The organism is Paraburkholderia sp. GAS206C (assembly GCF_050435645.1).
In the GTDB taxonomy this organism is placed as follows: domain Bacteria; phylum Pseudomonadota; class Gammaproteobacteria; order Burkholderiales; family Burkholderiaceae; genus Paraburkholderia; species Paraburkholderia phenazinium_B.
Map to the genome: position 1 here is coordinate 1 of NZ_JBNDKR010000012.1, position 228,950 is coordinate 228,950.

At 62.6% G+C, this 228,950-nt stretch carries 205 protein-coding genes and 1 pseudogene (1 of these 206 running past the window's edge); 97 read left to right on the forward strand and 109 right to left on the reverse strand.

Going from position 1 to position 228,950, the window contains the following annotated elements:
• Positions 1–224: 224 nt before the first annotated feature.
• The 6 genes from P3T20_RS30045 to P3T20_RS30070 all read right to left on the reverse strand — a co-directional run bounded on the left by P3T20_RS30045 (position 225) and on the right by P3T20_RS30070 (position 7,817).
• A complete protein-coding gene (locus tag P3T20_RS30045; protein WP_429288682.1) occupies positions 225–875 on the reverse strand; it encodes a hypothetical protein in 651 nt (216 codons plus the stop codon).
• A 5-nt stretch (positions 876–880) separates the two neighbouring features.
• Positions 881–2,275: a selenium-binding family protein gene (locus tag P3T20_RS30050; RefSeq protein WP_429288683.1), complete on the reverse strand. Its 1,395-nt coding sequence runs from the start codon at positions 2,273–2,275 to the stop codon at positions 881–883.
• A 277-nt stretch (positions 2,276–2,552) separates the two neighbouring features.
• Positions 2,553–2,810, reverse strand: coding sequence for a GlsB/YeaQ/YmgE family stress response membrane protein (locus P3T20_RS30055; protein WP_074268210.1), 258 nt, complete (start codon positions 2,808–2,810; stop codon positions 2,553–2,555).
• 457 nt (positions 2,811–3,267) lie between these two features.
• Positions 3,268–3,975, reverse strand: a complete 708-nt coding sequence (locus tag P3T20_RS30060) for an MgtC/SapB family protein (RefSeq protein ID WP_074268211.1) — start codon at positions 3,973–3,975, stop codon at positions 3,268–3,270.
• A gap of 115 nt (positions 3,976–4,090) precedes the next feature.
• Positions 4,091–6,514, reverse strand: coding sequence for a TIM-barrel domain-containing protein (locus P3T20_RS30065; RefSeq protein ID WP_429288684.1), 2,424 nt, complete (start codon positions 6,512–6,514; stop codon positions 4,091–4,093).
• 34 nt (positions 6,515–6,548) lie between these two features.
• Positions 6,549–7,817: an MFS transporter gene (locus P3T20_RS30070; protein WP_074268213.1), complete on the reverse strand. Its 1,269-nt coding sequence runs from the start codon at positions 7,815–7,817 to the stop codon at positions 6,549–6,551.
• A 730-nt stretch (positions 7,818–8,547) separates the two neighbouring features.
• On the opposite strand from P3T20_RS30070, the gene P3T20_RS30075 reads away from it, so the two are divergent.
• A complete protein-coding gene (locus P3T20_RS30075; protein ID WP_074268214.1) occupies positions 8,548–9,051 on the forward strand; it encodes a hypothetical protein in 504 nt (167 codons plus the stop codon).
• An 81-nt stretch (positions 9,052–9,132) separates the two neighbouring features.
• Here P3T20_RS30075 and P3T20_RS30080 read toward each other — a convergent pair whose 3' ends face one another.
• On the reverse strand, positions 9,133–10,296 hold the full coding sequence (locus P3T20_RS30080) for a metallophosphoesterase (RefSeq protein WP_074268215.1): 1,164 nt from the start codon (positions 10,294–10,296) through the stop codon (positions 9,133–9,135).
• Between the two features lie 198 nt (positions 10,297–10,494).
• Here P3T20_RS30080 and P3T20_RS30085 point away from each other — a divergent pair, with 198 nt between their 5' ends.
• Entirely contained in the window at positions 10,495–11,085 is a 591-nt protein-coding gene (locus P3T20_RS30085) for an alpha-ketoglutarate-dependent dioxygenase AlkB family protein (protein WP_074268216.1), read from the forward strand.
• A 5-nt stretch (positions 11,086–11,090) separates the two neighbouring features.
• Here P3T20_RS30085 and P3T20_RS30090 read toward each other — a convergent pair whose 3' ends face one another.
• Positions 11,091–11,525: a universal stress protein gene (locus P3T20_RS30090; RefSeq protein WP_074268217.1), complete on the reverse strand. Its 435-nt coding sequence runs from the start codon at positions 11,523–11,525 to the stop codon at positions 11,091–11,093.
• Between the two features lie 348 nt (positions 11,526–11,873).
• On the opposite strand from P3T20_RS30090, the gene P3T20_RS30095 reads away from it, so the two are divergent.
• The 4 genes from P3T20_RS30095 (at position 11,874) to yjfF (ending at position 16,719) form a co-directional block, all read left to right on the forward strand.
• Positions 11,874–12,860, forward strand: coding sequence for an ABC transporter substrate-binding protein (locus P3T20_RS30095; protein WP_074268218.1), 987 nt, complete (start codon positions 11,874–11,876; stop codon positions 12,858–12,860).
• A gap of 111 nt (positions 12,861–12,971) precedes the next feature.
• Entirely contained in the window at positions 12,972–14,573 is a 1,602-nt protein-coding gene (locus P3T20_RS30100) for a sugar ABC transporter ATP-binding protein (protein WP_429288685.1), read from the forward strand.
• Positions 14,570–15,601 (forward strand): ABC transporter permease, encoded by a 1,032-nt coding sequence (locus P3T20_RS30105; protein ID WP_074268220.1) that lies wholly within the window; start codon positions 14,570–14,572, stop codon positions 15,599–15,601. The genes P3T20_RS30100 and P3T20_RS30105 overlap by 4 nt, the downstream gene beginning before the upstream one ends.
• Entirely contained in the window at positions 15,598–16,719 is a 1,122-nt protein-coding gene (yjfF, locus tag P3T20_RS30110; RefSeq protein ID WP_429288686.1) for a galactofuranose ABC transporter, permease protein YjfF, read from the forward strand. Before P3T20_RS30105 ends, yjfF begins: the two co-directional genes overlap by 4 nt.
• Before the next feature lie 146 nt (positions 16,720–16,865).
• Here yjfF and P3T20_RS30115 read toward each other — a convergent pair whose 3' ends face one another.
• Positions 16,866–18,161, reverse strand: a complete 1,296-nt coding sequence (locus P3T20_RS30115) for an MFS transporter (RefSeq protein ID WP_429288687.1) — start codon at positions 18,159–18,161, stop codon at positions 16,866–16,868.
• 82 nt (positions 18,162–18,243) lie between these two features.
• A complete protein-coding gene (locus P3T20_RS30120; RefSeq protein ID WP_429288833.1) occupies positions 18,244–19,017 on the reverse strand; it encodes a putative hydro-lyase in 774 nt (257 codons plus the stop codon).
• 171 nt (positions 19,018–19,188) lie between these two features.
• Here P3T20_RS30120 and P3T20_RS30125 point away from each other — a divergent pair, with 171 nt between their 5' ends.
• The 3 genes from P3T20_RS30125 (at position 19,189) to P3T20_RS30135 (ending at position 20,808) form a co-directional block, all read left to right on the forward strand.
• Positions 19,189–20,121, forward strand: coding sequence for a LysR family transcriptional regulator (locus tag P3T20_RS30125; protein WP_429288688.1), 933 nt, complete (start codon positions 19,189–19,191; stop codon positions 20,119–20,121).
• Positions 20,122–20,248: 127 nt separating this feature from the next.
• Positions 20,249–20,494 carry an AbrB/MazE/SpoVT family DNA-binding domain-containing protein gene (locus P3T20_RS30130; protein WP_074268224.1) on the forward strand — a complete coding sequence of 82 codons (246 nt, stop codon included), beginning with the start codon at positions 20,249–20,251 and terminating at the stop codon, positions 20,492–20,494.
• A complete protein-coding gene (locus P3T20_RS30135) occupies positions 20,488–20,808 on the forward strand; it encodes a type II toxin-antitoxin system PemK/MazF family toxin (RefSeq protein WP_074268225.1) in 321 nt (106 codons plus the stop codon). The genes P3T20_RS30130 and P3T20_RS30135 overlap by 7 nt, the downstream gene beginning before the upstream one ends.
• Before the next feature lie 101 nt (positions 20,809–20,909).
• Here the strand turns inward: P3T20_RS30135 and mdcH are convergent, their stop codons facing one another.
• From mdcH to P3T20_RS30175, 8 genes are read right to left on the reverse strand one after another with little or no spacing between them, the layout of a single operon-like run.
• Entirely contained in the window at positions 20,910–21,857 is a 948-nt protein-coding gene (gene mdcH, locus P3T20_RS30140) for a malonate decarboxylase subunit epsilon (RefSeq protein WP_074268226.1), read from the reverse strand.
• Positions 21,854–22,600: a malonate decarboxylase holo-ACP synthase gene (locus P3T20_RS30145; protein WP_074268227.1), complete on the reverse strand. Its 747-nt coding sequence runs from the start codon at positions 22,598–22,600 to the stop codon at positions 21,854–21,856. Before P3T20_RS30145 ends, mdcH begins: the two co-directional genes overlap by 4 nt.
• Positions 22,600–23,415: a biotin-independent malonate decarboxylase subunit gamma gene (gene mdcE / locus P3T20_RS30150; RefSeq protein ID WP_074268228.1), complete on the reverse strand. Its 816-nt coding sequence runs from the start codon at positions 23,413–23,415 to the stop codon at positions 22,600–22,602. The genes P3T20_RS30145 and mdcE overlap by 1 nt, the downstream gene beginning before the upstream one ends.
• Positions 23,412–24,296 (reverse strand): biotin-independent malonate decarboxylase subunit beta, encoded by an 885-nt coding sequence (locus tag P3T20_RS30155; protein ID WP_074268229.1) that lies wholly within the window; start codon positions 24,294–24,296, stop codon positions 23,412–23,414. The genes mdcE and P3T20_RS30155 overlap by 4 nt, the downstream gene beginning before the upstream one ends.
• Complete coding sequence (locus P3T20_RS30160; RefSeq protein ID WP_074268230.1) at positions 24,293–24,598, reverse strand: malonate decarboxylase subunit delta; 306 nt, start codon at positions 24,596–24,598, stop codon at positions 24,293–24,295. The genes P3T20_RS30155 and P3T20_RS30160 overlap by 4 nt, the downstream gene beginning before the upstream one ends.
• On the reverse strand, positions 24,586–25,680 hold the full coding sequence (locus P3T20_RS30165) for a triphosphoribosyl-dephospho-CoA synthase (protein ID WP_429288689.1): 1,095 nt from the start codon (positions 25,678–25,680) through the stop codon (positions 24,586–24,588). Before P3T20_RS30165 ends, P3T20_RS30160 begins: the two co-directional genes overlap by 13 nt.
• A 2-nt stretch (positions 25,681–25,682) precedes the next feature.
• The gene (mdcA, locus tag P3T20_RS30170) at positions 25,683–27,362 is read right to left on the reverse strand and encodes a malonate decarboxylase subunit alpha (protein WP_429288690.1); all 1,680 of its coding nucleotides are present in this window, start codon (positions 27,360–27,362) and stop codon (positions 25,683–25,685) included.
• A gap of 8 nt (positions 27,363–27,370) precedes the next feature.
• Positions 27,371–28,150, reverse strand: coding sequence for a GntR family transcriptional regulator (locus tag P3T20_RS30175; protein WP_429288691.1), 780 nt, complete (start codon positions 28,148–28,150; stop codon positions 27,371–27,373).
• A 194-nt stretch (positions 28,151–28,344) separates the two neighbouring features.
• On the opposite strand from P3T20_RS30175, the gene P3T20_RS30180 reads away from it, so the two are divergent.
• The 3 genes from P3T20_RS30180 to P3T20_RS30190 all read left to right on the forward strand — a co-directional run bounded on the left by P3T20_RS30180 (position 28,345) and on the right by P3T20_RS30190 (position 30,487).
• The gene (locus P3T20_RS30180) at positions 28,345–29,646 is read left to right on the forward strand and encodes an MFS transporter (protein WP_429288692.1); all 1,302 of its coding nucleotides are present in this window, start codon (positions 28,345–28,347) and stop codon (positions 29,644–29,646) included.
• 285 nt (positions 29,647–29,931) lie between these two features.
• Positions 29,932–30,225, forward strand: a complete 294-nt coding sequence (locus P3T20_RS30185; RefSeq protein ID WP_429288693.1) for a type II toxin-antitoxin system Phd/YefM family antitoxin — start codon at positions 29,932–29,934, stop codon at positions 30,223–30,225.
• A complete protein-coding gene (locus P3T20_RS30190) occupies positions 30,182–30,487 on the forward strand; it encodes a Txe/YoeB family addiction module toxin (RefSeq protein WP_143787690.1) in 306 nt (101 codons plus the stop codon). Before P3T20_RS30185 ends, P3T20_RS30190 begins: the two co-directional genes overlap by 44 nt.
• A 37-nt stretch (positions 30,488–30,524) precedes the next feature.
• On the opposite strand, the gene P3T20_RS30195 is transcribed toward P3T20_RS30190, so the two are convergent.
• Complete coding sequence (locus P3T20_RS30195) at positions 30,525–31,448, reverse strand: DMT family transporter (RefSeq protein ID WP_074268237.1); 924 nt, start codon at positions 31,446–31,448, stop codon at positions 30,525–30,527.
• A 102-nt stretch (positions 31,449–31,550) separates the two neighbouring features.
• On the opposite strand from P3T20_RS30195, the gene P3T20_RS30200 reads away from it, so the two are divergent.
• A complete protein-coding gene (locus P3T20_RS30200; RefSeq protein WP_074268238.1) occupies positions 31,551–32,486 on the forward strand; it encodes a LysR family transcriptional regulator in 936 nt (311 codons plus the stop codon).
• Here P3T20_RS30200 and P3T20_RS30205 read toward each other — a convergent pair.
• From P3T20_RS30205 to P3T20_RS30230, 6 genes are all read right to left on the reverse strand, one after another.
• On the reverse strand, positions 32,471–33,529 hold the full coding sequence (locus P3T20_RS30205; RefSeq protein ID WP_074268239.1) for an ABC transporter ATP-binding protein: 1,059 nt from the start codon (positions 33,527–33,529) through the stop codon (positions 32,471–32,473). The two genes, P3T20_RS30200 and P3T20_RS30205, sit on opposite strands and share 16 nt — an antisense overlap.
• Before the next feature lie 38 nt (positions 33,530–33,567).
• Positions 33,568–35,172, reverse strand: coding sequence for an ABC transporter permease (locus P3T20_RS30210; protein ID WP_074268240.1), 1,605 nt, complete (start codon positions 35,170–35,172; stop codon positions 33,568–33,570).
• On the reverse strand, positions 35,173–36,204 hold the full coding sequence (locus P3T20_RS30215) for an iron ABC transporter substrate-binding protein (RefSeq protein WP_074268241.1): 1,032 nt from the start codon (positions 36,202–36,204) through the stop codon (positions 35,173–35,175). It abuts the gene before it with no gap.
• 152 nt (positions 36,205–36,356) lie between these two features.
• On the reverse strand, positions 36,357–37,655 hold the full coding sequence (gene efeB / locus P3T20_RS30220) for an iron uptake transporter deferrochelatase/peroxidase subunit (RefSeq protein ID WP_074268242.1): 1,299 nt from the start codon (positions 37,653–37,655) through the stop codon (positions 36,357–36,359).
• Between the two features lie 2 nt (positions 37,656–37,657).
• Positions 37,658–38,824 (reverse strand): hypothetical protein, encoded by a 1,167-nt coding sequence (locus tag P3T20_RS30225; protein ID WP_074268243.1) that lies wholly within the window; start codon positions 38,822–38,824, stop codon positions 37,658–37,660.
• A gap of 78 nt (positions 38,825–38,902) precedes the next feature.
• Positions 38,903–40,429 (reverse strand): carbohydrate porin, encoded by a 1,527-nt coding sequence (locus P3T20_RS30230; protein WP_429288694.1) that lies wholly within the window; start codon positions 40,427–40,429, stop codon positions 38,903–38,905.
• Positions 40,430–40,866: 437 nt separating this feature from the next.
• Between P3T20_RS30230 and P3T20_RS30235 the strand changes: the two genes are divergently transcribed.
• The 8 genes from P3T20_RS30235 (at position 40,867) to hutC (P3T20_RS30270) (ending at position 48,586) form a co-directional block, all read left to right on the forward strand.
• A complete protein-coding gene (locus P3T20_RS30235; protein ID WP_429288695.1) occupies positions 40,867–41,688 on the forward strand; it encodes an arylamine N-acetyltransferase family protein in 822 nt (273 codons plus the stop codon).
• Between the two features lie 47 nt (positions 41,689–41,735).
• Positions 41,736–42,413 carry a methyltransferase family protein gene (locus tag P3T20_RS30240; protein WP_429288696.1) on the forward strand — a complete coding sequence of 226 codons (678 nt, stop codon included), beginning with the start codon at positions 41,736–41,738 and terminating at the stop codon, positions 42,411–42,413.
• 349 nt (positions 42,414–42,762) lie between these two features.
• Positions 42,763–43,623, forward strand: coding sequence for a transporter substrate-binding domain-containing protein (locus tag P3T20_RS30245; protein ID WP_074268247.1), 861 nt, complete (start codon positions 42,763–42,765; stop codon positions 43,621–43,623).
• 123 nt (positions 43,624–43,746) lie between these two features.
• A complete protein-coding gene (locus P3T20_RS30250; RefSeq protein WP_074268248.1) occupies positions 43,747–44,469 on the forward strand; it encodes an ABC transporter permease in 723 nt (240 codons plus the stop codon).
• A 15-nt stretch (positions 44,470–44,484) separates the two neighbouring features.
• Complete coding sequence (locus P3T20_RS30255; RefSeq protein WP_074268249.1) at positions 44,485–45,246, forward strand: ABC transporter permease; 762 nt, start codon at positions 44,485–44,487, stop codon at positions 45,244–45,246.
• A 34-nt stretch (positions 45,247–45,280) separates the two neighbouring features.
• The gene (locus P3T20_RS30260) at positions 45,281–46,072 is read left to right on the forward strand and encodes an ABC transporter ATP-binding protein (protein WP_074268250.1); all 792 of its coding nucleotides are present in this window, start codon (positions 45,281–45,283) and stop codon (positions 46,070–46,072) included.
• Between the two features lie 8 nt (positions 46,073–46,080).
• Positions 46,081–47,706 carry an HAL/PAL/TAL family ammonia-lyase gene (locus tag P3T20_RS30265; protein WP_429288697.1) on the forward strand — a complete coding sequence of 542 codons (1,626 nt, stop codon included), beginning with the start codon at positions 46,081–46,083 and terminating at the stop codon, positions 47,704–47,706.
• 91 nt (positions 47,707–47,797) lie between these two features.
• Positions 47,798–48,586 carry a histidine utilization repressor gene (gene hutC / locus P3T20_RS30270; protein ID WP_429288698.1) on the forward strand — a complete coding sequence of 263 codons (789 nt, stop codon included), beginning with the start codon at positions 47,798–47,800 and terminating at the stop codon, positions 48,584–48,586.
• A gap of 51 nt (positions 48,587–48,637) precedes the next feature.
• On the opposite strand, the gene hutC (P3T20_RS30275) is transcribed toward hutC (P3T20_RS30270), so the two are convergent.
• The 5 genes from hutC (P3T20_RS30275) to P3T20_RS30295 form a co-directional block, all read right to left on the reverse strand.
• On the reverse strand, positions 48,638–49,369 hold the full coding sequence (hutC, locus tag P3T20_RS30275) for a histidine utilization repressor (RefSeq protein WP_254369096.1): 732 nt from the start codon (positions 49,367–49,369) through the stop codon (positions 48,638–48,640).
• Between the two features lie 110 nt (positions 49,370–49,479).
• Positions 49,480–50,355: an amino acid ABC transporter ATP-binding protein gene (locus tag P3T20_RS30280; RefSeq protein ID WP_429288699.1), complete on the reverse strand. Its 876-nt coding sequence runs from the start codon at positions 50,353–50,355 to the stop codon at positions 49,480–49,482.
• Positions 50,356–50,374: 19 nt separating this feature from the next.
• Positions 50,375–51,037, reverse strand: coding sequence for an amino acid ABC transporter permease (locus tag P3T20_RS30285; RefSeq protein WP_429288700.1), 663 nt, complete (start codon positions 51,035–51,037; stop codon positions 50,375–50,377).
• Between the two features lie 45 nt (positions 51,038–51,082).
• Positions 51,083–51,733, reverse strand: a complete 651-nt coding sequence (locus tag P3T20_RS30290; protein ID WP_074268254.1) for an amino acid ABC transporter permease — start codon at positions 51,731–51,733, stop codon at positions 51,083–51,085.
• A 73-nt stretch (positions 51,734–51,806) separates the two neighbouring features.
• Positions 51,807–52,631, reverse strand: a complete 825-nt coding sequence (locus P3T20_RS30295; protein WP_429288701.1) for a transporter substrate-binding domain-containing protein — start codon at positions 52,629–52,631, stop codon at positions 51,807–51,809.
• 301 nt (positions 52,632–52,932) lie between these two features.
• On the opposite strand from P3T20_RS30295, the gene P3T20_RS30300 reads away from it, so the two are divergent.
• Positions 52,933–53,916 (forward strand): isopenicillin N synthase family dioxygenase, encoded by a 984-nt coding sequence (locus P3T20_RS30300; protein ID WP_429288702.1) that lies wholly within the window; start codon positions 52,933–52,935, stop codon positions 53,914–53,916.
• Positions 53,913–55,313, forward strand: a complete 1,401-nt coding sequence (locus tag P3T20_RS30305) for an FAD-binding oxidoreductase (protein WP_429288703.1) — start codon at positions 53,913–53,915, stop codon at positions 55,311–55,313. Before P3T20_RS30300 ends, P3T20_RS30305 begins: the two co-directional genes overlap by 4 nt.
• Before the next feature lie 41 nt (positions 55,314–55,354).
• Here the strand turns inward: P3T20_RS30305 and P3T20_RS30310 are convergent, their stop codons facing one another.
• The 3 genes from P3T20_RS30310 to P3T20_RS30320 form a co-directional block, all read right to left on the reverse strand.
• Positions 55,355–56,143, reverse strand: coding sequence for a hypothetical protein (locus tag P3T20_RS30310; RefSeq protein ID WP_074268257.1), 789 nt, complete (start codon positions 56,141–56,143; stop codon positions 55,355–55,357).
• 112 nt (positions 56,144–56,255) lie between these two features.
• Positions 56,256–59,660, reverse strand: a complete 3,405-nt coding sequence (locus P3T20_RS30315) for an alpha/beta fold hydrolase (protein ID WP_429288704.1) — start codon at positions 59,658–59,660, stop codon at positions 56,256–56,258.
• Between the two features lie 14 nt (positions 59,661–59,674).
• A complete protein-coding gene (locus P3T20_RS30320) occupies positions 59,675–60,466 on the reverse strand; it encodes a hypothetical protein (protein WP_074268259.1) in 792 nt (263 codons plus the stop codon).
• 334 nt (positions 60,467–60,800) lie between these two features.
• Between P3T20_RS30320 and P3T20_RS30325 the strand changes: the two genes are divergently transcribed.
• Positions 60,801–62,618 carry a hybrid sensor histidine kinase/response regulator gene (locus P3T20_RS30325; protein ID WP_429288834.1) on the forward strand — a complete coding sequence of 606 codons (1,818 nt, stop codon included), beginning with the start codon at positions 60,801–60,803 and terminating at the stop codon, positions 62,616–62,618.
• On the opposite strand, the gene P3T20_RS30330 is transcribed toward P3T20_RS30325, so the two are convergent.
• The 7 genes from P3T20_RS30330 to P3T20_RS30360 all read right to left on the reverse strand — a co-directional run bounded on the left by P3T20_RS30330 (position 62,584) and on the right by P3T20_RS30360 (position 67,836).
• Positions 62,584–63,315, reverse strand: coding sequence for a response regulator transcription factor (locus tag P3T20_RS30330; RefSeq protein WP_074268260.1), 732 nt, complete (start codon positions 63,313–63,315; stop codon positions 62,584–62,586). The genes P3T20_RS30325 and P3T20_RS30330 overlap by 35 nt on opposite strands.
• 578 nt (positions 63,316–63,893) lie before the next feature.
• Positions 63,894–64,070: a hypothetical protein gene (locus tag P3T20_RS30335; RefSeq protein WP_429288705.1), complete on the reverse strand. Its 177-nt coding sequence runs from the start codon at positions 64,068–64,070 to the stop codon at positions 63,894–63,896.
• Positions 64,045–65,049 (reverse strand): cytochrome d ubiquinol oxidase subunit II, encoded by a 1,005-nt coding sequence (cydB, locus tag P3T20_RS30340; protein ID WP_429288706.1) that lies wholly within the window; start codon positions 65,047–65,049, stop codon positions 64,045–64,047. The genes P3T20_RS30335 and cydB overlap by 26 nt, the downstream gene beginning before the upstream one ends.
• A gap of 24 nt (positions 65,050–65,073) precedes the next feature.
• Positions 65,074–66,492 (reverse strand): cytochrome ubiquinol oxidase subunit I, encoded by a 1,419-nt coding sequence (locus P3T20_RS30345; RefSeq protein ID WP_429288707.1) that lies wholly within the window; start codon positions 66,490–66,492, stop codon positions 65,074–65,076.
• 286 nt (positions 66,493–66,778) lie between these two features.
• The gene (locus P3T20_RS30350) at positions 66,779–67,066 is read right to left on the reverse strand and encodes a helix-turn-helix domain-containing protein (RefSeq protein WP_122156182.1); all 288 of its coding nucleotides are present in this window, start codon (positions 67,064–67,066) and stop codon (positions 66,779–66,781) included.
• Complete coding sequence (locus P3T20_RS30355; RefSeq protein ID WP_429288708.1) at positions 67,053–67,385, reverse strand: type II toxin-antitoxin system RelE/ParE family toxin; 333 nt, start codon at positions 67,383–67,385, stop codon at positions 67,053–67,055. Before P3T20_RS30355 ends, P3T20_RS30350 begins: the two co-directional genes overlap by 14 nt.
• A 211-nt stretch (positions 67,386–67,596) precedes the next feature.
• Positions 67,597–67,836, reverse strand: a complete 240-nt coding sequence (locus P3T20_RS30360; protein WP_429288709.1) for a hypothetical protein — start codon at positions 67,834–67,836, stop codon at positions 67,597–67,599.
• Between the two features lie 148 nt (positions 67,837–67,984).
• On the opposite strand from P3T20_RS30360, the gene P3T20_RS30365 reads away from it, so the two are divergent.
• Entirely contained in the window at positions 67,985–68,539 is a 555-nt protein-coding gene (locus P3T20_RS30365) for a putative glycolipid-binding domain-containing protein (RefSeq protein WP_429288710.1), read from the forward strand.
• Here P3T20_RS30365 and P3T20_RS30370 read toward each other — a convergent pair.
• The 10 genes from P3T20_RS30370 to P3T20_RS30415 form a co-directional block, all read right to left on the reverse strand.
• A complete protein-coding gene (locus P3T20_RS30370) occupies positions 68,514–69,494 on the reverse strand; it encodes an alpha/beta fold hydrolase (RefSeq protein WP_429288711.1) in 981 nt (326 codons plus the stop codon). The genes P3T20_RS30365 and P3T20_RS30370 overlap by 26 nt on opposite strands.
• Entirely contained in the window at positions 69,491–70,369 is an 879-nt protein-coding gene (locus tag P3T20_RS30375) for a metal-dependent hydrolase (RefSeq protein WP_429288712.1), read from the reverse strand. Before P3T20_RS30375 ends, P3T20_RS30370 begins: the two co-directional genes overlap by 4 nt.
• Before the next feature lie 29 nt (positions 70,370–70,398).
• Positions 70,399–71,310, reverse strand: a complete 912-nt coding sequence (locus tag P3T20_RS30380) for an SDR family NAD(P)-dependent oxidoreductase (RefSeq protein WP_429288713.1) — start codon at positions 71,308–71,310, stop codon at positions 70,399–70,401.
• A gap of 89 nt (positions 71,311–71,399) precedes the next feature.
• A complete protein-coding gene (locus P3T20_RS30385) occupies positions 71,400–73,013 on the reverse strand; it encodes a flavin-containing monooxygenase (RefSeq protein WP_429288714.1) in 1,614 nt (537 codons plus the stop codon).
• Positions 73,014–73,175: 162 nt separating this feature from the next.
• Entirely contained in the window at positions 73,176–74,075 is a 900-nt protein-coding gene (locus tag P3T20_RS30390; protein WP_429288715.1) for a mechanosensitive ion channel family protein, read from the reverse strand.
• Positions 74,076–74,336: 261 nt separating this feature from the next.
• Complete coding sequence (locus P3T20_RS30395) at positions 74,337–75,380, reverse strand: sulfonate ABC transporter substrate-binding protein (protein ID WP_429288716.1); 1,044 nt, start codon at positions 75,378–75,380, stop codon at positions 74,337–74,339.
• A 227-nt stretch (positions 75,381–75,607) separates the two neighbouring features.
• The gene (locus P3T20_RS30400) at positions 75,608–76,498 is read right to left on the reverse strand and encodes a MerR family transcriptional regulator (RefSeq protein ID WP_429288717.1); all 891 of its coding nucleotides are present in this window, start codon (positions 76,496–76,498) and stop codon (positions 75,608–75,610) included.
• A gap of 118 nt (positions 76,499–76,616) precedes the next feature.
• Positions 76,617–77,207 (reverse strand): N-acetyltransferase family protein, encoded by a 591-nt coding sequence (locus tag P3T20_RS30405; RefSeq protein ID WP_429288718.1) that lies wholly within the window; start codon positions 77,205–77,207, stop codon positions 76,617–76,619.
• Positions 77,208–77,332: 125 nt separating this feature from the next.
• Entirely contained in the window at positions 77,333–77,551 is a 219-nt protein-coding gene (locus P3T20_RS30410) for a hypothetical protein (RefSeq protein ID WP_429288719.1), read from the reverse strand.
• A gap of 68 nt (positions 77,552–77,619) precedes the next feature.
• Complete coding sequence (locus P3T20_RS30415; RefSeq protein WP_429288720.1) at positions 77,620–78,537, reverse strand: DMT family transporter; 918 nt, start codon at positions 78,535–78,537, stop codon at positions 77,620–77,622.
• Between the two features lie 111 nt (positions 78,538–78,648).
• Here P3T20_RS30415 and P3T20_RS30420 point away from each other — a divergent pair, with 111 nt between their 5' ends.
• Positions 78,649–80,079, forward strand: coding sequence for a PLP-dependent aminotransferase family protein (locus tag P3T20_RS30420; RefSeq protein WP_429288721.1), 1,431 nt, complete (start codon positions 78,649–78,651; stop codon positions 80,077–80,079).
• Position 80,080: 1 nt separating this feature from the next.
• Here the strand turns inward: P3T20_RS30420 and P3T20_RS30425 are convergent, their stop codons facing one another.
• The 3 genes from P3T20_RS30425 to P3T20_RS30435 form a co-directional block, all read right to left on the reverse strand.
• On the reverse strand, positions 80,081–81,157 hold the full coding sequence (locus tag P3T20_RS30425; protein WP_429288722.1) for a TAXI family TRAP transporter solute-binding subunit: 1,077 nt from the start codon (positions 81,155–81,157) through the stop codon (positions 80,081–80,083).
• Positions 81,158–81,289: 132 nt separating this feature from the next.
• Complete coding sequence (locus P3T20_RS30430; RefSeq protein WP_143787692.1) at positions 81,290–82,318, reverse strand: zinc ribbon domain-containing protein; 1,029 nt, start codon at positions 82,316–82,318, stop codon at positions 81,290–81,292.
• Positions 82,319–82,682: 364 nt separating this feature from the next.
• On the reverse strand, positions 82,683–84,191 hold the full coding sequence (locus P3T20_RS30435; protein WP_074268277.1) for an MDR family MFS transporter: 1,509 nt from the start codon (positions 84,189–84,191) through the stop codon (positions 82,683–82,685).
• Positions 84,192–84,287: 96 nt separating this feature from the next.
• Here P3T20_RS30435 and P3T20_RS30440 point away from each other — a divergent pair, with 96 nt between their 5' ends.
• On the forward strand, positions 84,288–84,989 hold the full coding sequence (locus P3T20_RS30440; RefSeq protein ID WP_429288723.1) for a TetR/AcrR family transcriptional regulator: 702 nt from the start codon (positions 84,288–84,290) through the stop codon (positions 84,987–84,989).
• Between the two features lie 90 nt (positions 84,990–85,079).
• Here P3T20_RS30440 and P3T20_RS30445 read toward each other — a convergent pair whose 3' ends face one another.
• The 3 genes from P3T20_RS30445 to kdgT all read right to left on the reverse strand — a co-directional run bounded on the left by P3T20_RS30445 (position 85,080) and on the right by kdgT (position 88,295).
• A complete protein-coding gene (locus tag P3T20_RS30445) occupies positions 85,080–86,087 on the reverse strand; it encodes a phosphotransferase family protein (protein ID WP_429288724.1) in 1,008 nt (335 codons plus the stop codon).
• Positions 86,088–86,476: 389 nt separating this feature from the next.
• Entirely contained in the window at positions 86,477–87,196 is a 720-nt protein-coding gene (locus tag P3T20_RS30450) for a ribonuclease activity regulator RraA (protein WP_429288725.1), read from the reverse strand.
• A gap of 46 nt (positions 87,197–87,242) precedes the next feature.
• Positions 87,243–88,295 (reverse strand): 2-keto-3-deoxygluconate transporter, encoded by a 1,053-nt coding sequence (kdgT, locus tag P3T20_RS30455; protein ID WP_429288726.1) that lies wholly within the window; start codon positions 88,293–88,295, stop codon positions 87,243–87,245.
• 445 nt (positions 88,296–88,740) lie between these two features.
• Between kdgT and P3T20_RS30460 the strand changes: the two are divergent.
• A pseudogene (locus P3T20_RS30460) lies at positions 88,741–89,197 on the forward strand (response regulator).
• Positions 89,198–89,203: 6 nt separating this feature from the next.
• Here P3T20_RS30460 and P3T20_RS30465 read toward each other — a convergent pair.
• From P3T20_RS30465 to P3T20_RS30475, 3 genes are all read right to left on the reverse strand, one after another.
• Positions 89,204–89,827 carry a transcriptional repressor gene (locus tag P3T20_RS30465; RefSeq protein ID WP_429288727.1) on the reverse strand — a complete coding sequence of 208 codons (624 nt, stop codon included), beginning with the start codon at positions 89,825–89,827 and terminating at the stop codon, positions 89,204–89,206.
• Positions 89,828–89,917: 90 nt separating this feature from the next.
• On the reverse strand, positions 89,918–90,580 hold the full coding sequence (locus P3T20_RS30470) for a glutathione S-transferase family protein (protein WP_429288728.1): 663 nt from the start codon (positions 90,578–90,580) through the stop codon (positions 89,918–89,920).
• A 22-nt stretch (positions 90,581–90,602) separates the two neighbouring features.
• A complete protein-coding gene (locus P3T20_RS30475; protein WP_429288729.1) occupies positions 90,603–91,229 on the reverse strand; it encodes a glutathione S-transferase family protein in 627 nt (208 codons plus the stop codon).
• A gap of 167 nt (positions 91,230–91,396) precedes the next feature.
• Between P3T20_RS30475 and P3T20_RS30480 the strand changes: the two genes are divergently transcribed.
• Genes P3T20_RS30480 through P3T20_RS30490 form a run of 3 tightly spaced genes read left to right on the forward strand, consistent with a single transcriptional unit; the run spans position 91,397 to position 95,426 of the window.
• Complete coding sequence (locus tag P3T20_RS30480; RefSeq protein WP_429288730.1) at positions 91,397–93,061, forward strand: ATP-binding domain-containing protein; 1,665 nt, start codon at positions 91,397–91,399, stop codon at positions 93,059–93,061.
• 56 nt (positions 93,062–93,117) lie between these two features.
• Complete coding sequence (locus P3T20_RS30485) at positions 93,118–93,627, forward strand: molybdopterin-dependent oxidoreductase (RefSeq protein WP_074268285.1); 510 nt, start codon at positions 93,118–93,120, stop codon at positions 93,625–93,627.
• Positions 93,597–95,426, forward strand: coding sequence for an ATP-binding response regulator (locus P3T20_RS30490; protein WP_429288731.1), 1,830 nt, complete (start codon positions 93,597–93,599; stop codon positions 95,424–95,426). The genes P3T20_RS30485 and P3T20_RS30490 overlap by 31 nt, the downstream gene beginning before the upstream one ends.
• A gap of 102 nt (positions 95,427–95,528) precedes the next feature.
• Here P3T20_RS30490 and P3T20_RS30495 read toward each other — a convergent pair whose 3' ends face one another.
• Positions 95,529–96,383, reverse strand: coding sequence for a helix-turn-helix domain-containing protein (locus tag P3T20_RS30495; protein WP_074268287.1), 855 nt, complete (start codon positions 96,381–96,383; stop codon positions 95,529–95,531).
• A 474-nt stretch (positions 96,384–96,857) separates the two neighbouring features.
• Here P3T20_RS30495 and P3T20_RS30500 point away from each other — a divergent pair, with 474 nt between their 5' ends.
• Entirely contained in the window at positions 96,858–97,508 is a 651-nt protein-coding gene (locus P3T20_RS30500) for a C39 family peptidase (protein WP_429288732.1), read from the forward strand.
• Between the two features lie 493 nt (positions 97,509–98,001).
• Complete coding sequence (locus tag P3T20_RS30505) at positions 98,002–98,256, forward strand: hypothetical protein (RefSeq protein ID WP_429288733.1); 255 nt, start codon at positions 98,002–98,004, stop codon at positions 98,254–98,256.
• Positions 98,257–98,290: 34 nt separating this feature from the next.
• On the opposite strand, the gene P3T20_RS30510 is transcribed toward P3T20_RS30505, so the two are convergent.
• A complete protein-coding gene (locus P3T20_RS30510) occupies positions 98,291–99,028 on the reverse strand; it encodes a FadR/GntR family transcriptional regulator (RefSeq protein ID WP_429288734.1) in 738 nt (245 codons plus the stop codon).
• Positions 99,029–99,267: 239 nt separating this feature from the next.
• Here P3T20_RS30510 and lhpH point away from each other — a divergent pair, with 239 nt between their 5' ends.
• From lhpH to zwf, 3 genes are all read left to right on the forward strand, one after another.
• Positions 99,268–100,275, forward strand: a complete 1,008-nt coding sequence (gene lhpH / locus P3T20_RS30515; protein ID WP_429288735.1) for a trans-3-hydroxy-L-proline dehydratase — start codon at positions 99,268–99,270, stop codon at positions 100,273–100,275.
• 30 nt (positions 100,276–100,305) lie between these two features.
• Positions 100,306–101,262, forward strand: a complete 957-nt coding sequence (gene lhpI / locus P3T20_RS30520; protein WP_429288736.1) for a bifunctional Delta(1)-pyrroline-2-carboxylate/Delta(1)-piperideine-2-carboxylate reductase — start codon at positions 100,306–100,308, stop codon at positions 101,260–101,262.
• 177 nt (positions 101,263–101,439) lie between these two features.
• Positions 101,440–102,921, forward strand: a complete 1,482-nt coding sequence (gene zwf / locus P3T20_RS30525) for a glucose-6-phosphate dehydrogenase (RefSeq protein WP_429288737.1) — start codon at positions 101,440–101,442, stop codon at positions 102,919–102,921.
• 58 nt (positions 102,922–102,979) lie between these two features.
• Here the strand turns inward: zwf and P3T20_RS30530 are convergent, their stop codons facing one another.
• Positions 102,980–104,011 carry a response regulator gene (locus P3T20_RS30530; RefSeq protein WP_083611698.1) on the reverse strand — a complete coding sequence of 344 codons (1,032 nt, stop codon included), beginning with the start codon at positions 104,009–104,011 and terminating at the stop codon, positions 102,980–102,982.
• Positions 104,004–107,465 carry an ATP-binding protein gene (locus P3T20_RS30535; RefSeq protein ID WP_429288738.1) on the reverse strand — a complete coding sequence of 1,154 codons (3,462 nt, stop codon included), beginning with the start codon at positions 107,463–107,465 and terminating at the stop codon, positions 104,004–104,006. The genes P3T20_RS30530 and P3T20_RS30535 overlap by 8 nt, the downstream gene beginning before the upstream one ends.
• 252 nt (positions 107,466–107,717) lie before the next feature.
• Between P3T20_RS30535 and urtA the strand changes: the two genes are divergently transcribed.
• The 7 genes from urtA to P3T20_RS30570 all read left to right on the forward strand — a co-directional run bounded on the left by urtA (position 107,718) and on the right by P3T20_RS30570 (position 114,435).
• Positions 107,718–108,983 carry an urea ABC transporter substrate-binding protein gene (urtA, locus tag P3T20_RS30540; RefSeq protein ID WP_074268296.1) on the forward strand — a complete coding sequence of 422 codons (1,266 nt, stop codon included), beginning with the start codon at positions 107,718–107,720 and terminating at the stop codon, positions 108,981–108,983.
• Positions 108,984–109,051: 68 nt separating this feature from the next.
• Positions 109,052–109,969, forward strand: a complete 918-nt coding sequence (gene urtB, locus P3T20_RS30545) for an urea ABC transporter permease subunit UrtB (protein ID WP_123387549.1) — start codon at positions 109,052–109,054, stop codon at positions 109,967–109,969.
• Between the two features lie 108 nt (positions 109,970–110,077).
• Positions 110,078–111,250, forward strand: a complete 1,173-nt coding sequence (gene urtC / locus P3T20_RS30550) for an urea ABC transporter permease subunit UrtC (RefSeq protein ID WP_429288739.1) — start codon at positions 110,078–110,080, stop codon at positions 111,248–111,250.
• Positions 111,247–111,990 carry an urea ABC transporter ATP-binding protein UrtD gene (urtD, locus tag P3T20_RS30555; protein WP_074268298.1) on the forward strand — a complete coding sequence of 248 codons (744 nt, stop codon included), beginning with the start codon at positions 111,247–111,249 and terminating at the stop codon, positions 111,988–111,990. Before urtC ends, urtD begins: the two co-directional genes overlap by 4 nt.
• Positions 111,991–112,061: 71 nt before the next feature.
• A complete protein-coding gene (gene urtE, locus P3T20_RS30560; protein ID WP_074268299.1) occupies positions 112,062–112,751 on the forward strand; it encodes an urea ABC transporter ATP-binding subunit UrtE in 690 nt (229 codons plus the stop codon).
• A gap of 36 nt (positions 112,752–112,787) precedes the next feature.
• Positions 112,788–114,023 carry a formamidase gene (fmdA, locus tag P3T20_RS30565; RefSeq protein ID WP_429288740.1) on the forward strand — a complete coding sequence of 412 codons (1,236 nt, stop codon included), beginning with the start codon at positions 112,788–112,790 and terminating at the stop codon, positions 114,021–114,023.
• A gap of 82 nt (positions 114,024–114,105) precedes the next feature.
• Positions 114,106–114,435: a zinc ribbon domain-containing protein gene (locus P3T20_RS30570; protein ID WP_429288741.1), complete on the forward strand. Its 330-nt coding sequence runs from the start codon at positions 114,106–114,108 to the stop codon at positions 114,433–114,435.
• A gap of 77 nt (positions 114,436–114,512) precedes the next feature.
• Here the strand turns inward: P3T20_RS30570 and icmH are convergent, their stop codons facing one another.
• From icmH to tssJ, 3 genes are all read right to left on the reverse strand, one after another.
• On the reverse strand, positions 114,513–115,292 hold the full coding sequence (gene icmH, locus P3T20_RS30575) for a type IVB secretion system protein IcmH/DotU (protein WP_074268302.1): 780 nt from the start codon (positions 115,290–115,292) through the stop codon (positions 114,513–114,515).
• The gene (gene tssK, locus P3T20_RS30580; RefSeq protein ID WP_074268303.1) at positions 115,289–116,635 is read right to left on the reverse strand and encodes a type VI secretion system baseplate subunit TssK; all 1,347 of its coding nucleotides are present in this window, start codon (positions 116,633–116,635) and stop codon (positions 115,289–115,291) included. The genes icmH and tssK overlap by 4 nt, the downstream gene beginning before the upstream one ends.
• 109 nt (positions 116,636–116,744) lie before the next feature.
• Positions 116,745–117,362 carry a type VI secretion system lipoprotein TssJ gene (gene tssJ, locus P3T20_RS30585; RefSeq protein WP_074268304.1) on the reverse strand — a complete coding sequence of 206 codons (618 nt, stop codon included), beginning with the start codon at positions 117,360–117,362 and terminating at the stop codon, positions 116,745–116,747.
• Between the two features lie 352 nt (positions 117,363–117,714).
• Between tssJ and P3T20_RS30590 the strand changes: the two genes are divergently transcribed.
• The 15 genes from P3T20_RS30590 (at position 117,715) to P3T20_RS30660 (ending at position 134,507) form a co-directional block, all read left to right on the forward strand.
• Positions 117,715–118,401 (forward strand): tetratricopeptide repeat protein, encoded by a 687-nt coding sequence (locus P3T20_RS30590; RefSeq protein ID WP_429288742.1) that lies wholly within the window; start codon positions 117,715–117,717, stop codon positions 118,399–118,401.
• Positions 118,402–118,437: 36 nt separating this feature from the next.
• On the forward strand, positions 118,438–118,983 hold the full coding sequence (gene tssB / locus P3T20_RS30595; RefSeq protein ID WP_074268306.1) for a type VI secretion system contractile sheath small subunit: 546 nt from the start codon (positions 118,438–118,440) through the stop codon (positions 118,981–118,983).
• A 14-nt stretch (positions 118,984–118,997) separates the two neighbouring features.
• Entirely contained in the window at positions 118,998–120,488 is a 1,491-nt protein-coding gene (tssC, locus tag P3T20_RS30600; RefSeq protein WP_429288743.1) for a type VI secretion system contractile sheath large subunit, read from the forward strand.
• Positions 120,489–120,560: 72 nt separating this feature from the next.
• On the forward strand, positions 120,561–121,100 hold the full coding sequence (locus P3T20_RS30605; RefSeq protein WP_074268308.1) for an Hcp family type VI secretion system effector: 540 nt from the start codon (positions 120,561–120,563) through the stop codon (positions 121,098–121,100).
• Positions 121,101–121,170: 70 nt separating this feature from the next.
• Complete coding sequence (gene tssE, locus P3T20_RS30610; protein ID WP_074268309.1) at positions 121,171–121,650, forward strand: type VI secretion system baseplate subunit TssE; 480 nt, start codon at positions 121,171–121,173, stop codon at positions 121,648–121,650.
• A 65-nt stretch (positions 121,651–121,715) separates the two neighbouring features.
• Positions 121,716–123,554: a type VI secretion system baseplate subunit TssF gene (gene tssF / locus P3T20_RS30615; protein WP_074268310.1), complete on the forward strand. Its 1,839-nt coding sequence runs from the start codon at positions 121,716–121,718 to the stop codon at positions 123,552–123,554.
• A complete protein-coding gene (tssG, locus tag P3T20_RS30620) occupies positions 123,518–124,603 on the forward strand; it encodes a type VI secretion system baseplate subunit TssG (protein WP_429288744.1) in 1,086 nt (361 codons plus the stop codon). Before tssF ends, tssG begins: the two co-directional genes overlap by 37 nt.
• Positions 124,604–124,648: 45 nt before the next feature.
• Positions 124,649–127,327 carry a type VI secretion system ATPase TssH gene (gene tssH, locus P3T20_RS30625; RefSeq protein WP_429288745.1) on the forward strand — a complete coding sequence of 893 codons (2,679 nt, stop codon included), beginning with the start codon at positions 124,649–124,651 and terminating at the stop codon, positions 127,325–127,327.
• A gap of 91 nt (positions 127,328–127,418) precedes the next feature.
• Positions 127,419–128,528, forward strand: coding sequence for a type VI secretion system protein TssA (gene tssA, locus P3T20_RS30630; RefSeq protein WP_429288835.1), 1,110 nt, complete (start codon positions 127,419–127,421; stop codon positions 128,526–128,528).
• Positions 128,529–128,693: 165 nt separating this feature from the next.
• Positions 128,694–129,200: a hypothetical protein gene (locus P3T20_RS30635; protein WP_429288746.1), complete on the forward strand. Its 507-nt coding sequence runs from the start codon at positions 128,694–128,696 to the stop codon at positions 129,198–129,200.
• Between the two features lie 240 nt (positions 129,201–129,440).
• Complete coding sequence (locus P3T20_RS30640; RefSeq protein WP_429288747.1) at positions 129,441–131,837, forward strand: Tar ligand binding domain-containing protein; 2,397 nt, start codon at positions 129,441–129,443, stop codon at positions 131,835–131,837.
• A gap of 18 nt (positions 131,838–131,855) precedes the next feature.
• Positions 131,856–132,596, forward strand: coding sequence for a methyl-accepting chemotaxis protein (locus tag P3T20_RS30645; protein ID WP_429288748.1), 741 nt, complete (start codon positions 131,856–131,858; stop codon positions 132,594–132,596).
• Positions 132,593–133,132, forward strand: a complete 540-nt coding sequence (locus tag P3T20_RS30650) for a hypothetical protein (protein WP_429288749.1) — start codon at positions 132,593–132,595, stop codon at positions 133,130–133,132. Before P3T20_RS30645 ends, P3T20_RS30650 begins: the two co-directional genes overlap by 4 nt.
• Positions 133,133–133,149: 17 nt before the next feature.
• Positions 133,150–134,106, forward strand: coding sequence for a chemotaxis protein CheX (locus P3T20_RS30655; protein ID WP_429288750.1), 957 nt, complete (start codon positions 133,150–133,152; stop codon positions 134,104–134,106).
• Positions 134,107–134,141: 35 nt separating this feature from the next.
• Entirely contained in the window at positions 134,142–134,507 is a 366-nt protein-coding gene (locus P3T20_RS30660; protein ID WP_074268318.1) for a response regulator, read from the forward strand.
• A gap of 120 nt (positions 134,508–134,627) precedes the next feature.
• Here P3T20_RS30660 and P3T20_RS30665 read toward each other — a convergent pair whose 3' ends face one another.
• From P3T20_RS30665 to P3T20_RS30680, 4 genes are all read right to left on the reverse strand, one after another.
• Positions 134,628–135,611 carry an OmpA family protein gene (locus P3T20_RS30665; protein ID WP_074269415.1) on the reverse strand — a complete coding sequence of 328 codons (984 nt, stop codon included), beginning with the start codon at positions 135,609–135,611 and terminating at the stop codon, positions 134,628–134,630.
• A 31-nt stretch (positions 135,612–135,642) separates the two neighbouring features.
• Positions 135,643–136,635: a type VI secretion system-associated protein TagF gene (gene tagF, locus P3T20_RS30670; RefSeq protein WP_074268319.1), complete on the reverse strand. Its 993-nt coding sequence runs from the start codon at positions 136,633–136,635 to the stop codon at positions 135,643–135,645.
• Positions 136,632–140,567: a type VI secretion system membrane subunit TssM gene (gene tssM / locus P3T20_RS30675; protein ID WP_429288751.1), complete on the reverse strand. Its 3,936-nt coding sequence runs from the start codon at positions 140,565–140,567 to the stop codon at positions 136,632–136,634. The genes tagF and tssM overlap by 4 nt, the downstream gene beginning before the upstream one ends.
• Before the next feature lie 230 nt (positions 140,568–140,797).
• The gene (locus P3T20_RS30680) at positions 140,798–141,640 is read right to left on the reverse strand and encodes a M15 family metallopeptidase (protein ID WP_074268321.1); all 843 of its coding nucleotides are present in this window, start codon (positions 141,638–141,640) and stop codon (positions 140,798–140,800) included.
• A 126-nt stretch (positions 141,641–141,766) separates the two neighbouring features.
• Here P3T20_RS30680 and P3T20_RS30685 point away from each other — a divergent pair, with 126 nt between their 5' ends.
• Positions 141,767–142,738 (forward strand): hypothetical protein, encoded by a 972-nt coding sequence (locus P3T20_RS30685; RefSeq protein ID WP_429288752.1) that lies wholly within the window; start codon positions 141,767–141,769, stop codon positions 142,736–142,738.
• Positions 142,739–142,845: 107 nt separating this feature from the next.
• On the opposite strand, the gene P3T20_RS30690 is transcribed toward P3T20_RS30685, so the two are convergent.
• Both P3T20_RS30690 and P3T20_RS30695 read right to left on the reverse strand, forming a co-directional pair.
• Positions 142,846–143,799 (reverse strand): LysR family transcriptional regulator, encoded by a 954-nt coding sequence (locus P3T20_RS30690; RefSeq protein WP_074268323.1) that lies wholly within the window; start codon positions 143,797–143,799, stop codon positions 142,846–142,848.
• Positions 143,800–144,039: 240 nt separating this feature from the next.
• Positions 144,040–145,092: an NAD(P)-dependent alcohol dehydrogenase gene (locus P3T20_RS30695; protein WP_429288753.1), complete on the reverse strand. Its 1,053-nt coding sequence runs from the start codon at positions 145,090–145,092 to the stop codon at positions 144,040–144,042.
• Between the two features lie 331 nt (positions 145,093–145,423).
• Between P3T20_RS30695 and P3T20_RS30700 the strand changes: the two genes are divergently transcribed.
• Positions 145,424–146,392 carry an AraC family transcriptional regulator gene (locus tag P3T20_RS30700; RefSeq protein WP_429288754.1) on the forward strand — a complete coding sequence of 323 codons (969 nt, stop codon included), beginning with the start codon at positions 145,424–145,426 and terminating at the stop codon, positions 146,390–146,392.
• 20 nt (positions 146,393–146,412) lie between these two features.
• Here P3T20_RS30700 and P3T20_RS30705 read toward each other — a convergent pair whose 3' ends face one another.
• Together P3T20_RS30705 and P3T20_RS30710 are read right to left on the reverse strand one after the other, a co-directional pair.
• Positions 146,413–146,805, reverse strand: coding sequence for a VOC family protein (locus P3T20_RS30705; protein WP_429288755.1), 393 nt, complete (start codon positions 146,803–146,805; stop codon positions 146,413–146,415).
• Positions 146,806–146,874: 69 nt separating this feature from the next.
• The gene (locus P3T20_RS30710) at positions 146,875–147,060 is read right to left on the reverse strand and encodes a DUF3563 family protein (RefSeq protein ID WP_429288756.1); all 186 of its coding nucleotides are present in this window, start codon (positions 147,058–147,060) and stop codon (positions 146,875–146,877) included.
• 275 nt (positions 147,061–147,335) lie between these two features.
• Between P3T20_RS30710 and P3T20_RS30715 the strand changes: the two genes are divergently transcribed.
• Together P3T20_RS30715 and P3T20_RS30720 are read left to right on the forward strand one after the other, a co-directional pair.
• On the forward strand, positions 147,336–148,346 hold the full coding sequence (locus P3T20_RS30715; protein WP_429288757.1) for an alpha/beta hydrolase: 1,011 nt from the start codon (positions 147,336–147,338) through the stop codon (positions 148,344–148,346).
• Between the two features lie 21 nt (positions 148,347–148,367).
• Complete coding sequence (locus P3T20_RS30720) at positions 148,368–149,030, forward strand: MarC family protein (protein ID WP_074268329.1); 663 nt, start codon at positions 148,368–148,370, stop codon at positions 149,028–149,030.
• On the opposite strand, the gene P3T20_RS30725 is transcribed toward P3T20_RS30720, so the two are convergent.
• Both P3T20_RS30725 and P3T20_RS30730 read right to left on the reverse strand, forming a co-directional pair.
• Complete coding sequence (locus P3T20_RS30725) at positions 148,998–149,234, reverse strand: hypothetical protein (RefSeq protein ID WP_074268330.1); 237 nt, start codon at positions 149,232–149,234, stop codon at positions 148,998–149,000. The genes P3T20_RS30720 and P3T20_RS30725 overlap by 33 nt on opposite strands.
• Before the next feature lies 1 nt (position 149,235).
• Entirely contained in the window at positions 149,236–149,409 is a 174-nt protein-coding gene (locus P3T20_RS30730; protein ID WP_167379452.1) for a hypothetical protein, read from the reverse strand.
• Between the two features lie 186 nt (positions 149,410–149,595).
• Between P3T20_RS30730 and P3T20_RS30735 the strand changes: the two genes are divergently transcribed.
• The gene (locus tag P3T20_RS30735; RefSeq protein WP_429288758.1) at positions 149,596–151,005 is read left to right on the forward strand and encodes a sensor histidine kinase; all 1,410 of its coding nucleotides are present in this window, start codon (positions 149,596–149,598) and stop codon (positions 151,003–151,005) included.
• The gene (locus tag P3T20_RS30740; RefSeq protein ID WP_429288759.1) at positions 151,002–151,673 is read left to right on the forward strand and encodes a response regulator transcription factor; all 672 of its coding nucleotides are present in this window, start codon (positions 151,002–151,004) and stop codon (positions 151,671–151,673) included. The genes P3T20_RS30735 and P3T20_RS30740 overlap by 4 nt, the downstream gene beginning before the upstream one ends.
• 26 nt (positions 151,674–151,699) lie before the next feature.
• Here the strand turns inward: P3T20_RS30740 and P3T20_RS30745 are convergent, their stop codons facing one another.
• The gene (locus P3T20_RS30745) at positions 151,700–153,193 is read right to left on the reverse strand and encodes a diguanylate cyclase domain-containing protein (RefSeq protein WP_429288760.1); all 1,494 of its coding nucleotides are present in this window, start codon (positions 153,191–153,193) and stop codon (positions 151,700–151,702) included.
• A 142-nt stretch (positions 153,194–153,335) separates the two neighbouring features.
• Here P3T20_RS30745 and P3T20_RS30750 point away from each other — a divergent pair, with 142 nt between their 5' ends.
• Positions 153,336–154,271, forward strand: a complete 936-nt coding sequence (locus tag P3T20_RS30750; protein ID WP_429288761.1) for a 2-hydroxyacid dehydrogenase — start codon at positions 153,336–153,338, stop codon at positions 154,269–154,271.
• Between the two features lie 46 nt (positions 154,272–154,317).
• Here the strand turns inward: P3T20_RS30750 and P3T20_RS30755 are convergent, their stop codons facing one another.
• The 3 genes from P3T20_RS30755 to P3T20_RS30765 are packed head-to-tail and all read right to left on the reverse strand — an operon-like array spanning position 154,318 to position 159,595.
• Entirely contained in the window at positions 154,318–157,164 is a 2,847-nt protein-coding gene (locus P3T20_RS30755; protein WP_429288762.1) for an Hsp70 family protein, read from the reverse strand.
• 5 nt (positions 157,165–157,169) lie between these two features.
• Positions 157,170–159,017 (reverse strand): Hsp70 family protein, encoded by a 1,848-nt coding sequence (locus P3T20_RS30760; RefSeq protein ID WP_429288763.1) that lies wholly within the window; start codon positions 159,015–159,017, stop codon positions 157,170–157,172.
• Positions 159,014–159,595 carry a DUF2760 domain-containing protein gene (locus P3T20_RS30765; RefSeq protein ID WP_429288764.1) on the reverse strand — a complete coding sequence of 194 codons (582 nt, stop codon included), beginning with the start codon at positions 159,593–159,595 and terminating at the stop codon, positions 159,014–159,016. Before P3T20_RS30765 ends, P3T20_RS30760 begins: the two co-directional genes overlap by 4 nt.
• A gap of 843 nt (positions 159,596–160,438) precedes the next feature.
• Here P3T20_RS30765 and P3T20_RS30770 point away from each other — a divergent pair.
• Positions 160,439–160,864 (forward strand): nuclear transport factor 2 family protein, encoded by a 426-nt coding sequence (locus P3T20_RS30770; RefSeq protein ID WP_429288765.1) that lies wholly within the window; start codon positions 160,439–160,441, stop codon positions 160,862–160,864.
• A gap of 84 nt (positions 160,865–160,948) precedes the next feature.
• Here P3T20_RS30770 and P3T20_RS30775 read toward each other — a convergent pair whose 3' ends face one another.
• A complete protein-coding gene (locus P3T20_RS30775; protein WP_074268339.1) occupies positions 160,949–161,248 on the reverse strand; it encodes a DUF3331 domain-containing protein in 300 nt (99 codons plus the stop codon).
• 344 nt (positions 161,249–161,592) lie between these two features.
• On the opposite strand from P3T20_RS30775, the gene P3T20_RS30780 reads away from it, so the two are divergent.
• Positions 161,593–162,681: an AI-2E family transporter gene (locus tag P3T20_RS30780; RefSeq protein WP_074268340.1), complete on the forward strand. Its 1,089-nt coding sequence runs from the start codon at positions 161,593–161,595 to the stop codon at positions 162,679–162,681.
• A 76-nt stretch (positions 162,682–162,757) separates the two neighbouring features.
• Here P3T20_RS30780 and P3T20_RS30785 read toward each other — a convergent pair whose 3' ends face one another.
• Complete coding sequence (locus P3T20_RS30785) at positions 162,758–163,867, reverse strand: OpgC domain-containing protein (RefSeq protein ID WP_429288766.1); 1,110 nt, start codon at positions 163,865–163,867, stop codon at positions 162,758–162,760.
• A gap of 444 nt (positions 163,868–164,311) precedes the next feature.
• Between P3T20_RS30785 and P3T20_RS30790 the strand changes: the two genes are divergently transcribed.
• Positions 164,312–165,466 carry a porin gene (locus P3T20_RS30790; protein WP_429288767.1) on the forward strand — a complete coding sequence of 385 codons (1,155 nt, stop codon included), beginning with the start codon at positions 164,312–164,314 and terminating at the stop codon, positions 165,464–165,466.
• 70 nt (positions 165,467–165,536) lie between these two features.
• Here the strand turns inward: P3T20_RS30790 and P3T20_RS30795 are convergent, their stop codons facing one another.
• Positions 165,537–166,124: an NUDIX domain-containing protein gene (locus P3T20_RS30795; protein ID WP_429288768.1), complete on the reverse strand. Its 588-nt coding sequence runs from the start codon at positions 166,122–166,124 to the stop codon at positions 165,537–165,539.
• A gap of 188 nt (positions 166,125–166,312) precedes the next feature.
• Here P3T20_RS30795 and P3T20_RS30800 point away from each other — a divergent pair, with 188 nt between their 5' ends.
• The 5 genes from P3T20_RS30800 to P3T20_RS30820 all read left to right on the forward strand — a co-directional run bounded on the left by P3T20_RS30800 (position 166,313) and on the right by P3T20_RS30820 (position 173,848).
• Positions 166,313–167,068 carry a DeoR/GlpR family DNA-binding transcription regulator gene (locus P3T20_RS30800; protein WP_074269419.1) on the forward strand — a complete coding sequence of 252 codons (756 nt, stop codon included), beginning with the start codon at positions 166,313–166,315 and terminating at the stop codon, positions 167,066–167,068.
• Between the two features lie 415 nt (positions 167,069–167,483).
• Positions 167,484–170,312, forward strand: coding sequence for a xanthine dehydrogenase family protein molybdopterin-binding subunit (locus P3T20_RS30805; protein WP_429288769.1), 2,829 nt, complete (start codon positions 167,484–167,486; stop codon positions 170,310–170,312).
• Positions 170,309–170,962 (forward strand): (2Fe-2S)-binding protein, encoded by a 654-nt coding sequence (locus P3T20_RS30810; protein WP_429288770.1) that lies wholly within the window; start codon positions 170,309–170,311, stop codon positions 170,960–170,962. Before P3T20_RS30805 ends, P3T20_RS30810 begins: the two co-directional genes overlap by 4 nt.
• Before the next feature lie 143 nt (positions 170,963–171,105).
• Positions 171,106–172,308: a c-type cytochrome gene (locus P3T20_RS30815; protein WP_429288836.1), complete on the forward strand. Its 1,203-nt coding sequence runs from the start codon at positions 171,106–171,108 to the stop codon at positions 172,306–172,308.
• 502 nt (positions 172,309–172,810) lie between these two features.
• Positions 172,811–173,848 (forward strand): peptidoglycan DD-metalloendopeptidase family protein, encoded by a 1,038-nt coding sequence (locus P3T20_RS30820; RefSeq protein WP_429288837.1) that lies wholly within the window; start codon positions 172,811–172,813, stop codon positions 173,846–173,848.
• Positions 173,849–173,898: 50 nt separating this feature from the next.
• On the opposite strand, the gene prpF is transcribed toward P3T20_RS30820, so the two are convergent.
• From prpF to prpB, 4 genes are all read right to left on the reverse strand, one after another.
• Positions 173,899–175,089, reverse strand: coding sequence for a 2-methylaconitate cis-trans isomerase PrpF (gene prpF / locus P3T20_RS30825; protein WP_429288771.1), 1,191 nt, complete (start codon positions 175,087–175,089; stop codon positions 173,899–173,901).
• 16 nt (positions 175,090–175,105) lie between these two features.
• Complete coding sequence (acnD, locus tag P3T20_RS30830; protein ID WP_429288772.1) at positions 175,106–177,703, reverse strand: Fe/S-dependent 2-methylisocitrate dehydratase AcnD; 2,598 nt, start codon at positions 177,701–177,703, stop codon at positions 175,106–175,108.
• A 150-nt stretch (positions 177,704–177,853) separates the two neighbouring features.
• A complete protein-coding gene (prpC, locus tag P3T20_RS30835; RefSeq protein ID WP_429288773.1) occupies positions 177,854–179,020 on the reverse strand; it encodes a bifunctional 2-methylcitrate synthase/citrate synthase in 1,167 nt (388 codons plus the stop codon).
• A 29-nt stretch (positions 179,021–179,049) separates the two neighbouring features.
• Positions 179,050–179,943: a methylisocitrate lyase gene (gene prpB / locus P3T20_RS30840; protein ID WP_429288774.1), complete on the reverse strand. Its 894-nt coding sequence runs from the start codon at positions 179,941–179,943 to the stop codon at positions 179,050–179,052.
• 205 nt (positions 179,944–180,148) lie between these two features.
• Here prpB and prpR point away from each other — a divergent pair, with 205 nt between their 5' ends.
• Positions 180,149–182,089, forward strand: a complete 1,941-nt coding sequence (gene prpR / locus P3T20_RS30845) for a propionate catabolism operon regulatory protein PrpR (protein WP_429288775.1) — start codon at positions 180,149–180,151, stop codon at positions 182,087–182,089.
• Between the two features lie 160 nt (positions 182,090–182,249).
• Complete coding sequence (locus tag P3T20_RS30850) at positions 182,250–182,651, forward strand: DUF3597 domain-containing protein (RefSeq protein WP_074268349.1); 402 nt, start codon at positions 182,250–182,252, stop codon at positions 182,649–182,651.
• 65 nt (positions 182,652–182,716) lie between these two features.
• On the opposite strand, the gene P3T20_RS30855 is transcribed toward P3T20_RS30850, so the two are convergent.
• Entirely contained in the window at positions 182,717–183,118 is a 402-nt protein-coding gene (locus P3T20_RS30855; protein WP_429288776.1) for a hypothetical protein, read from the reverse strand.
• 152 nt (positions 183,119–183,270) lie between these two features.
• Here P3T20_RS30855 and P3T20_RS30860 point away from each other — a divergent pair, with 152 nt between their 5' ends.
• The 3 genes from P3T20_RS30860 to P3T20_RS30870 are packed head-to-tail and all read left to right on the forward strand — an operon-like array spanning position 183,271 to position 187,325.
• Entirely contained in the window at positions 183,271–183,726 is a 456-nt protein-coding gene (locus P3T20_RS30860) for a (2Fe-2S)-binding protein (protein ID WP_074268351.1), read from the forward strand.
• A 1-nt stretch (position 183,727) separates the two neighbouring features.
• Positions 183,728–186,019: a molybdopterin cofactor-binding domain-containing protein gene (locus P3T20_RS30865; RefSeq protein WP_429288777.1), complete on the forward strand. Its 2,292-nt coding sequence runs from the start codon at positions 183,728–183,730 to the stop codon at positions 186,017–186,019.
• Positions 186,020–186,044: 25 nt separating this feature from the next.
• The gene (locus P3T20_RS30870; RefSeq protein ID WP_429288838.1) at positions 186,045–187,325 is read left to right on the forward strand and encodes a cytochrome c; all 1,281 of its coding nucleotides are present in this window, start codon (positions 186,045–186,047) and stop codon (positions 187,323–187,325) included.
• A 65-nt stretch (positions 187,326–187,390) separates the two neighbouring features.
• On the opposite strand, the gene P3T20_RS30875 is transcribed toward P3T20_RS30870, so the two are convergent.
• From P3T20_RS30875 to P3T20_RS30905, 7 genes are all read right to left on the reverse strand, one after another.
• The gene (locus P3T20_RS30875; RefSeq protein WP_074268353.1) at positions 187,391–188,047 is read right to left on the reverse strand and encodes an amino acid ABC transporter permease; all 657 of its coding nucleotides are present in this window, start codon (positions 188,045–188,047) and stop codon (positions 187,391–187,393) included.
• A 2-nt stretch (positions 188,048–188,049) separates the two neighbouring features.
• Entirely contained in the window at positions 188,050–188,793 is a 744-nt protein-coding gene (locus tag P3T20_RS30880) for an amino acid ABC transporter permease (protein ID WP_429288778.1), read from the reverse strand.
• Positions 188,794–188,854: 61 nt separating this feature from the next.
• Entirely contained in the window at positions 188,855–189,763 is a 909-nt protein-coding gene (locus P3T20_RS30885; protein WP_429288779.1) for a transporter substrate-binding domain-containing protein, read from the reverse strand.
• A 52-nt stretch (positions 189,764–189,815) separates the two neighbouring features.
• On the reverse strand, positions 189,816–190,895 hold the full coding sequence (locus tag P3T20_RS30890; RefSeq protein ID WP_429288780.1) for an ABC transporter ATP-binding protein: 1,080 nt from the start codon (positions 190,893–190,895) through the stop codon (positions 189,816–189,818).
• 70 nt (positions 190,896–190,965) lie between these two features.
• Entirely contained in the window at positions 190,966–191,826 is an 861-nt protein-coding gene (locus P3T20_RS30895) for an ABC transporter permease (protein ID WP_429288781.1), read from the reverse strand.
• Positions 191,823–192,812: an ABC transporter permease gene (locus P3T20_RS30900; protein ID WP_429288782.1), complete on the reverse strand. Its 990-nt coding sequence runs from the start codon at positions 192,810–192,812 to the stop codon at positions 191,823–191,825. The genes P3T20_RS30895 and P3T20_RS30900 overlap by 4 nt, the downstream gene beginning before the upstream one ends.
• Complete coding sequence (locus P3T20_RS30905; RefSeq protein ID WP_429288783.1) at positions 192,809–193,903, reverse strand: ABC transporter substrate-binding protein; 1,095 nt, start codon at positions 193,901–193,903, stop codon at positions 192,809–192,811. The genes P3T20_RS30900 and P3T20_RS30905 overlap by 4 nt, the downstream gene beginning before the upstream one ends.
• 319 nt (positions 193,904–194,222) lie before the next feature.
• Between P3T20_RS30905 and P3T20_RS30910 the strand changes: the two genes are divergently transcribed.
• Positions 194,223–195,098: a LysR substrate-binding domain-containing protein gene (locus P3T20_RS30910; protein ID WP_074268358.1), complete on the forward strand. Its 876-nt coding sequence runs from the start codon at positions 194,223–194,225 to the stop codon at positions 195,096–195,098.
• Positions 195,099–195,143: 45 nt separating this feature from the next.
• On the opposite strand, the gene P3T20_RS30915 is transcribed toward P3T20_RS30910, so the two are convergent.
• Positions 195,144–196,226 carry a calcium:proton antiporter gene (locus tag P3T20_RS30915; protein ID WP_429288784.1) on the reverse strand — a complete coding sequence of 361 codons (1,083 nt, stop codon included), beginning with the start codon at positions 196,224–196,226 and terminating at the stop codon, positions 195,144–195,146.
• A gap of 152 nt (positions 196,227–196,378) precedes the next feature.
• Here P3T20_RS30915 and P3T20_RS30920 point away from each other — a divergent pair, with 152 nt between their 5' ends.
• A complete protein-coding gene (locus P3T20_RS30920) occupies positions 196,379–197,533 on the forward strand; it encodes an acyl-CoA dehydrogenase family protein (RefSeq protein WP_429288785.1) in 1,155 nt (384 codons plus the stop codon).
• Positions 197,534–197,649: 116 nt separating this feature from the next.
• Here P3T20_RS30920 and P3T20_RS30925 read toward each other — a convergent pair whose 3' ends face one another.
• On the reverse strand, positions 197,650–198,006 hold the full coding sequence (locus P3T20_RS30925) for a BON domain-containing protein (RefSeq protein ID WP_074268360.1): 357 nt from the start codon (positions 198,004–198,006) through the stop codon (positions 197,650–197,652).
• Between the two features lie 334 nt (positions 198,007–198,340).
• Between P3T20_RS30925 and P3T20_RS30930 the strand changes: the two genes are divergently transcribed.
• Both P3T20_RS30930 and P3T20_RS30935 read left to right on the forward strand, forming a co-directional pair.
• Positions 198,341–198,982 carry a DNA-3-methyladenine glycosylase gene (locus tag P3T20_RS30930; RefSeq protein WP_429288786.1) on the forward strand — a complete coding sequence of 214 codons (642 nt, stop codon included), beginning with the start codon at positions 198,341–198,343 and terminating at the stop codon, positions 198,980–198,982.
• A 279-nt stretch (positions 198,983–199,261) separates the two neighbouring features.
• A complete protein-coding gene (locus P3T20_RS30935; protein ID WP_074268361.1) occupies positions 199,262–199,615 on the forward strand; it encodes a DUF4148 domain-containing protein in 354 nt (117 codons plus the stop codon).
• 261 nt (positions 199,616–199,876) lie between these two features.
• Here the strand turns inward: P3T20_RS30935 and P3T20_RS30940 are convergent, their stop codons facing one another.
• Positions 199,877–200,317: a CBS domain-containing protein gene (locus P3T20_RS30940; protein ID WP_074268362.1), complete on the reverse strand. Its 441-nt coding sequence runs from the start codon at positions 200,315–200,317 to the stop codon at positions 199,877–199,879.
• A 281-nt stretch (positions 200,318–200,598) separates the two neighbouring features.
• Here P3T20_RS30940 and ribA point away from each other — a divergent pair, with 281 nt between their 5' ends.
• Entirely contained in the window at positions 200,599–201,246 is a 648-nt protein-coding gene (gene ribA / locus P3T20_RS30945) for a GTP cyclohydrolase II (protein WP_074268363.1), read from the forward strand.
• A 61-nt stretch (positions 201,247–201,307) separates the two neighbouring features.
• Here ribA and P3T20_RS30950 read toward each other — a convergent pair whose 3' ends face one another.
• The gene (locus tag P3T20_RS30950) at positions 201,308–202,207 is read right to left on the reverse strand and encodes an NAD(P)H-binding protein (RefSeq protein WP_429288787.1); all 900 of its coding nucleotides are present in this window, start codon (positions 202,205–202,207) and stop codon (positions 201,308–201,310) included.
• A 231-nt stretch (positions 202,208–202,438) separates the two neighbouring features.
• Between P3T20_RS30950 and P3T20_RS30955 the strand changes: the two genes are divergently transcribed.
• A complete protein-coding gene (locus tag P3T20_RS30955; protein WP_429288788.1) occupies positions 202,439–203,362 on the forward strand; it encodes a helix-turn-helix transcriptional regulator in 924 nt (307 codons plus the stop codon).
• A 45-nt stretch (positions 203,363–203,407) separates the two neighbouring features.
• On the opposite strand, the gene P3T20_RS30960 is transcribed toward P3T20_RS30955, so the two are convergent.
• From P3T20_RS30960 to P3T20_RS30980, 5 genes are all read right to left on the reverse strand, one after another.
• Entirely contained in the window at positions 203,408–203,740 is a 333-nt protein-coding gene (locus tag P3T20_RS30960) for a type II toxin-antitoxin system HicB family antitoxin (protein WP_429288789.1), read from the reverse strand.
• On the reverse strand, positions 203,737–203,991 hold the full coding sequence (locus tag P3T20_RS30965) for a type II toxin-antitoxin system HicA family toxin (protein ID WP_429288790.1): 255 nt from the start codon (positions 203,989–203,991) through the stop codon (positions 203,737–203,739). Before P3T20_RS30965 ends, P3T20_RS30960 begins: the two co-directional genes overlap by 4 nt.
• Before the next feature lie 44 nt (positions 203,992–204,035).
• Positions 204,036–204,875, reverse strand: coding sequence for an anti-sigma factor family protein (locus P3T20_RS30970; RefSeq protein WP_429288791.1), 840 nt, complete (start codon positions 204,873–204,875; stop codon positions 204,036–204,038).
• A complete protein-coding gene (locus P3T20_RS30975) occupies positions 204,872–205,390 on the reverse strand; it encodes an RNA polymerase sigma factor (RefSeq protein WP_074268367.1) in 519 nt (172 codons plus the stop codon). Before P3T20_RS30975 ends, P3T20_RS30970 begins: the two co-directional genes overlap by 4 nt.
• Before the next feature lie 226 nt (positions 205,391–205,616).
• Positions 205,617–206,390, reverse strand: a complete 774-nt coding sequence (locus tag P3T20_RS30980) for an anti-sigma factor family protein (RefSeq protein ID WP_429288792.1) — start codon at positions 206,388–206,390, stop codon at positions 205,617–205,619.
• A 149-nt stretch (positions 206,391–206,539) separates the two neighbouring features.
• On the opposite strand from P3T20_RS30980, the gene P3T20_RS30985 reads away from it, so the two are divergent.
• Both P3T20_RS30985 and P3T20_RS30990 read left to right on the forward strand, forming a co-directional pair.
• Positions 206,540–207,628 (forward strand): catalase family peroxidase, encoded by a 1,089-nt coding sequence (locus P3T20_RS30985; RefSeq protein WP_429288793.1) that lies wholly within the window; start codon positions 206,540–206,542, stop codon positions 207,626–207,628.
• Positions 207,625–208,170 (forward strand): cytochrome b, encoded by a 546-nt coding sequence (locus P3T20_RS30990; protein ID WP_429288794.1) that lies wholly within the window; start codon positions 207,625–207,627, stop codon positions 208,168–208,170. The genes P3T20_RS30985 and P3T20_RS30990 overlap by 4 nt, the downstream gene beginning before the upstream one ends.
• A gap of 83 nt (positions 208,171–208,253) precedes the next feature.
• Here the strand turns inward: P3T20_RS30990 and P3T20_RS30995 are convergent, their stop codons facing one another.
• The gene (locus P3T20_RS30995; RefSeq protein WP_429288795.1) at positions 208,254–210,734 is read right to left on the reverse strand and encodes a GcvT family protein; all 2,481 of its coding nucleotides are present in this window, start codon (positions 210,732–210,734) and stop codon (positions 208,254–208,256) included.
• 261 nt (positions 210,735–210,995) lie between these two features.
• On the opposite strand from P3T20_RS30995, the gene P3T20_RS31000 reads away from it, so the two are divergent.
• The 8 genes from P3T20_RS31000 (at position 210,996) to P3T20_RS31035 (ending at position 222,412) form a co-directional block, all read left to right on the forward strand.
• Positions 210,996–211,787 (forward strand): DeoR/GlpR family DNA-binding transcription regulator, encoded by a 792-nt coding sequence (locus P3T20_RS31000; RefSeq protein ID WP_429288796.1) that lies wholly within the window; start codon positions 210,996–210,998, stop codon positions 211,785–211,787.
• 232 nt (positions 211,788–212,019) lie between these two features.
• The gene (locus tag P3T20_RS31005) at positions 212,020–215,343 is read left to right on the forward strand and encodes an SNF2-related protein (RefSeq protein WP_429288797.1); all 3,324 of its coding nucleotides are present in this window, start codon (positions 212,020–212,022) and stop codon (positions 215,341–215,343) included.
• Between the two features lie 67 nt (positions 215,344–215,410).
• Positions 215,411–215,920 carry a DUF1697 domain-containing protein gene (locus tag P3T20_RS31010; RefSeq protein ID WP_429288798.1) on the forward strand — a complete coding sequence of 170 codons (510 nt, stop codon included), beginning with the start codon at positions 215,411–215,413 and terminating at the stop codon, positions 215,918–215,920.
• A 364-nt stretch (positions 215,921–216,284) separates the two neighbouring features.
• Entirely contained in the window at positions 216,285–216,707 is a 423-nt protein-coding gene (locus P3T20_RS31015) for a hypothetical protein (protein WP_074268375.1), read from the forward strand.
• Positions 216,708–217,137: 430 nt separating this feature from the next.
• Positions 217,138–217,836, forward strand: coding sequence for a response regulator transcription factor (locus tag P3T20_RS31020; RefSeq protein WP_074268376.1), 699 nt, complete (start codon positions 217,138–217,140; stop codon positions 217,834–217,836).
• Positions 217,833–219,257 carry a FecR domain-containing protein gene (locus tag P3T20_RS31025; RefSeq protein ID WP_429288799.1) on the forward strand — a complete coding sequence of 475 codons (1,425 nt, stop codon included), beginning with the start codon at positions 217,833–217,835 and terminating at the stop codon, positions 219,255–219,257. Before P3T20_RS31020 ends, P3T20_RS31025 begins: the two co-directional genes overlap by 4 nt.
• Before the next feature lie 21 nt (positions 219,258–219,278).
• On the forward strand, positions 219,279–221,732 hold the full coding sequence (locus tag P3T20_RS31030; RefSeq protein WP_429288800.1) for a CHASE2 domain-containing protein: 2,454 nt from the start codon (positions 219,279–219,281) through the stop codon (positions 221,730–221,732).
• A 71-nt stretch (positions 221,733–221,803) separates the two neighbouring features.
• Positions 221,804–222,412, forward strand: a complete 609-nt coding sequence (locus P3T20_RS31035) for a DUF4136 domain-containing protein (protein ID WP_074268379.1) — start codon at positions 221,804–221,806, stop codon at positions 222,410–222,412.
• A gap of 21 nt (positions 222,413–222,433) precedes the next feature.
• On the opposite strand, the gene P3T20_RS31040 is transcribed toward P3T20_RS31035, so the two are convergent.
• From P3T20_RS31040 to P3T20_RS31050, 3 genes are all read right to left on the reverse strand, one after another.
• Positions 222,434–223,366: a flagellar brake protein gene (locus tag P3T20_RS31040; protein WP_074268380.1), complete on the reverse strand. Its 933-nt coding sequence runs from the start codon at positions 223,364–223,366 to the stop codon at positions 222,434–222,436.
• Positions 223,367–223,629: 263 nt separating this feature from the next.
• Positions 223,630–225,111, reverse strand: a complete 1,482-nt coding sequence (locus tag P3T20_RS31045; RefSeq protein WP_429288801.1) for a sodium:solute symporter family protein — start codon at positions 225,109–225,111, stop codon at positions 223,630–223,632.
• Positions 225,108–225,323 carry a DUF3311 domain-containing protein gene (locus tag P3T20_RS31050; protein WP_074268382.1) on the reverse strand — a complete coding sequence of 72 codons (216 nt, stop codon included), beginning with the start codon at positions 225,321–225,323 and terminating at the stop codon, positions 225,108–225,110. The genes P3T20_RS31045 and P3T20_RS31050 overlap by 4 nt, the downstream gene beginning before the upstream one ends.
• A 348-nt stretch (positions 225,324–225,671) precedes the next feature.
• Between P3T20_RS31050 and P3T20_RS31055 the strand changes: the two genes are divergently transcribed.
• The 3 genes from P3T20_RS31055 to P3T20_RS31065 all read left to right on the forward strand — a co-directional run bounded on the left by P3T20_RS31055 (position 225,672) and on the right by P3T20_RS31065 (position 227,880).
• Positions 225,672–226,340 carry a MarC family protein gene (locus P3T20_RS31055; protein ID WP_074269428.1) on the forward strand — a complete coding sequence of 223 codons (669 nt, stop codon included), beginning with the start codon at positions 225,672–225,674 and terminating at the stop codon, positions 226,338–226,340.
• 314 nt (positions 226,341–226,654) lie between these two features.
• Positions 226,655–226,996, forward strand: coding sequence for a type II toxin-antitoxin system HicB family antitoxin (locus P3T20_RS31060; protein WP_074268383.1), 342 nt, complete (start codon positions 226,655–226,657; stop codon positions 226,994–226,996).
• Between the two features lie 50 nt (positions 226,997–227,046).
• Positions 227,047–227,880, forward strand: coding sequence for a class II glutamine amidotransferase (locus P3T20_RS31065; protein ID WP_429288802.1), 834 nt, complete (start codon positions 227,047–227,049; stop codon positions 227,878–227,880).
• An 89-nt stretch (positions 227,881–227,969) separates the two neighbouring features.
• Here the strand turns inward: P3T20_RS31065 and P3T20_RS31070 are convergent, their stop codons facing one another.
• On the reverse strand, positions 227,970–228,950 hold the 3' portion of the coding sequence (locus P3T20_RS31070; protein WP_074268385.1) for a methyl-accepting chemotaxis protein. The gene runs 603 nt beyond the window's last position; the window shows 981 of its 1,584 coding nt (coding positions 604–1,584); its start codon lies off the right edge, out of view — the gene reads right to left on this strand; the stop codon is at positions 227,970–227,972.

Below are 228,950 nucleotides of genomic sequence, written 5' to 3' on the forward strand. Positions count from 1 at the left end.
ACCGTGAAACGACTCCACGCCGATGATAGTGCGGATTACCCGTGTGAAAGTAGGTAATCGTCAGGCTCCCTAGCAGCATCAGAAACCCCACCCCGCAAAGGTGGGGTTTCTGCGTTTACGCGCGCAAATACGCTCGTCAAACCCCTCCACAGACCTCAAAGACCCAAGCACTCCGGCAGCGCTGGCAGAGTCGCTCACTGGCAGCGCCGCTTCATCCCGCCAAATCAAAGCGTCAACTGCATCACACCACATGCCGCCAACGTCCCTGTCCAGAGCAGATCGAAGTTGAGCCACTTGGTACGCAAACCGCCAACGCCAAAGTGGTCGAACACAGCCACAGCGATCACACCTGTAGTCACCAGCATCGCAGCACTATGCACGCCCAGGGCGATCGCCGCGATCGTCGCAGTAGGCCCGGAGCTGGAGATCACGGTGCCTGGCGCGTGAGCCAACGCGCCGCATATCGGCATTAGAGCCGGAATCAACATGAGTCCGGCACCGTGCGAACCTGCCATTACAAACGACCAGATCATCAGCCCGGCAAAGCCTGTCTGCATACCCACGCGCGGTCGCATGCGATGGCCTCGCAGCGCATGCCACGTCGCCCAACCGATCAGCAAGACCCCACACACTCGGCTCAATACGGAATGATCGATGAACATGCCGAGCGACAACCCGGCTATCAGCATGCAGCCGGCGGCGAGCGCATGTCCGAGTGCGATTGGTATCAGCGAGAGCAAGACCACTCGCCGACTGCGTCGATACAGTCCAAGCGCGACAGCAAACAGCCAGCCCATCGCCGGGTTGATGCCGTGAAACGCGCCGAGCGCGGCAACCACGAACCATGTCCACCACGTCGACGTCGATGGATTCATGCCGTTCAGGGATAGCAGTACGAATCAGACGAACAGTCGCCGCCTTGCAGACGAATCTGATGCGGTCGATGCCCTTCCGGCCACTCCAGAAAGAACTCCTCATCGAACGACAGACCGCCGTCCGGGCCTGCATCGAGCTTGACCATCCAGCCGTCGATGCCATCCGGATAAAACTGCGGATCGACCGCACCGTACAGCGAGTTCGTAAAGTAGATCCGTTTGCCGTCGCGACTTACCTCGACCATTTGCGGACCACCGCTGAGCGCACCGTTCGAGGCACCCGGGTGGGTCGCCCGCGAGACGATGCCGCCAATACGCACTTTCCCCGTAAGTTTCGGTGCGAACGGATCGGATACGTCGTATTGCAGCAGATCGCCCGTGCCCCAGCAGGACACGTAAAGAAAACGATCATCGAGCGAAAGATCGATGTCAGTCACAAGCGGCGGCACCGCGCCGAAGGACTTGAGGACTGGCGGAAGCAATGCGGGGTCAGCAGGCTCAGCGGGAATATCAATGATCTTGCGCACCGCCCACTTGTCCTTGTCGCGATACCAGGTCCAGATGGACGAAGACAAATCCTTCAGACTGATCACGCAATTGACGAAACCATGCGCTTTGGTCGGATCGTGCGCCGGCCGCAATTCGAACACGAGTTGGTATTCCGGTCCGAAATCAATTTCCTGCAGATGTTTGCGGCGCGTGAAATCCCAAAAATGCAGACGGCGACCGTAACGCGCGCCGAGAAGCACCTCCGGAATCAAACCATTCTCGAACGTATCCGGTGTACCCCATTCGCTGGTGACGAGCGTGTCGTAGCCGAGGTGCCACCAGCCGTCGTACGCGAGTTGCTGCGAGCCGCGGTCGACTTCCCAGCGTCCGAGTGGCTCAAAACTTTCCGGATCGAGCAGGAAGATTCCACCGGGTGCACCGCCCTCGGCGTTGCCGAGGGCGGTCACATAGATCCCACCCGGACCACAATGTACGGTGTGCGGACGGCTATAACCCGTGCGGCTCGCAATGGTGGCCGGCTCGATCGTCTTGACGATAGTCGGATGAAGGGGATCAGGCTTCGTATCGAGGATATAGATGCGCGACGAGCGTAACCCAGGCACAACCAGGTAACGCCGCTCCGTATGCGGATGTGGCGCGTTGGGGCAGAGGCAGGAAGAGCATGCATTCCAGCCGAAATGATGCAGCTCGTCGCCGGCATGCGGCATGGCCAGATTGCCGACGATGCTGGCATAAGCCGGAGAGGCCGGATCGACATCGACCACTGCGATCTCATCCGGCCGGGTGCGATCAGGATCGAACGCGGCCACATAGGCGAGCTTTTCGGGCGGCGCCTCTGCGGCAAGGCGCGGTGAGGGATAAAAGCTCGGGTCCGGCTTCCAGATGCCCATGGTGCTCCTCCTCCGTATCAGTGCGACTCGGGACGACACAACTAGCCATCTTGAACTGTAGTTGGTTTAAGCCACGCTCAAAGCTCGATATGGAATAAGCAAATGCGCCGACGTTATGGGGCAAGGCGAGTTCGCACAACGCGCAATGCACAATGCGTCGTATGCGATCTGTGCGACGAAGTCGATCGCGAGAAGAAGGGGGACGTGATGAGAGCGACGTAGCAGCGGTTTGATGCATTGCAAGTCAGGCGACCGAAGTCGCCCGACACGGCAAACGCTAGACTCCGCGCCGACTAAACAGGCGGACGATAAACAACAGAATGACCGCACCGATTACCGCTGTGATGATCGAGCCGATCCAGCCACCCCCAAGCGAGATGTGCAGGACGCCGGAAAGCCAACCGCCGATAAACGCGCCGACGATCCCGACAATGATGTCGACGATCAACCCGAAACCGCCGCCCTTGACGAGCACACCAGCTAGCCAGCCGGCGATCGCGCCAATGATGAGCCATGCAATGATGCCGTGTTCCATAATCAAGACTCCATGGTTGAGCGTGAAAAATTCACGGTGACAGAGCTTAGTCCAAGGGGGTGACGCAGTCCATATTCAGGATATGGATTTAACAATGTCTGAATGTATTGTGGCGGGATTGGCGAGGAGGCCGCCGCGGTGGCGGGACAGGGCGCATAGCCAGAATGGCTATGGCGCAAAGGCACGGTAAGACAACGCGCAGTCGCTCGGTTCATTTCGTTCTCGGTCTCGGGCTGCACAGACATACGAACCATCGATTCACACGACGCACTCTACCATCAATGCAACGCGGCGCCGGCCGATGCTTCGTCTACGGTTGTTATAGATGACGCCGTCGCCGGGCGCAAGGCGTGGACTACCACCCGCGGCCGGTGTCGCCAGGTTGGGCGTTTGAAAGCGAAGCGGCGGCGCGGGCCGAACAGACGTTTAGGTTCCGGCTTCTACACAGCACGCGGCGCTACTCCGGCGCCGGTTCCGCTTCTTTCGCAATCCAGCTTACGCTCGAGACACTCGCTTCCATGCTGATGCGACTCGCCATCAATTCGAGCTTCGACTGATCCTTCGGATGCAGTTTCAGGTTAGCCGTGACGCGTATGCGCCCAGGCTGCTCTGCCACGTCCTCGCTCGTCAGACTCTGGAACGACAGGGGCATGGAATACATCGAGTTCGATAGCGCCGCGCGGATATGAACCTCATCCTCTTCGCGGCAGACCACGGTCAGTACGTACTCGCGCACGAGATCGGCATTTGAAACCGGCGTTGCGTTGATGGTGCGGCTAACTTCGCGTAACACGGTGTTGGTCAGCAGCACGATAGCTGTGCCGGCGAGTGCCGGGCCGAAATGTCCCGCACCGCACAACACGCCGACGGCCGCGGAACACCAGAGGGTCGCCGCCGTGTTGATGCCCTGGATGGATCCCTTGTCGCGCATGATCACGCCGCCGCCGAGGAAGCCGACGCCGGACACCACGTAAGCGGCGATCTGCGTGACACCAGCGGTGCCGTTGCCGGTCAGGACGCCCAACGAAACAAACAGACACGCTCCGCTCGCGACGAGGGTGATCGTGCGCAGACCGGCCGTACGTTGCCGCATCTGCCGTTCGATGCCGATTGCAACACCGCAGGAGAAGGCGGCGAGGAGCCGCCAGACAAATTCAAGCGTCATTGGATCAATAGTCGAGGCGTGCTCAAACGCGTAGTTTGAACCAGGCGCGTGACAGCATCGCTAACAATACACGAGTTGCGATGCGTGTCTCCGTGCTATGCCTCGCGCAGGCAGATCAGGCCGTAGAAGCAGACAGATCGAGGACGAGTCGAGTCCACTGTGCACCGCGCACTTCGCTGCGAATCACACCTGTGGTGGCGACAATCCGCCGGCTATCGCCTGCAGGGATGAAGACATCCACGGAGTCGAAGGGCCGCGCCCATTGCCCTGTCCAGTTGACTGTCACGGCGAGCGTTGCCGCGTCACTTTCCACACTGACCTTCCAGCAACCGTATGCTCCGGTACGCCAGGCTTCCGATTCGCCATCGTCTTCATGACACTCGCCTTGCGCAATACCTGCGCCTTGACAGGGTGCCACCATAAAGCCGCGCAGATCGGCAGGTTGGGCGAAGTGTTGCTGCGCGACATTCAGCGGCACGACACTACCCTCGCGAATCAGCATGACGGGTTGATCCCACGGCGCAGGCAGGGTGATGTGCTGGCCGCCTTCGAATGCTTCACCGCTCCAGTACGAGATCCAACGCGCACCCGCCGGCAACCATACGTCACGTTCAGTTTTCGAGGGTTCGACAACCGGCGCACAGAGCAGCGATGTGCCGAGCAGCATATCGTCGCCATCGACGTAGCATTGCGGATCGTGCGGGAAATCCGCGAAGGTCGGGCGCAAGACGGGCTCGTAGTGTTGGGTCGACTGCCAAAGCAGGTGGTACAGATACGGCATCAGGCGGTAGCGCAGCTTGATCAGGTCCGAGACCTGGCCGGTCGCCTCAGGATGCATCCATGGTTCGTTGACCGTACCATCGTCGTTCCACGAGTGGATGCTGAAACGCGGCATCAGGATTCCGAACTGAATCCAGCGAACAAACAGTTCTGCGTCAGGCGCCGGGCCTGAAAATCCGCCGATGTCATGCCCAATGTTCGACACACCCGAAAGCGCGAGTCCGAGCCCCATCTTGAGGTTGTAGCGCAGCGTTTCCCATGATGTGTAGTTGTCGCCCGACCACGTCTGAACGTAGCGGTGCATCCCCACACCGCCCGAGCGCGAAACGAGAAATGGCCGCTTTTCAGGCGCGAACGCGCGCTGGGCGTCGCGTGATGCGCGCATCATCAGCATGGTCTGCAGCACCTTCGCTTCGCGGGCCGGGTACGGCTTGCCGAAGCCGTGGGCGATGGCGTCCGTCGCCCAGATTTCAAATTCGTTGTTATCGTTCCACGTCGAAGCAATGCCGTAACGCAGCAGCGCGTCGGTGACGTGCGAGCGCCACCATGCAATCGTGTCAGGATTGGTGAAGTCCAGATACGCGCCGACTTCGTCCCAGAACTGTACCCACGCGGGTTCGCCGCTTCGCGCGCGAATCAGCAGGCCGTCGCGTGCAACCTGGTCGAACTCCGGGTGGTCGCGCAGCAGGCACGGCTTGATGTTGGCGCACAGGCGCACGCCTTCGTCCAGATAGCCCTGCACAAAGCCGTCTACGTCGGGGAATTTGTCGCGATTCCAGTTGAAGACGTAACGCTTCGGCCCGATCGACGTATAACCCGACGACAGGTGGAACGAGTCGCACAGGATATCGTGTTCGCGACAGCGCTCGATGAACTCGCCCATGCGCTGCTGCGCGTCGGGCGCGTCCGTATAGCTCATCGTCGACCCGGAGTAGCCGAGGCCCCACTTCGGCATCAGGGCGGGGCGGCCGGTCAGCCACGTGAAGCGGCGCACGGCTGCGAGCGGCGTTGCTGGCGAAGCGATGAAGTAGTAGTCGAGATCGCCGTGCTCCGCGATGAAGTGGCGATAGTGGCCGTGATAGTTGTCGAGCTCACGGCCCATGTCGAATGTGCAATCGGCGAGCGTGTCGTAGAAGAGGCCGAAGCCGAGCGCCGCTTCTCGCTGCCACGTGAGGTAGAAGGGGATGTGCTTGTAGAGCGGATCGGTTGTCTTCGCGCTGTAGCCCATCGCGTCGACGTTGACCATCTCATAGCGCTGATTGGCTCGGTCGAGCGAACCGGCGCGCTCGCCGAGCCCCAGATACATCTCGCCCGGTTCACGGCGTACGTAGTGATAGACGCGCTCGTCCCACCAGCCGAAATTGTAGGCCTGCGTCGCGCGGTCCTGCAGCACGCGCTGCCATTTTTCACCGCTACGCAGATCCCAGCTGCAATGGCCGCCTTGCAGCGCGACGGTGAGCCGGATTTGCGCGGTTTCGATGCACAGTTCTGTGTCGTCGGCATGCTGTCTGAAAGACGGCAATGTATAGCCCGAAAGATCGAGACGATCGCGGCCTTCGATGTCTACGTCGTCGAGTCCCGGTGCAATGGCCCAGGTACGCGGCCCGTGTGCCTCGCCATCGGGCAGCACGCGCACCCGCACGATATCCTCTTCGAGCACGAAGATTTCCATGACCGGCCCCGCCGCGCTCGTCAAGCGTACGAGGTCGCCCGACTGGGTGGAGGGTTTGAATACGGGCGGATTTAACAGCGACGTCATCGGACTTTCCTCTGGTTGAATCTGCGATGCCGTGTCAGGCATGCGCGAGCTTGCGTTCACGTTTCGACTGGCCGCGTATCAGCACCACAAGCAGCGTTGCGCCGATCAGATCGAACGCGCCGAGGCAGCCGAACAGGGGCCCGTAACCGACCGTGTCGGCCAGCGCTCCGACCACCAGCGAAAAGCTCAGGCCTCCTATCCAGGCCGCCATGCCGGCGAACCCGCTGGCAGTGCCGACCTCGTCGGAATCGAATACGTCGGCGCTCAGAGTGTTCACGAGCGCTGAGATCATCTGGTGCGCGAAACCGCCGACGCAGAATAATGCAATGGCCGTGTACGGCGATGCGACGAGGCCGATACAGGCCGGTCCGATCATCAGGAATGCGCCGAGAATCACACCCGCCACGCGCGACCAGATGAGCGGGACGCGGCAATACCGGATCAGGAACGGCGATAGATAACCGCCGAAGATGCCGCCGAGGTCGGCGGCCAGAAAGGGCAGCCACGCGAAGATCGCAATCTGCTTGAGGTCCATGTGACGTACCGTCACGAGATAAAGCGGGATCCAGAAACTGAAGGTTTGCCAGGCTGGCTCGGCGAAGAAGCGCGGCAGCGCAATGGCCCAGAAGCGGCGCGAGCCGAGGATCTCACGCACAGGGCGCTGACTGGCCGGTGCGAACTGGGTCTGACCGTCCTGGATCAACGCCAGCTCTTTTCGGGAGACGCGCGGGTGATCCGCGGGTGAACGATACAACGCGTACCAGAGTGCGGCCCAGACGAAACCGAACGCGCCGGTTGCCATGAACGCAGCCTGCCAGCCAAAGCGGAGCGACAGAAAGATCACGACCGGCGGCGCGAGCAGGGCGCCCAGCGATGTGCCGGCGTTGAAATAGCCGACGGCGACTGACTTCTCCTTGTCAGGAAACCATTCTGCGACCGCTTTCATGCCGGAGGGAATCGCGGCCGCCTCGAACAGCCCAAGCGCGCCGCGCAGGGCGCCGAGCGACAGCCAGCCGGTGGCGAACCCGTGCAGGACGCCGGTGAGCGACCACAGCGCCGCAAACAGGGCAAAGCCAAGCCGCAAGCCAATCAGGTCGACGATCAGTCCGCACACCGGCTGCATGATCGTGTAACCGATCTGGAACGCGCCGACGACGTACGAATACTGTTGAGTGGTGAGCGCGAATACATGCTTCAACTCCGGCGCCAACACAGCCAATGAGTTGCGAGCCAGGTAATTCATGATCGTGCCGAGACAGACGAGCACGATGATCCACCAACGTAAGCCTTTGATTACTTTCAACGCTGTCTCCATCCTGTCATTTTTTGTCGCGACGCGGCGATCCGGTCGGTGTGTCAGCCCTTGGTTTGCCGCTGGGCTCAGCGGTCGATCTGATAGGTCATCACATGACTATCTGCCGCATTCGGTGACCAGAAAGACTATTTATCCCGAAAAATGGACAGGTTGCCGTTTTGAAGTGCACAAGTCATATGACAACCGATGTCGATGTCGCTTAGTCGTATCGTATGTTCGTAAACGAGCGCCGTCAAGCATCCCGCTGTTCGTTTGAACTCGAAATGAACAGTTTGACTGTTCGGGCCTGATTCGAGTCCGCCCTGGCGCGACTTCCGTACGTCAGACTGGAGTCGCCCCGCTGACGGAGACCACGTGGCCGGCCTTCTCACGTCAGCTCAGCGGCGCTTTTGCGCCAGATTTGCCTTCACGCTGCAAAACCGCTGGCTCGAAAGCTGGTCTACGTATTCCCGTCATCCTCGAGTTCAATCCAGCTAAACCGTCTTTCCATCCCAAATTAAATGTGGAGTCCGAAGCTTGACAGGGCTCATCCCAGAAAACAGACTGGCCCGTGCTTTGAATCAGGTCGTGCAGCCCGTGCGCCAGATCGCATGCGGCAGCCAGGTCCGGCGCCCTCCTGCATAACCCGGCGTGAGCGCCCCCGTTGATCGGGGTTGTGCTCCTTGCGCGCCTGCCCGCGGCCTGATTCTCTTTTCGTTATTACCTGATTGAGGATTGCATGAACAAGAAAACCCTTGGCATCGTTGCCGGCGCATTGATCGCAGCAGCACCGCTTGTTTCACCGGCGGCCGAAGCGTTGCCCGCGGCTTTCGAAGGCAACAGCGTGTTGCAGGCTGACGGCGTGGTGAAGGGTGTCGACCAGGTACGGCACGCCGTTACCGTGGTCGACGCGCATGGCGGCGAAGCATCCTTCACGGTCACGGATACCAGCAATCTTGCCCAGATCCATCCGGGCAGTAAGGTCCATGTCCGGATGATCCGTAGCGCGCTCGTGAGCCCGTCGCATGGCGCGCTTGCGGCACAGTCGCCGCAGAACCTCACGGCCGAGGTGGTGGCGTTCGACCGCGCTTCAGGTGTGGTCGAATTGAGGGGACCTAATGGCGACGTATTCCACATCCAGGGCCACGATCCGGTGAAGGTTGCAAACCTGCAGCCGGGGATGCACGTTGACGTGGCGTACGCGCCGCAAGTGAGCGTCGCAGTGGCGCCTGCGGCGCAGTAACGTCGGCTGTGAGGCTGGCGTAGTTACTTTGGTAGGGGTTCGCACGCGGAGCGCCTGAAAGAGCGTTCCGCGTATTTCATTTCAGCTCGGCTCGCCCGGCACCAACCGTAGCCTCGTGATTTCCGAAGGTGCTCCGAGGCGCTTCGGCGGGCCCCAATAGCCGGTACCGCGGCTCGTATAAACCCACAACCCATTGAGCCGCGCGAGCCCTGCCGTAAACGGCTGCTGCAGGCGCACGAAGAAGTTCCACGGGAAAATCTGTCCGCCGTGCGTGTGTCCCGACAACTGCAGGGTAAAACCAGCTTCGGCAGCGGCTTCCGCCGAACGCGGCTGATGCGCAAGCAGCACTTTGATCAGCACGTCGCCAGGAGCGCCTGCGAGCGCGGCAGCAGGATCGCTGTGATGGGCAGGGTCGAAATGGCCCGCGGAATAGTCAGTCACGCCTGCAATCACCGCGCGGGCGCCTTCGTGCTCCACCACCACGTGCTCGTTGAGCAGCACATGCAAGCCAAGCCGGCGAAACTCGTCGATCCACGCGTCGGCGCCGGCGTAATACTCATGATTGCCCGTGACCAGAAACGCTCCGTGGCGCGCGCTTAAACGCGACAGCGGCCGCGTGTGGTCGCGCAACTGCGGCACGCCGCCGTCCACGACATCGCCGGTTACCGCGATCAGGTCAGGCTTCAGGCGGTTGACTGCGTCGACGATCGCATCCACGTAACGGCGCTTGATGGTTGGGCCAACGTGTATATCGCTGATCTGGACGATCGTGAAGCCGTCGAGCGCTTGCGGCAAATCGTCGATGGGGACATCGATCGTGACGACGCGTGCCCGCCTGCGCGCATTGAAAAAGCCGACTGCCGTGGACAGCAACGCCAGCAGCGGCACCGCCGCAGCGGAATCCATGCGCAAGCGCGCCAGTGGGATGGTGTGCGGCCAGATGGCATCGACAGTCAGCAGTGACGCCAGCACGAGATCACGCGCGAAGGTCAGCACCAGCAACGAGGAGAAAAAGCCCATCGCCAGCAAGCCGGCCCAGGCGAGCCGGTCGCCGAGAGGCTGACGTTTGATGGTCCGTGCCAGCATGCCGAGCGGTATGAGCAGGACGGATAGCACGAGCCAGAGTGCCGCAAGCCAGCGGCCGGCGTTTCCCACCGGCAGGTCGGGAATGACCCGGAAGCCGACGTAAATGTGCAGCAGGACGCCAATGCCAATAATGCGAAAAAGGAACGATAAGCGGCGCATAGGAAGGGGGTAAGGCGAATCGGGTGCCGGACGTACGCGCAAACTTGCTGGCGCGTGCGGAGAAGGTGTTCGCCGGCAAGGCAGATCATTCTACCGACATGTCGTCACGCCTGCCGACGGCGCCCAAGCCTTTTTGAATTGCGTGTGCGGTAAGCTATTCTAAGGGGGCGCGGGACCGCGCATGTTATCTCCCATTCCATGAACGATCTGTTCGACGACCTTCCCAAGCCCGACGTTGACTGGTATCCCGACTGGCTCTCGCCCGAAGCTGCGGGCCGCGCCTTGACGCAACTGATCGACGAGGTTGCGTGGAAGCAGGAATCGATGGGCACGCCAGCGGGACGCGTGGCTCTGCCGCGACTCACCGCCTGGCAGGGGGAGGCGGACGCGGTGTACGTTTACTCCGGCATTCGCAATGTGCCGCAAGCGTGGACGCCGATGGTGGCCGAGTTGAAGGCCAGCGCCGAAACGACCAGCGGATGCCGTTTCAATAGCGTGTTGATCAATCGTTACCGCAGCGGAATGGACAGCATGGGCTGGCACGCGGACCACGAACCTGAATTGGGCGCGCAACCGGTAATTGCGTCGGTGAGTCTTGGCGTGGCCCGGACCTTCGATTTGCGCCACAACAAGACGGCGGTCGTGCAGTCGTTTCAGCTCAAAGGCGGCAGCCTGCTCGTCATGCGCGGAAACACTCAGGCGGAGTGGCGCCATCGGGTGCCGAAAGAACCGCGTATCAGCGGCGAACGGATCAATCTGACGTTTCGCTGGGTGACGTCGCGCCGCTAGCGCGGCTAGTTCACTGCGGTGACCGGAATCCTGGAAACACTCACCAGACGGTCCATCACGCTACGGTTAATGATCCGCGCAGCAGCATGGAACAGGTCTCTGCGCGGCGCTGCGACGACGATCTCGTCGCAGCCGTATTGTTCTGCACAACTTGCGATAGTCGGCACCAGCGGGCCGACCCTGATTTCTACGGAATACTTAACGCCTGCGTCGTCGAGAATGCGTTTGGCGCGGCTCAGTGCGGCCTCGCCGTCGGAACCTTCGAGTGTGCGCAGCTTCGAGAGGGAATAAAAGGCTTCAAGACGCGTCGATTCGAGCGAGGGCTGCACGTTGACCAGCACGATCTCGGACGCACATCGCTCGTTGTAGAGGAACGCAGCGTGCCGCACGGCTTGTAGCGAGCGCGCCGAGCGGCTTACGGGTACCAGAAGTTTCAGCATGATCGGTTGTCCATCAGATGACCGTTGGATCTGACTGCAGACGTGCAGCAGGATCGACTAAAGCGTAGCGGCAGCCGCGTACCGGGCGTCTAAAGAATGCCCGTGAGCACATAAAAATCGCATCAAAAAATCGTGCCGAAGCGCGAACCAAGGCCGGGCTGGGCGCCATCAGGGTATGCCCGAATACGTAGTCTGATTGGCATCGCTATACCAAAATTGGTATCGAGTGTGCAAATCATATGATTGGACGCGTGTCACGCCAGCCACTACGCTTTAACACGATCCCCTGCCGCAGCCTTGCTGCAGGCGGCTACGGATCGCCAGCACAACAACGATCAGGAGACAGATATGGCGAATTCACGGCGCGTGGTATGTCGTGCGTTGGGCGCGCTTGCACTCACGGCAGGCACCGGGACATTGAGCCTCGTGGCGCGCAGCGCATATGCCCAGGACAAGACCATCACCCTCGGTTTTGCGCAGGTCGGCGCCGAGAGCGCATGGCGCACGGCGAATACCGAATCGATCAAATCGGCAGCAGCCGATGCAAAGATCAACCTCAAGTTCTCGGACGCCCAGCAGAAGCAGGAAAACCAGATCAAGGCGATGCGCTCGTATATCGCGCAGAAAGTCGATGTGATCGCGTTCTCACCGGTGGTGGAGTCGGGCTGGGAGCCTATCCTGCTCGAAGCGAAGGCCGCCAAAATTCCGGTGATCCTGACCGACCGCAACATCGACGTGAAGGACACGTCGCTCTACGTCACCATGATCGGTTCCGACTTCATGGAAGAGGGGCGGCGTGGCGGTCACTGGCTTGAAGACAACTTCAAAAGCAATCCCGGGCCCATCAATATCGCGGAACTGCAGGGAACGGTCGGATCGGCGCCGGCCAATGATCGCCATTCTGGTCTCATCGAGGTGATCAAGAACGACCCGAAATTCAAGATCATCGCCTCGCAAAGCGGCGACTTCACCTTGGCCGGCGGTAAGCAGGTCATGGAAGCCTTTATAAAAACTTATGGAAATAAAATAAATGTAGTTTATGCGCATAACGACGACATGGCGCTCGGCGCCATCCAGGCGATGGAAGAGGCCGGCCTGCATCCCGGCAAGGACATCACCGTTGTCTCGTTCGACGCGACCAAGGGCGGCTTCCAGGCAATGGCCGCGGGCAAGATGAACGTCGATGTGGAATGCAGCCCGTTGCTGGGACCGCAACTGATGTCGGCGGTGAAGGACGTGGTGGCCGGCAAGCCTTTGCCCAAGCGGATCCTGACGCAGGAAACGGTGTTCCCGATGAGCGTCGCGGCGCAGACGTTGCCGACCCGCAAGTATTGAATCGGGTCGCTGACGGCGTGACGCAGACATAACAAGTTTCTCCAGCGGTGCCTGGCCGTCCTGCTGCGTTCCACAGCAGACGGCCTCTTTTCCACCCATCGAGCGAGGTCTATGGCCCACCCGACTCCCGACTCCCCGGAACCCGTCCGCAGCCACGGCCCGGCGTTGGCGCAGCATGCCGACGCGACCGCCCAGGCGGGAGAGATTGAGCCAATTCTGGCAACGAAGGGCGTCACCAAGACGTTTCCCGGCGTGAAGGCGTTGCAGAACGTCGATTTCCGCCTGTTCCCCGGTGAAGTTCACACGCTGATGGGGCAGAACGGCGCGGGCAAATCCACCTTGATCAACGTTCTGACGGGCGTGGTTGCGCCCGACGCGGGCGTCGTACATCTATGCGGTCAGACGGTGGCTTTTGCGTCTCCGCAGGAGGCTGAGGCAGCCGGCGTGCGAACGCTCTATCAGGAAGTGAATCTGTGCCCGAATCTGTCGGTGGCGGAAAACGTGTTTGCGGGCCGCCAGCCGAAACGCTTCGGCGCGATCGACTGGCGCGAAATCCGGCGTCGCGCGCAGGCGGCACTGGAGCGCCTCGATGTCTCGCTGGACGTGACCAAGTCGCTCGATGCCTATCCCATCGCGGTGCAACAGATGGTGGCCATCGCGCGGGCGATTTCGGTCGACGCGCGCGTGCTGATCCTCGACGAGCCGACCTCGAGCCTCGATGACAGCGAAGTCGCGCAGCTTTTCAAAATACTTCGGCATCTTAAGCAATCGGGCATTGCGATCCTGTTCGTGACGCACTTTCTCGAGCAGACCTACGCGATTTCCGATCGCATCACCGTGATGCGCAATGGCGAGCGCGAGGGCGAGTACCTGGCACGCGATCTGTCGGCGGACCAGCTGGTCGCGAAGATGGTCGGACACGAGCGCATGAGCACGCGGCTGCGGGAAGCGGCGCACGAAGCGCCGGCAGAGAAAGAGGCGGTGCAGCCGTTCGTCGAGTTGCGCGGAGTGGGGCGTCGCGGGAGCATGCAGCCGGTCGACCTCGACGTGCAACCGGGGCAGATTCTCGGTCTCGCCGGCCTGCTCGGCTCGGGACGTACCGAAACCGCGCGCCTGCTGTTCGGCGCTGACCGCGCCGATAGCGGCACGATTAACGTGGGCGGTCGCGCCGTGCGCTTGCGTTCGCCTCACGACGCCGTGGCGCTCGGTATTGGTTATTGCCCGGAAGACCGCAAGAAGGAGGGCATCGTCGCCGAACTGTCGATTCGCGAGAACATTTTGCTGGCACTGCAGGCACGGCGCGGGTGGTTCCGCAAGATCAGCGGACAGCGGGCGCGTGAGCTGGCTGACTTGTGGATCGAGCGCCTGGGCATCAAGGCATCGGACGCCGAGCAGCCCATTGGCCTGCTCTCCGGCGGCAACCAGCAAAAGGCGCTGCTGGCGCGATGGCTCGCCACCGAACCGAAGCTGTTGATTCTCGACGAGCCAACGCGAGGTATCGACGTAGCCGCGAAGTTCGACATCATGGACCGCATGTTGGCGTTATGCGCCAGCGGTCTCGCGATCCTGTTCATTTCATCGGAGGTCAGCGAGGTGCTGCGGGTGAGTCATCGGGTAGCCGTGCTGCGCGATCGCCGCAAGATTGCGGAGGTGGCGGGTAACGCGTCGAATGAGGACAACATCTATCGGCTGATTGCGGGGAGCGGCGAATGAAGATATCGAACTGGTTCACCCGCGATGGCGCTGAGCGTCCGCTGATCTGGCCGTGTGTCACCCTCGTGCTGCTCTTCGTGCTGGATTTGTGGGTCAATCCGCACTTTCTGTCACTGCGTGTTCTTGACGGACATCTGTTCGGCGCGCCCATCGATATCCTGAATCGTGCCGCGCCGCTCGCACTGGTGGCCACAGGCATGACACTGGTGATCGCCACACGCGGCATCGATATTTCCGTGGGCGCTGTGGTGGCGATTGCCGGTGCGGCAGCGGCCACGATCCTGGCTACGCAGCCGTTTCCGAGCGCAGGGCTGATTGGCGAGGCACTGGGTGCTGCGCTTGTCGTCGGCGTGTTGAGTGGCATGTGGAACGGCATGCTGGTGTCGTTCGTCGGCATGCAGCCGATTATTGCCACCTTGATCCTGATGGTGGCTGGGCGTGGGGTCGCGCAGTTGCTGACCGGCGGCCAGATTATTCCGATCGGCGCGCCGGGCTATCTGTTCGTCGGTGGCGGCTATCTGTTGGGCGTGCCGTTTTCCGTGTGGATCGCGACCGTCGCGGTGCTGGCGACTGCGCTGCTGATCGAAGGTACGGCGTTGGGACTGTTTATTCGCGCAATCGGCGTGAATCCGGTCGCGACCCGGCTGGTAGGACTGCGATCGAAAGCGATCGTGTTTGCCGTGTACGCCTTCTCGGGGCTCACGGCGGCGGTGGCGGGCATCCTGATCAGCTCGAACGTACGCAGTGCCGACGGTAACAACGCCGGCCTGTTGCTGGAGCTCGACGCGATTCTGGCGGTGACACTGGGCGGCACTTCGCTGCTCGGCGGCCGCTTCAGTCTTGCGGGCACCGTGCTGGGCGCGCTGATCATTCAGACACTGACCTACACCACCTATTCGATCGGCGTACCGCCCGAGGCGACACTCGTCGTCAAGGCGGTAGTGGTGCTGGCGGTCAGCGTGATCCAGTCGCCCTCGGCGCGCGCGCTGGTAATGTCTCTGTTCACGCAGCGCGGGGTGGCGCGATGAAACGGCTAGTCGATATCTGGCCCCGTATCTTCGATCCGCGCACATTGCCTATCGCTGTCACGATCCTGCTGTTCTGCGCGCTGTTTGGCTTTGGTTCGGTGATGTACACCGGCTTTTTCTCGCTGCAAGTGCTGCTCGATCTGCTGATCGACAATGCGTTCCTGCTGATCGTCGCGATCGGTATGACTTTTGTGATCATCTCGGGCGGGATCGACCTGTCGGTGGGCTCGGTGGTTGCGCTTACAACGATTGTCGAAGCGGTGCTGGCGGAACGCTTCCACCTTCCGGTCGTGGTCATTCTTGCCATCGTGCTGCTGATGGGCGCGGTATTCGGCGCCGTGCAGGGGGCGCTGATTCACTTCTTCCGTTTGCAACCGTTCATCGTGACGCTGGCCGGCATGTTCTTCGCGCGTGGTCTGTGCTTCCTGATCACGACGCAGTCGATCACCATCACGGATCCGAGCTTCAAGGCAATCTCGGCGTACCGGCTGCAAATCGGCACCGGCTCGGTGAGCGCCAATGTGCTGATCGCATTGGTGACCCTCGTCGCGGCGATCTTCGTGGCCCACTACACGCGCTTCGGCCGCAATGTTTACGCGGTGGGCGGCAATCCGCGTTCAGCACTGCTGATGGGGTTGCCTGTGGCGCGCACGAGGATCGGTGTCTATGCGCTGAGCGGATTCTGCTCGGCGCTCGGCGGCGCGGTCTTCACGTTCTATGTGCTGTCGGGCTACGGACTCCAGGGACAAGGCATGGAGCTCGACGCGATTGCGGCAACCGTGATCGGCGGCACCTTGCTGACCGGCGGGGTCGGCTATGTGATCGGTTCCTTGTTCGGCGTCGGGATACTCGGCACGATCCAGACGCTCATCACTTTCGATGGCACGCTGAGTTCCTGGTGGACCCGTATCGTGATCGGCGCGCTGTTGTGCGCGTTCTGCCTGCTGCAGCGGCTGATCGAGCGGCATGCGCGTTCGGTCCGGCGGCCTGGTGGCACCGCGGGCGCGGTGGTGGCGCCGTCTCGTGAGCGATCGCGACAGGACCCGGGCGTTACCGACTCGCACGCGGCCGGCCGCGTGGCGCGCGCGTCGCAGGAAGGTCTGGGCAAGGCGCTGTGACGTTGATGGCGCGGTACTGTGCTGCGCCTGCCCCGACTTCCGGCGCGACCGGCGTATCCAGTGTGACAAGTGGCACGACGCGCCACGTGTCCCGACTAGCAGCTGCGAGCCGTTGCTAGTTGGGACACAAATGAGCGCGAGAAATCTCAAGACTGCAGTTGACGCCCCCTGGTTTCAGGCAACGTGAGCGCAGCAAGAATCACCACCCCGTAAGCGGCGGCCGCAAACACTCCGATAGCGTGCCCGAGCGTCATGCTCTGCGACACATAGCCGATCAAAAACGGAAACGTCGCGCCGACCGCTCGCCCAAAGTTGTAGCAGAAGCCTTGCCCCGAGCCGCGGATCCTGGTCGGAAAGAGCTCGGTCAGAAACGCCCCCATGCCGGAAAAAATCCCGGACGCGCAGAAGCCCAACGGGAAGCCGAGCGCCAGCATGGAGAGGTTGTCGAGTGGCAGGCGTGTGTACATCAAGGCGATGCCCACCGAAGCCAGCGCGAAGGCGATAAAAGCCCGCTTGCGGCCGATCGCATCACTGATATACGCGCCCGCCAGATACCCGCAATAGGAGCCGGCGATCACGACGCCCAGATAACTGCCGGTGCCGATCACGCTCAGATGGCGTTCGGTCTTCAGATACGTCGGCAGCCAGGTCGTTACAGCGTAGTAGCCCCCTTGTACGCCTGTTGCAAGGATCGAAGCACGCAAAGTAGTCCAGACGATGTCCGCACGAAAGATGTCGAGCAGGGACGGCCGCGACTGTGCATTGGCTTCGATCTGCTTCTGTTGCCGATGCACCTCCGGCTCCTCGACGAAGCGGCGAATCCAGATGACAAACGGCGCCGGCGCAATACCAATCGCAAACAGGACGCGCCAGGCGTAGTCCGCGGGGACAAGCGAGAACACCAGCGTGAAGAGCAAGGTGGACAGTCCCCAGCCGATTGCCCAGCCGGCCTGCACGAGGCCGACCGCCTTGCCGCGGTCGCGTGGCCGGATTACTTCGCCGATCAGCACCGCTCCCGCTGTCCATTCGCCGCCGAAGCCGAGCCCCATCAGGCCGCGCGCCCACAATAGCTGCGAGAAATTCTGCGCCAGCGCACACGCCAAAGTAAAGATCGCAAACCAGAGGATTGTGATTTGCAGCGTCTTGACCCTTCCGATGCGGTCCGACAACACGCCTGCCGCCCAGCCACCGATCGCCGAACTGAGCAACGTCACCGTGCCGATCAGACCTGCCGCGCCGCGCGTAATACCCCAGCTTGCGATCAACGTAGGAATCACGAAGCTCAGAAACTGCGTATCCATGGCATCGAGCACGTAGCCGATCTTGCAGCTCCAGAACGCGCGCTTCTCGCTCGCGGAGATCGTTCGATACCACGAGAACGGACCTTTGGTGCGTTCATCGTAATGGCCAGTCTCGGCCGTCAACGGCGCTTTGCTTTCCATGCTTAACCTCCGGATCGTAGTCAGTGCCGTGTCTGGTTGCGCGGGCTTGTATTGAATGAGAAGACGCTGGCGCAGCGCACGCTCAGAGAATGGCGAGCCGTGCGTTGGGGATATCGGTGATCAGCATGTGGCCTGGTTTGTGTGCGATCGCGAACGGCAAACGTGCGCTTTCAATGGCCGCCTGTGGTGTCACACCGCAGGCCCAGAACACCGGCAACTCGTCGCTGTGGATATCGACTGCATCGCCGAAATCCGGTTGCGACAGATCGCGGATACCGATCAATGACGGATCGCCCAGATGCACCGGTGCCCCATGCACGCCTGGAAAACGGCTCGTGATCTGGATGGCGCGAATCGCGTCGGCAGCCTTCATCGGACGCATCGACACCACGCGGCGACCGCCGAACACACCGGCCGGCACATTCGCTTCGCTGGTGCGGTACATCGGCACATTGCGTTTCTGCTCGATATGTCGCAACCCGATGCCTTCGCGCTTGAGCATTTCCTCGAACGAAAACGAACAGCCAATCGCAAACACCACCAGGTCGTCGCGCCACAGTTCGTTCAGGCTGCGCACTTCCTCGGCGCGTTCGCCGTGACGGTAGACGTAGAAGGCCGGCACGTCATTGCGGACGTCGAGATCGGCACCGAGCGCAGGCACGCGCCATTCGCCGGGTTCGCCCATACCGAGCAATGGACACGCTTTTGGATTGAATGTGCAGAACCGCAGGAAATCGTCTGCATATTGACGCGGCAGGATCGCGAGATTGGCTTGCGCAAAATCGCCGCAATAGCCGGCAGTCGGCCCGCAGATGCGGCGGCTACGCACCTGCTGGCGGAATTCGGACGGGGTGATGGTCATAAACAAAGCTCGCTTCGGATAACGGATGCGAACTAGAGTAGTCGCGCCGAAAATATCCCTCTAGCGAGATTTTTTTGCTTTTCGTTAAATTAAACTTAACGGTGGAGAAGGGACTTCGTGCCATTCTCTTCCGCTATTTCCTCGCTTTCCGCCCGAGATGCTGCCGTGAATACACGTTTTGTGGAAACCTTTCTGACGCTCGCGCGCCTTGGCAGTTTTCGCGCCACGGCCACTGCGATGCACGCGACACCCGCTGCGATCTCATTGCGCATCAAGACACTCGAGGCCGAATTAGGCGTCGAGTTGATCGAGCGTAGCGCTACAGAGTTCCAATTGACGCCTGACGGCGAGCGGCTGCTCACTCACGCGCGTTCTGTCGTGCAGGCGACGCGTTCGCTGCAACTCGCCGCACAGGACGACGCGCAAATCGCAACGCGACTGCGCCTTGGTGTGATCGAAACGGTCGTGCATAGCTGGCTGCCTGACTATGTGCGCATGCTGAACGACGAACACAGCGGCATCGTGGTCGACCTGACCGTCGACGTGAGTGCGGTGCTGGCGCCCCGGTTGCGGGCCGGAGAACTTGATCTGGTGTTGCAAGTGGAGGGCGACGGCGACCCCTCTGTGATTTCGACCGCGCTGGCGAGCTATCCAGTGCGTTGGATCGCGAGGCGCGACCTGATCCCGGCAAGCCGCACGAAGCATGTTCAAACCGTGCTGCGCAAACCAGTGCTGACTTTTGGCCGGGGCACTGCGCCGCAGATTGCGGTCGAGGGCATCGTCAGTGCATTGGCGCGACGGGCGGGCGTGCCGCTGGAAGAAACCAACGTCACGTGCATGCCTTCGGTGGCCGTCATCGTGCAGTTGCTGCGAGACGGCTATGGCGTGGCAGCAGTGCCGGCACTGTTTGTCGAACCTTTGCTGCAAAGTGGAGAGCTTGGAGAGCTTCAGGTGCGCCCGCTGCCTCCGCCTATCGTCGTGGCTATGTGTTATCGCGACGATGCTGCCGTGGGCGTGCTGGCGGCAGCGCGGGTAGCGCGTAACGCGTGCGACGCATACGCCAATACGATGGGGCGGCAGTTGATCCAGCGACGCTAACGTAGCGCGCCATGGGCGCATGGTAGTGCGTTTTGGCCTATGCCATTTGCCGTGCTATCATGTAATTACATTGTGTTTACTTTCATCAGTTTACCCCGTAGCATTTCACTTCAGTTCAGGTGACGCCATGAAGACGACAATCCGCAGAATGGGCAACTCCCATGGCGTACTGATTCCGAAACCTATCTTGACCCAATTGGGACTGGAGGACGAAGTGGATATGCAAATAGAAGGGAACACATTAGTGTTGCGGCGCCCGCAGAGCGCCCGTGCGGGTTGGGCAGAGGCAAGCCGGTCGGTGGCGGCCGCCGGGAGCGACGAGCTCGTGATGGGTGAGTTTCCGAACGCGGACGACGCGGGGCTTGTGTGGTAGCGCGCGGCGAAGTCTGGCTGGTCGCGCTCGATCCTACGATAGGCAGTGAGATTCAGAAAACGCGACCGTGCGTTGTCGTCTCGCCACCGGAGTTGCACGATCATTTGCGCACCGTCATCGTTGCGCCCATGACCACCGCGGGCAAAGCAGCGCCGTTTCGCGTGCCGCTGACTTTCTTGCGCAAGAAGGGTTTGATTCTGCTTGACCAGATCCGAACGGTCGACAAGACGCGGTTGATAAAAAAGGCAGGGGCTGTATCGGATCTCGCGTTGTCCAACGCGCTGTCGACGCTGCAGGAAATCTTCGCTGAGTGAGACGGCGCTAGGGTAGTGCAGCGTTGCAACGGACATAGCTGCTCTTGACGTGTTGCAATCTTTCGCGTCCGCGCTGTGACGAGCTGCTGCAGCAGTTTCGTTTAACGTGCGCCCGAGACAGACGTAACGCGTCGACGCACGGTCGCCACCCACTGGTCCGGCGAAATACTGCTCAAAGCGATCGCCTTCGCTTGCGGCCACTGTTCACGAACAATGTCAGTTAACACCTGACCGGGCGGAGCTTCAACCACCACCTGCGCACCCATTTCAAGCATCACCGTCAGCGCGTCGAACCAGCGCACGGTGTAACGCATATTCGTCGCGAGATCGTCGCGGATTGCCTCCGCGGTATGCAACGGCCGGCCACCTCGATTGCCCACGTAGACACTTTTTGGTGCCTGAAACGGCACATTCCGTGCGTAGTCGACCAATGCATCGGCGGCTTCCCCGAGCAATTCGCAATGCGAAGGAACGCTCACCGCCAGACGTGTTGCTTTGCGCGCACCGGCGGCAAGTGCGCGTTCAATCAGGGCATCGAGTGCGGCGTCCGCGCCAGCCATAACGATCTGTCTGGGCGCATTGACATTGCCAATATAGACCTGCGGCAGGCCGTCCTTCGTCTGATTTGCTGCGAGAGTTTCCAATTGCCGTTCGGTCAGACCGGAGATAGCGGCGAGTCCGTAGCCTGACGGATAGGCGGTCTCCATCAACTCGGCTCGCTTGTGAACCATGCGCAGCGCATCGGGAAACGCAAGCGCGCCGCAACTGACCGCTGCGGCATAAGCGCCTACGGAAAGACCGGCGCTGATATCGGGGGACAATTGTGCGTCGGCCAGCACGCGAGAGGCGGCAACGCCTGCCACTACGAGTCCCACCTGAACCGCCACGGTGGAGCGTAGCGCGTCGGGTGTGTCGAGCGTTAGCACGTCGATGCCTAGCACCTGTGAAGCTTCATCGATCGTCGCGGTGACGACAGGGTGCTGCGGCAATCGATGCAGGAAGCCTGCCGATTGCGCACCTTGGCCGGGGAACTGATAGGCGAGCGTCATGCTTGCGGAGGCGGCACCGCCCACGGATCGCTAACCAACCGCGGCCCCTGAGCATGGCGCACCATCACACGTGCCTTGCCGGCTGCCCACTCCGCGAGAGCAATTCCGCCCGAGGGAGTTTCCAACTGGACATCGACGCGTATTCCAGCGTGCCGCGCGAACGATTCGAGTTCGCTCAGCAGTTGCGCGGCACGCTCGCGGGAGAGTTTCTGTGCCGTACGGATCAACAGGTCGAGATCGCTCGTAGCTGTGACAGTGGGCGTGCCGGTAGCAAGCTCGAAGCCTGCGCTTCCGGTGGGTCCCCAGGAGAATGCGCGAAACGATTGCGCTTCGTCACGCACGCTGTAAAGCATCGCGAACGCGGGTAGCGCAAGACGTTCCATATCAAGCTGGGAACTCGCACCCAGGAGATCTTCGGGGGCGATCACGGCCTCGATATCATCGGCCTGCGCCCATGTACCGTACCGTTGCGCGCGACCGTTACCGCGCATTCCAACCGCGATGAAACCGGGCGCGGCCGACGCGCGTCTGACCACCGCAAAAGGCGCGTGCGCGAAAGCGGCGCGAACCCAGTCCGGTTCGCCATCGTATGAGGGCAAACGTCGCAGGCGCAGCAGGTCGTGTGGCCGCCAGCGCGTATCGGAAGGGTGTCGTGCAGTGGCGCCATCCACCCCGCCAGAGGCCGCCGCACCAACCTGCGCGGCAAACGCAGTATCAAACGGCGGTGCCGCGCACGTCCGCATTACGCTGCGTCCCACTGTTCCGTCAGCCGCCGCCGCACTTCAATCGAAGCCGCACGGTTCTGCTTCGCAGCGTCCGATTGCAGTCTGTGCGACAGACCGCGGACGTCGTCGCGCGCGCTACGGATCGAATTGCTCAGCACCTGACGCACCTGATCGATCTGCGCGTCGCTCGGCGTATCGGCGTCGACGCCTTTGATCAGTTCGTCAAGCAGACCGAGTTTGGCGAACGAAGCCATCGAATACGACATCGGCACGATCGTTTCGCCCAATGCTTCGAGGGCTTCGACCGTACGGCGCGTGACGCGGGCAGCCGCTTCCTTGCCCATCGCGTGCACCATCGTGCCGGGCGCATCGAGTGCGACGATCCGGTTGGCCTGGTAGCCATGCGCGAGGAACGCGCCCGACATGGCCGGTCCGACAATCAGCGCGACCACAGGATGACCGGCGTCGCGTGCCGATGCGTAAGCATCGACCGCCGACGCACAGGCAAGATGAAGCCCCAGCGTCTCTTCCCGGTAGCCATAGGCCTGGCTCTTGACATCGACGATCGCGACGATAGGCCGGCGCGTGCCGCTTTGCGCATCGTCGGCGATCGCCTTGCGCACCGCGCGGGCGAGCTTCCAACCTTGTTCGAGGCCGACGACGTTATCGGTAGCACGCGGAAAGCGGTTCTGCGGGTCGGGCACCACGGCAAAAAAGTGCGCGGTTTCGTTGCCGAGCGCAGCGGTGCCGCCCCACACCGGAGCGGGGCTGGACGGTTCGCCAGCGAGCGCCCGGAACCAGCGGGCCCCGCGGGTCAGTGAGGTATCGTTCACGCTTCCTCCTTCGAGGACTGAATTGCGGTGTTCGCATGAAACACGGTCCGCATGGTTTCGGGGGTGACGTTGGCCGGATCGACCTCCGCGAGCCGCGCGAGATAGGTGTCGACCTGTTCGCTACGATGCGCGGCCGGTACGCCCAGTTCGAAGGCGCGCTGCACGGCGGCGCGCACGGCATCGGGGTCATCCTCGACGAGCGCATCTGCGAAGCCCGTCAAAGCCCGCTGCTCGCCGCCGATCAACTGCCACACATGACGGCGGTCGCTGGAATCGAGTTCCTCGATACCGGCTTCCTGCTCGATCACTTCGGGTCCGTTCATCCCAAGCCGTCCTTGCTTCGTGACGACCAGATAGGAGCACAGCGCGGCTGCGAGCGACATGCCGCCGAAGCAACCCACCATCCCCGTGATGACGCCGACCACCGGCACATGCCGGCGCAGCGCGACGATCGCCGCCTGCATCTCGGCGATCACGGCGAGGCCCAGATTGGCTTCCTGCAGGCGCACGCCGCCGGTTTCGAACAGCACCACGGGGCGCACCGGTTTGCCGCGTTCGCAGTCACGCAACGCGAGTTCGAGCGCCGCGGCGATCTTGCTGCCTGACACCTCGCCGATGCTGCCGCCTTGAAACGCCGACTCGATCGCGGCCACCACGGCGGGTTCGCCGTCGATCGTACCGCGTGCGATCACACAGCCGTCGTCGGCCTGGCAGACGATGCCTTGCAGCGGCAGCCACGGCGACTCGATCCGGTCGAACGGTCCTAGCAGTTCGCGAAACGTGCCGGCGTCGAGCAACGCACGGGCGCGCTCGCGTGCGGACAGTTCGATGAAGCTGTCGTGCAGCACGGGCGCTGCTTGAGGAGTGGCAACGGTGCTCATGCTTCACCTCCCTGTTCTGCTTCTTCGACCGCTTCGGCGAGCCGCAACGCCACCACGCCGGGCGTCGCGCCGAAGTCGTTGATCTCGATCTGCGCAGCGCCGTCGTAGCGCGTGAAGAAGCGGTCGAGCACGCTCTTCCAGATATGTCCGTAGCCGTCGACGCTGGTGCGCACGATCACGTGCGCAGTCATTGCGGAGGCTGGCGACAACAGCACTTCGAGGTCGCCTGAGCCGACTACGCCGACGTGCGCGCGGGCCGTCACGGCGCGTTGCGCCGGATAATCGAAGGTCAGATTTTCCATGAGGATTGGCTCCCGCCGGTGCTGTGATGCACCAGCTTGTCGATGAAAAGGGTGGCGGCGAGCAGATCGGCTGCGCCGCCGGGGGATGCATTGAGCGTGAGCAGCGCGCGGTCGAGCTCATAAAGCGCGGCCCGACCCGCGACGCTGGCGCTGCCGCCGAGTTCGAGCACCCGCCGCGCGCCTTGCTGGCCGGCGCGCAATCCGGGCAGGCCGGCGCGATGCAACAGGCAGGTGTCGTCGAGCGAGGTCATGATCGTGAGCAGTGCGTCAAGCCGCGCTGATTCTTCGCTCACGCCATTAGCACGGGCCGCCAGCAGCGCCGGAAGACCGATTGCCATGACGTGTGGAAAGCCATCCTGCGCTTCGCGACGAGCACCGCCCACCTGGTAGCGTTGGCGCGCACGCTCGCCGTTGCTATCGGCAACTGCAGCGAAGCGATCGGGAAAGCAGGCAATCTGCGCGGCAAGCTTGCAGACTTTTACCGCGTGCGAGACCCGGGTCGCTGCGGGCGCGTGTGCGTGGCAGTGACCTTCGGAGTTCGAATGAATTGAATCGCTCGCATGGTTTGTAGCGGCTTGCGCGTCGCGTTGCGCAAGTGCTGCGCCCGCAACCAGCAGTCCGACGATCCAGATGGCGCCACGATGCGCATTGCTGCCGCCGGTGGCCCGCATCATCTCGCGTTCTCCAGCGCGGCCGATCTGCGCCAATTCTGCGCGCAAGGTAGCGGATGGCACGCTGTGCCGCGCGGCGCGCGCAAGCGCAACGAAAGTCGGCTCGAGTGCATGAGCGGAGCGCAGCATGATGTCCAGATCGAGATCGCGGTGCGCGCCGCTGCCGCGCTGATCCACCAGCGCGGGCTTGGGCGTCAGTTGCGCCTCTTCGATCAGCGCAGTGACGGCTAGCTGCGCCAACAGTGCGTCGGCCTCAAAGCTGCCTGAAACACTTTCCGGTGTACGGAGTGATGGCGCCGTCGCGCGTGTTGTGCGCGTACCGACCGGCGACGCTTCAGTCCCGGACAGAAGCCGGCCAGAATCGCTCGAGATTCGCGCCGCCGTCACCGGCATTACCGCAGGCGTAGCCATGATTACCAGCTCCGGAATTGCGCCGGCGGCACATACAGACCGCCCGACCATGTCACCAGATCGTCGATGCTGCGCGCGGCCAGTAGCGAGCGCTTCGCTTCACCGCGGCGGATGCCGAGATCCTCGGGATACGCGACGATGCCGCGCCGGCGCAGCTCCGCGGTTTTTTCCGGCTTCGCGCGCAAGCCGATTGGCGTGACGCCGGCTACTGCAGCAAGTGCCGCGCGCCGTTCGTCGATCCCTTCGGCCTTGTGCAAGTGGGCGATGCCTTCCTCGGTGACCACGTGGCTGACGTCGTCGCCGTAGATCATCACTGGGGCGATAGGCATGCCGCTCTTCGCGCCGACTGCAACCGCATCGAGCTCATCGACGAAGGTCGGCTCGCCGCCTTTCTTGTACGTCTCGGCAAGCTGCACGACCAGCTTCTGACCGCGCGAGACCGGCCCTTGATCCTTGAGAAGCTTGAGCCACGCTTCGCTCGAATGACGCCGTCCGCGCGGATCGTGTCCCATGTTAGGGGCGCCGCCAAAACCAGCGAGCCGCCCACGCGTGACCGTCGACGAATTCGCATCCGCGTCGATCTGCAGCGTGGAGCCGATAAACAGGTCGACGCCGTATTGCCCCGCCAACTGGCACAACACGCGGTTCGAACGCAGACTGCCGTCGCGTCCGGTGAAGAACACGTCGGGGCGCGCCTCGATGTACTGCTCCATGCCCACTTCGCTACCAAAGCAATGCACGCTTTCGACCCAGCCGGATTCGATGGCCGGAATCAAGGTGGGATGGGGATTGAGTGTCCAGTTGCGGCAAATCTTGCCCTTCAGCCCGAGCGACTCGCCATAGGTGGGCAACAACAGTTCGATGGCCGCCGTGTCGAAGCCGATGCCGTGATTGAGTGCGGTCACGCCATACGCTTCGTAGATGCCGCGAATTACCATCATCGCGGTCAGCACCTGCAGGTCGCCGATGTGGCGCGGATCGCGCGTAAACAGCGGCTCAACTGCGAAGGGCCGGTCGGCCTGCACGACCACGTCGACCCACGAGCCGGGAATGTCGACGCGTGGCAATTCATCCACGATTTCGTTCACCTGAACAATCACGATGCCGTGCCGGAACGCCGCGGCTTCTGCGATGGTGGGCGTGTCTTCGGTGTTCGCCCCGGTGTAGAGATTGCCGTGACGGTCCGCTTTTTCTGCGCACAACAGCGCAACGTTCGGCGTCAGCTCCACGAACATCCGTGCGTACAGCTCGACGTAGGTGTGGATCGCGCCGATTTCGAGCTGGCCGTCTTCCAGCAGTTGCGCGACGCGCAGGCTCTGCGGCCCCGCGAAGGCGAAGTCGACCTTGTGCGCGATGCCGCGCTCGAACAGTGTCAGATGCTCGGGCCGGCTGATGCTCGAAATCAGCAGATGGACGTCGCGGACCTTTTGCGGATCCACCTTCGCGAACGAGCGCGACAGAAAATCGGCCTGCTTCTGGTTGTCGCCTTCCAGCGCAACGCGGTCGCCTGGGCGGATCAGCGTTTCCAGCGCATCGACGATGCGCTCGCTGCGCAACACGCCGTCTTCGAGCCACGGCGCAATGGCGGCGAGGCGGCGCGCTTTCTCGTCGCGCATGGTGGTCCAGGACCGTGCTGCCGGTGCGGCGGCCGAGCGGGGGGATGGTTGGGCTTGTGGATTCATCGGCGGATTCAGCTCCCGGAAGTTGGAGTGCGCGCGCGTCTCGCGCGCGGCTTGCGGCCGTTGGCTTGCGCGGCTTCGGCCTGCGCGCGTTCGGTCAGGAAACGGTAGAGCAACTCGCCGGTGCCGAGCAGATGCGCGGTCAACAGCGAGCGTGCAGCGGGGATGTCGGCGCGGCGCACCGCGTCGAGTATTTCCGCGTGTTCGCGATCGGACTCGTCCTTGTACAGCGGTAGTCCGAATTTGAGCCGCAAATAACGTTCGCCGCGCCGATGCAGCGTGGCAATCATTTCCTCGAGTTGCGGTCGTGCGGCCGGCGCGTAGAGGCTCATATGAAACTCCTCGTTGCGGGTCACATAGAGCGCCGGATCCATCTCTTTCTCCGCAGCGCGGCACAGCTTTTCCGACTCACGCAGCGTTGCAGCAGTGTGGTGCGGAATGGCGAGGCCGACGGCGAGACTCTCGAGCGCCGAGCGGATCTCGTAGATTTCGCGGGCTTCGTCCGCCGACAGCGGCGCGACCGTCGCCCCTTTGTGGACGGTTACCTTCGCCCAGCCTTCGCCTTCCAGTTGACGCAGCGCTTCGCGCACGGGAATTGCGCTGACCGAGAAATGGCGGGCAATGGCGTCCTGCCGCAAGGGGGCGCCGGGGGCCAGCGTGCCTTCGACGATCGCCGTACGCAAAGCGTCTGCGATCACGCGTGACGTGCTGGCCCGCGGCGTGGCCGCTACGGGCAGAAAGGGGACGCGCGCAGCGCTGTCCAGGGGAAAACCATCGGTTGCATCGTTCATAAGTTCAAATATTATATATGAAATGACGCGTTTTGCACGAGGGAAATCCAGGGTCCGAGAAGCAAGCGGACTGAAGGGACCGCGTTCAGAAAGTGTCAGGGGCTGTCTGGCAAAAGCCCATGTAGTCGCCGCACGCACGCTAACCCGTTGTTAAGAATAGGCAATTGGCAATCCAACCGTAGTATCGGAGGAGCATGATGAATTCAATCTCGGACCGCGCGCGTGTCGCGCGGCATCGCACGCCACTAAACCGCTCGCAGATCGCAGGGTTCTGGGGCGCATGGGCGGGCTGGACGCTGGACGGGATGGATTCGTTCATCTACGCGCTGGTTCTCACCCCCGCGCTCACCGAACTGTTGCCGCGCTCGGGCTATGCCGCGACACCAGCCAACGTCGGGCTCGCCGGGTCGATCCTGTTTGCGCTGTTTCTGATCGGCTGGGGGCTATCGTTTATCTGGGGGCCGCTCGCCGACCGCTTTGGCCGTACCAAGGTGCTGGCCGGTACGATCTTCACGTTTGCAATTTTTACGGGACTTTCGGCGCTCTCGCAGAACGTCTGGGAGCTGGCCATCTTCCGGTTTATCGCGGGCGTGGGGATCGGCGGCGAATGGGCGCTGGCTGGCACCTATGTGGCCGAGGCGTGGCCGGAGGACCGTCGCAAGATGGGGGCGGGCTACCTGCAAACCGGTTACTACGCCGGCTTCTTTCTGGCTGCGGCGCTCAATTACACGGTCGGGGTTCACTACGGCTGGCGCGCGATGTTCCTGACCGGGGCAGTGCCGGTGGTCGTCGCAATCCTGATCTTGCTGCGTGTGAAGGAGCCGGAAAAATGGCAGAAGGCGGAGCCGCAAGCCGTGCGTAGCAGGCCATTGCGCGAGATTCTCGGTCCCGTGTACCGGCGCCGCACGTGGGTTGCCTGCGCGTTGTTGACGATTGCGATTATCGGTCTGTGGGCGGGCGCGGTGTATGAGCCGTCGGCAGTGATCCAGCTGGCGACGCGCGCAGGAATGGGTAAGCCGGATGCGATCCGCACGGCGTCGATCGCAACTGGGTTGCTGTCTATTTCGACGGTTCTCGGGTGTCTTGCGCTGCCGCCGCTAGCGGAACGGATCGGGCGTAAAAAGACTCTGGCGATTTACTTCGCCGGGATGGCGGTGGCAATCGCGGGCAGCTTTGGGTGGTCGTTTTATATGCCTAACGGACTGGTGCCGTTTATCGCGTGGTTGTGTGTGCTGGGGTTCTTCGGCGGCAACTTTGCGCTGTTCAGCCTGTGGCTGCCGGAGCAGTTCGAAACGCGTGTGCGGGCCACGGCGTTTGCGTTTTGTACGTCGTTCGGACGGTTTGTCGGGGCGGGTGTGAACTTCCTGCTGGGCGCGGCGGTGCTGCATATGCATACGCTCGGTATTCCGGTCGCGCTGACCGCGGTGGCGTTTGTTATCGGGCTCTTCATCATCCCGTTTGCGCCGGAGACGAAAGGGGAAGTTTTGCCGCAGTGAGAAGCAGCGGAAAGCTGTCCTGCGCACGTCGATAGCCAATCGGCCAGGTGGTGCCTGGCCGTGATACACGGCATGCTTCTGATTGTTAGCGGGCGTGCAACATCTTTGGCCGTATGCTTGAGGTGTTGTACGGATTTCTGTACAATGAACTCCGGGTCGGGAGTTTCCGATTCGCGCTCGTCAGTGGACTTGCTCGCTTTGCCGCCGGGCTTTGTTCGCCGCAGGAAATACCGCTAACTTTTTTATCAGGAGCGGCCGGAGGCACGCCTTCGGGCCGGATAAGCCATGAACACCCTTACTTACAGCGAGGCCCGTGCTGGCTTTAAGCAAGCGATGGACGACGTCTGCCGCGACCACACGCCTATGCTGATAACCCGGCAAAGTGGCGAACATGTGGTGATGGTTTCGCTCGAGGACTTCAGCGCCATGCAGGAAACCCTGTATCTGCTGAGCTCTCCGAAGAATGCCGAACGGCTTGTACGTTCTGTCGCCCAGATCAATGCACGCAAGGGTACGCCGCGCACACTGCTAACAGATGAGCAAACAGAAAGCCCGAAACAAGGAGACCGTGAGGTCTGATAGTGTTTTTGTCTTTACGGATGAAGCTTGGGAAGACTATTTGCATTGGCAGAGAGTCGACCCCAAGGTATTGCGGAAGGTCAACGAACTGCTTGAAGAATGCCGGCGTGACCCTTTCAAGGGCGCGGGCAAGCCGGAGCCCCTGGTTGGCAATCTGACGGGTTTCTGGTCACGCCGCGTGAGCCTTGCTGATCGCCTGGTCTATATGCCGCAGGACGGATTGATCTACGTCGCCGCCTGCCGTTTTCACTACGACGATTGAATGGAATCCGGGCGCCGCGCCGCCCGGTTCTTTCGTCTCAATCCGTCGAACGACTCGCCCTTACCCCACGCCGCAAAATCGACACGAGCGGCCACCCAAGATTGACGCCAAGGCTCGCCGTCACAATCAACGCCATCCCGGCCAGTTGCAATGGCGACAGCGCCCGCCCATAAACAACCGCATCCACGACGATCGCGGTTAGCGGATAAACAAACAGTAGTACCGCGATGATCGGCGTGGTCAGCTTGGGCAGCGCGCCGTAAATCAGCACATACGACAGCCCGGTATGCAGCACGCCCATGCCGACGAGCCAGAACCATTGCTTGGGCTCGATATGGGCCACCGAATGCAGCGGCGCAATAAACGCCAGGCAAACCACACCAACCAGACACTGAGCGAGCGTCAGCAGATGCGGGCGCAACTGACCGAGACTCTTGGCGATCAGCGTCACGCTTGCATAGAGCACTGAACCGGCCAGCGCTTCGCCCACACCGATCAGATAACCGGCATGCCCTTGCAGGTTTTCGCTGGTGGCCACGCCCGAAGCCAGCACGAGTCCGACAAACGCCGTCGCGATCCAGCCGAGCCGGTCGCCGCCGAGCCGCTCGTTGAAAAGCGCCGCACCCATCAGCACGACCCAGAACGGCTGCACATGAAACACCACGGTCGCGACCGCGATGCTGGTGCGGTGAATGGCATCGAAGAACCAGACCCATTGGGTCACCATCAGCGCACCGGACAGCACGGCGAGCAACACCATGCGCAGCGTAAATTGCTGCGCCCTGAAAAACCCCTTCCACGCGCAATAACCCGCTAGCGCGAGAGATCCGAACAGGCAGCGAAAGAACACCATCGTCATTGCATCGAGACGCGCTTCCTCGACGAAGATGCCGATCGTCCCCATCAGCAAACCACCGCTGGCGAGGGTGATGGCGCCTTGTTGACGCGAGGTGAGTGACATGCAGAACGCTCCGTGACCGAGACCCTGGTCGAGTATCGGGGACTTGCGAGGCAACGACAAACGAATAAAATTGAGAAATCTGATAAGCCGGGCTTATAAATCATGAACCCTGAATTCGACGTGGATCTGTTGCGTACCTTCGTCGCCGTGGTCGAGACGGGTAGTTTCACGAAGGCCGCGGCGACCGTGCATCGCTCGCAGGCGGCGGTCAGCATGCAGATCAAAAGGCTCGAAAGCATGCTCGGCACGACGCTGTTCACGCGTGACACCCGCAACCTGGCGCTGACGCGGCCAGGCCACACGCTGCTCGAATACGCGCGGCGGGTGATCGATCTGCATGAGGAAGCGTGGTCGGCGATCGTACGGCCCGAGGTGACTGGGCGGGTCGTGCTGGGGGCGCCAGACGATTACGTGTCGTCGTTGTTGTCGCCTGTGCTCAGGCGCTTTTCGAATCTGTACCCGCAGGTCGAGATCGAGATTGTCTGCGCGCAAAGCACGGCACTCGCGCCGATGCTGGCCGACAACAAGATCGACCTCGCATTCGTCACCCGCGATCGCAAACTGCGCGGCGAATTTGTGCGCAGTGAGCCGATGGTGTGGGTGGGGGCGTCGGAAGATACGCCGGTGCTGGCGGCCTCACCATTGCCGGTGGGCTTATACGAGCCGGGCTGTGTAGCCCGTACGCATACACTGGCTGCGCTCGATAAAGCGCGGATTCGTTACCGTGCCGCATACAGCAGCGCCAGTCTGCTTGGCCTCGTGGCGACCGTGGATGCCGGATTGGCAGTCATCGCGCTGACTCGCTGCAGCGTGCCGACACGTCTTGCCATCCTCGGCGACGCGCATGGCCTGCCGAAGATCGAGCCGCTGGAAATCGTGGTGGCGCGCAGCGCCAAGTCGGACCGCCCGACCTGCGACTATCTCGCGGCGCAGATGATTCAGGATTTGTCGGTGCGCTCGCAGTCTCGCGCCTCGGTGGCTGCGCCATCTGCCTTGACGCGCGAGGACCGCGCGGCGGACGTTCAGGCGCGGGCGTAGGCGGTCACGTCGCCGTCGATGGCGAGCCTCACGCGCTCGCCCGGTTGCGGTGTCCGGTAGCCCGGCACGCGGGCGCGCACCACCGTCCGCGCCGCCGACTGCAACTGCAGCGCAACGCCGGCATCCTGTCCCTGGAAGGTCACGTCCTGCACGATGGCATCGAACGAAGCGGTCCCATCCGGCGTGGTTTCGTTCGCGCGCCACAGACGGATCTGTTCGGGGCGAACCATCACGTCGACAGCGCCGTCCCGTGCCGGCGCCGATAGCGTCAACTCACCCAATTCACACGTAACGCGATCACGGGCGGCAACCCCCTGCAGCAACACCGCCTCGCCGATAAACGAGGCGAGTTCGCGCGTCACCGGACGACGGTAGATCATCTCCGGCGTATCGGTCTGGATCAGCTTGCCTTGCCACAGCACTGCGACTTCGTGGCCCAACGAGAGCGCCTCGGATTGATCGTGCGTCACCAGCACCGCAGTGGCGCCGGCCGCGGCCAATGCGCTGGCCACCGCCTGGCGCGTTTCGAGGCGCAGGGCGGCATCGAGCGAGGAGAACGGTTCATCGAGCATCACAAGCGTCGGCGATGGCGCCAGCGCGCGCGCCAACGCCACCCGTTGCTGCTGACCACCGGAAAGCTGCTGCGGCGCGCGGTCGGCAAACGTCGCCGGCAGGCCCACGAGCTCGAGCAGTTCGGAGACGCGATGCCGGACGCGCCGTTGCGTGCGCGGCAGACCGAAGACGATATTGTCCGCCACCGACAGATGCGGAAACAGCGCGCCTTCCTGCGGCACATAGCCGATGCGGCGCTGCTCCGACGGCACATGCAACGCATCGCCGACAACCCGCCGGCCGTCGATTTCCACGCTACCGTGGTCCGCGCGTTCGAAGCCGCACAACACGCGCAGCAAGGTAGTTTTGCCGCTGCCGGACGGACCGAGCAGGGCGAGCAGCGTGCCGCGCTCGACGGACAGATCGATGCCGTGCAGCACCGGGTTGCCGTCGAACGATTTTTGCAGGCCGCAGATACGAAGGTCGCTCATGAAAATCCGATGGGGAAAGCGGTAGATTCCACGCAGTCTTAGCTGCGTTCGCCAAGCAGCGCCGAGCGGCCGAGCAGCGCAAACAGCAGGCCCGAGGCGCACAGCGAAATGCCTGTGAGCAGCGCCGCATAGGGCGCAGCAGCGGCGAAGGCCATGGTCGATGTGTCGGACCAGACCTGGGTGGCGAGCGTCTGGGTGCCGATGGGGGAGAGTAGCAGTGTGGCGTTGAGTTCGGTGACCACCGAGATGAACACCATCGAAGCCGCTGCACCCAGACCTGGCCCAGCCAGCGGCAATAGCACGCGAACCAGAGTTTGTCCCCAACCGAGACCGAGCGCACGCGCCGTCTCTTCGAGCCGCGGTTGCGCCTGCATCAGCGCAGCGCGCACACTCACCAGCGCGAGCGGCAGGAACAGGATGGCATAAGTGATGATCAGCAGCGTGGTGCTTTGGTACAGCGGCTGCAACGCGTGCACGGCGAGTGAGACGACTGCCAGCGCAATCACGAGACCGGGAATGCCCTGCGCCAGAAACACGGTGCGTTCGAACAGCGTGGCGAGGCGTCCCGGATAGCGCACCAGCAGGAACGCCAGCGGCACGATCAGCAGGGTGGTGAGGACGGCCGCACCGAGGCCGAAGCCGAGCGACGAAAGCGTCGAGTCGAGCAGCAATTCGGGCGAGACGTCGGCCGGCGTGACAGCGGCGGCGCCGGGCTGCGTGAGCCAGTAGCCGATCATGCCGAGCGGCACGCCGAGCGTGGCGACGGTCAGCGCGGTAAAGCCAGCAACCACCAGCCAGCGCCAGAAGCCGAGGTCATAGCGCAGCACCGCGCGGCGCGTGCCGCGATCGACGCGTTCGTAACGCGCGGCCCCGCGTACGCGGAATTCGAAGGCCAGCACAACGAGACACATCACGATCAGCAGACAGGCCAGCAGCGATGCGCCGGGGCCGTCGAAACTCGTGCGATATTCGGCGTAGATCTCGGTTGTGAAGGTGCGAAAACGCAGCAGCGTGAACGCGCCGAATTCGGACATCACACCGAGCGCGACCAGCAGCATGCCGCCGAGCAGAGCAGGGCGCAGTTGCGGCAGGATCACGCGAAAGAAAGTGTTCCAGCGGCCACAGCCGAGCGAGCGGGCGCTTTCTTCGAGAGCCGGGTCCATGCTGCGCAAGGCAGCTGCGACCGGCAGATAGACCAGCGGAAAATACGCGGACGTAATGACCAGCAACGCGCCGTTGAAGTCCTGCAGATCGAGACTGAACGATACCCACGCATAGCTCGTGATGAACGGCGGCATCGCGAGCGGCGCGGCCATCGCCACGGCCCAGAAGCGGCGGCCGGGCAGGCGGGTGCGTTCGATAAACCAGGCCGCAGCTGTACCGATCACAGCGCAGGCCAAAGTGGCCGACACCGTGATCATCAACGTATTCACAAGCAGCTCGCCGACGAGCGGCCGGAACACCAGTTCGGCCGCCTCGGCGAAGCCAAAACTTGCCGCCCGCCACACGGTGAACGCGAGCGGCAACAACACCAGCAGAGCACTGACCGCGGCAGCAGCAAACAGACCACCAGGCGCGCGCTTGCGCGCACGCGCCGGTTCAGGGACAACAGCCGGCGCTGCGGCTGACACGGCGTCGCTCATTTACAGCAGTCCGGCCTGGCGCAGCAGCTTGCCAGCCTGGCTGTCGTCGCCGAGTTGCTGCACGGTCAGCGTCGGCGGGCTCAGTTCGTTGAACGGCTTGAGGATCGGGTCCGGAGCCACGCCGTTATGCAACGGGTACTCGAAGTCGACATGGCCCTTCGCCATCAGATCCTGAGCGCGTTCGCTGACCAGATAGGCCAGGAACTTCTGCGCGCCTTCCGCGTTGTGCGCCGACTTCAGCACTGCTGCGCCCGAGACGTTGACGAGTGCACCGGCGTCGCCGTTCGTGAAGTGATAAAGCGCGCTACGGGTGGACTTGTCGCCGATTTCGGCATGCAGACGCGCCCAGTAGTAGTTGTTGATGAGGCCGGTTGCAACCGCGCCGCGATTCACCGCCGCCACCACGCCTTCGTCGTCGTCGAAGATCTGCGAGTTGGCCTTCAGGCCCTTCAGCCAGTCGAGCGTCTGCGCTTCGCCCTTCAGCGCGATCACGGCGCTCACGAGCGGCAGGAAGTCGCCGTCGCTCGGGGCAATGCCGACCTTGCCTTTCCATTCCGGCTTGGCCAGATCGAACAGCGATTGCGGCAACTGGCTCGGCTGAACCTTGTTCGTGTTGTAAGCCAGCACGTTTTCGCGTGCGGTCACGCCAACCCAAACGCCGGTCGGCGAATCGAAGCGTGCCGGCACGGCCGCGAGGGTCGACGCATCGACCTTGCCGAGCAGCCCCTTTTCCTCGAGCAGCATCAGTTCGGGCGAGTTTTCCGTGAAGTACACGTCAGCCGGCGACGCCGCGCCTTCTGCAACGAGCTGGGCAGCCAGTGCCGGGCCTTCGCCGGTGCGGATCTTGACGGAGATGCCGGATTGATTCTGGAAGTCCTTCGCGAGCGCGTTGACCACCTGCTCGTGCTGCGCGCTATAGAGCGTGATCGATTCAGCGTGGGCGGCGAGCGGCGCTGCGCTCAACGTCGCCAACAGAAGAGCCGCCGCGCCGCTGATTGCGCGGACACGGTTGCCAAGCCAGGAATGAGTCATGATTCAGAATTCCTTTTGTGATGGTATTTGATCTTTGTTCATACGCGGCGCGCCGCGAGCGACACCGTTGCGGGTGCCGGTCGCGGCGCGAGTGGTGGTCCCGCGCATCCAGCCAAATCTGCTTCATGAGAGCCGCGTGTGGCTTTCACTGCTTACGTTTCGAACAGCCCAGCGCCGATGTACGAACCGGGCTTCGCTCCCGGCGGACAGGCAAACACCGCGCTGCCGACGTGCGTCGTGAACTGGTTCATCATGTCGAACTTCGAGAGCTTCTCGTTGATCGGGATGAAGCCGGTACGTGGATCGCCCTGATACGCGATAAAAATCAGGCCTGCGTCGTACTCGGTTTCCTGGCGCCATGGCGGCCAGCGCTCGATGTAGAAATTCGAGCCGTCGTTGTACGAATACGAGCGGCGCAGAATCTGCGCGCCGTTGTTGGTGGCCTGGTTCGACAGGCGGACGTGCGAGTTTTCCGGAATGACCGGATTGCCGTCCTTGTCCTGGGCGTCGAGATCGAGCGGCTCGAATTCGTTCTTCTTGCCGATCGGCGCACCGCTGTACTTGTGACGGCCGAACACCTGCTCCTGGAAATCCTCTTCCGTCATGTCCCAGTGTTCGAGCGTGATTCGGATACGGCGCACGACGCTATACGAGCCGCCTTGCATCCATGCGGCATCCTTGCCGTCAGCCCAGACAAACTGGTTCATCAGCTCAGGCTTCTTGATAGACGGGTTGTTGGTGCCGTCCTTGAAGCCCATCAGGTTGCGCGGCGTCTGGCCGCGCGGACCCGACACGAAGCCGGCCTGCCCCCAGCGCATCGTCGCCGCGCCGTAGCACTGGCGCACCAGTTGGCGCACCGCATGGAAGGCTACTTGCGCGTCGTTCGCACAGGCCTGAATGAACAGGTCGCCGCCGGTCTTTTCCGGAATCAGCTGGTCGCCGTTGAAGCGCGGTAGATCGACGAGCGCAGCAGGGCGCCGATCGGCGATGCCGTATCGGTCCTTGCCGCCCGAGGTGAAGAGTCCAGGGCCGAAGCCGAAGGTCACCGTCAGGCCGGCCGCACCGAGGCCGAGCACGTCGCCGGAATCCGGCGCGGCCTTGCCGTCGGGGCCGGGCAGCGCGCCCGCGGGTTGCCCTTGGGTCATGCGCGCGGCCGAGTCGGTCCACGTGCGCAGCAGGGCAATCACATCTTCGCGCTTGGTCGTGGTGAGATCGAGTGCTGCGACGTAGATATGCGCCTGCTGCGGCGTGACGATGCCGCTCTGATGCTCGCCGAAGAACGGTTCGACCGCGAGGTACGGATCGGCGGCGTGCGGCGCTTGCGACTTGTTGAGCGCGGCGTGGGCGACGCCGGTCGCACCCAGGCTTGCGCCTGCGGCGACCGCCGCCCCCCCCGCTTTCAGAAAACCGCGCCGGGCAGGCCGCTTGGGGGGATTTGTATCGTTGGCCATGATTACTTCGCCAGTACCAAAGTGTTCACGTCGTCTTGCACGTAGTAAAAGCCATCGCCGGCCGGCGTCATGACGATGCCGAACAGGTCGCCGTTACCCGGGGGCGATTGCGCCTTGTCGGTGTCGATCCAGCGTGCGTAGATCTGCTTGCCGGTGGCGGGATCGATCTCGACGACCTGGCCGTTCAGCGCGTTCGTCACCAGCAGGTGGTTGTTCGGCGCCACGACCATTGCGAGCGGTCGGTGCAGCAGTCCGTCGGCGGTCAGCTGGCGGCCGACACCGGCGCTGGTGTCGCGCGTCATCGGATCTTCGATTGCGTTGACACGATTGCCGATAGCGTCCGAGACGTACAGCAGCTTCTGGTCGGGCGAGAGCGCGAGGCCCGTCGGTCCGATCAGGAACACGCCCTTGTCGGCCTGCGCGCCAAAGCCGCTGCCGACTACCGTTTCGCTCTTCACGACCGGCGGCTTGCCTTCGGGAATATCGAGTTCGAGACGCAGTACCGTCGCCTGCTTGAACACCGGCGGTTCGCCGTCCGGGCCGACCGCGGTTGCAGCACCCACGCCGAAGCCCGCGTTACTCACGAACAGGGTGGCGCTATTGCCGTTGTCGACAACCGCCATGTTGCCCCAGGGGTCGTTGATGTTCGGGCTGGAGATCGTCGAGACGATCTTGCCTTGCGGATCCAGCACGATCAGGCAGCCGGCGCCCTTGGTGCCGGTGGTGCCGTCATTGCTCGGCGTGCTGCCGACGATGACCCAGCCCGACTTCAGCATGGTCATTGCCGTCGACAGACCGACGCCGCCCGGGCATTCCTTCAGGTCGCGCGGAATCACCGCGAACAGCGACATCTGCCTCGTGTCCGGGTGGTAATCGACGATCGTGCTGCCGGTGCCCTGCAGGTTGGTCGAGTTGTTGAAATTGTCGACGAGCACGTCGTCTTTTTTCACCGTGCCGGCCGTAACCGGCGCGACCACGATCGCGTACGGATTCTGGTCGCCGTTGTCGGGCACCGTGTTGATGAGCGTAGTGTGCTTGTGGACCGTCTCGAGGAATCCTTGCGGATCGGCGTACGCGGTGCCGGCCGCGACCAGCGCAACGGCGCTCGCCGCTGCTGCCATCAGTGCCCGCGTAGCGCGTGGCAAATACTTGCGCCTGGGGTAGTTCATGCTTGAGCCTCCGTGCCTGCGCACAAAGCGTTGAATGCGGTCATGATCGAAAGCATAGTGTCTGGGTTATGAAAGCGGTCAGAACGTGATGTTGGTGCGCACGCCGACGACCAGCGTGTTACGCAGCGGCTGGGTCGGATCCACCGGATTCTGGCCGGCGCCGGCGTTGAACGTGTATTGCGCGTCAGCCTGGATCTGCCACCACGGATTGACCTGATACTGATAGGTCGCCTCCAGCGTGGTTTCCTGGGTGCGCACGCCGTACGGGCCGCCGCTGAACAGGCGGTTTTGCAGATCGAGATTTTCAACGCTGTTGCTGACCTTGATGTACGTCAGCGCGAGACCCACCGTGTCGTTGTCGCGGCCGGGAAGCGGATCCTTCATTACCACGCCGAGGTTGGCCGCGAAGCTAACGAGGTTGCGGTCGCCCGGCGCGCCCATCACGCGTGCAAACACATTGATGGCGCGTGGCTCGTCCGGATCGGGGCGCCAGACCATCTGGTCGGCCACGGCGTAGAAGCTGTAGTCGCCGCGATGCTGCGCGGCAATCCCCGTCGAGTTCGGGTTAGCCAGCGACAAGCCGGTGGTGTCGTAATACTCGTCGGCGAAGCTTTCGGTGTTGTACCAGAAGCCGATCTTGTAGCTGCCGGGCAGGCCGCTGTGACCGGCGCTGACCATTTCTCCATCGCCCGGCTGGTTCAGCGCGTACTGCAGTTCGCCGATATAGAGTGCGCCGTTGTGCAGGTTGAAATTCGTGCCGCTGATGTTGTTCGGATTGTTGCCGAGCGGATCGGCGTCGAACACGCCCGCGAGTGCGGTCACCGCCGGCGAAAGCTGGCCACGCACGCGCACGCCGAGGTCCGAAAGCGGATACGCCGGGCCGCCCGAGGGCAAGTCGTACGACGGCAGGGCAGGCCAGCCGAACATCGTGTTGACGAACAGGCCCGCGCTCTGGCTGCCGATGAATTCCTGGTCGAGACTCTGCTGCCCGACCTTGACGTCCATCTTGTTGTTCAGGAAGGACTGCTGGTACCACAGCTCCCACAGACGCGTCGTGTCCTGGGCTTCGATCCCGCTCGCGGTGTTCAGTGTGCCGAGATTGTCCGCGCTCAGGTTCTGACCGTGGATGTTCAGTGCGCTGACGTTGAAAAGGCCGCCCTGCAGACCAAATGCCTTCTTCGTATCGACCTGGACCGTGGCCGTGGTCAGGCCGTCATAGGTGCCGCCGGTGTTCAGGCCGCCGCGCGCGTTGTAGAGGTATTCGCTGGTCTCGGTGAGGGCGAACGTGATGCCGTACTTGCCGAGCCAGGGACGCAGGCCGCCGATGTCGCCGAGCAGGTTGCCCCGGTTCCATACACCGGTCCATTGGCTCGCGGGCTTCGCCTGAATGCTCAGGTCGGCTTCGGGCGCATCGTTCGGCGTGGCGTCGGGGTTGGTCTCGGCCATCGCGGTGGCGGCCGTCAAAGAGGCCCATGCGAATGCCGTGTAAAGTGCCATGCGACGCATCGAGGGCAAACCTGGCGAGCGTGCGGCGCGACCGCGCGGCGTGGCATTCCTGAACAGACGTACGCTTGACGCGAGTCCGGTGGGCTGGGCGAACTTCATCGAAATCCTTATTGTGTTGTATCGACTGTTCCGGCTAATTGCAGCGAGTGTCGATAGCCGGACTTTCCGCGCATTGCCGCTGCGGGTCGCGACGCCTCAGACAGCAATGCCGAGATCGTACGCATGCGGAATAGGTGCGTCAATACAAATGAGAACGATTCGCAACAATATTACTGCAGTGTAATTCGTATCTTTACGGTTGCTGGAATTTATTTGAGGCTTTGTTATTTTTAAGTAAATTAAACGTAATTATTTTGTATGTTATTTGGGGCCTTTGATTTCGATCTGCGTTTCGTTGTGCATACCGCTTGTCAGCGGCGTGTCGCATGCGTAGCTCAACCTGTTACAACTGTCTGGCGGCGCCGTTCGCGTCGAGCCGTAACATTCGCGTCCCGCAGGCCGCTTCAGTCGTTCCAACCGTTCCAGGATTCACTTTCATGTCAAACGCGCTCGACCTCGATCTGTATTTCGCCCGTATTGGCTATCAGGGCCCGCGTGCCCCGACGCTCGCGGTGCTGAGCGAACTGCACCGCCTGCATCCGCTTGCGATCCCATTCGAAAATCTCGACTCGTTTAGCGGCCGGACGGTCGCGCTCGAACTGCCGGTGATTGTCAGCAAGCTGCTCGAGCGCCGGCGCGGCGGATATTGCTTCGAGCAGAACAAGCTGTTCGCCCATGTGCTGATGCAACTGGGCTTTCGCGTGACGCCGCTGATTGCGCGCGTATTGTGGGGCTGCGAGCCGGGTGCGGTCACGGCTCGCACGCACATGCTGACGCGCGTCGATATCGACGACACGGCATGGCTCGCCGACGTCGGTTTCGGCAGCATGACGCTGACCGCGCCGTTGCGTCTCGAGGCGGGCATGCCGCAAGGTACGCCGCTGGAAACGTTCCGGCTCGCCGATGCGTCGCACGGTGCGCTTGACCTCGAAGTGCAGTTGGGCGATACCTGGGCGAAGACGTACCGCTTCGATCTGCAGCGCGCCGAGTGGATCGACTATGAGGTGGCGAACTGGTACACGTCGGCGTGGCCGCAGTCGAGGTTCGTCAATCATCTGATTGCCTGCCGGGTCTTGCCGCAGGGCCGCCTTGCGCTGTTCGACCGGCGTCTGACCGAACGCGGTGCGAATGGCGAAGTCGTCAGCGAGCAGGTGCTCGAGTCCGCCGCGGAGCTTGCGGCGTGCCTCGTCGAGCGGTTCGGCTTTATGTCTGGCGAGATCGACGCGCCGCGTCTTTTCGAGCGGGTGCGGGAGCAATAGCGCGACATCGGCGCGTCTTTGCAGGATCAATCCTGGAGCCTGATGCGATGATCATGCGACTGCTGGTTCAAATGGTGGCTTCGTCCGTCGTGATGGCGGGGCTGCTGTTCGGCGCGGCGGGCACGTTGCATTGGGCCGGCGCCTGGTGGTTTCTGCTCGAATGGGCGGTGCTCGGGACGTGGATCGGCCTGTGGCTCGCCCGGCACGATCCGGCGTTGCTGGCCGAGCGGCTCAAGCCGATCGTGCAGCGGCAACAGAGCCGCTGGGACCGCGTTTTCATGGCGTTCACCGGCGCGATCTGGATCGGCTGGATGATCCTGATTGGCCTCGACGCCGGGCGTTTTCACTGGTCGGCTGTGCCGGGCTGGCTGAGCGTGATCGGCGCGCTCGGGATATTTCTCTGCCTCTACGGCTGCCGTTATGTATTCCGCGCCAACAGCTTCGCCGCGCCTGTCGTCAAGATTCAGTCCGATCGCGGCCACACGGTCAGCGATACCGGCCCCTATGCCTACGTCCGGCATCCGATGTACGCGGCGGCGCTGCTGTTCCTCGCTGGTACACCGCTGCTGCTCGGGTCGTGGTGGGGGCTCCTGTGCGTGCCGCTGCTGATTGCCGGTATCGGTTATCGCGCCGTGCGGGAGGAGCGCATGCTCGCCGAGCAACTCGAAGGCTATGCCGACTACGCGGCGCGCGTGCGCTATCGGTTCGTGCCGTATATCTGGTAGCCGGCGCCCAGTTCACATCTTCGGTCTCACATCTCCCGGTCAGATCTCCTGCTCGGGTCACGTCGGCGCATCCGTGCACCAGCACGGCACATCTTGCGCCATCAGGTGAACCTGTCTAGACAAAATGCACCGCGACGGCGCGTCTGACGGGTACTTTTCAACTCCTTCAGGCTTTTAAATATTCGCCTTTAGCCTTGTTTTATAGGGCTTACCCGAAGGTTTGAGAAAAATTTCATGATTCTGCTTGCGACGATTTTTTTACTCATGCAGACTTGTCTAGTCAATTCAGCCGGGTGAATGGATCACTCGGCTAGCTGGATGGTGTTCCCTCAATCAAAGGAGTTTCGACGTGAAGGTAAAGCGCACTACGTTGGCTAAAGCATTGATTGGCGCCGTCCTCGGCGCAGCGACCATTCTCGCGGCGCCCGTGCAGGCGAAAGACTGGAAATCGGTGACCATCGCCCTGGAAGGCAGCTACGCGCCGTGGAATCTGACGCTCCCCGGCGGCAAGCTGGGCGGCTTCGAGCCCGAACTGGTGGCGAACCTGTGCGCGCGCATCCAGTTGCAATGCAACCTGGTCGCCCAGGACTGGGACGGCATGATTCCGGGTCTGCAGGCAGGCAAGTTCGATGTGTTGATGGACGCCATCTCGATCACGCCGGAACGCGAAAAGATCATCGCCTTCTCGCGCCCTTATGCAGCCACGCCGGCCACCTTCGCCGTGACCGATACCAAGCTGTTGCCGAAGTCCGGGCCGACCAGCGCCGTGCTCAAGCTGACGGGCGACCCGAAAACCGACCAGCCGACCGTCGACGCGTTGCGTAAGGAACTGAAGGGCAAGACCATCGGTATCCAGTCCGGCACGGTCTACACCAAGTTCATCAACGACGGCTTCAAGGACGTGGCCACGATCCGCGTCTACAAGACCTCGCCGGAGCGCGACCTCGATCTCGCAAATGGCCGTATCGACGCCTCGTTCGACGACGTGACCTACTACGCCGGCAACGTCGACAAGAAAGAGACTGCGTCGATCGTGATGGCCGGACCGAAGATCGGCGGCCCGATCTGGGGTCCGGGCGAAGGCCTCGCGTTCCGCAAGCAGGACGCCGACCTGAGGGCGAAGTTCGACACCGCAATCGCCGCGGCACTCGCCGACGGCACCGTGAAGAAGCTCTCCATGAAGTGGTTCAAGACCGACGTCACGCCTTGAGCGGCGAGTGCGCGAGCGCGGCGACGCCGCCTCGCGGACGAAGCCGTGACCGCGTGCCTGCACGTGCGGTGAAGTTGGCACGTGCAGCGTGACTGATACAACGGATAGGACGAGGAGTAGGGTATGACTCTTATCGGGATGCTCGGCTTCGGGCCGGATGGCTGGGGCGGCGTCGTGCTGCTGGCAGCCTTGATGACCGTCGCGCTGACGCTCGCGGCGCTCGCTGTCGGCGCGGTGTTTGGCGCACTGGTGGCGGCGGCCAAGCTGTCGCGTTTTCGCAGCTTGCGCATCGTCGGCGATTTCTACACGACGGTGTTTCGCGGCGTACCCGAACTGCTCGTGATCTATCTGTTCTATTTCGGCGGTTCGACGCTGGTGACGACCATCGGTCAGTGGTTCGGCGCCGACGGTTTTGTCGGCGTACCGCCTTTCGTCATCGGCGCGCTCGCGGTAGGGATGATTTCCGGTGCGTATCAGGCCGAGGTTTACCGCGCGGCCGTGCTGGCGGTCTCCCGCGGCGAGCTTGAGGCGGCCCGTTCGATCGGCATGTCCACGCTGACGATGGCCCGTCGCATTCTGATTCCGCAGGTGTTGCGCTTCGCATTGCCAGGCATCGGCAATGTATGGCAACTGAGCTTGAAGGATTCCGCGCTGATCTCGGTCACCGGCCTTGCCGAACTGCTGCGCGCGAGCCAGATAGCGGCAGGCTCGACCCATCAGTATTTCACCTTCTTCGTCGTGGGCGGCGGCTTGTATCTGCTGATGACGAGCATCTCCAACCGGATCTTCAATCACGCGGAAGCGCGTGTGGGCCGGTCCTTCCGCCGCAATTTCGCGCGCAACTGACGAGGCCGGGTCATCATGCATATCGACTTCGATTTCCTGCTCGACACGCTGCGCCAGTTGTTTGCCGCGGTGCCGACCACGCTCGGACTGTTCTTTTCTTCGCTGGTGCTGGGCGGTCTGCTGTCGCTCGTGATCGTCACGATGCGTGTGTCGCCGCACTGGCTGCCGAACCGCTTTGCGCGTGCTTACATCCTTGTGTTTCGCGGCTCGCCACTGCTGATCCAGATGTTCCTTGTGTATTACGGGCTCGGCCAGTTCGGTGTGATCCGCGAGAGCTTCCTGTGGCCGGTGCTGCGCGAACCGTATATGTGTGCGGTGCTGTCACTGGCATTGTGTACGGCCGGCTACACCGCCGAGATCATCCGTGGCGGCCTGATGGCCGTGCCGGTCGGACAGATCGAAGCGGGTTATGCGATCGGCCTGTCGGGCTTCGCATTGCTGCGCAGGGTGATCGGCCCGATTGCGTTGCGGCAGTGTCTCCCTGCGTATTCGACCGAGGCCGTGCTGCTCGTGAAGTCGACCGCGCTCGCGAGTCTCGTCACCGTGTGGGAAGTGACCGGCGTCGCGCAGCAGATCATCCAGCAGACCTATCGGACTACTGAGGTGTTTATCTGCGCTGCGTTGATCTATCTGTTCCTGAATTTCATCATTGTGCGTCTGCTGGGGCTGCTCGAAGTACGGCTGTCGCGCCATCTGCGCGCGGCGCCCGCTCAAGCCGCAACGCGCCCGGTTCCGGCCGCCACCGAAGCACGCCAAACCCCTCGGGCGGCACCTTGAACGGCCACTCGTCCTGGATAGTCTGGAGAATCAAATGAACGCTACGGCACCCGTTGCATTGTCGGTCAAGAACATTCACAAGTCGTTCGGCGAGCATCACGTTCTGAAGGGCATCTCGCTCGACGCGCATGAAGGCGACGTGGTCTCGATCCTTGGCGCCAGCGGCTCCGGCAAGAGCACTTTCCTGCGCTGCCTGAACCTGCTGGAGACACCGGACGACGGTTCGGTCGCGCTGGCCGGTGAAGAACTGAAAATGAAGCGCCGTGGCGACGGCAAGCTGCAACCAAGCGACCGCCGCCAGGTGGACCGCATCCGTTCGCAACTTGGCATGGTGTTCCAGAACTTCAATCTCTGGTCGCATATGACAGTCCTCGACAATCTGATCGAAGGTCCGATGCGCGTGCAAAAGCGCAGCCGCGCGGAAGCCGTCGAAGAGGCCGAAGCGTTGCTCGCCAAAGTCGGTCTGGCGGAAAAGCGCGGCCACTATCCTGCGCACCTGTCGGGCGGTCAGCAGCAGCGCGTGGCGATCGCCCGGGCGCTGGCCATGCATCCGAAGGTCATGCTGTTCGATGAACCGACTTCGGCGCTCGATCCGGAACTGGTGGGCGAAGTCTTGCGGGTGATGCGCTCGCTGGCGGAGGAGGGCCGCACGATGCTGGTGGTCACGCACGAGATGGGCTTTGCCCGCCATGTGTCGAACCGCGTGATGTTCCTGCATCAGGGCGAAGTCGAAGCTGACGGCACGCCGGACGAGGTGTTCGGCGATCTCAAGTCCGATCGCTTCAGGCAATTCGTCTCGAGCCACCACCATCGCACTACGAACTGAGTATCGTCATGGCCGTTATCCGTTCCGATCGTCCTCTGGACTGGCGTCAGATCGCGGCGGTCGCCGCGGGTGAGCCGCTTGAGCTTTCCGCCGATGCGCGCGCGCGCATTTCGGCGGCCCACGTGCTTGTCGAACAGATCGTCGAACGCGGCATTCGCGCCTATGGCGTGAACACCGGCGTGGGCGCGCTGTGCGATGTGATCGTTTCGCCATCCGAACAACGCACCCTGTCGCGCAACATCCTGATGAGTCATGCCGTGGGTGTCGGCACGCCGCTCGGCGCCGCGGAAACGCGGGCGATTATCGCTGCGGCCGTCAACAACTTTGCTCACGGACATTCGGGTATCCGGCTTGCCGTCGCAGAGCGGCTGGTGACGCTGCTCGACGCCGGCTGCCTGCCCGAGGTGCCGGCGTTCGGCTCGGTCGGCTACCTGAGCCATATGGCGCATATCGCGCTCGTGTGTATCGGCGAGGGTCATGCGCACTACCGCGGCGAGCGTCTCAGCGGGCGTGAAGCGCTACAGCGGCTCGGACTCGAACCGCTCGTGCTCGACGCAAAAGAGGGGCTCAGCCTGGTCAACGGTACGCCCTGCGTGACAGGACTTGCGGCGCTGGCGCTTGCGCGCGCCGGGCGGCTGCTCGACTGGACCGACGTGGTCGCGGCCATGAGCTTCGAAAACCTGCGCGGCCAACTGGTTGCTTTTGATGCCGAATCGTTGGCGTTGAGGATTTCACCGGGCCTGAGTCTGGTCGGCGAAAGAATGCGCAGCGCGCTTGCCGATAGCGGCATACTCGCAGCGGCGATCGGGCGGCGCACCCAGGACCCGCTCAGCATGCGCACCATTCCCCATGTGCATGGCGCGGCCCGCGACGTCTTCAGCGCAACCGCGGAAGTCGTCAATCGCGAACTCGCTTCAATCACCGACAATCCGATCGTTGCCGGCACGCCCGAAGAGCCGCGCGTCTATTCGCAGGCCCATGCCGTTGGCGCTTCGATTGCGCTGGCGATGGATAGCCTTGCTACGGCTATCGCGCAGGTGGCGGCGATGGCGGAGCGGCGGCTCGACCGCCTCGTCAATCCGCTGGTGAGCGGCTTGCCGGCGTTTCTTGCCGAGCCGGGCGGCACCTGTTCGGGCTTCATGATTGCGCAGTACACCGCGGCTTCGCTGGTGGCGCAGAACCGGCGCCTCGCCATGCCCGCTAGCCTCGACGGCGGGATCACATCCGGCCTGCAGGAAGACCATTTGTGTCACGCGACGCCGGCGGCGCTCAAGGCGCTGGAGATCGTCGACAACGCTGGCCGTATCGTCGCCATCGAACTGCTGGCAGCAGCTCAGGCTTACGATCTGCAAACGCTCGATGCCCCGCGCGCGCCGTACACCGATTCCTTGTGGCGACGCGTGCGCAGCGCCGTGCCGACCTATCGCGACGACCGGCCGCTCGCCGAGGACATGGCGCTGGCATTCCGTATCATTGCCGACACAGCGCCGCCGCCGCTACCGGACCCGGGTAAGATGCGGCCTGCAACCGTTGGTACCGGAGCGGACACTGCCTATCCACCGGTTGCCGGCGCGAGCCCTGCAGCACCCACGACGGTTGCGATCGCTGCTTGCGATCTGCAATCGGCGGCGTGAAACGGTCAATGGAACCACGAGCCGGTGCGGCCGGCCTACCCGCCGGACGCATTGGCGCATTTGCGTATTGCGTGCCACCCACGAGGTCGACGTGAATATGAACATAGACAACGCGCCATTCGAAACGACCGAGGGCAGTCCTCGCCAGGTTGCCGAAGCGTCAGAAAAAAGTAACGCACAGGAACCGGCAAAAGCGACGCCTGCCTATCAGCAGATCAAGCGCTACGTCGTGAAGCGGATTGCCGAAGGCGACTGGAAACCGGGGGGGCTGATTCCATCGGAGACCGAACTGGTCAAGGAGTTCGGCGTGGCGCGCATGACCGTGTCGCGCGCGCTGCGCGAGCTGACCACCGAGCGGGTATTGACCCGCGTGCAAGGGTCCGGCACGTTCGTTGCGCCGCAGCGCTACGAATCGACGGTACTCGAGATTCGCAATATCGCGGACGAGATTGCTGCGCGCGGCCATCGGCATATGGCGCGCGTGCTGACGCTCGAACCGAGCGACGATCCGGAGGCGCTTGATGCACTCGGTCTGTCCGCTGGACCGGCGTTTCATTCGCGCATCGTGCACTGCGAAGAAGGCGAGCCGATTCAGTACGAAGACCGCTACGTCAATCCGAAGGTATTCCCCGAGTATCTGCAACAGGACTTCACGGCCGAAACGCCGAATCACTACATGGTGCGGCTCGCGCCGATCCAGCGCGCCGAGTTTCGCATCTATGCGCAAAAGCCTGACGCGCACGTGCGCAAGCATCTGCTGATGGAGATCGGCGAGCCGTGCCTGCTGTTGTGGCGCCGCACCTGGGTGGGCGTTGCGGTGGCGACCTCGGTGCGGTTGTGGCATCCGGCGTCGCGCTTCCATCTGGCGGGCAACGTTTGAATCTGATCCAGGACTGTGGCTTGTTCAGGCGGCCCGTCCAGGCCGCCGTATTCACCCCTGGCGCTGGGAGATGTCCGGCGTGAACCGGCAGCCCAGCCGGTAGCGTGAGCCCGGATGAACGAAGCGGGCGAACGTCACTGCTACGCCGCTCGTCCACGTGCGGCGCACCAGCGTCAGACACGGCTCTTCGACGCGGATTTCCAGCAGCGCGGCTTCGGCAGGCGTCGAGAGGCCTGCATCCACGACATGTTCGACGTCATGCGCCGGCACGACGTTGTAGAGATACTCGGATGGGCGGATCGCCGCGAAGTCCTGCTGCAAAAACTCCGGCGCGGTGGCCGGATTGACGTAGCGGTCCTCGAGTTGCACCGGCAGGCCGTTCTCGCGATGTACGCAGATCACATGAAACACCGAAGCACCCGGCGCCAGCCCCAATGCGTTGGACACCACCACAGGCGCGGTTTCGCGTTGCTTGAGCAGCGTTTCGTAGGTGTACTCATGACCGCGCGAGCGGATCTCGTCGCCGATATGGGCGATCATCAGCAGGGTGGATTGCGGTTTGGCCTCGGCGACGAAAGTGCCCACGCCCGACACCCGCGTGACGAGCCCTTCGTCGGCGAGCTCGCGCAGCGCGCGGTTGACAGTCATGCGCGAGACGCCCAGTTCGGCGACGAGGTCGAGTTCGGACGGGATGCGGTCGCCGGGTTGCCGCGCACCTGATTCGATGGTGCGGCGAATATGGCTTTTGACCTGTTCGTAGCGCGCAGTCGGATGGTCGGGCATGTCGAGCGCACTGCCAGCCGCGCCAGCCGCAGCGCTGGCGGTCGCGGCAGCGGCGCTTGCAGAAACGCGCGTTGCCGGCATACGGCCAGTACCGCGGGCGGCGCGCGCGGTCATGCTGGGTCCGCCTCGCCGGCGTCCTGGGTCCAGAAGGCGTTGCGGTCGAAGTAATTCTGCAGGAACTGGCGCAGGCGCGGCTGGCCCGCATCGTGAAAGACGTCGCGCGGTTTGCCTTCCACGGCAATGCGGCCCTGATCGATAAACACGACCTTGTCGGCCACCTGGGCGGCAAAGCCCATTTCGTGCGTGACGACGGCCATCGTCATGCCGTCGCGTGCGAGTTGTTTCATTACCTGCAGCACCTCGCCGACCAGTTCAGGATCGAGCGCCGAGGTGGGTTCGTCGAACAGCATGATGTGCGGCTCCATGGCGAGCGCTCGCGCAATCGCCACGCGTTGCTGCTGGCCACCCGACAGTTTGGCCGGATACGCATCCGCCTTGTGCGCAAGCCCGACCGTCTCCAGCATGGTATTGGCGCGACGTCGCGCATCGTCGCGCGAAAGATGCTGCACTCGCAACAACGCCTCCATCACATTGCCGAGCGCTGTCATATGCGGCCACAGGTTGAACTGCTGGAACACCATGCCGACATTGCGCCGCACGCGGTTGATTTCGCCCTGCGATGCGCGCACGCGTTTGCCGTTGCGCTCGGTATAGCCGAGCAGTTCGCCTTCGATGCGTACGTCACCCTGATCGTAGGTTTCAAGCGCTGCGAGACAGCGTAATAGCGTACTTTTTCCTGAGCCCGACGGTCCGATGATGCAGACCACCTCGGAGCGGGCAATCTGCAGGTCGACGCCGCGCAGGACCTCGACTTCGCCGAAGCGTTTGCGCAGGTCGCGCACGTCGATCAGCGATGCGCTGTTCGCGTGTCCTGCAGCGGTGGCGGCGGTGGGGTCGGAGGTCGGCATATCGGCAAGGGCGTTCATCGATCGGTCCAGTGTGGGGTCATGCCATGAAGCGCGCAATCCGGGCTTCGGCCCACATGCCGGCGCGCGAGGTGATCTCGACCACTGCGAGATAGCAGACGCACAGCGCCAGCAGCGTTTCGACAAATGCGAAGGTGGCCGAACCGATACCGGTCAGGACAAAGGTAAGTTCGGGCACGGTGACGATCGACAGCACGGCGGTCTCCTTGCTGAGCACGATGATCAGATTGGTAAGCGCTGGGACGATCAGCACGAGCATCTGCGGCACCTGAATGCGTAGCACGGCTTGCCAGCGCGACAGCCCGAGACAGGACGCCGCTTCCAGGTGGCCGCGCGGCACGGACTGGAAGCCGGAGCGGAACGCCTCGGCAAAATACGCGCTGCCGTACAGGCCGAGGCCGAGCACACCGGCGGTCATCGGTTCAAGCGTGAGGCCGAACGAAGGGCCGCCGTAATACAGCAGAAATAGCTGCACGAGAAACGGCGTGCCGCGAAAGAGTTCGATATAGAAGCGCAGCAGCCCGCGCACCCAGCGTCCGCAAAACAGCTGCAGCACCGCGATCAGAAAGCCGATCAGCATGCCGATGACGACACCCGCCACCCACGTGCCGATGGTCGTCGCGAGACCCGCTGCAATCGGCTGCAGGTTGTGGGTGATGACGGTGGGATCGAATTGCTGCATCGCTGGGGGCTCGGGCTTGGTTTCAGTGCTGTCGCGGTGGCATCTTCAGGCGTGCTGCAAGCGGTGCTCGGCACCGTGCGCAACCAGCGCGAGCGCGCCGCAGATGACGAAATAGATCAGTCCCGCAGCAACATATGCTTCTAGCGGCCGATAAGTGCTGGCGGCAATGTTCTGCGCGGTGCGTGTGAGTTCCGCCACGCCGACCACCGAGATCAGCGACGACGCCTTGATCAGCAGCACCATCTCGTTGACGAGCGACGGCAGTGTGAGGCGGAACGCCTGCGGCACCTGGATCCGGCGCAGCATGTCGAAGGGCGACATGCCGAGCATGCGCGCTGCTTCGATGTGCCCAGGTGGAATGCTCAGAAAACCGCCTCGCAGAATCTCGGCGATATACGAGGCCGAGCACAACGACACCGCGCTGATCGCTGCAGCGAGCGGCGATACGTTGATGCCGACGAACGGCAGCAGGTAGTAGACGAGCAGCAGTTGCACGAGCATCGGCACGCCGCGAAAGAAAAACACGTACGCACCGCCGAACATGCGCGCGGCACGATGCGCCGAGAGCCGGGCCGAGCACACGGCGATCGCGACAAAGAAGCCGATCACGAGCCCCGTCAGCGAAATGCCGACCGTGGCGATGGCCGCGTGCAGCAGCAGCGGCAGCCCCTGCAGAAAGACAGTCATGCTGAACATGTGGTGCACCCGCTAGAAGAGCCGGCGAACCGCTGCGGCATGACGCGTGTCCGGCAGCGGTTCGCTCAGTTCATCAGTAGTTCGGCGTGGGCAGCGTGGTCGGCGCATCCATCGCGACGCCGAACCACTTCTTCTGCAACGCGGCGAGACGTCCATCGTCGTGCATCTTGATCAGCGCGGCGTTGAAGGCGTCGTCGAGCGACTTGCTGTCCGGGTCTTTGCGCATGCAGTAAGCAAAGTACACCTTGGCGCCGAACGGCGGCTGCACAACCGCAAAGGTCTCGGGCCGCTGTTTCGCCACATAGGCGATGTTCGTCATCGAGTTCGCCACGGCGGCAATCCGGCCGGCAGCGAGGTCGGCGTACGCCTGGTTGTTGTCGACGTATTCGCGGACTTCAGGCGGCTTGGGCAGCGTCGCGATATAGGCCTTCAACTGATCGAGTTGCGCTGAGCCTTTGCCGGCGCCCACGGTCTTGCCGGCGATGTCCGACGATTGTTTCAGCGACGTGTCGTTGGCGCGCTTGAGCAGCGCGTCGGTGGCGTCGGCGATGGGCAGTGTGTACGTATAGCGATCCATACGCGCTTTCGTCACGGTCAGCGGCCCGCCCACCATGTCAAACTTGCCGGCTTCGAGACCGGGCAACACGCTCGGCCAGGGCAGGTCGATGAAGCGGACCTTCACGCCCAGTTCCTTGCCGATCTCGGCGAACAGGTCCTTGTTGAAACCGGCTTGCTGGCCGTTCTCGAGAAAGTCGAACGGTGCGAACTGCATTTCTGTACCGACGACAAGCTCGCCCGCCTGCTTGACCTTGGCGAGCTGATCCGCGTGGGCAGCAACGCTTGCTGTACACAATGCCAACATCACTAAACGACACTTCCAGCCTGCAAGGATGCTCATACGATTCTCCGGTTGGCAAAGCGGTGTCGCGCGGCACGCACTAGAGCAGGCGCGCGCTATTGATCGGTATGCGAGGCAGTATATACCGCACCTTTTGTGCGAAATAAATAATCGCATTGTGCACTGCAAGGCAAGCCTGGCGATGGTGAGTCCGAGCGGAAACGTCGCTTGCGAAGGTGCTTTTGGCGGTATATACAACTGAGAACGCGCGTAGCGCCCGGCTCGCTTTGCAAGGTGTTCGAAGTAAAGGCCGTGCCCGCATTCCTCAGTCATATCCATCTTGCTCACCAGGAGCATTGCGATGCCACCTGTCACCCGCATTCCGATCATCGACTTTGCCGGGGTGCGCGCCGGCGACCCCGCGGCCCTGCAGCGCGTCGGCCGTGAGATTCACGATGCCTGCACCACGATCGGGTTTTTCTACATCGTCAACCACGGCGTGCCGCAAGCGGTGATCGATGCCGCAGAGCACGCGGCCCGCAGTTTTTTTGCGTATCCGGTCGAGACCAAGCGCCGCGTGGCGGTGAATCAGCGGCATCGCGGCTTCAATGCGCTCGGCGACGCCACCATGTACCAGGCGAAGCGGCCCGACTACAAGGAATTTTTCAGCGTCGGACTGGAGTTGCCGGAGGACGATCCCGATGTGCTTGCCGGTCAGGCATTACGCGGGCCGAACAACTGGCCGGACTTTATGCCAGCGTTACGCCCGGCGCTGTATGGCTACTACGAAGCGGTGGCATCGTGCGGCGCGGATCTGTTACGCGCGGTAGCGGCGGGTCTCGGCGTCGACGAACAGTTTTTCGCGCCGCGCTATACCAAGCGGATGCAGCGTACGCAGATGGTTTATTACCCGCCGCAGCCGCCGCAATCGGATGCCGGGCAGTTCGGCGTCGCGCCGCACACCGACTACGGTTGCATCACGTTGCTCTGGCAGGATCAGGTGGGCGGCCTGCAGGTGCGCGAAATCGCCAACGACACATGGGTGGACGCGCCGCCCGTACCCGGCAGCTTCGTCGTCAACGTCGGCGATCTGCTGGCGCGCTGGACCAATGACCGGTTCCGCTCGACGCTGCACCGCGTGATCAACGCGTCGGGCCGCGAGCGTTATTCGATCGCGACCTTCTACGATCCGACTTACGGTGCGCTAGTCGACCCACGCGAACTCGGCACCAGCGAAGCCGACCTCAAGTATCAGCCAGTCGCGGCGGGAGACTACATCCTCGGTCGTATCAACGACTCCATGGGTTATCGAAAGAAACTGGCGGTCCAGGGGACGACGGCATGACCGTAAGTACTCCCGCGGAGTTTTCCAGTACGCTGGCTGCCTTGCGCGATGCGCTGGGTGCGGACGCAGTGCGCGTTGGTGAGCAGATCGGCGAGCGATCAATGACCGATTGGACCCGTCACGAACCAACCCGCGCAGCAGCGTTGCTCTTGCCACGCACGACGGAACAGGTGTCGCGGGCACTGGCGATCTGCCATGCAGCGCATCAACCGGTGGTGCCGCAGGGCGGTATGACGGGCCTCGCGGGCGGGGCGATCCCACGCGCCGCCGATATCGCGCTATCGCTCGAGCGTATGACGGGCGTTGAAGAGATCGATCCGGCCTCAGCGACCATGACGGTGCTGGCCGGCACCACCTTGCAGACCGCACAGGAAGCGGCCGCGCAGGCGGGTTTCGAACTGGCGCTCGATCTCGGCGCACGCGGCTCGTGCCAGATCGGCGGCAATCTCGCCACCAACGCCGGCGGTAATCGCGTGATCCAGTCGGGCACGGCACGCGATCAGGTGCTCGGCCTCGAAGTGGTGCTCGCGAACGGCGCGGTGTTGAGCTCGCTCGGCAAGATGGTCAAGAACAATACCGGCTATGACCTGAAGCACTGGTTTATCGGTTCGGAAGGTACGCTCGGCGTCATCACGCGGGCGGTATTGCGGCTGCATCCGCAACGCGCGGCGCGGCATACCGCACTGGTTGCGCTAAACAATTACGATGCTGCGGTAAGTCTGTTGCGGCGGCTGTCGACGCGCTTTGGCAACGATATCGGTGCGTTCGAAATCATGTGGCCTGACTTCTATGACTTCGGTGTTGCATTGACTGGCGCACGCTCGCCATTCGCCGAAGCGCATCCGCTGTATGCATTGATCGAGCACGCCAGCTTCGATGCGGCGGACGACGGCGAGCGCTTCGCTGCAGCGCTTGCCGAAGCGCTCGACACACAGGTCATTCGCGACGCAGTGATTGCGCAATCGGTGGCCGACGCGCGGGCTCTATGGGCGGTGCGCGAATGCACGGCCGAATTCCCGGTACGGCTCGATCCGATCAATTTCGACGTCAGCCTGCCAATTGGTGAGATCGGCACATTCGTCGAGCGTTGCCGCGCGGCACTCGATCGTCAGTGGCCCGGCAACGAGTCGTATTTCTTCGGGCACATCGGCGATTCGAATCTGCACCTCACCGTGGACGGCCGTTCGCTCCCGGGCATCGATCATCACGCCGTGTACGCGTTCGTCTACGAGATGCTGGGACCGCTGCACGGCTCGGTGTCGGCGGAGCATGGCATCGGTTTATTGAAGCGCGAGTTCTTGCCGATTTCACGCTCGCCCGAGGAGTTGGCTGCCATGGCCGCGATCAGGCAGGCGCTCGATCCGCACGGAATTCTGAATCCGGGCAAGCTGTTTTGAAGGCGAGTGGGGCGGACATGGACACCATGCCGCCCGGCATCTCAGTAGGCGGAGTAGTCCAGCAGTTCGTTGGCGTAACGCCGGTAAAGCCAGGACAGGACCGAGGCGGCAAGTCCTATGAAGACGGTGTTGATGAACCCGAATCCCAACGCGAATGCAATCGAGCCCTGCCCACCGGACATTAACAGCCTCGGGCCGAGCACGGCAAATGTGATTGTCCAGATGAGCGTTAGCGGCAGGTGGGCGACGAAACCGACGCCGAGGATGCTCCAGAAATGACCGCGGCTGTCTTTCCATGCCGCTCGCAGCGTAAGCGGGCTACCTAGAGAGACAGCCGGGTAGATCAGGCATAGACGGCAGACTGCATACAGATACGCTAGCGAAATGAGTAACGCGAACAGGAAGAAGCCGCCCGCGCCCATGTGGCGCATGACCGGGATCAGGAGCATGACAAGCAGAACCGTCACCACAACCAGGACCACCGCGAGACCCAGCGAGAAGAGCATGTAGCGGCCGAGCGGTTCGCCGTTGAGGGGCAGGAGAGGCTGGGTGCCTTCGCCGAGTAGCAGGAACCGGTTGACCTTGATGATCACGCACCCGTAGACGACGAGCTGCAGCACTGAGCAAACCAGCTTGACGAGAGGATGACCGGCCCTTGCTGCGAAATCGAGTTCTGCGCCTGGGGCGAGATGCTGAAAGGGAGCGGAGAGTAGGGTGGTGCAGGTGAGGACTGCAAATATGCAGAGGAAGAATCCAGGCATCCGGACGATGGCTTGCCAGGTGCTGATCCAGCTATTCTTGACGCAGTTACCGAAGGTCAATTCTTCCATGGCGTTTGCCGTAGCTGTTAGGGTTTATTGGAGTGATTCGGATCATAAATGAATTTGCAGGCGCGGTCTGCAGGATGATCGAGTCATTCGGATACCGGACGCACATAGCGCTTCAATGCTCATCCAGATAGCGCAATATCACCGGGTACACATCCGCCGCCGCGTTCTTGCCGAAGATGCAGTCGAGATGTCCATACCCAGGAATCACATGCCGTTCGTAATGTTCGGCACCGAAGCGCTCCACCAGCAGATTGAAGGTGGTTTCAGTGCTCACCGGCAGATAGCACCGGTTCTCTGAACCGTGAATGAAGCCGATCGGCAGACGCATGCCCTCCAGATTGGGCAGATAAACGTCCTTGCCGTGAGCGTCCACAACGTGTCCCGCACGCACCATCGTTGCCAGCTGACTGAAAAGCTCGACGTCATGCACGCCGAATAGCTCCTGCAGATTGGCGTGAAGCTGCTCGCCGAGTTGAGCGTGTTCATAGAGGAGACCATACAAAAACGTCGCGCGATGGCAGAGCGCATTGCCACAGCCTTCGTCGTGTCCAACCGGATAGAGGCGCAGCGCCTCGTCGAGCAGATTGTGTGGCCAGTCATGAGCCCGCGTAAATACCGTCAAGTCCCTGACGCCCAGGTGTTCGAGTATTTCCGGCATGTGCAGACCGGCCTTGATCCGCTGCAATGCACCCGGAACCGGATGGGCCGATACCTGGGACAGCAGGGCCGAGCGCACGCCCTTGAGCCCCGAGAGTAAAGACATGGTGACGGCCATTGCGCCGAAACAATGCGCCACTACCTGGATCTGCTCCGCGCCCGTGATCCGCCTGACCTGCGCGACAGCGGCGGGGATGTCCTCATGTGCGATCGCGTCCGCCGTGGTGGATTCGAGCGCGCTCGGCAGTTCGATGCTCACCCGCAGGTCGACGAGCCATACGTCATAACCGGCGGCGCATAAAAACTCGACAAGGTTGGTGTCGACCAGGTCCGTCGAGAAGATCCGGCTCGACGTCCCCGAGCCGTGCACAAGCAGCACCGGTCCCTTGTTGCCAGCGTGATAGCGCGTCAGTTTTAGTGTCTTGCCGTCCGCTCCGGATGTATTGAACCAGTTCAGTTCCGGCGCCGGCGCGCGTAGGGTGCGCTTCACGCGCGGTGCGGAGGTGTCCTCAGAATCCAGAAACTGCAGCGGCGCCGCGACGCCGCCATATTCAGTGAACAGCACCCCGCCGAAGAACTTGCCGAATTTCAGCGTCCATTCGAGCCGTGTCGCGAGGTCAGGTGTGTGCGTGACTTCGATGGTGCGCATCTGCCTGAGGAAATTCTCTGGCGTGATGATCAGGGTTGCTTTGCCGATCACGGGGGCATCGGCGACGTCGGAAGCGCGGATCTGCGCGTACAAAGTATTCGTCTGCGGCCACAGTTCGAGTAGCGACGAACGCGTGATGATCTTCTGTCCTGAGAGGTAGTAGCGCGGACCGTCCACCGTCTCGAGCGTCATCTGGTAGTTCATGTCGCGTCGGTCGACCTCGGTCGGATCGACGACGAACAGGTTGAAATGGCCATCCACGATGGTCATTGGTTGGGCCGACAACGCCGGGCACGTCAACGTGCCGACTGCGCGTGCAGCGTGCTGAGGGTTCTCGAGCATGTCGGCCAGATCGTCGGATTCGACCGTGAGCGTAAAGCTGATCGGAATGGTGCTGTGAGACGCGCCTGGCTGCGCTGCATCAGGCTCGTAGGTGCCGATCATGGTTTCGGTGAAGCGCAGGCCGATCTTTTGCGGTGGCGGTGGCGCGACGTCGCCGCGCGATGTGTAGTCGATTTGCCAGCCATGCGCCGCAGCCAGTTGTGCGCAGTTGCGTTCGGCCAGTGCCGAGATCGTCAGCAGTGGATTCACGCCGAGCGAGATCGGCATGACCGCGCCGTCCATCACATACAGGCCGTCATGAACCTCGGCCCCTGTCGTGCCCGAGAACACACGGCCGGCCTGATCGACGACGCCGTTTTCAGCACTATCCGCCATTGCGCAACCGCCCAACGGGTGCACGGTCACGAGGCGCTCGCCAAGCAGATTCGCGGAGATCGGGTCGCGCACATAGTCGCCGCCCAGTGCGCGCGTCGCCGCTTCGAGCGTCTTTTCGATGGTGGCGTAAATCGGCTGCTTGCCGGCGTTGGGCCAGCGGATGCGTGGCCGCCCATGCTCGACCGTGATCTGTCCGCTTTCGTCGTCGTGCGCCATCACGAGGTACGTCTGCGTGTGGTTCATGGCGCCGTGGTACGGCCCGCGCAACAGGCTTTCGGCGATGCGCGCGTCGGCATCCAGCGTGGCGTGTGTCGACGACGGCGGCTCGGGCATCTTCACGCCTTCGGCCGGCGCGGCGATCCCCATCACGCCCATCATGGCTACTCCGACCGGCCCGGCCAGCGAGCCTTCCTCGATCACGAAGCCATCGCGGACGTCTGGTGTATTGCGGTGATCGATCAGGCCGCAGATCGTGGGTCCGACCGGCGGAATTTCACCGGCCTTGTGTGCGCCCCAGCCGATGCCGTTGATCGGCTCATCGGTGTTGTAGGCAAAGGCGAGCACATCGCCATTGCCGGTGAAGTGCTCGCCGAGTTGCGTGGACACAGATAGTCCGGCGTCACGTGAGCGCAACAGGATGGCGGTCGAACCGAGCGTGCCCGCCGACAGGATGACGATATCCGCAGTGACCGCCAGATCCGGCGCGTCATAGATTTCGCGGCCGAGGTCCACCGGTTGATAGCGCACGAGCCACTGCCGGGTGGCCTCGTCGCGCACCACGGAATGCACGGCTACGCCCGCGAAAATCTGCGCGCCGTGCGCGACCGCGTCCGGCAGATAGTTCATGTGGGTCGAATTCTTCGACTCATGGTTGCAGCCTGCGTTGCAGTCGCCGCAGCCGATACAGCGTTTCTGTCCGATACCGGCTGCGTTCGGGCCGTCCTTGAAGGTGACCGTGATGGGCGGTCGCGAGAAGCGATCCTGCATGCCGAGTGCCTGCGCCGAGCGCGCGAGCGCATTGAGCTTCGGCAGCGAAGGGAAGTCAGCGGGCACGGGCGACGGTTGCAACATTGCTTCGGCGCGTGCGTACCCGGCGGCGAGGCCGGCCTCGTCGGCGCGCACCGCTGCGGGCCAGCGTGGGTCCTGCCATAGACGCGGATCGGGCCTGAGCGCCACGTTCGCATTGATCAGCGAGGTACCCCCGAGTCCGCAGCCGACCACCGCGTTGACCTCGGCATTGACGTGCACTTCGAGCAAGGCCAGCGGCGAGCCGATCTGCGCAAGCTCAGTGTTGTATTGCACCTGGCTCGCACCCTCAAGCTGCGTGGCGGGAAACTCGCCCGCCATGAATTCGCGGCCGCGTTCGAGCAGGCACACCTTGCGGCCCGCCCGCGCCATCCGGCTGGCCGCGATGGCGCCACCATAGCCCGAGCCCACTACCACGATTTCGTAGTGCGGCTGCATTGCCTGAATGGCGCTGGACAAGCGATCCATCGAGAACACCTCGATTAGGCGGCCACTTCATTCATTTCGCTGTCGGTCGATTCGGCGGCGAGCAGGTTCAGCGCGATCAGGATCGCCGCGCGATTTTCGACGTCGATTTCGATGCCCAGCACGTCGACCAGCCAGCGGCCGATCTTGGTATTGGAAAAATCGGCGGCGTCGTCCGTCTTTTTCATTGTGACGCCGAGTTTGATGGCGCGATAGTGATAAGAGGGAACGCGATGCTGTGCCGCCACGGCCGAAAGTCCGCCTTTGCATTCCGAGCACCAGCCGAGGCTGCCTGCCAGCACGATCCGCTCCGGTTCGTCGAGGCCGTCGATGAAGGCCCGCGCTGCGAAGCGCACGCGCGCTTCGTCGAGACCGTATTGCAGCAGCACGCTTTCGACCGGGTCTTCGAGCGCGTGAGCGTGCAGATCGATTTCCTGCGCCATGCCCTCGTTTTCCATCGAGACGTTGCGCTGATGGCCGGCGCTGCGCAGGCAGTCGATCAGATAGCGGCGGAAGTATGCGCACAGCGCGTAGCCGTTGGACGGCGCGCTTTCGGCGCAGGCGTTCGTGTCGGAATGACCGGGGGTGAGGCGCAAAACCCGGGAAAAGATGAACTGCGCGACCAGTTCTTCCTTGTCCTCGCCGAGCGCCTGCAGTTCGAGCGGATGGTAGGTCCGCAGCGCCCGTTTCACCAGATCCACCATCGAAACCATTTCGTCACCGGACAGTTGGGTGCGACGGCGCCACAGATCAGGCAGGATCGCATTGTCCAGATTGCGGACGAACTCGCGGCTCGGTACAGCGCCCATGAAAACCTCCGTCGAAGGATGGGTCAAGCGCGCGGTAGGCCCCAGTGCGGGGCGGCGAGGGCTGTGTGAACCGGCCCGGTGCCGCGCTGGAAAGTGATCCCAGTATGGTTTTTGCGGGCGGCTTCGCCTATATGGATTAAGTGATAGCTGACAGGTAAACTGCTGGGTAAACCAACGGCGCCGATGGTCCCAAAGGGCCGCTGGCGCTAGCGCCGCCTGATGTCATGCACCATTTCGGTCATCCAGGGCGGCTGAAGCCCGCCTCTTGCCCGCAGCACTTCACCATCGAAATAGCCGGACCCGGCAGCAATAACCTTGCATGGGAGACCGCACGATGCGGGCCGATCCTGTCCAGCGAGCGATCGACGAGGACCTGGTGCGGGTGTTGTACGCCCAGAATCCGATAGCGTTCTTCACTCACTGGTTCGCCATAGCGGTGCTCGTGTCGATCTACTGGGTCGACATGCCGTATCCGCACCTGTTTGCCGCGTGCTTTGGTTTTTACGCGGTGGCTAACTTTGCCGCCCTGGGGCTGTGGCTCTGCAGGCGCCGCTGGCCCAACGCCATGACGGCGCGCAACTGGATCAGGCTGCACGCGGTGCGTGGCGTGTTGCTGTACAGCGCGCCGGGGCTGGCGATCTGGTTCGCGTTCCACAGCCGGCAAGCGGATCTGCCGGTGTTGCACACCGTCATGCTGGTAACGCTGGCGGCGGGCGTGTTCATGTCGAATGGCTTCGACCTGCTCAACTTTTCGACCGGCATCATCTTCGTGCTGCTGCCGGCCATCGTGCTGCTGTTCGGCAGCCACAACTTCGATCGCACCATCCTGGCGATCGTCCTCGCGTTCTTCTTTTGCGCCATCAACGTCTATGCGATCAGCTATCGCAAGCTGTTCCAGCGGGTCGTGCAGGCGCGCGTCGATCAGCAGCAACTGGCGGAGTCGCTCGCCGAGCAGAAGCATGTCGCGGAAGAGGCGAGTCTCGCCAAGACGCGCTTCTTTGCCGCGGCGAGCCACGATCTGCGCCAGCCGCTGCACGCAATCGGCCTGCTGGCGGCGTCGCTAAATGACGTTGCCGTGACGCAGGCGCAGCACGGTAAAACCGCCGCTCACATCGTTCACAACGTGGAGGCTCTCAACCAGCTGTTCAACCAGGTCCTCGATCTGGCGAGGCTCGAGAGCGGTGTCACTCAGGTTATCCGGCTGCATTTCCGGCTGGACGAACTGTTCGAACGGGTTGGCAGCCAGTACCGGCCGCAGGCAGCGGCGAAAGGGCTGGCGCTGCGCATCGCGCCCACCACGATGGTGGTGCACGACGATCCGGTGCTGCTCGAACGGGTGCTGAGCAACCTGCTGTCGAATGCGGTGCGTTATACCGAGGAGGGTGCGATCTGGGTGGGCCTGCGGCGCGGCGGGCGGCGTGACGGCGGCTACATCGAGGTGCGCGATTCGGGTATCGGCATTCCGGCCGTCGAGCAGGAGCGCATCTTTGAGGAGTTCTACCAGGTCGCCAACCCGCAACGCGACGCGCGCCAGGGACATGGCCTCGGCCTGCCGACGGTGAGGCGTCTGGTCGAGCTGCTGGGCGGCGAGTTGCGCCTGCGTTCGGCGCCGGGCCGTGGCTCGGTGTTCCGCTTTCCGGTTCGGGTCGGCGACCCCGGCGGGATTTTGACCAGCCTGAGCGACACGGTGGTGACTGGCCCTTCGGCGCAGGGGCGGCACGTGCTCTGCATCGACGACGACCCTTCGATTCTCGAAGGCCTGACGAGGCTGCTGGGGCGTTGGGGCTGCATCGTGCGGGGTGCGCGCGACGAAACGCTGGCGTTGCAGGCGTTGAGCGAGGGCTTTGTGCCAGACGCGGTGTTGTGCGACTTCCAGCTGGCGAACCATCGCACGGGGGCGCAGGCGCTCACTGCAGTGCGCGAGGCGCTGCGGCGTAGCGGCCACGAAGGGGCTGTGATGCTGCTGATTACCGGTGATATGGCGTCCGGTGAACTGGCGACGCTCGCCGCGCAAGGCATTCCCGTATTACATAAGCCGGTCACGCCGGCACGCCTGCGCCGTACGTTGGAAATCTTGTGGCAGCAGGCGGAGCGGGACGGCGCAGCCGGCAACCTGGCTACAGCGTCCTGCCCGCTTCCAGCCAGCCGTTGATCACGGCAATCGCGGTGGACCGGTTGTGGACGCCGAGCGCCCGGAAGATCACCGAAAGATGCACCTTGATCGTTCCTTCCGCCACACCCAGCTCGCGCGCAATCATCTTGTTGGTCCAGCCGCGGTGCACCAGACGCATGATGTCCTGTTGGCGCGGCGCGAGATTTTCAAGCAGATGCTGCTGATGCGGCTGCAAGGCCTCGACGTGAACAATGGGCTCGGTCACGGATGGCGCGCCCGGCGAACTCCCCGCGCCGCCCGGTGCTGCCTGCGCAGCTTGCGCCGTTTCGCGTACGCCGAGCAGACTCAACGCTTCCATCGGCACATACGCGCCGCCCGATAACACCAGTTCGATGGCCTTCAGCATGACGCTGGCCGGCTGGCGTTTCGGAACGAAGCCAAGCGCGCCGGCCGCGAGGACCGCGCGCATTTCGTCAGGTGATTCTTCAGCGGAAAGCACGACCACCGGTAGCGCCGGGTGTTCCTTGAGCAGGATTTCGAGTGACGCCGCGCCGCTCATGCCGGGCATATGCAGATCGACAATCGCCAGATCGTGATCGGCGTCGGGCCGCGCGGCGGCGGCGAGGGTGTCCCAGGTGTCGGCCTCGTCGAACTGGGCATCAGGGTCGAGTCCGCGCAGCATTCCTTTGACGCCCTGGCGGATCAGTTCATGGTCATCGGCCACAAGAAACTTCATGATGTCTCCGCGTGTCGGCACTGCGCGCTCGTATTTCCCACCCTTATTCCGCCGATGCCGGACGCGGATGGCACCTCCCCAAGATACGCCATCCGTCCCGTCAGGCCACCTGCGCGAGCGTGGCCGCGTCTATCGCGTGCCTCGTCGAACGCGAGGCTATGCTGTTGTGTCGCACTGCTGATGCTTCATCATCTTCATCGCCTCACGCCGCGATCATATGCTTGATCGTCGGCCATGAGGCATTCCCCAGGTGGCCAGCGATGCGACCGGTGAGGGCGCATGCGTGGCGCATTCATTTTTATGGTGTTGATCCCCGGCGGGCTGCGGACAGTGTCGGCGATGGATTGGTCTCCTGCGCTGCCGGCTCTGCGGCACGGTCGTGCGTTTTGCACGCCGTTTTGTTTCCATGCGCCGGACGACTGTCTTTGCTGCGGCCTGCAACATAGACGCATGAAGCGGCGCAATTTTGAAGCACAGCATGAGAGGTTTGACAATTGACGCCGTGTGGCCTTGTTTGGCCCGGTGTGACCTCGTCTGGGCCAAGCTGACCGGCGGAGCAAATGGCCGCCGGCCACAAGTCAATTCACAGCGAACAGCGTCAGGTTCATCAGGATCCGGAATGCGAAACCGAGCAACATCGCGCCGCCCACGCCCAGGCACCAAAGCGCGATAAACCAGACCCAGCCGGGCAGCACTCGCTGCGTGGGCGCGGCGGCCGGCTGCCCGGACTTAGTGATAGTGATGTTGGTCGTCATGGCGCACCTTGCCGCGAAATACCCAATAACCCATCGTCGTATAGCTGATGATGACTGGAATGATCACCGCTGCGCCCACCAGCGTGAACATCTGGCTCGAACGCGGCGCGGCGGCCTCCCACAGGGTCATGCTCGACGGAATGGCATACGGCCACAAGCTCACCAGCAAGCCGAGATAACCGATCAGCACGAGCGCGAGCGCCAGCACGAACGGCGTCGTGTGATGCCGGTCGCGCACGGCACGCCGCATGAACAACGCACAGATGGCAACGAGGAACGGCACCGGCAACAAGCGATAGAACAGACCCGAGTCGAACCAGCGCTGGGCGATATTCGGGTCTTGCAGCGGGGTCCAGAGACTGACCACCGCGATGAAGCCGAGCAACACGATCGTCAGCGGCCACACGACGCGATGCAGGCGGCGTTGCAGATCGCCTTCGGTTTTGGCGACCAGCCAGCAGCAGCCGAGCAGCGCATAGGTGACGACGAGGCCAAGACCGGTCAACAGGCTGAACGGCGTGAGCCAGCCGAACGCCGAGCCTGGATAGCTGCCGTCCACGACTGGAATGCCTTGCAGGAAGGCCCCCAGCACGATGCCCTGGAAGAACGACGCACCGGCCGAGCCGCCGATAAACGCCAGATCCCACAGATGCTTCGTACGATTTGCCTTGGCGCGCAGTTCGAACGACACGCCACGGAAGATCAGGCAGGCGAGCATGAAAATCAGCGGCAGATACAGCGCCGACAACACGGTTGAGTAAACCACCGGAAACACCGCAAACAGACCGGCGCCACCGAGCACCAGCCACGTCTCGTTGCCGTCCCAGACGGGCGCGACGGTGTTCATCATCAGATTGCGTTCTTTCTCATCGGGAAAGAACGGAAACACGATGCCGATGCCCAGATCGAAGCCGTCGAGCACCACATACATGAAGAGGCCCAGCGCGATGATCGCGGCCCACACTACGGTGACATCCATTTTTTAACCTCGTTACGGTGTGGTTCAGGCTACGTCGGCCAGTTGCTCGGCGGCCGGCATGGGGAGACGCGCGGGGCGGCCGGGTGGCGTTTCCGGCGTGCCGTGGGGCGTCTGGCCGGGCAACGCGGGACCCGAGCGCATCAGCTTGAGCATGTAGTAGATGCCAGTGCCGAACACGAGGAAGTAGACGATCACGAACGCCATCAGCGAGATGCCCACTTGCTGCGTGGTAAGCGGAGACACCGCCTGCGAGGTGCGCAGCACGCCGTAGACCACCCACGGCTGACGGCCTGCTTCGGTCGTCACCCAACCGGCCAGCAACGTGATGAAGCCAGTGGGGCCCATCGCCACGGCGAGCTTCTGGAACCACCTGGCGTCATAGAGCCTGCCGCGCCGGCGTACTACCCATGCGGTGATCGACATCACGATCATCAGCACGCCGAGTCCCGCCATCACGCGGAAGCTCCAGAAAACGATGGTCGAATCCGGCCGGTCCTGCGGCGGGAATTCCTTCAGGCCGCGGATCTCGCCGTCCCAGCTATGCGTGAGAATCAGGCTGCCCAGATGCGGAATCGACACCGCGTAGCGAGTGGTCTCCGCCTTCATGTCGGGGATGCCGAACAGGTTGAGCGCCGTGCCGCCTTTCTCGGTGTTCCACAGGCCTTCGATCGCCGCGATCTTGGCCGGCTGATACTTGCGGGTGTTCAGACCGTGCTGGTCGCCGACAAAGGCCTGGATGGGCGTGAGGATCAACAGCATCCACAGCGCCATGGAGAACATCGTCTTGACCGCAGGATCGCGCCGCCCCTTCAGCAGATGCCATGCGCCGACGGCCGCGACTACCAGAGCGGCGACGATAAACGCGGCGAGCGCCATATGTGCGAGGCGGTAAGGGAACGACGGATTGAAGATGATCTTGAACCAGTCGAGCGGCACGACGTGACCATTTTCGACAGCGAAGCCTTGCGGCGTCTGCATCCAGCTATTGGAGGCGAGAATCCAGAAGGTGGAGATCAGCGTGCCGATGGCGACCATTAGCGTTGCACCGAAATGTGCATGGCGACTGACGCGCTGCCAGCCGAACAGCATGATGCCGAGGAAGCCCGCTTCGAGGAAGAACGCGGTCATGACCTCGTACATCAGCAGCGGTCCGGTGATCGGCCCGGCGAAGCTGGAGAAGCCCGACCAGTTGGTACCGAACTCGTAGCTCATGACGACGCCGGAGACGACACCCATGCCGAAAGCCACTGCAAAGATCTTCGACCAGAACAGACACAAATCTTTGTAGTAGGCCTTACCGGTCTTCAGCCAACGCCATTCGAGGACGGCGATGAAACTGGCGAGCCCGATGCTCAGCGCGGGGAAAACGATATGAAACGAGACCGTGAACGCGAACTGGATGCGCGCCAGGTCGAATGCGGAGATTGTGGATGCGGGATTCATGATCTTGATACCGGAGACAACCTACGCGCATCGACCGATGTCGACGCGCACTGCCGTAAGCAGATGGCGCAAGCGTAGGGGAATGCGCGGTGTTTTGCTGCGTCGCGACGTGCGTCGAAAAGACGCGCGAAGAACGGTGGTCTAGCGATTTTGAGACGCTAAACCCTTGATCGGTATCAAGTTTCTATTAGGTTTCGTGAGCACTGATGCGGCCCCGGAAATTAAAAACTGCGTCAATACACCGCGCTGCAGCAGAGCGCCTGTGACGCCCGTGCTGAACAGCGACTCACGCGATCGAAATGACGAGTTTCTTGCCGCACGCGGCCGCATATTTGCGCAGCGTGTCGATGGACGGCGAGTGCTGTCCTGACGCAAGTGCGCGCTCGAGTCGCGTTACAGCGGGTGCCTTGGTGCCCATGCGTTCAGCGACTTGCGCCTGACTCAGCCCGGCGGCGTGACGCGCTGCGAGCATCTGGTCGAGGAGGGCGAATTCTTCGCGGTTCAGCCGTTCGTATTCGGCGCGGACTTCGGGGTCCGCGAGGGCGCGGGTGCGTAATTCCTTATACGTTGTCACGTTTGATCTCCAGCACTCTTTTGCGAGCTATGTCCAGCTCGTTTCGGGGCGTCTCTTGCGACTTCTTCACGAACGCATGCAGCATGACGACGCGGCGTTCGACGACCGTGCAAAAAAACACTCTGGCAATGCCTTCCGCTCCCTTCAGACGCATTTCGAAAAGGCCGCCGCCCATGGATTGGGTGTGCGGTTCTCCAAGGTTCGGACCATATGTTTCCATGCGATCCACCAGTGCGATAAATCGCGCCAGTAGCCTCTTGGGCAGCGAAGCGACCTGGACTTTGACCTTCTCGTTGTAAAAGTCGATCAGAAATGCCATTGGACTCCAATATAACAAATATGTTACTAAAATGCAAGCAGAAAACTACCGGTCGGGACCGGTCCGGCATCGCCTTCGATCAGGCAATACCGGGTAGCTTCGCGAACTCGGATGGGGCGACAGGACAGCGAGCGAGAGCAGGGGCGCGACGAACGGCTACGGTAACGTTCAGGATAACGGAGCGAATTGCTCGTGAGAATCTGCCGAATGGTCAGGTCAATTCGGCCGTGTCGTACAAGGCCGTAATAAGTGTTTGAATCTGTAAATTGACAATCTGGATGATTGAACCAGCTAAAGCGATGAGAGCTTGACGCGGCGGGGGAATGCGAGAAAGCGCTTTCTCGAGATCCGTAAGAGCTACCTGGCCGGTCGTTACAAAGGAAGGTTTTTCATCTTGAGACGCGGCCGGGTAGCGGATACTGTCGGGTTCTCGTGTGGTCGACCCCGACATGCGAGTGTGGTCCTAGCGGCGTCCCGCCTTCAAAGCGGAGACGCCGTCTTTTTTATGCCTCGTTTTCCGGCGTTTTTTTGCTCGGGTCAGCTCTCAGACGTTATAAGCTGGCGAATCCGCAGCCAGCATTTTCGAAAGGAGGCAGGCCATGCGCGATATACGTTGGGTATCGGAGGAAGGCGACGGCATCGAACATCTCGCGTTCGATGCACGTGACGACGGTTTCCACGTCGAGAGCGCGCTCGTAGGACAGCGCTACGGAAAGGGTTATGGGCTTTACTACCGGATGCATTGCGATCCGCGTTGGCGTGTGACCTATGCGTTTCTCAAGATCATGGGCGGCGGCGAACTGGAGATGCACGGCGACGGCGAGGGCCATTGGCGCGATGGCAGTGGCAAGACGCTCGGCGCGATCGAAGGCTGCATCGACATCGATATTGCCGCTACGCCGTTCACCAACACGCTGCCCATCCGGCGTCTGCAACTAACCGAGGGCGAGCGCCGGCCGATTGCAGTGGCTTACATCTCGACGCCAGAGCTTCAGGTTACTCGCGCCGAGCAGGCCTACACATGCCTCGCGTTGAACCGCGAATACCGCTACGAAGGCATCTTTCGCAACTTCACCGCCGACATGCAAGTGGACGAAGATGGTCTCGTGATCGACTATCCGACGCTCTTTACGCGCTTGCCGCGAACGCGCTGACGCCGTTCACCCGGCTTGGCGAGGGATGCTGTGAGGCAAACCGGTCGATCCGGGTGGCGATACCGACGGGATCGCGCAGCACGACCCAGTGGCCGGCGTCGATCGTCTCGCGCGTATAGTTGCCGAGCCAGTCCTCGAGCCCCAATGAAAGGGCGGGCCCCACATAACGGTCGCGCAGCGGCACAACGAATTGCACCGGCGCGTGAGCCGGGCGGTTGTGTGGATGAAACAGCCGGTCGACGAAGTTGGCGCGGTACAAATTCAAACCGTTGATCGCATTGCGTAGCTGGGCAGGATCTGGCGCAGGGCGGATGCGCTCGGTGAGCCGCAACCACAGCGGCCATGCGCGTGCGCCGCCGCAACGCCACACCAGTTCAGGCACGAGCGGCACATGAAACAGGAAGATGTACCAGGACTTCAGCGTTTGGCGCAGGCCACCGGCGAACCGCTGCGTAGAACTGTGCGTGCGGGGTTTGTCCGGGGACGACACGCCGTGGCTGCTATCGCTGCTGCGGTTACCAGGGCCACTCTGGTTACGTAGGCGCAACGCGGCGTGATCAAGACACGGCCCCGAAATTGACGTGAACGAAGCGATGCGGCCTTCGAACGCGGGACTCGTTACCGCTTCCCAGTTCTGGATTGAGCCCCAGTCGTGGCCCACCAGATGAAAGGCCTGTCCGCCACAGGTAGCGTCGACCACGGCGGCCAGGTCAGAGGCCAGCCGTTCCAGCCGATACGCGGCCCGGCCAGACGGCGCTTCCGACGCGCCGGCGCCGCGCACGTCGTAGGTAATCACACGATAGCGCCCGTCCAGTTGCGCCCGCACCGGCTCCCATACCGCCGCCGAATCCGGATAGCCGTGTACGAGCACCAACGGCGGCGCTTCGCGCGGTCCGCTGACGTACACGGCAAGGCGTACGTCGCCGGCTTCGACGACGAGCGTATCGCGGATCACGCCACCGCCCGCACGCCGCGGCGGCTCGCCTTCAGCGCCGCGGGATTCGCGGCATTGGCCGAATCAACCGCGGCCACGAGGCCATCGATTCGCGCCAGTTGTGCGCGGTTATCGTGATCCCACGGATGGAAGCTGGGTTTGAAAAAACGCAGCCACTCGAGCGCGATGCCCGGGAACACACCATGTTTTGGCCCGTACAGGAATTTGGCGACGCGCCACATGCCGCGCAGGTGGCCGCCGCGTTTGCGATCGGAGATCAGCAGACGCACGTGATAATCGAACACGATCAGCCAGAACGCCAGCGTCACTGTCAGCATGGTGCCGGTGCGCAGCAGATAGCGCGCCGGCCCGGGTTTGATCACAGTGTTCCAAACGTCGAACGAGACGGCCTTGTGTTCGGTCTCTTCGAGCGCATGCCAGGTCCACATCTGCGCATAGCCTTGCACCGATCCGCCCACCCGCGTGTCGTCCTCCAGCAGCAGACCGGCCAGCATCGCCGTGTAATGCTCCAGCGCGACGGTCATCGCGAGCTGAAACGACTTGGGCATCTTGCGATTGACGTTGAGGAACCACGTGAGACGCCGATCGAGCTTGTGCGCGGGCAGCCTCGCGTTTTGCAGCAGATCGTTGTACTCGATGTGCTCGCGGGTATGCATCGCTTCCTGGCCGATAAAACCGAGTACCTGCTTCTTCAGGACGGGGTCGTTGATGCGGTCGCGGTAGTTGCGCACGCTGTCCATGAAGAAACGCTCGCCCGCTGGAAACAGCAGCGAAAGCGCATTGAAAAAGTGCGTCACATGCGAGCCTTCCTGATGCCAGTCGCAGGCACGCTCAGGAGGTAAAACGAAACGAAGGTCGCGGCGAATCGGCATCATGGCCTTTCTCTCCCTATGATCTTTGATGTTCACGCGCGCCGTCCGGCGGCTTCTGCTTCGGCAGCGCGGGCGCGCTTATGCGCAATGCGGTGCAGGCGGCGCGTCTGCATCACGACGAGCGCCTGATAGGCGGCCGGCAACGTACGGGCGAGCCAGTCGGCAGCCCGCGCATCGCGGCCGATCAGCACGCGCCGTTTGTTCCTGCGCACGCCGTCGAGAATCGTGCGGGCGGCTTCGTCGGCCGTTGTGATGAAGAACTTTTCGAAGTCGTCCTTGCCTTGCTGTTCGCTCTCGATCATGAAACCGACCATGTTCGAGGCGATCCGGCTCGACTGCGCGATGCTGGTTCGGATGCCGCCCGGGTGTACGCAGGTGGCCGAGACGCCGCATTTCATCAGATCGAGTTCCTGGCGCAGCGCTTCGGTGAAGCCGCGCACAGCGAACTTGGTCGCGTTGTAGCCGCTCATGCCAGGTTGTGCGAACAAACCGAATACGCTCGAGGTGTTGACGATATGCCCTTCGCCTGAAGCTTTCAGATGCGGCAGGAACGCTTTCGTACCATGCACCACGCCCCAGAAGTTGATGCCGACGATCCATTCGAGATCGGCATAGTCCATGCCGTCGATCGTGCTGGACAGCGCCACGCCTGCGTTGTTGAAGACGAGATTGATGCGGTCGTGCTGGGCGGCGGTTTCGGCGGCCCAGTCGAACATCGCCGCGCGATCCGCCACGTCGAGTACGCGGGTCGTCACACGTAGCGGCGCACCGACGATCTGCGGTGCTGCGCCCTCGGCGAGCAGCGCGGTTTCGGCAAGGCTTGCGGTGTTGCGATCGGCGAGCGCCAGGTGGCAGCCCTCGCGCGCCAGCTGGATCGCCAGCGAGCGGCCCATACCCGAGCCGGCGCCGGTAATGGCGGCAACACGGTCTGTGAAATTCTTCATCGTACTGTCCTCTCTGAGCGGTGCCTTGTTGTTTTGTCTGTGCGTGCGACGTGTTCGCTTGACGGCATGGCGTTAACGCGTGCTTTGTCTCAAGTCGCCTCTGCGGACGATGCAGCCGAAGAAGCGGACCCGGCTGAAGCCGTTGACGCGCCGCCCTGCGTCGACCTGGCCGTGTGCGCGTTCAATCCCGCCTCCGTTTGAGCCGCAGGCGCATAAGCAAAGTAATCACCCATGCTGAAGCTGCGGGTAGCCTGGCGGAAACGGAACGCGAATCCAGGCCACAGCGTCGTGTTCTTGCCGGTCCGCGGATCGAGGTACCAGCTCTTGCAGCCGCCTGTGGACCAGATGGCGCGGCTTAGCTTCTGCTGGATCTGCTCGTTGTAGGCACGTTCGACATGCGGCCGCACCTCGATCGCGGCAGCGCGTTCGCGTTGCATGGTTTGCAGCGCGCGCAGGATGTACTCGACCTGCGACTCGATCATGTACACCATCGAGTTGTGGCCGAGCCCTGTGTTCGGACCGACGACCATAAAGAAGTTCGGATAGCCAGGCAACGTGGTGCCGAGGTACGCGTGCGCACCGTTGTGCCAGGTATCGACGATATCGACCCCGCCTTTGCCCCGCACCACGCCGCGCGGGAACGGATCCGCGATCTGGAAGCCGGTGCCGAAGATCAGGCAGTCGGCGGGATGACGCACGCCATCGGTCGTGATCACGGCGTCTTCTTCGACGCGCGCGATCCCGCTCGTGATGACCGCCACATTCTGGCGCGACACCGCCGGGAAATAGTCGTTCGAAATGAGGATACGCTTGCAGCCCATCGTGTAATCGGGCGTGAGTGTGGCGCGCAGTTGCGGGTCGGTCACCTGACGATGCAGATGACGCACCGCGACTTTCTGCGCCGTCTTCATCAGCGATGGATGAATCGCAAAGCCAAACGCCCGCGATTCCAGCATGCAATAGAGACCCGCGCGCCACATCTTCTGGGTGAACGGCAGGTGCCGGAACAGCCACTGTTCGAACGGTTTCACGGCGCGGTCGGCCTTCGGCATGATCCACGGCGGCGTGCGCTGGAACAGGTCGAGCTGTGCGACACGCGGAGCAATCTGCGGCACGAACTGAATGGCGCTCGCGCCGGTGCCGATTACGGCGACGTGCTTGCCTTCCAGCGAATAGCTGTGGTCCCACTGCTGCGAATGGAAGGTCTTGCCCTTGAAGGTATCGAGCCCGGGAATATCCGGCACCGCCGCACGCGACAGGCCGCCCATGCCCGATACCAGCACCCGCGCCGACCAGCGTTGGCCGTTGGCGAACAGCATGTGCCAGCGATGACGCGTTTCGTCGTAGATGGCGCTTACCAGTTCGTGACCAAAGCGAATGTGCCGTTGCACGCCGAAACGCTGGGTGCACGCTTCCAGATACGCGCGAATTTCCGGCTGGCGCGCGAACATGCGCGTCCAGCGCGGGTTGGGCGCGAACGAGAAGGAATAGACGTGCGATTGCACGTCGCAGGCGCAACCCGGGTAGTGATTGTCGCGCCAGGTGCCGCCGACAGAGTCGGCCTTTTCGGCGACCATGAAGTCGGTCATGCCGGCCTGGCGGAGCCGGATCGCCATGCCGAGTCCGGCGAAGCCCGAACCGATGATAGCGACATCGGTTTCGAGGGGCGCCAGAGCGTCGGGGGGCATCGTGCGTGCGTTCATCCGATCCGTCTCCTTTTATTCACTCTTAACTGTGACATTGAGTGATGTAACGATAGAGGCTGAGAAGGAATGACGCAAGCAGACGTTTAGGTTGGGGACTCTATGGGTGGAAAGAACGGGCGGCGGTCGGATGCCGCCGGCCGATGACCGCCTGGCTGTGCGTTACTGGGTAACAGCCCTCGGGCGGGATACCGCGCGATCCATCACCGGCTCGCCTGGTTCAGCGCTTTGCACAATGTGCAATTCCCGCGTCCGCACCGGCAGCCCGCATTGCGCGTCGTTGAGTGTCTGGCGCACCTGGCGGGCGAGATCCCAGCGCATGTCCCAGAAAACATCGATCTTCGCCCACACGCGGATATTGAGCACCACCGTGCTGTCGTCGAAGCGGGTCACCATGACTTGCGGCGCGGGCGTTTGCAGTGCGCGCGGATCGGCGGCGGCGAGGGCGCGCAGTGCGGCAAGCGCGTGATCCACGTCGTCGCGCACGGAGATTTCCACTTCGAGATCGAGACGGCGGGTCGGATTGCGGTTGTAGTTGCGGATCGAATTACTCCACAGCGCGCTATTCGGCACGTACTCGCAGATGCCGTCGGATTTGGTCAGGCGCGTGGTGAACAGGCTGATTTCTTCGACGGTGCCGGCGACAGTACCCGTGCCCGCTTCGATCGAATCGCCCACCTTGAACGGGCGTAGCAGCAACAGCATGATGCCGGCTGCGATGTTCTGCATCGTACCTTGCAGCGCAAGACCGATCGCGAGACCGGCAGCGCCGAGCACCGCGACGATGCTCGCGGTCTGAATACCCAACTGGGACAGCGCGCCGATGATGGCGACCACGCGAATGCCCCACAGGCTGGTGTCGCAGAGGATGGGGCGCAGCGTGGCGTCCATACGCGACTGGTTGGTAAGCAAACGGTTGAGCGAGCGCGAGACGCGCCGCGCCACCCACCAGCCGACCATGAGGATCAGCGCGGCGGCGCACAGGTGCATTGAGATGGCGGTGAGCGAATCCCAGAGAAAGGTCCACCGGTTCGGGTGGATCTGGGCGAGAAGGTTCTGCATGGCCGTGACGGTCCTGGTTTTTCAGGCGACGGCGAGCGAGCGCCGTCGTGATGGTTCATAAGAGGCAATGGGTGCCGGTTCGCTCGCGCGAGGCGAGCGGCCAGTCCGCAAGAGCGGAGCAACCCGGAGAATGACGCGTGGAAGCGTGCGGAGAAGGGACCGCAGCGAAAGGCGAAAGTTCTAGTGATTCAACGTTTTTGACAGTTTGCTTTTGCGAGATGCGGGACGGCGGGACTGTGTGAAGTCGGTCCCGCAGCCCGCTTATTTCGCTGCGAGACTCGCCGCTACTTGCTGGTTTTGCCAGACGTTGTCGCGCACCGTGATCTTCTGCGGAATCAGATGGGCGCCATAGAACGCGTCGGCGACGCTTTGCTGCGAGTGGACGATTTTGTCGGTGACAGCCGTGGTGCCATAGGGGTAGCGGCGCACCCAGGTTTCGACCAGCTTTTGATCGAGACCGACCTTCGGCGCAATCAGTGCAGCGGTTTCTTCGGGATGCTGGGTGACCCACTGGCCCGTCGAGCGTAATTGACCGAGAACCGCACCGATGACATCAGGGTGTTGCTGGGCGAAATCACGGGTCGCTTCGTAGAAGCTGTAGGCCGTATCGAGATTCGTATAATCCGCCAGCGTGCGCGCCTTGAGCGCTTCTTGCGCGGCGGCATAGTAAGGATCCCAGATTACCCATGCATCGACGTCGCCGTTTTCGAATGCGGCGCGAGCGTCCGCGGGGGCGAGGTACACCGGATGAATATCTTCGTAGCGCAAGCCCGCCTTCTGCAGTGCTTCGAGTAGCAGGAAGTTCGAGCTGGAGCCCTTTTGCAGGGCGACGCGTTTGCCCTTCAGATCGGCGACCGTTTGCAACGGCGAACCGGGCTTGACGATGACCGCCTCGGTATGACGTCCTCCGGGTTCGGCACCCACGTACACGAAACCCACGCCCGCGGCTTGCGCGAACACCGGTGGCGGCGAACCTGTGTAGCCGAAGTCGATGCTGTGCGCGTTCAACGCTTCGAGCAGTTGCGGACCGGCCGGAAATTCAAACCACTTCACGCTGTAGCCAAGCGGCTTGAGCTTTTGCTCCAGCGAGCCTTGTACCTTGAGGACTGCGAGCAAACCGGCTTTCTGATAGCCGATGCGCAGGACTTTCTCGGTTGCACTGGAAGCATCTTGAGCGAGCGCGCTGCTGGTGGGAAGCAGCGTCGCCGCAGCGAACACAGCGCATGCGGCGAGCGCGGTGAATGCGCTAAACGTGGCGGCGATCGGTGCAGCCAGACGAGGGCGGCGGCTCGGGTTGCGTGTCATTCGAAAACTCTCCATGCGTGCGGTCAAGGCAGCGGCCGTGCACGTCCATCCCCGACAGGCGTGCGCGATCGTATGCCGATGCTGCGGGAAGGATGCTGCTGCTGCGGTCAACGGATCGTCGCATGGACGTGCTATACCGCAAACCAAGCAATGGAGATTTGGATATGACGCGCACGGGGAATATGCCTGGTGCGTGGTACTCAGTGCGCTATGCGCGTGGCGTGGGCTTACTTCTTCGCTTTGGCTTTTGTGTTGCGCGCCGGCTGCGCAGCTTTAGTTTCGGCGTGAGCGTCCGAGCCCGCGTGAGACGCCGCCGACGGCCTGCCGGCAGACGCATTGCCGAGCCGCTTTTCCATGATCGCAGCGACCCGGTCGCCGAGATAGTCGCCGGCGGCGTCTTCGAGTGCGCGGTTCATCTCGGTTTCGACCAGCACCATGGCCAACGGACGCACTCGCCAGATCGCGTCGACCAGCGCAGGCACATCGGCGGGCGGGGGCAGTGCATCGGCTTCGTAACGATCGAGCTGACGCACCACGAGATCGACCATCGCCTTGGCGACGGCATTGAAATGCGGACGGGAGATCCGTACCGCGTCGAGCAGATCGGCAAGCGGAATGCCTTCATTCGCCATGGTCGCGCCGGCCGACAGCGCGGCGGGACTGTTGGCCACGAACGACAATCCCTTGCGTTCGAGCAGGCCCAGGTCGACCGCTTTGGACAGAGCGCCAGGCGAGGCCTTGTCGCCGAACATCTGCAGCAGTTCGAGTAGCGAATATTTCCTGGGCCGCTCGCGCGACCAGCGGCTGCCGATGGCCGTCTCCAGACCGAGGATCGAGCGCAGGTCGTGGCCTTCGTCGACGGCCTTGATCAGATCCTGGATATTGGCCAGCGTGTAGCCGCGCGCGAGCAGGTGATTGATGAGCTTGAGCCGCGAAACATGCGTGTCGTCGTACACGCCGACTCGGCCGCGCTTCTCCGGCGGCGCGAGCAGACCGCGGTCCTGATAGGCGCGCACGTTGCGCACGGTGCTGTCCGTCACGCGCGCGAGTTCGTCGACGGTGTATTCGTTGCGCGGCGCGGCGGGCGCTGGGGACGGGGAGGGGAGCGTTTTCGGCATGGGGGGATTTTAGCGCGGTGGCGCAAGGGGGACGTCCGCGGTTATTTTCAGTGAGATACGGGACGTTGGCGAAACACAAACGGGTTGGCCGGGCTAGTATGGACGTGGTACTTACCGTCTAGTCAGGCCAATCCTCGGGCAACGCTTTATCCCCCACACCCAGCGCACGCTGCATCAGCGTGGTATCGAGCCAGCGGCCGTGTTTGAATCCGACCGCTTTTAGCGTACCGGCTATCTCGAAGCCGAGGCTGCGATGCAGCGACAACGATCCGCCGCTGCCGCCGTCCGCGATCACGGCCACCATTTGCCGCCACGGTCCGGTTTCGCAGCGTTCGATCAGCGCCTTCAGCAGAACACGGCCAATGCCGCGCCCGCGAAACGCGTCGTCGATATAGATCGAATCTTCGATCGTGTTCCGATAAGCCGCTCGCGGCCGGTATGGCGTTGCGTAGCAATAGCCGGCAATCACGCCGTCGATCTTGGCCACCATATACGGCAGACCATAGCTCAACACGGATGCGAGCCGGCCGCGCAGATCGTCGATGGAGGGCGGTGTCTCCTCAAATGAGGCGACGCCGTGCAGCACGTGATGCGCGTAGATCGCCTGAATCGCCAGCAGGTCAGCTTCCGTCGCATCGCGCACCTCCAGCTGTAGGGCCGGGAAAGCGTTCGTCGAGGTGTTGGCAGGGGTTTGCGTGAAGGTGCTCATGCCTGATCCTGTTGCTGGCCCGGAGCTTCTCCGGAAACACATCACTATGCCCCCGGTTTGCGAGGAATTGAAGCCGTGCAAAATTGTCTGCGGGGTGGCCGTGACGTGGCCGCCCCGCGCGCAGATCAGCCGCGCGAATAGAGATTCACGTTCGATGCTTGAGGCGGCTGGCGCTTCTGGTGCGCCGCCTGATGCTTCGGTTTGGTCTTACGCTGCGAGGGCCGCGCATTGGCGGCGTGTGGCGTGGTCTGGCCTTCGCCGAAGTTAAACGTCTGCGAGGTTTGGGCATACGCGCCGACGGATACGAGCAGCGCTGCGCATCCCAGACAGGTCGAAAATTTCATGGGTCCTCCTTCTGAACACAAGCGCGTGAGCATACCGCAATGCGGCGCGGGGGAGGAAAGCAGCGCCGCTAGCCCGCCTGTCGGACGGGCGCGGCCCTGGCAAACCGGCGCGCCCCGGCGACGCAAGCCACCACGACGACCGTGACGAGAATCATCACTGGCGGCACCTGCTCGTGCAGCAGGAGACCTGCGAGCAGCAACCCGAAGAATGGCTGCAGCAACTGCAGTTGTCCGACGCTGGCGATGCCGCCCAAAGCCAGCCCGCGATACCAGAACACAAAGCCGATCAGCATGCTGAACAGCGATACATACGCGAGTCCCCACCAGGCTGCCTGACTGACGCCGTCGAACGAGGCCGGGCACGTCCACCAGGTAAGCGGCACCATCAGCGGCAGCGACAGCACGAGCGCCCAGGAAATCACCTGCCAGCCGCCGAGGTGTCGCGACAGCCGTGCGCCTTCCGCGTAGCCAAGTCCGCAGACGATGATCGCCGCCAGCATCAGCGCGTCGCCGAGTGGCGATGCCTGGAGCCCGTTGCGCACCGCGAAGGCGACCACCGCGCAACTGCCGAGCGCCGAGAATAGCCAGAACGCCGCTTGCGGACGCTCACCGCCGCGCAGCACGCCGAAGATCGCTGTCGAGAGCGGCAGCAGGCCGACGAACACCACCGCATGGGCCGAGGTGATATGACGCAAGGCGAGGGCGGTCAGCAACGGAAAGCCGACCACCACGCCGAGCGCGACGATCAGCAACGGAAGCAGGTCGCGACGCGCGGGGCGCGCCTCGCGAAACACCAGCAGCAGGAGCAAGCCGAGCGTGCCGGCAATCGTCGCGCGGGCGACGGTCAGAAAGATTGGATCAAGCCCCTGCACAGCGATGCGGGTGGCCGGCAGCGAACCGCTGAAGATCAACACGCCTAGCATGCCGCTAACCCAGCCGTTCGCGGCCCGAGCATTGGTGGCCCGGCCGTCTTTGGACTTTTCCATTGCGATTTCCATATGCAAGCTAAAGCCGTCAGCATCCTCCTGTCTGGCAAAAAGGGTAAGCTACGGAGCAGTACAATTCGCAGAAACTGTACCTATCGAGGAACAGTACAGATGATGGAAACCGCCAGAAACAATCCGGACAATGCCGTTTCAGCACGCACACGGGTCGACGTCGTGATGGACGCCTTGCGCGAACGCATTGCCGGCCGCTCGCTGATGCCTGGCGCTCGCGTCCCATCGATTCGCGCCATGACGGAAACGCTTGGCGTGTCGAAGTCGACGGTCGTCGAGGCATATGACCGGCTCGTGGCGGAAGGCACGATCGTCGCGCGACGCGGCTCGGGGTTTTTTGTCTCCGGTCATGCGCCGCCGCTGGCTCTGGCCGATCTGGGGCCGCGGCTCGACCGCCAGGTGGATCCTCTGTGGCTCACGCGGCAGTCGCTCGAAACCGGGCAGAAGGCGCTGAAACCCGGTTGCGGCTGGCTGCCCGCCTCGTGGTTGCCGGAAGACGGCGTGCGGCGTGCCCTGCGCGCGGTAGCGCGCGATCCGCACGCCGCGCTGGCCGATTACGCCACGCCGCCCGGTTTGCCCGCCCTGCGCCAGCAACTCGCGTGGCGGCTCGCCCAGCATGGCGTCGACGCACCTCCCGAGCAGATCATCCTGACCGACGGCGGCACCCACGCGCTCGATCTTGTCTGCCGCTTCCTGCTCGAACCAGGCGACACCGTGCTGATCGACGACCCCTGCTATTTCAACTTCCAGGCCTTGCTGCGCGCCCACCGCGCGCGCATCGTCAGCGTGCCGTACACACCGTCCGGGCCGGATCTCGCCGCGTTCGAGCGGGTGCTTGTCGAACATCGCCCGCGCCTGTATGTGACCAATTCGGCCATCCATAATCCCACCGGCGCAACGTTGGCGCCCGCGGTTGCGCATCGTCTGTTGAAGCTGGCTGGCGAGCACAAGCTGCTGATTGTGGAGGACGACATCTTCGCGGACTTCGAGGACGAGGCTGCGCCGCGTCTGGCCGCGTTCGACGGACTCGCTCGCGTCGTATCGATCGGCAGCTTTTCGAAGACGTTGTCCGCGGCCGTGCGTTGCGGTTTCATCGCGGCACGTGCGGACTGGGTGGAGCCGCTAATCGATCTGAAGCTCGCCACGTCGTTCGGTAACGGTCAACTGGCGGCGAGTGTCGTGCACCGACTGCTGGTGGACGGCACCTACCGGCGGCATCTCGAAGGCATGCGCGCGAAGCTTGCCGATTCGATGGGCGAGACCATCCGGCGCCTGACCCAGGCTGGTCTCGATATCTGGACCCGGCCGCGCGCCGGCATGTTCGTGTGGGCACGTTTGCCGGGCGGCCTGGATGGCGCGGAGATCGCCCGTCACGCCCTCGTCGAAAATGTGGTGCTGGCGCCGGGCAACGTGTTCAGTGCTTCGCACTCGGCGGCGGGATTCCTGCGCTTCAATGTCTCGCAGTGCAACCGGCCAAAAGCCTATGAAGCGCTGCAACGTGCGATGGATCTTGCCCAGGCGCCAGTGTGATTCACTTGCACAGCATCAACACCCGTGCCTCATCCGTGCAATTCGATTTGGGAAGCGCCTTGTCCGCCGTCTGCGCGGGCGCTTCAGTTGTCACGGCCGCCGCACGACGGGCGACGCAGCTGCGCAGACGCCTTTCGACAGGCGGATAGTATTGCCAGCCCTTGCCGAGACTCGGCAGCTCCATCTTCACCTGCTTCCACTTCGGATGACCGTGCTCCTGCAGGTTGTCGAAGTTCGTGCACAGCGAATCGGCGAAGTGATCGAGGTTGTTGACCGTATCGCGCAACCCGAAATCGTACGTGACCAGAAATGCCTTGACGGTGAAGGTCGGCACATCTTCCTTCAGCCAGGTTGGATAGCTCGTGGCGTGGATGATGGCCGGAAAGTAGGTCTGCTTGGCGCGCGCCGTTTCAGGCGCGTTCGGATCGACGCGCAGCAGGCGAAGCTGTTGCAGCAGTTCCGGATTCATATCGGTAAAGAGCTTCGCGGGTTGACCGACCACCACGACGGCCACGTCGATCTTCTTGACGATCAGCGCGGCGAGGGCGTCCTCGTTGCTCAGATGCTGCGCGTTCTGATCGGCAATCGGCTGGCCGAACATCAGGCGATAAATGGTGTTAGCCGATTGTGCAGTACCGCTGCCGAGCAGGCCGACGCTGATGTTCTTGTCCTTGATCTCGTTGATGGTCTTGATTGGCGAGTCGGCGCGCACGACGAAATTTATTTCTTCATCGTAAAGCGGCATGATGAGCCGCAAGGGCCGGATCGCCTGGCCGGCGTCGGGGTTGCCGGCATTGGCCATGTCCACATAGGCCTGGTAGACATCGGATTGCACCAGCGCGAGTTTTACGCCCGGTTCGAAGCGCATGCGCTGGACGTTTTCCGCGGAACCCTTCGACGGCATGACTTCCAGATCGATACCGGCCGGTTCGGCCACCCATTTCGCGAGGTCCGCGCCGATCTGGATGTAGGTCCCCCGTTCGGGGCCGGTGACGATCTTGTAGTGAGCGTTATCGGCAAGCGCGGGCGAACACGCCAGCACCAGCCCGAGCCACCCCGCCAGAATTGTCTTGAGCATGGTCTTCTCCGCCTATCCCTGTGGTTTTAATGAACTTCGCGGCGAACCGCGTGAAGCATCGGTGAGTCAGGTTTTGCACTTCCAGATATTGCGTCCTTCGAGGTGCTAAAGACTTCTGTGGCTGCGTTTCGCTCAATGGGCCGGCGCCGCGGCTGAGGCCGGCGTGGTTCGCCAGCCGGACTGCGCGATGGCCCGTTCCTGAGCGTCGATGCTGTTGGGGGCAGGCGTCGCAGTGACGATCTGTGCGGTTCGTGCGGATGGCGGCGGTTGAGGTACCTGAGAGGGTAACGGGACAGTCTTCGCAGCTGGTGCCGCGTGGCCGCCAAGCGGCACCCACCCGGTCTCGACGATCGCCCGCTGCAGCAACGTCTTCGCCTCGGGACTGCCGCTGTCGACTGCGAGCGCATCGCTGGCGCTGTGCTCAACACAGTTCCACAGGCGATCCTTTATGCACACGTGCGCCGTCTGCAATGCCGCGTCGCGCCGTTGCTCGAGTGGCGTGATTTCATGCTGTATCTGCAGCGCGTCGGCGTTGCCGGAATCCATCGAAAGCGCGGCGTTCACCGCAGCCTGTGCGCCCGACAGATCGTGAGCGTCCTCGTGCGCATGCGCTGCACGCAAGCTCTCGGAGAGATCGCGATAGTGCGGAACGGCAACTGGTGCGGCCGCTCCTCGCGGCGGTGCCAAAGATGCGTTGACGGTGCCCGCGCTGGCCGGCGAGTTTGCTGCCTGTTCTGCCGTATAAGGTGCGATCGAACCGGCCGTTGATTTGGCGTCCTGTTCATCATAGGTGGGCGGGGCAGTACGATGGTCGCCGAATAGTGTGTAAGCGCCATAACCTAGTATCAATACGACAAGCGCGATCAGCCCGCGTGTGAGCAGCCATCGCGAGCCCACAGGCGCGCCCAGGGGAAGATGCTTGAGCGGGGGAATCGACGCTTTCGGCGTTGCCAGTTCCGGTGCCGCCGACTTGAGATCAGCATCTGTCTGCGTGGGAGGGTGGCGCAGGCCATGGACACCCGCGAAGCGCAGAGGCGACGGCGTGGCTATCGGACGCCGGGTGCCGCAATACGGGCACAGGTCGGCGGGCTGATACAGCAAGCCGCCGCAACGTTTGCAAGGCGCTGGGAAACTTTGGCCAGGAGTAGTCTGGGTGGACATTCTGTGGACCCACCTGCGAAAGGCTATGCTGCTACGGCATGCACCAGATCGTGCTTGAGGCAGTCCGCACTCTCTGCGTGAAACACGATCCACATGCGCTGAAGAGGAGCGTCTGCGATGCAAGTGCATGCGACGCCACCATGAACAATATGTGAGCTTTCGGAGTGAACGTCAATCGCCGTTCCTACCTACCATGTGTGCCGAAACACACATAACGGTGGGACGAATCGTTGCACTTGTCGGCAGAACGAATGAATGGGGAGCTTTTTGCACGCTGCCGGTAGCGTGCAGCGTGCGGGGAACATTGATTGGATGAAATGCTTCGCGAGGCCGTTGTCGTAAACAGCCGGGCGAATGGCGGAATTCAATGCTTGCGCAGCGGGTGATCTTTGAGTAACCAGGCCAGCGCGAACGCCAGGACGACCACACATGATGCCGACAGATAGACCGTGTGCAGCGCGCCGGCAAATGCCTGCAGATAATCGTCGCGCAATGCGACAGGCAACTGATGGATCGCTGCAGGGCCCAGTGCGTGGGGCAATTCGGTATCGGGCGGAATCAGCGTTTGCAAGCGCGCTGCGAGACCGTTCGAAAACACCGCGCCAAAACCCGCGACACCGACCGATCCACCGATCGAGCGAAACAGCGTGGCACCGGATGTCGCGACGCCCATATGCTTGAACTCCACTGTGTTCTGCACGGCGAGAATCAATACCTGCATCACCATGCCGAGACCCAGACCCAGCAGCCCCATGTATAGATACATCACATGAATCGGCGTGGAAATTTCGAGCCGCGCGAGCAGCGTCATCGCCACAGCAACAAGAAAGGTGCCGCCGATCGGAAACATGCGGTACTTGCCGATCTTGCTGATCACGCGCCCGGTGATGACCGACATCACGAGCAGGCCGCCCATCATCGGCAGCATCTGCATGCCGGCCTCTGAAGGCGTCGAGCCTTTGACGACCTGCAGATACAGCGGAATGAACGTTACCGAGCCGAACAGCGAAACGCCGATGATGAAGCCAATCAGGCAGCTCAGCAAAAACGTCCGCTGTTTGAAGAGTTCGAGCGGCATGATGGGCTCGGCCGCGTCCCGTTCCTCATAAATAAAGCCGGCGATGCAGACAAGACCCATGGCGAGGGTGAACCACAGTTGCGGCGACGTCCACGGCAGGATTGTGCCGCCCTGGCTCGTGAAGAGGATGATGCAGGTGAGCGCGCCGGCAAGGAAGGCAGCGCCCATGTAGTCGATCGTGTGCTTGATATGTGCGGCGTGCGGCTTGAACACTGCGCCGATGACGGCCAGCGCGATCACGCCGAGCGGCAGGTTGATGTAGAAAATCCAGCGCCATGACAGATGCTCGACCAGGAAACCGCCGAGGAGTGGGCCGACGACGGTGGCCAGACCGAATACGCCGCCAAACACGCCTTGGTAGCGACCACGATCGGCGGGCGGGATTACGTCGGCGATGGCCGCCATGGTCACCACCAGCAGGCCGCCGCCGCCGAGACCCTGCAGCGCGCGCAAGACGATCAGCTGGGTCATGTTCTGCGCGAGGCCGCACAGTGCGGAGCCGACGAGGAACAGGACGATAGCCGCCTGCAGCACGATCTTGCGGCCGAACAGGTCGCCGAATTTGCCGTACAGCGGCACGACGATGGTGGAGGTCAACAGGTAGGCCGTGACGACCCACGACAGGTTGTTGAGGCCGCCGAGTTCACCGACGATGGTGGGCAATGCCGTCGACACGATAGTCTGGTCGAGCGCAGCAAGCAGCATCACCAGCAGCAGGGCCGGGAACAGGAGGCGAATCGGCGGATGTTCTGGGCCGCTCGCGAGTTCGGCTGGAGTAGTGGCAGGATGATCCATATGACGGGGACCTATCGAACGTGTCGGGTGTGTTGAAATTAATTAATTCGGAGATTAATATATGCGATATCTCACAATTGGTCAAATGGAAAGGAAATGAGTACTGCACCAGCCGATGAGCTCGCGGCCAAAGAGGCGTCAACAGAACCGGTCGTGGAACAGGCCGCCACGCGCCGGCCCGGTCGGCCGAGCGGCAGCGCGCGCGGCCCGGAGCAGCGTGCCCGTCTGCTCGACGCGGCGCTGACCCTGTTTGCGCGTCAGGGCATCCTCGATACGACACTTGGCGCCATTGCACGGGAGGCCGGTTTCACGCCGGCGATGGTCCATTACTACTTCAAGACCCGCGACCAGTTGCTCGACGTGCTGATCGACGAACGTTTTCTGCCGCTGCGCACGGCGATCGGCGGCGCGTTCGAAGCCAATTCCGACGACCCGGTGGCCGCAATTACGCAGGTGGCGCGAGGCTTCGTGCAAATCGCCGAACAGAATCCGTGGTTTCCGCCGTTATGGGTGCGCGAAGTGATCAGCGAAGGCGGTTTGTTGCGGCAGCGCATGCACGAGCGTTTCGGCCATACCCATCACAAGGCCTCGGTGGCGCGGATCGAGCAGTGGCAAAAGGAGGGGCGTCTCAACCCGGATCTTGAACCCTCGCTGGTGTTTCTGACGCTGCTGGGATTGACCATCCTGCCGCTCGCCACCTCGAAGATGTGGCGCAACGATCCGGTGCGACGCAGTTTGAGTTCCGACGACATCGCCCGCCACGCGGTGGCAATGCTGGTACATGGGGTGGGGCCGTAGCGCGGGAAGGACTAAGGCGTTGATGGCGCCGGTTTGTCGCTGGCGCCAGGTGGGCCCGGATAGAGCGCGAGCTTGGCCGCTCGCGCCGCTTCACGCGTGCAGAGCGACCTCGGCGTGGCGCAGCATGGCATCGGTCGAGCCGAGCAGTTCAGCAGCTCGCTGTGTCTGTCCTGCCGTCTCGGCTGCGGCGAGAAAGCCGGTCATCCAGAGCGAAGCGTAGAAATAGATAGCCCGCTGTGAGTCCCTTGACGGTATCGCGCAGCGGATCAGTTCGTCGCCGTAGAAGCGCCCGGCCTCGCCGACATCGGCTGCAATATGTGCGAGCGTCGTGCCGATTGCCATCAACGGGTCGCCATAGCAGACAAAGTCGACGTCGATAATCCCCTGCAGTTCGCCGTGTTCGACCAGCACATTCTTGACGGTCAGGTCGTCAAGAAAGCAGACCGGTCGCAGCGACGCGAAGTAAGGCTCGACCGAGCGTCGCACCGCGCGCAGGCGGGTGCGGATGTGTTCGAGGGGCGGCGCATCGTCGGCGGGTTCAGCATCCGAAGCCGGGCCGAAGATATCGGTCCATTGCGCCGCGGCTGCATTGCGCCGGACCGGCGCCCAGCCGAATCCTTTGCTCTCCGGCAAGCTTGCGACACGCTTCTGATAGCCGGTCACCGTTGCGGCAAGTCGCGTCATCTGCTGCGCAGACATGCCTGCAAGTTCGTACTGCAGATCGCGTCCGGGTACCCACTCCAGAATTACGAACGAGCCCTGCTGCGCAGTCACGCCTGCTGCCAGGACATGCGGCACAGGCAAGCCCAGTCCGCGCAGCGCGTCGAGATTGTGCTGGGTGAAGGCGAACATGCCGCGGCGCGGGTTGATGCGCGCCGCGACGGTACGGCCGTCGGCCAGTTGCATACGGAAGATGGCATTGCCGCTTTGTGTCAGCGATTGCCGGATGACGGTCAGTACCTCTACGTTCAGCGCAGCTTGCGTGACGCCGGCCGCTTCGGCGTCGGTGATGTCCGTCGTGTGGGCGATGGCGCTGGCGTGAGCACTGTCCAGGGCATTGGCGGGCGCGCTATCGGGGTCGTGTGTACGGGTCAACATGTTGCGCCGGAGCGGCAGTCGTAAGCGATAGCGGTGCGACCACTCAGCGCCGTGGCCCGAGTCTTTCTTGAGATGAACGCGCCGCTGCGATAGGGCGTGCGGGCGCCGCACATCAGGTCGAGTGCATTACAGCCGACCACAACACACGGGGCAACGCGAAGATATTGCTTACCGTTACGAACGGTAAGCAGAAAGAAAGAACTTTCCGGCAGACCACCGGTGTTTCTGTAAGGTGATTTGCCGCAAGGAGCGTTGCGGCGGGCGCCGGACATTACGTGGTGGTATCCACGCGGATGTCGCGCCTATGCCCCGGTCCTAAGCGTGTGGTGACGCCGAGAAACATCCGGAAAGAGTTTTGCGCTGCCAGCCGATGCAGCGCTGCCTCGCTCTCAAACCTGACGCGTCTTTTTCCACGCCTCGTACGCGGCCTTCGTCGCGTCGTTCGGCGGGTAGGTACCCGGCAGCGGCGCACCGTCGCGAATTCGCCCGGTCAGAAACTCCTCCTGCAGTTCCTGTTCCGCGGCGGCCTTGGCAACGTCCGCGGCCATTTCGCGCGGAATCACCACAATGCCGTCGGCATCTCCGACGATCACGTCACCGGGAAACACCGCAACACCGCCGCAGCCGATCGGCACGTTGATATCGATCGCATGATGGCGGATCAGATTCGGCGGCGCGCTTGCACCGGCGCAGAACACTGGCAGGCCGAGCGCGGCAATCGTCGTGCTGTCGCGCACCGGGCCGTCCGAGACCATGCCGGCGACGCCGCGCACCTGCAGACGCTGCGTCAGGATCGAACCGAACGACGCGCTGCTGCGCTCGCCGCGGCAGTCTTGCACGAGGACGTGTCCGGCGGGGATCGTTTCGACGCATTTGCGCTGCGCGTACTCAGGGTCCGCAAACAGCTCGAGGACGTCGATGTCCTCGCGCGACGGGATATTGCGCAGCGTGAACGCGGGCCCGACGAGGTTGGGACCGCTATGACCCGCCAGCGGCGCGACGCCCTGCATGAACGTGTTGCGCAAGCCTCGCTTGAACAGCTGGGTGGTGAGCGTGGCCGTGCTGACTTGACGGAGGGCTTCGAGCGTAGCGGGATCGAGTTCTTGCATCTTGAGATCAGGTGTTGAGAGTTGGAAAAGAGCCTGGTTCAAAGCCTCACTTCACTGGATGATGAAGCGTGGGCTTGAGTCCAGGCTTGAGTGTCTCATTGTCCGGCAGCGGATCCGAGGAAGCTGGGTGCGTGCGCCGGTAATTCGCCGACAGCACGCCCCAGCGGCGCGCCCAGATAGCCGTGAGAATCGGCGTGAGTAGCGAGGTCACCACCACCGAGGTGGCGACCAGTGCCGTGGCAGCCGGAGCGACCGCAGCATAGCGCGGTTCGATGCCGGCGATGATCTGCGGCACCGCGACCGCCGCGCCGGCGGTCGATGCCGCGCCGATGCCCGCCGTGCCGTTGCCGCGCGCGAGAAAGATATCGGCCAGCACGAGCGTCGTGCCGGTCACCACGATGACACAGAGCCCGATCAGCACGCCGAGCAGGCCCGTGTCGAGGATGACACGGAAGTCGAGATTATTGCCGAGCGCGAACGCAAAGAACGGCACCATCACCGCCACTGCCTGACCGAAGAACTGCCGCAGATCGCTATCCAGATTGCCGAGGGCAAAGCCGATCAGGAACGGCAGCAGCGCGCCGAGCAGCGTGGCGTAAGGGAAACTCGCGAGTCCGGCGATACCGAGCGTCACCATGGTCATGAACGGGCCTGACTCGAGCGACATCAGGCAGAACGCGCCGGCTTCTTCCGGCGTGCCGTACTGCTGCATGAGCGCCATATACAGGCCGCCGTTGCTCTCGTTCATCACGCAGATCACGGTGAGGACCGACAGACCCGTGAGAAAGCCGGAGGTGATGCCGCCCGGCGGCAGGAAGTGCGAGGCGATCACCCCTGCGACCGCGGCGGTCAGCACCTTGGTGACGACCAGCACACCGCTTTTGCGCAGCACGACGGGCGTGGCCTTGAGACTGATGCTCGCGCCCATGCAAAAGAACCACACGGCGAGAATCGGCAGTGTGCCGGTAATCAGGGCATTGGAGAACGAACCCAGAAATTTGCCGGCATGCGGGGCGAACGTATGCACGCACGCGCCAAGCAGCAGCGGGACCAGCATCAGCCCACCGGGAATACGGTCGATCGCTTTCTTGATTTTCATGCCGGGTGCTCCTCCGCGGTCATCGTCTCGACCGAAATTTAGCACCGCGAGGTCGGAGCGCCCGCGAAATCGTGGTCCTTTGAAGTCATCGTTTACACCTAAGGTGGGGAAGATAGAAATGGCATGCTGCCTTGCAGATTTTGCACACCGGAGGTGCATTCTGGCGTGTTGTCAATCGATAGACGGTGACTTGGCTGTGCAGCCTTTTGCGCCCCGCCCGATGGGCGCAAGCCTTATGCGACGGCGCTGTGCGGCCCACTCACAAGTAAGCGCCGCACCTCTCGCGCAGACAAGGCACGTGATGTGCTATTACCGGATCACCCGGACGAGCCCGTATTTGCCGGAAGAATGCAACTCGTCGTGCGAAGCCGAGTCGGAACTTGCGAGCGATGCATCATGTGATGTACGCCCGCTTCACGAAGGCCGCGGCAAAGCGCGCGATACAATGGCTGCCTTATCGGGCCTAACCTGCTTTATAGCAACAACGCAAAATGAACGGAGTGTTGAGACTCGATCAGGCAACGATCGTGCTCGTCGAGGATGACCTGCAAAGCAGGGAATCGTTGACGCACCTGCTTGAATCGGAGGGCGCGCATGTCGTCGCAGTGGCGGATGCGGAAGAGGGCGTCGAAGCGGCGCTGCGATTGTTACCCGATGCGGTGGTTTGCGATCTCGAACTGCCCTGTATGGACGGTTTCTATCTGATCCAGCGGCTTCGCGATCACGAGATTCGCGGCGATCATTCGCCGGCGGTTGCGGTGGCGCTGACCGGCCACACTGACGATACCTACCGCTTGCGCAGCATCGGTGAAGGCTTCCAGCATTTCATGACCAAACCGGCCCGGCCGGATGATCTGGTCGAATTGCTACACGATGCGATAGACGCCCGCGCGGCAGGCTGAGCGCTTTCAGACGCCGCTGCCGCTTGCTGCTGCCGCGGCGGCGCTGGCTTCGGCGGCCTGACAGTCGGAGCACAGACCTTTCAGTTCGATCTCCTCGCTGGCGAGGCGGTAGCCTGCGTCCTGAATCTGCAGCACCAGCGCCTGCCGCAGCTTCGGCTGATGGAGTTCGGTGACGTTGCCGCACTGCTGGCACACCACCAGAATGCCGTGCTGACATTGCGTCAGATCGTGGCAGACAGTGAAGGCATTGATCGATTCGATTCTGTGTACGAGCCCCGCGGAGAGCAGGAAGTCGAGCGCCCGATACACCGTGGGCGGCGCGGAGCCCGGGTGAATCTGCCGCATGTCGTCGAGTAGCGAATACGCCTTGGTTGCGCGGCCCGACGTCAGCAGCAGTTCCAGCACCTTGCGCCGGATCGGCGTGAGTTTCTCGCCGCGTTCGCGGCAATATTCCTCAGCCAGCACCAGCGCCGCTTCGGGCGAAGCGGCCTGGAGATGCCCGTGGTCATGCTCGTCGCCGTGCGCGTGATGATCCGCATGGGGATGCGAATGATCGTGCGCACTCTTGTGTGCGGAGTCTTGGGCAGGGGCGGTTTTTTCGGCAACCGCGGCGGACTTGGCGTTCTTCATAAAGCAATTATAAGGTCCATCGCGGTTCGGCGTAGCAGGTGGGATACCCGTTCTTCGGGAGAGGGGATCTCTGCAGAGTCACCGCTCAGCTTAGTCCAGCTTCGCCGCGAAGCCGCGTTGCACGCCGGGCCGCGCAAACAGCGTGTCATACCAGCGCCGCACGTTCGGATAGGTGGCGAGGTCGACCTTATGACGTTCGTGCCGCCACGCCCAGCCTAGAATCGCGAAATCCGCCACGGAAAGCTCGCCTGCGACGAACTCCACTTCGGCGAGCCGCCGGTCGAGCACGCCATACAGCCGGTTGGTTTCGTCCGAGAAGCGTTTGAGCCCATAGCGGCGGTCGTCTTCCGCTTCGAGCGCGGCGAAGTGGTGCACCTGGCCTGGCATTGGACCGAAGCCGCCCATCTGCCACATCAGCCATTCGAGCACCGGTATCCGCTCGCGCAGACCGGCGGGCAGGAACTTGCTGGTTTTCTCGCCCAGATAGAGCAGGATCGCGCCTGATTCGAACACGCTGACCGGGCCGCCGCCTGCGCCGTCCGCACCGCTCATGTCGCCCGCAGCGGCGGGGCCGTCGGGATCGACGATGGCCGGAATCTTGTTGTTCGGACTGATGCGCAGGAACTCGGGCCGGAACTGCTCCCCCTTGCCGATGTTGACCGGTACGACGGTGTAAGGCAGTTCCATTTCTTCGAGGGCGACGCTGACCTTGCGGCCATTCGGCGTACCCCAGGCGTAGAGCGTGATTGTCATATCAGATGAAAGAGGATGCCGTTCAGGTCAGCGGAAAATCGACGTACTTCTTGAAGCCAGTGCGGGTGGCGAGACGCGAATACCAGCGTTCCAGATTCGGCAACGACGGACGCTCGACGCCGTCCAGTCCAAACCAGCGCTTTGCATACGAGCCGATCACGATATCGGCCAACGTGCATTTTTCGCCTTCGAGGAAGAAACGGCCCTGCAGATGCGTGTCGACCAGCTTCCAGAGCTGCGTGACGGCGGCAATGTCGGCGGCGAGTTTGGCCTCGTCGCGCTCGGCGGCGGGCGTACGCACGATGGACCAGAACACCGGGCGTTCGGCCGGTTGCAGGGTGGAAAGCGACCAGTCCAGCCAGCGGTCGATACTCGCACGCTGTTTGGGCTCCGACGGATAGAGCGGGCTTGCCGGCGCGTACTCCATCACCAGATAGCGCAGGATCGAGTTAGATTCCCACAGCACGAAATCCCCATCGACCAGCGTCGGAACGCGGCCAGTGGGATTCATTGCCAGATACTCCGGCTCGGTGTTACGCCCGAAGTGCAGGCCCGCGTCGATGCGCTCGTACGGCAGCACGAGTTCGTCGCAACACCACAACAATTTCTGGACGTTGACCGAGTTGGCGCGTCCCCAGATCGTAATCATCCGGCAGATCCTCTTTTCATGGTTGGCAAGCCGCACCTGTGTGCGGCGTTCAACGGGTAACGATACACGATGCAGCCTGTAATTGCCCCTCCATTAGCCGAATGGCCGATGCCGGAAACGCATGCGCGTTGCGTACAATGCTGCATCCGAACATGACGAGGCACCGCATGGCCCGCATTGTCCCCGACGACTGGAAGAACCTCGCTGCCACCGGCGCCGCCGCGCGCGAACGCGAGACGCTGGCATTGCTGGAAGAGGCGTTGCCCGACGCTTACACCGTCTACCACGGCGTGCACTGGACGCGGCTCAACCAGGGTTTTTCGGTGTTCGGCGAAGCCGACTTTGTGATTGTCGGGCCGTCCGGACGGCTGATGATCGTCGAGCAGAAAACCGGCTTCCTGCGCGAGACGCCCAAAGGGCTCGTCAAGGTCTACCTGCAGACCGAGCGGAATGTGGCGATTGCGCTGGCACGGACTATCGAAAGCATGCATCGGCGTTTTACTGCGGCCTTCGGCGCGGGCACCTATTTCATCGAGGAACTGCTGTACTGTCCGGACCACATCGTCAAAGACACGGCGATTGCCGGCGTGAACCCGGCGCGCATCGTCGACGCTACGCGCAAGGAGCGCCTTGCTGCAATCATCCGCGAGGCGTTGCCGGCCGACGAACCGCGCCTTGCCTGCGCCACCAAGATCCATCACTTTCTCGCCGACGAACTGGCGCTCTCGCCCGATGCCAGTGCGCTGGTCGGTCAGGCGGGCACGCTCGTCACACGTCTGGCCGGTGGTCTGGCCACCTGGGCGCGACGGCTCGAATTCACGCCGTTCCGCCTGTGCGTCGCCGGTACGGCGGGCTCCGGCAAGACGCAACTGGCGGTGCAGGTAATGAAGGACGCGGTGGCGCGTGGACAACAGCCGTTGTACGTGTGCTTCAACCGGCCGCTCGCCGACCACATTGCCCGCGTGGCGCCACCCGAGGCGAAGGTGGCGAACTATCACCAGTTGTGCGACTGGATTGCGCGCGACGCCGGACGCGCGCCCGACTTCCAGGCCGCCGATATCTTCGACCAGCTCGAAAGGCTTTTTGTCGACACGCCGATCGACGCACGCTGGCAGTTCGACGTCTTGATCGTCGACGAAGGCCAGGACTTCCAGCAGCCATGGGTCGCAGCACTCGAACGGCTGCTGCGTCCGGGCGCGGCATGGTGGTGGCTCGAAGACCCGTTGCAAAACCTCTACATGCGCGAGCCAGTCGAGCTGCCCGGCTGGACCACGCTGAAGGAAACCACCAACTACCGCAGTCCGCGCGACATTCTCGACTACCTGCGCGACGTCGTGGGCGCTGAAGTGCCGCTCGCGGCGGGGCTTGCCTCGGGCAGTCCGTTCGACGGCTCGGATCTGTCGCTCTCCACTTACGACGAAGCGCACGCGGCCGAGGGCTGCATCGACGCTACCAAGCGCGCGATCACCCAGGCGCTCTCGCTAGGATTTCGCAAGCAGGACATCGCCGTGCTGTCGTTCCGCGGACGCGAAGGTTCGGTGTTGACCTCGCTGGACCAGCTCGGACCGCATCGGCTGCGCAGCTTTACCGGCAAGTATGATCTGTTCGGTAACCCGGAGTACCGCGAAGGCGACGTGCTGCTGGAGTCGATCTACCGCTTCAAGGGACAATCGGCGCCGTGCGTGATCCTGACCGAGGTCGATTTCGACACCTTCGATGAGCGCAGTGCCCGCAAGCTGTTCGTCGGCGCCACGCGCGCGACGATGAAGCTGATCGTGGTGGCCTCACAGCGCGCGTCGCGTCATCTGCGGATGGCGGACGGCAAGGATTGAGGAACAGCAGAGCAGGTCGAGACAGAACAAGAAAACAGACGAAAAAGGCCGTTGAAATGCACTACCAGAAAAACGGCGCGCGCTGGATCGCGTGCCTCGCCATGGCGTTAGCCGCGGGCTTCGCCCAGGCCGCCGCGCTCTCGCTCGACGTGACGGGCGCCGCCACTGCAGCGAACGACCCGGCACACCCGGCGCAGCAGGTGTACCACCTGACCGAAGAACAGCTTCTCGCGCTGCCCGCGCATTCGATCACCACGTCGACTTCGTGGACGCCCCGCGCGACCTTCACAGGACCGTTGCTCGCGGATATCCTGAAGCTGGTCGGCACTCACGGCAGCCAGATCGAAGTCCATACGCTCGACGACTACATCGAAACCATTCCGGTTTCGGACTGCGCTCGTTACGGCGTGATCGTGGCGTATAGCATGAACGGCAAGCGTCTGAAGGTCAGCGACTTCGGACCGCTGTTTCTCATCTATCCGCGCGACGCCTTTCCAACCGAACTGTCGGGTGCCGACGCGGACTCAAAATTCGTATGGCAAATCAAGGGCTTGATCGTCAAGTGACACCGCATCGGCCGCGCCGCTGGCTGCTGGTGGCAGTCTGGGTCACTGCGCTCGCGGCGCCGGTGGGGGCGATCGGCTACCTGATGTACGCCAATCTGCTCAACCCGCGTTCCACGGAATTGCTGGCCGGCACATACGACGGTTTCTATTGGGACGCCGCACAGCTGCAAATTGCCTACGCGCGCCTCGAAAACCAGCTGCTGCTCTACCGCAACGGCACCGATGCCGATTACCCGCGACTGCAACTGCGCTACGAAGTGCTGCAGTCGAAGCTGCACGTGATGGCCGGCTCGACGCGCATGCTGATCGATCAGGTCGCTTTGCTGCAGCGCCAGGAGGGCGAAATCCAGACGCTCGAGCACACGCTCGACCAGCTCGAGCCCGACATCGCAGCGCTGCCGCAGGATTCCCGCCGAGCTGACCGGATAGTTGCCACGCTGCGAGCGCATTGGCAGGAGGTCAACGATCTGGCCTTGACGCGCCGCTTCGCCGACGTAGCCGACCGCGAAGCGCTGACCCGCGACTTCATCGACAAGCGGCGCATGTTGTTCGCGGCCGGGATCATGCTGGTGCTGCTATCGGCCGCGGCCACGCTGCTGCTCGTGGTGAACGGCCGGCGCCGCAGCCGCCTGATCCGCCAGCAACGCGCGGCGCTCGAAGCCGAGCATCAGGCAACCCGCGCGGCCCGCGAGGCGAGTCTCGCGAAAGACGCTTTTCTCGGCATGATCAGCCACGAACTGCGCACGCCGCTGCACGCGATCGTGTCGTCGATCGAACTGCTCGGCTTTAACTTCCAGTCCGAAGCGGACCGCAAGGTGATCCAGCGGCTGGAAAGCGCGGCGCGCCACCTGGAGGCGCAGATGCGCGACCTCACGGACTACGCGCGCCTTGGCGCCGGCAAGCTCGAATTGCGTTACGAGCAGTTCGAGCCGCGCGAGCTGCTGGCTTCGATCGTCGACGAACATACGCCGTCTGCGCTCGCACGCGGCTTGACGCTCGCGAGCGAGGCGAGCGGTCTGACCGGGCCGGTCGATTCCGACCCGCACCGGATCCGCCAGATTGTCAGCAACCTGGTGACCAACGCGATTCGCTATACCGAGAAGGGCTCGGTGCGGGTGCGCCTGGTCCAGCGGCTGGCTGTGCTCACTATCGAAGTAAGCGACACGGGGCCAGGCGTGCCGCCCAAGCAATTGCCTCTGATGTTCAAGGAATTTACCCAGCTCGACGGTTCACGCACGCGCCGCTTCGAAGGGGCGGGCATGGGCCTCGCCATCGTGCAGGGGCTGCTGAAGCTGTTCGGCGGCAGCGTCGCTGTGGAAAGCGAAGTAGGCAAGGGCACGACCTTCACGGTCACGATTCCGGTGGGCCCGGTCGAGCCTGCCGCGCAACCCGACGCGAAGGCGGCCAGCGCCCAGGAAGGCGAGCGCTCGCAGGTGCTGATCGTCGACGACAACGGTCTGATTCGCGAGTCGCTGCTGGAAATGATCGCGCATATGGGCTACGACGCGACGGCCGTCGCGAATGCCAAAGATGCGCTCGCCTGGCTCGACGTGCGCCGCTGCGATGTGATGTTGCTCGACCTGCATATGCCGGATCAGGACGGCTACGCGTTCTTCGCCGAATTCACGGCGCGCGGTGGACCGTCGGCAGGCGCACCGGTGATCGCTATCAGCGCGTATGCACCCGAAGCGCCGCCAACCGACACGGCGCCGTTTTTCGAGTATCTGGTGAAGCCGGTGCACTACGAACAGTTGCGCTCGGCGCTGCAGCGCGCACTGGCGGCGCGTAGTGTGGTCTGAGGGCGGTCTGAGGGCCGAGCGTACGTCGTGGCTTGCGCCACCGCGTGCCCGGCCATTCATTCATCCATTCATTCATTCATTCGCCCGCGCTTGCCGCCGCTCTCAGGCCCGGTTCAAACGCTTCGAAAGATCGGCCACCAGAATCGCCATCCGCGCCGGCTTTTCATAGCACGCCACGTTGTAATTGCGAATGATCTCGCTGATCTCAGACTCGCTGGCCTTGCCGGTGAGCAGTTCGCCGGTCAGCACGAACACGGGCGCGTCCGGGTTCTCTGAAGCGCGCACAGCGCGAATCGCCGCGGCCGAAGTCTGATTGCCGAACAGCCAGTCGATCACGACACCGTCGAACACCTGCGTCTGCAACTGCTCGACGAACGCGGCCAATCCGTAGATCGCGACAGCGGCGAAGCCGCTGCGATCGAGATAGTCGCGCAGGTTATCGGCAGAGGACTGGTCGTCGTCGACCACGGCGATCAGCGGTTTGTCGGCTTCCGCGCGGCGCGGATAGATCTCGATCTTGTGGACTTCATAGGCGCTTTGATACAACGCGCCATCATGACGCGTGACGCGCCATTGTCCCAGTTTCGAATACGCAATGAACTCGGGCCGGCTGCCGGGTTCGATCGCGGCGCCCACCCAGGCCGTGCAGGCGAGTTCGATGCCGCCGATGGAGAACACCGCCTCCTGGGCGACCGCGCCGACCATGCCTGGGTCGAGCGTTTGCGCGCCGAACAGTTGCGCAGCCGGCTCGCCGAATACCTCGGCGACTTTCTTGATCTGCGATAGGGTCCAGGGGCTATTGCCGCGTAACTTGCGATGCCCTTGTGAAAAACTCAGGTCGAGAATGCGGCACAGTTCCGTGGTCTGTTGCCGCTTTCCGATGCCGTGACGGCTCATCAACTCGCGCACGCGTTCCGCGACTGCGATGGAGTCAGGTGAGGTTGCTTCGTTGGCCATGCTGCGTGGAAGTCCGTCTTTATAAATAGTATCGGGTGAAGGACGCGTGAGGCTTGACGGCGATGGGTTGCATCACCTTCTTTGCGAGCCGACCGGCCACGCATGGGAGAGCAAATGTACAGCAAAAAAACGCGGCGTTGCTGCTTTTGTGCAGCAGCCACGAAACTGCCTGAGTTTGTCTCCGGGATTCTCAGTCAAGGACAGGCCGGCCCATTCCGGACGGCGTCTGCCCGATGCGTCTTGCGTATTTTAGCGAGGAAACCCCGTGCCACATGTAATGAAATGTGATCCGATTGTGGCGTGCGTCGATGATCGCCGTGTGAATGGGCGCATGAATCGATGCACAGGTCGCCGCACGAATTTGCACGGCTTCTTCGGACGATATTCTGCGTTCAATAATCCGCAATAATGAGGTCCATTGCTTCATTCCGTGACTACCGTCCTATCCATCCCGACGCTATCTCAACGCCATTCATGAAAGACAACAAAACCCTGCGCCATACCGGCGTGCCGTACTACTCGCAATGGGGCAGCCCCGAATGGGTGCGGCCGATCGTCGAAGAAGACGCCGACCCCTGCGACGACCCTGCATGGCAACGCAGCGGCTTCACCGAGCGCGAGCATTACCGTTTCTGGGCGCAACGTCTGTGCGGCCTGACGTGTCTCGAGTCCGCCCTGGACTTCTGGGATATCGAGCATGCGCCGCGTGCCGCGCTGCTTGACGAGGCATTGCGCCACGAGGTGTACCGGATGCGTGAAGACGGTGGTGTCGATGGCCTGATTTACCGGCCGTTCGCCAGTTGGGCCGAGCAGGCCTTCGGTTTGCAAGTCGAGGTATTGCCCGAAGCTACGCTAGAGGAGATCGCGGCGCGCATCGATACCGGGACGATGGCGATCATTTCGGTGAGCCCGGAGATCCGTCGCCCGCATGAGCCGAATGCGCAGCGCGGAGGTCATCTGATCCTGCTGCATGGACGCGACCCCGACGGCGTCTGGTTTCACAATCCATCCGGTATCGCGCCGTATCAGAGCGATGTGTATATGCCGTTCGGAACGGTTGCTCGCTTTTACGCGGGGCGCGGTTTGACGCTTACGCGTCCCGCCAACCACCAGGTAGCCAGCTAACGGGCCCGTGGTCCGGTCACGGTCGCCGCGTCGTTACTCAGTTTCCGGGTCCGTTTTCTGCTGAAGAAACAGGCGGGTGGCAGGCTGCCGCGCAGCTGATCAGCGCTGCGGGGTGGAGTGGGGACGCTGGACGAGATGCTCCTGCAGACCTTCTTCGTGACCGGCCGCCAGCATCACCTGATACAGGCTGTGCCGCTCGGAAGAACGCCACATGAGGCGAGCGAGGCGGCTTAGGGTCGCCCGCAGCGACGGCGCCGGCCCGCGAGTGGTAGCAGGAACGGCGCGGGACGAAATGGATCGGCTGGACATCGCGGCACCTGTCAAGGGATGAAGTAAGGGTTAATACCTAAGTGTTTCCCATTGTAGGTCCGTCAAAAAGAATAGTGTGCGGTGCAGCAAAATTCTTTCCTTTCCGTTCGTACCGTCCTAGGCGAGCCTGTATCGGGCTTGGGCTGACTTGATAACCGGAGCGGATATGAATCGATACACAGCCTTGCTTGCAGCCAGCCTGACCGCGCTGGTAGCCGTCAGCGGAGCGCGCGCAGCTTCGCAGGATGAACAGGAAAAGGCCTGCCGCGGCGATGCGATGCATTTTTGCAGTGCGGAAATTCCTAACAAGCAGAAGATCACCGCCTGCATGAAGCAGCACGTCAGCGAGCTGAGTCCTCCCTGCCGGGCCATGTTCAAGGAAGGAGATCATTCCTCCGGCAACTCGGGGAATTCCGGCGGCGCTTCCTCGGCGCAATAGTCGTTCGAACGGTCGAGCGAGCGCGCCGTGAAGCTCACTTTGGGGCGATATCGCGGCGCACGCGCATGATGTGCTGCTCGACGTAGAACGCCGCAGCGTCCGCATCGCCGCCGACAATCGCCTCGTAGATCATCCGGTGTTCGGATACGTACAGGCGTATCCGGCCAGCGTCGTAGATGCCGTCGTCCTTGAGCCGCTTCCAGAGCGGCTGATCCATCGTTTTCGCCACTTCCTCGGCGATTTTCACCAGCAGCGCGTCGCCCGTCATCATCGCCAGTTGGCGGTGAAACAGGCGGTCGCTGTTGTTCCACAACACGCGCTGCGCCGGATCGGTGATGTCGGCAATCGAATCCATCTGCGCAAGATAGTGCTCGGCCAACTCGTCACGCTGGGCGCGCGCCGCGGCGCGCCGGGCAATCGCCGGTTCGAGGATCAGACGCACATCGAGCGTCGAGGTTGGGCTGGCATCCGGATCGGCCAGCGACGCGGCGTCTGCCTGCGCCGCAGCGAGACGCTGCAACGCATCGGCGCAGACATAGGTGCCCGAGTTGCGGCGCGTGACCACGAGCGCCTCGTTTTGCAACGCGCCGATCGCCTCGCGCACGGCCGGGCGTCCCACGCCAAAACGCGCTGCCAGTTCCCGCTCCGACGGCAGGCGCGACTCGACAGCGAACTGCCCGCTGCGGATCTCCGCGCGGATGCGCTCGGAGACCTGCTCGTAGATCTGCTTTGGGCGGAATGTGCTATCCATAGCGAGGGCGGAGTTGACCATGAGCGCCTGTCTGTTCGCGGGTTCGTCGTGGATCGGCGGGAGCGGGGAAGTTCAAATGTTACGTTCGCCCGTGATCCCGATTCCAACCAGTTTAGCGCAATGATTTTGAAATTGGTTGATGGAAAACCAAAGCTGGTCTACATTTTGATCCAGTATAAGACTGACGGAGACAATGGGATGGTTCACAGCGAGGCATTTTCGGCCTTTGGGTCGCACGCGCGCGAGGGTTGCCAGGCGTCATGAAACTGAATCGCGTTATCAGCACGGTCGAAGTGCATACGGGCGGCGAACCGTTTCGGATCGTCACCAGCGGACTACCCAAATTTCCCGGCAAGACGATTGTCGAGCGGCGCACCTGGCTCAAGGAACATCACGATCACCTGCGCCGCGCGCTGATGCTCGAGCCGCGCGGCCATGCCGACATGTACGGCGGCTATCTGACCGAACCGGTCAGCGAGGGCGCCGACTTTGGCATCATCTTCGTGCACAACGAGGGCTATAGCGACCATTGCGGTCATGGCGTGATCGCGTTGGCAACGGCGGCGGTGGCGCTCGGCTGGGTCGAGCGTACTGAACCCGAAACGCGCGTGGGTATCGACGCGCCGTGCGGCTTCATCGAGGCCTTCGTCAAATGGGACGGCGACCACGCCGGCAGCGTGCGCTTCGTCAATGTGCCTTCGTTTATCTGGCAGCGCGATGTGACGGTGAATACGCCGGGCTTTGGCGCCGTGACGGGCGATATCGTCTTCGGCGGCGCGTTCTATTTCTACACGTCCGGCAAACCGTTCGATCTGAACGTGCGCGAAGCGGACGTGGACCGCCTGATCCAGTTCGGCGCCGAAGTCAAGCGCGCGGCCAACGAGGCGTTCAAGGTCGTCCATCCGCACATCCCCGAAATCAACCATATTTACGGCACGATTATCGACAACGCGCCCCGTCACACAGGCTCGACGCAGGCCAATTGCTGCGTCTTCGCCGACCGCGAGGTGGACCGCTCGCCGACCGGCTCGGGCACCGCGGGACGCGTCGCGCAACTGTACCTGCGCGGCGAACTGGGGCGCGACGAAACGCTCGTCAATGAATCGTTGATCGGCACGATTTTTCGCGGCCGGGTGTTGTCCGAAACGAAGCTCGAGGGCTTCGATGCCGTGATTCCGGAAATCGAGGGCGACGCGCATATCTGCGGCTTCGCTAACTGGATCGTCGACGAACGCGATCCGCTGACGTATGGCTTTCTCGTGCGCTAAACCGCGCACGCCGATGGAGAAACCGCTCACATGACGCACCCGGCTACACCGATTTTCGACGCCGCCGCCACTGCGCGCCTCACCCCCTACGCCGAACTCGTGGAGGCGCTGAAAACGGCGTCCGTCGATTACGCGCAACAACGCATCGCGAGCCCGGAGCGGCTCGTCGTGCCGCTCAACGAGGGCGGGATAATGCTGTCGATGCCGGCCACGGCCCCGGACCTCGGCATCCACAAGCTCGTCAACGTGTGTCCGGCCAATGGCCCGCGCGGCTTGCCGACGATTCACGGCAAGGTAATGGCCTTCGACGCGGACACTGGCGAGACACTCTTTATCCTCGACGGGCCGACCGTAACGGGCCGGCGCACCGCGGCGATGTCGATGCTCGGCGTGCAGACCTTCAATGGTGGCGCATCAAGTGCCTCCGGCCGCCCGGCACCGCAAGAATTTCTGCTGATCGGCACCGGCACGCAGTCCGCCAACCACGTGGAGGCGATCGGCGAACTGTTTCCCGATGCGCGCATATGGGTGAAGGGCAGTGCGCTGGCGAAAGCGCAGGCGTTTTGCGACGCGCAGCGCGGCAAGGCGCGCAATCTGCAGCCACTGGCGGGTCCCGACGTACCCGCGTCCATTGATGTCGTGATTGCCCTCACGACCAGCCGGCAGGCGGTCTACGACGAAGCGCCGCGCGCCGAACGCCTGGTGATCGGCGTGGGCGCGTTCACCCCCACGATGATCGAGATCGGTTCACGCACCGTGCATGGCAGCGCGCTGTTCGTCGACGACCTGGCCGGCGCTCGCCACGAAGCGGGCGACTTCATTCAGGCAGGAGTGGACTGGGCAAAGGTGACGGGTATCGCCGCACTGATGGACGGCAGCACGCCGCGGCCGACGGGCAGCACGCCCGTGCTATTCAAGAGCGTCGGCTGTGCGGCATGGGACCTGGGCGCCTGCCGGGTGGCGCGTGCAGCGTTGCAGCGCAACTGAATCTGCGAGAAAAGTCACGGCGAAGTCAAAAGCGAAGTTGCATCTTTTCTACACTGTCATCGCCGCGTCGCGTGCAAACAATCCAAAAACGTTGCACCATAGGCGTTTGCCAGAAAATGCCGGGTCACCGGCATTTTGCCCTTCGTTCGACGCCCTTCATGACGGTGACATCGCGCTATGATTACCCAACACGCTTCTGCCACCCCTGACTTGCCGCTCGACATGATCATCTTCGGCGGTACGGGTGACCTGTCGTTTCGCAAGCTCCTCCCCGCGCTTTACATGGCGCATCTGCACTGCAATCTGCCGCCGGAAACGCGCATTATCACGATTGGCCGAAAGCCGTGGTCGCGCGAGGAATACATCAACGAATTCATGGAATTGAAGGCCAAGCCCTTCATCGAAAAGAAAGCTTTCGATGCGGCCGCGTGGGACAAATTCCTAGCGTTGTTCGAGTATGTGCGCATGGACGTCGATTCGGTCGAGGACTATCAGCGGCTGAAAGATGCATCGCGCCCCGGCGTGCGGCGGGTGTTCTATCTCGCGACTTCGCCGGATCTGTTCACGAACATTTGCGACAACCTCTCGGCCGCGGGTCTCGTCGACGAGTACTCGCGCGTGGTGCTGGAAAAGCCGCTCGGTCACGATCTCGCGTCGGCGCAGGAAATCAACACTGCGGTCGGCCAGCATTTCAACGAAGCGCAGATCTACCGGATCGACCATTACCTCGGTAAGGAAACCGTGCAGAACCTGATGGTGCTGCGCTTCGGCAATGCGATTTTCGGCCCGCTCTGGCAGGCGCCGTATATCAAGAGCGTGCAGATCACGGTGGCGGAAACCGTCGGCGTAGGTAGCCGCGCGGGCTTCTACGACAAGACCGGCGCCTTGCGCGACATGGTGCAGAACCACTTGTTGCAACTGCTGTGTATCGTCGCGATGGAGCCGCCCGTGTCGCTCGATCCGGATGCCGTGCGCGACGAAAAGCTCAAGGTGCTGCGCTCGCTGCGTCCGATGACGCCGGACGATATCGCACGCGACACCGTGCGCGGACAGTACACTGCAGGTGCCGTGGACGGCGAGGCGGTCAAGGGCTACCTCGAAGAAGACAACGTGCCGGCAACGAGCCGTGCAGAAACCTTCGTTGCGTTGCGCGCCCAGATCAACAACTGGCGCTGGGCCAACGTGCCGTTTTATCTGCGTACCGGCAAGCGCATGCAGAAGAAGGTATCGGAGATCGTGATCGAGTTCTCCGAACTGCCGTTCTCGATCATTCCGAGCGGTCCGCATCACTACGGCAATCGTCTCGTGATCCAGTTGCAGCCGGAAGAATCGATTCAGTTGCAGATGCTCGCGAAAGAGCCGGGCAGCGGCATGCACATGCTGCCGGTGAATCTGAATCTCGATCTGCAGGAGGCTTTCACCGAGCGTCGTGCGGAAGCTTATGAGCGACTGCTGATCGACGTGATTCGCGGACGCCTCACCCACTTCATGCGTCGCGACGAACTGGAAGCGGCATGGGCGTGGGCGGAGCCGATTCTGGACGGCTGGAAGAGTTCGGGCGAGCGGCCGCGCGGTTATTCCGCCGGCACGTTTGGTCCGGCTGCCGCCACGGCCTTGATGGCGCGCGACAATGCCGTGTGGGCGGAAGAGTCGCAGTAAGCGGTTTAATCGTGCATAGGGACGGCGCAGGTCGCTGTCCCATTACGATTGATTGCGCTTAATACCGCGTGCTCGCCTTCGCGGCGATCGCCGCAGCCGCTGCACGCGTCTCCACATGCAGCTTGCCGAATACATGTTCCAGGTGCTTGTTGACGGTGCGCGGCGCCATCCCCAGGATGTCGCCGATATCGCGGTTGGTCTTGCCGCGCGACAGCCATAGCAGCACTTCCGCTTCACGAGTCGTCAGGCTGAATTGGGCCGCGAGCGCGGTGGTGTGTGCTGCATCGTCGAATTCCTCGAGCAGGATGACCCAGTCGCCGCGCGTGGCCCGGCCCAACACCCTTACGACGCGGCGCACGCCGCCCGCGGCCGTTTCGAACGCCGCTTGCAGATCGCAACCGGCCTCGATCCAGCGCGTCAGCCATTGGGCCAGCACGGACGGCAGACGCGGGCCGGACTCGGCCAGCGGATCCGGCAACTCTGCTGAACGGGCTGTCATAGCGTCCGCGCCGTCTGTCACTTCCGAGATATCCGCACCGCTCGACGCATACTGAGCAAGCCGTTGCCGGGCAAGGTCGCTTTGCCATTTGATCTCGCCTCTCGCAGCGGCGATCAGCGCGGCACGCATGCCGATCTCGAGCACCATGTCGGCCTGCCGTTGCAGGCGCGAACGCTGGACGTGGGCGGCGATTCGCGCGCTGACCTCGCTCGGCTTCACCGGCTTCGTCACATAGTCGATTCCTCCCACCCGGAAGCCCTGCACGACATGCTCGCTGTCCGTCAGCGCGGTCATAAAGATGACCGGCAGGTGGCGGTTGCGCGGATCGGCCTTGATGTGCAGACAGGTCTCGAAGCCATCCATGCCTGGCATCAGCGCGTCGAGCAGCACGGCGTCAGGCGTGATGCGTGCGAGGCGTTGCAGCGCGGATTGTCCGTCGAGCGCCACCAGCACGGCGTAGCCTGCCGCCTGCAGTGTGTCCGACAGCAGGGCAAGGTTATCCGGCGTGTCGTCGACGATTAGCACCACCGGTTTGCCATCGGGCAGCTCGGGTTGCGTTTCGGGTGGCAGAAGCAGGGATTCGTCATGCATCGGGATTGACCTGCTGGGTGGGCGCGAGCAACTGCGCGAGTTCAGTCAGCCGGAAGCGGCGCGCGAGGACACGCAGCGGTTCCAGCAGGGTGGCGAGCTCTGGCGCGCCGTGCTCGGCAGCGTCCAGTTGTTCGATGAAGCCTTGCACGTAGCCCATCTCCAGTTGCGCGTGCAACTTCTCTCGCAAGCTGGCCGGCAGGCTCGTCGATACGTCGAGTAGCGCAGCCTCAGCCGGAGGGGCCGGCTCGACGGTTTCGGCAATCCATTGCAGCTGCAGCAGCGCGGCCATTTTGTCGAGCAGCAGCGGCAGATGCAACGGCTTGGCCAGGTAGTCGTCGCAACCGGCCGCTGCACCTTTTTCGCGGTCGTCGGCGAAGGCGTTGGCCGACAGGATCAGGATGGGCGCGCTCGACAACTGGTTGTCGCGAATCAGCCGGCTTGCCTCGAAGCCGTCCATGGCCGGCATCGAGACGTCCATCACGATGAGATCGGCCGAGCCGGTGCCCAGCCATTGCAATGCCTCCGGTCCGCTGGCGGCTTCGACCACTGTAAAACCGAGGGGAGAGAGCGTCTGCGTGACGATGCGCCGCTGCTCGGCGAGATCGTCGACTACCAGCACTGTGAGGCGTGGCCCGCAATAGCCCTTCAGGTGCCGGGGGTTGCTGGCCAACACCTGGGGCGCGCGCACTTCGGGGGCGAACAGCTTGACGATAAAGCGCGTGCCCTTGCCGACTTCGCTCTCTACCTGCAGATTGCCGCCCATCAGTTCGGTCAGCAAACGGCAGATCGTCAGACCGAGTCCGGCGCCATGGTCGTGTTCGCGCGCTGCCGCGCCGCGCTCGAACGGCAGGAACAGCCGCTCAAGTTCCGTGGCCGGCATGCCCGGGCCGGTGTCGGTAATCTCGAACGTGATGGTCTCCCACGCATACCCGGCGCGCACCTTGACCGAGCCGCTTGAAGTAAAGCGGATCGCATTGCCAATCAGATTGATGAGAATCTGCCGGGCCCGTTTTTCGTCGATGCGCACCACGTCCGGGATGCGGCCACTAGTCTGGAAGTCGAATTGCAGTCCCTTGTCGGTCGCCTGCGGTTCGAGCATCGCCGAGAGCTGAGTGACGAATTCCGGCAGCGAAATCTCGGTCACGTGCAACTGCAGTTTGCCTGCCTCGATGCGGGCCACGTCCAGCAAGCCGTCTACCAACGCCAGCAAGTGCTCGCCGCTGCGATAGATGGTCGCCACTGCGTTGCGTCGAGCCGGCGGCAGTTCATCGGTGCCTTGCAGCAGCAGTTGCGCGTAGCCGAGGATGCTGTTGAGCGGCGTGCGCAGCTCGTGGCTCAGGCCCGTCACATAGCGGCTTTTTGCGCGGTTCGCCGACTCGGCTGCAGCGCTTGCTGCCTGCAGCGCCGCGTCGGTCTTCTGGTGGGCTTCGATTTCCTGCATCAGAAGTTCAGCTTGCCGCTGCGATTCCTCCTGGGTGACCTTGCGGTTTTCATTGGCGAGCACCAGCCACCAGGCCGCGATGCAGCCGACCAGCGCGAGCGCGAAAAACGCCTTGAGATACCCTTGCAGCAGCACGTCGTGGATCGCGGTGTCGAGATCGGGGAGGGTCCGTATGCTCTGGTACCACTGTGCGGCGAGCACGCCACCAAGCAACGCCAGCACGACGATCAGGAGTCCGGCATACTGCGCGAGCCGCAGGCCCGCGGGTCCCAGCTTCAGACGTGGAAACAGCGTGCTCATCGACTTGCCGAACTGCGCGGGGAGTCGCGCGTGCGGCTTGCAGGAGTCGTTGCAGCGCGAGTCGAGCGAGCAGCACAGCGAGCAGATCGAACCCGCATAAGCCGGGCAGTGCGCCATGTCTTCGCGCTCGAAGGTGTTTTCGCAGATCACGCAGCGCAGGACCGCGCCCTGTTCGAGGTCGTGGCCATCGCGCGCCAGATAGAAGTGCCCGCGTGTGGCGATGGCAAGCAACGGAGCGCAAATGAAGGCAACCAGCAGCGCGATAAACGACGACAGCGCTTCCGCGCTCGCGCCGAACACGCCCGCATGAGAGAGCGCGGCGACGGCCGCGGCAATCAGCATGGCGCCGACGCCGACGGGATTCACGTCGTAAAGATGCGCCCGCTTGAACTCGACATAGGGTGGGCTGTAACCGAGCGGCTTGTTGATCACGAGGTCGCCGACCACCGCGCCGATCCAGGCAATCGCCACGTTGGCATACAGCGCGAGCACTTTGCTGATGGCTTCGAACACGCCCATTTCGACGAGCAGCAGCGCGATCAGCACATTGAAGATGAGCCAGACCACGCGCCCCGGGTGGCTGTGCGTAAGCCGCGCGAAGAAATTCGACCACGCGAGCGAACCGGCGTACGCGTTGGTGACATTGATTTTCAGCTGCGACACGATCACAAACAGCGTCATCGCGGCGAGCGCTCCTTCGGGCGAGCGGAACACATAGTGATACGCGACCAGATACATCTGGGTCGGTTCGACCGCCTTGACCGGATCGATCTCGTGCTGAATGGCGAGAAAGGCAAGGAACGCCCCGCCGAGCATTTTCAGCGCGCCCGGCACGATCCAGCCGGGGCCGGCCGAGATCAGGGCGACCCACCAGCGTACGCGGTTGGCGTGGGTGCGCGGCGGCAGGAAACGCAGGTAATCGACCTGTTCGCCGATCTGCACGATCAACGAAAACACCACCGTGCAGCCGGCGCCGAATGCGACCAGGTTGAACTCGTGGCCGTCGCCCGAGAGACCGCCGAAGGTGACCCACTCGGCGAGCACGTGCGGCTCGCGCCACAGCACCACGGCGTACGGTACCACCAGCAGCACGAGCCACAGCGGCTGGGTCCAGCCCTGTAGCCGGTTAATGAAAGTAATGCCGAAGGTGACCACCGGAATGATCACCAGCGCACTGATGACGTAGGCGACCGAAAGCGGGATCTTCAGATACAACTCGAGCGCGAGCGACATGATCGCCGCTTCGAGCGCGAAAAATACGAACGTGAAGATCGCGTAGATCAGCGACGTCAGCGTCGAACCCATGTAGCCGAAACCGGCGCCGCGCGTGAGCAGATCCATGTCGACGCCGTAGCGCGCCGCGTAGTAGGCGATCGGTATACCGGTCAAAAACACCAGCACCGAGACGGCGAGAATCGCGTAGACCGCATTGGTGAAACCGTAGTTGACCACCAGCGAGCCGCCGATCGCCTCGAGCACGAGGAACGACACCGCCCCTAAAGCCGTGTTGGCGACGCGGAATTCGGACCAGCGCCGGAATGTGCGCGGCGTGAAGCGCAGCGCGTAGTCCTCGAGCGTCTCGTCACCGACCCACGCGTTGTAGTCGCGGCGGATCTTCACGATGCGCTGCGTGCCGCTCGGCTGCGGGCGCGATGCCCCAGCTTGGGTGGCCGGATTGGCGGAGCGAGGCGGCGGTGGTTCCGTTTGGTGCATCGGGGCCTTTCGTGGAGCGGTTCGGAGCGCTGGCCGTGCGTCCACGCAAATAGCATTCCATTCCCGGCCCTTACGCCGGCAGCGACCCGTAGTCGCCGCGATTATAGAGAGCGCATTTTCGGCGCGCCCTACGTCAACTGACGTATTTGGATCCGCAAATTGGCTACCTACCTTTCGTTGCGTCGACCCCGCCAGCCCGGTTACCAGGTTTTCCAGAGCGGGTCGCCCGACCATGACGACAAGGAGAATTCGATGTCACACGACGATCAGAACGAGCAAGGCCAGCCTTCGGCGCTCCGGCGCAAACTCCTGATGGGTCTCGCTGCCGCGCCCGCGCTGGCCATGTCCGGCATCGCGCGGGCCCAGCAGTTTCCGACCGCGAAGGTTAATACCACGCACCTCGCCGTGACCGATACTGAAGTGACGGTCGGCCAGTTGCACTCGGCGACCGGCACGATGGCGATCTCCGAAACCGGTTCGATCCAGGCCGAACGGCTCGCGATCGAGCAGATCAACGCGGCTGGCGGCATTCTCGGCCGCCAGATCAAGATCATTCAGGAGGACGGCGCTTCCGACTGGCCGACCTTCGCCGAAAAGTCGAAGAAGCTGCTCGAAAACGATCACGTGGCGGCTGTGTTCGGCTGCTGGACCTCGGCGTCGCGCAAGGCGGTGTTGCCGATCTTCGAGCGCGACAATGGCCTGCTGTATTACCCGACCTTCTACGAAGGCCTGGAACAGTCGCACAACGTGTTCTATACCGGCCAGGAAGCGACCCAGCAGATTCTGTGGGGACTGAACTGGGCCAACCAGACGAAGAAGGCGAAGAGCTACTTCCTGATCGGTTCGGACTACATCTGGCCGCGCACGTCGAACAAGATCGCGCGCAAGCATATCGAGCAGCATCTGACCGATTGCAAGGTGGTGGGCGAAGAGTATTACCCCCTCGGCACTACCAATTTCAACTCGCTTATCAACAAGATCAAGATCGCCAGGCCCGATTGCATCTACGCAATCATCGTCGGCGGTTCGAATGTGGCCTTCTACAAGCAACTGAAGGCGGCCGGCATCACGGCTGACAAGCAGTTCCTGCTGACCATCTCGGTGACCGAGGATGAAGTGCTCGGCATCGGCGGCGAGAACGTGGCGGGCTTCTACTCGGCCATGAAGTATTTCGAATCGCTCGACAACGACAACAACAAGAAATTCGTCGCCGCGTTCAAGGCGAAATATGGACCGAAGTCGGTGATCGGGGACGTCACGCAGGCCGCGTATCTCGGGCCATGGTTATGGAAAGCGGCGGTGGAGAAGGCCGGCAGCTTCGATGTCGACAAGGTCGTCGCCGCGTCGCCGGGTATCGAGCTGAAGACCGCGCCGGAAGGCTACGTGAAGATCCACGCGAATCACCACCTGTGGAGCCGCACGCGCATCGGCGAGGCGCAGGCCGACGGCCAGTTCAAGGTGGTGGCCGAGTCGCCGACGCTGATCGAGCCGAATCCGTTCCCGAAGGGTTACCAGTAAGCAACAAGCGGCGCTCAGGCAGCAGGCGCGCCATGCCGGCGCGCGCCGATCATTTCGAGGAGAGACGCATGTCGGCTTCGGACATTCTTAACATCACCTTGATGCAAGGCTTTGCGGGTTTGAGCCTGTTCAGCGTGCTGCTGTTGATGGGGCTCGGGCTGGCGGTGATTTTCGGCCAGATGGGTGTCATCAACATGGCCCACGGCGAGTTCATGACGATCGGCGCGTACACGATCTACATGTTCTCGCAACTGGCCGACAACTACTGGCACGGGTTCGCGCCAATCTACTTTCCGCTGGCGATCTGCGCGGCCTTCGCGCTTGCCTTTGCGGCCGGCTGGGTGGCGGAGTGGGCGTTGATCCGCCATCTGTACCGCCGTCCGCTCGACACGCTGCTCGCGACCTGGGGTTTGAGCCTCGGGATGCAGCAGGTGTTCCGCTCGGTGTTCGGCCCGAAGGAGGTGAGCCCGACACTGCCGGACTGGCTGATGGGCTCCTGGTCGCCGAAGCAAGGTCTCGATATCCCGATCAACGGTTTGTTCGTGATGAGTCTCGCGGTGGTGATGACCGGCGGCGTGCTGCTGGCGCTGTATCGCTCGCGCTGGGGGTTGCGGGTACGCGCCACCGTCGCAAACCGTCAGATGGCGAACGCGGCCGGCATCGATACGCGCAAGACCGACCGGCTGACCTTCGCGATCGGTTGCGGCATGGCGGGTGTGGCCGGCGCCGCGTTCACCGCGATCGGCTCGACGGGGCCGACCAGCGGCTCGCTTTATATCGTCGATTCGTTCCTGGTCGTGACGTTCGGCGGCGCGGCCAGTCTGCTCGGCACGGTTGCCTCAGCGTTTGGCATTGCTCAGATGCAGTCGATCAGCGAGTTCTTCATGACCGGCTCGTCGGCCCGCGTGGTGACGCTGTTGACCATTGTCATCGTGCTGATGTTGCGCCCGCAGGGTCTCTTCGCTTCAAAGGTGCGCCGTGTCTGACGAGCGAAGCAAGACACTCGTGGGTGGGCGGCCGCGCATTGCGCCGCAGCGTGTTTCGCGTGCACCGCTAAGACGTACTTTCAATCGATTCAGCCCGGAGAAATGCGTATGGACCCGCTGAACCCTTCCGCCGCCGCCTCTGCCACGCCGCCCGAGAGCGCTGGCGAGACCACTCGCAGCGGCCTGCGGCCCACACTGCTGCGCTGGTTCACGACCGATGGCTACGGCAGCATCATCGTGCTGGCACTGCTGATTCTCGTGGTGTTTCCGCTCGCGCTCGATGCGTTCCGTCTCAACCTGATGGGCAAGTATCTGACCTACGCGTTCGTCGCCGTCGGCCTCGTGATGGCGTGGGGCTACGGCGGCGTGCTGAGCCTGGGGCAGGGGGTGTTCTTCGGCCTCGGCGGTTACTGCATGGCGATGTTCCTGAAGCTCGAAGCATCGGACCCGATCAGCACGAAGATCCAGTCGACGCCAGGCATTCCTGACTTCATGGACTGGAACCAGATCACGGCGCTGCCGGTCTGGTGGAGGCCGTTTCATTCGCTGCCGTTCGCGCTTGCCGCGGTGGTGGTCGTGCCCTGCGCGCTGGCGTTCGTGGTCAGCTTTGCGATGTTCAAGCGGCGCGTGGGCGGCGTCTACTTCGCCATCATCACACAGGCGGTGGCGCTGATTCTCTCGGTGCTCATCATCGGCCAGCAAGGCTACACGGGCGGCGTGAACGGCATCACCGACCTGCGCACGCTGCTTGGCTGGGACATTCGCGGCGACGGCGCCAAGCTGATCCTGTACTTCCTGAACGCGGTCCTGCTGCTGGTGGCGATCCTCTGCTGCCGGCTGATCCAGCGCAGCAAGCTCGGTACCCTGCTGCTCGCCATGCGCGACAAGGAAGACCGGGTGCGTTTCTCGGGCTATGACGTCGCCATGTTCAAGGTCTTCGCGTTCTGTGTCGCGGCAGTGCTGGCGGCCATCGGCGGCGCGATGTTCACGTTGCAGGTCGGCTTCATGTCGCCGTCGTTCGTGGGAATCGTGCCGTCCATCGAGATGGTGATCTACGCGGCGGTGGGCGGACGCATGTCGCTGGTGGGCGCGGTCTATGGCGCGGTGCTCGTCAATCTCGGCAAGACCTGGTTCTCCGAAAGTTTTCCGAACCTGTGGCTGTTCCTGATGGCCGCGCTCTTTATCGGCGTCGTGATGGCGTTTCCGAACGGCCTCGCCGGTCTCTACGACAGCCATGTGAAGCCCTGGCTGCTGCGCCGCGCCTTGCGGAGGACGATATGAGCAATACCGATTTCGTGCTGGCGGTCGAGGGGTTGAGCGTGTCGTTCGACGGCTTCAAGGCGATCGATTCGCTGAACCTCTATGTCGACCGTGGCGAGTTGCGCGTGGTGATCGGCCCGAACGGCGCAGGCAAGACGACACTGCTCGATCTGATCTGCGGCAAGACACGGGCCAGCGAAGGCAGCATCAAGTTTCGCAACGAGGAGATGACGCGGCTGCCGGAATTTCGGCGCGTACGCAAAGGGATTGGCCGCAAGTTCCAGACGCCGTCGATCTACGAGAACCTCACTGTGTTCCAGAACCTCGAAGTGTCGTTTCCGCGTGGGCGGGGTGTGTTCGGCGCGCTCGCGTTTCGACGCACCAGCGATGTGCTCGACCGCGTACGCGACGTGGCCGCCGAGATTGGTCTTGCCGCCCAGCTCGATCTCGAGGCCGGCCTGCTGTCGCACGGGCAGAAACAGTGGCTCGAAATCGGCATGTTGCTGATGCAGGAGCCGGAACTGCTGATGCTCGACGAACCGATTGCCGGCATGAGCTTGCGCGAGCGCGAGGTGACTGCTGAGCTGTTGAAGCGGATCTGCCAGAACCGCTCGATGATCGTGATCGAACACGACATGGCGTTCGTCGAGCAGATCGCGCACAAGGTCACCGTGATGCACCAGGGGAAGATCCTCGCGGAAGGGGCGATGGAGCAGGTGCAGGCCGATCCGCGGGTGATCGATGTTTATCTCGGGCACTAGGTTGATCACGGAATCAGGCATTGAACCCGCCATTGAATTCAGCTGCGAGACCAGCGAATGAGGAGCCCAGCATGTTGAATGTCGACGACGTATTTGTCAGTTACGGCCAGAGCGAGGCGCTGCATGGAATCAGTTTCCAGGCGGCTAAAAACGAAACCGTGGCGATCATGGGACGCAACGGCATGGGCAAGACCACGCTGTTCAAGTCGCTGATCGGCATCTTGCCGCTCAAAGGCGGTGCAGTGCGCGTGGATGGCGCAGATGTGTCGCACGACGAAAGTTTCCGGCGCGTTGCCAAAGGTATCGCGTACGTGCCGCAAGGGCGGCAGATTTTCGCCACGCTCACGGTGGAGGAAAACATCCAGACGGGCCTGGAAAACGCCCGCGACAGGCGCATCCCCGAAGAGATCTACGCGCTGTTTCCAGTGCTATACGACATGCGCGCCCGCAAGGGCGGCAACCTGTCCGGCGGCCAGCAGCAACAGTTGGCTATCGCCCGTGCACTGGTTACACAACCCAAGGTGCTGCTGCTCGATGAGCCGACCGAAGGGATCCAGCCGTCGATCATCAAGGACATCGCCAAAGCGTTGAACGAGATTCGCAAGCTGCGCGATATCACGATCGTGGTGTCGGAGCAGGTGTTGAGTTTCGCGCTCGATGTCGCCGACCGGTTGTTCGTCATCGAAGGCGGGCGTCTGGTGCACGAGAGTCCGCGCAGCGCCGCCGACACCGCGAAGATTCGCGAGTACCTGTCGGTGTAAACCGGCTGTCCGTCATTTCCAAAAGGAGGATTTGCAATGGCTGAAACGCTAATCAAGGTCGACCTGAACCAGTCGGCCTACGAGAACGAGAACATCCACAACCGCTGGCACCCGGACATTCCGATGGCCTGCTGGGTCAACCCGGGCGATGACTTTATCCTCGAGACCTACGACTGGACCGGCGGCTTCATCAAGAACAACGACAGCGCCGACGACGTGCGCGACATCGATCTGTCGATCGTGCACTTTCTGAGCGGCCCGGTGGGCGTAAAGGGTGCTGAGCCAGGTGATCTGCTGGTCGTGGATCTGCTGGATATCGGTGCGAAGCAGGAGAGCCAGTGGGGCTTCAACGGCTTTTTTTCGAAGAAAAATGGCGGTGGCTTCCTGACCGATCACTTTCCGCTCGCGCAGAAATCGATCTGGGATTTTCATGGCCTGTACACCAGTTCCAGGCACATCCCGGGTGTGAACTTCGCCGGTCTGATCCATCCGGGGCTGATCGGCTGCCTGCCTGATCCGGCGATGCTCGCGACGTGGAACGAGCGCGAAGCGGCTTTGATCGCCACTGATCCCGAGCGCGTGCCCGGCCTTGCCAATCCGCCCTTCGCCTCGACCGCGCATATGGGGCGGCTTGCCGGCGACGCGCATGCCAAGGCCGCGGCCGAAGGCGCCCGCACGGTGCCGCCACGCGAGCATGGCGGCAACTGCGACATCAAGGACCTGTCGCGCGGCTCCAAGGTGTACTTCCCGGTGTATGTGGATGGCGCCGGCCTCTCGGTGGGCGACCTGCACTTCAGTCAGGGCGACGGAGAAATCACCTTCTGTGGCGCTATCGAAATGGCCGGCTGGGTGCATATGAAGGTCGGGCTGATCAAGGGCGGCATGGCCAAATACGGCATCAAGAACCCGATTTTCAAGCCGAGCCCGATTACTCCGAACTACAACGACTACCTGATCTTCGAAGGCATTTCGGTAGACGAGCAGGGCAAGCAGCATTATCTCGATGTGCATATCGCCTACCGCCAGGCGTGCCTGAACGCGATCGAATACCTGACGAAGTTCGGCTACTCGCGAGCGCAGGCCTATTCGATTCTGGGGACGGCGCCGGTACAGGGGCACATCAGTGGGGTGGTTGATGTGCCTAACGCCTGCGCGACGTTATGGTTGCCGACCCAGATCTTCGACTTCGACATCCGGCCCACGGCGGCGGGTCCGATCCAGCATATTGCTGCGGGTGGGGTGGACTTGCCCTTGTCGCCGGATCTCGTTTGACGCGTAGCGGCCGCAGTGTGCCCGCCAGGTGGTGGGCACCTTGCGGGCAGCACTGATTCACGGAACCTGAGAGGACAACATCATGCCGACTTACGACTACCGTTGCGACCATTGCGGCGCTTTTGCGGCGATTCGCCGGGTTGCGGAGCGCGATACGGCCTGCGCGTGCCCCACTTGCGGCGGCGAGGCGCAGCGCACGCTCAGTCTGCCGGTTTTGTCGCTGATGCAGGCGACCACGCGCACGGCGCACGCGGTCAACGAGCGCGCGGCACATGCGCCGCAACGTTCAGGCGAGTACAAGCATCGCCATGGGCCGGGCTGTGGATGTGGGGCGAAGGCCGCCTCGGGGTCGACGACAGGCAGCGGACTCAAGACGAATCCAGCTGGCCGGCCGTGGATGATCAGCCATTGACGACGGTGACGGTGACGGTAACGGTGGCTTCCGCCGACGGTGATGAGCCGTAAGCGGCGGCGCTGATCATCCCATCGTTACGGCAACGAAATCGTCAGATTGGCCGACTGCGGCCCGAGCTTGATGATCTGCGAGTACGGCGCGAGCGTATGCAGCGTCGAGTCGCGCAGATAGTTGTTCAGCCCGAGATAGGCCAGCAGTCCCACCAGCGCAAACACCGCGCCGATGCTCCACAGCGGCACTTCGCGCTTGAGCCGGTGCGCGACCTGATCCGGCAGCGGCCAGTGCGGCGCGAACGGCGCACGCTTGCCCTTCAGATGCGCGATCTCATCACCGATCCGCGCGGTCAGATACGCGAGCTTCTCCGGTCCTTCAAGCAGATACTTGCCCTGAAAGCCGAGCAGCAGGCACATATGAAACACCTCCAGCGACTGCAGGCGCGCCGCGCCATGAGCACGGCATTCTTCGAGGTAATGGAAGAACTTCTCGCCCGCCAGTTGCTCGCCGAACAGCACGAGCTGCAACGGCCGCCGCTCCCATTCCGTGCGGATCTTGAACGAAGACGACAGCACCGATTCGTCGACCGCCGCGCAGAACGCAAACTTCGACGCATACACATCGTCCGCCGAGGCGTTCAGCTTTTTCGCACCGCGCTCGAAATCCGCCAGAAAGTGCTGGATGCGCTGGCTAAACTCGTTGGCGTCGCCAGGTTCACGACCGTTCTTCAACAGGAACAGCATGAAGAAGCCGTCGTACAGCAGATCGAGCAGCGAGCGGACCTGGTAGGTGGGCTCGACGGTGGGGGCGGGCGTGACAGACGGCGTGCTGTCGCCAAACAGGGAGGGCGCGTAGCTCATGATGTGACGGCGATCAGTTCGAGGTTGAGGTCGTTGATTCCTGACGGCGTGTAGATCATCGCCGACTGGGCCTGCAGCATGCGGTCATAGAGCGCGCCGCGCGGTTCGAACGAGAAGTAGCAGGCACCGGGCCGCACCGGAATGGCGGGCGGCACCTGCGGCGTGTAGACGAGGCGCACGCCGGGCATGGCCGAGAGCACCAGCTTGTCGACGTCGTCCGGCGCGCCGACCTTGAAACGGGCCGGCACCGCTTCCACCAGTTCGACGGTTGGCATGTTCGCCGAGACGGCAATATAGAACATCGTCTTTTCGTCGATCTTGCCCGAGTCGAGCCGGCCCACGTGGAACGACGGCCGTACTTCGTCGAGGGCAATTGCGAAGTAGCGCGTGGAAATCACTGTCTCCAGCAGATCGCGCAGCATCGTATCGAGGCGTGCAAAGCCGGGGCCCGGATCGTCGTGGCGATACGCGGGCAGATCGGCGAGCGCATAGCCCTTCGAGAACGTCATCAACTGGCCGGCAAGGCGCAGCAGTTCCTGGAACAGCCGTTCCGGATGCAACGCGGCGTGCTGGTACAGATGGGCAAGCGATGCAAACGCCGCGTTGGCCGTATGCAGTAGCCAGAACGACGCAATATCGCCAGAGCGGAATTCGATGATGTTCTTGGTCGGCTCACGATGGAAGCCATACAGCGCATTCACCTTGGCCTGCAGCGCGTCGATCAGCTGGCGCAGGCGCTGATGCAGGATCGGCGAGGCCTCGATGGCGAGCGAGGGCGGCACGAAGCTGTCGTCGAACTCGAAGCCGGAGGTGGCGGTGCGGCGAACGCGCGCGAGCGGCACCGAAAGCAGCTGATCGCGCGGCTCACTATGAGCGATCAGCTTGACGCTGGTTTTCAGGAACGTGATGTCGGCTTCGGCAGCGTCAGTGAAGTGATCGGCGACCGACGACTGCTCGCTGACATAGCGCGAGACAAATCCCGTGTTGCGATCGGGCGAGTAGTTCGCACCGGTTTCACGCAGCGGATGCAGCGCCAGGTAGAACGTAAACTCGTTGATGCCGTCGGGCAGCGTGTCGAGCGCGATGGGCGGCGGCAGATCGTCGGCCTGCGGTGCGGAGTACAACGCGCCGTCCGGAAACACGAGCGACAGTTCGCTCACGCGCAACACATTGCTGCCGAGCGCGTCGCGGTCGAACTTCACCGAGCGCACGCCCCAGTTGTAAGGCTGGATGGCCTGAAGCGATTCGAACAGGCGCGCCTCATGATAGGCGTCCTGACGCTGAAAATGCTGAGGCCTCAGAAACAGGCCTTCCCCCCAGAGCACCTTTGCGGAATAACTCATCTCAAACCTGTTATATGCGTCAAGCGGGTTGCATGCCCGATGATAATTGTATCCGGCCCTGCAATTGTTAAATCGTCAAATACGGTTAAATTGCCATTCAAATGCATTTTTAGCCACAACTCACCGAAGACAGCATATTCAGCGATTGAACCGGGAATCCCTGTTCAGGTGGGATCACAGTGCCGTTGGTCACGGTCATTGCACAGTTATGCAGACCGATCATAATGCCAGACTTCTCGGACTTTGCCGGATCGAAGGCGAATTTCCAACGCTGTATTGCCGGGTCGCGGAATAGCGCGACGATACCGAATGCCTGCGCTTCGCGCGAGACTTTCTCGGTTACGGTGTAGTGCTGCCCCGGAATCAGGGTGACTTCTCTCACACTCAGCAAATCGCCGCCCAGCGTGCTTTTTTCCTTGTCGGGATCGGTGAACGCATTGAATGGCGCCTGCTGGAACGAGGTGGGATCTTTCAGTACATAGAGGCGCACCACCAGCGCCAACGGCTTCTGGTCATTGGCGGCGTTCAGATTCTGCGCGGCGTACAGCGTCAGGCCGAGGTCGCGCGGCGGCTTCTGGGCGTCCGGTACATCGGGCTTGCCGAGGCCGGTCATCTGCAGGGCGGCGGAAGCGGCCGACCCGAGCATCGGCACGGCGGCCGCACAACCCGCAAGAAGTATCGCGCTCATCGCCAGTAACGATGCATAACGAATAAAACGCAAATTCATTTACACCGATCGGTTCTGTGCCGATCGCCCCCGGTCGAATCGCTACTCAGCTAAACCAATCGGGGGAGTGCGCCTGTTCTATGCGTAATGCATTGAATGGCGCTACTACCCCGTCCGAATGGGCGGAAAAACTTTCCGTCCTCGAGAATAACGGGCTTTACGCCCGGAAACTATTTCTTATCCGGTCCTTATGTGATGCTTATGTGATGCGCTCTCGGTTTTTTCGTGCAATGCTTTGTCACACGAAAGTTGAATTATCAAAAATTGACCTGTACTATACCCGCGCACTTGAAGCAAAGCAAAACTCCAGTTTCTCGTTGAATTAAAAAACTCGCACGCCGGTGAAAAAGCGATGAAAGAGCGTCTCTTTGTAAAACTATCAGGGGTGGTGTTGGCATGTGGCGTGATCGCCGGATGTGCAAGCCAGAGCAACAACGTCGCGACCACGCCGGAGGCTTTCAACAAGTCGCTGGCAGACGCCGATACCGTCGCCAAGTCAGGTGACCAGGACAAGGCCATGGCGCTTTACCAGCAATTGGCCAAATCCGATCCGACGCGCGAAGAACCGTGGTCGCGCATGGCGCAGATCCAGTTCACACAGGGACATTACGGTCAGGCCATCGTCGACGCACAGGAAGCCTTGCAGCGCGACCAGACCGACCGTCAGGCGAAGAGCGTGCTGGCTGTGGCAGGCCTGCGCGTCGCCACGCAATCGCTGGGCGAGTTGCGCCAGGATGCGTCGCTCGCAGGCGATGCCAAGACCGATGCCCAGGCGCTCGCCAAGGAACTGCGCGACACGCTGGGCGAAGCCACGTTGTTCCCGCCGGACGACAGCGACAAGCCGGTGGTCAAGAAGAAGTACGTGAGGCGCGTCGCCAAAAAGCCGGAGGCCGCCAGCGGCGGCGCGGCCACCACGGCGGCGGCGCCGGCTGCACCGGCCACGCCGGCGCTGTCTGCTCCGGCGCCTGCAGCACCGGCTGCGCCCGCGAGAGCGGCACAAAGCGGTGGCGCGTCCGACCCGTTCAGCGCGCTTCGCTAATTCACCCGCAAGACCACCTGCTTCAGGGAGCCGACGATGGCGAAGAAAGAAAGTATTCAAAAGCGCTTGCAAAAAGTCCGGCCGCCGCGCGTTCAATTGACTTATGAGGTTGAGCGTGGCGATGCAATCGAGATCAAGGAGCTGCCCTTCGTCGTCGGCGTGGTTGCCGATCTGGCGGGGCAATCCGAAGTCGAGCAACCCAAGTTGCGCGATCGCAAGTTCGTCAATATCGACCGCGACAATTTTGACGATGTGATGAAAGGCATCGAGCCGCGTGCGGCATTTCAGGTGGAAAACCGCCTGAGTGAGGCCGGCGGACGCTTTGCGGTGGACCTGCGGTTCCGCTCGATGGCCGACTTCAGCCCGGACGAAGTGGTCTCGCAGATCGAGCCGTTGCGCCGTCTGCTCGACGCACGTTCGAAGCTGGCCGACCTGCGCAACAAGCTCGCGGGCAACGACAAGCTCGAAGACCTGCTGAGCGAGGTGCTGTCGAACACGCAGCAACTGCAGGCCCTCGCAAAAAGCCAGGGCGAAGCAGAAGAGCACGGCGATGCGCCGGGTAAAGACCAGCAGGGCGAATAAGTACGGGGTGTGAGATGAACCAGCAAACGGCAGCAGCCCAACTCGCCAGCGCGCACGACGGCGCTGAGACCTCGCTGCTCGACCAGATCGTCGAGAAGAGCAAGGTGGCGAAGTCCGATTCGGAACACGCGCGTGCGAAAGACCTGATCGGCGAACTCGTGCACCAGGTGCTCGACGGCACAGTGATCGTGTCGGACAACCTCTCGGCCACCATCGACGCCCGCGTGGCGGAGCTCGACCGGCTAATCTCCGCGCAACTGAGCGCGGTGATGCATGCACCCGAGTTCCAGCGCCTCGAAGGCACGTGGCGCGGTCTCGACTATCTGTGCAAGGAAAGCAACACCGGCTCGACGGTCAAGATCAAGGCGCTGCATGCTCCCAAGCGCGATCTGGTGCGCGACTTCAAGAACGCGATTGAATTCGACCAGAGCGCGCTCTTCAAGAAGGTCTACGAAGAAGAGTTCGGCACCTTCGGCGGCGCGCCGTTCGGCACGATCATCGGGGATTTCGAGGTGACGCGTCAGCCGGAAGACGTGTACTTCATCGAGCAGATGGCACACGTCGCCGCTGCTGCGCACGCACCGTTTATCGCGTCGGCCTCGCCGGAACTGCTGGGTCTCGAGTCGTTCGCCGATCTCGGCAAGCCGCGCGACCTCGGCAAGGTGTTCGACACGGTCGAATATGCCAAGTGGAAGTCGTTCCGCGATTCGGAAGACTCACGTTATGTCGGTCTGACGCTGCCGCGCTTTCTGGGCCGCCTGCCGTTCAATCCGAAAGATGGCGCGACCGCCGAAGGCTTCAACTTCGTCGAAGACGTGGACGGCACCGATCACAGCAAGTATCTGTGGTGTAACGCGGCGTGGGCTTTCGCTGCGCGCCTGACGGCCGCATTCGACGACTTCGGCTGGTGCGCAGCGATTCGCGGCGTGGAAGGCGGCGGTCTGGTCGAAGACCTGCCCACCCATACCTTCAAGACCGACGACGGTGAAGTGGCACTGAAGTGCCCGACCGAAATCGCGATCACCGACCGTCGCGAAAAGGAACTGAGCGATCTGGGCTTCATTCCGCTCGTGCACTGCAAGAACTCGGATTACGCCGCGTTCTTTGCTGCCCAGTCGGTGCAGAAAGCCAAGAAGTACAGCACCGATAGCGCCAACGCGAACGCCGTGCTGTCCGCGCAGCTGCAGTACATCTTCTCGGTATCGCGCGTGGCGCACTACCTGAAGGCGATGATGCGCGACAAGATCGGCAGTTTCGCCTCGGCACAGAACGTCGAAGTATTCCTGAACCGTTGGATCTCGCAGTACGTCTTGCTCGACGACAACGCGACTCAGGAGCAGAAAGCGCAGTTTCCGCTGCGTGAGGCATCCATACAGGTCTCGGAGATTCCTGGCAAACCCGGTTCGTACCGTTCGGTCGCGTTCCTGCGCCCGCACTTCCAGCTGGATGAGCTTTCGATCTCTTTGCGGCTTGTGGCTGACCTGCCGAAGCCGGCAAATTCATAAATGAAGTCAACATGCCCGGGCTGGCCGCCCGGGTTGACTGTAAAAACCACCTCTTTGGGGAGTCGATGAGTTATGAAGGACATCTATTTAAAATTCGGCAATCCTGCGATCAAGGGCGAGTCTGCCGATAAGGACCATCAGGGCTGGATCGAGATCGACTCCTGGAGTCACTCCATCACGCAACCGCGTTCGGCAACGGCCTCTACCGCTGGCGGCCATACGGCCGAGCGCTGCGAGCACGGCGATATGGTCTTCACGAAAGATATCGACGTGGTCAGCCCGCTGATCTATCAACACGCATCGGGCGGCACGACGTTCGACGAAGTGACGGTCGACTTCATGCGTTCGGATGGCGAAGGCAACCGGATCAAGTATCTGGAAGTCAAGCTCAAGTACGTGATCATCTCGAGCGTGGCACCGGCTGTCGGTTCGCCGACCGCGACGACGGGTACGAGCGACGCACCGGGCGTGTCGTTGCCGAACGAGCAGTTCACCCTGAAATACGCTGCGGTGCAGTGGAAGTACACCCAGCAGAAGATCGGCGGCAACCAGGGCGGCAACGCGCAAGGCGCGTGGAGCCTGACGAAGAACGACAAGACGTACGCAGTCTGATGGGCGGTGCGGCGTCCGTACTTGACCTGCGGGCGCCACACTGCGTTTTGCACCGCTTCTTCGGCAGCTGATGAAACGATTCGAACCGAGTTTCCTCGACAAGCTGTTCGACGACGAACCGCATTTGCCGGCTTCCCCGGCGATGCGGCAATTGTCGCTGGACGAGCTGAAGGCGACTGTCGCACGTGACGTCGAGGCCATCCTGAACACCCGGATCGCCTTGACCGAACACGAGCTGGCGGCGCTGCCCGAGTGTCAGAAATCGGTCTTGACGTACGGTCTGAACGACTTCGCGGGCCTGAGTCTCGCGAGTCACTACGACCGGACGTTCATCTGCAAATCGATTCAGCAGGCCATTGCGCGGCATGAGCCGCGACTGAAGCAGGTGGCAGTCACGCTAGAACTGAACGAACAATCGACCAACGCGCTGTATTTTGCCATTCAGGCGTTACTGGTCGTACATCCGGCAGAAGAACCGGTGAGTTTTGATGCGATGCTGCAGCCTTCGACGTTGCAGTATTCCGTATCGCGCGCACGCGCGAAGCTCTAATACCGCATGCTGGCTGCCGTTACGCGCAACGGCAGCGCGGGTGTATCAGGTCCGGGGACAGGTTGATGGAAGAATTGCTGCCATATTACGAGCGCGAACTGGCATTCCTGCGGCGCTACTCGAACGATTTCGCAGATCGTTACCCGAAGATCGCCGCGCGCCTCGCGATGTCCGGCGAGCACTGCGAAGACCCACACGTCGAGCGGATGATCGAATCGTTCGCGCTGCTGGGCGCCCGCATCAACAAGAAGCTCGACGACGACTACCCCGAATTCACCGAAGCACTGCTCGAAGTGCTTTATCCGCATTATCTGCGGCCGTTTCCCTCGTGTTCGATTGCCCAGTTGGGCACCTCCGCTGCACTCAGCAATCTGACCGAACCGGTCACGATCGAGCGGGGCACCGAACTCAAATCGCGCACGATCCGCGGCGTACAGTGCCGCTTTCGCACCGCTTACGATGTGACGCTGGCGCCGATCCGCATCTCGGAGGCGAAGTACACGTCCATCGCGATGGCGCCGAGCGCGACTGTGTTGCCGGCCAACGCGTCGGCGATTGTCTCGATCACGCTCGAGTCGACCGCGCCGCAACTGGATCTCGGTGCGCTGAAGCTGTCCACGCTGCGCGCGCATCTGCATGGCGAGCAATCGTTTATCGCGGGTTTGACCGACTGCCTGTTCGTCAATGCAATGGCCACCTATGTCGAGGCTGACCGCCGCGGCGTGTGGACCGCGATGCGCACCTCGCCGCTCGCACAAGCCGGCTTCGACGAAGAAGACGCGCTGATCGACTACCCCGCCAAGTCGCATCCGGCGTACCGGTTGCTGACCGAGTACTTTGCGTTTCCCGACAAATTCAATTTCGTCGATTTCGATCTGGCGGCAATGACGCGCGCGAGCGGCCGCTGCAGCCGTCTGACGCTGCACGTCGTGCTGAAAGACGTGCGCAGCGACTCGCATGTGGCGCGGCTGCTCGAGACGCTCTCGACGCAGCACTTCCGCCTGTTCTGCACGCCGGTCGTCAACCTGTTCAAGCAGCACGGCGAACCGATCCGTCTGACGCATCAGTCGATCTCGTATCCGGTGATCGCCGAAGCGCGCCGGGCGTTTGCCTACGAGGTGTATTCAATCGATTCGGTGAAGCTGGTCCGGCAGCAGGCGAACCAGGAATCGGTGATCGAATTCCGGCCGTTCTACTCGCTGCATCACGGCGAGCGGCAACGCGCCGGGCATTACTGGTTCGCGCGCCGCAACGACTGGGTGGCGGAGAAAAGCCCGGGCTACGAAACCGAGATCTCGATCGTCGATATCGATTTCGAACCGGCTGAGGCGCAAACCGACACGCTGAGTATCGAACTGACCTGCACCAATCGCGATCTGCCGGCCGGACTGGCGATGGGCATCGAAGGCGGCGACCTGTTTCTGGAGGGCGGTTCGTTGACCGGCAACATTTCGATGCTGCGCCGTCCCACGCCGAGCGTGCGCTTCGAGCGTGGCCGTGCCGCGCACTGGCGGCTGATCTCCCACCTGGCGCTCAATCATGTCTCGCTTGCGAGCAATGGCCTCTCTGCGCTCAAGGAAATGCTTGTGCTGTACGACATGCGGCGCACGGCGGTGTCGGCGCGGCATATCGACGGACTGGTCGGCATCGAGCAGCGCGCGGCCGTGCAATGGCTGCCGGGCAAGCCGTTCGCTACCTTCGTGCGCGGTATGGAAATTCGCCTGACCATCGACGAGGACCATTTTGTGGGCACGAGCCTCGCGTCTTTCGTGCGCGTGATCGACACGTTTTTTGGGCTGTACGTGCATCTGAACAGCTTTGTGCAACTGGTCGTCGTGTCGAAGCGCACTGGCGAGGAGATTCTGCGATGCAAACCCCGCAGCGGCGAATCGATCCTGGCGTAATCGAGCAACTGCTCGACGAACCGCATCGCTTCCAGTTTTTTCAGGCAGTGCGGATTCTCGAGAAGTGGTTTGCCAGGGAGAACTCAACACGGCCCGGCGAGATCGTGGCGCAGCGTCTGGCGTTTCGCAATACGCTTTCGCTGGGCTTTCCGCCGAGCGAGATTCACAGCGCGCAGTCCTATGACGATGAAGGCACGGCGCTGAAGGACAAGCCGCAGCGCACCGCCGCCGTCGAAGACGGCAAGCTTGGCCGCGTCGATATCACGCCGGCGTTTTTTGGGCTGCTAGGCGGGCAGGGCGCATTGCCGCTGCACTATACCGAGCAGATCATTGCGCGCGAGCAACTCAGGCGCGACCGTGCGGCGCGCGAGTTCTTCGATGTCTTTTCGAATCGGGCCACCGCGCTGTTCTACTCGGCATGGAAGAAATACCGGCTGCCGTTTCATTACGAACTAGACCGCGACGAGCGCTATCTGCCGTTGCTGCTGGCGCTTGCCGGTGTCGCCGATGCAGAGAGCCGCAGCACCCTGCAGCAGGGCGACGGTGCGCTGTTCGACGAGGCGATTGCAGGCTATGCGCTTGCGGCGCGGCATCGGCCGGTGTCGGCGGCGTACTTGCAGCGGACGTTGTCCGAATACTTTCAGGTACCGGTGCGCGTCGATCAGTTTGTCGGCAAATGGTACGACGTGCCTCCGGATCAATTGACGGTGCTGGGCAGCGTCAACGCGACGCTCGGCGCCACCGCGCTGGCAGGCGAACGGGTCTGGCAGCGCGACATGCGTGCGCGGTTGGTGATCGGCCCGCTCGCAAAAAAAGACTATGAAGCCTTCCTGCCGGGCGCCGAACGCGCCATCGCACTGGAACGGATGCTGACGCTGCTGGCCGGCGTGACGCTTGAATACGAGGTGTCGCTGGTGTTGCGGCGCGCCGAGGTCGGCTCGATTCAGCTGGGCCACGGTGGACGGCTCGGCTGGGACGCGTTTCTCTGCACACACGACGCTGACCGCGACCGCTCCGACGCCCGCTATGAATTGCACGTCATCCACTGAACATCGCAACGCGCTACGCTATCAACAGAACCTGGACCGCACGACATGAGCACGCCCCTCAAGACGCTGATCGCGAAACTGAATCCGACCTGCCGCCAGGCCACTGAGCGGGCGGCGAGCAATTGCCTGTCGCGCGGTCACTACGAGGTGGACCTCGAGCATCTGTTTCTGGCCTTGCTCGACGAGCCGGCGAGCGATGCGACGCTGGTGCTGCGCGCGAGCCGTATCGACGCGCATGCGTTGCGTGCCGATCTCGAACGCGAGTTGCAGCGCCTGAAGACGGGCAACGCGCGCACGCCGGTGTTTTCCGTGCATCTGATCGCGCTGTTCGAGCAGGCGTGGCTGCTGGCATCGCTCGATGCGCAGATCGGCCGGATCCGCTCCGGCCATCTGCTGCTCGCGCTGCTGAGCGCACCGGATCTCGCGCAGTTTGCGCAGCGTATGTCGCCGTTGTTTCGCGACGTGCGTGTGACCGATCTCAAGCATAAGTTCGATGAACTGACGGTTGGCTCGTGCGAGGCAGAGCGCAATCCTGCGGCGTCCGACGATGCCGATGGCGATGAACGCGATGCCAGTCTGCAACCGGCGCAAAGCGGCGGCCCTTCAAAGACGCCCGCGCTCGATACCTACACGACCAACCTGACGCAACGCGCCCGCGATGGCCATATCGATCCGGTGATCGGCCGTGAAGCCGAAATTCGCCAGACGATCGACATTCTGATGCGCCGCCGCCAGAACAATCCGATCATGACGGGTGAAGCGGGGGTTGGCAAAACCGCCGTGGTGGAAGGCCTCGCATTGCGTATTGCCGCTGACGACGTGCCCGCGCCGCTGAAAGGCGTCGCGCTGCACGTGCTGGACATGGGGCTGCTGCAGGCCGGCGCGAGCGTCAAAGGTGAATTCGAAAATCGCCTGAAAAACGTGATCGACGAGGTCAAGAAAAGCGCGCATCCGATCATCCTCTTTATCGACGAAGCGCATACGATCATCGGCGCGGGCGGTCAGGCCGGACAGAACGATGCGGCGAACCTGCTGAAGCCGGCGCTCGCACGCGGCGAACTGCGCACGATTGCGGCCACCACGTGGAGCGAGTACAAAAAGTACTTCGAGAAAGACGCGGCGTTGGCAAGGCGCTTCCAGGTCGTGAAGATCGAGGAGCCGAACGAGACGCTTGCGGCGTCCATGCTGCGCGGCATGGCGGGTTTGATGGAAAAGCACTTCAACGTGCGCGTGCTCGACGATGCGATTACCGAAGCGGTGCGCCTGTCGCATCGCTATATCAGCGGCCGTCAGTTGCCGGACAAGGCGATCAGTGTGCTCGATACGGCCTGCGCGAAAGTCGCCCTGGCGCATAGCTCGACACCTGCAACGATCGACGACACGAAAAAGCGGATCGAGAGAATCGATGCGGAAGTGAACGCGCTCGAACGGGAAGTCGCGAGTGGCGCGGTGCACGACGAGCGTCTTTTGGAACTGCGCAGCCTGCGGGAAGCGGACGTAACCGCGCTGGCCGCCGGTGAAGCGCGCTACGACAAGGAGCGCGCACTGGTGTCGGAGATCGGCGAACTGCGGGCGCAAATCGATGCAACACGCGGCGGTAGCGCGGACGCGGAGCAGGCCGGGAAAGCCGCGAGTGCGCGTGAGACGCTCGCAGCGCGCGTGAGCGAACTGCATGCGCTGCAGGCTGGTCAGCCGCTGGTGCCGCTGCAGGTCGACGGCCACGTTGTTGCGGAGATCGTCGCGTCGTGGACCGGCATTCCGTTGGGACGCATGGTCAAGGACGAGATTCAAACCGTGCTGAACCTGCAACCGCTGCTGGGCGCTCGCGTGATCGGCCAGGACCACGCGCTGGAAGCGATCGCCCAGCGCGTGCGGACCGCCAGCGCGAACCTCGAAGATCCGAACAAGCCGCGCGGCGTGTTCATGTTCGTCGGCCCATCGGGTGTCGGCAAGACCGAAACGGCGCTGGCGCTGGCCGACATCCTGTATGGCGGCGAACGCAAGATGGTCACGATCAACATGAGCGAGTATCAGGAGGCGCATAGCGTCTCTGGTCTCAAAGGCTCGCCGCCGGGTTACGTCGGCTACGGCGAAGGCGGCGTGTTAACCGAGGCGGTGCGTCGCAATCCCTATTCGGTTGTGCTTCTCGACGAAGTGGAAAAGGCCCACCCGGACGTGCTCGAAATGTTCTTCCAGGTGTTCGACAAAGGCACGATGGATGACGCGGAAGGCCGCGAGATCGACTTCCGCAATACTCTCATCATTCTCACCTCGAACGTCGGTTCGCAGGCGGTGATGCAGGCGTGTCTGAACAAGAGCGCGGAAGAACTGCCGGGCGCCGACGAACTCGCCGAGACGTTGCGCCCGCAACTATACAAAGCGTTCAAGCCGGCTTTTCTCGGCCGCATGAAAGTGGTGCCGTACTATCCGATCTCCGATGACGTGCTCGTGGAGATCATCGAACTGAAGCTCGAGCGGATTCGCCGGCGCATCGAAGCGAATCACAAGGCGACCTTCGAGTGGGACGAGTCGCTGGTGGATGCCGTATTGGCGCGCTGTACCGAAGTCGATTCCGGCGCGCGCAACGTGGACCACATCCTGAACGGCACGTTGTTGCCCGAAGTGGCGCAGCAGGTGCTCGAGCGGATCGCGGACGGCACGTCGCTTGAGCGCATCGCGGTGCGGGCGAGCGAGGCCGGTGAATTCGAATATACGGTTGCCTGAAGCGTGCGCGCGCGTGTCAATGTCGTCGCACGGGTCTTCCTGTTTTAACGCCTGAACCCAGGCACTTACGTTACGGCTTTCTGTCATGCTCATGCCCGCTAACATCACCACGCTGCTGGAACCGGTCAGCGAAACTTCGCCCTGCGGCGACGACCTGTTGTTCTCAGCCGATTTCGACGCGATCCAGAACGCGCGCCGCTTCGACGACCCCTCGCTCGATCAGGGCGAGTGGGTGACGGAGATCAAGGAAGCGAACTGGCCGTTTGTCGTCGAGCGCAGCACGAGCCTGCTCAAGACGCAGACCAAAGATTTACGGCTGGCGGTGTGGCTCACCGAGGGCCTGGCGCTCGAGGAAGGCATCACCGGGCTGACCGACGGCTACCGGCTGATTACGGGGTTGTCCGAGCGTTATTGGGATCATCTGCATCCGCTGCCCGAAGGGGACGATACCGAATACCGCCTCGGCAACGTGGCGTGGTTGGTGGGCCGCACGGCTGAGCTACTGCGCGCGATGCCGCTGACCGCGGCACCGGCGGATATCTACAGCACGGTGGATTGGGAGGTGGCGACCCACGTCGCTCAGGCGGTCAAGCGCGATCCGGATCACGCTGACGATATCGCCCGGGGCAAACCGTCCGTCGAGCAGATCGAGGCGTCGAAGCGGGCCACGCCGGTGCCGTTCTACGCCGGGCTGCTGGCCGATCTGGCGGCCTTTGAAGCGTCCATGCTGGCGCTCGAGCAGGAGCTGGACCGCCGCGCAGGCGATTCCGCGCCGAGCTTTCGTCAGGCGAAAGACGCGTATGAAGGGGTGTACCGGCTCGCCGAGCGATTTGCGCGTGAAGTGGGTGTGACGGCCGAGAGCGCGGCCAAAGCGCAGAAACCGGAGACCGTCGAGCGTGCCGAGCCCAGTTTCAAGACCGCAACGCAACGGGAGGAACCCGTGTTGACGACCGTATCGACGAACTCGCAAGCGAGCATCGCTGGGATTCAGAATCGCGCGCAGGCCGTCGCGCAGTTGCGGGCGGTGGCGCGGTTTTTCCGGAGCACCGAGCCGCATAGCCCGGCTGCGTATCTGGCGGACAAGGCGGCGGAGTGGGCGGAGATGCCGTTGCATCAATGGCTGTCCACGGTGGTCAAGGACGACGGGTCGCTGGCGCATATCCGTGAACTGCTGGGCGTGAAGCCTGAAGAAGGCAAGTGAGTTTTCCGGCGGGCTGCCTGTGAAAGGCGGTGAAAGGGTAGCCCGTCGCATCCTCCAGATCCCCAACCTAAAGAAATCGCCTCGGCTTGCCGATATATGAGCTAGCCGGGGGAGCGTCGCTTTCCTGATGCCTTACGGCGTAGAAAGAAACTGGAAAGAGGCGCGATGACATCTGCAACTGCTGCATCGAAGGGCCGGGCGTTGCCTGAGCGCATTTTTGTGCGGTTCAAGGTGGCCGTGCTGCTCGGAGTCCTGACTGGATGCAGCGATGGTATTTCACAGTCGGACGTGCAATTCGTCGTAGCCGGGATGCCGGCCCAGTTCCAGTCGCTGCGCATGTACCACACCGTGCCTGACGACGCAGCACCTCTCGGCAGCTCGGCTGCTCACGCTGCCGTGCGGCTGCTGCAGGGTTGCGAAGCGATTCTCCGTTTGCCCGGTGGCGAAAAGCGCGAGGCGGTCACTCTCGGCAGCGACACCGCGGCCTCCTTCGATCTCGACGCTGTCCGCACCGCCGACGGATGGAGCGTGACCTCCGATGGTCTTTCCCCGCCAAGCGACAACCCCGTCGCATTTCGCACCCAGTTCACGAACTGCGTGAGTGCGATCCAGGACAAGTATCGGGCTGAACCGGATAAGGCGCCGTTTTCTGCGTCGATGGTATTCAAGTAGTCGAGCACCGCAGATGGTTTTAAGTAGTTAAGTAGTGCAGATGATGTTTCTTAGGGGTGCAGGTGACGGCTTTGAGCTTTAGCTCTTCGCCAGGCCCTAAAGCTTCGCGAAGCGAAGCCGATATCGTGGCAATGGACAACGAAAATTCCGGCAGAGAACCGTCCATAGGCGTATCACATCACCACTACGGGAGGAGAGCGTGTGCTGTTTCGCATGATGCGAGGTTGCGCGCGTAATGCTATGTTCAAACGCTTAACGATACAGAATGGGCTCACGCTCACGATCGCGGGCTATACGCTCGCGTTGATCGCCACGATGCTGGTCGCCGTGCTCGGTCTCAAGCAGAGCAACGATGCGCTTAAGCAGACATATGCGACCGATACGGTAGCGATCACCCATCTGAAGACGAGTTCCGAGCTGATGCTGCAGGTGCAGCTGGCGCTCGGCAACTACGAGACACTGTTTTCGATGGGTCGCGCAAGCGACGACCTGCTGGTAAAGGCGCGCGCCGTGCTCAAGGCGAGCGACGACAACTGGGCGGCGTACCTTGCAAAGCCGCGTAACGCTGAAGAGTCGCGCGCCGCCGATGCGGTGCAGGCAGCCCGCGCGGCCCTCATCAAGCAGGCACTTGAGCCCGAGTTCCAGCAACTCTCGCAAAACGACTACTACAAATTCCACACGACCCGCGGCGAGGCCGACCCGCTCAACGCCCGCTACGCGCAGGCGATGAACGCACTCGAAGCGTTGCAGGTGGATCACCAGCAGGCGCGTTTCGAACAGGCGCAGGCGCAGTTTCATCGCCTGATGGTCGGTGCGGCCCTGATCGCACTGGCTGCGCTCGGCATTGGCCTGCTTGCCCGCGCCGTGCTGGCCTCAGTAATTGGACGCCCGCTCACCCGCATGCAATCGATGATGAGCGAGATCGCATCGAATCAGGACTTCACCCGCCGCGTTCCGGTGGGACGGATGGACGAGATCGGGCGCTCGATCGTCGCGTTCAACGAGATGATCGAGAAGATCCAGCAAAGCTCCGCGCTGCTCAAGCAGAAAACCGCGGACATCCAGGCGATGCTGCAGAACATTCAGCAGGGGATGCTGACCGTCGTCGGCGGCGCGCTGGTGCACGCCGAATACTCGGCCTACCTCGAGGCGATCTTCGAGACGAAGGACATCGCCGGGCGTCCGGTCATGGATCTGGTGTTCGACAACACCGATCTGAACTCCGATGTGCGCTCGCAGGTCGACGCCACGATTCAGGCCTGCATCGGCGAGGACGCGATCAACTTCACCTTCAACCAGCACCTGCTCGTGAACGAGGTCGCGAAGACGATGGCCGACGGCCGCGTGAAGACGCTCGACCTGAGCTGGTCGGCGATCACCGACGAGAACGACACCGTCATGCGTCTCATGCTGTGCGTGCGCGACGTGACCGAGCTGCGCCAGCTTGCCGCCGAGACGGGCGAGCAGAAGCGCCGGCTCGAGATGATTGGCGAGATTCTCGCGGTCAACGAGGAGAAGTTCCATAACTTCGTCGACAGCGCGACGGGCTTCGTCAACGAAAACGAGCGGATCATCCGCCAGCACACGCAGGCCGACAGCGAGGCGCTCGCCGAACTGTTCCGCAACGTGCACACCATCAAGGGCAACGCCCGAACCTACAGCCTGCAACACCTGACGAGCATCGTGCACGAAACCGAGCGGCGCTACGACGCGCTGCGCCGCAACGATGTCAGCGAAGAGTGGAATCAGGAAGTGCTGATCGCGGACCTCGAACGCGTGAAGGAAGCGATCGAGCGTTACAGGACGATCAACGATGTGAGCCTGGGCCGCAAGGACGGCGGACGTCGCGGCAGCGCCGAGCACTATCTGATGGTGGACCAGGGGCATATCCAGGAGAGCCTGCGCATTCTGGAGGCAGCCGACCCGGTCGACGTTCGCAGCCTGCAGACGATGCGCGATTCGGTGCACCGCAGCTTGCGCATCCTCGGCACCGAAACGATCGAGGACACGCTCTCGGGCGTGCTCGAATCGCTGCCGTCGCTTGCACGTGAACTCGGCAAGGAGCCGCCCATCGTACGTATCGACGACGACGGTTACCGCGTGAACAGGCAGGTGAGCAGCACGCTGAAGAACGTCTTCGTGCACCTGATGCGCAACTCGGTCGATCACGGCATCGAGACTGCAGCCGCCCGCGCCGAGCAGGGCAAGCCTGCGGCCGGCACGATCGTCATCGAAGCCGGCGTCGCCCGGGGCGCGCTGCAGATCACCATGAGCGACGACGGCCGCGGCCTCGCGCTCGGGCGCATTCGGGGCATCGCGAGCGCACGCGGCTGGCTCGACGACGACGCGCAACTGAGCGACGAGCTGGTCGCCGATTTCATCTTTCATCCGGGCTTCTCGACCGCTGAACGGATCACGGAAGTGTCCGGGCGCGGCGTCGGCATGGACGCAGTACGGGATTTCCTGAAGCGCGAGAACGGCAGCATCGAGCTGCGCTTCACGGACGACCGGCGCGGCGCCGACTATCGCCTGTTCGAGATCGTGGTCTGCCTGCCCGAGCGCTGCGCCGTGCAAAGCGCAGGTGCGACGGACAGGAAAGAAGAGAAGCCGGTGCAGATCGACGCGTTGTCCGCTTGAACGACTTGGAGAAGGGCAGTGGTCGAACGATATGGAATCCTGATTGCCGGATTGGCGCTCGGCCTGCTGGTGGCGCTCGCGGTAGCGGTTGCATGGCGCGAGCGGCGCCGCGGTGCGCAGGCGCTCGCGCAACTGCGCGCTGAAGCCGAGGCGCACCACACAGCCGCACTCGCGCAAGCCGACGCTCGGCATCAGGAGCGGGCCGAACAGGAAAAGCGCGAGTACGAGTCGCTGGTTGCGGGGCTGCGCGATGACCTTGCCCAGCGGTCGGCGAGCGAGGACGATGCACGCGCGGCGCGCGCCGCCGTGCTCCAGTTCAAGGAGGAATGGGGGCGGCAGGCCGCATCTATCGCAGGCGAAGCGATTCGGCTCAGGGAACTCGCCGTGACGTTCGAGCGCTGGCACGAGCAGATGATCTCGCTGATGGAGCAGAATCAGGAGATGCACAGCAAGAATCAGGAGCTGTCGTCGATCGTCGCGCACGTGCTGATCGTCTCGCTGAACGCGTCGATCGAGGCGGCGCGTGCAGGCGCTGCCGGACGCGGCTTCTCGGTCGTCGCGAGCGAGGTGCGCACGCTCGCGTCGCGCTCGCAGGATCTGTCGAAGAGCTATCGGGACAGCCTGCATCGCAACGACCTGATCACGACCGCGACGTTCCAGGACATTCAGGCGGGCGGCAAGATGATCGTCGCGTCCCTCGGCAGCGTCGCGGCGCTCGCGAACCAGCTTCAAACCCAGCTCGAGCAGGCGGCGACGTGATTACCGAGCAAGCGAAAGACAGCATCGAGCGGATCTTCCGCCAGGCCGCGCGTCTGCGCCTGACGGTCGGCGCAGGCGACGCGTGCGACATCGTGCACGGGACGCCGCATGACGGCGCGGTGGACGGCGAGCTCATCGTGCTGACGATTTCATCGATTTCTTTCAGGCTCCTGCTGGTCCTGCATTTCGACAACGACGACGCGACGCGCGACTACTACCTCGGCAGTGGCGAGGCGACGCTCGAGGAAAGGCTGCTGGAAATCTGCAACCTGTGCTGTGGCGCAATGAACCAGCAGCTCGTCGGCTATTTTCCGGATCTCGGGATGTCGACGCCGTACGTGCTGAGCGGTCACTGCGTGTCGTATCTGGATCAGTTGAAGCCTGATTTCCTGGTGTCGTATCGCGTGACGGTCAACGGCGCCGTGCAACTCGGCGCGACGGTGTGCGTGTGCGCCGACGCGCCGCTCGACTTCGTCGCGACCGTCGCCGAGGTCACGGAACTTGCCGAGAGCGTCGGCGAGCTCGAACTTTTTTGATGTGTGAGGAAGGCAGCATGGACATGAACAAGCCGGTCAGCAAGGTACTCGTGCTCGACGACTGCCCGGCGCATACAGAGGCGATCAAGCGCTTCTGCGACGAGAACAACCTGGTTGGTTTGACGGTAAGGACGCATCGCCTGTCGGCGGTGCTGCGCTCGAACATCGATCTTGGCGCGATCCTGCTCGCGGAGAACTACGGTGGATCGCCCGCTGAGTGCGCGGCAATCGCGACGCGCATCGATGCACTGCGCCCGGAGTTGCCGATCATCCTGCGCCGCGACGAGCACGCGACGCTCGACGATCTGCCGCACGCGCTACGCGAAGTCGTGTGCGCCGCGTACGTCGCGAGCGATATGGCGCCGCTGCGCCTCGCGATCGACGAGTACCTGTTCGTTCTGGATTATCCGAACGCGCTCGTGCGCGGCATTACCGAGATCACCGAGTTCAAACTGGCGAACCTGTTCCGCGATCTGAAAGTGACATGGGACACCCCGTGCCTCGTGCGCGACCAGATCATCTACGGCGAGGTGTTCAGCCTGATCGCGCTCGAGAGCGACTGGTGCCGCGGCTACATGATGGTCCAGACCGACGAGCAGCCGCTGCTCGAACTGCTCGGCCGCAAACAGACGAGCGACAGTGTCCCGGATTTTCGCGACCTCAACAGCGTGCTGGGGGAACTGACGAACCTGATCTGGGGCGCGTTCAAGGACCGTTATCTCGGCAACGCGCAGGCCGCGCGCAGCCAGGTCCAGGTGCCGCTCATCATCAATCACAAACAGCGCTACATCTCGTTCGGCACGACCAACCCGCAACTGTGCTTCAAGTACCACGTGGTTGACGAGGCGTCGGGCCGCTCTGTCGTGTTCGATCAGCGTTTCATTTTCAACCTGAGCTGGTCGCCGGAAGATTTCGAGGAGGGCGCCGACGATGTCGACGCGCTCGTTGCGGCTGGCGAGCTGGATCTGTTTTGACAAATTGTCTGTCAACGATTTAAGAGGGAAACATCATGGCAAAAATTCTGGTGGTGGACGATTCGAGCACCGTGCGCGACGAAGTGGCGGGCTTCCTGAGAAAGAATGGCCTCGACGTGGACACGGCTGTCGACGGTAAGGACGGCCTCGCGAAGCTGCGCACGAGCCCGGGAACCCGGCTTGTGATCAGCGACGTGAACATGCCGAACATGGACGGCCTGACGATGGTCGAGAAGATCCGCGGCGAACTCGCGAATCAGACCGTCAACGTGATCATGCTGACGACGGAAAGCAGCCCGGCGATGAAGGAGCGTGGCAAGGCAGCGGGCGTGAAGGGCTGGATCGTCAAGCCATTCAAGGGCGAAGTGGTTCTCGAGACGTTCCGTAAGCTCGCGGGCTGAGCGGCCGGTCGAGTTTCTTTATCGCCAGTGCGTCAGGCGCCCGCTCATGGAGCGGGCTGAAATACTACGACTGTCTGGACGAGGCGGGGTCAGTGGGGGATAGCGGGGCGTGCCGCGGCATTACGCACCGCCGCCGCCCAACCCTGCCCGGAACTCGATGCGCCGGTTTCTCGCCCGTCCATCGTTCGTATCATTGGAAGCAATCGGCTGATCCGGTCCAACGCCGGTGGTGGACAACTGCTGCGGCGCGATTCCCTTCGACACGAGATACCCCTTGACCGCGTCTGCGCGTGCCTGGCTCAAGGCGATATTCGACGTCCGGTTCCCCGCGTTATCCGTGTGCCCAATGATATCCACGGTGTTATTGGTCATCTTCGCCAGCACCGCGGCCATCTGATCGAGAATGGCCTTGCCTTGCGGCGTGAGCGTCGCGCTGCCGGTTTCGAACTCGATGGTCCGGTTAGCCAGCGTCTGGTCGAGCAGCCCTTGCTGCGAAGCGCTCACGCGCAGGCCGTTCTTGATGGTGTAAGTCGGGTTCAGCGAATTGGCCATATCGCTCGCCAATTGCTGACGTTGCGATTCGTTGCTCACTTCGCCCTTCACATCCACCTGCGTGCCGTCGATCTTCAACTGGCCCTTGCTGATCTGCTTCAACTGCGGCCCGATCAGCTTTTGCACATTGGCAGTCCAGTTGGGCGGCGTAGCGACATCGCCCACTTCGATCTGATCGACCACGTTGGCCGCGCCGTAGGTGTCGCGCAGGCGCTGCAACACGGCCGCCTTGGTGGCTTCGTCCGGCACCTTGCCGCCCACCACGACCTGACCCGGCGTGGCGTTGGCAGGCGCGGGCATCTGACGGACCGCACCGGTACCTGCACCCGTACTTGTCCCGCCCGCGCCAGGGGCCGCGCCGCCGGCCGAGGACTGCGCCGGCAGGACTGTCGTACGGATCTGGGTGCCGCTGTTATCGACCGGTGTCACGCTCGCCGGCCCCGAGCTATCGGCAAAGGCCCCCGCGCTGCTGAACATTCCGCCGAGCAGCGCTGCCAGTACAGCAGCAACGGGAACCGCGCGCGCGTGGCTCAAGAAGCGCGCCGGCGACATCGTCGAACGATCGGTTTTGGCTGGCATCGTCTTACTCCCCGGCGAAGGCTTCACGGAACGTGTCGATGCTGACGCGCAGCGACAGTTGCGGTTGGTCGAGGTAACTGACGAGCTTGCTGATCCCATGGTCGTTTTGTGCGTGATCGTCGATCCACTCGGGGTCGTCGATATCGATGTTATGTGCGGCGTAAGCCTGCGGGTCGACCACGCTATGCAGCGTCTTCGCCGAGGCGCCGTTAAAGCCGATCACGAGCCGCTCGCGCTGCGCCAGCGTGCCGATGAAAATCGCCAGTTCGAAATCGGCGCGCGAGACAAACGGCGCGATCAGTTCGAGCCAGAACGCGGCCACGAGGCTGCGATAGAACGGATCGTTCGGCAGCGGCAGCGTCAGCCCGCGTTCGAGATGCGACGAGCCGCTGTTCATCACCGGCCGCAGCAGCGAGCCGAGCGCCAGCATCGCGCCGCGCAGGCGCACCGGATGGCCGCTTGCCAGCAGCATCTGTTCGAGGCCGGCGAGGGTCTGGTGCTCGACGAAATCGTTGAAGGTGCCGTCGTGCGGATTGTCCGGGCCACCGCCCACCTCGATCGGCACCTGCGTCTCGCCCAGCGCCTGCAATGCGCCTGCAGGCTCGCTCGGGCTCAACAGCGGCCGCATCTGCGCCGCCACCCGCGACCACAGCCGCGCAAACGCGAGCGGGCTGCGGGCCAGGAACGTCAGCGGCTTTTCGACTTCGAGCGCGGTTGCGGCAAGAAACGGAAAGCGACGCGACGACTGGTCGTGGCTCGCCATCATGTGTCCGGCAATCGCCAGCTTGCTGCGCGAGCCGAGGAAGGCGAAGTGCAACGGCTTGGCGCCTTCGTAGACGATCTTCCAGCGCGGATCGTCGGTGAGCAGCTCCATCGCTTCGGCAATCCAGCGGTCCAGCGTTTGCAGCAATTGCGGGTTATGCGCGCTCTTGACGAAGTCGCCGCGCGACGGAATCTTGCCGAAGTAGGCGATTTGCGCCTGTACGGTTTGCGTCATTGCGCACCCCCTGTATTCGAGTTCGCAGTCACAGCGGCATTCGGGTTCGCTTGCAGCGCGGCGGAACCGTTCGCCGAGGCCGGCGCGGGCGAACTGCCGCCTCCTGCCGGGCCGGCGGCTCCGGACGCGCCGGTCTGCGTGGCGTTGACCGAATTCGCCGCCGCGCTCACATCCGCCACCGAGGACGGCAGATGCAGGCCGCGCAGGCTTTGCTGCTGTGGCGCGTCGCCACTGCCGCTCGACGGCTGCGAGGTGCTGATGATGCGCATGCTCACCGCCACGGTCACGTTGCCCTGCGTCCACGACAGATCGAACGTGCCGTCCGGCTGGCGTTTGCGCTGCGCCGAGTTGATCAGCTTCTCCAGACCGTAGCGTCCCGGCTCGTTGACGAACTGGATCGTGCGGCCGTCGAAGGTGGTCGCGGACAGCGTCGCCCCTGGCGATCCGGACGGATTCGGCCAGACGAAGTTGGTCCACTGCGGTGGCGTGTTGCGGTAGCGCAGCTGCTGGCCATCGATCGCCAACGTGTACTCCGTCGTGCCGGTGCTCGGCTGCGGCAGGATCTGGAACACGGTCTGCGGTCCGGCCGCGCCACTGCCTTGAGCCGCGCCGCTGGCAGCGCCGCCGGAGAGCGGGGCGACCCAGCGCGCGAAGCCGCTCGTGAAGTCAGGCGTCAGCGCGAGACCCATGTCGCCCCATGTGCGGGCCGTGAGCGTGTCGCCGCGGCGCACTGCGAGCGGCCCAAGCGTCGTACCGACAAACTTCGCGACCGAGCCATCGGGACCGAAAACCTGGGCGATTTCATCCGCGCCGGCTTCCACCTTGGCATCGCCCGCGAACGGATACTTGTTCGCGAGCGAGCTCTGGAACGGCTGATACACCTGCGCATTCCACACCTTGTTCACTTCGACGCTAGCCGGCTGGATCACCACCGCGAACGCCTGCATCAGCGGACGCACCAGCAGCGGACGCAGCGACCTGCGTTGCGAATCGGTCAGGCCCGTCAGCATCTGCTCGTCGACATACTTCAGCGAATCGGCCAGCTCGGAGCCGTTACCGTCGAGCGTCTGCTGCATCAACTGACGCGCACCCGGTCCCGGATCGCCCTGGTTCTTGATCACGTTAAAGCGGGTGCGAACCTTGGACAGCGTGTCCATATAGCCCTGCAGCATCGATCCGTTGTCCTGCTTGACCACGATCCGGCCGAGTGCCGAGAACTCCTGGCCAATCGGCCCCATCGGCAATTCAACCGGGTTGCCGTTGATGTCGATGTTCGCGTTGATCTGGCCCACCGGCGACGACGTCCCACGGTTGAACAGCTGCTTGAACCAGCTCGTGACGCCGGTCTGCGCGCCCTTCACGCCGGCGCTGAAGAGCGACGGGTTGTCCCACGAAGTCTGGTCGTAAGCGGTGTCGAGCACCTTGCGGATCGGCGAGTCCTGCGGGTCGCCCAGGCGGTTCATTGCCTCCACGGCCTGATTGAAGGTGCCGAAGTTCTGCACCGCGATGCCCTGCATGAACTTCTCCCAGTGCATTGCGTACTCGGTCTTGTACATCGCCACCAGCGCTTTCTGGATCTGCTCCGGACTGCCTTCGAGCGTCAGGTCGTCATGCGCCGAGGTATTGAGCACCCAGTCCTTCGCCTGCAGTTCCTTGGTCGCGGCGTCACGGATCGCCGGCTGCACGTACTGGAACCATGCATCCCGCGTGAACGTACCGGGGATTGCATAGCTGCCGGCAATCAGGCTGGTGTTGTTGTCACCCACAATGCGGGCGATCGTCATCGGCGCGAAGCGGGTCGAGGCGCGCGCCTTGATCTCTTCGTACACGCGCTGGCGGGCCGGCATGCCGCGCACCACACGGCGCAGGTTCTCGCGCGTCTGGTCGACGAGCGCAAGATTCTGGTCGATCATCGGCCAGTCGTCGTCCGAGACGCGCGACAGGTAGAAGGTAATCATGCGTTCGGCGCTGCGAATCATCTCGTCGCGCGGCATGTTGCCCCGGTTGGTTTCGAGCCAGCCACGCCAGAAGCGCGCCACCTGATCGGTCAGGTGGGCCGTTTCGACGTGGCGCTTGTCGCCGAGCATCAGGTAGGTCTTGAGCGCGTTGTAGGCGTCTTCCACGTTGGTGGGGGAGGCGTCGCTATACAGGCCGCCCTGGCTCGTCGCCACCATGGCGGAGGCGTGCGACGACACGGGCACCGCACCGGAGTCCGGCGTGCGCGTCATCGGCGAGAGCTGCTCCGGATGCGTGTTGACGTCTTTCAGGAAGCCTTCGAGGTTCTGCGCCACCGGGTTCAGCATGATCTGCCGCACGCCGTTGTAGTACTCCGTCAACAGATGCTGCTCGAGACGGTCGCCCTGGTAGAGACCGAGCGAAACTTCCAGCGGCCGGTCGCGACGGAACTGTTCGAGCTGGTCGATGCGGTCCTCGAGAATATCCATGGCCTCGAGGCGCGATTGCAGGTCGTTGCGGTTCTGCTGCAGACGCACCACGTTGTCGAGGTCGGCCTGTACGTTCGAGGCGAGTTGCTGGTTGTTGACCGTCGACCACGTCCAGCCTCCCAGCGCCAGCGCGAGCGCGGCAACGAAGGCGAAGAATGTCCCATAACGCATACGCGTCTTGGCGGGGCTGGCAAACTGCTTGACCGTTTGCCGGTCGGCAAAAATGACCTTGGAGAACAGGTCGCGCAGGAAAAAGCCGTTCTTCGAAAACGCGCTGCTCGGTTTGGGGATGCTGCCTGAATCGAGCCCGAAGCGGGTCGCGATACACTGTGCCGCGGCGCTGTTGGTTTCGCCTTCCTGCAGCGCGCTCGTGAAGTAGAAGCCGCGGAAAATCGGCTTGTACTGGAACGGATTGGTTTCGAACAGCGTGGCAAGGAACGAGCGCAACGCGGGCTTGATCGTGGAGAATTCGAGCGGAAAGCTCAGTTGCCCCGGCGAGAGTTTGTTGCCGCGGCTGATCGACATCTGCGCGACGCTGATCTCTTTCAGGCCGTCGTACAGCTCCTCGAAGCGCTCGTCGAACTGCGCCACGACATCGCGCTTCTCGTCCGGCTCGTAGGGCAGCGTTGCGCCCCACACACGGTCGTACTCCTGGCGCTCGCTGCCGCTGAAGAATTCGGTGAAGCCCGTGATCAGGTCGGTCTTCGTGAACATCACGTACACCGGCGCGAACACCTCGAGCTTCTCGGTCAGTTCCTGCACGCGCTGGCGCAGATTTTTTGCCAGGTTGATGGCGAATTCGGGGCGGCTGCTGGTCAGCTCGGCAATGCTTGCCGTCACGATGATGCCGTTGATCGGCGCCTTCGGACGATGGCGCTTGAGCAGGCTCAGAAAGCCCAGCCATTCCGTGCGGTCTTCCTCATGCACCGAATAGCGGCCTGCCGTGTCGAGCAGAATGCCTTCAGTGGTGAAGAACCAGTCGCAGTTCCGGGTGCCGCCAATCCCGTGGATGACGGCGTTGTTCTTGTCGGCGAACGGGAACTGCAGGCCCGAGTTCAGCACGGCGCTGCTTTTGCCGGCCGCCGGATTGCCGATCACGATGTACCACGGCAATTCGTACAGCGCTGCGCCGCCCGAGACCTGACCGATCTTCGAGGTCTTGATGGTTTTCACGGCATCCACGAGGCGCGTGCGCAGCGCGTCGAGTTCCGCCTGACGGGCGGGCGTCGCCGCCGGACCGCCCTCGGTCTGCTTCTCAGCCTGCTGCTCGAGCATGTCGCCGAGCTTGCGGTTGGCGCGCCGCGCCGCGAGCCGGCGCCACAGCCACACCACGAACAGCAGCGCCAGCACGGCGCCCAGCGCGACGGCCGGCCACAACGGATCGATCTGGAAGGTGTCGGCGGCGATGAAGAGCACGGCAGCGAGCGCGAGCAACCCGATGATCGAGAGCGTGCGAGAGTGGGTCAGCACTTTGAAGATGCGTTGCATAGGCCGGTCAGGTCTGGATGTTATGGGTAGCGTGCGGTAGGACGATCAGCGGAGCGCATGGGCGGGCGTCGGCTAGTGTGGTGGCGATGCGTGTTGCATGAGGGGCGGCGCGGCGCGGGTTTGCGACGTGCCTGACGCGGTAATCACCGTGCCACGTGGATCGGTCTTTTCGCCGAGAAGAATAAATGAACGCCCCATGCCCAACCCCATTATTTGCCGCTTGATGCCACTTAATGCCGCCCGAGTACGAAGCCGGGTTTGTGATATTCGACGTGCCCCAAATCCATCAATTTCCACCGGCCTCCCCATACCAGACCGCATTGTTCCGCGGTCTGTCCGTATAACTGATAGCCTCGCATGGCCCAGGGATCTTTTTCTGAAATGACAAGCTTGCCGTCACGTAAAAATGCATTGTCCGCGGCTAGCCCGTATTGGTGATAGCTCTGAAATGCGGCAGCATTGGTAACGTTTCCTCCCATTTGCGCCAGACGGTTTTGCCGCTCCGGGCTGCGATAGCCTTCCAGTAAAGCCATTTCATAACCGTATTGCTCGTGCATGATTTTGTAGACGAGCAATAAACGGGTTCTAAAGTCGGCATCGAGCAAATTCCAGTCGCGACTGGCATCCTGCAGTGCTGGGCGAACCTGCTCCACTTCCTGTGTTGCAAAAACCTCTGGCGGCAATGCTGGTGGCGGGACGAGCTGTTCGCCGTTAAGGAGCGCGGCAATTTTCTCGTCGGGAACGCGTACGGTGTCGTCATACTGAAATAATTGACGACCGCGCAGTGCGATCGCGACCAATGGCGGCGTCGCAAGAATACCTGCGGTCGTTAAAATCAGCAAGCGTCGCTTCACCAGTAAATTTTGCATATCGATTGCTGTCGATTGCGAAAATTTTGCCGAGCGAGTTAATTGGCCGCGTGCACGCGCAGCGCTATAAGATGCATTGCGCATAAATCGGCCTTGTAAATCACGCACAATGTTAAATATTGAAGATCGCACTGATGGCAATAGCAGCATGGCTGCGATCAGCACCGCGATGGCGAAATAAGCGACGAGAACGACGGCAATCAATGGAATCCCCGGAAATTTGGAAACAATTGTATTTTGTAATGCTTGCTCTTAGAATCAGGCCTGCTCGAAGTCGAGCCGAAACGGTATTATCACGGCGAAATAAACCAGGATTCAATGAGACAGTGAATGAGTGCGCCGGACAGCTCGAATTCCAAAGCCCCGCCTAGCCTGCTTGCCGACACGGCAAAAGGCTCGCAAGCCAATGGTTCGCGGATTCTCGCGAACCTCGAAGGCCGCGTCGAACCGCCCACAGACAAGCCTCGCCGTTCCAGAGCGCCTGCCGTGCTGGTGGCGTTGCTGGTGATCGCCGCGGGCGGCTGGGGCGCGTGGCACGTGCAGCAGCGTGGCCATGGCGAACATCCACAGGTAGCCGCATCGCCAGCGCCTGCGGCTACCCAGACGGCTGCGGCGCCTGCCGGCGCCAGCGTCGCCAGCACGGCCAGTGGCGCGCAGGTGAGCGCGAAGGCTGTGCCTGCGGAGGCGGCCTCTGCCTCGCAAGCGGCGACCATCGTCGCCGATGACAGCGATAGCAAGGATTCCAAACTTTCTGCGGATGCGGCAGCTTCAGCCGCCAGCGGCGTGGACGACAGCAACCGTCTGTCACGGGCGCTTGCGAATGGCGCGGAAGCGAGCGAAACCTCGGCTCCGCCCGCGGAAGCCGCCAGGGGCGCGAAGCCGGCTGCGACAGCGGCAAATCACGCGGCGCCGCATCACGAACGCGAAACGGTCGCAGCGCACGCAAAGCACGAACACGACGTGGCGAGCAATCATCACGCGAGTGCGGTTGCGGTGGCGCAGGAGAAAAAAGACAAGCAGCATCCCGCCCATAACACCACGGTAGCGAAGGACGATCCGGATGCCGATCTGCTGGCGGCACTCGTTGCGCGCACCAAACCGGCGGCCACGAAACCCGGCGTGAATGGCGCGACGACCAAGGTCAGCGCATCGACCGGCGACCCGCAGCTTGCGGAGCGTGTGAAGGAGTGCGGCACACGCGGCTTCTTCGAAGACCAGTTGTGCCGCTGGCGCGTCTGCGACGGCCACTGGGGCAAGGATCCTGCCTGCCCTGGCGCTGCGCCGGCGAAGCCGCAGCAGTAGAACCTCGCAGCGAGACTTCGCTGTAAAACCTGATACATAGAACATGGCCCCAAGGCTCGACGAGAGCCTTGGGGCCATGTGCATTTTTCAGGGATGCACCCAGGTCCTCAAGCCGGATGCAATCCGCGCAACAGCTGGCGTACCCGCGACATGTCCTGATCGACGTGCTCAGCCTGCTCGAAGAGCACGGCCAGCCAGTCGACAAAGGCCCGTACACGCGGTGAGACGCGCCGGCTCTTCACATAAGCCACTGACACAGACATCGGCACCGGCTTCCATTGCGGCAGAACCTCGCGCAAGCGCCCTGAATCGAGGTATGGCTGCGCCGCGATGCGGGCCGGCTGGATCAGCCCGAGTCCTTGCAGGCCACAGGCCAGATAGGCCTGTTCGTCGTTAACCTTGACGAAGCCATCCACCTTCACGTTCAGCGCGCTATCGCCAACCTCGAAGTCGAAGTTCACTGCGCGGCCGTTATGACCCATGCAGTTGACGGCGACGTGATGCGCGAGATCGTCGAGATCGGCGGGTACGCCGTAGCGCTCGAGGTAGTCGGGGCTCGCGCAGGTCACGTGTTCGAGCGTGCCCAGGCGTCGCGCCACCAACCCGGAATCGGGTAACTCGCCGAGCTGGATGCTGCAATCCACCGCTTCGCCGACCAGATCGACCGTGCGATTGCTGACGCCAATCGCGAGATCGATGTTCGGATAGCGCTCGTGAAAATCGTCGAGTGCGGGCAAGACCAGCGCAGTGGCCAGCGCGCCTGGCATTTCGACACGCAGACGGCCGCTTAGCTGATCGGTCGAATGACGCAGGCTCGCTTCCATTTCGTCGATGTCGGCGAGGATCTGCATGCAACGTTCGTAGTACGCAGCACCTTCGGGGGTCAGGCTGAGCCGCCGCGTAGTGCGCACCAGCAGTGCGGTGCCAAGCAGCGCTTCGAGATTCTGAACCAGCGTTGTTGCCGTGGCGCGCGGCATATCCAGCGATTCCGCGGCACGCGTGAAACTATTGGTATCGACGATACGGATAAAAGTGCGCATCGCCTGAATACGGTCAATCACGGGCAATCTCCTGTTCAAACAGTAAACAAACAGCAAACACGCGGGACAATCCGGACTAAGGACGTACAGCCAACGTGCCTCGTCCGTGGGGGAGGCGCGTCGGCAGACAATGCGAGGCGGGAGCAGGGCAGGCCGCCGCGAGTGGCGCGGCCTGTGCGTGACGCGCGACGGGTGTTGAACCCGCCTGCGTGACGACCTGTGGAACTACCGGGGTAAAACGTGAAACAGGACGACCGGCAGTTACTTCCGGAGCGAATCGAGATCGATCACAAAGCGATACTTCACATCGCTCTTCAACATCCGCTCATACGCATCGTTAATCTGTTGCATCGGAATCACTTCGATGTCCGATGTAATGCCGTGCTCTCCGCAGAAATCGAGCATTTCCTGGGTTTCAGCAATCCCGCCAATCAGCGAACCCGCCAGACGCCGGCGCTTCATGATCAGGTTGAACACCTGCGGCGACGGGTGATCGTGTTCCGGCGCGCCGACCAGAGCCATCGTGCCGTCGCGGCGCAGCAGGTTCAGGAACGGGTTCAGGTCATGCTGGGCTGCCACGGTGTTGACGATGAGATCGAAGCTGTTCACATGCGCTTCCATCTCTTCCGGGTTTTTCGAAATCACCACTTCGTCTGCACCAAGACGTTTCGCGTCTTCGACCTTCGACTGCGAGGTCGTGAACAGCACCACGTGAGCACCCATCGCATGCGCGAGCTTGACGCCCATGTGGCCGAGTCCGCCGAGGCCGACAATGCCGACCTTCTTGCCGGGACCCGCGCCCCATGTGCGCAGCGGCGAGTAGAGGGTGATACCTGCGCACAACAGCGGCGCCGTGCCGGCCGGATCGAGATTTTTCGGCACGCTCAGCACGAAGTCTTCGTCCACGACCAGTTGGGTTGAATAGCCGCCCAGCGTGATGTCGCCGGTGATGCGGTCCGCACCGTTGTACGTACCGACCCAGCCGTTTTCGCAATACTGTTCGAGTCCTTCCTCGCAACTCGGGCAGGTACGGCACGAGTCGACGAGGCAGCCTACGCCGACGAGGTCACCGACCTTGTGACGCGTGACGTCGGGACCGACAGCGGTCACCCGGCCGACGATCTCGTGACCCGGCACGACCGGATAAATCGAGTTCTTCCACTCGTTGCGGGCCTGATGCAGATCCGAATGGCACACGCCGCAAAACAGGACTTCCATTTGCACGTCATGCTCGCGCAATTCCCGGCGCTGAAATTCGAATGGGGCGAGCTTCGATTGCGCGTCGCTCGCAGCATAGGCGTAAGTCGTGGTCATGAGTGCTCCTGCAAATGGATGGGGTTGCACAAGGCGCCGGCGGTAGCGACACGCGGTCGCTGAAGCGGCTGAACCTCGAATTGAACCGGATCACGTTGGCTTTCCACAGGGGCCAGCGGGTTGCCGCAGGTCGTCGCGGCTGGCTGGTTATCTGCGAGGGCAGCGTGGGCAAACGGGTGATCCGGCAGGGTTCCCATCGTAGGCGGCGGGAAGCACCTGGGGAATACCTGAATATCTCGAAGGTTTGCCTAATTCTCTGGAGCGCGAGCGCTATAGGCCGTTTGATGCTAAATTTCAAGCCTTATTCTCTGCTGAATCAATAGGCACTGTCATGCAAACGACTCAAACGCCCCGCGCAGCCATTAGTCCGGCCCAGCAGCGCATGGTCGAGCTCTTCGATGTTCTGGCGCCGTCTGTCGGCTTCACGCCTTCATGCCTGGACGGCGTGAAGTTCATGCGCGCGAACCGGCCGATGCCGCGCATGCCGGTACTCTACGAGCCGAGCATCGTGATCGTCTGCCAGGGGCGCAAACGCGGCTATCTGGGTGAGAAGACGTATTTATACGACGCGCAGCAATATCTGGTGCTGTCCGTGCCGCTGCCGTTCGAGTGCGAGACGGAGGCGAGTCCGGAGGAGCCGTTCCTCGGCATCTCGGTGCGGGTGGACCTGACGGTGGTGGCGGAATTGCTGATGGCCTTGAACGAAACCCACGGCACGGCGCACACCGAACCGCGCGGCATCTATTCGACGCCTCTGGATCCGGTCATGAGCAATGCGGTGCAGCGTCTGCTCGAAGCGCTCGCTTCGCCCCTCGACGCGCGAATTCTGGCGCCTGCCATCATGCGCGAGATTTGCTACCGCGTGCTGACTGGCGAGCAGGGCGACGCGATCCGCGCGGCGCTCACGCATCAGCATCACTTCGGGCGCATCGCCAAGGCGTTGCGGCGCATTCATGCGGATTATCAGGGCGAACTCGACGTCGATACGCTGGCGCGTGAAGCAGGCATGAGCCTCGCGGTATTTCACGCGCAGTTCAAGGGCGTGACGGCGACCTCGCCGATGCAGTATGTCAAGACCACGCGGCTGCATCACGCACGCCTCCTGATGGTGCAGGACGGTTTGAACGCGGGCGCGGCGGCAGCGCGGGTCGGCTATGAAAGCGCTTCGCAGTTCAGCCGCGAGTTCAAGCGGTTGTTCGGCCTGAGTCCCGTGGATGAAGTGAAGCGTATGCGGGGAGTGATGGAATCGCCGCCACCACGCACGATGCCGACGCCGGAAAGGTATGTGACGGCGGTCTGAGCGCAGCGGGGCGACGCGCTTTATTCCGGTTCGTGGCGGCACACACAAAGCTTGTTGCCGTCCGGATCGCGAAAGTAGGCGCCGTAATAGTGCTCATGATACTGCGGCCGCAAGCCGGGTGGCCCTTCGCACGAACCGCCCTGGGCGAGGGCAATGGCATGCGCGCGGTCGACATTGGTGCGCGCCGGCGCCAGTAGCGCGAGCATCTGACCATTGCCGGGGCTGGCCGGATTGCCGTCGTAGGGACGGCTGATCACGAATAGCGGCCGGGGCTGGCCTGCCGTCATCCAGCCGGCCCAGCCGCGTTGTTCGTCGCGGAATTTGAGCTTGAGGCCCAGCGAGTCCAGCAACGGGGCATAGAAATCAAAGGCGCGTTCGAAGTCGGTAATGCCGACGAATACGTGAGACAACATCCCGTTCGCTCCTCTCGTGTAGACATGTGATTGGCCTGCGTGACGTGGTACTCCACGGCAGGTATTGAATCACGCTTTCCACTCTTGCGGTGTGCTGGACGAATACAGCGTGAACGGATGATGGCTCGTTTCGACGACGTGCATGCGGTGTTCGAGATCGACGAAATCGGCTGATGACGCCAGATACGTGTCGCGTTGTTGCTCTTCGGTGTGGACAAACAACGCGCTGAGTCGCTTTGCAAGGTTGGCAAACATGATGGGCTCCAGTCTTTAACGTGAGTGCGACGTTTCGGATTCCGATCCAGTTCGTCGCCGGGGGTTGCGGCGCGCGGTCCGGATTCGTCTGGAATCACAGCACCGCTTGTCGATAGACCCGATCGTAGACGCGAAGAATGAGCCGAAAATGAGCGGCAGCAGGGCTCAAATGGGAGGCCGAGGGTGCGACGCGTGTCGCAGGCAGGTTCGTAATTCGTGGCTCAGTTTGTCTCGCCACAATGCCGTCACACGAATCCACTGCCGATGGAGTCATCATGAATGTTCCGGATTACCAACCGATCACGTCCTCGCAACGCGTCCAGAGCGAAGCCAATCCTCGCCGCGCCGAGAGCTGGCAGGCCGCCTGGGTGCGCCGCGCGATTCCCCTCGTAATGGCGTTGCGTTTCGGATCCAGCCGACGCCCCGCGCCTGACGTCCATGCCCTCCGACAGCGTGCGCATCGATACACGTGGCCAGCCCGTTTCGCGGCGAGGCTGCTTTACCCGAGGACGCGCCGGCATCCCGACTTTCACCTCGAGGGCGAGTGGATCAGACCGGAGACGGCCGCCGCGGCTCATACAGAGACTGTCGTGCTGTTTCTGCATGGCGGTGCGTATTATTTCGGCTCGCCTGCGACGCATCGAGCCGTCACCCGCGAGCTGGCGCATGCATCTGGCTCAGCCGTATTTGCGCTGGACTACAGTCTCGCGCCTGAACATCCATTTCCTGCTGCGCTGGAAGATACCCTGCATGCGTATCGCACGCTGCTCGCGCGCGGCATTTCGCCGGGTTCGATCGTGTTTGCCGGCGATTCGGCCGGAGGCGGGCTAGCGTTGGCTGCGCTGGTAGCGTTGCGCGACGCGGGTGAACCGTTGCCCGCCGGTGCAGTACTGCTGTCGCCGTGGGCCGATCTGACGACGATCTGGCGTGCGAAGCACAACGTGTTGTCGATGAATCGCACCGCCATGGAAATGGCCGCAAAGATGTATCTGCAGAACGCAAGACTGTTCGAGACCCTGGCGTCGCCCGCGCGCGCAAAACTGCATGGGTTGCCGCCGGTCCACATTCAGACCAGCGATTCCGAGGGTTTGAACGCGGACGCACACGAACTCGCCGCCAAACTGCAACGCGAAGGGACGTGGGTGGAGTTCGCAGAATGGCATGCGATGCCGCACGCGTGGCATTGCTTTTCGCCGTTCGTGCCCGAAGCGCGAACCGCTCTGGCACAGGCAGCCGTGTTTATGCGCGGCTGTTGGGTAAAATCCGTCCACGATACGAGCACCTAACCTGCCCACCGGACGCCCACCATGCTTCATGAACTGACCCGAACCATCCTGGTGATCGTCGCCGCGCTCTTTCCCATCATCAATCCGCCGGCGGCGGCGTTCATCATCCTGAGCATGGTGCCGCATGCGTCGCCGGCGCAGCGCGCGGAACTGGCGCGACGCATCGCGATTAACAGCTTCGTGATCCTGCTGGCATCGCTATCGATCGGGGCCTACCTGTTGTCGTTTCTCGGGATTTCCATTGCGGTGTTGCGCGTCGCTGGTGGGCTCATCATTGCAATGGCCGGCTGGAATCTGTTGCAGTCGTCCGGGGACGAGCCTGAAGAGGCACAACCGGATCCGATGACCGGAAGCGACCCGACACTACGTGTAAAGGCTTTTTATCCGCTGACTTTGCCCGTGACCGTCGGTCCCGGTTCGATTTCCGTTGCGATTGCTCTGGGTACCGGCTCGCCGCGAGAGGGCTTGCAGCCAGTCCATTTCATTGGGGTGGGTGTCGCTTTGGGACTGCTTTGCGTCAGCATTTACCTGTGCGTGCGCTTTGCCGGCAACGTCGAGCGGCTGCTGGGTCCGTCGGGTACGCAGGTCGCGATGCGACTGTTTGCCTTCGCGATTTTTTGTATCGGTGTGCAGATCTTGTGGCTCGGGTTATCAGACCTGATCAACTCGTTGCATCTGCATTGATCGGCCGGTTGCGCGGCGTTGGATAAAACGCCGGAGGCCCACTTTGGCGACTTCGACCAGAATCAGGAAAATCGAGCCGGTCGCCGCAGCGCCGGCCACGGCCAGTGAGATGTCGAACAGCCATTCGAACAGCGCAACCATGATGTCCTCTGCAGGTGTAAGTGGATCGGATTCGCTAGCCTGATTGATCAACGAGGCGGCCATCTCAAACGCCACTGGCCATGGCGAGCATCAGATAGGGCAACAATTCGTCGTACGTGGCGGGTTGTTCGGTGGCCGTTGTGTCGTTTTCGGGCGCGCGGACCGGTTTAACAGGCTGAACCGCGGCTTCGGCATAAGTGGCGCTCGCGGTGGCAGGGTGGTTGAAAAGCGGAAACATGATGAACATCCTCTCGGTCGGATCAGGCGAATCGTTGATTCGGATGACCTATCTTCGTGGATGAAAATGAGGCGAAAATGAGCGTGATACCCGAGCTTGTGCCGTCTGGCGCGAGATCTCCCCGGTACGCACTTAAATGCGCCGGTGACGGTAATGAACGGGCTGGCTTGCCGCTGGCGAAGTCAAATGAAATCTTCTCTGAGAAATAACCTTGCGATCGCGCTCGGCCTGCTGGTCAGCGCCGCGGCGATCGCGCAAGGCATCAGTTCCTATCAGTTGTGCCGCTCGGGGATGAGTGCGCTCCTCGATCTGCGGCTCGAGCAGGTCGCCGTGCGCATGCGCAATGGACTGGCGGACTCGATTCCGGCGACACCCGCGCGTGGTTCGCAGCCCAGCCGCGATATCGTGATCACGATCCGCAAGCCGGGTGCCGAGGTACCGCTGCGTTCGACCGATCCATCGTTGCAGCTGCCGCAGGACGCCGCCGCAGGTTTGAGTTCGGATGACGTCAACGGCGAGCGCTGGCGAATCTACACGTTGCGCGACGCCGGAAGCCTGATCCAGGTTGCGCAACGCTCATCCGTACGCGAAGAGCTGGAACGCGAAGCGGCGCTGACGACCTTGTGGCCGACGCTCGTGCTGCTGCCGCTGGTGCTCGGCGCGGTGCTGCTGATCGTGCGAGTGTCGTTCCGCAAGATGAACCAGCTCGGCAACGAGGTGCAGGAGATCGACGCGTCGCGCCTGAGGCCGTTGCCATCGGCGGGCGTGCCGAGCGAGCTGCAGCCCTTCGTCGATTCGATCAACCGGATGATCGGGCGTCTCGCACAGTCGATCGAAGCGGAACGGAAGTTCATTGCGGATGCCGCGCATGAACTGCGCACCCCGCTCACCGCGTTGCAGTTGCAGGCCGATAACCTGCAGCCGCATATCGTCCCCGGCAATCAGGAGCGCTTCAACGAATTGCGAAGCGGGATCGGCAGAAGCAGTGCGTTGATCGCACAACTATTGCGGCTCGCGCGGGCGGATGCACCTTTGTCCGGCAGCACGATCGAGCCGACCGATGTTTCGGAGATCGTGGTCCAGGCAGTCTCCGATGTGTTGCCGATCGCCGCGGCGCGCGGGATAGATATTGGCGCGGAAGAGATGGTGCAGGACAGGGTCGCGGCGTCCGCTGCAGATGTCGCCATCGCCGTCAAAAATCTGGTGAGCAATGCGATCCGCTACACGCCGGATGGCGGCACGATAGATCTGCGGATGCGCACGGAAGGCACTATGCTGTGGGTCGAAGTAACGGATACAGGACCAGGCATCGCGCCGGAGTTGTTGCCGCGTGTGTTCGACCGCTTCTTTCGGGCCAATCTGGATATCGAAGGCACCGGTCTCGGGCTGTCGATCGTCAGGTCGATCACCCAGAAATACGGCGGCGATGCACAGATTCGCAACCGCAGCGATGGCCGCTCGGGAATCGTCGCTGCGGTCAGTTTTCCGCTGGCAGAGATGTGCACGGGAGCCTCCGGCCACGGTGCTGGAACAACGACGGGCAAGCTGGCTCAAGCAACGGGGGCGACCCGCTACCTGCATGGGAGAGACGTATGAGAGTCCTTCTGGTTGAAGACGATCTGCAGATCGGGCAAAGCCTGATGCGCGCACTCAAGGATGCGGACTATAGCGTCGACTGGGTGCGCGACGGCATCGCCGGGCGCGCGGCAATGGACGCGGCCGAATACACGGTCGTACTGCTCGATCTGGGTTTGCCCGGGCTGTCGGGAATCGAACTGCTGCGCTCGGCGCGAGCCAGCGGCAATCCCGTGCCGGTCCTGATTCTGACCGCACGCGACGACCTCGACTCGCGAATCGAAGGTCTGGATATTGGTGCGGACGACTATCTGCTCAAGCCCTTCGAAGTGGGCGAACTACTGGCGAGAATTCGCGCCGTGCTCCGCCGCAAGGCGGGGTATGCCGTATCGCGGCTCGGTGACGACACCATCAGCCTTAATCTCGACCAGCGCACGCTTACGTTCGGCGACAAGGTCGGCGCACTCTCCGCACGCGAATTCGCGCTGATGCATGCCTTGCTGGAGCACCCCGGCACGATCTTCTCGCGCGCCCAGATCGAAGACAAGCTGTACGGATGGGGCAAGGAGGTCGAGAGCAATGCCGTCGACGTGCTGATCCACTCGGTGCGAAAAAAGTTCGGGCAAGACGTGATCCGCAACGTGCGCGGCCTCGGCTGGACCGTCATGCTGGGCAAGGCGGGCGCTTAGCCGGCTTCTAAGTCTTTGTCTTTGCCTCAGTCCTCGCTCGAACCAGCCTGGATCTGGCTGGCGTAAAACGCGCGTTTTTCGTCGTACATGAGCAGGTCCGCCCGCTGCACGACGGCCTCCAGCCGTTCACCGTGATGACAGGTTGCCGCTGCCATCGAGAAGCTCAATACCGAACCTGGGTAGAACTGATTGTTCATTTCCACCAGTTGTCGGATCGTGTCGATCATCGCGGCGCCACCACGCTCGTCGGTATTGGGCATCAGAATCGCGAATTCGTCGCCGCCGATCCGCGCTGCGTGAAACGGCGTTTCCAGCGCTTTTGCCAGTACTTCGCCGGCACGTCGCAGAAGTGCGTCGCCGGCAGCGTGGCCCAGTTGATCGTTGATCCGCTTCAGGCCGTTCAGATCCGCCATGATGACGGTGACAGGGAACGGGCCTTTGCGCTCGAGCCGGTTCAGTTCGTCGACATAGAACGAGCGGTTACGCAGCTTGGTCAGCACGTCGTGCTTGCCGAGAAACTCCAGATACGCTTCGGCTTTCTTGCGCGCGGTGATATCGGTGAGGGCGACCAGCACCAGATCCCAATCGCGCTCATGACCGGGCAGTACCGAGAATTGCAGGAGGACGTGCACCTCGCTGCCATCCAGCGAGTAATTGAGAACCTCGCGTTGCTGGAACAGCTTGCCGTCCCACAGGTCGATCAACTGCTCGCGGAAATGCGGGCGCATGTCGTCACGAAACACATCCGGCAGCCTCGATAGCAGGGTCTGCTTGTCCGGTGCCGCGAACATGGCGAGCGTGTGCCGGTTCACGTCGAGCACGTGGATTTCCTGCATGCAGCGTTCGACGAACTCGGGATGGACGTCTGTGAACACCCGAAAATCCGCGATACCTGCTGCACGTGCTTCGTTCAGCAAACGTTTAACGGCGCTGAAATCCTCGACCCAGAGCGACACCGGCGATTCTTCGAACAGGCCGCGCGCATATTCTTCGGCGTGCGAAAGACGATGACGGGCGCCTTCCAGTTCGGTGACGTCCTCGAGCGATACCAGCACGCGGTCCCAGCGTTCTTCGTGGCCGGGCAGGACGGCGCCTTTGAGCAGCACGTCGAGCCGCCGGCCACCGAGCGTGTAATTGACGGTCTGGCTCGTGAAGCCTGGTGCGCCCGTCCACAACTGGCACAGCTCTTCGAGGTGGGTCTTCAGCATGTCGTCGCGGAACACGGTGCCGAGATTGCTGGTAAGCGTGGCGAGGCTGTCCGCTTCGAACATGGTCAGCGTCTTGCGGTTGACCTTGATGACACGGATGCTGTGCGCGCATTGCGCCACCCGCTCGGGATGATCGCGGAAATGGACACGCAGATCGGTCACGCCTTCGGAGCGCCAGGCGTCGAACAGTGCCCGCACCTCGCTGAAGTCTTCCAGCCAGAGCGAAATAGGCGCCAGCTCGAACATTTCCGAGTCGTCGCTCGGCTGCGCGTCGCCGCGCGGCGTGTCTTCAGCACCAAGGGTATCCAGCATGAGCAATCCGTATTCGAGAGTGCCGCTATTTTAAGGGGAACTCGGGCAGAGAAGCATGTAGCAAGCGCCCGCCAGCACGCCTTCAGGAGCCTTGTTACACTTTCCCGCGTCGCAGTTCCCCCTCAAACAACCGTTTCAGGCCATGACAAAACCTTACCTGCTGGTTTTGATTCTTCTGAAGGACGCCAGTCTTGCTGGCGTCAAGTCTGCTTATGAGGTCATCTATGCCCCCGATGAGGGCACGCGTACGGAAGCGATTGCCGCGCACGGCGAGAAGGTGCGCGCAGTCCTGACCAACGGCACCACGGGCCTGACAGCTGAAGAAATCGACCGGATGCCCAGGCTGGAATTCATCAGCGCGCTCGGCGCCGGCTACGAGAACATTGCTATCGACCATGCACGCAGCCGCAATATCGTCCTGGCCAATGGCGCGGGGACCAACGCCGCATGTGTCGCCGATCACGCTTTCGCGCTGCTGCTCGCAGTAGTGCGCGATGTGCCGCAGCTCGATCAGGCGACCCGCCAGGGCGTCTGGCGCGACACACTGCCAATGCATCCAGGTGTGTCGGGCAAGCGGCTGGGCGTGCTCGGGCTGGGCCATATCGGCAGCAAGGTGGCGAAGCGCGGGGCAGGGTTCGATATGGAACTGGGGTATCACAACCGTAAGCCGCGCGAAAGCGAGCCGATCCGCTACTTCGATAGTGTCACGGCGCTCGCACAGTGGTGCGACTTCCTCGTCGTCACGACGGTAGGTGGGCCGGGCACGCGGCATCTGATCGACAAGGCGGTGCTCGAGGCGTTGGGGCCGGACGGTTTCCTCGTGAACGTCTCGCGCGGCAGTGTCGTCGATACGGCGGCGTTGGCCGAGGCGTTGAGCGCCCGAACAATCGCAGGAGCCGGCCTCGATGTCTATGAAGGCGAGCCCGATCCGCCAAAAGCATTGATCGGACTACGCAACGTCGTGCTGACGCCGCATGTGGGCGGCAGGTCGCCGGAGGCGATCGCGGCGTCGCTGCAGAACTTTCTCGACAATGCAGCGCGGCATTTCGCGGGCGACAAGGTGTTGACGCCGATCTGAGCTATGGAGCCATGAGTGAACGGCGGCCCTCGATACGCGCCGCCGTTCAGCCAATCAGCTTGAGCCCCGGCGGCAGCGACTCGCCGAAGACGCGTCCCTCATCGGCTTCGTCGAGTTCGACCGTCTCGCGGACCATCGCGATCCAGTTGGCCGGCGCGTGCGCGGTTTCGAGTCGTTTGATGACGCTCGCGCGGATTTCTGCAGACAGATCGCGCGACCGGTCACCCGTCATGCGAGCGATCTGTACGGCAGCGAATGCGGCCGGTTCGACCTTCCGCCAGTCGAGCGTGAGAATCGTCTCGAGCCATTGCTCTGCAATGTCCGGCGGAACGACGCTATGCGCGCTGCCATAGAAAGGCCGACGCGCACCGATACGGCCGACGGCCCACCATCCCTGATGATTCTCGGACGGCTTCGCGAGTCGCTCGATCAGTCGCGCACCGAGTTCGATCTTGCGTTCCGCAGGCACGCGTTCGAGCGACGCTTCGAGGCGCACCATATCGGCGTAACCGGACTTCGCCGGATCGAACGGTAGTTTGGAGCGCGCCGTGCCGGCGGCCTGCATGAAGGCGGCCGCGTCGAGCACATCGAGCTGTTCGCTCTCGCCCAGGCCGCCCGCTGCGCGCCGCCACAGCGTCCACCACTCCGACCAGACCTGGCTGTCGTTGATGTACTGAATGCCGTCGTCGAAGAGCGACCACAGTTGTTCGACACGCCACTCGTCGAGCGGATAGCCGAAGCCGGGACGCACGCAATACCCGGCCAGATTGAGCCAGAGACGCTCGTGATCCGCCGAGCGGCGCCGGCGTTTCGCACGTTCCCACAGCGCGTTGAACAGTTCGCGCAGCAGCGCACTGTTCCAGCTTGCACGTGGACCGAGGACCTGTTCCAGTTCGGCCCGTGTGCGCTTGACCTCCCTGGAGTCGACTTTCTGCGAGCGCGAGCCGAAGGCGCGGTCTATCAGTTCGAGCGCTTTGGGCAGGGCCGGGTGCGGCGCTTCGCCGGACACGGTGACTTTGGCTTCGCCGCGGCGCAGCTGGAATTCGAGCAGCCAGCGCTGTGTGGCGTCGCTGGCATCGATACAGTGCATTTCCAGCGTGCCCACTTCGGTGAGCGAAGCGGCGAGCTGAACCGGTGTTTCTGCCGCCTGGCCCGAGCCGCGTGGGGCGACGACCGTAGCGATAGGCGGCAGGCGCACGAATTCGCCGAGGGGCAGTTCGGCCAGGTCACCCGGTTGCCACGCGGTGTCCGATACAGAGGACACCAGATGAAATTGCACAGGATGTCCGAGCCGTAGTGCGAAGGTGCGGTCGGCGAGGTGAATCTCGCGGCTTTCTTCGGTGCCGCGCGGCAGTACGCACACCCCGCGCAGCGTTTGCGGGTCTTCCTCCAGAACCAGGAAGTAGCTGCGTGGCGAGCCGCCGCCGATCCGCGGCGCCTGGCCGGCACGGGCGAGTGCGTAGGCTACCGCGCCGCGTGCCACGGCTACGTCGGGGTTGTCGTTGTGGAGGACCTGCAGCGGTCTGCCGCGCCAGGTGCCCAGCGTGGCGTCGAGACGTTCGGTAAGCGCCTCGGCGCGGAATACGCCGCCGTTGAGCAGCAACGTGTCGGGCACGGGCAATGTGTTTTCGCTTTCGTCAGCGGCCACTGATGAACCCAACGCTTCTCGCGACTGTGTCGCGAGCCGGCCCAGAAACGCCGCGACGTGCCGCGTGATTGCCGGGTCGCTCGCGTAAGGCAAGCCGAATTCGACGATGGCGCCGCGCGGGCGCCCCGGCCGCGCATCTGCGGAAACGGCGGGGAAAAAGCCATCTACGACTATCTGCTCGACTTCCGCGCGCGTGATCTCCACCGTACGCGCGCCGCCGATCAGCTTCGAACCCGTACCCAGCAACGTGATCGATGCAGAGTCTGGCGCCGCGGGCCCCAGAAGTTGCTCTTTCGCGGCGCGGCAGCGCTCGACGAGCTGCGAGAGGCTCGCCGCCGATAGCCGCGACTGTGGCGTCGACAGCCGGCTCTCGGCGAGATGCGCCAGTGCGAGGTCCATGTTGTCGCCGCCGAGCATCAGGTGGTTGCCCACGCCGACGCGCGTGAGTTGGGGCTGACCGTCCTGCATCTGCACCTTGATCAGGGTGAAGTCGGTCGTGCCACCACCCACGTCGCAGATCAGTACGAGCCGCGTTTCGGCGAGCTCAGTGCCAAGCGAGCTGCGGTGCCGGAACAGCCAGTCGTAGAAGGCTGCTTGCGGTTCTTCCAGCAGACGCAGCTTGGGCAGATGCGCCATGCGGGCTGCTTCGAGCGTCAGCGCGCGAGCACCGTCGTCGAACGAGGCGGGCACAGTGAGCACCACGTCCTGCTGTTCGAGAGGCGCATGTGGAAAGCGATGATTCCACGCGGAGCGCACGTGGGCCAGATAGCTGGCGCTGGCGGTGACGGGCGATACCTTGTCGATGTCGTCGCCGGCGCCCCACGGAAGAATCGCTGCTGTGCGATCCACCGATGCATGCGACAGCCAGCTTTTCGCGCTTGCGACGAGGCGCCCCGGCACCTGAGCGCCGAGGCTGCGCGCGAGGCGGCCGATCACGGCGCGATGCGTTTCCGCGCTGTTCGCGCTGAGAGTGTGCCTGTTCGCAGCATGCGCAGCGTGCGCGATATTCGCAGCCTTTGCAGCATCCGGCGCAGCAGTGGACCACGGCAACTGCAGATCGCCGTCGCTCAGTTCGCCGCGCGCAGCGTGATAACGCACCGACGGCAGTAGCGGTCGTGCCGCTACCTCACCGGGACCGACGAGCTGCTCGATCTCGAAGACGCGAATGTCCCCGGACCCCGCCTCGACATACGCGACGACCGTGTTGCTGGTGCCCAGATCGATCCCGACGAGGTACTGCTTCATCGCGTTCAAACGTTGGCGTTGCCACGCACATCGAACTCGACTTTCCACCGCTCGCCCGTGCCGCGCGGGATGGCTTCCAGTTCGAGCGTGCCGGCTTCAGTGACGCGCGCATGCAGTTTCACCGGCACGATCTCGCCGGGGCTGCGGCCTTCGGGCGGCAACGTGGCCTGAATCTCGTCCAGCTCCTGCAATTCCTCCGGCGACCAGTAGTCGAGCAGCGTACCCACCTGGTCGTGACGCCGCACGGACGAACCGAAGAAGCGGAAGTGCACTGGCTCGCCGACGACGAGCCCAAACTCCTGCGCCGGCAATTCCGCCTCGGTGCCTTCTTCCATGCCGAACGGCGCGACGCACAGCGCCTGCACCGGCGGTTCGAGTCCCGGCACGGCGGGCATGGCGGATTCGACCGCGATATAGAAAGCCCGCGCGATGCCGCCGCGAATCCGCACGCCCTGGCCGCGCTTCACGTAGCCGTAGTAAGCCGCACCGCGCGCAACGGCGAGATCGAGATCCGCACCTTCGAGCAGACGCGCAGGCGCGGCGCCTTCCGCGGCAAGCCAGCCGTTGAGGGTCTGCAGAATGCGCTCGACCAGCAACGGCGACTTGAACACGCCACCGTTGAACAGCACCGCGGTGGGATGCAGGAAACTCGCGCCTTCCGGCTGCGCGCTTTGCAGACCGTCGAGTTCGGCGAGCGCTGCAACCTGACGGCCGAGGAACGCCGCCAGATGACGCGTGACGGCCGCGTCCTGCGCGTACGGCAAGCCCAGTTGCGTGAGGCCGACGCGGGCCCGGCTCACCGGACGGGCGCTGCTTTCGACCAGCGGGAAAAACCCATCCAGGATCGTCTGCGCCAGTTCCGTGCGGGTCAGTTCGGTGCGGATCGAGCCGCCGATCAGCTTGGCGCCGCGACTCGGTACAACGAGCGGCACCGCGTCGGTGGCGGCGTCGGTGAGGAGCGTCTCCTTGGCCGCGCGGCAGGCGTAGGTCAGCGCGCGCAGTTGCCACGGGTCAGGCTGCGTCCCCTGGGCGGCCAGTTTGCGCGCCACCACGTGGGCGAGGGCGAGGTCCATGTTGTCGCCGCCGAGGAGGATGTGCTCGCCCACGGCGACGCGATGCAGTTCGAGATTGCCTGCACGCTCGACTACCGCGATCAGCGACAGGTCGGTAGTGCCGCCGCCCACGTCGACGACGAGGATGATATCGCCCACTCGGACCTGCTTGCGCCACTCGCCGCCGCTCTTCTGGATCCAGCTATAGAGCGCGGCCTGCGGTTCTTCCAGAAGCGTCATGCCTGCATAACCCGCGGCCTGCGCAGCCTCGGCGGTCAATTCGCGCGCGGCCGGATCGAACGACGCGGGAATCGTGACGGTAATTTCCTGCTCGCTGAAAGGCGCGTCGGGATGGGCATGGTCCCACGCTTCGCGCAGATGTGTGAGGTAGCGAATCGAGGTTTCGAGCGGCGACACGCGTGCTACTTCGGGGGGCGCATCGTTGGGCAGAATCGCGGCGCGACGGTCGACGCCCGGATGGCACAGCCAGCTTTTCGCGCTCGACACGAGACGGATCGGCGTGCCGGCACCGCGGCTGCGCGCCATTTCGCCGACAGCGAAGTCGCGCTCGCCGGTCCACGGCAAACCGAGGTCGAACGGCGCCAGTTCGCTCGGATGCGGCAGGTAGAGGAACGAGGGCAACAGCGGCAGATTGTCGATCGTGGCCGGCGCGGTGAGTTGCGTGACCGGCAGGATTTCCTGAGTGGTCTTTTCGCCGTCGCTGGTGGCGAAGTCGACGTACGAGAGGGCGCAATGGGTTGTGCCCAGATCGATGCCGATCGAATAGCGCGGATCGCTCATAGCTCCACCTCGGCCGCTGCAATGATGGAGGTGTCATGGCTCGCGGCGAGCTTCGGCAGCCGCACGTCCTGAACGCGCCAGCCGCGATGGCTCAGGCTGCCGGTAAACGGCGCCTTGCCGACCACGTTGCCGGTCAGACGGACGGCGGTGGCGTCGAACCCTTCGGGCAGCGTCACACGGCTGCCTTCGGCCTCTTCGCGCACGGGACGGATCGTGAAATGCTCGCGCAGCACCGTGCGGCAGCCTCCATGCACGACGCGGGCGGCGGCGCCGATGTCCGCATCCGAGTAACCCGCCACGTCTTCTTCGACGAAGTCGATAAAACGCGCATCGCGCTGCAGCAAGCCTAGTAGCTGAAGGGCAGCGTCCGGGCTTGCCTGCTTCAGGGCGGGAACGGCAGGTTGCGGGGTGGGCGCAGGTGCTGGCGCTGCAACTGGTGCTGCCGTTGGTGCTGCTGTGGGCGCGCCGCTGCGCAGGCGCTGCACGCGGGCGGCGAACTCGCCGTCGCCGAGAATGCTGAAGAACGTTCCGACGGCCAGCGAAATCCTGCCGAGGAAAGACACGTTCGAGTCGGTCATAAAAGTGGCTCCTGAGGGGCTCTGTCAAAAGGACGAGCAGCCCTTGGGCAACGCCGGATCTGGCCAGGGTCGCCGCGGGTTATCGGGTTGCGGACATCGATGTGCGAAGCAGCATGGGCCGGCTCGCACATCGGTTGAATTGGCGGCCCGGATTGGGCATGGCCCATCGGGGCCTCGACTCGCATTTTACCTTCCGGGTGAGACTAGCCCGGGCAATGGCCTCGAACGTGGGAATGAGACGTTCTGCATGCTGCAACGCAGTGCAAATTTTACCGACCTGGAGTGCGGGCTGCGTCAAGATCGGGAAATTACTCATGAAGTATCTGCTGGGTTCGCCGATATCATGTGAGCGCATTCGTAACTGGCTGGTCACGCGGCGGTCGGCGCCGCAGTTCACCCCCGGGCCGCGCTGGTCTCGGACGCAACCGGTCGTAGATGTTTGGCCGGTACCTCATTGCGAAGCACGCCCGCGCTGCTCATCGGCGCGCGAGGCGGACTTCATTTCAACGGCTTCGCGATGCGCCTGGCGCGCCTCGCCGACAGCGACCCGATAGCGCGCCAAGCCGCGCTTTCACTTACCTTGTGACGAAGCGAGCATCCCGAACGAGTGCTCCGTTTCAATCTATAGTTCTCTCACCACTCGCGCAAAGCTTGCGTCCGCAACCAGTTAGTATGCTGCTCGAGTGTGGCCACCAGATGTCTCGAGCGTTTTCTTGAACGCCTGAGCGGGGTTCGGTATAGTGGGCGGCACCATCGAGGCGTGGATTAACGAAGTTTCGATGATGAGGGTAAGCGGATCGTGCATGAAAAAATCGACACGTGTGCTTCGAGGAGTATCCATTGATGAAAAGAATAATTTGCCTGGCACTACTGAGCCTTGCGTGCATGAGTGCGATAGCGGAGACAGCGGACGAAGCCGGCGTCAGCGCCGCGGTACAGCGTTTGAACGCAGCGATGCTGGCTGGCAATGCGGATGAGATGAAAGCGGTGACATCGGAGGCCTTGAGCTACGGCCACTCGAATGGCGCCGTACAGGATCAGACGGTCTTCATCCAGACGATAGTGAGCGGTGGGACACGGTATCGAAGAATCGACTTGAGCAACACGAAGACGACGCTAGCAGGAGACGATGCGATTGTCCGCGACCACTTTTCGGGCACGGTGGAGAGCGGAGGCAAGGTGGGCGAGGTCGAGCTCGAACAGTTGATGGTCTGGCAAAAACGCGACGGTGTATGGAAACTGCTGGCGCGTCAGGGATACAAACACTGAGCCGGCGCGTACAAAGCCCGAAACCGCGAAACACCACCGGGAAATAGCGAGAACAATCCACGTGCAATAGTTGCACGCCCAACCTCAAGCCGCCTTCAACTCTCCAACCAAACTACACAAAGTCTCAACAGAAATCATAGCGGCAGCATTAGAAGGCGCCGGCCGCTCAGCCGGCTTAAACACTGCATCGCCCCGCCGAATCTTCCGCCTTGACACAGCGCAAGTGCCGGAAGTATGAGCAGACCGCCGCCGCCACCGCTGCTCGCCGTAATGACAACGACCCGGCTCAACCCAGCGAATCACAAGCGTGGTATCAGAGCGCTCAAGAATCTCGATGCGTACGCCGTTGGCACCGTCAAGTGGCAAGGACTCTATGGTCTTCATCGTCGGCTCCGTATATGTGGTGTGCCGAATGTATTCCTGCGCGGGCCTTAGAGCCATTGTGCGCCGGTTGAAACACTGTTCTTGAATTAGCAATAATGCCACTTGACTTCAGTGGGGATACGAAAAGACGCGGGTTTGCGGGCAGTTAAGAGCGTGCTTTTTCTATAGAGCGAATTTTTGCAACGCAGTGTTGATCGCAGCGCGACGGACAGCGGGGGTAGATGATGTAACGGAAGGGCTCGAGCGCTTCCTTTAAGATGTGAACATTGACGAGCAGAGCCGGGGCTAGTTTAACGGGTTTGCGTTTTTCCGGTCGGCTCGCGTGCACATCTCCCTGAGGTTACATGGCCACACGCCCACCCGCAGCATCTCCAACACCCCCGGAACTGGATCCGCCGAGCCGCCGGAAAATGCAGCAGGCGGCAACCGCACTGCTATACGCCGCCCTGGTGCTGCTGGCCTTGTGGGTCATCCGCGATTTCCTGCCGGCAGTCGGCTGGGCCGGCGTGATTGCCATCGCCCTGTGGCCGGTGCTACGCAAAATCGAAAGCCACAGCTGGCTGTCCGGACGCACCACGCTGATCTCCGCCGTCCTGACGGTGGCGATTGCATTGCTGGTCGTGTTGCCGGTGGCAATGGGAATCGGGCAGGCCAGCCATGAAGCGCACGATGTGATCGAGTGGATCAAGAACGTGCAGGAAAACGGCATCGCGATGCCGGACATCGTCCAGCATCTGCCGTTCGGCGCACCGCAGATCACAGAATGGTGGCAGGCGAACCTTACCCAGCCGCTACGCGAGTCGCCCGCCATGAAAGGGCTGCACGGCGAAGCCGTCATGACCTTCGGCCGCCATTTCGGCGCGCGAGCCGCACACGGTCTGATGGTATTCGCTTTCATGCTGGTCACACTGTTTGTGATCTTTCAGGCCGGGCCGCGTCTGTCCGGCGCGCTGCTCAAGGGGGCACACCGCGCCCTCGGCAGCAACGGCGCGCAGCTTCTCGAACGGATGGCCTCCGCTGTGCGCGGCACAGTGGCCGGGCTCGTAGTGGTGGGGATCGGCGAGGGCGCGCTGCTCGGCCTTGCCTATGAGATCGCTGGCCTGCCGCACGTTATCCTGCTCGGATTCGTCACGGCCGTGGCGGCCATGCTGCCGTTTTGCGCACCGCTCGTGTTCTGCGGCGCGGCGCTGTGGCTGTTCGCGCAGGGATCGGTGGCGTGGGCGATCGGGCTTGCTGTATTCGGCTTCGTGGTGGTGTTCATCGCAGAACACCTCGTGCGGCCGGTGATCATCGGCAATTCGACCCGTTTGCCGTTCCTGCTGGTGCTGTTCGGGATTCTCGGCGGCGCGGAGACTTTTGGGTTGCTGGGCCTGTTCATCGGTCCCGCGCTGATGACCGTGCTGATGGTGTTGTGGACGGACTGGGTGCGATAGCGCGCTGACGAACACAGGGCCCGTCGTCACTCGCCAGGCGGGACATCGGCGGCCGCTATTAACCGCGGCGGCCCGCTTATGTGGCCACTCCACTGCGCCGGATAGTCGAGCGCGTCACCAGCCGTTTAACCGGCTCGCAAACGCGCGCAACCGCGAACAGCGCGCCGACTGCGATTGCGTCGGCCAAAAGCCCAAGTGATATGTCGAGATACCCGTCGGTGGCTGCATAGAGCAGCGAATCGACGACGAGCGAAATGACTGCGCCCGCCACGAAGCAGATCAACCCTTTGCGTCCGATCATGCCGACCCACGGCAGCCACAGCGCGAGCTTGCGCACCCAGCCGAGCTGGATCAGGTAGGCGACGAGCCATGCGATCGCCAGAAAATTGCCGGCACGCAACCATGAGAGGCTTTGCTTGAAACTGCCGTCGAGCGGCGTTTGCTCGATAAACAGCTTGTAGTACGCCGCGGCCAGCGCGACGCCAAACGCCAGCACGTTGACGAACCATCCCGCGCGGTGTGAGCTGATCTTCCGATACACGGGCTGCACCCGCGCCAGCACACCGAGCACGAACAGCAGTTGCCAGGCGAGCGGATTGAAATTCCATTGAGCGTCTTCGATTGCCGGCAGATACGCATTCACGGATGGCGCCGCAGCCCAAAGCGCGAGGCTCCCTGCCAGCAGCCACCATGGCCGGCGCTGCGCGAGCGGCAGGACCAGCGGCACGCTCAGCGCGAACAGCGCATACATGGGCAGCACCGACGCCAGATAAGGCTGACGCCGCAACAGCACGATGTCGCGCAGGGCCATAAGCGGCGCATCGATAAAGTCGTCGAGATCGTCGGAGGTCAGATTGGGCGCATCGATGCTGAAGGCGATCAGAACGGCGCTGACCAGCAGCATCAAGCCGGCGGTGACGAGGAAGGCCCGATAGATCTCCAGCGAACGCCGCAAGAAGCGATGGCGCGCGGCTGCCTCGGTGCGCCGCAGGGAGAGCGTGGCGTAAGCGGTTGCGGTGGCAAAGCCGCCGAGGAATACGAACACCTCGGCCGCATCGCACAGCGCGTAGGCGTGCAACGTGACGCGCGAGAGGATGCTGCCGCCGATGTGATCGACCACGATAAACAGCAGGACCAGTCCGCGAAAGAAATCGAGTTCGAGCAGACGGGAGGATGACTTTTGCATTGCATACCGCGCAGGGGATTTTAAACGGGACCAGCGGCCGAGATTGTTGTTCTGCCAACGGGGGTGGTTTCTTTCGAAATTATTTCATGTTCTTACGAAAAGGTGTGCGAGAGTGGTCTGCAAACCGGGTGTTTTCTGCGCCGTTAGCCATCCGGCCAAGGGTTCCCTAGACCGGCGTTTGGGGGTGATCCGGCGTCGGACGAACGCTGTTCGCGACCAAGCCCCAATTGTCAAATTACGCAATATGCGAATGCCTGCGCGTGGGCATTTCGCAACGATTTGCGATGGCTCAACGTGTGCCGATGGACGGCCCGCTATCGGTGTGCAAGCATCGTTTTCATCACTCGTGAACTTGAAGCTCAATGTAAGTGCTGCTTAAAAAAAGAAGAGCCTTCTCAAAGTTGGCTAGCTGCTGGCTGATGGAAAGAGATCCGGGAGATCTTCATGAAAAAGAACATGATTGCGCTGGCTGTGACGGCAGCCTTCGCGATGCCTGCTTTCGCGCAGAGCAGCATTACGCTGTACGGGGTGATCGACGAGGGCATCAACTACACGAGTAACGCGGGCGACAAATCGGCCTATCAGCTTGAGAGCGGCTATGCGCAGGGCAGCCGCTGGGGCTTGAAGGGTTCGGAGGATCTCGGCAGCGGCCTGAAGGCGATCTTCGATCTCGAGAACGGTTTCGATGTGAATAGCGGCGGCCTTCAGGAGGGCGGCCGCATCTTCGGCCGCCAGGCGTTCGTTGGCCTGACGTCGGCCAATTACGGCACCCTCACGTTCGGCCGGCAGTACGACTCGGTGGTCGACTATCTCGCGCCGACCACGGCCAACGGCAACTGGGGCGGCTATCTGCTCTCGCACCCCTATGACAACGACAACACCGACAACTCGTTCCGCGTGAACAACACGGTCAAGTACGCGAGCCCGTCGTTTGCGGGCCTGCAGTTCGGCGGCACCTACAGCTTCAGCAACGAAACCGGCTTTGCCAACAACCGTACGTATAGTCTCGGTGGCCAGTACACGAACGGTGGCCTGCTGGTGGGCGCGGCTTATCTCGAAGCGAACAATCCGGGCCTGACGGCCGATGGGTCCATTGCAACCGACGACGCGAATTTCATCTCGGAGCGGCTGCGTATTTTCGGCGGGGGCGTCAACTACACGTTCGGCAGCGCGACCGTGGGCTTTGCCTATACGAACACGAACGTCGGCCAGCCGTCCGCAACCGACACTTCGGTCTACGTGGGCGCCATCACGCCGCCGAACGGCGGCACGATGACGGCGCTCAAGTTCCAGAACTTCGAGGTCAATGGCAAATACCAGTTCACGCCGGCCTTCTTCGTCGGCGTGCAATACGTCTACACGGCGGCCACGATGGACGCGACCTCGGGCAACGAGAACCCGAGATATCACACGTTCGGCCTGATGGCCGACTACAACCTGTCCAAGCGAACGGACTTCTATTTCCAGGCGGCGTACCAGAAGGTGGCGGGCGACAAGACCGATACCGTGCTGGACGACGCATATATTCCGGGATCGGCGGGGGTATCTTCGTCATCGAACCAGGTGACGGTGCGGGCGGCGATACGGCATCAGTTTTAAGGGGGATGGGTGGCGGGTGCCTGGGCCGTTATCTCAAGCCAGGCGGCATTCGATGCAACTTTTCGGGGACTCACTCTCTCCACACATTCAACGCCGCATACTGCAGCAACATAATCGTCTTCCCATCGACGATCTCGCCACGCCCGATCATCGCCAGCGCCTCATCGACCGGCAGTTCTAGCACTTCGATATCCTCGCCCTCGCTGACAACACCGCCGCCTTCGCCGATCTTTGCGGCGGCATCGTACTCGCCGACAAAGAAGAACAGCTTCTCCGTAACCGAGCCAGGGCTCATGTACGCCTCGAATATCTTGCGCACCGCGTGCACGCGGTAGCCGGTTTCCTCCTCGACCTCGGCGCGGATGCGCTCCTCCGGCGACGCCTCTTCCAGCAGCCCGCCTGGCGCCTCGATCATCATCCCGTCATGACCGTTGACGAAGACCGGCAGGCGGAACTGCCGCGTGAGGACCACCGTCCGGCGCACCGGATCGTGGAGCAGCATGGTGGCGCCGTTGCCGCGGTCGTAGGTCTCGCGGTTCTGACGCTGCCAGCTTCCGTCTGTGCGCTGGTAGTCGAAGGTGGTCTTCTTCAGCACATACCAGTCGTCGGACAGCACTTTGACTTCGACAACCCGTACACGGTCGGCAGTTTTGCTCATGGCGGTTTCCTGAAAGCGCGGTTCGAACCGCGAGATTTCATGGTATCGTGCAATCTCGTGCAAAAACAAGAATTTTCGTGCAATGATGTGCGGGTTCCTTGTCAATGCCCCGCGCTTTGCTTCTTCGTGACGCCCTCGGTTGGCGCGAGCCGACGTCACCTTGTCTCCTATTGATGAACCGCCGCTCCATGCTTACTTCGCAAAGAAAACAGCTGATTCTCGATGCGCTCAAACGCGATGGCCAGGTGATCGCCAAGAGCCTGAGCAACGAATTTGGCGTCTCCGAAGACACCGTCCGGCGCGATTTGCGTGAACTCGCCGCCGACGGCTACCTGCAGCGCGTGCATGGCGGGGCGCTGCCCTCGTCGCCGGCAGCGGCGGACCTGGCCGGCCGACAGGGCATCGAGTCGGCGTCGAAGGCAGCCATTGGCCGCGCCGCCGCGCAGATGATCGAGCCGGGCCAGATTGTGATCGTCGACGGCGGGACGACGGCTGTGCAACTGGTGCGCCATCTGCCGCTCGATCTGCGCGCGACCATCGTCACGCATAGTCCGGGCGTAGCGGTAGAACTCGCTCATCACCGCGATGTGGAGGTGATCATGATCGGCGGACGCCTGTACCGGCATTCGATGGTCAATGTCGGCGCCGCCGCGATCGAAGCGCTGAGCCATATCCGCGCCGATCTCTATTTCATGGGTGTCACGGGGGTACATCCTGAAGCCGGCCTGAGTACGGGCGATCTCGAAGAGGCTTACGTCAAGCGGGCGCTGGCGGCTCGTGCGGCGGAAACCGTGGTGCTCGCCTCAGCGGAGAAACTCAACACGGCGTCCGCTTTTATGATCGCGGAAGCGAGCGCTGCGCATGCGCTGGTGGTCGAGAAGGAAACCTCAGAGACGCTCACGGCTCCATTCGAGGCATTGGGGATCGCGATCGTGCGGGCTTGATGCAGGCTTTGCGCTGCCATGTACTTTGTGACGGCACGCGCATCGACATGCAGATAAGGATAACGAAGTAAAGGCATCTATATCAAATCCGTTATTTAAGAGATAGCGGACAAAATTTGACTCATTCGCTATCCAGCCGCGCCATAATCCCGCGCTTCGCCCGTGACAGGGCAGGGAAAGGGAAGTTGGCATCACCAGCACGTTCAATGACAGTTCACGGTTAATCAGATCGACTGCGGCGGCGCCGATGTTCTGGCCGCCACGCGTCGCCGGTATGCCTGGATGCATGCGTCCGGGATTCGCTTGATTCTCCAATGCGGTGTGTCGTCACAGGCTTGCGCAGCCTGTGGCTCCGCCGTGCGTGCCTCTGTCTTTTGCGTGGCGTTGCCGTCGTCGATCACTTAAGGAGAAGTCCATGGGGAAACTCGACCTTTCGCGTCGCAGTTTTCTGAAGGCCAGTGTTATCGCGGGAGTCTCGGTGTATATCGCGCCGATCGGCAGCCGCGCGTTTGCTGCGTTATTCGAAGAAAAGATTCTCACGCCGGTTCAATGGGATGCGGCGAATGGGCAGGCCAAATTCCGCATCGACGGCATCGCCAAGGTCACCGGTGCGAAGGTGTTCGCACGCGACATCCGCGCGGCCGACATGCCGCATTGGCCGACGCAGCAGGCGCACGCTTTCATCCTGCGCACGACCCAGGCCGACCGCCTCTACGAAGGCTTCGACCTGACGCTGCTCGGCGACGAACTGAAGCCGGACCGCGTCGTCACCGCCGACGATCTGACGCGCGACGGCCTGATCTTCCCCGCGTTCTATGGCGACGACATGTTGCTGCCGCGAGGCAAGACGCCAGCTTATCTCGGCCAGGCGGTCGCGATCTTGATCTATCACGACTTCGCACGCTTTCGCTTCGCCAAGGACAAGCTCAAGTTCCACGACGAGATCATCCGTTATGGCGCGCAGACTGGGCCGCTGGAGCGCGATCCGTGGGGCACGTTCCGTTTCGTGCGGGTAGGCGGCAAGACGCCTTACGACGACGACACGTTCTCTAGCCTGAAGGACGCCCCGGTGTTTCCGAGCATGATGCGCAAGCACCAGCCGGTCTGGCCTGACGGCAAGGAGCACGGCAAGCTCGACGAGCAGGGCATGTTCTACGCGGGACAGATCCAGCAGGAACTCGATCGTCCGTCCGCGGACTGGCTCGTGATGGAGCGTGAGTACAACACGCAATCTATCGACACGGCCGCGCTCGAACCCGACAACGTGAACTGCTGGTACGACAGCGCGAGCCAATCGCTGCATATGGTGGTGCCGACGCAAGCGCCATCCGAGGTCGTGGAGAGTGCGGCCGGCATGGTCGCGAAGTGCGCGTTTCCGGTGAAGAACCTGTTCGTGCACCCTTGCTACACGGTTGGTTACGGCTCGAAGGATCACTTCAACGTGCCGTTCTACGGCCTCGTCACGGCGATGTATGCGGATGGCCGTCCGGTGCGTCTGGCGAACGATCGCTACGAGCAGTTCCAGACTTCGCTGAAGCGTCACGCGTTCAGGATGCGTTACCGCATCGCCGTGGACAGAAAGACTGGTCTGTTCCAGTCGTTCAAGGCCGCGATGGAAGCGAACGGCGGCGGCCGCTGCAATTTCTCGCCGTCTGTGGCGATGGTCGGCGCAACCGCGGCGCAGTCGATCTACTACTTTCCGAAGAACGATCTTTCGGCTGTCGCGGTCGCTTCCCGTGCGATCGACGCTGGTTCCGCACGCGGCTACGGCACGCTGCAGAGCATGGCGGCCACCGAGATGATGGTCGACGAGATCGCGGCACAACTTGGTGTCGATCCGATCGACTTCCGCCTGAAGAACGCGTTGCGCTCGGGCATGAAAAACAGCCAGGGCGCGGTGCCGGCTGGCGCGATCCGCGTCGACGAAGTCCTGCAGAAGGCCCAGGTGCATCCGCTATGGGTGAACCGGGCAGAGCAGAAGCTTTCATTCGAGCTGGCGCATCCGGGCCAGCGCTACGGCGTCGGTTTTGCCTGCGTGCAAAAGGACTTCGGCACGGGGGCGGAGACCTCGCTGGCGAAAGTCGAGTTCACTGCCGACGGCAAGATCAGCCTGCATCACACCGCCGCCGAAATCGGCACCGGCATGTCCACGTCGCAGGCGATTGCTGTCGTCAAATGGCTCGGCAAGCCGGCCACCGAGGTGCGCGTTGCCGTCACCGACTGGCCCGATCTGCCGGTCGTCACGAGCGGCGATCCGTACATCATGTCGCAAGCGGAGCAGGACAAGCTGTCGGCCAATCCGCGCTGGTCGCCGGGTTATGCGTCGCCGTCGAGCGCGACCAACTCTGCGTTCTATTTCACGCACAGCACGCGCGAGGCCGCTCGCGTCGTATTCACTCACGGCCTGTGGCCGGCAGCGATGGCGATCTGGCGTCAGGGCACCGGCGGCGGCCAGGCCGCGCCGCTAGTGGTGCGCATCGAGGACGCGCGCTGGGTCGACGGCAAGTTATCTGCGGCCGGTCTCGAGGCGCTCACTTTCGAACAGCTCGCGAAGAAGGCACACGAACTCGGGCTCGTGACGGGCGCGGCGGTACACGTATTCAATCGCTGGCAATGGGCCGAAGCGGAGTTCGACATCGACGGCAGCGTCGAGCGCCTCCCCATCGATGGTCTTTCGCTGCGCTACGGCGACAACGCCGGAACCGATAAGAAACGACTGCAAAGCACACCGAATCAATATCGCGTGCTTGATCGAAAGCGCGTGTTCATTCCGCCCGTGCAGCGGAACAACGCCGCGGTCACTTACTACAGCGCGGTCGGCACGCTGGTCGAGCTCGCGGTGCATGAGGCGACTGGCAAGGTCGAACTGCTGAGCCATCACTCGATCATGGAGTGCGGCAACCAGATTGCGCCGCAACTCGTATCGGGTCAATTGCAGGGCGGTCTCGCGATGGGCATCGGTCACGCGCTGCATGAATATCTGCCGCTCTACGAAGACGGTCCCGGCAACGGCACGTGGAACTTCAACCGCTATCGGTTGCCGCGTGCCAGGGACGTCGCTGTCTGGACCCAGACCGGCGAAGTGCTGCCGCCGTTGACCGAAAGCGACCCGCCCAAGGGTATCGCCGAAGTGGTGATGATCCCGGTGGTCGGCGCGATCGTGAACGGCATTGCGCACGCTATCGGACATCGTTTTACTGACCTCCCGGTCACTCCGCAAAAAATTCAGGAGGTGCTCGCATGACGGCCCCAAATCAAAATTCCGGCCATGCAGCTGATGCGACGGCGGGTTCTGCTGCTGCTTCGACCGCCGCAAATGCCAACGTGGTAGAGCGGCCTTTGACTCAATTCCGCGCCCAACCGGTATCGCTGACGGTGAACGGGCAACAGGTCGGCCCGCTGCAAGTGCCGGCCGGTCTGATGATGATCGACCTGCTGCACGAATATCTCCACCTGACCGGTTCGCGGCTCGGCTGTGGGCAAGGCGTCTGTCACGCCTGCGTGGTGATTCTGGACAAACCGGATGGCACGAGCGAAGAAATCCGCACGTGCATCACAGGCGCGAATTTCTTCGACGGCAAGTCGATCCGCACGATCGAAGGCCACGCACAGCGCAACGAACAGGGCGAGGTGGTGGCCTTGTCGCCGATCCAGCAGAAGTTTCTCGAGCACTTCAGTTTTCAGTGCGGCTACTGTACGCCGGGCTTCGTGAACGCGGCGACAGTGCTGATCGAGCGTCTCAAGCGCCAGCCGGTGGCGAGAGATCAGGTGGAGCAAACCGTCACCGAGGCGCTGAACGATCACATCTGCCGCTGTACGGGCTACGTGCGGTACTACGAGGCGGTAAAGGATGTCGTGTTGACGATGCCTGGACTCGTAAAGGACGCCGCATGACGATGCTTTCCTTGACCCCGCAGAGTGCGCAGACCTCGCGGACTTCGCTACGTCTGCTGCAGCTACGCCGCGTCGCGCTGGTGTTGAGCGCAGCGGCGCTGACAGCGTGCGGCCAACACCACGACGACACCCCGGCTACCCGGATGACCGCTTCGGCGACCAGCACGCCAGCAGACCTGGAAAGCGCCGCGACAGAGCAGCTTGCGCGCGGCCGCTATCTGGTAAAAGCGGCCGATTGCGCCGCCTGTCACACGAGCGCTGACGGCGCGCCGTTTGCCGGCGGCCCGAAACTCGCCTCGCCGTTCGGCACGTTCTACGGCACGAACATCACACCGGACAGAGAGCACGGCATCGGCAACTGGAGCGCTGGCGATTTCTACCGGGCGTTGCACGACGGCATGTCGCCGGATGGCCCGCTGTACCCGGCGATGCCGTACACGTCGTACCGGCAGATCTCACGCGCCGACAGCGACGCGATGTATGCGTGGCTGATGGCGCAAAAACCCGCAGCGGTACCGAACCGTCAACCGGATCTGTCGTTTCCGTTCAACATGCGTTTTGCTGTGCGCTTCTGGGACATGCTGTTCCTGAAGGATGCGCTACCGGATGCATCGAAGGCCGTCTCTTCCGGGGCGTTGGTGGACTGGAGTCGTGGACGTTACCTGGTGAGCGCGCTCGGCCACTGCGCCGAATGCCACACGCCGCGCGGCAAGTTCGGTCAGCTCGACAACGCGTTGCCGCTCGCCGGCGGGGCGCTGGGCCGCGTGGCCGCGCCGGACATCACCCCGCAAGGACTCGCTGCGCGTGGCTGGACCGCAACTGATCTGCAGACGTTCTTCGCCACCGGGATCGCCCCACAAGGCTCCGCGTTCAGCGAGATGTATCCGGTCGTGCATCTGAGCAGCCAGTATCTGAGACCCGACGATCTGCGCGCGATGTCGACGTATCTGCTCGGTGACCCGCCAGCGGCGGCGCAGCCGCTGCAGTCGCCAGCGTCGCCATCATCGGCATCTGCGGACACAGCGCAACTGGCCGCCGGCCGCAATGTCTACCTCGCCGTATGTGCCGGTTGCCATGGCCGCGATGGCGAGGGCAAACCGCACGTTGCCGTCCCGATGCACGGCAATTCGACGGTACGGCAAAGCGATCCGCACAACCTGATCGTGGCGATGCTCGACGGCATCGATGCGCAGGACTTCCCCGGCCTTGAGCGCATGCAGGAGATGCCAGGGTTCGCAGGGCAGTTAAGCGACGCGGAACTCGCACAACTGACGAGTTATCTTCGCGCGACGTGGGGCGGACAGCCCGGCGACGTTACCGCGGCGGCCGTGAAGGCGCTGCGTTAAACGCAAGCGCTCTCGGGCGCCGACGATTGGAAGGCAAACGGCCAGCACCTCGATAGAGGGCTGGCCGTTTTCTTTATGCGCAGTTTTTCTGCACAACCCTTACACGAATTTGCTGTCCGGCGAGCCGCTTCGCCTCCGGCCCCAGCGCCGAAATTCAAGGTTTTCCGACGATTTGCCGTTAAAGAAAACGATATCAGGGGCCAAATCCCGCAATACGGGTCGTAAGGATTTGTATCAGTCTGTGTGGACGGCCCGCTTTTTGTCCGCGGCATTTTACAATTCCGCTTGAATTTTAACCGTCTGTCTGGCCCTTTTTGCGTCAAAACGCCTCGATTTCAAGGCATTTGCCGCACGAGTGCCAGACAGAAGGGTGGGCCAGGGTGGTAGCCGCAACGAGGCGGTTTCCCGTGTCGAGCATGCAGCGCTTCTGACGAATGCGCGCATCGGGGTGCGACGCGGGGACACTCGGGCTCGCCTATGTACGAGGCAGGAGTCGAACTTGTTGAAAAATCGTTTCGACAGAACCATGATCGCCGGCGTCGCCGGCATCTGGGTCGCATTGGCAATGAGCGGTTGTGTGAATGTGGCACAGCAGGATACGCAGGCGTCCCCGGCGGCTACTGGGGCGCCGGCGGTTTCGGCCGCTGCGGCGACCGCGGCATCGGATGCGGCCGCGGCAGCATCGTTACAGGCGGCGGCGACCGCCGCGGCCAGCACGGCCAAACTGAAGGCAGCGCAGCCACTCGTCTACCGCGTCAAGCGTGGCGACACGCTGAACCAGATTGCTCAACGCAATCACTGTAAGGTAAGTGATCTGCTGGCGTGGAATCGTCTGAAGCCGTCCACGCGACTGAAGAAAGGGCAGGTGCTGCACGTAGCGTCGCCCGAGGCGGCAAAGGAAGCACAGGACGCCGCCGTCGCGGCCACTGCGGCGCAGGCTGCGGCTGATCAGGCCGCGGCCAAGGCTGCGGTCTCGGCAAAGCTGGCGGCGGCAGCAGCCTCTGCCAATCCGGCGGCGAATGCGGCGGCAGCGGCAAGCGGAGCGAATGCATCGACTGCATCAGCCGCTTCATCCAGCAACGCCGCCTCCATCGCCCAGAGTGGCGCACCCGCACCGAATCCCGCGCAAGCACGCCAGGTCGACGCAGAGGTCTCGCGTCACGCCAACCGCGTCTCGCTGGTGTGGCCGGCACAAGGCACGGTGGTCGAGGGCTTCCAGGCGGGCGCGACGCGCGGCATCGAGATCGGCGGCAAGCCTGGCGATCCAGTGCGCGCAGCCGCGGACGGCAAGGTCATGTATGCAGGGACGGGGCTCAATGAGTACGGCAGCCTGATCATCATCCAGCACAACAAGGACTTTCTGACGGCGTATTCGCACAACCGCAGGCTGCTGGTGAAAACCGGCGACATCGTGCGGCAAGGGCAGGAAATCGCGGAGATGGGGGACGAGAACAACACGCGCGTCTCCGTGCTGTTCGAAGTACGCCGCGACGGCAAGCCGGTCGATCCGATGCCGTATCTGCCGGCCAGGCAAAGTTGAGTTTGCTGGGCAGGTGAGGCAGCGTAAGCGCCGCCTCACCTTGGGCCGAATCAGAACGAATCGCCCGGAACGCGCACCCAGCCTTCCATCAGCACGCGCGCACTGCGGCTCATGATCGCTTTCTTCACGACCCACTCGCCGTCCACCTGACTGGCCTGCGCACCCACACGCAACGTGCCGGAAGGATGGCCGAAGCGCACCGCTTCGCGTTCACCACCACCCGCGGCGAGATTTACCAGCGTGCCCGGAATGGCGGCTGCCGTACCGATGGCCACCGCGGCGGTGCCCATCATCGCGTGATGCAGTTTGCCCATCGACATCGCGCGCACCAGCACATCAACATCGCCCGCCGCAATCTGCTTGCCGCTGGACGCCACATACCCCACCGGCCTCGCGACAAACGCGACTTTCGGGGTGTGCTGCCGCGTCGCGATCTCATCGATATGTTTGATCAGGCCCATGCGCACTGCACCGTGCGCGCGAATCGTCTCGAACTTTGCCAGCGCCTTGTCGTCGCTATTGATCGCGTCCTGGAGTTCGGTGCCCTTGTAGCCGATCGCTTCGGCGTCGACGAAAATCGTCGGAATGCCCGCGTTGATCATGGTGGCCTTCAACGTGCCCACACCAGGCACCTCGAGGTCGTCCACCAGATTGCCAGTGGGGAACATCGAGCCGCCTGCACCTTCTTCTTCGGCGGCTGGATCCATGAACTCGAGCTGCACCTCGGCGGCGGGGAAGGTCACGCCGTCCAGTTCGAAGTCGCCGGTTTCCTGAACTGCACCGTTGGTGATAGGCACGTGTCCGATGATGGTCTTGCCGATATTGGCCTGCCAGATCCGCACTGTGGCCACGCCGTTATGCGGAACGCGACTCGGGTCGACCAGCCCGGCGCTGATCGAGAACGGTCCCACTGCGGCGGAGAGATTGCCGCAATTGCCGCTCCAGTCCACAAACGCCTTGTCGATCGACACCTGGCCGAACAGATAGTCGACGTCATGATCGGGCCTGCTGCTCTTCGCGATGATCACCGTCTTGCTGGTGCTCGACGTCGCGCCGCCCATGCCGTCAGTCTGCTTACCGTACGGGTCCGGACTGCCAATCACGCGCAGCAGCAAGGCATCGCGCGCCGCGCCCGGCACCTGGGCGGCTTCGGGCAAATCCTGCAAGCGGAAGAACACGCCTTTACTGGTGCCGCCACGCATATAGGTGGCGGGAATCTTGATCTGGGGTACGTGGGCCACGTTTTTGTCTCCTCCCTCAGGCCGCTGCTTGCGATGATTCCAGGAAGTCCTGCGCAAAGCGCTGCAGGACACCACCGGCTTCGTAGATCGACACTTCTTCCGCAGTGTCCAGGCGGCAGGTCACCGGTACTTCTACACGCTCACCGTTCTTGCGATGAATCACCAGCGTGAGATCGGCGCGCGGTTTGCGCTCGCCGGTTACATCGAAGGTTTCCGTGCCGTCGATACCCAGCGTCAGCCGGTTCACGCCCGGCTTGAACTCCAGCGGCAGCACACCCATGCCCACCAGGTTGGTCCGGTGGATGCGCTCGAACCCTTCCGCGACAATCGCTTCCGCTCCCGCGAGACGCACGCCCTTGGCAGCCCAGTCGCGTGACGAACCTTGACCGTAGTCGGCGCCGGCAATCACGATCAGCGGTTGCTTGCGTTCCATGTACGTTTCAATGGCTTCCCACATGCGCGTGACCTTGCCTTCAGGCTCGATGCGGGCCAAAGACCCGGCCTTCACCTTGCCGTCTTCGAGCACCATCTCGTTCTTCAACGTCGGGTTGGCAAAAGTAGCGCGCTGCGCGGTCAGGTGATCGCCGCGATGGGTCGCATACGAATTGAAATCCTCCTCCGGCAAGCCCATTTTCGCCAGATACTCGCCCGAGGCGCTGTCGGGCAGGATCGCGTTGGACGGCGACAGGTGATCGGTGGTGATGTTGTCGCCGAGCACTGCGAGCGGACGCATGGCCTTGAGCGTGCGCTCGCCGGCCAGCGCGCCTTCCCAGTAGGGCGGGCGGCGGATATACGTGCTCGCCGGGCGCCAGTCGTACAGCGGGTTGGCGCGTTCGCCGGTATCGGCGGTGACTGCAAACATCGGTTCGTACACCTTGCGAAATTGCTCCGGCTTCACGCTCGATGTGACGATCGCGTCGATCTCTGCGTCGGACGGCCAGATGTCCTTGAGCATGACCGGATTGCCCTCGGCGTCGGTCCCCAGCACGTCTTTCTCGATGTCGAAGCGGATCGTGCCGGCAATCGCATAGGCCACCACCAGCGGCGGCGAGGCGAGGAACGCCTGCTTGGCATACGGGTGAATGCGGCCGTCGAAATTACGGTTGCCGGACAGTACGGCGGTCGCGTACAGATCGCGCTCGACGACTTCCTTCTGGATCGCCGGATCCAGCGCGCCGGACATACCGTTGCACGACGTGCACGCATAGGCGACGACCCCAAACCCAAGCTGTTCCAGTTCCGGCAGCAGCCTGGCTTCTTCCAGATACAAGGTGACGGCCTTCGATCCCGGCGCGAGCGAGCTTTTCACCCACGGCTTGCGGGTCAGGCCGCGCTGGTTCGCATTGCGCGCGAGCAAGCCAGCGGCAATCATGTTGCGCGGGTTATTGGTGTTGGTGCAGCTCGTGACAGCGGCGATGATCACGGCGCCATCGGGCATCAGCCCCGGCTCGTTTTCGACCTTGCCGCTGATGCCGCGCGCCGCGAGGTCCGACACCGGCAGTCGACGGTGCGGGTTCGACGGCCCCGCCAGCGTGCGCACCACGGTCGAGAGGTCGAATGTCAGCACGCGCTCGTATTGCGCGTTCTTCAGGCTGTCGGCCCACAGGCCGGTTTCCTTCGCGTAGGTCTCCACCAGCTTGACGAGTTCGTCGTCGCGGCCGGTCAGCTTCAGGTATTTGATGGTCTGCTCGTCGATATAGAACATCGCAGCTGTCGCGCCGAACTCGGGCGCCATGTTGGCGATGGTGGCTCGATCGCCCAACGTGAGCCTGGCCGTGCCTTCGCCGTAAAACTCCAGATACGCACCCACCACCTTTTCCTTGCGCAGGAATTCGGTCAGCGACAACACCACATCCGTCGCCGTAATGCCTTCGCCTGGCTTGCCGGTCAGTTCCACGCCGACGATATCCGGCAGGCGCATATACGACGCGCGTCCCAGCATCACGCTTTCCGCTTCGAGGCCGCCTACGCCGATGGCGATCACGCCGAGTGCATCCACCATCGGCGTATGCGAATCGGTGCCCACCAGCGTATCTGGAAACGCCACGCCGTCTTTCACCTGCACCACGGGGCTCATGCGCTCGAGGTTGATCTGATGCAGGATGCCGTTGCCCGGCGGAATCACGTCGACGTTCTTGAACGCCTTCTTGGTCCAGTTGATGAAATCGAAGCGGTCTTCGTTGCGCCGGTCTTCGATCGCGCGGTTCTTGTCGAACGCGTCCGGATCGAAGCCGCCACACTCGACGGCGAGCGAGTGATCCACCACCAGTTGCGTCGGCACCACCGGATTGACCAGCGCCGGGTCGCCGCCCTGGGCCGCGATCGCGTCGCGCAGGCCGGCGAGATCGACGAGGGCGGTTTGACCAAGGATGTCATGGCAGACCACGCGCGCCGGGAACCACGGGAAATCGAGGTCGCGCTTGCGTTCGATGATCTGCTTGAGCGACGCATTGAGGGATACCGGATCGCATCGGCGCACGAGATTTTCGGCCAGCACGCGCGAGGTGTACGGCAACGTGTCGTAGGCACCCGGCTGGATCGCCTCGACCGCGGCTCGCGTGTCGAAGAAGTCCAGCTTGGTGCCAGGCAGGGGCTTACGGTTTGCAGTGTTCATACCGTGGGGGAGTAAGAATGTAGTGTTCGGCAATCATGTTGCATGTCGGCAGGGCGATAATTGCTGGAGCTGGACGTCGCTGGACATCACAGGACGTCAGCGGCAATTATCCCCCTTTCCCGATCAACGTTTGATGATCGGCGCTTTCGATCAACGTTTCGCGATCGGCACGAACTTCAGGTTGTCCGGACCAGTGTAGTTCGCGCTCGGCCGGATGATCTTGTTGTCGATGCGTTGCTCGATGATGTGCGCACTCCAACCCGCCGTACGGGCGATCACGAACACCGGTGTAAACATCGCTGTCGGCACACCCATCATGTGGTACGACACCGCGCTGAACCAGTCCAGGTTCGGGAACATCTTCTTGGCGTCCCACATCACGGTTTCGAGGCGCTCGGCGATGTCGAACAGCTTCGTGCTGCCGGCTTCCTTCGAGAGCTTCTTCGCGACTTCCTTGATGACCTTGTTGCGCGGATCGGAGATCGTGTAGACCGGGTGGCCGAAGCCGATCACGACTTCTTTGGCTTCGACGCGGCGGCGGATATCCGCTTCAGCCTCGTCGGGGCTCTGGTAGCGCGACTGGATTTCAAACGCGACTTCGTTGGCGCCGCCGTGCTTCGGGCCGCGCAGCGCACCAATCGCGCCGGTCAGCGCCGAGTACATGTCGGAGCCTGTGCCGGCGATCACGCGGCCGGTGAAGGTCGATGCATTGAATTCATGCTCCGCGTACAGGTTCAGCGAGATGTGCATCGCCTCGACCCACGATTTCGACGGCTCGACGCCGTGCAGCAGATGCAGGAAATGGCCGCCGATCGAATCGTCGTCGGTCTCCACCTCGATGCGCTTGCCGTTATGCGAGTAGTGGTACCAGTAGAGCAGCATCGAGCCGAGCGAGGCCATCAGCTTGTCAGCGATATCGCGTGCGCCGGGGAGATTGTGGTCGTCCTTCTCGGGCAGCACCGTACCGAGCACCGAGACGCCGGTGCGCATCACGTCCATCGGATGGGCGGCTGCCGGAATCCATTCCAGCGCGGCCTTGACGTTGGCGGGCAGGCCGCGCAGCGCCTTCAGCTTGGCCTTGTAGGCCGTCAGTTCAGCCTGCGTGGGCAGCTTTTCGTGCACCAGCAGGTAGGCGATTTCCTCGAATTCGCAGGTGCTGGCGATGTCGAGAATGTCATAGCCGCGGTAATGCAGGTCATTGCCGGTCTTGCCGACCGTACACAGGGCGGTGTTACCCGCCGTCACGCCCGAAAGGGCCACGGATTTCTTCGGTTTGAATGCGCCTGTTGCCGGTGTGCTGTTATCTGCTTCGCTCATGGTGTCGTCCTCTTACTCCTGGATTCGGTTTACTTGTGTGCGGCGAACAGCGCGTCGAGTTTCTCCTCGTACGCGTGATAGCCGAGATACTTGTACAGGTCGGCACGCGTCTGCATCGTTCCGACAGCGGCCTTTTGCGTGCCGTCGCGCTTCACCGTCTCGTAGAAATTGAGCGCGGCGGCGTTCATCGCGCGATACGCGCCACAGCAGTACAGCGCGATATCGACGTTCGCTTCGCGCAATTCGTCGGTGGTAAAGAACGGCGTCGAGCCGAATTCGGTCAGGTTCGCGAGAATCGGCACCTTGACCGCGGCCTTGAAGCGGCGATAGTCGTCGAGCGTCTGCATCGCCTCCGGGAAAATCATGTCGGCGCCGGCTTCGACGTAGGCAACGGCGCGCTCGATCGCTGCATCGATGCCTTCTGCTGCGGCCGCATCAGTGCGCGCCATGATGACGAACTGGTCGTCTGTGCGGGCGTCGACGGCGGCCTTCACGCGGTCGACCATTTCCTCTTTCGCGACGACTTCCTTGCCCGGACGGTGCCCGCAGCGTTTCTGTCCGACCTGGTCTTCGAGGTGCACCGCGGCCACGCCGGCCTTGATGAACGAACGCACCGTGCGCGCAATGTTGAAGGCACCGCCCCAACCGGTGTCGATATCGACGAGCAGCGGCAGGCCGGTGGCATCGGTGATGCGGCGGGCGTCGATCAACACATCGTCCATGGTGCTGATGCCGAGATCGGGAATGCCGAGCGAGTTGGCCGCGACGCCGCCGCCCGACAGATACACCGCCCTGAAGCCGACCGCCTCGGCCATTTTCGCCGCGTAGGCGGTGATGGCGCCGACGACCTGCAGCGGTTGTCCTTTTGCGACCGCTGCACGGAATTTCGCGCCGGCACTGACAGGTTGTTTTGCTGAACTCACGCGTATCTCCAGGTAATAGTGAGAGCGTTTTTTGCAAGGAGCGGGCCAGCGTCGGTGCGTGAGGCTAAGTTGTTGATTACCTGTGGCTTTGGGGTATTGGTGGGGCGTCGTTCGATTGCATAAGTGCAATCCTGCATTTCACAAGTGAAATCGGAAGGTCATAATAGTGCTTCTTAGTCTCGACCGCCACGGCAGGCAACGCGCCATGAACCGACCTTCTGAACCCGGCTCCCGGGCCCGCGTGTGGGCCATCGGCATCAGCAAGCTGCGCGGCCTGTTCCGCGATATCGCCGATGAATACGACACTCGCGCCGATCTGCGGCTGGTAACCCGCGGCTATGAGGAAGCGGTCAGCGAGATTGCTTCCGCGGGCAAGGATCGCCCGGACGTCGTGGTCGCGGCAGGGTCGAACGGCACGTATCTGAAGGCGCGGATAGATGTGCCCGTCGTGCTGATCACCCCAACCGGTTTCGACGTGATGCATGCACTGGCACGCGCGCGCCGCGATTCGTCATCGGTGGCGCTCGTGACCCACGGCGAGACGCCCGCCGAGGTGCGCCGTTTCGTTGCGGCCTATGGTATCGACGTGGTGTTTGCGTCGTACCAGTCGGCGCAGGACGCGGAAGCCTGCGTGCTCGATCTGCGCGATCGCGGCGTAGGGACAATCGTGGGACCGGGACTCGTGACGGATCTCGCCGCGCGGGCCGGTATGGAGTCCATATTTCTTTACTCTCGCGCCGCCGTGCGTTCGGCCTTCGACACCGCGCTCGAAGTCGCCCAGGCCACCTGGGGCGAAGCGGTGCGGCGGCATCGTCTGGACAACGTGTTGCAACACTTGCGCGATGGTGTCGTCGCCCTCGATGCGCAGGGCCGTGTCGAAGCGATCAACCAGCGTCTGGCTTTGGTGCTTGGCATCGAGCCGGCTGCAGCTGTGGGCCGAGCGTTGCTCGAACTCGCACCGGACCTGGTCGACGCTGTCCCGGATGACGAGGGCGAGTCGCTAGAAACGGTACGCGGTATCAGTTACGTCGTGCATCGTGGACCGCTGGTCGACAACGGCGTGACGACCGGCAGCGTGCTGACGTTTCAGGAGTCGCGCTCGGTGGAGCGGCTCGATCGCACGCTGCGCTCGCGGCAGCGCGCGCAACAGTTTGTGGCGCGCTACCAGCTCGACGATCTGATCGGCGCGTGTCCCGCGATCGAACGGGTCCGGCAACTCGTGCAGCGCTATGCGAAGTCGGATGCGACCGTCCTGATTCGCGGCGAGAGCGGTACGGGCAAGGAGATGGTGGCGCAGAGCCTGCATCATCTCAGCGCGCGGCGTGATTTTCCGTTTGTCCCGCTCAATTGCGGGGCGTTTCCGGAGGCCTTGCTCGAGAGCGAACTGTTCGGGTACGAAGAGGGGGCTTTTACGGGCGCACGGCGCGGCGGCAAGGCCGGTCTGATCGAAGCGGCACATCGCGGCACGCTATTCCTCGATGAAATCGGCGAAATGCCGTTGCCGCTGCAAAGCCGTTTGCTGCGCGTGTTGCAGGAGCGCGAAGTGGTGCGGCTCGGCTCGACCGAACCAACACGCATCGACGTGCGAATCGTCGCAGCGACCCATCGCGCATTGACCGCGGCAGTGGCGGCGGGCGAATTCCGCACGGATCTCTACTACCGGCTAAACATTCTCAATATCGCGTTACCGCCGCTGCGCGAACGTCTTCCGGACATCATGCCGCTCGCGGCCGAGTTGCTATGCCAGGCAGCGCGGCGCGAACCGCGTCTGGCCACCCGTGTTCGCACGACGCGAGATGCATCTAGCGTGCTTGCACCGATCGCCGAGTCACTAAGTCGTCACGCATGGCCGGGTAATGTGAGGGAACTGCAGAATGTGATCGAGCGGATCACCGTCGAACTAGCGGACTCGGATGACACGGAATTGACAGACGAGGTTTTGCAATCCATCGCGCCGGAGTTGTTCGAGCGGCAAGACGAGGGCACGAATGAGACCGCGCTGACTCTGCGTCAACGCAGCCGTCGTGTGGAGGCGGATGAGATTCGTGCCGCGCTCGACGCGTTCAATGGCGACCGCGATCAGGTGTGCGATGCGCTAGGCATTAGCAAGACCACGCTGTGGCGCAAACTGAATGCGGCGGGATGAGACGGTGATGTACAGCGGGCGTTAAGCGTCGTCTCGCGGCATATGACCTTCACCACAAACTATTACAAGTTTCGCGGAGCGAACGCCTAACATGTGTAGTGATCCATGTTGGGCATGGACAGGGTTCCCACCCGTCACTATTTGTTCAGGAGAATTAAAGATGAGTATTTTTGGCGATATTGTGAACAAACTGTTCGGCAAGGCCAAGCCGGATCAGCCCGCGCCCGCAGTGGAAGCGACACCGGATCCGGCCGCGGCGCAAGCAGCTGCGCCTGCGGCGGCAGCAGCACCTCCGCCGTTGGCGGATGTGGATGTCGCAGCGGTGATGGATCAGTTCGTGAGCGAAAGCGGCCAAACGCTGAACTGGCGCACCTCGATCGTCGATACACTCAAGGCGCTCGGCGTCGACAGCAGTCTCGAGCATCGCAAGCAGCTCGCACAGGAACTCAAGTACAGCGGCGACACGAACGACTCGGCCACCATGAACGTCTGGCTGCACACGCAGGTCATGCACGCGCTGGCGGCAAACGGCGGCAAGCTGCCGTCGGACCTCGCGGGCTGATCTGAACTAAAGGTACGCGAAGCACGAAGACGTCGGCGGCGCCCGCCGCCGACTATGCATTGCCTCTACTGTTGTCCCTCCACCGCCCGCAATACCTGCGTGACTTTTCCATGCTCATGCAGAATCGCCGGGCTCGTCTGCAACAACGGTAGATAGCGCGGCAAAAACGTATTGTTGGGCCGATCCGCTGAGAACAGACCCGTCACGGCTTCGACCGCCGCCAGGCGATCGGTAGCGGTGGCCTCCTTGTCGTCGAGCGTCTCGTCGACATTGGCAATCACCGTCGAAAGCGGCGAGAGCCAGCGAAACCCCGAGCCATTGATCAGCACTTGCAGAAACGCCGCCGGTGTCACCGGACCGAATTCCTTCTCGTAGGCCGCGCGCTCGTGATCGAGGATCGCCTTGTGCAGCGATAGCAACGGCCGGCGCACGTCGGACAGGAATTGAATGGCTTGCTGTTCAGTCATGGCACAACTCCTGGGAGTAAAGGGGCATGCTAGCAAACTTCCCTGCGCGACACGCTCCATACATATTTTTTAAAGGGCGACTACAATTCCGTCGTTCCACATCATGCTGCCGGTTTCACGAGCCCAAACAATAATTCGCAATCGGAGTCCCCATGACAACGCTCAATATCAACGGTCAGACGCATACCGTCGACGCACCGCCCGACATGCCCTTGCTGTGGGTCTTGCGAGACCTGGTCGGCCTGACGGGCACGAAGTTTGGTTGCGGGATTGCCCAGTGCGGCGCCTGCACCGTGCACCTGGACGGCGCCGCGGTGCGCTCGTGCGTATTGCCGGTGGCGGCCGTCGGCGACAAGAAGATCACCACTATCGAAGCGGTTGGCGAGACGCCCGCGGGGAAGAAGGTGCAGCAGGCATGGCGCCAGATCGACGTGGTGCAGTGCGGTTACTGTCAGTCGGGGCAGGTGATGTCGGCCGCCTCGCTGCTTGCGCAGAACCCCAATCCGACCGATGCGGATATCGATGCGGCCATGGCCGGCAACATTTGCCGCTGTGGCACCTACAACCGCATTCGCGCGGCGATCAAGCAAGCGGCAAAGGAGGCCTGACATGTCGCAAGGTCTGCTTGATTCGCAAAACGCCGGCAAGGATGGAAGAACCACGCAGGGCGGCAAGGTCGCCACGCAAGGCGACGACGGCCCGCATCTCTCACGACGTACTTTTCTGAAATTCAGCGTCACGGTAGGCGTTGCCGCGGGCGGTGGCCTGCTGCTCGGCTTCAGTTTGCCGACCCCGAGCCAGGCGCAAGGCCAGGACCCAACGGGCAAATCGGTGATCGGCGGCGATGCGAGCGAGCCCGCACCGGCTGGAGTGTTCGCGCCGAACGCCTTTATCCAGATCGACAACACCGGCAAGGTGACGCTGGTGATTCCGAAGGTCGAAATGGGCCAGGGCGTCTATACGTCGATTCCGATGCTGATCGCGGAAGAGCTCGAAGTCCCGCTCGACAGCGTCACGATCGACCACGCGCCGCCCAACGAGAAGCTCTTCATGGATCCGCTGCTCGGCGGTCAGTTGACCGGCGGTTCGACTTCTATCCGTTACGCATGGGATCCGATGCGCAAGGCAGGCGCTACCGCTCGCGTGCTGCTGATCAGTGCGGCGGCGCAGCAGTGGCAGGTGGATCCGGCTACCTGTCATGCACAGGCGGGCCAGGTGATTCATGCGGCCAGCAACCGCAGCCTTGGGTACGGCCAACTGGTCGATGCCGCCGCAAAGCTGCCGGCGCCGCAGAACGTGCCGCTCAAGGACCCGAAAGACTTCAAGATCATCGGCACGGCGGTCAAGCGTCTGGACTCGCCGGAGAAGGTGGACGGCACCGCGATGTTTGGCCTCGACGTGCGCGTGCCGGACATGGTTTATGCGGCCATCGCAACGTGTCCGGTATTCGGCGGCACGCTGGGCAGCGTCGATGACACGAATGCCAAAAAGATTCCCGGCGTGCGCCAGGTCGTCAAGGCCGACAACGCGGTAGCCGTTATCGGCGATCACACGTGGGCCGCCAAGCGCGGCCTCGCAGCGCTGCAGATCACCTGGAACGAAGGCGCGGGCGCGAATCTTTCGATGAAGCAGATCGTCGACGATCTCAGCGCCGCGGCAGATCACGGCAACGGCGCCGTGGCGCGCAAGGATGGTGACGTACAGAAGGGCTTCTCGGACGCCAAGACCCGCGTCGATGCGGTCTATCAGCAACCGTTCCTTGCGCACGCCACGATGGAACCGGTCAACTGCACCGTGTACGTGCGGCCGGACGGCTGCGATATCTGGCTGGGCACGCAGGTGCCGACGCGCATCGTCGATACAGCGGTGAAAATCACCGGCCTGCCGGCAGAGAAGATCACCGTGCATAACCATCTGCTCGGCGGTGGTTTCGGACGCAGGCTGGAATTCGATATGGCCACCCAGGCGCTGAAGATCGGCAAGCAGCTGGGCACACCGGTCAAGGTCGTATGGACGCGCGAAGAAGACATCCAGCACGACATGTACCGTCCGTACTACTACGACAAGATCTCGGCCGGGCTCGACGCGAACGGCAAGCCGATCGCGTGGCAGCATCGGATTGTCGGCTCGTCGATCCTGGCGCGCTTTGCGCCGCCGGCGTTCCAGCATGGCATCGATCCCGACGCGGTGGAAGTGGCCTCCGATCTGCCATACGACCTGCCCAATCAGCTGATCGACTATGTGCGTCAGGAACCGCGCACGGTGCCCACTGCATTCTGGCGTGGCGTCGGTCCGACGCGCGGCACCTTTGTCGTGGAGAGTTTTATTGACGAGCTGGCCGCGCAGGCCAAAGTGGATCCGGTTAAATACCGGCGCGATCTGCTCGGCAAAACGCCGCGTGCGTTGAACGTGCTCGACACGGCAACCCAGGCGGCTAGCTGGGGCAGCACGAGCTTGCCGAAGGGGCAAGGGCGCGGCGTCTCGGTGATGCACGCGTTCGGCAGCTTCTTCGCGATGGTCGCGGATGTGACAGTGGACCAGGGCGAGGTGACCGTGAACCGCGTCGTTTGCGCGGTCGATTGCGGGATGGTAATCAATCCCAACACCATCGAAGCGCAGGTGCAGGGCGGCATCATCTTCGGCATCACGGCGGCGCTGTACAGCGAGATCACGATCAAGGACGGACGCGTCGAGCAGAACAACTTCACCGACTACCGGATGCTGCGGATCGACCAGACGCCGAGCATCGAGGTGCATATCGTGAAGAGCACCGAAGCGCCTGGCGGGATCGGCGAGCCGGGCACGGCAGCGTTGGCGCCGGCGCTGGCAAACGCGATCTATGCCGCTACCGGCAAACGGCTGCGGCAGTTGCCGGTTGGCAGCCAGCTGCAAAACGTCTAACCGGAGACCGACCATGATCAAAACAATGAAGGTTTCCGGCGCGGCGCTGGGTTTCGCACTTTGTCTGGCGTCGCCGTTTGCTCTGCAGTCAACCGCACGTGCCGCTGATGATGCGCTGGTGCAGCGCGGCGCTTATCTTGCCAAGCTCGGCGATTGCGTGGCGTGTCACTCGGCGCCCAAAGGCAAGCCGTTCGCGGGCGGACTGCCGATGACGACGCCGATGGGCAAGATCTACACTACCAATATCACGCCCGATCCCGACACCGGGATTGGCCGTTACACGGAGGAAGACTTTGCCCGCGCGTTGCGCGAGGGCGTGGCGAAGGACGGCCACAATCTCTACCCGGCGATGCCGTATCCGTCGTACGCGAAGATCAACGACGATGACGCGAAGGCGCTGTATGCGTTCTTCATGAAAGGCGTGGCACCGGTTCAGCAGGCCAATCGCGAGTCCGACATTCCATGGCCGCTCAACATGCGCTGGCCGTTGAAGTTCTGGAACATGGTGTTTCTGGACAAGACCGTCTATCAGGACAAGCCGGGCAAGGACGTCGCGTGGAACCGTGGCGCCTATATCATCCAGGGCCTCGGTCACTGCGGCTCGTGCCACACGCCGCGCGGTATCGCGTTCCAGGAGAAGGCGCTCGATGAAACCGGCAGCGCGTATCTGACCGGCGGCACACTCGACGGCTGGTTCGCCGCCAACCTCACTCAGGAGCACAACGTTGGACTCGGGCGCTGGTCGGAGGAAGACATCGCGGCGTTTCTGAAGACTGGGGCGAATGCGCACGCATCGGCGTTTGGCTCGATGACCAGCGTGATCAACAACAGCACGCAGGCCACCAACGACACGGATATCGCCGCGATGACGAGCTATCTGAAGTCGCTGCCGGCGGCAGGCGGCACGGGCGCGCCGCAGTATTCCTATGATCCGCAGGCGACCAGGGTGTCGCTCTCGCGTCCGGCAAACGATGCCGGCGCGCGTGTCTACACCGAATACTGCATGCATTGTCACGGCGTGGATGGCCGCGGCTTCGCACCGATGCTGGCGCCGCTGGCGGGCAATCCGAATGTGCTGGAGCACGACGCGTCGTCGCTGATCAACGTCACGTTGAACGGCACCGGCGATCTGGTGATTCAGGGCATCCCTGCGCCGTATCCGATGCCGAAATACGCGCCCGTGCTGAACGACAAGCAGATCGCCGACGTATTGACGTTCGTTCGGGCTGGCTGGAATAACGGTGCGCCGGCCGTGAGCGCGGAAGAAGTGGCGAAGCTGAGGAAGTCGACACAGGCGGCGCAGTAGAGTCGCAATAGTCTGGCGAGCGGCAACCGGAGTCTTATCCGGTTGCCGCTTGCTGTTTCAGCTGCTTACCGGTGCTGGCCGATCTTCTGCCGCTTCTCCAGCGCACGTGCATACCAGGTGAGCGGGAAACACATCGCGAAGTAGATCAACGCCACCATGCCGTAGATCGGAAACGGCCGGAACGCTGCGTTGGTAATCATCGTGCCGGTCTTGGTCAACTCGGTAAAGCCGATGATCGAGGTCAGCGCAGTGCTTTTCACCACCTGCACCAGAAAGCCGACCGTCGGCGCCACCGCGATCTTTTTGGCCTGCGGCCATACGATGTAGCGCAACTGCTGGCCGAACGTCATGCCGAGACTCGCGCCCGCAGCCCACTGGCCACGCGGCACCGCTTCGACACAGCCGCGCCAGATGTCGACCAGATAGGCGCTGGTATAAAGCGTCAGCGTAACTATGGCAGCTGTCCACGGAGACACATCCACACCTAGCAGCGGCAACCCGAAGAAGGCAAGGAACAGCTGCATCAGCAACGGCGTACCCTGGAACAACTCGACGTACACTGAAACCGCCCGCCGCAACCACGGCAGCGGCGACACGCGCATCGCGAGCAGCGCGAATCCCACCAGACCTCCGCAGACAAACGCAATCAGCGACAACAGCACCGTCCAGCGCGCGGCGAGCAGCAGATTGCGGGCGATATCCCACAGCGTAAATTCGACCATGATCAGCGCTCCGTCGGGACAGCGCGCGGACCACGCCACGCAAGCAGCAGACGCCAGCCGCGCGGCTCGTCGGGCCGATGCGGCATGCGGCCGGCAAAGAGGCCGCGGCCGAGCCAGTTGAGCACCTGCCGCAACACGATAGAGAGCACCAGATACGTCACGGTGATGATCACGTAGCTTTCGAACGAACGGAAATTGCGCGACTGGATGAAGTTGGCCGCGTAGGTCAGATCCGGCACCGAGATCTGCGACACGACCGCGGAGCCGAGCATGACGATCAGCACCTGGCTCAGCAGCGATGGGAACACGTTGGCCAGCGCCTGCGGCAACACGACGAAGCGGAACACCTGGCGTCCGTGCAGGCCGAGCGCCTGGGCCGCCTGCACCTGGCCGCGCGACACCGATTCGATACCGGAGCGCACGATCTCGATGGCATAGGCGCCGAGATTGACCGTCATGGCGAGAATGGCGGCCTGGATCTCGTCGATATGGATGCCGAGACTTGGCAGGCCGAAGAATATGAAGAACAACTGCACGATGAACGGCGTGTTGCGGATCAGTTCGACATACACCGCGACCAGCCTGCGCGCCCAGCGCGGTCCGGCGACGCTCACGCTCGCGCCGCCGATCCCCACGAGCCCACCCAGCACCGTGGACAAGGCAGTGAGCCCCAAAGTGACGGCAGCGCCGCGGGCAAGCATGCCCACATAGACGCCGAAGCCGCTGAAATCGAACGCATAACTCATGACATGCCGCTCATCGTAAATCGGACTCCCCCGGTCAATGCCTTTGATCCGGACAAAATGGTTATAGATCGGCCGGCAGCGGCGCCCGCAGCCACTTCTGCGAAATCTCGTTCATCGTGCCGTCCTTGCGGGCGCGGGCAATCGTGTCGTCGATTTTCTGCTTCAGGCGCGGCTCGTTCTTGTTCAGGCCGACGTGATCGGGCGAACTGAACAGGGCGAACTTCTGCTCGGGATCGTTGGGCGGATGGCGCGCCAGGATCGTCGCCCCGACGTCGTTGCCAACCACCATCAACTGTACCTGACCAGAAAGAAATGCCGAAATTGCACCGTTAGGATCGTCGAAACGTTTGATCGTCGCGCTGGGCGGCGCGATCTTCGTGACGCTCAGGTCTTCCAGCGTGCCGCGCGCTACCGAGATGGTCTTGCCGGCGAGATCGCCGGCGTTCTTGACCGGCAGCGCTTTCGGGCCGAACACGGCGAGGTAGTAGGGAGCGTAAGGCTGTGAGAAGTCGATCACCTTCTCGCGTTCCGGCGTCTGGCCGACCGACAGCAGCATGTCGGCCTTGTGGTCGGCCAGGTAGGCCATGCGGTTGTCGCCCGTCACCTGAACCAGTTCGACCTTCGCGTTGAGCGCCTTGCCGATCAGGTTGGCGACATCGATGTCGTAACCCTCCGGTTTCATGTCTGGGCCTATCGAGCCGAACGGCGGGTAGTCTTCGAACACGCCGATCCGCACCACGCCGGATTTGGCTATCGAGTCGAGCGCGTCGGCGTGGGCCGCGGGTGCAACGAACGCGGACAGCGCCGCGAGGCCGGTGAATGCGAGCGTAGTGGCGGCCGTCGCCAGTCCACGGCGCAGATTCCCCGGATGCCCCAGATTCCGCAGATGCCGGGAAAGCTGTCCATACCGGACACGCGGAGCAGGCCGGCCACGCGAGACGCGTGGAGCAAGTGAGTCGAGAGTCGTCATGGTCGTTCCTCTGTCAAAGCGTGGGTATCTATCGGGTCAGTTCAAAATCGTTTCAATGCGCGGCGCGGGCCGCGATCAGCTTGCAGGCGTGAGGCGGCAGCTCCGCCAGCACTGGCATGCCGAGCATGAGACCGGGCGTTTCACGCGGGGTTGTCGCGGCGGTGAGAGTGAACCCGGCGCACTCAATCGTGGCTTCGAGCGACGCGCCCACGTCACGAATAAAGCTGACCGTGCCACTCAGGCGGTTCTGGTTTTGGCCGGCGGCGCCTGAGCCAATCCTGACGCAGACATCCTCAGGGCGGATCAGCAGGCGAATCTCCGAAGCCGATGCCGGCGCGCGCGCCGGCGGCGTCACGACGATCTGCTGGCCGCCTGGCAGGCTTACGCCGCCAGCGCCGTCGTAAGTCACCGGCAGGATGTTGCCGAGACCGATAAAGTCGGCCACGAACTCGCTGACCGGATCGCGATAGATGTCGAGCGGCTTGCCGACCTGCGCAATCCGGCCTTTCTCCATGACGACGATTTCGTCGGCCATGGTCATTGCTTCACGCTGGTCGTGCGTGACCATGATCGTCGTGATACCGAGGCGCTGTTGCAACAGGCGGATTTCCACCTGCATGGCTTCGCGCAGTTTGGCGTCGAGCGCTGAGAGCGGTTCGTCGAGCAACAGCAGTTTTGGCGACGAAGCGATCGCGCGGGCAATCGCCACGCGTTGCCGTTGCCCACCGGAGAGTTGCGTCACCGGACGGTTCGCCATATGCGGCAACTGTATCAGTTCGAGCAGCGCCGTGACGCGCTGGCTTTGCGTAACCTTGGCGGTCTTGCGCAGGCGCAGCGGATAGGCGATGTTCTGCGCCACCGTCATATGCGGAAACAGCGCGAGCGACTGAAACACCATGCCGAAGTCGCGCTGATTCGCCGGTATGTGCGTAATGTCGCGGCCGGCGAAGTTCACAATCCCTGAGCTGGGCGTCTCCAGTCCGGCGATCATGCGCAACAAGGTGGTCTTGCCGCAACCGGACGGCCCGAGGAAGCAGATCAGCTTGCCGTCCGGCACGCTCAGATCGACATGGTCGACGGCGTACGCTGAATTAAAGCGCTTGGTCACGGCCTGCAACGTCAGATGAGTCATGAGAGGCTCCTGCTGGGCCAGAATCGCAAAGGAATCAGAACAGCACCACACGGGGCGTCGAAGCGCGGCATCAGAGCGCCACGCCTTCATCGCCAATCAGTGTCTCGAGCAGCCAGATCAGCGCGAAATCGATCGCGACGATGAAGACCGCGAACGAAAACACCGTCGGATCGAGCGACGACACAGTCCGGCTGTACAGCCACACCGGCAGCGTCATGGTGTCGATACCGTAGAGAAAAAACGTCACCGTGAATTCGTTAAACGAGATGATGAAGGCGAACAGCATGCCGGCGAGAATGCCGGGGCGCATCAGCGGCAAGACGACGTCGATGAGCGCGCGACCTGGGCTCGCACCCATCACGCAGGCGGCTTCCTCGAACTCCGGTCCGATCGCGGCGACCGACGCTGCGCAGTTCTTAACCGTGAACGGCAGCGCCAGAATCACATGAGCAATGATCAGACGGAACACCCCGAGTTCGACCGGCAGCGCATTGAAGACCAGCAGCAGCGAGAGCCCGAGCATCACGAGCGGATAGACCAGCGGCAATGCCACTAACTGCTCCACCGCCGGTTTGCCTCGAAACCGGTAGCGGCTCAGCGCATAGGCGGCCGGTACGGAGACCAGCGTGGCGATGATCATGGTAGACACCGCCACGATCAGGCTGGTGGTGAGCGCGCTGCCCATCGACAGCACGTCGCTGGCGTCGGGCGCGACAAAGCTGTGCCACGCCGCGCGATACCACTGCAGGCTGTAGCCGGACGGCGGGAATTCGAGCGTGTCCGAGGCACTGAACGACATGGTGATCATCGTCAGGATCGGCAGTGCGGCAAGAAACAGGACGACAGCGGCGAGCAGTGCCGCTGGTTTGCCGAGCCGGCCGGGCATGGCGGCCCACGGGCGCAGCCGGCTGTGAAGGGCAGGCGTGTTCATGCAGACGGCTCCTCGGGAGCGAGACGTTGGGTGCGTCGTACGAGACTTTGCGAGATCGCCATCACGGTCAACGTGGCGACCATCAGCACCACACCGGAGGCCGACGCGGCCGGCCAGTTCAGCAGCGGTGCGACCTGGTCATGTACCAGCACGGCAAGCATCGGCACGCGGCGCCCGCCGAGCAGCAACGGCACGGCGAACGCGCTGGCGTTATAGGCGAACACCAGCAACGCGCCGGAGACGAGGCCGGGCATCGCCAGCGGCAGCATCACATGACGCAGAGTCTGCCAGCGGGTCGCACCCAGCGTGGCGGCCGCCTCTTCATAAGAGCGCGACACGGCGCGCATGGCGCTCGACAGCGGCAGCACGGCGAGCGGAAACGCCGTCTGGATCAGCCCGAGCAGCACGCCATGCTCGCGATACAACCACAGCACCGGACGCTCGATCAACCCGCTTGCGAGCAGCGCGTGATTGAGCAATCCGGCCGGCCCAAGAATCACCAGCCAGCCGTAGCCCTGCAACAACAGATTGACGAGCAGCGGCAGCAGCACACCCGCCAGCAGCAGCCGCCGCGCAAGCCGCGACCCGGTGCGCGCCATCGCGAGCGCAACCGGGATCGCCAGCAGCACCGCGCAGATCATGCTTTGAAACGCCAGCTTCAAGGTGATCCAGAGGGACCTCATGAAGTAGCTATCGGCCAGGTCCTCATAATTCTGTAGCGTGAAGCCACGCCACTCGCTGCCCTGGGTGCCAAAACTCATCCGCAGCACGACGAGCGCCGCCGCTGCCAGCACGGCAAGAAACAACAGGATCGGCGCCAGCAGCAGCCACGGCCGGGCCTTCGCCCATGTGGCACCGGGCGCGGCGGCGCAAGCCGGCTCGTCCGGCGCGCCGTCGGCACCCGCGGTTCCCGGCGCGTCCGCTATGCCGGGTACCTCCGAGGTCCCGGAAGCGCGCTGCGAGGAGCGCGCGGGCATCGCCGTCATGCCGAGAAAATCTCGGTATAGCGTTTGATCCACGCCGCCTGCACCGAGGCTAGCGCCTTGTCGTCGTGGAGGATCGCTTTCTCGGCAATCTGCTTCGGACTGGGTACGAACGCGCGGCTCTCGGCCGGGATCACAGCCTTCGAATTGACGGGACCATTGAGGACGTCCGCAGCCATCCGGCCTTGCACGCCGGCATCGAGCGAGTGGTTGATGAAGGCATGAATCAGATCGCTGTCGCCGGGATGCGCCTTTGGAATCACAGTGAACATCAACTGCGTGGCGAAGCCTTCCTTCATACCGTAGGTCACGCCCATCTTGTACTCGGGCTTGCGAATCTGATCGGGGAAGAACGCCGGCGAATAGATGCCGCCGATATCGAGCGAACCGGTGCGGAACAGGTCGGCTACCTGGTTCGGGTTCTCGCCGAGCGTCATCACGCGCTCTTTCAGTTCCGCGAGCTTCTTGAAGCCTGGGTCGATATTCTGTTGCGAGCCGCCCGACATCCTGGCGGCAATGATCGCGAGATCGACCGCTTCGGCCCACTCCGGCGGCGGCAGGAACAGCCGGCCGGCGTACTTCGGATCCCATAAGGCCTCGTACGACGCTGGAGCTGTCTTGACGGTCGAGGTGTTGTAGATCAGGCCATCGGACCACAGCAGGTAGCCGATACCGAAACCGTCCGCGCCGGTGCGGTATTGCGGCTCGACTTCCTTCAGGTTGGGCAGCTTGTCGAGGTCGGGTTTAATCAGCAGGCCCGCGTCGCCGAGGCCCGATGCGCCCACGCCCGCGAGCGTGATGACGTCGTAGGTCGGCCGGTCACCCGCGGCCTTGACCTTGGCGACCATGCCCGAGGTGCCGTCGGCGCGGTCGGCGATCACCTTGGCGCCGGTCTTCGCAGTGAACGTCGCGGCGATATTGCGCAGTGCTGCGGCGCCCGTATCGTCAGACCAGGTCAGGAGCCGCAAGGTCTTGCCGGAGAAGTTCTGCTCCTGCGCCCTCAGATTCACGAACGGCATGGGTAGGGTCGAGACTGCCAGCGCAGCGCCGAGCGCCTTGATAGCGTGCCTTCTGCCGTATTTGATGTCCTGCATGAGCGTTTCTCCCGGGTTGAACAGGGCAACTTTCGCGCGAGTCGTGCCGCGCGAATGCGTTGCGGGTGGATGCACTCTAGGTTTGCCAAAATCACCCAACAAACGAAATCTCTGCATGGACGCCATGACGGAAGCTCATGCACCGGGCCGCGGGCATCGACCGGGGACGGCGTTGTCCTGGCATGAGCGCTGCGCATGCGGCTCCAGGGTGGAATGAACCACGAAGTTTTTTGATCGCTTATGCTGAAGGCTCGCCGGGCGCGAGCAGCCCCTCGCTGCGCATCCTGGCAATGCATTTTCCTGATACCCAGACTGGCCCATGCGACGACTTCCCCCGCTGAACGCGCTGCAGATCTTCGAGACCGTGGCTCGCCACCGCAGCTTCACACGTGCGGCCGACCATCTCTGTCTGACGCAGGGTGCGGTCAGCCGGCAGATTCTCGCGCTTGAGGACTACTACAAGTTTCCGCTGTTCAAGCGTCAGGCGAAAGGCCTCACGCTCACGGCTGAGGGCGAGTTGCTGCTGCCCGCGGTGAAGGAGAGTTTCGCGCGTATCGAGGAAATCTCGTTGCGGCTCACGCGCCAGCGTACCGATCTGGCCTTGAAGGTGCCGACCTGCGTGATGCGCTGGATGCTGCCGAAAATCATGCAGTTTCAGGCCGAATACCCGGATCTGCACGTGCAGATCACCACCACCTGGCAACATGACGTCGACTTTCAGGTCGAGCCGTTCGATGCGGCGATCATCTATGGCTCGTCGCCGGGTGCGGATGTGCAGGCCGTGCCGCTCTTCGAAGAACGCCTGACGCCGGTCTGCGCGCCCGAACTGCTCAACGACAAGCCGCTCGATAGCGTCGCCGATCTGGCGCGCCACACGCTGCTGCACCCAACCCGCGATCACCGTGACTGGAAGATGTGGCTCGATCATGTGGAGGCGCGCGATATCGACGCCGCCCACGGCCCGAGCTTCGACACGCTCGACCTGGCGACCAATGCGGCCTTACAAGGGTTTGGCGTGGCGATCAGCGACCTCGCGCTGATCGACGAGGACGTGGCGGCCAAGCGTCTGGTGAGACCTTTCGAAACGGTGTTGACGACGGGATGGCGCTACTACTTCGTCTATCCCGACTGTGTCGCGCATCAGCAGAAGGTCAATCTCTTCCGTGAGTGGATCACGGAACATTGGACCGAATGAAGGCGAGGGCAGTGCGACTTTAAGGCACGAGCGCGCCGCACAATCTCACGGCGCAAACGACAGAAACAGATACGCTGCAAACAGCGACAGGTGCACGGCCCCTTGCAGGATCGTGGTGCGTCCCGTGCTCAGTGTCAGGGTGCCGACCAGCAGCGTCAGCGCCAGCATGATCATTTCCTTGCCGTTGATGCCGAGCACGAGCGGCTGACCGGTCCAGAGGAAGACGCCGGCCACAGCGGGGATCGTCAGCCCGATACTGGCGAGCGCGGAGCCGAGCGCCAGATTCAGGCTGTTCTGCAACCGGTCGGCCCGCGCCGCGCGCACCGCAGCGAGCCCCTCCGGCAACAAAACCAGCGCCGCGATCACGATGCCCACCACCGCAGGCGGTGCGCCGATATTTTGCACGGCTGTTTCGACCGTCGGCGAGAGCAGCTTGGCGAGCAAGACCACGGCCACGAGGCACACCAGCAGCAACGCAGCGGCGATCCCAGCCTGAGTCACGCTGGGCGGTTCGGCGTGAACGCTTTCGTCGGGCGTGGCGGCAAGAAAATAGTCGCGATGCCGTACCGTTTGCACGAACACAAACACGCCGTACAACACTAGCGAGGAAATCCCCGCAAACGCCAGTTGCGACGACGACAGCAACGGCCCCTCGCGCGTGGTGGTGAAATTCGGCATCACCAGCGTCAGCACTGAGAGCGACGCGAGCACGGCGAGCGTGGCAGCGGCGCCGCGTGCCTGGAAGTCCTGTTCGCGATGGCGGATGCCGCCCACCAGCAGACAGATGCCGACGATCCCGTTGCACACGATCATCACCGCCGCGAACACGGTGTCGCGTGCGAGGCCGGCCTTCTCGGGACCGGACGTGAGCATCACCGAGACGATCAGCGCGACCTCGATCACCGTGACGGCTACCGCCAGCACCAGCGTGCCGAACGGTTCGCCAACCCGGTGTGCGACCACCTCCGCGTGATGCACGGCGGCGAACACCGAAGCGGCAAGCGCGACACCGACCAGCGCCAGCATCACGCCGTATCCGGGCAGCGCCACTGCCGCGCCGAGTACGATCCAGGCGGCGATGGGCGCTCCAATGGTCCAGCGGGGCAGCACGGGCGATGTTGTCGACATCCGGTCGTTTCCTTTTTCTAATGTTTATGCAGTGAAGTGAGGTTTGCGCGCGCGTTGATGCAACTTGAAGCAATGAATCAGGAATATGCGCTAGTACATTAAACTATAACGAATATGTATCAATGGCGAATGCGAGTTTTGAAGGAGACATTGTGATTCGAAGCCAGGAAACGCTGAATCTGTTGCTCGACAGCATTATCCGTTTTGTCCGTGAACGTCTGGTGCCGAACGAGGAAATCGTCGCGGAAACCGATCAGATTCCCGCCGCGTTGCTGCAGGAAATGAAGGATCTTGGTCTGTTCGGATTATGTCTGCCCGAAGAGTATGGCGGCCTCGGCTTGACCATGGAAGAAGAAGTGCTCGCCGCTATCGAACTCGGCAAGACGTCACCGGCGTTTCGTTCGGCAATCGGCAGCAATAACGGCATCGGCTCGACGGGTATCGTGATCGACGGTACGCCTGCGCAGAAGGAGAAGTATCTGCCGCGACTTGCCTCGGGCGAGCTGATCGGCTCGTTTTGTCTGACCGAGCCGGAAGCGGGTTCGGACGCCGCCTCGCTCAGAACCACCGCTGTGCGCGACGGCGATCACTACGTGCTGAACGGCACCAAGCGCTTCATCACGAATGCGCCGGAGGCGGGGCTCTTCACCGTGATGGCGCGTACCGATCCCACCGCGAAAGGTGCTGGCGCCATCTCAGCGTTCGTTGTCGAGGCAGGTACGCCGGGACTGTCGCTCGGCAAGATCGATCGCAAGATGGGCCAGAAGGGCGCGCATACCTGCGACGTCATCTTCGATAACTGCCGCGTGCCCGTGGCGAACCTGATCGGCGAGAAAGAGGGCGTCGGTTTCAAGACCGCCATGAAGGTGCTCGACAAGGGTCGCCTGCATATCGCCGCCGTGGCAACGGGCGCGGCCGAACGCATGCTCGCGGATGCACTGCGCTACGCCATGGAGCGCAAGCAGTTCGGCAAGCCGATCGTCGAATTCGAATTGATTCAGGCCATGCTGGCCGATAGCCAGGCGGAGATCTACGCATCGCGCTGCATGATCGTGGATGCCGCGCGCCGTCGCGATGCGGGCGAGCGGGTCACGAGCGAAGCGTCGTGCGCCAAGATGTTTGCGACAGAAATGTGCGGGCGCGTCGCCGATCGTGCCGTGCAGATCTTCGGCGGAGCGGGCTATATGAGCGAGTATGGAATCGAGCGCTTTTACCGCGACGTGCGCCTGTTTCGCATTTACGAAGGCACCACGCAGATCCAGCAGATCGTGATTGCGCGTGAGTTGCAGCGCAGTTTCAATGGGTGAGGTGCACGCTGGCTATCCGGCGCGAACAGACTGGAGCTGAAATCGAGGCTGATTGAGGCTGAAAACTAAACGGGCACAACCCCCGGTCCGACAGGGTTGTGCCCGGTTTGATGCGCTTACTGACCGATCGCGCGGATCGTCAGGTCGTTCTTTACCGACGTCACGCCTGCCACGCCTTGTGCTGCTTGCGTAGCGATGTCGCTTTGACCTTGTTCCGGCACGGAGCCTTCCAATGTCACTGCACCGTTGCGAGCACGAACCGTGATGTTGTTCACGCTGAGGCCCTTGGTTTTGGACAAGGCCTTACGCACGCTGCGTTGCAGAGCGCGATTGGCAGCCTTGGTCGACTTGGCGCTCGGGGCAGCCATCGCGCCCGATGCGGCCATTGCATCGCTGCTTTGTGCGTAAGCGTTAAGGGACGCTACGACGATGAGCGCGCCGCCGATGACCTTCATTGCCTGGGATGCTTTCATTCAAGTTCTCCTGTTGTCATGATTCGTCACGGTTCCGGACGGAAACCGCAGGGTTGCACCAACGGTACTTCGGGATCAAATCTGAGTAGAACGATGTTGCTAGTGATGCAAACCTGTCTGCTGATCAAGCGGGCCGAGGCACGCGCAAGCCGGCGAGGGCTGTGCTACTGGCCGGAATGTAACGATACCCTACTTGAAAGAATCCTGAACGTAAGCGTGTAGGGAAATGCTGCTTTTGCACAACGGACTGACCGACAATTGCAATAAACAGCAGATCATTGCGCCGCATTGCCCCCGCCTCTCGTTGCACGGGCAACTTCTCCTCCACCTGACCATGACCGACAGACCTCTTCCGATCCTGCCGCTGCACCGCAACGACCTGCCGCTCGATACGGTCGAACTGGCCCGCTACATGGTCGGCAAGTATGTGGTTCACGACCTGCCCGAAGGACGCATCAGCGGGCGGATTGTCGAGACGGAAGCCTATCCGGTCGGCGATTCGACCTCGCACGCGTTTATCGGTCTGCGCGCCTATAACGCCTCGCTGTTTATGGCGCGCGGCCACGCCTATGTGCGGCTGACGTACGGGGTTTCGTACATGCTGAACATGTCCAGCGAGGCCGAAGGGACGGGCGCGGGTATCCTGATTCGGGCGATTGAACCGCTCGAGGGCCTTGCCCTGATGCAGGCGCGCCGTCCGGGCGTCAGTTTGCGCGATCTCGCCCGCGGACCCGGCCGGCTCACGATCGCGCTCGGCATCGGGCAAGCGTTTGACGGACGCGATCTGTGTACCGGCCAGGATCTCTGGATCGGGCGTATAGAGGCAGAGCAAACGGCGGTGGCCGCGACCACACGCATTGGACTGTCGCGGGAGATGCACCGCCCGTTGCGCTTTTATGAGCCGGGTAGCCCGTTCGTCAGCGGGCCGCGCAAGTTGCTGATGCCGCTCTCCCGCGCGTCCATTGGGTCGCTTTGAATGGCCTGACGGTCCTGTTTTCCGGAAGCTACGACCGGTTTAGAAAGCATTTGCTTAACAAATGGCTTGCAAAGCTTACGGAACAGGCAATTGCTACGCAATACTTGTCAGGTCTATGAGATTTTGCTCGGGTTCCCCATTTAATCTTGCGAATCTCGCAATTATATATCTCGAAATTAAGGGTTTTCCCTTGGGATGGTGGTGGCTAGACTGGAACTACTCGCTTTTCACATGGTGTGTCAAGCGATGCAAAAAAACCAAGTCTGGAGGTAAGCCATCATGAAGTCACTTATTCAAGCTGTCGCTATTGCCGCAATCCTCGCTGCTCCGGCCGCTGCGTTCGCGCAGGCAGCAGATACCAGTCAGCAGCCGATGACGCGTGCTGAAGTCAAGAATCAGTTGATCCAGCTGGAGCAGGCCGGCTACAACCCGGCAGAGGCTAATGACCCGAACTATCCGGCCGACGTGCAGGCTGCTGAACAGCGCATCCAGGCTCAAAATCCGCCGGTAGCGCAGCAGGGCGTGGCGGATACGACTGGCTACGGCCCGTCGACGAGCGGTTCATCGGCTTCGGGCACCATGCAGCCGGCGACGCCGACCGTGCCGAGCCAACGGATTTATGAAGGCCACTAATCTGGTTGCAGCCAGGCTGGGCCGGTACGCAGGATGACCGGTTCGTTGTGTGATAAAGCGTCATAAGGCGTGCACATCAAACGGTGTGCATCGCCAGATAATCGGGCGATATGCCGCTGCGATCGACGTGAATCGATGCGCACGGCATATTCGCCGATACGAAAACTCAGAAACCTCCGCTGCCGCAAGGTAGCTTTGCCCAACCCTCGATGGCTTGGGCTTTTTTTGCGGCGGCGGCCGTCGTCGCTGCGCGGCGGAGCGTCAGGGATGCTCGCCTGTGATGTAGAACTCGAGTTGCTGAATCGTGAACTGCTGCTCGGCAATGATGTTCTTCACCAGATCGCCGATCGACACCATTCCCACCAGTTTGTCCTGATCGATCACCGGCAGGTGGCGCATGCGCCGCTCGGTCATGAGTGCCATGCATTCGTCGGTGGTCTGGGTGAGATGGACAAAGCGTACCGCGCGGCTCATGATGTCGCGCACCGGCGTGGCTTTCGACGCGCGGTCCATCAGCACAACCTTGCGCGCATAGTCCCGCTCCGTGACGATTCCGGCGATGCTCTCGCCCTCGGTCACGACCAGCGCACCGATCTGCTTGTCCGCCATGAGTTTGATCGCGTCATAGACGGAATCATCTGCTGCAACCGTGTAGACGTCCCGATTCGGTTTGGATTTGAGAAGTTGCGCAACGCTAGTCATAGAGCGGCTCCATATCGCAGTGCAGCACGTCGCGATGGACATGCGGTCGGAAAGGACAGGCGATTCCAGTATAGGCCGCGCAAGGTAATCAGGCACTCATGGGCAAATCCCTGGTGTTGTGCTTTTGTACGGACGGCTGACAACGGGAAGGGTGGTTTGCCAGAGCCCGTTTCACCGGCAGGCACGTGTGCAGGTGAACGGGGCCGATTAGCGGTAAACTCCAGTTCCGTACTTTATCCCCGGTTGTTCACGGGTTCATGTCAGTGCCTTTGCCTAACGCCATGCCCACGCCTCAAGATCCGTCGATTGCAGACGGCCAACATAACGGCGAATGCGTCATTCTCGACGCGGTCGCCACGCTTCCCACCCGCTACGGCACATTCACGTCTTACGTTTTTCGCGTTTGCGACAGCGGCACCGAACATCTCGCGCTTGTGATGGGCGACGTTGCCAATGACGAACCAGTGCTGACCCGCCTGCATTCGGAATGCCTGACGGGCGACGTACTGGGCTCATACCGCTGCGATTGCGGCGAGCAGCTCGATCTCGCGTTGCGCTATATCGCTGCCGAAGGTCGCGGCGTGCTGTTGTATCTACGTGGACATGAGGGGAGGGGCATTGGCCTGTCCAACAAGATCCGCGCGTATGCATTGCAGGAGCAGGGCCGCGACACGGTGGAGGCCAATCTGGATCTCGGCTTGCCCGACGATTCGCGTGAGTACGATTCAGCCGCAGGGATTCTGCGCACGCTGAAGGTTACTTCGGTGCGGTTGATGAGCAACAATCCGAAGAAGTTCGATACCTTGTCGCAACACGGCATTCCTGTGTGCGAGCGGGTCGCGCTGGCGATTCCGATGCGCGAGGAGAATGAGCGGTATATCCGGACGAAGCAGGTCAAGTTTGGGCATTACTTTGATGAGAACGAGTGAGTGACGTTTGCGTCGGATGTCCCGCAGTGGGTCGCTGAGGGACATCCGCGCAATCACGTGCCTAGCTCTCAGTCACTCCGACCCTCGGCAACATCGCCGCCAGCACCTCCGCAAGCTCCGTGGTGCCGAAACGCCGTTCGCCAACACCTGCTTCAACATCGATGCGGCCAGCATTGTGCGTCTCGTAGAGATCCGTGATCAACCGTGCGTGTTCGGCGTTGAGGCCGGCGCGCAGCAGCATGGGTGTCCATGCCTCGCGTGGCAATGCCTGCGCAACGACTTCACGTCCGCTGAACTCGCCGAGTGTGCGCGCGACATCGAGCGCGCTGATGCGCTGTGGACCTTCGATACTGACGATACGTGGCGTAATCTCCCCGGCCGGGTCGTGATCCAGCAACAGATCCGCGGCGAGCCGCCCCACGTCTTGTGCCGAGACGGTCGGAAAGCGTTTGTCGAGCGGTTGATGCAAGCTCGGCAGCACGCCTGCCTTCAACGCGGCGGGCATCACACGGCCCCAGTTCTGCATATGCTCTGCTGCGCGCAGGAACGTCAGGTGGCTCTCCACCGGTTTTAACTGCGCCTCCAGGTAGTGAAACAGCAGCGTGATACCGGTGCCGCGATCCAGTTCCGCTCCATAGTCGGACAACGCGAGGACCCGCGGCGGCGGGTTGGCTCGCAACGCGCTGGCTGCGATGTCGATCATGTGTCGCATCGACTCCGCGGGATGCGGATCGTTACGCGGCAACGGGCAGAGAATCTGCACCGCGTCTGCACCCTCGATCGCCTTGGCGACCGAAGCGCGGTCCGTGAGGTCAGCTAACGCGATCTCGCAGCCGAGCTTTGCCAGCACTTCGCCCTGGTGTTCATGGCGGACAACCGCCCGCACCGCACGGCCTGCCTCACGCAGCCGTGCCGCTGTGATGCCTCCCGCATTGCCTGCTGCTCCAAATATCACATACACGTTGCGCTCCTTGTGGACAGATAGGGTGTGGCCATCATAGGAGCGGGTAGCAGGCAAAACGCACACAGATGGATTGAAGCGAGCAGATCTGGATGGTGGTCTTTGTGGCGCACGGTGACGTCGATTTGCCGCCGCCTCGCCTGGCGGCACCACGCGTCGCGCACGTCAAGCAGGCCGCAAGAAAACGCCGCACAATGCAGGCAACGTCTGTCGACATCCTGGAGGGCCGCAATGAACGCCGCGATTCCTGTCCCCGTACCGCACTCCGGCTCCCGCACCAGTCTGCGATCGAGCGCTGGACTTGGCTGGAACGGATTCGGCGCAGAACTGGTCAGCGTGGCTGCGGGCGTGCACCGGATTCCGGCTTTGCAACATCACCGTGTCGGCATACATGTCGGCACGCCGGTCAAGGCGCGCTGTCTGTGCAACGAACGACGCCATGTGCGTTTGCAATCGCCGGGCGACACGGACGTGATTCCGGCGGGACTCGACGGTCAATGGGCCGACGAATCCAGTTGCACGATCTTCAGCGTCTGGTTTGCCGACGCGTTCGCGCGGCGTACGTTGGAGCAAATGGAGCTACGTGGGAATCGGGCGCAGATTCGTCCGCAGTTCCAGATGCGCGAGCCGCGTTTTCAGCATCTGGCCTGGGCCTTGCGCGCCGAGCTCGAGGCGGATGACGCTTCCGATGCGCTTTACGCAGAGAGCCTCGCTACGGCGATGATCGTGCGCCTGCTCGAGGAGGCGCCGCCGCTTGAGGGCAAGCGCAGTAAACGTCTCGCCGCGCGGACGGCGGCGCGGGTGGTGGAGTTTATCGAGGGTAATCTCGATCAGCGTCTCACACTCGCGGAACTGGCTGCGCTAGCCGACCTCAGTGTGCCGCATTTCAAGGTGCTGTTTCGCGAGACGCTTGGTATGCCCGTGCATCAGTACGTTGTGCAGCGGCGCGTCGAGCGGGCGCGGACGTTGCTGCTGCAGGGCAGGTTAAGTGCGAGCCAGGTGGCGCTTGAGACCGGATTTGCGCACCAGAGTCATCTGGCGCACTGGATGAACCGGTTGCTGGGGGTGACGCCGCGGGAACTGGTGAGGAGTGGGAGCGCCGTCCGGCATTCGGCAATGCATGTGGTGAGTTTGAGCAAGGTTGATCGCAGGTAGAAAAATGCTGCGAGCCCCCGGTTCAAAGCGCGAACGCCGTAACGCCTAATTCCTGACTTCGTGTTCGATAGCGCGCTCGATAAGCTGGTTGAGGCTGATCCCCTCAGCTGCGGCGGTTTCGACTGCGCGCGCATGCAACTCGGGATCGATGCGGGCGTTAAACCGACCGGAAAAGTGGCGAACCGGATCGATACCATTTTCCTCGCAGACTTCGAGAAACGTTGCCAGCGACTTGGCGCCTTCGACTTTCAGGGTTGGGATATCGCTGGCATAGAAGTCAGCGCCACCGTTAAGGCCGAGGAACTCGCCGCGCAACATTTCGGTGTCCGGGTCATAGCTGATGACGGCGCGATGGTTGTTGATGGTGAGGATGTTCATGGTTTGACTCCGTTCGATTCGAGCCATTTGCGGACGCTGGCCACTGCGCCCTTATCGGTAGTGGGTCTCGGGTGGGGCCGATGGTAAACCTGCACCTGGTCGAACAGCACTACCGCAATCCGCGAGCCTTCGCGTTCGATGATCTTTGCACCCAGCTCGATGAACAGCGCTTCAATGTCCGACCATCTAACGTTGGCAGAGACCGGATGCGCAAAGATCAGTTCGAGGGTTTTGGCGTGAGCTCGTTTCATCGAGCTACATAGTACCAAAAAATGGTACTAAATACAACACTCGATCATCCCTTCGCCGTCAACTGCGCATACACATCATGCGAAAGCTGCAGCAACACCTTGCGGTCAATCCCGCCCGAAACCGCATACCCATAATCCCCATCTACCCAATAGAACACATTCACCGGCCCATCCTGATACAGCTTGAACGCGGTGGTATTCGAATTGACCTTGCGGTGTGAGATGCATAGCGTCACGCGCTCGTCGCCGGGGCCGCGATACATGAACTGCGCAACCGGGCCATCCGCGCCAGGCAAGATACGGCCGCCACTCAACTCAAACCCGCTCTTGTTGAGCAGGGGCGCATGAACATCCGTACCGAGCTTGTTCGACAGCCATTGCACGAAATCCTGATCGTGGTCCGTACCCGTGCTATCGGGCACCTGCACAGCGGGCATATACACCACATGCGCCACCGCCGCCTGACGGGCGAGCCCATCCGACGCATCCGCGCTGACCGGACGCGTGTCCGAAGAACCGCCACCCATGCTCGTGGAGTTACCCGCCATGCCCGGCACGTCCTTGCCCATCTGCGTGCCCACGCCAATGCCCACACCCAGCACCAACGCCGCCGCCATGCCTGCAAACTGCGGCCAGTTCGCCGCATCCAGCCAGCGACGCTTCGGCGCAGGCGGCTGCAGCCGCTTGGGCACCGGCTCGCTCAGCACGCGATCGTAGCGGTCATGAAAGAGGTTGTTCAAGGAAAAGTAGTCGCTGACCCGCGCGGCCAGTTCGGGGCTCTGCTCGAGTGCGCGCTCCACCTGGGCGCGGCGCTCGTCGGATAGCGTGCCGTCCACGTACGCGTGGAGGTCTTCTTCGCCGATCGGAGTCACTTGTTCGTTCATCGCACCACCTGTAATTTCGCACCGGGCTGTGTACCCGCCATCAAAGCCCTGAGTCGTTCACGTCCGCGTGAGAGCCGCGACATCACCGTGCCGATCGGGATATCCAAAGCAAGCGCCACGTCGGCGTAGCTCATCTCTTCCAGACCGACCAGCAAGACGACTTCGCGCTGCTCGGCGGGCAAACGCTGCAACGCGTAGTCGAGATCGCGCATTTCAAGCGAGCGGGTCGCGTCCGCAGGAACCGCGAATTCGCTTTCCGCGACGCTTTCGTCGTCCACCGAAATATGCACGGCCCGCACCGAAGCCTTGCGCGCCTGATTGGCAAACACGTTGTGCATGATTGTAAATAGCCACGCACGCAGGTCAGTACCGGCCTGAAACATCGACGTGCGCCCTAATGCGCGCTCCAACGTGTCCTGCACCAGATCGTCGGCCAGGTCCCGATTGTTGATCAGCGCCCTTGCGTAGCGGCGCAACCTCGGGACGTGCTCCATTAACTCATCACGGATGTCCATTGCCCTTACCAGTGAGTGCCGCCGAACCGCTTCCTGCGCGCCGCGCCTGCGAAGGCGAAGGAGCACAGTGGGGACGGTCCGGCGTTTTCCTGCGAAATGTGCCACTTCAGTCGCCCGCACGGATGGGTTCAGGCGACTCACGGCGTTACAGGTGCAAACACGCCTGTTTACATTTTATTCCCGGCCTGATTGACGTACGGCAACAAGTTCTTTGTTCAGACAAGACTTACCTCATCGTCAACAGGTCGGCGGCGCTCATCAGGCCGCGTGCATTGGCGGCGCCGGCCAGCACATAACGTTGCTGGCGGCCCGTCCAGCTGAGCAGCCGAAGCGTGCCAACCCGCCGGGCGCTCCATTGTGACTGGGCAGCTGCGGCTGGCCGGGTGGACGCGACCAGCAGCACGATCGGTTCGCCCTGGGCGTTGAGATAGACGTATTCCGTTGCCCGGGCGAGCGGACCGAGATCCAGTGTCCGGCGGCTCACCAGGTGCATACCGACCGGCACGAGATTGGGCGCTGCGGGATCTGCCGCGACGGCCCCGGCCGCCGGAGCTGCCTGTGCGCCGAAATTCTCGCCGGCGGCCTGCGCCAATGCCATCACGGCAGCATTGTCCAATGCGTCCTGCGAAACCCGGGAAGCCGCCATCCAGCCGCTCGTGGCCACCACAGCCAGCGCCAGCACGAGCGCTACCGCCAGCGTGGCTCGCAGCGGACGCAGCCGGATCATCTGCAGCCGCCGCGTCAGCCACCGGCCAGCGGCGGTGTGGATGAAGCCCGTCGCCGCCGCCGGAACAGGCGAGGGCTCGTCGACCGGCTGAAACGCGTCCTGGATCTGCTGGTTCAGCTTGCCGTAGAAGGCCACCCGGCGCGCCTCGCCTGGCCGCTTGCCAAGGTACTGGCGCAAGTGGGCGGCACGTTCGGGCGTGAGAAGGCCGTCGGCATAAGCCTGAATATCGGTTTCGGAGAGCGGCGGATCGTGCCGCGAGTCATCGGATTTCATAAGGGTTGCGCCAGTAGTTTGCTGTTACTGCGCTAACACGACGGAGGCGCCTTTATTCCCTCACATGAATGCATTCGTTTCAGGAATAAACGCAGGAGACGTGTGTTCGCCGTCACGCAGACCCGCTTGAAAAGCCCAAAGGAGTCCTTGTGACAGATCCATCATTTCCCGCACCCGGCCGCATTTGCGTGCCATGCCGGCTCGCCGCGATCGGGGCCGTCGTGCTGGCCATGGCCGGCGGTTTCGCCTATGTGGCCGGCTGGCTCACGCCTCAACGCCTGACCACGCATCGCATCATCAACGCCTTCGAAGCGGACAACGGCAGCCATCCGGGTTTTCGCCGCAACCATGCGAAGGGTGTCTGCGTGTCCGGCTATTTTGACAGCAACGGTAACGCGTCCGCATTATCGAGTGCTGGCGTGTTTGCGCCGGGGTTGACGCCGGTGATCGGCCGTTTTGCGATTCCGGGCGGCAATCCGTCTGCGCCTGATACCAGTGTGCCGATCCGCAGTCTCGCGCTGATGTTCACGCAACACGATGGCGAGCAGTGGCGCACTGGGATGAATTCGGTGCCCGTGTTCCCGGTACATACGCCTGAGCAGTTCTATCAGCAACTGGTTGCCGCCAGGCCGGATCCGGCCACGGGCAAGCCAGACCCAGCGGCACTCAAGGCGTTCAACGCCGCGAACCCGGAGACCAAACCGTTTCAGGCATGGGTCAAGAGCCATCCGCCCTCGTCGAGTTTTGCCAATGGGTCGTACTACAGCGTGAACGCATTCCGTTTCGTGGATGCCAACGGCCAGGCGCGTGCCGTGCGCTGGGCGATGGTGCCCGAGACGCCGTTTGCGCCGATTACGGACGCGCAGAAGAGCGCCAGGGACTTCCTCGACGCCGATCTCGCCCAGCATCTGCAGGACGGCCCGCTGCGCTGGCATCTGATCGTGACGGTGGCCGCGCCCGGCGACCCGACCGACGACGCCACGCAGATGTGGCCGGATGGGCGTCAGCAGATCGATGCCGGCGCGCTCGTGATCGAGCACGAGACCTCGCTGGACGACGGCCCATGCCGCGACGTCAACTTCGATCCGACCGTGCTGCCCGCGGGCATCAAGACCTCCGACGATCCGCTGCTGGCCGCGCGTTCGGCGGCCTATTCGGTCTCGTATAACCGGCGCACTCGAGAAGAAGCGCTCAACCCCAACCTGCACCATCCGCAGCCGAACGGAGATCGGTCATGACGCCGACACACACGCATTTCAGCCCGCTACAGAGACTGCTGCACTGGACCATGGCGCTGCTGATCCTCACGATGCTGTTTATCGGGATCGGCATGGTCGCGACGGTGTCGCATGCGCACGCTACGCTGATCGCGATTCACCGGCCGCTCGGCATCGCGATCCTGTTGCTGGTGTTGCTGCGCATTGGCGCGCGGCTCAAGCGTGGCAGCCCGCCGCTGCCGGACGACATGCCCGCGCCGCAGCGCGTCGTCGCCAGACTCTCGCATCTTGTGCTTTACGCGCTGATGCTGGCGATGCCGTTGATCGGGTGGGCGATGTTATCGGCTGAGGGCTATCCGGTGACGCTGTTCGACGGGGTTCATCTGCCGGCAATTGTGCCGCATGACGTAGCGCTGTTCGCCGTGTTGCGGGCTTTGCATACGTACCTGGCGCTCGCGTTGTTTCTAACGGTGCTAGGGCACCTCGCGGCCGCGTTGTTTCATGGACTGATTCGCCGCGACGGCGTGTTTTCGAGCATGGCACGCGGGGCTCGCCGGGCCTGAAAGGCCGCAGGCTCACGCCGCCTACGTCGCTCACATCGTTCAGGCGTGAGCGGCGAAAGCCAGCGCGGTACCGCGCGGCACGGTCAGCTTTTGACGCGTTCCGAACGCGGATCGTACGGTGCTTTCAGATGAACCATGGCGGGCAACAGATCGCCGGCCACGTCGATCTCGTATCGCCCGCTCGTCAGATACGCGGCATCGGCAATGCCGTCCGGGTTATTGACGTACCCCATCGCCACCGGACAACCCAAGGTATGACCGAACGCCGCCGAGCTCACGAAGCCGACTGGCGCACCGTTGCGCAGGATCGCTTCGCCACCCCACAGCATGCGATCGGCGGCACCGTCGGCCGTGAGTACGACCATGCGTCGGCGCAGCGGCTCGTCGCGCAGCTTGAGCAGAGCCTCGCGGCCGCGGAACGGAATCTGCTTGTTCAGTTTGCAGGCAAACGAAAGGCCCGCTTCGAACGGATTTGAATCCGGCGTCAGTTCACGTCCCCAGGCACGATAGCCTTTCTCGATACGCAGCGAATCGATGGCGTAATAGCCCGCGTTGAGGAGGCCGAACGGTTTGCCTGCGGTATGCAGCGTCTCGTAGACGCCCGCGGCAAATTCGACCGGCACATACAGTTCCCAGCCCAGTTCGCCGACATAGGTGAGCCGCGTAGCGCGCACGGTGGCATAGCCGATGTCCACCTCGCGGCTCTGGCCGAACGGGAATCCGTCGTTGCTCCAGTCCGCCTTCGAGATGCTTTGCAGCAGCTCGCGGGAGCGCGGACCCATCACCGCCAGCACTGCGTATTGCCCAGTGACATCCACTAATGTGCAGTGCCTGTCGTGCGGGATCGACTTCTCGATGTAGTCGAAATCGCGCGTGGTCTGCGCCGAGCCCGTGACGATCAGGTATTGATCGGCAGCGAGGCGGGTCAGCGTGAAGTCGGACTCGTATGTGCCGCGCTCGTTGAGCATGCCGGTATAGACGGTGGTGCCAGGCGGCACAGCAACATCGTTGGCGACGATGCCTTGCAATACTTCTTCCGCATCACGTCCCTTGACGAGGAATTTCGAAAACGACGTCATGTCGAACAACGCCACGCCTTCGCGGCAGGCGCGATGTTCGGCGCCGCTCCACGGCAGCCAGTTTTGCTGACCGAAGGCGTAGTCGATCTTCGCTTCGGCCACGCTCGGTGCGAAGAAGTTCGGCCGCTCCCAACCCATCTTGCTGCCGAAACTTGCGCCCTGGTCGCGCAACATCGGATAGAGCGGCGAGCGCCGGAACGGACGCGCGGTATCGAGTTCGCGGTTCGGCCAGGGCATCGCGTAATGCAGCCCCAGCGTTTCCTTCACGCGGTCGTGCAGCCACGTATCGTTGCCGTTGAAACGCGCAAACCGGCGGATATCGACCGGCCACAGGTCCATGGTCGGCGTGCCGGCGACGATCCATTCGGCGAGCGCCATGCCCGCGCCGCCGGCCGAGGCGATTCCCATCGAATTGAAGCCCGCGCCCACGAAGAAATGCCGCAGTTCAGGCGCTTCGCCGAGGATGAAGTTGTTGTCCGGCGTGAACGACTCGGGGCCGTTGTAGAACTGCCGGACCTGGGCGCTCTCGAGTGCCGGCACGCGCTGCAGGGCGTTTTCCATCAGGATTTCGAATTGATCCCAGTCGTCGGGCAGCAACTGGAATTCGAAATTCTCGGGGATACCGTTCATGCCCCACGGCTTCGCGTTCGGCTCGAAGCCGCCCATCACGAGGCCGCCCACTTCTTCCTTGAAATAGATAAAGCCGTCCGGGTCGCGCATCACGGGGAGGTCGGGATGTACGCCGGCAATCCGCTCGGTGACGATGTAGTAGTGCTCGGCCGAGTGCAGCGGCACTGTCACATCGCAAAGCCGGCCGACGGCCTTCGCCCATTGCCCCGCGCAGTTGACGACGATCTCGGCGTTGATGGTGCCCTCGGCGCCGTCCTTGTTGCGCCACGCAAGGCCGCTGACTTCGCGGCCGCCCGGAGTTTGCCGTGTATGGATCGCGGTGACGCGGGTGTTCTCGACGATCCGCGCGCCACGTGTGCGGGCGCCGCGGGCGAGAGCTTGCGTGAGGTCGGTGGGGTTGGCCTTGCCGTCGCCGGGCAGCCAGACTGCACCGAGCAGGTCGTCGGTGCGCATCACCGGCCACAGATCGCCGGCTTCCTGCGGGCTAATGACATCGCAGGTCACACCGTAGGCGCGGGCGACGGCCGCGGTGCGCTTGAGTTGCGTCATCCGCTCCGCCGTGCGCGCAACGGACAGCGAGCCGCATTGTTTCCAGCCGGTGGCGAGGCCGGTATCCGCTTCCAGTTCGGCATAGAGGGCGGTGGAATAGCGGATCAGCTTCGTCATGCTTTCCTGGGCGCGCAATTGGCCTACGAGACCCGCTGCGTGCCAGGTGGTGCCGCAAGACAGTTGACCCTGTTCCAGCAGGACCACGTCGGTCCAACCCATTTTCGTCAGGTGATACGCCACGGAGCAGCCGACGATGCCGCCGCCGACGATCACAACCCGGGCGTGCTGGGGGAGAGGTGTAGACATCTTTCAGGTCCTGGGCGATGAATGTGGATATGCGTGGAAATTCGTGGGCATAGAGTGCAACATAACGCCTCAAAACGCAACACAGTCATGGAAAATTCATCGCGAGGTGATTTGGATAAAGTACGTTATTTCATTAAAAATAAAGGCTTAAGCTCATTTAACCGAGGAAAGTTGATTTAGTTGGATATGTGTGGAAATGGCTTTCTCTGGCGTGACACCTTTGCTAGACTAGGCACCACTCGCACCTTCCCGCCCTCCGGTATGTTTTCGACCCAACGTCAAGCCGAAATCCTGCGCATCGTGCAGACCCAGCGCACCTGCACGGTCACCGAACTGGCCGAAGTTTTTGCCGTGTCCGACGAGACTATCCGTCGCGACATCAAACCGTTGATCGCCGAAGGTGTGTTGCTGAAGGTGCACGGCGGCGTGACGCTGCCGGAGCGGCTCGACGAACCGCCGTTCCAGCGCCGCCTGCAAGAGAATCTCGAAGCTAAGCGGGTAATCGCGGCGCGCGTGGCCGATCTGGTGCACGACGGCGATTCGCTCATCCTCGATAGCGGCACCACCTGTGTCCATATTGCTCAGGCACTGTGCGCCCGCTCGCGGCTGACCGTCGTGACCAATTCCGCGGAAATTGCCCGTACGCTGGCGCCGCGCAACGGCAACCGGGTGTTCATCGCGGGCGGCGAACTGCGCGCCGACGACTCGGCCGCGTTCGGTGAAAGCGCGCTGGCGTTCATCCGCCAGTTTCACGTGCGCTATGCGTTCGTCTCGGTGACGGCAATCGACGCGCAAGGCCGCTTCATGGACGCACAGCCCGACGACGTGTCGTACTCGCTCGTCGCTTTTGCGCAAGCCGAGCGGCGCGTGGTGGTGGCTGACCACGCTAAATTCGGCCACACCGCGCTTGTGCATGCGTTCGGCCCCGAGGCGGTCGATCTGCTGATTACCGATCAGGCGCCGTCTGCTGCGCTGACCCAGTTGTTTGCCGCAGCGGATCTGGAGGTGAGCTTTGGCATGCCCGCGGACGCTGCGGCGGGCGTCGCGCCCTGAGCGATCCGGTGGCGGCGCATCCCGCTTGAAACGCGTGTTTGTTTTCTTGACACATCCGCAACGGTGATGACCGGCACATGCGTAAAATAGTCGGTTTGCAGTGGCGAATGCGGCCCCCGCCAACCCTCGGCGGGCCTCGCAGAACAGCAGAGGATCCGCAGCCCGGGTCAGGCTGCCCCGGCATTTCCTCGACGCTGCCGCTCGCCTGAACACGCATGGATGGGTCACCCGGATGTCGTCAGTTTTCTACGATCGAGAACACGTTACGAAGTGGTTGGGAGCCAGAACGGTCGAGAAGGCGCGCGACTACGTCGATGCAGTGTCGAACCTGCACTGGGAAAACAACACCCTGAGCGGCGAAGTGCAGGGTACGCAGCGGCACCCGTACGTCGTGGACGTGCAGTTTCACGACATTGGCGACGAGTTGTGGGTCGAGGGTGACTGCTCGTGCCCGGTCGGCTACCAGTGCAAGCATATGGCCGCATTGCTGATCGCGGGGCTCGAAGGGGCGGTCGAGTCGCAGCCGGGCGTGCGGCCCGAACTGGTCCGGTGGATGGAGACATTCCGTGCACGCGCCGAAAGCGAGACCACCCCGAGCCATCGCACTCCAGACGCCGAGCCGACCCATGCGCTCGCCTATCAGCTCGGCTGGTCGCGTTATCAACAGCGCCACGAGATCCAGCTTTTCAAGGCGCGGCTCGATTCGGAAGGCGTGATTCGTTCGATCGACGAACCGTGGAGCAATGTCGAAGCAGCCTTGATCAAGGCGCCCAGATTCGTTTCCGACGACGACCTGGTTATCTTGCGCAGTTTATGGCTCGGCCATTCGCGTCAGAACCACGGGCATTTCATCTTGCGTGGCTCGAACGGCGGCGACGTCCTGCATAAGCTCGTGGCGACAGGGCGTCTGTTTCCTGCGAACCCAGCCGACGGCACACCACGGCATCCGCCACGCCCGCTCTCGAGGGGCGCGGCAAGAGCGGGCCGCATCGAATGGGAAGCTCAGGCGGACGACCGTCTGAGGCCGGTGCTGCGCACCGAGCCTCAGGCCGCGTTGGTGCTCGCCACCGAGCCGGTCTGGTACGTCGACGCCGAGGCGGGCGAGGCGGGCATCGTCGAGCTGTCGTTGCCATTCCCGCAACTGCCCGATTACCTGTCGATGCCGCCTATTTCGCTCGCCGAGGCGCCGCTGGTGGCCGCAGTGCTGCGCGAAGTCGCACCCGATCTGCCGTTGCCGCCCGCGCTCGATACGGCCAAAGTCCGCGTCATCGATGTGGAGCCTGTGCCGGTGCTTGCCCTCAACAGCCTGTCGATGTCCGCGCTCGGCCTTGGCAAACACTTCCAGCGCAATCAGATGCTGGACTTCGCAACGGCCAGCTTCGACTACGAAGGCGTCAGCATCAAGGCGGAGAGCAGCGCTACGCTAGTGCCGGTGCCCGGCGGCAGCGTGCTGCATATCCGGCGCCGCTACGACACTGAAAAGAAGCGTCTTCTCGAACTGCGCAAAGCGGGGCTGCAGGTGGTGCCGGCAAGCGGCGGCCACGCGCGGCACACGCTGCCCGAGACGCTACTGGCGTTACCCGACGTCGACGCGTGGCCCGACTTCGTCGATGAAACCCTGCCGGCGCTCAGCAACGCGGGATGGCGCGTAACGTTGGCGTCCGGCTTCCGTCATCACGTGATCGAAATCGATGCAATCGAAGGTACCGCGCGCCGGACCGGCGACGGCTGGTTCGACCTCGAGATGGGCATCACGCTGGGTGATCGCACCGTGCGCCTCGAACCGCTGCTGGCCGGACTGTTCCGGCGCGACCGCCGCTGGCTCGGCGGGGCGCTCGAAACGATCGACGATGACGAAGCCATCGAACTGACCACCGACCGCGCCGAACGCTTGCGTCTGCGTGCGGGACGGCTCAAGCCGGTGGTGCGGGTGCTGGTCGATCTGTTCGACGGGCTGGGTAGCTGGAAGGGTGACGAGAATCTCAGGATTCCTGAGCTTGATGCCGGACGTCTTGCCGCACTGACCGATACGGGACGCTGGCAGTTCCAGGGCGACGCGTCGATCCGCCAGTTGGCACAGCGTCTGCAGACCGGCGGCGGTGTGCAGGAAGTGCCGGTGCCGCGCGGACTGCGGGCCGAGTTGCGTCCGTATCAGCATCAGGGCTTGAGCTGGATGCAGTTCCTGCGCGAGCACAACCTGGCCGGCGTTCTGGCCGACGACATGGGCCTCGGCAAAACCGTGCAGACGCTCGCCCACGTGCTGGCGGAAAAGGAAGCAGGGCGGCTCGACCGTCCCGCGCTGATCGTCTTGCCGACTACGCTGGTCCATAACTGGCGGGAAGAGGCGCAGCGTTTTGCGCCGGATCTGAAGGTGCTGGTCCTGAACGGGCCGCAGCGCAAGGAGCGCTTCGAACTGATCGGCCAGCACGACCTGATTCTCACGACCTATGCCCTGCTATGGCGCGATCACGCTGTCCTCTCGGAGCACGAGTACCACCTGCTGATTCTCGACGAGGCGCAGTATGTGAAGAACGCCACCACCAAGTCGGCGACTGCGATTCGCGATCTGCGCGCACGGCACCGTCTGTGCCTCACCGGCACGCCGCTGGAAAACCATCTCGGGGAATTGTGGTCGCAGTTCGACTTCCTGTTGCCGGGTTTTCTCGGCACGCAGAAGGACTTCACCAAGCGCTGGCGCAATCCGATCGAGCGCAATGGCGATGGCGTTCGGCGCGAGCTGCTGGCGCGGCGCATTCGTCCGTTCATGCTGCGCCGGCGCAAGGACGAGGTGGCGAAAGAGCTGCCGGAAAAGACCACGATTGTGCGTACGGTTGATCTGGAGGGCTCGCAGCGTGATCTGTACGAAATCGTCCGGACGGCGATGCAGGCGAAAGTGCGCGCGGCGGTGAATTCGCAGGGACTTGCCCGAAGCCACATCATCGTGCTGGATGCGCTGCTGAAATTGCGTCAGGTGTGCTGCGACCCGCGTCTTGTGAAACTCGAGAAGGCGGCGCGCGTCAAGGAGTCGGCCAAGCTCGAGCTATTGCTGGCGATGCTGCCTGAGTTGATCGAAGAAGGCCGGCGCGTGCTGCTGTTTTCGCAGTTCACCGGCATGCTGGACCTGATTGCGGCGGCGCTCGACAAGGCCGCGATCCCGTACGTCACCCTGACCGGCGACACCACCGATCGCGCCACGCCGGTGCAGCGTTTTCAGCGCGGCGAGGTGCCGCTCTTCCTGATCAGCCTGAAGGCAGGCGGCGTCGGCTTGAACCTCACGGCGGCGGACACGGTGATCCACTACGATCCGTGGTGGAACCCGGCGGCCGAGAATCAGGCCACGGATCGCGCCCATCGTCTTGGACAGGATAAGCCGGTGTTCGTGTACAAGCTGATCGCGGCGGGCAGTATCGAGGAGAAGATTGTCCGGTTGCAGGAGAAGAAGGCGGCGCTGGCCGACAGCATTCTGTCCGAGGACGCGGCGGAGACAGTGAAATTCTCCGATGACGATCTCGACGCGCTGTTCGCGCCGATGCCGGAGATCGCCCGAGCGGGGTGAACGGTAAGGCGTAAGGGGATCGGCGATAGACAAACCGCGACCGCTCGACACGCAATAGAATGCCGACATGACGACCTATATCGCTCTCTTGCGCGCCGTGAATGTCGGCGGCACCGGCAAACTTCCAATGGCGGAACTACGCGCCATGTGCGAATCCCTCGGCTTTACGAAGGTGCGCACATACATCGCGAGCGGCAACGTCGTCTTTGTCAGCAAGCTCTCTGAAAAGTCCGTCAAGGCAAAGCTGGAAGGTGCCCTCGAGGCCTACGCCGGCAAGCCCGTGGGCGTGCTGGTCCGAACCGGTGCGGAACTGGCCGCGGTGCTTGACGCTAACCCCTTCCAGTCGGCCGCGCCGAACCGGACGTTGGCCATCTTTCTCGACGCAGCGCCGCCCGCGGACACCTTGAGCAAGGTGAGCGGCCAGCAGACGGAAGAAATCGCACTCGGAACCCGCGAGATCTACGTGCACTATGCAAACGGAATCGCAAACTCAAACCTGAAGATCCAGGCCGCCACGAACGGAACCGCACGCAACATGAATACCGTGGCGACTCTGGCTGAATGGGCAGAGCAATAGTCGAACGGTCCCGCGCTGCATCCGCGCCAATTACGAAAGCAAAATTCCGCCTGACGAATCGCCGGCCGCACAAATTCTGTAACACGATAATCTGGCCGGTACTGCGCAAAATACTGACTACCTGCCTGCCCTCAATGGATTGGCGCGTCGAGGCCGCGTTTTTACGCGCGCTCCCGAACACACCCGGAAACCGATCTAACAATCTTTAAACGATTTAAATTGAGACAGTTCTTATACTGTCTCGCAGACCATAATTATTTGACACTCGGACGTATGGCGGGGACGGCGTCACGAAAAACATGCGGGATGCATCACGCTGGAAAAAATAGCGTGACGGGTGCTGCACCGCTAATCGAGGGATTGGATGTTTTTTAGACCAGGCACGACGCGCATTCCGTTCAGGGCGAACGAGCAGAAGCGCAAGGTCGGGCGGCGCCTGCAGCGTATCGAACTCGATCCGGCTAATGATCGCCACGCCCGCGCAGCGGTGGTTGCTTATGCCGATTCGTGTGCGCCCGAGATGCCGTGGCTGGCCGAGTTGCTGCGTGAGACGGCGAAGCGTGACTCGGACGACGATCTGAGTGCTTGCGCCGCGACAGTGCGGCGTGTATTTGGACTGGCACAAGATTGGGCAGCGACTCAACCCGACTATGCACACGGAGCCTGGGAGCACGTACGCATTCACCTGGACGCGGCTTTGAACAGTCGGTCGAAGCCGCAGAACGACGATGAGAATGACGAAGGCGAGAGCGATGCAAAGAGCTTTGCGCCCACAAGAACAGGTTAGACGGGGCCATAGAATTAGCGCGAGCGAGACCTGCTGTAAGCCCGGTTATGACCCAAGGAAGTGCTTTAGGTAAGTGGAGTGACAGGCTCGAGAGCTTGAGCCGATGCCGGATGGCAGGTGGATGACATTCGGAAGGGGGTGGCGGTTTTCGATTATGATAAAAAACCCAATCACGCTTTGTGACCGGGTGAAGCGTGCGCCATTTTTGAGATATTCCCGATACCTGTTTTAAACGCGGGTTTGTGGCGCACGACTAATAATCGATAAATAGAGTTGTCGGTGGCGGAGTTCGTTGTCTCGTGCTTGACGCGCCGGGTACGCGTCTGACGCAAAAGATAACGCCGCGGTGCAGCCCCAACAGAGGCACGCGCTTTCTTGACCGATGACCGGCCATCCAGATACGAATAACGGAATTGCGTTGCGGGGTGTTATGAGAATTGCAGTCCTGGATGACGATCCGGCTCAGGCCGATCTGGTATGTCAAACGCTCTCGGCCGCTGGTCACATCTGCCACGCCTACGCTGAGGGCCGCGCGTTGGTCCGCCAGCTTCGGCGCCAGACTTTCGATCTGCTGGTGCTGGACTGGAACGTCCCCGATATGTCCGGCGAAGAAGTGCTGCGCTGGGTGCGCGAGAGCCTCTCCGAGCGTTTGCCGGTGCTGTTCATGACGAGCCGCAGCCGCGAGACCGATATCACTTCGATCCTCAACACGGGCGCGGACGACTATGTCGTGAAACCGGTGTCCTCGGGCGTCCTGCTGGCTCGCGTCGGCTCGTTGCTGCGGCGGGCGTACAAGCTCAACACCGCGGCGCTCAAGGAAACCTTCGGCGATTACGAGTTCGATCTCAGTTCCAAGCACGTGTTGGTGCGAGGCACCGCCGTGGCGGTCACGCAAAAGGAATTCGACCTTGCCCTGCTGCTATTCCAGCATCTGAGCCGGCCGCTCTCGCGTGCGCACATTCTCGATGTGATCTGGAAGCAGGCCACTGAAATCCCGTCACGCACAATGGATACCCACGTTTCGATGTTGCGCAGCAAGCTCGGCCTTAGACCGGAAAACGGCTATCGCCTGACGCCGATCTACGGCTATGGATACCGGCTTGAGCGCATCGAAAAGGGGGATGCGTGACGGTTTCTGGATTCACGCCGCCGGTTGGTCTGGCGGCTGGCAGTGCGCGCCGTGCGCTGGCGATCTTCGTGCCTTGCTTCGTCGCGGCGCTCGGGCTTTCGCCGGCACTGGCCGCAGCGCACAACAGCAAAAGCGCCTCACTTGTGACCGTGCCCTACACGACCAAGGCCGGCGATACCCTGTATGAGATAGCGGCACGCTACCTGCGCGATCCGCACGATTGGGCCGTATTGAGCCGCCTGAACAAGGTGCCGGCGCCGCGCCACATGCAGGCGGGCATCCAGTTGCAAATCCCGGCAGCATTGCTGCGCCAGGAGCAGGAAGCCGCGCGTGTGGTGGCCGTCAGCGGTCCGGTCGAACGTGCGTTTGGCGCCGGCCCGTACACGCCGCTTGCGGCCGGCACGAGCCTCGGCGAAGGCGATCGCGTGCGTACCGGCCACGATGGCTTCGCGTCGCTGGAACTGCCGGACGGCTCGCACGTGACGCTGTCGCAGGGCGCGAGGCTCGAGGTCGGCAAGCTGCGTGTGACGAGCCTGACCGGTGCCTCCGACCGGGTGCTTCTGCTGCAGCGTGGAGAGGTGGAAAGCGAAGTCACGCACGCGACGAAGAAGGACGATCGTTTCCAGATCCGTTCGCCGTCGGTGGTGGCGGGCGTGCGCGGCACGCACTTTCGGGTGAGCTACGACACCGCCCAGCAGCAGACCGTGGTGGAAGTGCTGGACGGCGCGGTCGGCGTGGATCCGGCCAGCGGGTCGGCGGCGGCACCCGCGCCGGGTGTGCCGCTGCAAGCGTCCGAGCAGCTCGTGTCGGCGCGCTTCGGCAACGTGTCCAGCGCGAGCGGTTCGATCGGCACGCCGGTCGAATTGTTGGCCGCTCCCTCGTTGACCGATCCCGGCAAGGTCCAGGACGGCAAAACCGTCGCGTTCGATCTCGTGCCGGAAAATCAGGCCTCCGGCTATCGCGTGCAGATCGCCCGCGATGCGGATCTGCTCGATCTGATCCGCGATCTACCGGTGAAAGAGCCGCATGCCGATTTCGGCGATCTGCCCGACGGCACTTACTTCGTGCGCATCTCCGCAGTCGATCGCAATGGCCTTGAAGGCCTGCCGCAGATCTACGCTTTCGAGCGGCGCCAGTTGGGTCTGAGCGCATCGGCCACGCCACGCGCCGGCACCCGCGACTATACGTTCCGCTGGTTCGCGAGCCGGCCGGGCGTGGAGACCCGTTTCCGCTTCGTCCTTGGCGCCTCGCCCGATCTGCGCAGTCCGCTTGTCGACCGGACCGACCTGCCGGCCGGCGAGCTCGTGGTGACGGATCTGCCACGCGGCGTTTATTATTGGACCGTAATTGCCGAGCAGTTCGAAAACGGCCGGTTCTACGAGAAGGGCAGCTCGATCCGGTCGTTCACGCTTGCCCGCTAGGACTCTTCTAACTCTCCGCGCATGAGCCTCGATCCGCGTGCACGACTTGGGCGGCCGGCTGGCCGACGCTTCCTGCTGGAGTGGGGCGCGATCGGCTGCCTGGGCATTGCGGTGATCCTGGCCAGCGCCTCGGGCCGCTGGACGGCAGGCATAGATCATCTCGTCTACGACCGCTTCCTGATGCTGCATAAGCAAGCAGCGCTGGCTGATATCGTCGTGGTCGAAATCGACAATGCGAGCATCGAGCGGCTTGGCCACTGGCCCTGGCCGCGCAGCGTCCACGCGAGCCTGCTGGAGCGGCTGGCCGAGGCGAAGCCGGCCGCCGTGATCTACGACGTGCTGTTCACCGAGGCCGCTGCAGACGACGCGCAACTGGCCCACGCGGTCGCCCTTAGCCCGACCTATCTGCCGGTTCTGCTCAGTCCCGAGGACAACGACGGCGCACGGGTCGTCGTCAAACCCGTTCCGCGCCTGGCGGAAGCCGCGGCGGGACTGGGCCACATCAATCTGGAAGTCGACAATGACGGCATCGTCCGCAGTGTCGCGCTGTTTGAAGGCGATGCCCACTCGCGCTGGCCGCAGTTGATGGTACCCCCTTGGCGCGCGATCAAAAGCGGTGCCATCCGGCTCGCGCAACCGGTCGAAGGGTTAGCTGGGCGGCAGGACCGCACCCGCGAACCCGTCGACGAAGCGCGCTTTCTGATCCCCTTCAGCCTGAACGCAACGAACTATTCGCATGTGTCGTTCGCCAGCGTCGTGGCAGGCGAGGTCCCGCCGGACGTGCTGCGCGGCCGTGTCGTGCTGGTAGGCGTGACTGCCTCGGGCTTATACGACCGCTTCGCGACGCCTGTCTCCGGCGATCTGGGACCGCTGCCGGGCGTCTATATCCACGCGAATATTCTGGACACGCTGCTGACCGGCCGGGCTATCGATCCAGTCCCGGCTTTTCTGCTGATCCTGGTCTCGCTGGTGCCGCTCGCCGCGCTGCTGGCGGGCTTCCTCGTGCTCTCGCCATGGCGTTCGTTGTTGCTGACGGCGGCGCTGAGCGCGGTCATCGGCTGCGGGAGTGCCGCCTTGCTATACGGCGCACGGCTGTGGGTGTCACCGGTGCCAGCCGTGCTCGGGCTGATCGTGGTGTATCCGATCTGGAACTGGCGGCGGCTCGAAATGACCATGACATATCTGCGCAAGGAGCTGCAGCGTCTCGCAGACGAACCGCACCTGCTGCCGGAAACGCCGCCGCGTCGCCGCGAGTTCGGCGGCGACGTGCTGGAGCAGCATATGGCGTTGATGGCGCAGGCCGCCCGGCGCGTGCAGGACATGAAGCGCTTCGTCTGGGACAGCCTCGACAGCATGCCCGAGTCGATCCTCGTGAGCGACGTGCGCGGCATCGTGCTGATTGCCAACCACGCCGCGATGACGCATTTTGCTCGACTGGGAGTCCAGCCGCCGCAAGGCCGTCTGATGGGCGAGGTGCTCGGCGATCTGACGTTCGTGAAGACCATCGATGCCGGCGGCGAGGGTGACGCCGAAAACGATGCGCGGGCGCGCACACACTGGCCGGCGATCCTCGATCCGGCGCGGCGCGAATTCGCAGACCTGATGGCGCAGGGCATCGAAGTGCGCGATCAGGCCGAGCGCGACCACCTGCTGCGCTACGCGACGTGCAGCAACGAAGAAGGGGAAGTGACCGGCTGGATCGCCGGTCTGGTCGACGTTTCTGCGCTGCACGCGGCGGAGCGCCAGCGCGAGGATGCATTGCGGCTGCTGTCGCACGACATGCGCTCGCCGCAGGCCTCGATTCTCGCGCTGGTCGAGATTGAACGCGCCCGCACCGAATCGGGCCACGTACATGAACTGCTGGAGCGCATCGCACGTTATTCGCGCCGCGCCCTGACGCTGGCCGACGACTTCGTGCAACTGGCACGCGCGGAATCGCAGGCGTACGTTCTCGAACCGGTGAGCCTGAGCGAGCTGACCATCGACGCCAGCGACGAAGTGTGGCCGCAGGCTCATGCCAAGCAGATCCAGATGGAAACCGCCGCGGAAGGCGACGACGGCTACTGGATCTGCGCCGATCGCTCGTTGATGACGCGTGCGCTTGTCAATATTATGAACAATGCCGTGAAGTACAGCCCGCCTGGGTCGCGCATCGTCTGCACGGTGGGGCCGGTCGACGGCTTGCCGCGACGCGTGCAATGCACGATCCGCGACCAGGGCTATGGCATCCCGCTCGACCAGCAGAGCCGGCTATTCCAGCGGTTCCGGCGTTTCCACGAAACCGAGCAGCCGGAGACCGGCGGCGCGGGACTCGGGATGGCTTTCGTGAAAACTGTCGTGACGCGTCACGGCGGCGAGGTGCAGGTCGAGAGCGCACCGGGCAAGGGCACCGCGTTTACGGTGTGTCTGCCGGCCTTCGACGACACGGCACTCGACGCGAAGCTCGATACGCAACTCGACGCCAGGCTGCGGTAGCTAGCGTCAAGCAGACTAGCGGCCATGAAGCGCCTGACGGGCACACCGTATTCTTTTGACGAAGCGAGAAGATGATGAAAATCACGCTGATAGGTACCGTGCTAATTGCAGCAAGCCTCGCCGCCGGCCTGACGGGATGTGCCGGCGTCAACACCGACGTGCGGGCGTCGCCCTCGGCTGCGCCACTGCAAGGCGAGCGCAGCTATGTGCTGGCACGCTCGCCGTTGCAGGATGACACGCCAGATCATCGGGAATACGAAGCATTGATCCGGACCGAACTCGGCAAATACGGCTTCGCCGATGCCACCGAACTGCACGCGCACTATATGCTGTCGATCGCTTACGACACCCGGCTTGCGGGCGTGGGCGTCGGCACGGCAGGGTGCCCGGAGGCGGACTGCAACAGTCCGGGCCAGGCCTCGTTCTCACTGTTCGGCCACTCGTACAAACACTCGCTGACGCTGCGCTTCTTCGAGCAGACCAACGGACACGAGGTCTACAAAGTAAGCGCCAGCAGCGTGGATCACGATGCGGACCCGCAGCATGCGATTCCGTACCTCGTGAAGAGCGCGCTGGCCCAGTTTCCGTTTGCCGATCACCCGGACTGGCGCGTGAAACTGCGCGCCAACAACGGGGGCGGTACGCCCCAGGTCGTATCGGTGAAGCCCGTGGCGCCCTGATTCGTGCGCAGTCCGCTACCGCTACTTGTTGCTGCCGTTGGTCCAATACAGGACGTCGTCCTGCCGGTCGAACACGAAGACCTTCATGGCCATCTGCTGCCCCATGTCGAGCCGGTCGAGCTCAAGGCCGTGCACGGCGGGTTCGCCGGCGACTCCCTTTTGCACGTTACGGATGATCGCCGTGGTCTCGATCGTCGTGTCGAGCTCCTTGGACTTGAGACGGAAGGCGACGCGCAAACGCTCGCCCACCGACCCTAGCGGCCAGGACGCCGTCAGCGACATGCCAAGCGCGCTGACGCCCTTCGCGAGGCCGATGCCTTCGTAGGTGTTGCCAGTTTCGCCGACCCCGTAGCGCACCGGTAGGCGAGCCCGCACGCGGATCGATTTGCGCTCGCGCAGCCGGCGGATCACCCCTGGTCTGGACAGCACGACGTAGTCGAACGGCAACTGGCAGACCGCTTCGACCGTGCAGACGAAGCGGAACACCGCCTGGCTCGCGATCGCGACGATCTCCACGTTTTCGCCGACCCCCAGCGGCAGGATTTTGCCTTCGAACAGCGGCGGGGTAGCGAACAGCGACTGGTTCGGCGCGAAACCGATGATGCGGCACGGATGCATCGGCGCGGCGCTGCCCACATGCAGACGCACGCCGATCAGCGCACCGATCGTCAGATGCATGTCTTTGACCGCCAGTGGATCCGACGTGTCGGTCCTGGCGGCACCAGCCTCGCCGGGCGATGCGTCGGCATCAGGCACATCGCCGCGCTGCGGCTTGAAGTTGTCGAACAGGAACTTGCGTTCCTCGACGCCGACCAGGATCGCGCCGGCATCGAGCAGCAAGGTGCCGTCGCCGTCTACGATAGGCCAGTCGAGCGGCGTGCCGACCGGAACGGTGTCAAGGTTCAATGCGGCCGGCACTGCCCTGACGGGTAACTCCACGGTATCTTCGTTCATTTGGCGTTTTTAATATCGAAGTGGGTGACTAATATTAACGTCACCATTACCGGAAAGTTTAATCAATTATCGATAGCAGGTAGAAATGGCTTATGAATGGATTGATAGGAGCAGTTTGAGGAGGGAATTGGCACTGCTTGGCGCCGATTGGCGCTGTTATTGGAAACAGATAGATTCGCAGATCGCGAAGGATGTCTAACAATCAATCCAGGGAAAGCGGCCTCTATTTGCCGACACCTGCAAATAGAAGCCGCGTCGCGTGCTCAATGCACTTGCGTATGCGCTGGCTGTTGCCCGCTGGCGCGCGGCTGTGTGACCGCGCTGACCAGCACGAATACGATGATATTCAAGGCCAGTGCGACAAAGCCGATATTCACGTCTTTGGCGACATCGGGCAGGAACGGGAATAACTGGCCCATGCTGAGATGCATCAGCGTCGTCACTGCCACCACCGCCACGCCGGCCAGAATTCCGCAGAACGCCCCCTGTTTGGTCGCCCGGTTATGCGGCGCGAGGCTGCACACCATGGCCGGAAACAGCTGGGTGACGAAACTGTAGCCCATCAACAGCAATGCGACGATGGTTTCGCCGCCGTGCAACGTGAAAGCCACGGCGACCAGAGCGACGACAGGCACCAGAATGCGTGCAAGCTTCTTGACGGACTCGTCGGCTGCATCGCGCTTGAGCAGGCCGCGGTACACGTCATTGGCGAGCAGGGTCGAGGCCGTGTTGAGGATCATCGAACCCGGCACCAGCGCGGTCAGCACGCCCGCGCCGCCGATGATCCCGACAAACCAGGGATCAAAGGTCTGCAACGACAACTTGAACAGCGAGAGATCGATATCGCCGCCTTTCAGGCCCGGCACTTTCAGCACGGCCGCAAAACCGACGAAGAACACGAACAGCAGGATCAGCTGATAGAGCGGCAGCACGATCGCGTTGCGGCGGAAAATGCGTTCGTCCTTGGCTGTAAATACCGAGCCGAAGGTGTGCGGCCACATGAAAAACCCAAGCGCGGTGAGCAGTACGGTCGACTGGAACCACGCCACACTCGACCCCTTGGCGGGGAAAGTGAGGAAGCCGGGTTTGGCGGCGTCGATCGTCCGGAACATATCGCTAAGGCCACCGTAGTAATGGATCGGCAGATAGATGCCGAGAAACAGCACGATCGCCAGAATCAGCGTGTCCTTGACGACCGAGTTCCACGCCGAGCCGCGCACCCCCGAGACGATCACGTAGCACGTCACCACCGCGGCGCCGATCCAGACGGCGGAGGTCGACGAGATCGCGCCATACGAGGTGGTTGCGACGATGATGCCGAGTCCCTTCAGTTGCAGTACCAGATACGGAATCAGCGCAGCCACGCCGACCAGCGCGACCAGCACGCCCAAAGCCGGGCTGTCGTATTTGCGCGCGAAGAAGTGCGGCTGCGAGATCAGTCGTTGTGCTTTCGCAAAGCGCCAGATGGGCGGCAGCATCCAGTACGACAGGATGTAGGCGAGCGACCCGTAAGCGAGGATGTAATAGACCGGCGCACCCTTGCCGTAGGCGAACCCGCTGCCGCCGAGAAAGGTGAAGGTGGTGTAGATCTCACCCGCCATCAGCAGGAACACGAACGCGGTGCCGAAACTGCGGCCGCCGACGGTCCACTGTTCGAGACTCATGTCGTGACCGCGCTTGGCGCGCAGTCCGAGATACAGCGCGAATGCCGTGAAGAGGGCGATGATAACGAGAGCGCTGCTCATGATCGGGCCTCTTCGGTATCGACGGCGGTTTGACGATTGGTCGGATCGAGCCGGTAGACGATACCCATGATGATCGAGATCAGGATCACCCACAGGACGATCCATGCAAGCACGAATGGCATGCCCAGCACGAGCGGCTCGACACGGTTGACGAACGGCACGCCGAGCAGGATGCCGATGAACGGCAGCGCGGCGAGAATGCGAAGGAACATGGGGAGCAACTCCTCGAACGGTAGGTGCGTCTGGGGAAGCCAGTCTTCCGTCCCGACTTTATGCCAGATGGCTCTGGTCCGTAAAGGTCGTCAAAAAGATGTAGGCAATTTGAAGGCTTTGAGTCGCGGCGGTCGTAACGGGAGCGGCCGGGATATGATTAGGCGTGCGACCATAGTGTGGCCATGGGTGTCTACGGCAATCGGGTTTGCCCGCATGGTCTGACCGCGTGAATAACAGAAGAACGATCTGGGCGGGGAAGCAGGTTCCGTCCAGCCAGACACAATCCGATGGCTCATCGCGTCCCGGCCGGGACCCATCTGAGCTGTCGCTCGATGCGGATCGCCAACATGGTGGAAAGTCTGATCTCGGACATTCTGTTTGGGTTTACCGGATTGATCAGCATCATCAATCCATTCGGCATTGCCTTCGTTTTCCTTGACCGGACTGCATCGCTTACCACTGAAGAACGCACCGCGCTGGCGCGCAAGATTGCCATCAACGTGATGTGCGTGCTGCTCGTCGCGTTCTTCCTCGGCACGCCTGTTCTGCATTTCTTCGGCATTTCCATGGAGGCGCTGCGCATCGGCGGTGGCTTGGCTGTCGCGGTCGCCGGCTGGAACATGCTCAATGCGCCCGATACGCCGCCGGCGGAATCCGCAGTCAAGCGGGTCGATGCGGAGAACGCCACGTCACGGGCTTTCTTCCCGTTCACGGTGCCGTTGACCACCGGGCCGGGTTCGCTCGCCACGGCTATCGCGCTGAATGCGAACCGAACCCACAAGCTGTCCGAGTTCGTGCTGTCCAGCATCGCCTCGGTCGTGATCTCGATCATCGTGGCCGTGGTCGTCTATGTCACCTATAGCCGTGCCGTCATTTTTGCCCGCTATCTTGGCGTCGAAGGCACTAAGGTGGCGATGCGGGTGTCGTCGTTTCTGCTGCTCTGCATTGGCGTGCAGATCATATTGACGGGGTTTTCGGAGTTTCTGATTCCTATTGCGCAGTTGCCGCCGAAGTAGGTGGCGAGCGGCACAGAGAACTGCTGCCGCGCGGAAAATTTCCGCGACATCAGCGTGGCAGTGAGACACCGAGTGGTCGAGATACATGACGCGGCTTGATATCGCTTTGTGATATCGTCGCCCACGAAAGCCAGGCACAAATCGACATTGCACGCGGTATTCAAACGACCTACGCACGGTGCATCGTGTTCGCGGATTGCATTCGAATTGAATGGCAGTCGACGATATTTGCATCGACCGCATCCGGGCAAGGACGCGAAAAGGTATCAGGTGGAGGAAGTGCGGGAATGGTTCATCGAATTGGGAGTAACGCCATGATGAATGCAATGACCTATAAGGGTTATCTGGGCAAGGTCGGATTCGATCCAGCCGACAACATTTTTGTTGGACATGTGCTCGGTGTGTCGGACCGCATCACTTTCCACGGCGAAACAGTAGCCGGGTTGACGGCTGACTTTCGCAAAGCAATCGATCACTACCTGGACGATTGTGAGAAGACCGGGCGGGAACCTCAAAAGGCCGCGTCGGGCAAACTCATGCTCCGCATCCGCCCCGAGGTCCATGCCGCAGTCAGTGTCGCCGCTGCGGCAGCTGGTAAAAGTATTAGTCAATGGGCCGACGAGGTGTTGGACCAGGCTTCGCACGCGTTCGGGTAAGCCAACCTGCGTAGGTCCCGATATCCCGAATCAACCCGAGGAGGTCCCACATGTGTCGCTGGCTGGCCTACACCGGCAATCCCGTCCAACTCGAGACGGTTCTGTTCCGCGCCAAACATTCGCTGATCGATCAAAGCCTGCATTCGCGCCTCGGCAAAACCACCACCAATGGTGACGGCTTCGGCATCGGCTGGTACGGGCGTCCTACGGACATCCCGTTCCGCTACCGCTGTATGCAGCCCGCCTGGAGCGACCGCAACCTGCGCGAAGCCGCTCGCGCGATCCACTCGCCGCTTTTTGTCGCGCATATTCGCGCAGCCACCGACACCCCCGCTCAGGAAACCAACTGCCACCCGTTTCGCCACGGACGCTGGCTATTCATGCACAACGGCCTCGTGCGCAATTACCCGTTGGTGCGGCGCGAACTGATGCTGGCGATCAAGCCTGAACTGTTCCCGTCGATCGAAGGTTCGACCGACTCCGAAGTGCTGTTCTATCTCGCGCTGACCTTCGGCCTCGAATTGACGCCGGTCACCGCACTGGAGCGGATGGTCGCTTTTGTGGAGGCCACCGGTCACAAGAACGGCGTCGAACAACCGCTGAACATGACGGTCTGCGCGACCGATGGCGAGCAGATCATCGCAGTACGTTATTCGAGCGAGCGCGATTCGCGCACGTTGTTTCACAGCACGTCGTTCCACCACCTGCATGAACTGTATCCGCACGATGCACGTATCGCCGCGGCCGGCGACGATGCGTTTCTGGTGTTGTCCGAGCCGCTGGTGGATCTGCCCGGCTGGTGGGAGGAGATTCCGGAGCGGACTGCGTTGGTGGCGCGTGGCGGCCAGATCGAACAATACGACTTCAACCCGCACCTGGGATGACGCGGGCCAAGGCGGGGTAGTGTGGGCGGCACCGGGGTCAACCTTCGGGCGCGGCCACGCGCTCAGCTTCAAGACATAGCGCCACGGCTTCAATGCTGGACCGCTGAGCCGTGCGAAGTTTCCCCCACGTCGAACGCCGCCACGGCCGCTTGCAACTGCCGCGCCTGATCCTCGAAAGACAGTGCCGCCGCAGCCGCCTGCTCGACGAGCGCGGCGTTCTGTTGCGTCACGTTGTCCATCTGCGTGACGGCCACGTTGATCTGTTCGATGCCCTCGCTCTGCTGCGCCACCGCCAAGGCGATCTCCTGCACGATGCTGGTCACACGCGCCATGGCGTCCTGCGCTTCCTGAATCGTCGCACCGGTCCGCTCGACCAGCTCAGCGCCCGAGCCCACCTTGCCCACGGCGTTCTGGATCAATCCGCGAATTTCCTTGGCAGCACTCGCGCTGCGCTGCGCCAGATTGCGCACTTCACCCGCCACCACCGCGAAGCCGCGGCCTTCCTCACCGGCCCTTGCGGCTTCGACGGCGGCGTTCAACGCGAGGATATTGGTCTGAAAGGCGATGCCTTCGATCACCGCGATGATGTCGACCATCTTCTGCGATTCGCTGGAAATGTCGCGCATGGTGGCGACCGCCTCGACCACCATCGCGCCGCCGCGGTCGGTGACCTGCGCGGCGTTGGTTGCGAGCTGGCTCGCGCTGCGGGCGTTCTCCGCAGTCTGGTGCACCATCGAGGTCATTTCTTCCAGGCTCGACGCGGTCTGCTGTAGCGCAGCCGCCTGGCTCTCGGTGCGCGCCGAGAGGTCCGCATTGCCGCTGGCAATCTGGCGAGCGGTGACAGCCACGTTGTCGGCGACGCCGCGAATCTCGCCGATGGTGCGTTTCAACGCATCACGCATGCGCCGGATGGTCTGCATCAGGCTATCGGTGTCGTTCCTGCGCGTGCGGATGCCGATGGCGAGGTTGCCCGAGGCGATCGCTTCTGTGATGTCGGCGGCGTAGTGCGGATCGCCGCCAATGGTGCGTTCGATGCTGCGGTTGATGAGCGCGACCAGCAACGCCAGCAG

What these genes read in the sequence shown, in the direction of transcription:
- hutC (WP_254369096.1), bottom strand. Translation starts at nt 49,369, where the DNA reads ATGCCCGACCATCCGACTGCGCGCTACGAACAGGTCAAAAGCCATATT.
- P3T20_RS30330 (WP_074268260.1), bottom strand. Translation starts at nt 63,315, where the DNA reads ATGAAGTTTCTTGTGGCCGATGACCATGAACTGATCCGCCAGGGCGTC.
- P3T20_RS30850 (WP_074268349.1), top strand. Translation starts at nt 182,250, where the DNA reads ATGAGTATTTTTGGCGATATTGTGAACAAACTGTTCGGCAAGGCCAAG.
- P3T20_RS30990 (WP_429288794.1), top strand. Translation starts at nt 207,625, where the DNA reads ATGACGCCGACACACACGCATTTCAGCCCGCTACAGAGACTGCTGCAC.
- P3T20_RS30450 (WP_429288725.1), bottom strand. Translation starts at nt 87,196, where the DNA reads ATGCAAGAACTCGATCCCGCTACGCTCGAAGCCCTCCGTCAAGTCAGC.
- P3T20_RS30965 (WP_429288790.1), bottom strand. Translation starts at nt 203,991, where the DNA reads ATGAAACGAGCTCACGCCAAAACCCTCGAACTGATCTTTGCGCATCCG.
- P3T20_RS30955 (WP_429288788.1), top strand. Translation starts at nt 202,439, where the DNA reads ATGAACGCCGCGATTCCTGTCCCCGTACCGCACTCCGGCTCCCGCACC.
- P3T20_RS30335 (WP_429288705.1), bottom strand. Translation starts at nt 64,070, where the DNA reads ATGACGACCAACATCACTATCACTAAGTCCGGGCAGCCGGCCGCCGCG.
- urtE (WP_074268299.1), top strand. Translation starts at nt 112,062, where the DNA reads ATGTTGAATGTCGACGACGTATTTGTCAGTTACGGCCAGAGCGAGGCG.
- urtB (WP_123387549.1), top strand. Translation starts at nt 109,052, where the DNA reads ATGTCGGCTTCGGACATTCTTAACATCACCTTGATGCAAGGCTTTGCG.
- P3T20_RS30710 (WP_429288756.1), bottom strand. Translation starts at nt 147,060, where the DNA reads ATGTTTGCCAACCTTGCAAAGCGACTCAGCGCGTTGTTTGTCCACACC.
- P3T20_RS30045 (WP_429288682.1), bottom strand. Translation starts at nt 875, where the DNA reads ATGAATCCATCGACGTCGACGTGGTGGACATGGTTCGTGGTTGCCGCG.
- P3T20_RS30425 (WP_429288722.1), bottom strand. Translation starts at nt 81,157, where the DNA reads ATGCTCAAGACAATTCTGGCGGGGTGGCTCGGGCTGGTGCTGGCGTGT.
- P3T20_RS30290 (WP_074268254.1), bottom strand. Translation starts at nt 51,733, where the DNA reads ATGTTCAGCATGACTGTCTTTCTGCAGGGGCTGCCGCTGCTGCTGCAC.
- tssB (WP_074268306.1), top strand. Translation starts at nt 118,438, where the DNA reads ATGGCGAAGAAAGAAAGTATTCAAAAGCGCTTGCAAAAAGTCCGGCCG.
- P3T20_RS30300 (WP_429288702.1), top strand. Translation starts at nt 52,933, where the DNA reads ATGCCACCTGTCACCCGCATTCCGATCATCGACTTTGCCGGGGTGCGC.
- P3T20_RS30440 (WP_429288723.1), top strand. Translation starts at nt 84,288, where the DNA reads ATGAGTACTGCACCAGCCGATGAGCTCGCGGCCAAAGAGGCGTCAACA.
- yjfF (WP_429288686.1), top strand. Translation starts at nt 15,598, where the DNA reads ATGAAACGGCTAGTCGATATCTGGCCCCGTATCTTCGATCCGCGCACA.
- P3T20_RS30535 (WP_429288738.1), bottom strand. Translation starts at nt 107,465, where the DNA reads ATGCACCAAACGGAACCACCGCCGCCTCGCTCCGCCAATCCGGCCACC.
- P3T20_RS30720 (WP_074268329.1), top strand. Translation starts at nt 148,368, where the DNA reads ATGCTTCATGAACTGACCCGAACCATCCTGGTGATCGTCGCCGCGCTC.
- P3T20_RS30705 (WP_429288755.1), bottom strand. Translation starts at nt 146,805, where the DNA reads ATGTTGTCTCACGTATTCGTCGGCATTACCGACTTCGAACGCGCCTTT.
- P3T20_RS30405 (WP_429288718.1), bottom strand. Translation starts at nt 77,207, where the DNA reads ATGAGCACCTTCACGCAAACCCCTGCCAACACCTCGACGAACGCTTTC.
- P3T20_RS30215 (WP_074268241.1), bottom strand. Translation starts at nt 36,204, where the DNA reads ATGACTCATTCCTGGCTTGGCAACCGTGTCCGCGCAATCAGCGGCGCG.
- P3T20_RS30280 (WP_429288699.1), bottom strand. Translation starts at nt 50,355, where the DNA reads ATGAACGCCCTTGCCGATATGCCGACCTCCGACCCCACCGCCGCCACC.
- P3T20_RS30180 (WP_429288692.1), top strand. Translation starts at nt 28,345, where the DNA reads ATGATGAATTCAATCTCGGACCGCGCGCGTGTCGCGCGGCATCGCACG.
- P3T20_RS30760 (WP_429288763.1), bottom strand. Translation starts at nt 159,017, where the DNA reads ATGAGCGATCCGCGCTATTCGATCGGCATCGATCTGGGCACAACCCAT.
- P3T20_RS30860 (WP_074268351.1), top strand. Translation starts at nt 183,271, where the DNA reads ATGACAACGCTCAATATCAACGGTCAGACGCATACCGTCGACGCACCG.
- P3T20_RS30195 (WP_074268237.1), bottom strand. Translation starts at nt 31,448, where the DNA reads ATGTCACTCACCTCGCGTCAACAAGGCGCCATCACCCTCGCCAGCGGT.
- cydB (WP_429288706.1), bottom strand. Translation starts at nt 65,049, where the DNA reads ATGGATGTCACCGTAGTGTGGGCCGCGATCATCGCGCTGGGCCTCTTC.
- P3T20_RS30660 (WP_074268318.1), top strand. Translation starts at nt 134,142, where the DNA reads ATGGCAAAAATTCTGGTGGTGGACGATTCGAGCACCGTGCGCGACGAA.
- P3T20_RS30925 (WP_074268360.1), bottom strand. Translation starts at nt 198,006, where the DNA reads ATGAAAGCATCCCAGGCAATGAAGGTCATCGGCGGCGCGCTCATCGTC.
- P3T20_RS30885 (WP_429288779.1), bottom strand. Translation starts at nt 189,763, where the DNA reads ATGACGACTCTCGACTCACTTGCTCCACGCGTCTCGCGTGGCCGGCCT.
- tssF (WP_074268310.1), top strand. Translation starts at nt 121,716, where the DNA reads ATGGAAGAATTGCTGCCATATTACGAGCGCGAACTGGCATTCCTGCGG.
- P3T20_RS30485 (WP_074268285.1), top strand. Translation starts at nt 93,118, where the DNA reads ATGCACTACCAGAAAAACGGCGCGCGCTGGATCGCGTGCCTCGCCATG.
- ribA (WP_074268363.1), top strand. Translation starts at nt 200,599, where the DNA reads ATGCCCACGCCTCAAGATCCGTCGATTGCAGACGGCCAACATAACGGC.
- P3T20_RS30100 (WP_429288685.1), top strand. Translation starts at nt 12,972, where the DNA reads ATGGCCCACCCGACTCCCGACTCCCCGGAACCCGTCCGCAGCCACGGC.
- P3T20_RS30875 (WP_074268353.1), bottom strand. Translation starts at nt 188,047, where the DNA reads ATGGTCGAATTTACGCTGTGGGATATCGCCCGCAATCTGCTGCTCGCC.
- P3T20_RS30775 (WP_074268339.1), bottom strand. Translation starts at nt 161,248, where the DNA reads ATGAAGACCATAGAGTCCTTGCCACTTGACGGTGCCAACGGCGTACGC.
- P3T20_RS30605 (WP_074268308.1), top strand. Translation starts at nt 120,561, where the DNA reads ATGAAGGACATCTATTTAAAATTCGGCAATCCTGCGATCAAGGGCGAG.
- P3T20_RS30105 (WP_074268220.1), top strand. Translation starts at nt 14,570, where the DNA reads ATGAAGATATCGAACTGGTTCACCCGCGATGGCGCTGAGCGTCCGCTG.
- P3T20_RS30365 (WP_429288710.1), top strand. Translation starts at nt 67,985, where the DNA reads ATGCGCGATATACGTTGGGTATCGGAGGAAGGCGACGGCATCGAACAT.
- P3T20_RS31005 (WP_429288797.1), top strand. Translation starts at nt 212,020, where the DNA reads ATGTCGTCAGTTTTCTACGATCGAGAACACGTTACGAAGTGGTTGGGA.
- P3T20_RS30395 (WP_429288716.1), bottom strand. Translation starts at nt 75,380, where the DNA reads ATGACACGCAACCCGAGCCGCCGCCCTCGTCTGGCTGCACCGATCGCC.
- P3T20_RS30530 (WP_083611698.1), bottom strand. Translation starts at nt 104,011, where the DNA reads ATGCATGACGAATCCCTGCTTCTGCCACCCGAAACGCAACCCGAGCTG.
- P3T20_RS30665 (WP_074269415.1), bottom strand. Translation starts at nt 135,611, where the DNA reads ATGTCGCCGGCGCGCTTCTTGAGCCACGCGCGCGCGGTTCCCGTTGCT.
- P3T20_RS30770 (WP_429288765.1), top strand. Translation starts at nt 160,439, where the DNA reads ATGAAAAGAATAATTTGCCTGGCACTACTGAGCCTTGCGTGCATGAGT.
- P3T20_RS30410 (WP_429288719.1), bottom strand. Translation starts at nt 77,551, where the DNA reads ATGAAATTTTCGACCTGTCTGGGATGCGCAGCGCTGCTCGTATCCGTC.
- P3T20_RS30160 (WP_074268230.1), bottom strand. Translation starts at nt 24,598, where the DNA reads ATGGAAAATCTGACCTTCGATTATCCGGCGCAACGCGCCGTGACGGCC.
- tssA (WP_429288835.1), top strand. Translation starts at nt 127,419, where the DNA reads ATGCCCGCTAACATCACCACGCTGCTGGAACCGGTCAGCGAAACTTCG.
- P3T20_RS30075 (WP_074268214.1), top strand. Translation starts at nt 8,548, where the DNA reads ATGAACAAGAAAACCCTTGGCATCGTTGCCGGCGCATTGATCGCAGCA.
- tssE (WP_074268309.1), top strand. Translation starts at nt 121,171, where the DNA reads ATGAAACGATTCGAACCGAGTTTCCTCGACAAGCTGTTCGACGACGAA.
- tssM (WP_429288751.1), bottom strand. Translation starts at nt 140,567, where the DNA reads ATGCAACGCATCTTCAAAGTGCTGACCCACTCTCGCACGCTCTCGATC.
- P3T20_RS30200 (WP_074268238.1), top strand. Translation starts at nt 31,551, where the DNA reads ATGAACCCTGAATTCGACGTGGATCTGTTGCGTACCTTCGTCGCCGTG.
- P3T20_RS30255 (WP_074268249.1), top strand. Translation starts at nt 44,485, where the DNA reads ATGCATATCGACTTCGATTTCCTGCTCGACACGCTGCGCCAGTTGTTT.
- P3T20_RS30250 (WP_074268248.1), top strand. Translation starts at nt 43,747, where the DNA reads ATGACTCTTATCGGGATGCTCGGCTTCGGGCCGGATGGCTGGGGCGGC.
- P3T20_RS30480 (WP_429288730.1), top strand. Translation starts at nt 91,397, where the DNA reads ATGGCCCGCATTGTCCCCGACGACTGGAAGAACCTCGCTGCCACCGGC.
- P3T20_RS30375 (WP_429288712.1), bottom strand. Translation starts at nt 70,369, where the DNA reads ATGATGCCGATTCGCCGCGACCTTCGTTTCGTTTTACCTCCTGAGCGT.
- P3T20_RS30240 (WP_429288696.1), top strand. Translation starts at nt 41,736, where the DNA reads ATGATCATGCGACTGCTGGTTCAAATGGTGGCTTCGTCCGTCGTGATG.
- P3T20_RS30175 (WP_429288691.1), bottom strand. Translation starts at nt 28,150, where the DNA reads ATGAACGATGCAACCGATGGTTTTCCCCTGGACAGCGCTGCGCGCGTC.
- P3T20_RS30465 (WP_429288727.1), bottom strand. Translation starts at nt 89,827, where the DNA reads ATGAAGAACGCCAAGTCCGCCGCGGTTGCCGAAAAAACCGCCCCTGCC.
- P3T20_RS30155 (WP_074268229.1), bottom strand. Translation starts at nt 24,296, where the DNA reads ATGAGCACCGTTGCCACTCCTCAAGCAGCGCCCGTGCTGCACGACAGC.
- P3T20_RS30310 (WP_074268257.1), bottom strand. Translation starts at nt 56,143, where the DNA reads ATGGAAGAATTGACCTTCGGTAACTGCGTCAAGAATAGCTGGATCAGC.
- P3T20_RS30750 (WP_429288761.1), top strand. Translation starts at nt 153,336, where the DNA reads ATGACAAAACCTTACCTGCTGGTTTTGATTCTTCTGAAGGACGCCAGT.
- P3T20_RS30210 (WP_074268240.1), bottom strand. Translation starts at nt 35,172, where the DNA reads ATGAGCGACGCCGTGTCAGCCGCAGCGCCGGCTGTTGTCCCTGAACCG.
- P3T20_RS30905 (WP_429288783.1), bottom strand. Translation starts at nt 193,903, where the DNA reads ATGCAGGACATCAAATACGGCAGAAGGCACGCTATCAAGGCGCTCGGC.
- P3T20_RS31065 (WP_429288802.1), top strand. Translation starts at nt 227,047, where the DNA reads ATGTGTCGCTGGCTGGCCTACACCGGCAATCCCGTCCAACTCGAGACG.
- P3T20_RS30145 (WP_074268227.1), bottom strand. Translation starts at nt 22,600, where the DNA reads ATGCGGACGTGCGCGGCACCGCCGTTTGATACTGCGTTTGCCGCGCAG.
- P3T20_RS31000 (WP_429288796.1), top strand. Translation starts at nt 210,996, where the DNA reads ATGTTTTCGACCCAACGTCAAGCCGAAATCCTGCGCATCGTGCAGACC.
- P3T20_RS30055 (WP_074268210.1), bottom strand. Translation starts at nt 2,810, where the DNA reads ATGGAACACGGCATCATTGCATGGCTCATCATTGGCGCGATCGCCGGC.
- P3T20_RS30205 (WP_074268239.1), bottom strand. Translation starts at nt 33,529, where the DNA reads ATGAGCGACCTTCGTATCTGCGGCCTGCAAAAATCGTTCGACGGCAAC.
- P3T20_RS30975 (WP_074268367.1), bottom strand. Translation starts at nt 205,390, where the DNA reads ATGGACATCCGTGATGAGTTAATGGAGCACGTCCCGAGGTTGCGCCGC.
- P3T20_RS30915 (WP_429288784.1), bottom strand. Translation starts at nt 196,226, where the DNA reads ATGTCGACAACATCGCCCGTGCTGCCCCGCTGGACCATTGGAGCGCCC.
- P3T20_RS30115 (WP_429288687.1), bottom strand. Translation starts at nt 18,161, where the DNA reads ATGGAAAGCAAAGCGCCGTTGACGGCCGAGACTGGCCATTACGATGAA.
- P3T20_RS30305 (WP_429288703.1), top strand. Translation starts at nt 53,913, where the DNA reads ATGACCGTAAGTACTCCCGCGGAGTTTTCCAGTACGCTGGCTGCCTTG.
- P3T20_RS30185 (WP_429288693.1), top strand. Translation starts at nt 29,932, where the DNA reads ATGAACACCCTTACTTACAGCGAGGCCCGTGCTGGCTTTAAGCAAGCG.
- zwf (WP_429288737.1), top strand. Translation starts at nt 101,440, where the DNA reads ATGATTACCCAACACGCTTCTGCCACCCCTGACTTGCCGCTCGACATG.
- P3T20_RS30935 (WP_074268361.1), top strand. Translation starts at nt 199,262, where the DNA reads ATGAAGTCACTTATTCAAGCTGTCGCTATTGCCGCAATCCTCGCTGCT.
- P3T20_RS30095 (WP_074268218.1), top strand. Translation starts at nt 11,874, where the DNA reads ATGGCGAATTCACGGCGCGTGGTATGTCGTGCGTTGGGCGCGCTTGCA.
- P3T20_RS30360 (WP_429288709.1), bottom strand. Translation starts at nt 67,836, where the DNA reads ATGTCGGGGTCGACCACACGAGAACCCGACAGTATCCGCTACCCGGCC.
- P3T20_RS30995 (WP_429288795.1), bottom strand. Translation starts at nt 210,734, where the DNA reads ATGTCTACACCTCTCCCCCAGCACGCCCGGGTTGTGATCGTCGGCGGC.
- P3T20_RS30785 (WP_429288766.1), bottom strand. Translation starts at nt 163,867, where the DNA reads ATGCAAAAGTCATCCTCCCGTCTGCTCGAACTCGATTTCTTTCGCGGA.
- P3T20_RS30640 (WP_429288747.1), top strand. Translation starts at nt 129,441, where the DNA reads ATGTTCAAACGCTTAACGATACAGAATGGGCTCACGCTCACGATCGCG.
- lhpI (WP_429288736.1), top strand. Translation starts at nt 100,306, where the DNA reads ATGACGCACCCGGCTACACCGATTTTCGACGCCGCCGCCACTGCGCGC.
- P3T20_RS30730 (WP_167379452.1), bottom strand. Translation starts at nt 149,409, where the DNA reads ATGTTTCCGCTTTTCAACCACCCTGCCACCGCGAGCGCCACTTATGCC.
- urtA (WP_074268296.1), top strand. Translation starts at nt 107,718, where the DNA reads ATGTCACACGACGATCAGAACGAGCAAGGCCAGCCTTCGGCGCTCCGG.
- icmH (WP_074268302.1), bottom strand. Translation starts at nt 115,292, where the DNA reads ATGAGCTACGCGCCCTCCCTGTTTGGCGACAGCACGCCGTCTGTCACG.
- P3T20_RS30735 (WP_429288758.1), top strand. Translation starts at nt 149,596, where the DNA reads ATGAAATCTTCTCTGAGAAATAACCTTGCGATCGCGCTCGGCCTGCTG.
- P3T20_RS30570 (WP_429288741.1), top strand. Translation starts at nt 114,106, where the DNA reads ATGCCGACTTACGACTACCGTTGCGACCATTGCGGCGCTTTTGCGGCG.
- P3T20_RS30795 (WP_429288768.1), bottom strand. Translation starts at nt 166,124, where the DNA reads ATGAGCAAAACTGCCGACCGTGTACGGGTTGTCGAAGTCAAAGTGCTG.
- P3T20_RS30325 (WP_429288834.1), top strand. Translation starts at nt 60,801, where the DNA reads ATGCGGGCCGATCCTGTCCAGCGAGCGATCGACGAGGACCTGGTGCGG.
- mdcH (WP_074268226.1), bottom strand. Translation starts at nt 21,857, where the DNA reads ATGACGCTCGCCTATCAGTTCCCCGGCCAAGGTGCGCAATCGGCAGGC.
- P3T20_RS30810 (WP_429288770.1), top strand. Translation starts at nt 170,309, where the DNA reads ATGACGGCCCCAAATCAAAATTCCGGCCATGCAGCTGATGCGACGGCG.
- P3T20_RS30940 (WP_074268362.1), bottom strand. Translation starts at nt 200,317, where the DNA reads ATGACTAGCGTTGCGCAACTTCTCAAATCCAAACCGAATCGGGACGTC.
- P3T20_RS30165 (WP_429288689.1), bottom strand. Translation starts at nt 25,680, where the DNA reads ATGGCTACGCCTGCGGTAATGCCGGTGACGGCGGCGCGAATCTCGAGC.
- P3T20_RS30865 (WP_429288777.1), top strand. Translation starts at nt 183,728, where the DNA reads ATGTCGCAAGGTCTGCTTGATTCGCAAAACGCCGGCAAGGATGGAAGA.
- P3T20_RS30695 (WP_429288753.1), bottom strand. Translation starts at nt 145,092, where the DNA reads ATGACCACGACTTACGCCTATGCTGCGAGCGACGCGCAATCGAAGCTC.
- P3T20_RS30190 (WP_143787690.1), top strand. Translation starts at nt 30,182, where the DNA reads ATGAGCAAACAGAAAGCCCGAAACAAGGAGACCGTGAGGTCTGATAGT.
- P3T20_RS31035 (WP_074268379.1), top strand. Translation starts at nt 221,804, where the DNA reads ATGATGAAAATCACGCTGATAGGTACCGTGCTAATTGCAGCAAGCCTC.
- prpR (WP_429288775.1), top strand. Translation starts at nt 180,149, where the DNA reads ATGAACCGACCTTCTGAACCCGGCTCCCGGGCCCGCGTGTGGGCCATC.
- P3T20_RS30490 (WP_429288731.1), top strand. Translation starts at nt 93,597, where the DNA reads ATGGCAAATCAAGGGCTTGATCGTCAAGTGACACCGCATCGGCCGCGC.
- P3T20_RS30890 (WP_429288780.1), bottom strand. Translation starts at nt 190,895, where the DNA reads ATGACTCATCTGACGTTGCAGGCCGTGACCAAGCGCTTTAATTCAGCG.
- efeB (WP_074268242.1), bottom strand. Translation starts at nt 37,655, where the DNA reads ATGGCCAACGATACAAATCCCCCCAAGCGGCCTGCCCGGCGCGGTTTT.
- P3T20_RS30960 (WP_429288789.1), bottom strand. Translation starts at nt 203,740, where the DNA reads ATGAACATCCTCACCATCAACAACCATCGCGCCGTCATCAGCTATGAC.
- P3T20_RS30320 (WP_074268259.1), bottom strand. Translation starts at nt 60,466, where the DNA reads ATGGGCGCTGTACCGAGCCGCGAGTTCGTCCGCAATCTGGACAATGCG.
- P3T20_RS30685 (WP_429288752.1), top strand. Translation starts at nt 141,767, where the DNA reads ATGAGTGCGCCGGACAGCTCGAATTCCAAAGCCCCGCCTAGCCTGCTT.
- P3T20_RS30355 (WP_429288708.1), bottom strand. Translation starts at nt 67,385, where the DNA reads ATGGCATTTCTGATCGACTTTTACAACGAGAAGGTCAAAGTCCAGGTC.
- P3T20_RS30900 (WP_429288782.1), bottom strand. Translation starts at nt 192,812, where the DNA reads ATGACGGCGATGCCCGCGCGCTCCTCGCAGCGCGCTTCCGGGACCTCG.
- P3T20_RS30230 (WP_429288694.1), bottom strand. Translation starts at nt 40,429, where the DNA reads ATGAAGTTCGCCCAGCCCACCGGACTCGCGTCAAGCGTACGTCTGTTC.
- lhpH (WP_429288735.1), top strand. Translation starts at nt 99,268, where the DNA reads ATGAAACTGAATCGCGTTATCAGCACGGTCGAAGTGCATACGGGCGGC.
- P3T20_RS30780 (WP_074268340.1), top strand. Translation starts at nt 161,593, where the DNA reads ATGGCCACACGCCCACCCGCAGCATCTCCAACACCCCCGGAACTGGAT.
- prpC (WP_429288773.1), bottom strand. Translation starts at nt 179,020, where the DNA reads ATGAGCGAAGCAGATAACAGCACACCGGCAACAGGCGCATTCAAACCG.
- P3T20_RS30475 (WP_429288729.1), bottom strand. Translation starts at nt 91,229, where the DNA reads ATGATTACGATCTGGGGACGCGCCAACTCGGTCAACGTCCAGAAATTG.
- tssJ (WP_074268304.1), bottom strand. Translation starts at nt 117,362, where the DNA reads ATGAATTTGCGTTTTATTCGTTATGCATCGTTACTGGCGATGAGCGCG.
- P3T20_RS31010 (WP_429288798.1), top strand. Translation starts at nt 215,411, where the DNA reads ATGACGACCTATATCGCTCTCTTGCGCGCCGTGAATGTCGGCGGCACC.
- P3T20_RS30315 (WP_429288704.1), bottom strand. Translation starts at nt 59,660, where the DNA reads ATGGATCGCTTGTCCAGCGCCATTCAGGCAATGCAGCCGCACTACGAA.
- P3T20_RS30495 (WP_074268287.1), bottom strand. Translation starts at nt 96,383, where the DNA reads ATGGCCAACGAAGCAACCTCACCTGACTCCATCGCAGTCGCGGAACGC.
- P3T20_RS30285 (WP_429288700.1), bottom strand. Translation starts at nt 51,037, where the DNA reads ATGCAGCAATTCGATCCCACCGTCATCACCCACAACCTGCAGCCGATT.
- P3T20_RS30930 (WP_429288786.1), top strand. Translation starts at nt 198,341, where the DNA reads ATGACCGACAGACCTCTTCCGATCCTGCCGCTGCACCGCAACGACCTG.
- P3T20_RS30590 (WP_429288742.1), top strand. Translation starts at nt 117,715, where the DNA reads ATGAAAGAGCGTCTCTTTGTAAAACTATCAGGGGTGGTGTTGGCATGT.
- P3T20_RS30715 (WP_429288757.1), top strand. Translation starts at nt 147,336, where the DNA reads ATGAATGTTCCGGATTACCAACCGATCACGTCCTCGCAACGCGTCCAG.
- P3T20_RS30725 (WP_074268330.1), bottom strand. Translation starts at nt 149,234, where the DNA reads ATGGCCGCCTCGTTGATCAATCAGGCTAGCGAATCCGATCCACTTACA.
- P3T20_RS31015 (WP_074268375.1), top strand. Translation starts at nt 216,285, where the DNA reads ATGTTTTTTAGACCAGGCACGACGCGCATTCCGTTCAGGGCGAACGAG.
- P3T20_RS30430 (WP_143787692.1), bottom strand. Translation starts at nt 82,318, where the DNA reads ATGTCCACCCAGACTACTCCTGGCCAAAGTTTCCCAGCGCCTTGCAAA.
- P3T20_RS30805 (WP_429288769.1), top strand. Translation starts at nt 167,484, where the DNA reads ATGGGGAAACTCGACCTTTCGCGTCGCAGTTTTCTGAAGGCCAGTGTT.
- P3T20_RS30390 (WP_429288715.1), bottom strand. Translation starts at nt 74,075, where the DNA reads ATGCAGAACCTTCTCGCCCAGATCCACCCGAACCGGTGGACCTTTCTC.
- tssK (WP_074268303.1), bottom strand. Translation starts at nt 116,635, where the DNA reads ATGAGTTATTCCGCAAAGGTGCTCTGGGGGGAAGGCCTGTTTCTGAGG.
- P3T20_RS30740 (WP_429288759.1), top strand. Translation starts at nt 151,002, where the DNA reads ATGAGAGTCCTTCTGGTTGAAGACGATCTGCAGATCGGGCAAAGCCTG.
- P3T20_RS30895 (WP_429288781.1), bottom strand. Translation starts at nt 191,826, where the DNA reads ATGAACACGCCTGCCCTTCACAGCCGGCTGCGCCCGTGGGCCGCCATG.
- P3T20_RS30260 (WP_074268250.1), top strand. Translation starts at nt 45,281, where the DNA reads ATGAACGCTACGGCACCCGTTGCATTGTCGGTCAAGAACATTCACAAG.
- P3T20_RS30765 (WP_429288764.1), bottom strand. Translation starts at nt 159,595, where the DNA reads ATGACCGACTCGAACGTGTCTTTCCTCGGCAGGATTTCGCTGGCCGTC.
- mdcA (WP_429288690.1), bottom strand. Translation starts at nt 27,362, where the DNA reads ATGAATCCACAAGCCCAACCATCCCCCCGCTCGGCCGCCGCACCGGCA.
- P3T20_RS30345 (WP_429288707.1), bottom strand. Translation starts at nt 66,492, where the DNA reads ATGAATCCCGCATCCACAATCTCCGCATTCGACCTGGCGCGCATCCAG.
- P3T20_RS30445 (WP_429288724.1), bottom strand. Translation starts at nt 86,087, where the DNA reads ATGTTGACCCGTACACACGACCCCGATAGCGCGCCCGCCAATGCCCTG.
- P3T20_RS31040 (WP_074268380.1), bottom strand. Translation starts at nt 223,366, where the DNA reads ATGAACGAAGATACCGTGGAGTTACCCGTCAGGGCAGTGCCGGCCGCA.
- P3T20_RS30755 (WP_429288762.1), bottom strand. Translation starts at nt 157,164, where the DNA reads ATGAAGCAGTACCTCGTCGGGATCGATCTGGGCACCAGCAACACGGTC.
- P3T20_RS30080 (WP_074268215.1), bottom strand. Translation starts at nt 10,296, where the DNA reads ATGCGCCGCTTATCGTTCCTTTTTCGCATTATTGGCATTGGCGTCCTG.
- tssH (WP_429288745.1), top strand. Translation starts at nt 124,649, where the DNA reads ATGAGCACGCCCCTCAAGACGCTGATCGCGAAACTGAATCCGACCTGC.
- P3T20_RS30635 (WP_429288746.1), top strand. Translation starts at nt 128,694, where the DNA reads ATGACATCTGCAACTGCTGCATCGAAGGGCCGGGCGTTGCCTGAGCGC.
- P3T20_RS30815 (WP_429288836.1), top strand. Translation starts at nt 171,106, where the DNA reads ATGACCGCTTCGGCGACCAGCACGCCAGCAGACCTGGAAAGCGCCGCG.
- P3T20_RS30700 (WP_429288754.1), top strand. Translation starts at nt 145,424, where the DNA reads ATGCAAACGACTCAAACGCCCCGCGCAGCCATTAGTCCGGCCCAGCAG.
- fmdA (WP_429288740.1), top strand. Translation starts at nt 112,788, where the DNA reads ATGGCTGAAACGCTAATCAAGGTCGACCTGAACCAGTCGGCCTACGAG.
- P3T20_RS30655 (WP_429288750.1), top strand. Translation starts at nt 133,150, where the DNA reads ATGGACATGAACAAGCCGGTCAGCAAGGTACTCGTGCTCGACGACTGC.
- P3T20_RS30090 (WP_074268217.1), bottom strand. Translation starts at nt 11,525, where the DNA reads ATGCTGAAACTTCTGGTACCCGTAAGCCGCTCGGCGCGCTCGCTACAA.
- tssG (WP_429288744.1), top strand. Translation starts at nt 123,518, where the DNA reads ATGCAAACCCCGCAGCGGCGAATCGATCCTGGCGTAATCGAGCAACTG.
- P3T20_RS30855 (WP_429288776.1), bottom strand. Translation starts at nt 183,118, where the DNA reads ATGACTGAACAGCAAGCCATTCAATTCCTGTCCGACGTGCGCCGGCCG.
- P3T20_RS30065 (WP_429288684.1), bottom strand. Translation starts at nt 6,514, where the DNA reads ATGACGTCGCTGTTAAATCCGCCCGTATTCAAACCCTCCACCCAGTCG.
- P3T20_RS30420 (WP_429288721.1), top strand. Translation starts at nt 78,649, where the DNA reads ATGATGGAAACCGCCAGAAACAATCCGGACAATGCCGTTTCAGCACGC.
- P3T20_RS31045 (WP_429288801.1), bottom strand. Translation starts at nt 225,111, where the DNA reads ATGAGCAGCGCTCTCGTTATCATCGCCCTCTTCACGGCATTCGCGCTG.
- P3T20_RS30880 (WP_429288778.1), bottom strand. Translation starts at nt 188,793, where the DNA reads ATGAGTTATGCGTTCGATTTCAGCGGCTTCGGCGTCTATGTGGGCATG.
- tssC (WP_429288743.1), top strand. Translation starts at nt 118,998, where the DNA reads ATGAACCAGCAAACGGCAGCAGCCCAACTCGCCAGCGCGCACGACGGC.
- P3T20_RS30060 (WP_074268211.1), bottom strand. Translation starts at nt 3,975, where the DNA reads ATGACGCTTGAATTTGTCTGGCGGCTCCTCGCCGCCTTCTCCTGCGGT.
- P3T20_RS31060 (WP_074268383.1), top strand. Translation starts at nt 226,655, where the DNA reads ATGATGAATGCAATGACCTATAAGGGTTATCTGGGCAAGGTCGGATTC.
- kdgT (WP_429288726.1), bottom strand. Translation starts at nt 88,295, where the DNA reads ATGAAAATCAAGAAAGCGATCGACCGTATTCCCGGTGGGCTGATGCTG.
- P3T20_RS30085 (WP_074268216.1), top strand. Translation starts at nt 10,495, where the DNA reads ATGAACGATCTGTTCGACGACCTTCCCAAGCCCGACGTTGACTGGTAT.
- P3T20_RS30980 (WP_429288792.1), bottom strand. Translation starts at nt 206,390, where the DNA reads ATGAAATCCGATGACTCGCGGCACGATCCGCCGCTCTCCGAAACCGAT.
- P3T20_RS31055 (WP_074269428.1), top strand. Translation starts at nt 225,672, where the DNA reads ATGGTGGAAAGTCTGATCTCGGACATTCTGTTTGGGTTTACCGGATTG.
- P3T20_RS30790 (WP_429288767.1), top strand. Translation starts at nt 164,312, where the DNA reads ATGAAAAAGAACATGATTGCGCTGGCTGTGACGGCAGCCTTCGCGATG.
- P3T20_RS30800 (WP_074269419.1), top strand. Translation starts at nt 166,313, where the DNA reads ATGCTTACTTCGCAAAGAAAACAGCTGATTCTCGATGCGCTCAAACGC.
- P3T20_RS30500 (WP_429288732.1), top strand. Translation starts at nt 96,858, where the DNA reads ATGAAAGACAACAAAACCCTGCGCCATACCGGCGTGCCGTACTACTCG.
- P3T20_RS31020 (WP_074268376.1), top strand. Translation starts at nt 217,138, where the DNA reads ATGAGAATTGCAGTCCTGGATGACGATCCGGCTCAGGCCGATCTGGTA.
- P3T20_RS30470 (WP_429288728.1), bottom strand. Translation starts at nt 90,580, where the DNA reads ATGACAATCACGCTCTACGCCTGGGGTACGCCGAATGGCCGCAAGGTC.
- P3T20_RS30225 (WP_074268243.1), bottom strand. Translation starts at nt 38,824, where the DNA reads ATGAACTACCCCAGGCGCAAGTATTTGCCACGCGCTACGCGGGCACTG.
- P3T20_RS30510 (WP_429288734.1), bottom strand. Translation starts at nt 99,028, where the DNA reads ATGGTCAACTCCGCCCTCGCTATGGATAGCACATTCCGCCCAAAGCAG.
- P3T20_RS30380 (WP_429288713.1), bottom strand. Translation starts at nt 71,310, where the DNA reads ATGAAGAATTTCACAGACCGTGTTGCCGCCATTACCGGCGCCGGCTCG.
- P3T20_RS30970 (WP_429288791.1), bottom strand. Translation starts at nt 204,875, where the DNA reads ATGAACGAACAAGTGACTCCGATCGGCGAAGAAGACCTCCACGCGTAC.
- P3T20_RS31030 (WP_429288800.1), top strand. Translation starts at nt 219,279, where the DNA reads ATGAGCCTCGATCCGCGTGCACGACTTGGGCGGCCGGCTGGCCGACGC.
- tagF (WP_074268319.1), bottom strand. Translation starts at nt 136,635, where the DNA reads ATGACGCAAACCGTACAGGCGCAAATCGCCTACTTCGGCAAGATTCCG.
- P3T20_RS30385 (WP_429288714.1), bottom strand. Translation starts at nt 73,013, where the DNA reads ATGAACGCACGCACGATGCCCCCCGACGCTCTGGCGCCCCTCGAAACC.
- P3T20_RS30870 (WP_429288838.1), top strand. Translation starts at nt 186,045, where the DNA reads ATGAAGGTTTCCGGCGCGGCGCTGGGTTTCGCACTTTGTCTGGCGTCG.
- acnD (WP_429288772.1), bottom strand. Translation starts at nt 177,703, where the DNA reads ATGAACACTGCAAACCGTAAGCCCCTGCCTGGCACCAAGCTGGACTTC.
- P3T20_RS30400 (WP_429288717.1), bottom strand. Translation starts at nt 76,498, where the DNA reads ATGCCGAAAACGCTCCCCTCCCCGTCCCCAGCGCCCGCCGCGCCGCGC.
- P3T20_RS30050 (WP_429288683.1), bottom strand. Translation starts at nt 2,275, where the DNA reads ATGGGCATCTGGAAGCCGGACCCGAGCTTTTATCCCTCACCGCGCCTT.
- P3T20_RS31050 (WP_074268382.1), bottom strand. Translation starts at nt 225,323, where the DNA reads ATGTTCCTTCGCATTCTCGCCGCGCTGCCGTTCATCGGCATCCTGCTC.
- P3T20_RS30745 (WP_429288760.1), bottom strand. Translation starts at nt 153,193, where the DNA reads ATGCTGGATACCCTTGGTGCTGAAGACACGCCGCGCGGCGACGCGCAG.
- P3T20_RS30435 (WP_074268277.1), bottom strand. Translation starts at nt 84,191, where the DNA reads ATGGATCATCCTGCCACTACTCCAGCCGAACTCGCGAGCGGCCCAGAA.
- urtC (WP_429288739.1), top strand. Translation starts at nt 110,078, where the DNA reads ATGGACCCGCTGAACCCTTCCGCCGCCGCCTCTGCCACGCCGCCCGAG.
- P3T20_RS30295 (WP_429288701.1), bottom strand. Translation starts at nt 52,631, where the DNA reads ATGAGCATCCTTGCAGGCTGGAAGTGTCGTTTAGTGATGTTGGCATTG.
- P3T20_RS30265 (WP_429288697.1), top strand. Translation starts at nt 46,081, where the DNA reads ATGGCCGTTATCCGTTCCGATCGTCCTCTGGACTGGCGTCAGATCGCG.
- urtD (WP_074268298.1), top strand. Translation starts at nt 111,247, where the DNA reads ATGAGCAATACCGATTTCGTGCTGGCGGTCGAGGGGTTGAGCGTGTCG.
- P3T20_RS30235 (WP_429288695.1), top strand. Translation starts at nt 40,867, where the DNA reads ATGTCAAACGCGCTCGACCTCGATCTGTATTTCGCCCGTATTGGCTAT.
- P3T20_RS30130 (WP_074268224.1), top strand. Translation starts at nt 20,249, where the DNA reads ATGAAGACGACAATCCGCAGAATGGGCAACTCCCATGGCGTACTGATT.
- P3T20_RS30415 (WP_429288720.1), bottom strand. Translation starts at nt 78,537, where the DNA reads ATGGAAAAGTCCAAAGACGGCCGGGCCACCAATGCTCGGGCCGCGAAC.
- P3T20_RS30910 (WP_074268358.1), top strand. Translation starts at nt 194,223, where the DNA reads ATGCGACGACTTCCCCCGCTGAACGCGCTGCAGATCTTCGAGACCGTG.